This window comes from Pseudomonas sp. EpS/L25 (assembly GCF_001512295.1).
Classification (GTDB): domain Bacteria; phylum Pseudomonadota; class Gammaproteobacteria; order Pseudomonadales; family Pseudomonadaceae; genus Chryseomonas.
This window is the reverse complement of record NZ_LNUP01000015.1, coordinates 170408-342957: the sequence shown is the minus strand read 5'-3', so window position 1 is coordinate 342957 and position 172550 is coordinate 170408. Positions and strand designations below refer to the sequence as shown.

The following is a 172550-nucleotide window of genomic DNA, read 5'->3' as shown; positions in this document are numbered from 1 at the left end:
CAGAGGTCAGCAGGGGGCGGGACCGGCTCCTACACGTGCTCGAAACACTGCGGCCCTACAGCCTGCCCCCTGCTGCTCTCACCTCCATCCTAACGGCAAGCCAAGACACAAGCGGCCCATGGCCGCGGTAAGACAGTTGCTCCTACAGGCTCAGGTGTAGCTCCGCCATGGCCGAAAGATCAGCTGGCGCTGCGAGGCAGCAGCAGGCCGAGGGGCAGCAGTACCCGAGCCTCCACCCCTCCCCCTTCACGATTGCGCAGTTCGGCGCTGCCGCCGTGCTGGGCAGCGATACGCTTGACGATGGCCAGCCCCAGCCCCGAACCGCTGACGGTGCGGGCGCGATTGCCGCGAGTGAAGGGATTGAAGATGTCCTGCAGGTCCTTGGGGTCGATGCCGGGGCCACGGTCCATCACGCTCAGCGCCACATAGGGCGCCGTCGCCGAACCGGCCACCTGGCCGACTACCTCGATAGCACCACCACCGCCATGGCGCAGGGCGTTTTCCACCAGGTTGGTCAGCAGTCGCTTGAAGGAAATGCGCCGCACCGGCAGGGGCGGCAGGACGTCCAGCATCAGCCGTACCCGCTCCGTTTCCTGGTTGTAGGGCGCCACTACCTGACGGGCCAGCTCATTGATATTGGTGAGCTCCTGGGGTTCGTCACGGCCGTCGCGGACGAAGGCAAGGAATTGATCGAGGATGGCGTTCATGTCCTCGATGTCACGAATCATGTCCTCGGCCTCTTCGCGCTCGGCCGGCGGCATCAGCTCCACCGCTAGGCGCAGCCGGGTCAGGGGCGTGCGCAGGTCGTGGGAGACCCCGGCCAGCATCAGCTCGCGCTCGCGGCCGGCCTGTTCGACGTCCTCGGCCATCTGGTTGAAGGCGTGATAGACGTCCTGAATTTCGCTGGGAGCATCGGTCTCGGGCAAGCGCACGCTGCGGCCCTTGCCCAGCTCGCGCGCGGCATTCACCAGACGCCGCAGGGGTTGGTTGAGCTGGCGGACGAAGACCCAGGCGGCGAGCGTGGACAGCAGTCCGATGGCCAGGAACCAGCCAAGCACGCTCCAGATGTGCTGGCCACGCAGGGGATGGGCCATCAGCGGAATCTTGATCCAGTCAGGACCAAGGGTTGGCGCCAGAACCCACATGGCCGGACCATGCTGGACACGCACCCGCACCTCGGTGTCCTCACCCAGTTCCTGCTTCATCTGGCGTTCGAAGATCTCGCTGTAGGGCCAGTGATATTCCCCGGCCGGTACGGTTTCCGGCGATTCGTAGCGCAGTCCGGCGGCCTGGGCGATCCGCGGTCGCTCGGTTTCCGGCGTGGCCCAGTAGGCCCTGAGCGTCAGGGCGGCGCCGTGGCTGTACTGGCGGTCGACCAGGACGTCTTCGTTGAGCAGCAGATAGACCAGCGTCAACGCCTTGGAGAAGAGCACCGCGAGCAGGACCATCCACAGCGAGCGGGCGAAGAAACTCTGGGGAAACCAGCTGGGCGCCTTCATCGAGCCAACTTCCGCGGCAAAAGGGCGCGAAAGCCATCACAACCTCTGGCGGTGCAGGGCCCAGATAGACAGCCAGACATGGAAATATTCGGATACATTTGCTCGCCCATTCCTTTCCTTCGACCTGGAGTTCTCTCGTGTCCGACATCTGCCAGACCGGCCTGGACATCGGCTTCGCCTCGCTCAGCTACGCCCAGATCGCCTTTCTCGGGGTGGTGCAGGGTATCACCGAGCTGCTGCCCATTTCGTCCACCGCGCACATGCGGGTGGTGCCGGCCCTGCTCGGCTGGCGCGATCCCGGTTCAGCCTTTTCCGCCGCCATGCAGATGGCGGCCCTGGCGGCGGTGATCAGCTATTTCTGGCGTGATGTCAGCGGGGTCACCCGCGGCAGCCTGACGGCGGTTCGCCAGCGCGACTTCAACAGCCCGGACTTCCTGCTGGCGGTGATGATCGTGCTGGCGACCATTCCCATCTGCATCGCGGGACTCCTGCTGGCTCCCCTGCTCAACGCCTGCGACTCGCCACTGCGCGGCCTCAGCGTGATCGGTTATGCCTGCCTGGGTATGGCCGTGCTGCTCGCCCTGGCGGAACGCCTCTGCCGACACAATCGTGATATTTCGCAGATGCGCCTGCGCGATGCGCTGATCGTGGGGATTGCCCAGGTAGGCGCGCTGATTCCGGGTGTGTCCCGCTCGGGCTCGACCCTGACCGCGGCCATGTTCCTCGATCTGCGTCGTGAAGAAGCCGCGCGCTTTTCCTTCCTGCTCGGCCTGCCGGCCATCGCCCTGGCCGGACTCAAGGAGCTGGTGGTGCTCTGGCACGCGCACATCCCGGCCGAAGCCTGGTCGCTGCTGCTGGTGGGATTGCTGGTGGCGAGCCTGTCGGCATTCGCGGCGATCTGGGGCCTGATGCGCTTTCTGGAGCGTTTCTCGACCTGGCCCTTCATCATCTATCGCGCGCTACTGGGAATCTTCCTGCTGGTGGGCGTGCATCAAGGGCTGTTCGCCTGAGCCATTGCCTAGCCGGGGCGCGATGCCCCGGCTACCGGCCCTACTTGCCGGCGCCGTCCGGCACGAAGACGTAGCCTACTCCCCAGACGGTCTGGATGTAGCGTGGCTTGGACGGGTCGGGTTCGATCATCCGGCGCAGACGGGAGATCTGGACGTCGATGGAGCGTTCCAGGGCGTCCCACTCGCGACCCCGGGCCAGGTTCATCAGCTTGTCGCGGGTCAGGGGCTCGCGGGCATGGTCGACCAGCGCCTTGAGCACGGCGAATTCACCGGTGGTGAGCATATGGGTCTCTTCGCCGCGCTTGAGCTCGCGGGTCGCCAGATGCAGGGCATAGTCGCCGAAGGTCACCACCTCGTCGGTACCGGCGGGAGCACCGGGCACCACGGGGGCTTGACGGCGCAGCACAGCCTTGATGCGGGCCACCAGTTCCAGCGGGTTGAAGGGCTTGGCCAGATAGTCGTCGGCCCCCTGGTCGAGGCCCTGGATCCGGCTGCCCTCATCACCCTTGGCAGTCAGCATGATGATGGGGATGCGATTGCCGCTCTCGCGCAGGCGACCGCAGGCGGATAGGCCGTCTTCGCCGGGCATCATCAGGTCGAGAACGACCAGGTTGAAAACCTCGCGGGCCAGCAGACGGTCCATCTGCTCGGCGCTCTCGACGGTGCGGACGCGATAGCCCTGTTCGGCCAGAAAACGCTCCAAGAGGCGGCGTAGCCGGGCGTCGTCGTCGACGACCAGGATCTTTTCACCTTCCGGGGCAGCGGTGGTGCTCATGATAGCTCCTTGTGATCTAGCACTGGATTATGCCGTAGGCCATGCGACAGCGGCGTTGAGCCATTGTTAGCAGATTTTGCCCGCTCGCGGGCGGCGGCGGTGGCACAGGAAGCGGCGGCCCGGCGGGCTCGGGTATACTGCCGCCCGCTTTTTCTCGTGCAAGCCAGGTAGCCCGATGGATATCAATAGCCGCATCGCCGAAGAGCTCGGCGCCCGCCCGCAACAGGTCGCCGCCGCCGTGGCCCTGCTCGACGAAGGGTCGACCGTGCCCTTCATCGCCCGTTACCGCAAGGAAGTCACCGGCAGCCTGGACGACACCCAGCTGCGTCATCTCGAGGAACGCCTGCGCTATCTGCGCGAGCTGGAAGACCGTCGCGCGGCGGTACTGGCCAGCATCGAGGAACAGGGCAAGCTGACCCCGGAGCTGGCCCGCGAGATCAACCTGGCCGATACCAAGACGCGCCTGGAAGACCTCTATCTGCCCTACAAGCAGAAGCGCCGTACCAAGGGCCAGATCGCCCTGGAAGCCGGCCTCGGCCCGCTGGCCGACGCCCTGCTGGGCGATCCGACGCTGAATCCGGAGAGCGAAGCGGCCGCCTACGTCGACGCCGACAAGGGCGTGGCAGACGTCAAGGCCGCCCTGGAAGGCGCCAAGTACATCCTCATGGAGCGCTTCGCCGAAGACGCCGACCTGCTGGCCCGCCTGCGTGGCGTGCTGCAGCAGGACGCCATCCTCAGCGCCCGCCTGATCCCCGGCAAAGAGACCGAGGGCGCCAAGTTCAGCGACTATTTCGAGCACGACGAGCCCTTCAAGGCCGTGCCGTCGCACCGTGCCCTGGCGATCTTCCGCGGGCGTAACGAGGGCATCCTCAGCGCCGCGCTCAAGCTCGGCGAAGAAGGCCCGGGCATCACCCATCCCTGCGAGGGGCTGATCGCCGCGCACTTCGGCCTGAAGAACGAAGGGCGCGCCGCGGACAGGTGGCTGGCCGAGGTGGTGCGCTGGACCTGGAAGGTCAAGCTCTACACCTCCCTGGAAACCGATCTGTTCGGCGAGTTGCGCGAGAAGGCCGAGGACGAAGCCATCGCGGTGTTCGCCCGCAACCTGCACGACCTGCTGCTGGCCGCGCCGGCCGGTCCGCGCACCACCCTGGCGCTGGACCCGGGCCTGCGTACCGGTTGCAAGGTCGCCGTGGTGGATGCCACCGGCAAGCTGCTGGCCACCGACACCGTCTATCCGCATGCGCCGAAGAACCAATGGGACCAGACCCTGGCCACCCTGGGCGTGCTCTGCACCAAGCATGGCGTCGACCTGATCGCCATCGGCAACGGCACCGCCAGCCGCGAGACCGACAAGCTGGCTGGCGAGTTGATCAGCAAGTATCCGGGCCTGGGCCTGACCAAGGTGATGGTCAGCGAAGCCGGCGCCTCGGTGTATTCCGCTTCGGAACTGGCCGCCCGGGAATTCCCCGACCTGGACGTCTCCCTGCGCGGCGCCGTGTCCATCGCCCGCCGCCTGCAGGACCCGCTGGCCGAGCTGGTGAAGATCGAGCCCAAGTCCATCGGCGTTGGCCAGTACCAGCACGACGTCTCCCAGCTCAAGCTGGCGCGCAGCCTGGACGCCGTGGTGGAAGACTGCGTGAACGCCGTGGGCGTGGACGTGAACACCGCCTCCGCCGCCCTGCTGGCGCGGATTTCCGGCCTGAATGCCACCCTGGCGCAGAACATCGTGCAATTCCGCGACGCCAATGGCGCCTTCGCCACCCGTGATGCCTTGAAGAAGGTGCCGCGGCTGGGCGACAAGACCTTCGAGCAGGCCGCCGGCTTCCTGCGCGTGATGAGCGGCGCCAATCCGCTGGACGCCTCGGCGGTGCATCCGGAGACCTATCCGCTGGTGCAGCGCATCGCCGCCGACACCGGCCGCGACATCCGCTCGCTGATCGGCGACTCGGGCTTCCTCAAGCGCCTGGATCCGAAGAAGTTCACCGACGAGACCTTCGGCCTGCCGACGGTGACCGACATTCTCCAGGAACTGGACAAGCCGGGTCGCGACCCGCGCCCGGAATTCAAGACGGCGGTGTTCCAGGAGGGCGTGGAGAAGCTTTCCGACCTCAAGCCCGGCATGGTGCTGGAGGGCGTCATCACCAACGTCACCAATTTCGGTGCCTTCGTCGACATCGGCGTGCACCAGGACGGCCTGGTGCACATCAGCGCCCTGTCGGAGAAGTTCGTCAAGGATCCCTACGAGGTGGTCAAGGCGGGCGACATCGTCAAGGTCAAGGTGATGGAGGTAGACGTGCCGCGCAATCGTGTGGGGCTATCCATGCGCATGGGCGACACCCCCGGCGAGAAGGTCGACGGCAAGCCTGGCGGCCAGGCGCGCGGCAATGGCGGCAAGCCCCGCGCCGACAAGGGCGCGCCACGGCAGACCCAACCGGCCCCAGCCAACAACGCCATGGCGTCTTTGTTCGCCAATGCCAAACAACTGAGGAAGTGAGCATGAGCGGTTCTCCCGTAGGCAAGGACAGCGCCTTCAGCACCCTGCTGGGCATGACCATCCACAAGGCCGAACAGGGCGAGTCCGAGGTGCGCATGAGCGTGCAGGAGCAGCTCATCAACCTGCACGGCAAGCTGCACGGCGGCGCGCTCTTCTCGCTGATCGACACCGCCCTGGGCCAGGCCAGCCACAGCCTGTTCGACGGCCGTCCCGGCAGCGTGACCCTGGAGTGCAAGGTCAACTACGTGCGCGGCGTGAGCGAAGGTGAACTGGTCTGCCGCGCCCAGGTAATCCATCCCGGACGCAAGACCCACGTGCTGGAAGCCAAGGTGCATCAGGGTGACAAGTTGATCGCCCTGGCCCAGGCGACCTTCGCCTGCCTGTGATCGGCCGGTTCGGGTAGCGGCGAAGCGGCGCATATCGCCCTTTGCCGCCGCCTGAGCTACGCTGGGAGCCAACTGAGCGGGTTACGGTCTGAGGCTTGAACCCGGACCGCGGCAGTGACTGCCGCCGCCCCGCGTCGGCCCTGGCCGACCCCCACATTTCAGTCGGTTTCTACCCTGCCCGGGGCGAGTACCGCCAAAGGAAGTCAACTTGAGCGATATCCTGTCCCGCCGCCTGGCGCTGCTCGGCGCTGATGCCCGTCTCCTGACCGAATGCCTGCACGGCATCGAGCGTGAGGCCTTGCGCGTCGACGTCCGCGGCCAGCTGTCCCAGCGGCCCCATCCCGAGGCCCTGGGCTCGGCCCTGACCCATCCGCAGATCACCACGGACTACTCCGAGGCGTTGCTGGAATTCATCACCCCTACCGGCACCCGCACCCCCGAGGTACTGGCGGCGCTGGATCTCGTGCATCGCGCCGCGGTCGCCCAGCTCGACGGCGAGCGGCTGTGGAGTGGCTCCATGCCCTGCGCGCTGCCGGCGGAGGACGAGATTCCCATCGCCGACTACGGCAGTTCCAACATCGGCCGGCTCAAGCATGTCTATCGCCGCGGGCTGGCGCTGCGCTATAGCCGCACCATGCAGTGCATCGCCGGCATCCATTACAACTTCTCGCTGCCGGAGTCGGCCTGGGAGCTGCTGCGCCAGAGTGAAGGCGATGCACGCGAAGCTCGCGACTACCAGTCGGCGCGCTATATCGCCCTGATCCGCAACTTCCGGCGCTACAGCTGGCTGCTGATGTACCTGTTCGGCGCCTCGCCGGCGCTGGATGCCGGCTTCCTGCGCGGCCGTCCGCATCTGTTGCAGACCCTGGACGAGCGGACACTGTACCTGCCCCATGCGACCAGCCTGCGTATGAGCGACCTGGGCTACCAGAGCAATGCCCAGGCCAGCCTGACGCCGGACTACAACGACCTGACCACCTACACCGAGAGCCTCAGGCGCGCGGTGGGCACGCCCTACCCGCCCTACGCGGAGATCGGTACTCACCAGAACGGCGAGTGGGTGCAGCTCAACACCAACATCCTGCAGATCGAGAACGAGTACTACGCGACCATCCGCCCGAAGCGGGTCACCCGCAGCGGCGAGCGCCCGGTGCAGGCGCTGATGGCCCGTGGCGTGCAGTACATCGAGGTGCGCTGCCTGGATATCGACCCCTTCCTGCCCCTGGGGATCGACACCACCACCGCCCTCTTCCTCGACGCCTTCCTGCTCTATTGCGCGCTGGAAGGCAGTCCGCCGCTCAACGGCGAGTGCAGCGAATGTACCGACAACTTCGCCAGCGTGGTGCGCGAAGGCCGCAAGCCGGGCCTGCGTCTGCAACGTCACGGCGCCTCGGTGACCATGATCGACTGGGCGGCGGAGATGCTCGACCAGATCGAGCGCTGCGCCGAGACCCTGGACGCCAGCCTGGGCGGCGATGCCCATCGCCAGGCCGTGGCCGTGCAGCGGCAGAAATTCGCCGACGTCCGCCTCACGCCTTCGGCGCGGGTGCTGCAGGAACTGCGCGAGCGCGGCGAGAGCTTCGCCGAGTTCGGTCTGCGTCAGAGCGAGGCCCATGCCGCCTACTTCGCCGCCCATCCGCTGAACGACGGCGCGCGGGAAGGCTACGCCCAGATGGCGCGGCAGTCGCTGGAGGAGCAGGCGGAGATCGAGGCGGCGCCCCAGGGGGATTTCGATACCTTCGTGGCGGCGTATCAGGCGAGTATTTTGGCGACGATTGGGGTGTAGGGTGGCGTAGGTTGGGTTGAGCGAGAGCAAAGCCCGACGCTTTGGGTTATTGGTGCCCTAGCCGGTTACCGAGTTTTGCTGGCACTTCTTGTTTCGCTCTCCCGAGCGAGTCACTTTTGTCAGTCGCGACAAAAGTAACCAAAACCGCTTGCCCCGACCATCCGGCCCTACGCTACGCTTCGGGTCCGCTCACGCCAGCGCCGTTCCGGGGTCGGTCCAGATAGGCCGTCCATGGCCCACTGGACCTCTCGCCGCATCCATGCGGCTCGACCCACTCCACGACACTGGCGTTCGCCCTCCTGAACGGGGCGATTCGCCAGCCTGAAAGTTTTGGTTGAATAGCCAAAAAAGCCCGTAGCCCGTAGCCCGTAGCCCGTAGCCCGTAGCCCGTAGCCCGTAGCCCGTAGCGTGGACAACGACGAAGCCTTGTCCACAGGGATCGGCGTTATGCACCGGTGGAAAACGCTGCGCGGTTTTCCACGCTACAGAAACGGTAAATACCGAATCCTCAGGCTGGCGCCCCGTCCCCGTCAGTGAGGCCGAGCGTAGGTGTCGCGGAGGGGGATGCGAGGCAGGACGCCGAGCAAGGCGCGAGGGGCAGGAAGCCCCTTCGTGCCGTGCCCCTGGAGCGGCGCCGGAGCGAGGGGACCCGGAGCGCAGCGCAGGGCCGAAACGTGGGGACAGCGTTTTTGGTTACTTTTGCCGCGACTGGCAAAAGTGACTCGCCCGAGGGGGCGAAACAAGAACCATCCGAAAACTCGGTAATCAGCCAGTGCAGCGATAAGCCAGAACCCAAGCGTTGGGCTTCGACGATGGTGCGTCTCGGCCCAACCTACGTCCGAGTTCGCCCTTACAACCCCTTCTCGAAAATCTTCGAATTGCGCTGGAAGTTGTACAGCGACGCCCGCGCCGCGGGGAGGCGCTCCACGCCGCTCGGTTCGAAGCCGCGTTCACGGAACCAGTGGGCGGTCTTGGTGGTGAGGACGAACAGGGTGCTCAGGCCACGCTCACGGGCGCGCTGTTCGATGCGCGCCAGCAGGGCGTCGCCGCGGCCGCCGTGGCGGTAGTCGGGATTGACCGCCAGGCAGGCCAGCTCGCCCGCCGCCGAGTCGGCGATGGGATAGAGCGCGGCGCAGGCGATGATCAGGCCTTCGCGCTCGACGATGCTGAATTGCTCGATCTCCCGCTCCAGCACCTCGCGCGAGCGGCGCACCAGGATACCCTGCTCTTCCAGCGGGCGGATCAGTTCCATCAGACCGCCGACGTCGGCGATGGTGGCCTCGCGCAAGGTCTCGAAGGGTTCCTGGGCCACCAGGGTGCCGCTGCCGGCACGGGTGAAGAGTTCGGTGAGCAGGGCGCCATCCTCGGCATAGCCGACGATATGGCAGCGGCGCACGCCGCCCAGGGTCGCCTGGGCGGCGGCGTCCAGCAGCTCGGCCTGGTAGGAGCTGCCGAGACGCTTGAGGTGGCTGGCGATCTGCTGCGGGCCGATCTCGCGGATCAGCGCGCCCTGTTCGTCCAGGAGCCCCGGCTCGGCGCCATAAAGCACCAGCTTGTCGGCGCCCAGGTCGATGGCGGCGCGCATGGCGACGTCTTCGCAGGCCAGGTTGAAGGTCTCGCCGGTAGGGGAGTAGCCCAGCGGCGAGAGCAGCACGATGGTGCGCTCGTCGAGCAGCCGGCCGATGCCGCGGCGGTCGATACGGCGGACCTCGCCGGTGTGGTGGAAGTCGACGCCGTCCTGCACCCCGACCGGGCGCGCGGTGACCAGGTTGCCGCTGGCGACCCGCAGGCGTGAGCCCTGCATGGGCGAGGCGGCCATGTCCATGGACAGCCGCGCCTCGATGGCGATGCGCAGGCTGCCGACGGCATCGATCACCGCTTCCAGGGTGGGGCCATCGGTAATGCGCAGGTCGTTGTAGAAGCGCGGTTCGATGCCGCGGGCGGCCAGGCGCGATTCGATCTGCGGGCGCGAGCCGTGCACCAGTACCAGGCGCACGCCCAGGCTGTGCAGCAGCACCAGGTCGTGGACGATGTTGCCGAAGTTGGGATGGTCGACGCCGTCACCGGGCAGCATGACGACGAAGGTGGCGTCGCGGTGGGCGTTGATATAGGGCGAGGCGTGGCGGAGCCAGTTGACGTAGTCGTGCATCGAGACGAAGACCCTTGGTGGATAGGCGGGAGGGTGAACGAAGGCAGGCAGGGCGTTCAGCGTCGTCGCAGCACGGAGGTTCCTCGACAAGAGATGGGCAATCGGCGTCAGTAGACCACCCGGAGTTTACAAAAAGTCACGTCGGGCGACCGGCCAATTCATCGGGCGACCACCGCGTCGCCCAGGCAGTAGTGGCGGATCAAGGCCTGTAGCAGACTCACGGTCGGCGCGATCCGTGCCAGGTCCAGGTGTTCCTCTGGTTGGTGCGCGCAGCTGATGTCGCCGGGCCCGAGCACCAGCACCTCCTGGGTGATCGCCTGCAGATAGGGCGCCTCGGTGGCGAAGGCCACGGCATCGGCGCGGTGGCCGGTGAGACGCTCGGCCAGGCGCACCAGCTCGGCCTCGGCCGCTTGTTCGAAGGGCGGCACCGCGGGAAACAGCGGCTGGTAGTCGATCCGCACGCCGAAGCGCTCGGCCAGCGGCAGCAGCCGCCCGCGGATGACAGCGCGCAGGGCGTCCGGCTGCATGCCCGGCAGCGGGCGCAGGTCGAATTCCAGGGCGCACTGGCCGCAGATGCGGTTAGGGTTGTCACCGCCGTGGATGCAGCCCAGGTTGAGGGTCGGCTGGGGTACCAGGAACAACGGGTTGCGGTATTCGCGCTGCCACTGGGCACGCAGCTCGAGCAGTTCCCCCATCACCGCCTGCATGGCGTCCAGGGCGCTGCGGCCCAGGGTCGGATCGGAGGAATGACCGCTCTGGCCGAGGATGTCGATGCGCTCCATGAGGATGCCCTTGTGCAGGCGGATCGGCTTCAGGCCGGTCGGCTCGCCGATCACCGCAGCGCGGCCCAGGGGGCGGCCGGCCTCGGCCACCGCGCGGGCGCCGTCCATGGAGGATTCCTCGTCGCAGGTGGCCAGCACGATCAGCGGCTGGCGCAGCTGGCGTGGCCCCAGGTCGCGCACGGCGTCGAGGATCAGGGCGAAGAAGCCCTTCATGTCGCAGCTGCCGAGGCCGTACCAGCGGTCGTCGGCCTCGCGCAGCCGCAAGGGATCGGCCTGCCAGAGCGCTTCGTCGTAGGGCACTGTGTCGGTGTGGCCAGCCAGCACCAGCCCTCCCGGACCACTGCCCAGCGTGGCGATGAGATTGAATTTGCCCGGCGCCACTTCCTGGGTCTCGCAGGCGAAGCCCAGGGCGCCGAACCAGTCGGCCAGGCGAGTGACCACCCCCGCGTTGGACTGGTCCAGCGCTGGCTGGGTGCAGCTCACCGAGGGCTCGGCGATCAGGGTGGCGAACAGCGACTTGAGGGCAGGCAGGGTCATCGGGGGTCTCCTGGACACCGCTCCATGATGGCGCCATCCGCCCTGGGATGAAACCTTCATGCGCCAGGGGGCCGGGACGGGCTAAACTAGCGCCCACGTTCTCGCCCTCCGTCGTCATGACGCGCTCGGCACGGAGCCGGACCGTTCTCTTCCGGCGCCAGGATCCTCCAATGGCCAAAGAAACCGAAATCAAGCTGCGCGCCAGTGCGGCCACCCTCGACGCCCTGCGCGCTCATCCCCTGCTCAAGAAGCGTTGCAAGGACGGCTGGCAACGCCACGAGCTGTCCAACTGCTATTACGACACCGACACTCGCGACCTGGCCCATGCCAAGGTCGCCCTTCGGGTACGCCGCGACGGCGACCGTTACATCCAGACGCTCAAGAGCCGTGGCCAGAGCGTGGCGGGACTGTCCGAGCGCAACGAGTGGGAATGGCCGCTGGCCGACGCCACCCTGGACACCTCGCTGTTCGACGCCAGCTGCTGGCCCGCGGAGCTGGCCGAGCTGGACCTGCGCCGCCTGCAGCCGGTGTTCGACACCGATTTCGTCCGTGACGCCGCGGAAATCGCCTGGGGCCGTGGCAAGGCCCGGACGATCATCGAAGTCGCCCTCGACCAGGGCGAGGTGCGCGCGGGCGAACAACGCGACGCCATCGCCGAGGTGGAGCTGGAATTGCGCCAGGGCGAACCGGCAGCGCTGCTGGAACTGGCCGAACAACTGGCGGCCGAGCTACCCCTGATGCCCTGCGACATCAGCAAGGCCGAGCGCGGCTACCGTCTGCACGATGCCTCGAGCTACACCCTCTATCTGCCCGCGCCCGAACTGGACGCCGACACGCCACTGGACGACGCCGTCGCCCGCCTCGGCTGGCACCTGCTGGCGGGCAGCCAGCGCCTGGCCGAGCAATATCGCTGGAACGGTCATTGGCGCCTGCTGGTGGACTGGGTGCACCAACTGATCGATCTGCGCGCCTTGCTCGGCAGCCTCGGCCAGGCCGCACCCCGGGCGACCAGCCGCGACCTGCGCCAGACGCTCGACGAGCTGCTCAGCGAGTGGCGCCCGCTGGCCGTGATCGGCCAGGACGACGAGGACGCCCGCCGCCAGGCACCGCAGCGCTTCGCCGCCGAGCTGGAGCAGCCGCGCTGGGGGCTGTTCTCCCTGCGCGCTGCCCGCTGGCTGCATGAGCGCGCCTGGACCCAGGGCCGCACCGGTCGTGGCGAGCGCCAGGGCGCAACCCCTCTCGGCCAGTGGCTGCCGCGGCTGTTGGCCCAGGAAGCCGCCGAGCTGCCGCTGCTGCGCGCCATCACCGAGCCCGAGCTAATCCAGCAGCAGTTGCCGCGCCTGGAGCGGATGCAGGTGTGGCTGCACCTGGCGCGTGGCGCCCTGGACCTGCCCGAGGCCGACCGGCTCTATGGCGAGCTGGGCAAGCTGGCGCCGCTGAGCGCCCATGGCGACCTCGCTGGAGTGGCCGAACAGGCCCGTCTGGTCCATGGCCTGGCGCCCTGGAAAGCCCTGGTCTGAGCTGCCGGAAAGCAGGAACGCCAGGCGTTCCGAGCCGTCCATCCTGATGGCACAAGGCCGCGAGCGATTCCTTAAAGTAAAGTCGCTATGCTGAAGGAGGCGGCCGTCCTGGCGGATACGACAGGACGGCCACCCCCGGTCAGGTACCGGGCGTAACCCGAGTGCGACCACCTTTAATCAGGAGTCCAGATGTCCGCCATAGCCTCTCCTTCCGCCGACCGTTGGCTCGATCTGGGCGATATCCTGCGCGAGCTGGTCAGCCAGCAGCGGATCGACCAGCAGACCGCCGAACAGTGCCTGCTGCTGCGCCGAGGCTCCGCCAATCCGCAGCAGCATCCGCTGGAATTCCTGGCGGCGCAGAGCGTGGACGATCTCGCCCGTCCCGGGCGCAAGCTGGATCTGGACAGCCTGACCCGCTGGCTGGCCGAATACTCCGGCCAGCCCTTCTACCGCATCGATCCGCTCAAGGTGGACGTGGCCTCGGTCACTCCGCTGATGTCCTACGCCTTCGCCCAGCGCAACAAGATCCTCGCCGTGGCGGTGAGCCCGGACGAGGTGACGGTGGCCAGCGCCCAACCCTTCGTGCACAGCTGGGAGAGCAACCTCACCCATGTGCTGCAGCGGCCGATCAAGCGCGTGGTGGCCAACCCCGCCGACATCACCCGCTACACCCAGGAATTCTTTCGCCTGGCGCGCTCGGTCACCGGTGCCTCGGCGGTGGAGCAGAAGACCAGCGGTGTCGGCAACTTCGAGCAACTGGTCAACCTGGGCGCTGGCGACAGCGAGCCGGACGCCAACGATGCCCATATCGTCAACATCGTCGACTGGCTGTTCCAGTACGCCTTCCAGCAGCGCGCCAGCGATATCCACGTCGAGCCACGCCGTGAGCAGGGCGCGGTGCGCTTCCGCATCGATGGCGTGCTGCACACCGTCTACCAGTTCCCGGCCCAGGTCACCCTGGCGGTGGTCAGCCGGATCAAGAACCTCGGGCGTATGAACGTCGCCGAGAAGCGCAAGCCCCAGGACGGCCGGATCAAGACACGCATGGCCGGCGACAAGGAAGTGGAGCTGCGCCTGTCGACCATGCCCACCGCCTTTGGCGAGAAGCTGGTGATGCGGATCTTCGACCCGGACGTGCTGCTCAAGAGCTTCGACCAGCTCGGCTTCTCCGCCGACGACCTCAAGCGTTGGGCCGGCATGACCGGCCAGCCCAACGGCATCATCCTGGTCACCGGCCCCACCGGTTCGGGCAAGACCACCACGCTCTACACCACCCTCAAGCAGCTGGCCACGCCCGAGGTGAACGTCTGCACCATCGAAGACCCCATCGAGATGGTGGAGGACGCCTTCAACCAGATGCAGGTGCAGCCCAATATCGAGGTGACCTTCGCCAGCGGCGTACGGGCGCTGATGCGGCAGGACCCGGACATCATCATGATCGGTGAGATCCGCGACCTGGAGACCGCCGAAATGGCCATTCAGGCGGCGCTCACCGGTCATCTGGTGCTCTCCACCCTGCACACCAACGATGCGCCCAGCTCGGTGAGCCGGCTGATCGAACTGGGGGTGCCCTACTACCTGATCCGCGCCACGGTGCTCGGCGTCATGGCCCAGCGCCTGGTGCGCACCCTCTGCCCGGCGTGCAAGACCCCCACCGAGCTGGACCCGGCCACCTGGCAGGAGCTGACCAAGCCCTGGAATGCGCCACTGCCTACCGGGGCGATGCAGCCGGTGGGCTGTCCGGAATGTCGCGACACCGGCTACCGGGGTCGCGCCGGGGTCTACGAAATCCTCACCCTCTCGGATAGTCTGCGCGAACTGGTGACGGGCGATACCGACATCACCGCCCTGCGCCGCCAGGCCTTCAAGGAAGGCATGCGCAGCCTGAGATTGTCGGGCGCGCAGAAGATCGCCGCCGGTCTCACTACCGTGGAAGAAGTATTGCGCGTCACGCCCCAGAGTGAACGTTAGCGCCTCATCAGCGCCCCGCGAGCGGAACAAGGATAGCGAGCCGTGCAGACAACCCTGGAGAACACCCCGGCAGAGGGTGCCGACGAGGCAGCGCTGAGCCGTCGCCGGCTGGAGGCGCTGGCCGCCTATGGCCTGCTCGACGGTGAGCCGGACCCGGCGCTCGATGACCTGGTGGAGGTCGCCGCCACCCTCTGCGAAACACCCATCGCCGCCGTCAACCTGCTGGGCGAGCACCAACAGTTGTTCAAGGCCGAGCGCGGGCTGGGCATCGCGACCATGCCGCTGGCGCTGTCCTTCTGCCAGCCGGGGCACGCCGCCGAAGCAGCTCGGCAGATCGTCGATCTCAGCCAGGACCCCCGCTTCGCCGACAATCCGCTGGTGGCCGATCCAGCGGGGCTGAGGTTCTATGCCGACGCCCCGTTGCGTACCGCCGAGGGCATCTTCCTCGGTAGCCTCTGCGTCTTCGACTGGCAGCCGCGGGAGTTGAGCGCGACGCGCCTGGAAGGCCTGGAGCGCCTGGCGCGGCAGGTACTGCGACTGTTCGAGGCGCGCCGCGCGACGCTGCCTCCGGCGCGTCACAGCACCCTGGATGAAACCCACTACCGGGCGCTGATGGACGTCAATCCGCAGATCATCTGGTTCGCACGCCCCGACGGCACCTTCGAGTACGCCAATCGCTACTGGTACGAATACAGCGGCCTGAGCCCCGAGCGTACGGCGGCCGACCCCGATCTCTGGGCCGGAGCCATCCATCCCGAGCAGCGCCAGCAGTTGCTGCGGCGCTGGAGCGAGGTACGCCAGCAGCGCGTCGCCGGCAGCCTGGAACTGCAACTGCGCGATGCCCAGGGGCACTATCGCTGGTTCGAAACCCGCACCATGCCCTTCACCAACGCCAGCGGCGAGATCGAGCACTGGGTCGGCGTGGCCCAGGACATCGACAGTCGCAAGCGGGCCGAGACGGCCCTGCAGGAAAGCGAGGCCTTCGCCCACCTGCTGCTCGAATCCACCCACGAAGGCTTCTGTGCCCTGGATCGCGAGGGGCGCACCACGCTGTGCAACCGCGCCTTCCGCCAGATGCTCGGTCTGGCCGAGGATCGCGACGGCCTGGACGAACCCCTGACCACTCGCCTCGGCTCGGCGCGCAGCGAGGACGGCGCCCAGGCGCTGCACCGCGTGGCCCGCCAGGGCGAGACCCTGCACCTGTCCGCCGACTCCCTGCTGCGCGAAGACGGCAGCCTGCTGCCGGTGGAGTGGCGCGCCCAGCCCCTCTGGCGCGACGGCGAGGTACAGGGCGCCATCTGTACCTTCGTCGACCTCAGCGAACGCATCCGCAGCCACGACCGCCAGCGGTTCCTGTTGGAGCTGGGTGACCTGCTGCACGGCGTGACCCATACCGGTGAAGTGGCTTCGGTGCTGGGCGACAGCCTCGGCCATTTGCTCGGCGTGCAGCGCATCGGCTATGCCCGGGTCGGTGGCGATGGCCGCCTGATCATCGACAGCGACTGGCTCGCCGGCGACCGCACGCGCCGCCTCAACCTGTCCAGCCTGGCGCACTGGCACACCTCGGCGGTGGGCGAATTGCGCCGCGGCATCATCGTCAGCGTGGAAGACAGCGCCCAGGACCAGCGCCTGGGCGAGATGCGCGACCTGCTGGTGGAGCACGGCGTGCGCGCCGGCCTGGTGGTACCGCTGCTGGCCGAGGAGAAGCTGGTGGGGCTGCTGTTCCTCTATGCCGACACGCCCCGCCACTGGACCATCGGCGACGTGGCGCTGGTGCGCGAAGTGGCCGAGCGCATCCGCATCGTCATCGAGCGCACCGCCGCGGCCGATGCCCTGCGCCTGGCCGAGCAGCGCATCGCCCTGGCCATGGACGTCGCCGACCTGGGCGTCTGGGACTACGACATCGACCGCGACCTGATCAGCTGGGACGCCCGCCTGGCCCATCTGGTCGGCGCCCCGGAGCGGCGCCGTACCCTGCGTGGCGCGGCCCTGTTGCGCGCCCTGCATCCGGCCGACGCACCGCGGGTACGCGCCTACGTGAGCGCTGCCATTCAGAGTCAGGGGAGCGGCTACGACCTGCGCCTGACCTTCCGCGTGCGTAGTCCGCGGCAGGGCGAGCCAGTCTGGCTGAGCATCCGTGGACGCGAGCGCCAGGAGCCGGGAGGCCACCGGCGGCTGCTCGGCATCGCCCGCGACATCACCCGCGAGCGCCAGGACGCTGACCGCATCAGCGAGACCAATCGCCAGCTACGCCGACAGATCGAAGAGCGACGCGAAGCGGAAGCCCGCCAGCATGCCCTCATCGAACTGGGCGACCGCCTGCGCGAAGGCGATCCGGAAATCACCGGGGTGGCCGCCGCCCTGGAGTTGGTGGGCGCACGCCTCGGCCTGCGTCGGGTGGGTTATGCCCTGCTCGACGAAAGCCGCGGCGCTTTCGTCCCGCAGCAGGTGTGGACCCCCAATGGCAGCTTCGACCAGGCACTGGCCTATCCGCTGCTCGCCCCCGACAGCCTGGGTACCCAGGATGGCGAGGCGCCGCTGGTCATCGAGGACGTCAGCCAGGACCCCCGTGCCCAGGCCAATGCCCAGCGCCTGCTCGACCTGGAGATCGCCGCGCTGGTCGACATCCCACTCTACGAGGATGGCCGCCTGCGCGCCCTCTTCGTCGCCCACGATCAGCGCGCCCGGCTATGGACGGAAGGCGAGGTGCAGTTCCTGCGCGACGTCACCGACCGACTCTGGTCGGCCATCTGCCGGCAGCGCTCCCAGGACGCCCAGCGCGAGAGCGAGGGCCGCTTCCGCCTGATGGCCGACAGCGCTCCCGTGTTGATCTGGGCCTGCGATGCCGAGGGCCAGCTGCAGTTCGTCAACCAACGCTTCGCCAGCGAATTCGACCTGCACGATGCCGAGCTGCGCGGTCAGGGCTGGAGCGCCCTGCTGCCGGAGGCGGAATGCCCGGCATTCGAGGGCGCCTTCAATCAGGCCATCGCCACCCACAGTGCCCTGCGCGCCGAGGTGCGGGTGCGCAACGCCCAGGGCGAGTGGCGCTGGCTGCGCCTGGAGGGTACGCCCCGGCTGGAAGTCGACGGCGAATTCCACGGCCTGGTCGGCTGCGGGGTGGACATCACCGAGGCACGCCAGACCACCGACCAGTTGGAGCAGCGGATCGTCGAGCGCACCCAGGAGCTGGGGCGCAGTCACGCCCGCCTGATCGCCGAGATCTACGAGCGCGAAAGGACCGAGGAAGCGCTGCGCCAGTCGCAAAAGATGGAAGCCATCGGCCAGCTCACCGGCGGCATCGCCCATGACTTCAACAACATGCTCACTGGTATCGTCGGTGCGCTCGACCTGATCCGCCTGCGCATCGCCAACGGCCGCACCCAGGACCTGGATCGCTACATCAATGCTGCGGTCAACTCCGCCGATCGCGCCGCCGCCCTCACCCACCGCCTGCTGGCCTTCGCCCGCCGGCAGACCCTGGATCCGCAGCCGGTGGACGTGCACCAGCTGATCCAGTCGCTGGAAGACCTGCTGGTACGCACCGTGGGCGAGAACGTCGCCCTGCGCCTGGACCTGGCCCCGCTGGCCTGGCTCGCCCACAGCGATGCCCACCAGTTGGAGAACGCCCTGCTCAACCTGGTCATCAACGGGCGCGACGCCATGCCCGCGGGCGGCGAGCTGTGCATCGCCACGGCGACCCTCAGCCTGGACGCGGAAGCGGCCGCGCGCGAATCCCTGACGCCGGGTGACTACGTACGCCTGAGCGTGGCCGATACCGGCACCGGCATGCCGCCGGAGGTCAAGGCCAAGGCCTTCGAGCCCTTCTTCACCACCAAGCCGGCCGGCCAGGGCACTGGGCTTGGACTGTCGATGATCTATGGCTTCGTCAAGCAGTCGGGCGGGACCGCGCGCATCGACACCGAGCAGGGTCAGGGCACCACCATCAGCCTCTATCTGCCGCGGCATCCGGAGCCCGGCCCGGCAGCCAGCGAGCAAGCGGAGACCAAGACCGCCCCGCGCGCCGAAGCCGGCCAGACCGTGCTGGTGGTGGAAGACGAGTACGCGGTGCGCATGATCGTGCTGGAGGTGCTCGCCGAACTGGGCTACACCGCGCTGGAGGCCAGCGACGCCGACGGCGCCCTGCCGATCATCGAGAGCGAGCAACGGCTGGACCTGCTCATCAGCGACGTCGGCCTGCCCGGCATGAACGGCCGCCAACTGGCCGAGGTCGCCCGCGCGCGGCGACCCGAGCTCAAGGTGCTGTTCATCACCGGCTATGCCAAGAACGCCAAGGTGCGCGGCGACTTCCTCGGCGAGAACATGGACATGCTGATCAAGCCCTTCGACATCGATGCCCTGGCCCGGCGCATCCACAGCATGATCCAGGGCTAGCGAGACGATGAGGGTCCGGAACTCGTCGGACCTCCTTGCTCTCTAACGGAGACCTCAAAGAAGGAGATCTCATCCATGCGCCTGAAGAAGCTAGCCCTGGTTCCCCTTGCCTGCCTGCCGCTGTTCGCCGCCACCGCGGCCCATGCGGATGCCGAGTTCTGGCGCCACGCCGCGACCCTGGGGGCTACCTCCGGCTCGTTCTATACCACCAGCCGTGACGACCACAAGATCGTCGCCGCCACCCAGGACGACGCCAGCTCCTATCTGGCCAGCAACGGCCAGATCCGCGGCCCCTACCTGGAAGCCGCCCTGCGCGACATGCGCGCCGCCCAGCCGGGCCTCCAGGCCAGCGACAGCGACCTGGCCATGCGTATCCTGACCCAATAAAGGAACAGGCAAAAAAGAACCCCGCCGGCCATGCCGCGCGGGGTTCTTTTTTACTGGCCGCCCAGGTACCGGGCGGCTCGCTCAGCTTTCGCTGGCCTGACGATAGCCGTCGGCATCGAGCAGCCTGTCCAGCTCGGTCGCATCCTGCGGCTTGAGCTTGAAGAACCAGGCGCCATAAGGCTCGCCATTGACCTGTTCGGGTGCATCGGCCAGGGCCTCGTTGACGGCGATCACCTCGCCCCCCACCGGTGCATAGATGTCGGACGCGGCCTTGACCGACTCCACCACCCCGGCCTGATCGCCCGCGGCGAGGGTCTTGCCGACTTCCGGCAGTTCGATGAACACCACATCGCCCAGGGCCTCCTGGGCATGGTCGGAAATGCCAACGGTGACGCTACCGTCGGCTTCCAGGCGCGCCCATTCGTGGCTGGCGGCGTAACGCAGGTCGGCGGGTATCTGGCTCATGGGGGTCCTCGGGCTGGCACGGTTAAAAGGCAAGGGTAGCCTGCCAACCCCGGGGACCGCCATGGTCAGCGCGGCTAATTGGGGCCGATGCGCACGCAGCTGGTGTTGTCGACATACTTTTTCAGCGTCGCCCACTGCGGCCGATCCACACCGTTGACGGGCTCCACCGCCAGGTTGTAGTTGCCCCAGCCCGGGCCGGCGGCCCAGTAGCTGGCCGGAATGCAGTTCTGCTTGAGATAGGCCAGCATGTTGTCCATGGCCAGCAGCCAACGCGGATCATCGTCCGGCACGCCGAACTCGCCGATGTAGCCCTGCTTGCCATTCTTCTTCAGCCAGTCGACGAAGGGCTTGACCCGGTTCACCCCGACCATCGGATCGAAGCCGCTCATGTCCTTGCTGGCGTACTGACCACCGCCATCGTTGTCGAAATAGACGTGGGCGGAAAAGATCAGCTTATCCGCCGGGTCCTTGAGCGCCAGCAGCGGATCGTTCCACTGCGGCCAGCGCGAGGCGCTGGACCAGCCGTTGCCCTCGACGATGATGGGATGCACGTTGTCCACGGTACGGATGCCGTTGATGCCATGCTGGGCCGCGGTCGGCCAGAAGGCCACGGCGTCATGGGGCTCGTTCATGATGTCATAGCCATAGAGCGCCGGGTGCTTGCCGAAGCGGAAGGCCAGACGGTACATCACGTCCCAGTAGTTGAAGTAGGTGACCTTACCGGCGCCGATCACCTCGCCGCGATAGCGGGCGTAGTTGTGCAGATCGAGGATCACCTGCACACCGTACTTCTGGGCATAGTTGAGGGTCTGGGTGACCAGGGCGCCATAGTCCGGGTCCAGCATCGAATTCAGCTTGGGCTGGATACGTTCCCAGATGATCGGGAAGCGCACCAGCTTGATGCCCTTGGCGCTCCAGTCCTTGAAATGCTGCTCGCTGGGAAAGATGTAGTTGCGGTTGTTCATGCCGGGTAGCACCTGGCTGGCGAAGCCGGCCCCGGAGAAGTTGAGACCGACCAGTTCGACCGCCTGGGCCGAACCGAAGAATGCGCTGGTCAGTGCCAGGGTACCGGCAAGACGCAGAGAAAAGTGGCGCAAGCGCCGGGTAAGGGATTGCATGACTGCACCTATGAGAAAAAGGATCCCCGCCCCCCGCAAGCTAGCGGGCTCTGGCGTGGGCGAGCTCAGGCGGCCGCGTCCTCCTGCGGCGCCGCGTGGCGCGACTTCGTCGTCATTGTTGACGCAGCTATCGGCGCGCGAACTCATGGCTTGAATGAATTTTTCCCTTGAAAAACAGTCATTTAACCAATCCTTTTGCGTCAGATTACTGGCATCTCCCGTCCTGGAGCGAGGCAGGCCAGCTAACCACCTGACCAGTCATGGTTTTCTGCGACCGCTGGTGGGTTAAGCGAAACGGTTGCGAACGAAAAGAGACCCGAGCTTCTCTCCGGGTCAAGTTGTAACCTGTTGCTACAGGTTTGGTCAGGTTGATACGCCGCGAAATGGGCCGGGCACGGTCATCCGGAACGTTCGCCCCAGACCAGGCTCTACCCTGCGATCCCTTGCGAGAGCCTCTGCCATGATCCTGCGCGCCCCCTTCGCGTTTCGTACCCTGGGCCTGACGTTGGCCGCCAGCGCCCTGCTCGGCTGCGGCGAGCACGCCCGACTGCAGCAGGGGGCCAGCTTCGGTCCCGCGCCGACGCTGCCGGAACCGCACCAGACCTTCATGCCCACGATCAACGTGGCGACTGCGGTGGGTTGGCCCCAGGGCGCGACACCTACCGCGGCGGCCGGCACCCAGGTCAAGGCCTTCGCCAGCGGCCTGGACCATCCGCGCTGGCTCTATGTGCTGCCCAATGGCGACGTACTGGTGGCGGAAAGCAATGCGCCCAAGCGCGACGGCTTTCCCGGCCTCAAGAACTGGATCGCCGGCCTGTTCATGAAGAAGGCTGGCGCCGGCGTCCCCAGCGCCGATCGCATCACCCTGCTGCGCGACGCCGACGGCGATGGCGTGGCCGAGACGCGCACGGTGTTCGCCGAGAACCTGCATTCGCCCTTCGGCATGGCGCTGGTGGGCAACGACTTCTATGTCGCCAACGCCGATGCCCTGGTGCGCTTCACCTATCGTCCCGGTGCGACTCGCCTGGACGGCCAGCCGGTGACGGTCACCGAGCTGCCGGCGGGTATCAACCACCACTGGACGAAGAACGTCATCGCCAGTCGCGACGGCAAGAAGCTCTACCTCACCGTCGGCTCCAACAGCAACGTCGGCGAAAACGGGCTGGACATCGAGCAAGGCCGCGCCGCCATCTGGGAGCTGGACCGCGCCAGTGGCGAGAAACGCCTGTTCGCCACCGGCCTGCGCAACCCCAACGGCCTGGACTGGGAACCCACCACCGGCAAGCTGTGGACGGTGGTCAACGAACGCGACGAGATCGGCAGCGACCTGGTGCCCGACTACGCCACCTCGGTGCAGGACGGCGGCTTCTACGGCTGGCCCTACAGCTACTGGGGCCAACACGTCGACAGCCGTGTCCAGCCACCGCGCCCGGACCTGGTAGCCAAGGCGCTCACCCCCGACTACGCCCTGGGCACCCATACCGCCTCCCTGGGCCTGGCCTTCGCCAGCGCCGACACCCAGCTACCGGAGGCCTTCCGCCAGGGCCTGTTCATCGGTCAGCATGGCTCCTGGAACCGCGATCCCAAGAGCGGCTACAAGGTGATCTTCGTGCCGTTCCAGGACGGCCAGCCGAGCGGCCCGCCGCGCGATCTGCTGACCGGGTTCCTCAACGCCAAGGAGGAAGCCCAGGGCCGACCGGTCGGTGTGGTCAACGACGGCCGCGGCGCCCTGCTGGTGGCCGACGACGTCGGCAACACCCTCTGGCGCGTCAGCGCCCAGCGCCCCTGAGGCACGCTAGCGTTAATCCGTCCTTAAGCGCTCCGGCCTAGTCTGAAGCTGACCACCGCAGGTGGTCACCGCTCTTGCCGCGGCAGGCCCGGAGCGGTAAAACCGCACCACCGCCTGGGAAAAAGCGATGAGAATACTGCTGGCCGAAGACGACATGCTGCTGGGCGATGGCATCCGCGCCGGCCTGGCCCTGGAAGGCGACACCGTCGACTGGGTCACCGACGGCCAGGCGGCCCAGGCCGCGCTGGAGACCGATCCCTTCGACCTGGTGGTGCTCGACATCGGTCTGCCCCGCCGCTCCGGACTCGAGGTCCTGGCCAGCCTGCGCAAGCGCGGCGATGCCACCCCGGTGCTGATCCTCACCGCCCGCGACAAGGTCACCGACCGGGTCACCGGCCTGGATACCGGCGCCGACGACTACCTGACCAAGCCCTTCGACCTCGACGAGCTGCTCGCCCGCGTCCGTGCCCTCACCCGACGCAGCGCCGGTCGTGCCCAGCCACAGCTGGAGCACAATGACCTGCGGGTCGATCCGGCCACCCACCGCGTCACCCTCGCCGGCCAGCCGGTCGAACTGGCGCCGCGGGAATACGCCCTGCTGCGCCTGCTGCTGGAGAACATGGGCAAGGTGCTCTCGCGCAACCGCCTGGAACAGGCGCTCTATGGCTGGGACGGCGACGTCGAGAGCAACGCCATCGAGGTTCACATCCACCACCTCAGACGCAAGCTCGGCAGCAGCCTGATCCGTACCGTCCGCGGCATCGGCTACGGCATCGACCAGCCCGAGCGCCCTCCGGCATGAGCGACAGCCCCGCCGCCTCGCTGCGCCGACGGCTGCTGACCCTGCTGCTCTGCGGGATCTTCGCCTGCTGGCTGATCGCGGCGCTGGTGACCTACCAGTTGGTCCTGCGCCAGGTGAATCGCCTGGCCGACGAGGACATGCTCGACTTCGGCGCGGCGGCCCTGCACCTGGCCACCCTCAGCGAAGGCAGCGACCACACCTTGCCGCCGGCGGCACGCATGCTGGAGCGCAGTCGCACGGCCATCGCCGACCTGCCACTGTTCAAGCGCCGCAATGCCCTGGGTTATCTGCTGGAGGCCGGCGATCAGCGTCTCGGCACCCCGGGCGCGCCTCCCGGGCTGGCCGAACAACCTCCCGGCTTCAGCAGCCTGACCGCCGAAGGACAACGCTGGCGGATCCTGCGCCTGACCAGCGGTGACGGACGCATCTGGATCTACGAGAATCTCGCCGACCGCCGCGGTGCCATCAACCTTCTGCTGCTCGGCTCCCTGTTTCCCCTGGCGCTGGCCTTGCCGGTCCTGGCCGCGCTCATCTGGCTCGGCGTGACCCGCGGCCTCGAACCCCTGCGGCAACTGGCGGCGCAGATCAAGCAGCGCTCCGCCCAGCGCCTGGAACCCCTGCCGCTGGCCCGGGTGCCCCAGGAAGCGGCGGTGCTGGTCGAGGAAATCAATGCCCTGCTGCAGCGCCTGGACGGCGCCCTGGAAGCCGAGCGGCGACTCACCAGCGATGCTGCCCACGAGATTCGCACGCCCCTGGCCAGCCTGCTGACCCACACCCAGGTAGCCCTGAGATCCAGCGATCCCCAGGCCCACGCCCGCGGCCTGGTCCAGGTCCGCCGCAGCGCCGAACGCATCAGCCAGCTGATGGAGCAGATCCTGCTGCTGGCCCGGCTGGACAGTGGCGCCCTGCAGGAACAGTTCGTGCCGGTCCAGCTGGGTGCCCTGGCCGCGGACACCCTCTCGGAACTGGCACCCCTGGCCATCGACAAGAACATCGAGCTGGTCCTGGAAGACCAGGATGTCCGCCTCTGCGGCATTCCCACCTGGCTCGGCGTACTGCTCACCAACCTGGTCGGCAACGCCATCCGCTACACGCCGAGCGGTGGCCAGGTGCTGGTGCGGGTCGCGGCCGGTACGCCCGGCCGGGTGCGGATCGACGTCTGCGACAGCGGTCCGGGCGTCACCGCGGAAGAGCGCGAGATGATCTTCACCCGCTTCTATCGTAGCGAAAGCGCCGGCCAGAACGGCGGCAGCGGTCTCGGCCTGCCCATCGTCAAGCGCATCGTCGAGATCCACGGCGGCGGCCTGCAACTGGGCGAAGGCCTGCAGGGACGCGGCCTAGGCGTCCATATCGACCTGCCCGGCAGCGCCTGAAGGTGATAACCGGGCCGCCGACCGGCTAAGACCAAGGCCGGCTTTCAACCAGACCGGTCAAAGGCTTACAGTGACGGGATTCGCCATCGGCGACGCGCAGTCCCGCTATCTGGAGAGCCCGGCCATGTCCATGATCCTGTACCACACCCCCGCCTCGCCCTTCGGTCGCAAAGTCGTGGTCATGCTCCACGAGACGGATCTGATCGAGCAGGTCGAGGTGGAAATCGTCCAGCAGACGCCCCTCAACCCCAATAGGGACGTCATAGATACCAATCCCGCCGGCAAGATCCCCGCCCTGCGCCTGGCCGACGGCACCTGCCTGCACGACAGTCGGGTCATCCTCGACTACCTGGATACCCTGCATGAGCGGGCGCCCCTGATTCCCCGCGAAGGCCCCGAACGCTGGCGCCGGCTGACCCTGGCCTCGCTGTGCGACGCCATGATGGAAGCCGCCGTGCAGATCCGCTACGAAAGCTTCATGCGCCCGCCGGGCATGCAATGGAAACTCTGGCTGGACAACCAGCAGGAAAAGATCGCCCGCGCCCTGGACTACTTCGAGCGAGGTGCGATCGACGAGCTGGAAGGCGAGTTCGACGTCGCCGGCATCGGCATGGCCTGCCTGCTCGGCTACCTGGACTTCCGCATTCCCACCTGGGCCTGGCGCAGCGACTGTCCGCGCATCGCCGCCTGGTACGCGCGCAACGGCGACCGGCCGTCGCTGCAGGCTACCCGCCCCTGAGAGGGTGCTGGTGTGGTGTTTCAGAAGTTAACTACACGATGTTGGCGGCGCTTTTTGGCTTAGGCGTCGTTGCCACTCCTCGCCATAGCCCTCCTATGACTCGTCGCGGCGCCTAGCCTAATGTCAGAAAATCACTCGCCCATTCTTGCGCGGACGTCTGAAACACCACGCTAGGCCTGTTGCCAGAGGCGCTCCAGATTGCGAAAGCCCCACTCCTCGGGCAGCTCCCGGCGCAGGATGCGTTCACCCGCCGGCGCCCGGGAGAGATCCAGCAGACGCTGCGGCAGCGGCGTCCGCGAGCGGGAGGAGAAGAACACCCGCACCTTGGGCGTCAGCAGATTGTCCGGATGCTGATCGACGACCACCGCCAGCTGCTCGGTGCTCAGGCGCACCAGGGAGCCGATCGGATAGATCCCCAGAGTCTTGACGAAGGCCTGGAACACCTGGGGATCGAAATGCCCCGTCCATTCCGCCATGCGCCTGATCGACTCGGCGGGACTCCAGGCCGTCTTGTAGGGACGGGTCGAGGAGATGGCGTCGTAGACGTCGCACACCGCCGCGATCCGCGAGAGCAGGCTGATCTGGGTGCCAGCCAGGCCATCGGGATAGCCGCTGCCATCGAACTTCTCGTGATGGTGCCGGCAGACGTCGATGGTCTCCGCCGAGGCCTGCCACTCCTGCAGCAGGGCGACGCCCTGCTCGGGATGGCGCTTCATCACGGAGAATTCCTCGTCGGTCAGCCGGCCCGGCTTGTTGAGCACCTCGGGCGGCGTCAGCAGCTTGCCCACGTCGTGCAACAGGCCCGCGGTGCCCGCGGCCTGCACCTCGGCGGTGGACAGCTCCATCTGCCGGGCCACCGCGGTCATCAGCGCACACACCGAGACCGAATGGATGTAGGTGTATTCATCCGCCGTGCGCAACCGCGTGAGGCTGATCATCGCCGAGGGATGTCGCAGGACGGACGCCGAGATCTGCTCGACCACCGCATCCATCTCGCCCAGGTCGATGGCCTTGCCCAGCCGGGCATCCTGGAACAGGCGCGCCACCTGGTACTTGGCGTGGGTACTGACCTCGGCGGCCTGGGCCAGCTCTTGCTGGCAACTGCCCAGGCGGACCGCGGCGGGTGCCTTGACGGAGGGCGCTACGGCAACGGGGGCGGCGACTGGAGCGGCCGCGACCACGGCCGGGCTCATGGCGGGCGTCGCCGCCGACGAGGCGGGGGACTCACTCGCCACGGCAGGCGCTGCCGCGCGGCAATCGAGGCCCTTGCTGCTGTCGATCCAGACCGCCGTCACCGCGCTGTCACGGATCTTGCCCAGGTCGCGGGGGTTCTGCAGCAGGAAGCGGGCCTTCCAGAACGGATGGTCGATCCAACTTCCTTCGAAGCCATGGATGTACATCCCGAGGCAAACCTGGTCACTGGTAATCTTTTTCAGCATGGCGTTCACTTCGCAGCGTCCAGGCAGTAGCCACCCGTCGGTGCGATAATGGCAAAACGTCATGTCACGCTAAAGACTATCGCCCCAAGTTCTAGACGAGAGCCTTCATGCACTTCCTCACCGGTATCACCGTCTCCCTCCTGCTCCTGCTCAACACTCTCGTCCTCATCGGTCCGTTGATGCTGTTCGCGCTGATCAAGCTGCTGCCCATCACGCCGCTGCGCGATCTCTGCTCACGGCTGGTGATGAACATCGCCGAGCGCTGGGCGGAGATCAACAAGCTGATCTTCGCCCGCCTGACGCCGACCGTCTGGGACATTCGCGGTGCCGAGGTGCTGCGCCGGGAGCGCTCCTACCTGGTGATCTGCAACCACCAGTCCTGGGTGGACATCCCCGCGCTGATCGAGACCTTCAATCGCAAGGTGCCCTATTTCAAGTTCTTCCTGAAGAAGGAGCTGATCTGGGTACCCTTCCTGGGGCTCGCCTGGTGGGGGCTGGACTACCCCTTCATGAAGAGATACACCAAGGCACAGCTCGCCCGCCGACCGGAACTCAAGGGCACGGACCTCGCCATCACCCGGCGCGCCTGCGAGAAATTCCGCCGCCAGCCGGTGACCATCGTCAACTACCTGGAAGGCACCCGCTTCACCGCCGCCAAGCATGCCGAGCAAGGTTCGCCGTATCGCCACCTGCTCAAGCCCAAGGCCGGCGGCATGGCCTTCGTCCTCGCCGCCATGGGCGACCAGCTGGACACCCTGCTGGACGTCACCCTGGTCTATCCCGATGGCCGCGTTCCCGGCTTCTGGGACCTGATCTGCGGACGGGTGAAACGCGTTATCATCGACATCCGCGCGCGACCGCTGGAGCCCGCGCGCTGGGCGGGAGACTACAGCGAAGACGCCGCCTTCCGGGCGGACTTCCAGCAGTGGGTCAGCCAGCTCTGGGCCGAAAAGGACCAGCGGATCGAGGCGCTGCTACAGTCCGCGAAATGACGGTCGGCGCGGGGCACCCTGGCGCCCGCCGGCAGTCAGAGTGCGGGTAGTCGGACGTCTCGACAAGGACCCACCATGCCCACCCCGACCCTGGATTCCACCACCGCCCGCTGGCTCCCCTGGCTGATCGCCGTCGCCTTCTTCATGCAGTCGCTGGATGCGACCATCGTCAACACCGCCCTGCCGCGCATGGCCGCCGACCTCGGCGAGAATCCCCTGCGCATGCAGGGGGTGGTGATCGCCTACCTGCTCACCGTGGCGCTGCTGATCCCGGCCTCGGGCTGGATCTCCGACCGCTTCGGCAGTCGCCGTACCTTCTTCACCGCCATCGCCCTCTTCACCTTCGGCTCGCTGCTCTGTGCCCTGGCCCCCAGCCTCAACCTGCTGATCGCCGCGCGCGTCATCCAGGGCCTGGGCGGTTCGCTGATGCTACCGGTGGGACGCCTGGTGATCCTGCGGGTCTATCCGCGCAGCGAGCTGGTGCGCGTCCTCAGCTTCATCACCATTCCCGGCCTCATCGGCCCCCTGGCCGGCCCGGCGCTGGGCGGCTGGCTGGTGGAGGCCGTGTCCTGGCACTGGATCTTCCTGATCAACCTGCCGGTAGGGATCCTCGGCTGCCTGGCGACCCGCCGGCTGCTGCCCGATCTGCACAGCCCGCTGCCGCAGCGCTTCGACGGCCTGGGCTTCCTGCTGTTCGGCAGCGCCATGATCCTGATCAGCGTCGCTCTGGAAGGCCTCGGCGAACTGCACCTGCCCCACGTACGGGTGGTGCTGCTGCTGATGGGTGGCATGGCCTGCATGGTCGCCTACTGGCTACGCGCCCTGCACCACGACCAGCCGCTGTTCTCACCCGACCTGTTCCGCATCCGCAGCTTCGCGGTGGGCATTTTTGGCAACCTCTTCGCTCGCCTCGGCAGCGGCGCCCTGCCCTTTCTCATCCCGCTGCTGTTCCAGGTGGGGCTGGGCTATCCACCCGCCCAGGCCGGCCTGCTGATGATGCCCCTGGCGCTGTCGGCGATGCTGGCCAAGCCCATCGCCGGCCCGCTGATCGGGCGCCTCGGCTATCGCCGTCTGCTGGTCGGCAACACCCTGCTGCTGGGCTGCCTGATCGCCAGCCTCGCCCTGCTCGGCCCTTCCACGCCCTTCGTCTGGCTGCTCATTCACCTGGGCATCCTCGGCGCGGTGAATTCCCTGCAGTTCACCGCCATGAACACCATCACTCTCATCGACCTGCATGACCAGCAGGCGGCCAGCGGCAACAGCCTGCTGTCGGTGGTGATGCAACTGGCCATGAGCTTCGGGGTGGCCTGCGCCGCGGCACTGCTGGGCGGTTTCCAGGACGACTACGGCGACGCCGAGGTGCTCTCCGCCTTCCGCGCCACCTTCATCAGCGTCGGTGTGCTGTCGATGCTGGCCGCCGGGATCTTCCTGCAGGCCTCGCGGGAAACCGGTCGCCGGATCAAGCCCCTGGCCACGGAGCCCGAGAAGAGCGCCCAGAACGTGGAGTGACGAGCGGCAAGGTGCCTGGGAGGACCGTCTCGGGCGCCGGAAATGAAAAACCCCGGCCTGGCCGGGGTTTTTCATGAGCTTCGGGCGACGCCAGGTGTCAGATGACCTGTACGTGCTCTGCCTGCATGCCCTTCTGGCCTTGCACGACTTCGAAGCTGACCTTCTGGCCTTCAGCCAGGGTCTTGAAACCTTTGCCTTCGATCGCGCGGAAGTGCACGAACACGTCCGGACCGCTCTCGGGAGTGATGAAGCCGTAGCCTTTGGTTTCGTTGAACCATTTGACGGTGCCGTTCTGACGATTCGACATGACGGGTGTTGCTCCTTGGAATAACGGGTTTGTTATGACAGGTGCTGGCGCGGCAGTGCGTTGCATAGACCATGCGCCTGGGACTGAGTTGCAAGGAGTAACAAGAATCGAGCAGCAAGGGGTGGACATGGATCCTACCGCCTCAGGTCACGATCGACGGCGACCCAAGCAAACACAGTTCTCGAACTCTACGCCATATTTTTCTGGAAAGCGATTACCCTCCAGGGGGCGAATTCGTTTTGGCTGGCAGGCCCCGCCGACCCCGCTGAAAGGTACTGCCGGGCCCGTTTTCGACCGGTTGGACACACCCGCCGCGGCCAGCGAAACGGCTCCTTTCCAACAGTCCTAACCACCCTGGCGAGCGACGCGGGACTCGCTGCCCAGATCCTGAAATCCCCCTGCAAGGAATACCGATGATTGTCACCCCTGTGGAACTGCTGATCAGCGACTGCGATGGCGTACTGGTCGACAGCGAAATCCTCGCCGAGCGCGTCGTTCTCGACGGCCTCGCCGCCCATGCGCCCCGTGCCGAACTGCAAGCCCTGCTGCACGGCACCTTCGGCCTGACCACCCGCGACATCTTCAACCGGGTCGAGCAACGCTTCGGCATCACCCTGCCACCGCAGTTGTTCAGCGAGCTGCGCGCCCAGGCCGAAACCCTCATCGCCACCAGTGTCGAACCCATCCCCGGGGTGAAGCGCGCCCTGGAAAGCATCGATCTGCCGCTGGCGGTAGCCTCCAACAGCCTCAGGCACAGCGTCGAGGCCTCGGTGCGCCGGGCCGGCCTGGTCGAACGGGTGGCAGGGCATATCTTCAGTGCCGACATGGTCGAGCGCCCCAAGCCGGCGCCCGACGTCTACCTGCTCGCCGCCAGGACGATGGGCGTCACACCGGAGCGCTGCCTGGTGATCGAAGACAGCGCCACCGGCGTACGCGCGGCCCTGGCCGCCGGGATGCGGGTCATCGGCTTCACCGGTGCCAGCCATATCCCGCCGACCCACGGCGAGACCTTGACCAAGCTGGGAGTGACCGCGCTGATCGCCCACATGGACGAGCTACCCGCCACGGTGGAGCGCCTGCGGGAGGCGGCCAACAGCGCCCAATGAAAGAAGGGGCCGAGCGGCCCCTTCTTCGTTTCACTGCACCGCGTGACTCAGGACAGCACCGAGCCAGCCACCTTGGGCAGAGCGGCGGCCGAGGCCAGACCAGCCACGGCGCTCCAGGCCGGCTCGCCAAGCTGGGTTTCCAGCACCTGCCGGTGGATCGCCTCGCGATGCTGTTGCAGCACGATATCCAGGGCGCGGCTGGGCGTCAGCTCGACGTCGTCGAAGGTGACGATCTGCCCAGGCTCCATCGCCCGCTTGAGCACGCTGTGCTTGAGCAGGCCGATCGGCAGGTGGTCCGGGCACTCGGCGATCTTCACCGCTTCGCCGCGCACGCTGTAGCCACCGATACCGCGCTCGATGACCTCGCCCACGGCCATGGGCTTCTTCATGATCGCCGCCACGCTCAGGGTCGGCGTGGGCGAGTTGTTGAGCAGGACCTTGCCGCCGGCGATGACGCGGCGCAGGGTCTTGCCGACTTCCAGGGAGCACAGGTGGAAGGGGCGTACCAAGACATAGTACGGCCCCTTGCCCAGCTTGAAGTATTCGATGGCGCCGGCCTGGTCCTCGTCATGGCGACCGACGACGAAGACGCCACCCGCGGAGTAGCCGCTCGGGATCACGTAGTCGACGATGGGCTTGCCCAGTTGCTCGGCCATCTGCGCGAGGATGTTCGCACTGTCCTGCAGGTTGGTCGAGTTCAGTCCTTCCAGGCCCTGGCGGGTGATGGTCGCGCCATAGTGGTTGCCCACCACCACCTGCTCGATCTGCACCTTGGTGCCGTCGGTGAAGGAGGTGGTCTGGTCGACGCTGGTGCCCTGGCGCGCGGACCAGTAGGCCATGTCTTCCGGGGTCGGATTATGGTTAAGGTAGCCCTTCATGTTGCCGTACACCAGCGGCTTGAAGCCCATCTGCACCGCTTCCTCGTGCAGTGCGGCCAGCGAACCGGGTTGGTCGCCCTCGGCCTCGGTGAGGAAGCCCTTGCCCGCCAGGTAGGAGCCCGTCGTCACCTGCAGCTCGGCATTGATGGTGACCACCTTGATGCCAGCCTCGAAGGCGCGCTCGATGATCTCGGTGCCGTGGTAGGGGTCGCCACTGCACTCCACCAACAGGTCGCACTGGTCGATGAGTTCGTTCACCGACAGGGTCAGCGCCTCGGGCAACGGATAGTCGGTGACCGTGGCGATAGGGCGGCGGGTCAGGACGCGGGTGACGGTCATGTCGTCGTAGTGACGGCTGATCAGACGCGCGAGGCAGCGAGAAATCATGCCGGTACCGACGATACCGATGCGGGTGACGGGTGTAGGGGAGGACATAGGATCGATTCCTTTCTAAGAGAATGATGGTGGCGACCAAGGCCACCTTGCGAAGTGCCGACCCCAACTGCGTGTCCGATCTCTTGCACATGGAACAACAACGCTTCCAGCAGAAATTCTATTGACTGGGATCACTCTTTCCGTGCGACTCGAAGCCACCTCAAAAATTCAAGACTTCATGACATTTAGCGACCAATGGCTGCAGATCGCCACTTTTAGCTCATCTATCTGGAAGGCTCGGCACCCTCCGGTCCACTGACGCCCCGGGCCCAGTAGGCACGACGGAACAGATCGCGCTCACCCAGAGCCAGCAGCAACAGCACGAATACCAGCATGGCCACGCCGATACCGACGATCAGCTCCAGCAGGCCGACCGGCTTGGGCAACCAGAGACTCAAGAGGGCCACCGCGCTGCCGGCGCCGAACCAGCGCAACAGCAGGGTCAGATGCAGACCGCCCAGGGAGTGGCGATACAGCGCCAGCGCCATGAACAGCGCCTGCAGGAAGGCCCCGGTAGTGAAGGAATAGGCCAGGCCCTGGGCACCGAAGGGTTTGTAGAGGCAGGCATCCAGGGCCACGGTGATCAGCGAACTGGCCAAGGTGGCGTAGAGGAAGGTTCGTGCCCGCTGCTGCGAGAGCAGCGCTCGCCCCCAGAGCAACGCCAGCCCCATCCAGGGCAGGCCCAGGGCGTAGGCCACCACCAGGGTGGCGGTCGCCGCGCTCTGCTCGGCACCGAAAGCACCGCGCTCCAGCAACACCTTGACCACCGGCTCGGCGTAGCCGAACAGCACCACCGCTGCCGGCACCAGGAACAGCAGGGTGCCCAGCAGCGCCTTGCGCATCAGCGCGCCGTACTTGTCGGTGTTGCCCTCATTCCAGCTGCGGGTCAGCTCGGGGAAGATCATCGCCAGGATCGACAGCGCATAGAGCGTGAGCGGGATGGTGACGATGCGATAGGAGAAGGACAGCATGGTGATGTTGCCCTCAGCCAGCAGCGAGGCGAAGAAGCGCTCCGCCAGCATGCAGCCTTGCTGGGCACCGGCGGCGAGCAGTACCGGGGCGAAGGTCAGCGCGAAGGGGCTGCCCTCGGGCTTTTCCATCGCCACCGAGCGCTGGCCGAGGTAGCCCAGGCGCCGGTGCTGGATGACGATCAGCGGCACCTGGGGCAGCAGCATGCCGATGAACAGGCTGATGCCGCTCGGCTGCAGGGTGACGATGGCCAGGATGGCGCCGAGGTTCAGCATCAGCGTCCGGGTCATCGGCAGGATGAAGATACGATCCAGGTTGAGCAGTGCGCCCTGGCAATAGAGGATGGCCTGTACGCAGATCAGCAGGGTGCCAACGGCGAACACCAGCTTGCCCGCCTCGACCTGCTCATCGCTCCAGCCAGGCGCCAGGGCGTGCATCAGCCAGGGACTGGCCAGCACCCCGATCACCGACAGCAAGAGGCCGAACAGGCCGATGCGCCAGTACAGCCAGCGCCCCACCTGCTCGTACTGGGCGTTGCAGCGGTCACGGATGCGCTGTAGATAGGGAATCATGGCGTCGCGCAGGGCGAGGCCGAAGAAGCTTTCGAAGAATACCGGCAGGATCAGCGCGACGAAGATGAGGTCGGCCTCCCAGCTCACGCCGAATTGGCGGGCGATCAGCAGGTCGCGCAGGAAACCCAGCAGGAAGCTGGCGACGGTGATGGCCAGGATGATGACGGTCGAACTCACGCCCGCACCTCGTTGGGCAAGTGCCGGCCGAACAGGGCATAGGGCGAAGGGAGAAGGCAGCTGGGCATGGGCGGTCTCGTTCCGTGAGCCGGAGATGATCCGGAAAAGGCGGGCGTGGATGCCCGTTCAGTCCAGACTCAGAGACCAGCTTGCGCCCTTAAGTTTCCCCTGACTATTTCGCTGGCGCGTGGAAATGTCGAACGATTGGCAAATTGCCATGAGTGCCCGGGCGGCGCCCGCCGAACGGTCGTGGTTGCAATCCCGGACAAAGCCGAATACTGTATATATAAACAGATACAGGATACGAGGTGACGCATGGCCGTCGAAGTGTTGTATCGCAGTAGCCGAGATCCGGAGCGCCTGTTCATGGATAAAGCCGAAGCCGATCGTCACGACAAGATGCTGGAGCTGGCCGAGTCCCTCGCCAGCGTGCTGGACAAGGCCGTGCCCGGTCTTGCCGAGAAACAGTGTGAAGACCTGGGCCTGTTCATGGCCCGCAACCGGGAAGTCTTCGCCCGGGCCTTTCGCAACCAGCCGGATGCGCTGGGCGAGCTCGATCTACCCGAGTGACGCGCGCCGATCCAGGCCCGGGACAAGGCTCCTGCGCGGACGGTGCCGCGTGACGCGCTCCTTGTCGGCAGGATTCGCTCGGGCGAGGTGATGCACGGCCACTGAGCCCCGGGCCGGCTGGGTACACCACTTCACCGTCGTTCGATTCGACCTGAGCCAGCCTGGCGGTCTTCCATCCGGGCCTGGCCGGCGTCACCCTGGCTCGGGTAGCCTGGGACAAGATTCGAGCCGGAGAAAATGCCTTGTCCCTTCCCATCATCTTCGACACCGACCCTGGCGTGGACGACGCCCAGGCGATCGCCCTGCTGTTCGCCGACCCCGCCTTCGAGGTGCTCGGCCTGACCACCACCTTCGGCAACGTCCCGGTCAGCACCGCGACGCGCAATGCCCTGCTGCTCACCGAGCTGGCCGGACGCGATGTCCCGGTCGCCGCGGGGGTCGCCGAACCCCTGGTCAAGCCGGCGGGCAACCATGCCCTGCACGTGCACGGCCAGGATGGCCTGGGCAATCAGGCGCTACCGACGCCCAGCCGGACGCCCCATGCCCTGGATGCCGCCCGCTTCATCGTCGAGCAGAGCCGCCTGCGCCCGGGCGAGATCACCCTGGTGGCGGTCGGCCCCCTCGGCAACCTGGCGCTCGCCCTGGCGCTGGACCCGGACGTCGCCCAGCGCATCCGCCAGGTGGTGGTGATGGGCGGCGCCATCGTCGAACCGGGCAACGTCACGCCGGTGGCGGAAGCCAACATCTTCTCCGACCCCCACGCTGCCGCCCGGGTCTTCGCCGCATCCTGGCCGCTGACGCTGGTCGGCCTGGATGCCACCCACCGCGCCGTGCTCGACCCGCCACGCCTGCAGCGGATCGCCACATGCCAGGGCGCCCTGGGCGAGGTGCTGGCCAAGAGCTACGACTTCTATGCCGATTTCTATCGCAGCGTGAAGGACATCGACGGCTGCCATCCCCACGACAGCTGCGCCCTGGCCTTCCTGCGCCGGCCGGAGTTGTTCCGCACCGCCCGCGGCCATCTGAGCGTCGGCACCGAAGGACTCGCGGAAGGCCAGACCTTCTTCGCCCCGAAGGGTCGTGCCTATCAGGATGGTCGCTGGTCCAGCAATCCGCCGGTGACGGTCTGCCTGGACATGGACGGCCCGGGGATGGTTGCCTGGATGGAAGAGGTACTGACCGACACGAACGCCTAATCGGTCACGAATCGGCGAAGGGACCGCGCCAGAGCCCTCGCCAGCCGAATAAGTGCGAGCTGTGCACGCAAGATCGCTGCAGGAGTGAGGTAGAAATCCCCGGTGTTTTCTACCTCGTCCCTGGCGGACGACCATGCAAAGGATTGCCCATGGCTCGCTACGATCTCCACCTCAGCGGTGGCTGCCGCCCCGATGTCCCGACCGACACCCTGAGGGTCAGCCTGCTCTATCACCTGAAGCTGACCCCGGAGCAGGCAGAGCGACTGCTGCCGCCGGCGACGGGCATCCTCAAGCGCGATCTGTCCGCCGCGGCGGCCCGCGATTGGCTCGAGCGTTTGACGGACGCTGGACTCGAGGTGCACCTGGAAGAGCGCGAGCGGACACCACCGCTCGCCCAGGATCTCGATCTGCAGGCACGGCTGGCCGCCCTGCGGACGTCCGGCCTGCCACGCCCGGCCTTCCCGTTCGGGCGCCGGCTGCAACTGCTGGCGGCCATCGGCACCGCGCTGCTGCTGTCCCTCCTCTATCTGCTGCCCGGGCTGCTCGGCCTCCTGCTGGCCTTGGGTGCGCTGCATGCCTTCGCCGGCCTGCTGCATCAGGACGCCCTGATCGCCTGCATCCTGGCCTTGCCGACCGCCCTGCTGGGTGCCTGGCTGGCCGTCGATTTCCTGCTGCCCCCCCTGCGCCGGCGCACTGAAGCGGTTGCCACGCTGCCGCTGACCGCCGCGCAGGAGCCGGGCCTGTGGCGGATGGTCGACGCCCTCTGCCAGGCCATGGGCGTGCGCCCGCCACGACGCATCCTGCTCAGCGCCGAGGCGGATATCCGCCTCGGCGGGGCCGGTCGCACCCTGTATCTGGGCCTGCCACTGCTACCTGCCCTGACCACCCGCCAGTACCTGGCCAGCCTCGCCCATGCGCTCGGACACCAGGCCCACTGGCTGGATGCCCTCGGCGGCGGCCTGCTCAATGCCAGCCTGGCCTGGCTGGAACGCCTCGGCCAGGAGCAGCGCCCTGCCCGCTCGGCACGCCGCCGTCCGCGGCTGGCACGGGGTTGGGCGCGACTGCTGTTTGCTGCGGCACGGCGCCTGACCCAGGCCGCGAGCCAACGCCGGGAAGCCCGGGCCGATCACTACGAAGCCCAGCTCGGCGGCAGCGACGGCTTTCGCGAGACTGCGCTGCGCCGCCGCGATGCCAGCCAGGCCTGGCGCGAGGCCCGGCGCCGCAGTCTCGCCGCGCCGCAGGAGCTGGGGCTCGCCGAGAACCTGCTGGAACTGGTGGAAGCCCTGCTGGCCAGGCAGTGCGAGCGTTCGTCGCTGAGTGCGAACCAAAGCAGTCGCTACTGGCAGCGCCATCCGGCGGATCAGCAGCGGGTCAACTGGGTGAACGCCCTTGAGCAACAGCCGCTGCTGGATGACCAACGCCCGGCCCAGGCGCTGCTGGACCACTACGAGTCCCACGGCCAGGCCCTCACCCAGGCGGTGTATCGCCAGGCGGGCTACGCAGCACCCGGCCAGCGGAGCGCCACGGTCGCCGACCTGGTACCGGAGCTGGAGCGGGATGCTGGCGAGGAGCTCGTACTGTGGAGCGGTCACGCCTGGCCCGATTCGCCTTGGCTGCCGCTGCACCTGCCGCTGGATCGTGCGACCCGTGCCCTCGCTGCGAATGCCGTCCGCGAGCGTCTGCAACGCCTGGCCCAGCAGACGTCACGGGCCTGGCAGGAGGCGGAAAAGGAAGCGCAACGCCGCTGCCTGCTGGCCTTCTACGAGGAACTGCACATCCACGGCCTGGCCCAGGCGGTACGCGGCGAGGGCGAATTCAACCAGCAGCATCTGCAGGACTATCGCGCCATCGATACCTGGCAGCCCCCTTCCCGGGAGCAGTTGCAGCAGCTGGCGCCGTTGCATCGCCAGCGCATCGAGCTGGCCCTCGCCCGGCGCCTGCCCGGCCAGGCGCAGGCACGCGAGTGCTATCGATTGCTCCTCACCCTCGCCGAACACTATCCAGAGGTGGAACGCCTGCGCGAGGCGCGTCTGCTGGTAAAGGAGTACCGCACCCTGCAACGGCAACTGCAAGGCTCGCCACGCATCAACGAATTGTGCGATTTCGCCAAGCAGGATCACCAGCGCCGAGTGACGTTCTGGCTGCGATCGCCGCTGCGCCTGCCGGCGTCCATCGCCGAGGTCAGCCTGGGCGAACACCTGCAGCGACACTGCCCGCGACTGGAACTGGCCGAGGACTCGCCCTCCGCGGTGTACCGCCATACCTCGGGTCTGCTGCCGGCGCTGAGCGAGCTGCACCAGCGCGCCTGGCTGCACCTGACGCGCTGGTGTCTGCAGGCCGAGGCCGAGGCCGACGCCGACGCCGATTCTACTGGCGAGAGGCCTCGGCTACGCCACTCGGCCTGACGCCTGGCTCCCCCCAAAAGATCCCGTAGGGGCGATGCCGATCCGTCAAGCCTTCACCCAGTGTGTCGGCAAGGCATTGGGTGGCTTTGTGCAACATTGCAGCTTGGAGCTGGCTTTACGGCTGTTATCGCGACCATGGCGGTACGCCGGTGCGGCTGCTCCTACGGCGATGCTCCGACGGTAGGCGCCACTGTCTTATCGCGGCCATGGCCGCTCCTACAGGCACCGGTCCATCCGGCCCGTGGCCGCGATAAGGCTTCAGCAGTAGATGCCCATTGCGGTCCATGCAGAAGCCCGGCATTGGCCAATTCCGCTGAGATAATGAAAACGCCGCGTTCCCGTACCGGGAACGCGGCGTTCTTCGTGCTAACCAGGGTAGCTGGAAGCGCAGTGTGGGCTGCGCTCAGTGCTCAATTGACTGGCAAGGAGCTTTTTTTCATCACCAGGATCAGTTGACCTTGGGGTCCAGCTCGCCGCGGGCATAGCGCTCGAACATGGCATCCAGGGAGATCGGCTTGATCTTGGATGCCTGGCCGGCGGTGCCGAAGGCTTCATAGCGGGCGATGCAGATGTCGCGCATGGCGGTCACGGTCTTGGCCAGGTACTTGCGCGGATCGAACTCGGCGGGGTTCTTGGCCATGAACTCGCGGATGGCGCCAGTGGACGCCAGGCGCAGGTCGGTGTCGATGTTGACCTTGCGGACACCATACTTGATGCCTTCGACGATCTCCTCGACCGGCACGCCGTAGGTTTCCTTGATGTCACCACCGTACTCGTTGATGATCTTCAGCCACTCCTGGGGCACCGAGCTGGAGCCGTGCATGACCAGGTGGGTGTCCGGGATGCGCGCATGGATTTCCTTGATGCGCTGGATCGACAGGGTGTCCCCGGTCGGCGGCTTGGTGAACTTGTAGGCGCCATGGCTGGTGCCGATGGCGATGGCCAGGGCGTCGACCTTGGTGGCCTTGACGAACTGGGCGGCTTCTTCCGGATCGGTAAGCAGCTGGCTGTGATCCAGGGTGCCTTCGGCGCCAACACCGTCTTCTTCACCGGCCATGCCGGTTTCCAGGCTGCCCAGGCAACCCAGCTCGCCTTCCACGGACACGCCGCAGGCATGGGCGAAAGCCACGGTCTGCTGGGTGACACGCACGTTGTAGTCGTAGTCGGAAGGCGTCTTGCCGTCGGACTTGAGCGAGCCGTCCATCATCACCGAGGAAAAGCCCAGCTGGATGGAACGCTGGCAGACGTCGGGACTGGTGCCGTGGTCCTGGTGCATGACCACCGGGATGTGCGGGAATTCTTCCACCGCAGCCAGGATCAGGTGACGCAGGAAGGGAGCGCCGGCGTACTTGCGGGCACCGGCGGAGGCCTGGACGATGACCGGCGAATCGGTCTTGTCGGCGGCTTCCATGATGGCGCGCATCTGCTCGAGGTTGTTGACGTTGAAGGCCGGGACGCCGTAGCCGAATTCGGCGGCGTGATCCAGCAGCTGACGCATGCTGACGAGTGCCATTGGTGATTATCTCCCTAACAAAGGCGGTGGTGGCGCCAGCCTGCATGAGCGGCTGGCAGGGTTCAAGCGGCCGACCCCTGGCCGCCGTGGATTAATCGGTTCAGCTGACATTCGCCGGTTCACGGCGCACGGCAGCCACGACCGATGAGGTCATTGCCGGCGATCCAGTAGACGAGCCCCTGGTCACCACGGATGTGGAAGGCCACCAGCCCGTCGGTATAGGACTGGCCGTCGGTGGCCGGTTCGCGGTTGAGGTGACGGATCAGCCCATCGCTTTCCAGCTTGAGGTCGACGATGGACTGGCTGCGATCCACGTAGCGCCAGTCGAAGGCCGCCTTGGAATCGCAGACCCAGTGGGTCCAGCCACCGGTCTGCTGGCCACCGCGCCCGGCACAACCGGCCAGCAGCGCAGCGCCCAGCAGGCCGAGGATGAGGACGCGCCCTCTCATTGGGCGCAGCCGCTGGTGAGGCGACTGGCGTTGCCCGTGAGCGTATCGACACGCTCGCCGTTCTGCGCCGTGGGCGTGGCCGCTGCCGCGGGTGGCGGCGCGAAGACCGCGCAGGCCTTGTCGGCATTGCCACCGGCGCAACCGGCCAGCATCAGGACAGCGGAACAGACAAGCAGCGGCGTACGCATGGCGATCACTCCTGGGCGCGTTGCTGGAGAACTTGCACGGCCGGCAGTACCTTGCCCTCGACGAATTCGAGGAAGGCACCGCCGCCGGTGGAGATATAGGAGACCTTCTCACCGATGCCGTACTTGTCGATGGCGGCCAGGGTGTCGCCACCGCCGGCGATGGAGAAGGCGTCGCTGTCGGCGATGGCCTGGGCTAGGGTGCGCGTGCCTTCGCCGAACTGGTCGAATTCGAAGACGCCGACCGGGCCGTTCCAGAGGATGGTCTTGGCCGACTTCAGCAGGTCGGCGAATTGCTGGGCGCTGACCGGACCGATGTCGAGGATCATGTCATCGTCGGCCACGTCGTTGATGGACTTGGTGGTGGCCTGGGCGGTCTCGGCGAATTCCTTGGCGACCACCACGTCCACCGGCAGCGGCACGCTGACCTTGGCGGCGATGGCCTTGGCGGTGTCCACCAGGTCGGCTTCGTACAGCGACTTGCCGACCTTGTAGCCAGCCGCGGCGAGGAAGGTGTTGGCGATGCCGCCGCCGACGATCAGCTGGTCGCAGATCTGCGCCAGGGAGTTCAGCACGTCCAGCTTGGTGGACACCTTGGAGCCGGCGACGATGGCCGCCATCGGACGGGCCGGGTTGCCCAGTGCCTTGCCCAGGGCATCCAGTTCGGCGGCCAGCAGCGGACCGGCCGCGGCGACCTTGGCGAACTTGGCCACGCCATGGGTCGAGCCTTCCGCGCGGTGAGCGGTGCCAAAGGCGTCCATGACGAAGATGTCGCACAGGGCGGCGTACTTCTTCGCCAGTTCATCGGCATTCTTCTTCTCGCCGACATTGAAACGCACGTTCTCCAGCAGCACCAACTGGCCCGGCTCGACTTGCACGCCGTCCAGGTAGTCCTTCACCAGCGGCACCTCGCAGCCCAGGGCCTTGCCCAGGTAGGTGGCGACCGGCGCCAGGCTGTTCTCTTCGCTGAACTCGCCCTCGGTGGGACGGCCCAGGTGCGAGCAGACGATCACCGCGGCGCCCTTCTCCAGCGCCAGCTTGAGGGTCGGCAGGGCGGCGACCAGGCGGGCGTCGCTCTTGATCTGGCCTTCCTTCACCGGAACGTTGAGGTCTTCGCGGATCAGGACGCGCTTACCCTTCAGATCGAGGTCGCTCATTTTCAACACGGACATACAGGCAATCCCTTAGTTGTGCTTGTTTCAGGTGGGCTTGGCGATGCGCAGCCAGTGGCCGGCGACGTCGAGCATGCGGTTGGCGAAACCCCATTCGTTGTCGAACCAGACCAGCAGATTGACCAGCCGGGGGCCGGAGACGCGGGTCTGGCTACCATCGACGATGGCCGAATGGGGATCGTGGTTGAAATCGCAGGAGGCGTGGGGCAACTCGGTATAGTCGATCAGCCCGGCCAGGGGACCGCTCCGGGCGGCGTCACACAACAGGGTGTTGAGCGCGGGGGCCGTGGTGTCCTGGCCGACGATGCAGGTGATGTCCAGGCAGGAGACGTTGACCGTGGGTACGCGCACGGCGCGCGCCTGGATGCGGCCGCTCAGCTCCGGCAGCAGGCGCTCGATACCGCGGGCCAGGCCGGTCGCCACCGGGATGATCGACTGGAACGCCGAGCGCGTCCGCCGCAGATCTTCGGCATGGTAGGCGTCGATCACGGGCTGGTCGTTCATGGCCGAGTGGATCGTGGTGATGGAGACGTACTCCAGACCCAGGGTCTCATGCAAAAGTTTCAGCACCGGGACGCTGCAGTTGGTGGTACAGGACGCATTCGAGACCAGCGTCTCATCGCCGCGCAGGGCCTGCTGGTTGACCCCGTAGACCACGGTGGCGTCCACGTCCGTCTCGCTGGCCATGGGCTGGGAGAACAGCACCCGAGGGGCGCCCGCCGCGAGAAAGCGGCCACCTTCGGCACGGGTGCTGAAGGCGCCGGAACATTCCAGCACCAGATCGACGTCCAGCGCCGCCCAGTCGACCCGCTCCGGTTCAGCCTCGCGGCGGATCTCCAGGGCCTGGTCGCCGATGCGCAGGCGTTCGCCCTCCAGCGCCACCCGCCCGGGAAAGCGGCCATGGGTGGAATCGAAGCGCGTCAGGTATTCGAGGCTGGGCCGGTCGGCCAGGTCGTTGAGGGCCACGATGGCGAGCTCGGTGGCCGCGCCGCGCTCGTGCAGCGCACGCATCACGCAACGACCGATGCGACCGTAGCCGTTAAGAGCGAGGCGATAGCGAGCGGGACTCATGCGTGAACGGACTCGGGCGCAAGCGAAAGGCCGATTATGCGGCGGTTCGACGACGAATGGGAGTCGCCAGGGTAGTCAGGTCGACTTTCGCACTACAAAAAGGCGCTTCCCTTGGCAGACAGGAAAGAAATTCGCCGCCTGGCCTGGCATGCCTGCCGCAGCGACAACGGATCGCGGTCTGCAGGGAAGCCCTATAGGTAGTCCCAGGGTTGCGGGGCTACCTGACGCTTCGCCCATGGCCTGGCAAAAACCGTCATCCGGGGGCGATAGATCAAAGGCATGACCCAGATCAAAAACCCTACTTGTTGTGTTGTAGAAATTATAAAACACCATATGTAGTATCTGGACCGAACTTGAGGCCCAAGCCGCGCTCGAAGGAAAAGACCCGTGACGCCCTGGTAAACGCCGGCTGGCGTCAGGCTTTTTCCTTTGAGTTCGCTCCACTACGGACAGGAGTCAGCCATGACCATCACCATCTACAGCAAGCCCGCCTGCGTGCAGTGCAACGCCACCTACCGCGCCCTGGACCGTCAGGGCATCACCTACCAGGTGGTGGATATCGAACAGGATGCCCAGGCGCGCCAGACCGTGGAATCCCTGGGCTATCGCCAGGTGCCGGTGGTGGTGGCCGGTGACGACCACTGGGCCGGCTTCCGCCCGGACAAGCTCGGCCAGCTGGTGGCCTGAGGCCGCGGCCATGGGCGAGCTGCTGTATTTCTCCAGCACCTCGGAGAACACCCACAGATTCGTCGAGAAACTCGGACTGCCGGCGCGGCGCATTCCCCAGGATCCCGCCGCCGAACCGCTCAAGGCCCGCGAGCCCTACATCCTGGTCTTGCCGACCTATGGCGGCGGCGGCAGCAAGGGCGCGGTGCCCAAGCCGGTGATCCACTTTCTCAACGATCCGCACAACCGGGCCCTGATCCGCGGCGTCATCGCCGCCGGCAACACCAACTTCGGCGAGGGCTACTGCCTGGGTGGACGCATCGTCGCCCAGAAATGCGCGGTGCCCCTGCTCTACCAATTCGAATTGCTCGGCACGACGGAGGATGTCGACCGGGTGCGCACGGGAGTGAACGACTTTTGGCAACGTCAGGCCTGACCCCGACCGGCAGCGACGCGGACTACCACGCGCTCAACGCCATGCTCAATCTCTACGGTCCCAACGGCGAGCTGCAACTCGACAAGGATCGCCAGGCGGCGCGGCAGTACTTCCTGCAACACGTCAACCAGAACACTGTGTTCTTCCACAATCTGGACGAGAAGCTCGACTACCTGGTGGACAAGGGCTACTACGAGGCCGCGGTGCTGGAGCAATACGCGCCGGCCTTCGTGAAGGCGTTGTTCGAGCGCGCCTACGCCTACAAATTCCGCTTCCAGAGCTTCCTCGGCGCCTTCAAGTACTACACCAGCTATACCCTCAAGACCTTCGACGGCCAGCGCTACCTGGAACGCTACGAAGACCGGGTGTGCATGGTCGCCCTGAGCCTGGCCCGTGGTGACGAGCGCCTGGCCGAGTCCCTGGTGGACGAGATGATCAGCGGCCGCTTCCAGCCGGCTACTCCGACCTTCCTCAACGCCGGCAAGCGCCAGCGCGGCGAGTTGGTGTCCTGCTTCCTGTTGCGCATCGAAGACAACATGGAGTCCATCGGCCGCGCGGTGAATTCGGCACTGCAACTCTCCAAGCGTGGCGGTGGCGTGGCCTTCCTGCTGAGCAACGTGCGCGAGGTCGGGGCGCCGATCAAGCGCATCGAGAACCAGTCCTCCGGCATCATCCCGATCATGAAGCTCTTGGAAGACGCCTTCTCCTACGCCAACCAGCTGGGTTCGCGCCAGGGCGCCGGTGCCGTCTACCTCAATGCCCACCACCCGGACATCCTGAGATTCCTCGACACCAAGCGCGAGAACGCCGACGAGAAGATCCGCATCAAGACCCTGTCCCTCGGCGTGGTCATCCCGGACATCACCTTCGAGCTGGCCAAGCGCAACGCCGACATGTACCTGTTCTCGCCCTACGACGTGGAGCGGGTCTATGGCGTGCCCTTCGCCGACATCAGCGTCAGCGACAAGTACGCCGAGATGGTGGCCGATGCACGCATCCGCAAGCGCAAGATCAACGCCCGGGAGTTCTTCCAGACCCTGGCGGAGATCCAGTTCGAGTCCGGCTATCCCTACCTGATGTTCGAAGACACGGTGAATCGCGCCAATCCCATCGCCGGGCGCATCAACATGAGCAACCTCTGCTCGGAGATCCTTCAGGTCAATACCCCCAGCCGCTTCGACGAAGACCTCGGTTATGAGCACATTGGCCAGGACATCTCCTGCAACCTGGGCTCGCTGAACATCGCCCGTACCATGGATTCACCGGATCTGGGCCGCACCGTGGAGACCGCCATCCGCGGCCTCACCGCGGTCTCGGAAATGAGCGACATCCGTTGCGTGCCCTCGGTGGCCGCCGGCAATGCCGCCTCCCACGCCATCGGCCTGGGCCAGATGAACCTGCACGGCTACCTGGCCCGCGAGCACATCCACTACGGCTCGGCGGAAGGCCTGGATTTCACCAATCTGTATTTCTACACCGTCACCTACCACGCGGTGCGCGCCTCTAATCGCCTGGCCATCGAACGCGGCCATAGCTTCCAGGGCTTCGCCGATTCCAAGTACGCCAGCGGCGAATATTTCGACCAGTACACCGAGGGCGACTTCACCCCCCGTACTCAACGGGTGGCCGAGCTGTTCGAGGTGGCCGGCATCCGCCTGCCGACCCGCGCCGACTGGCAGGAGCTCAAGGCCTCGGTGATGCAGCACGGACTGTTCAACCGCAACCTCCAGGCCATCCCGCCGACCGGTTCGATCTCCTATATCAACCACTCCACCTCGAGCATCCATCCCATCGTCGCCAAGGTGGAGATCCGCAAGGAAGGCAAGCTGGGCCGCGTCTACTACCCGGCGCCCTACCTGGCCGACGACAACCAGGAGTTCTACCAGGACGCCTACGAGATCGGCCCGGAAAAGATCATCGACACCTATGCCGAGGCCACTCGCCATGTCGACCAGGGGCTGTCGCTGACACTGTTCTTTCGCGACACCGCCACCACCCGCGACATCAATCGGGCGCAGATCTACGCCTGGAAGAAGGGCATCAAGACGCTCTATTACATCCGCCTGCGCCAGGCCGCCCTGGAAGGCACCGAGGTGCAGGGCTGCGTGTCCTGCAGCCTGTGAGGAAAAGGTCATGAATGCAGCTATGAACGCCCCACGCCTGAACCGTATCAACGCCATCAACTGGAACCGTATCCAGGACGACAAGGACCTGGAGGTGTGGAATCGCCTGACCGGCAACTTCTGGCTGCCGGAAAAGATCCCGCTGTCCAACGACATCCCCTCCTGGGCGACCCTGACGCCCAAAGAGCAGCAGCTGACCATCCGCGTCTTCACCGGACTGACCCTGCTGGACACCATCCAGAACGCCGTGGGCGCGCCAACCCTGCTGGCCGATGCCGTCACCCCCCACGAGGAAGCGGTGATCGCCAACATCGGCTTCATGGAGGCAGTCCATGCGCGCTCCTACAGCTCGATCTTTTCCACCCTCTGCTCGACGCCGGACGTGGACGAGGCCTATCGCTGGAGCGAGGAGAATCCCTATCTGCAGACCAAGGCCGAGCTGATCCTCGAGCGCTACCATGCCGAGGACCCGCTGCTGCGCAAGGTGGCCAGCGTCTTCCTGGAGTCCTTCCTCTTCTATTCGGGCTTCTACCTGCCGATGTACTGGTCCAGCCGCGCCAAGCTGACCAATACCGCCGACCTGATCCGCCTGATCATTCGCGACGAGGCGGTGCACGGCTATTACATCGGCTACAAATTCCAGCAGGCCCTGGCCAAGGAAAGCCCGGAGCGCCGCCAGCAGGTCAAGGACTTCGCCTACGAGCTGCTGCAGGACCTCTATGACAACGAGGTGGCCTACACCGAGGACCTTTACGACAGCGTTGGCTGGAGCGAGGACGTGAAGAAATTCCTCCACTACAACGCCAACAAGGCGCTGATGAACCTGGGCTTCGAGGCGCTGTTCCCCAGCAGCATGACCGACGTCAGCCCGGCGATCCTCGCCGCCCTGTCGCCCGGCGCCGACGAGAACCATGACTTCTTCTCCGGCTCGGGTTCCTCCTATGTCATCGGCAAGGCGGTGAGTACCGAAGACGAGGATTGGGATTTCTAAGCCAACCCTCTGCTCCGGCAAGCCCCCTCTCCCCCTGGGAGAAGGTTGGGGTGAGGGCGCGCCTCGCGAAGAAGTCCTCAGTGGAAAAGGCTGCGCCGTTTTCCACGCTACGGAGCTGATTGGTTGATAACCTTATCGCGGCCATGGCGGTCCGCCGATGCGGCCGCTCCTACAGAGACACGATGCCCCCGTAGGAGCGGCCCATGGCCGCGATAGATATCCACCTCCGCGGTCCCGTCCGAAAACGGCCAGTCGCGCCTCCCGGGCGGTGCTAACCTGCCGCCATGAACGCCTTCCCCGACATTCCCGCCTTCGAACGTGCCCGCCTCGCGCGAGACCCGCGCTTCGATGGCCTGTTCTACACCGCGGTGCTCACCACCGGCATCTATTGCCGGCCGGTGTGCCCGGCGCAACCGCCACGCCCGGAGAACGTCAGCTACTACCCCAGCGCCGCGGCCGCCGAAGCCGCCGGCTATCGTCCCTGCCTGAGGTGCCGCCCCGAACTCTCTCCCGCCGGCGGCCATTGGCAGCGCGGCGACGCCACCCTGGCGCGTGCCCTGCGGCTGATGGACGAGGGTCTGGACGACGGCGGCCTGCCCGCCCTCGCCGCCCGCCTCGACCTCGGCGAACGCCAACTGCGCCGGCTCTTCGTCGAGCGCCTGGGCGCCGCGCCCCTGGCGGTACTCACCACCCGCCGCCTGTTGTTCGCCAAGCAGCTGCTCAGCGAGACCCGCCTGCCCATCACCGAGGTGGCCCTGGCCGCCGGCTTTGGCAGTCTGAGACGCTTCAATACCGCCTTTCGCGACGCCTACGGCCTGGCCCCCAGCCAGCTGCGCAAGGGTCAGGCAGCGGCTTCGCCGGTGCTGGTCCTGCGCCTGGCCTATCGTCCGCCCTATGACTTCGTCGCCCAGCTGGATTTCCTGCGTGGCCACGCCTTGCCCGGCGTCGAGGTCCTGGATGACCACAGCTATGCGCGGGTGATAGGCACGCCCGAGCAGCCGGGCTGGCTGCGCGTCTCGGCCTGGGACGCCGATACGCCGGCGCTGCGCCTGGAATTGCATGGCGCTGCGCCTGGCGAGCTACAAGCCGCCGTAGCCCGCATCCGCCGCATGTTCGATCTGGACGCCGATCCCCAGGCCATCGCCCAGGGCTTGGCGGTCGACCCGACCCTGGCCGATCTGGTGGCACGCCGGCCCGGCCTGCGCCTGCCCAGTGGCTGGGACGGCTTCGAGATCGCCGTGCGCGCCGTCATCGGCCAGCAGGTCAGCGTGGTGGCGGCCACCACCATGACCGCCCGGGTAGTGCAGCGCTTCGGTCGTCCCTGGGGTGAGCCCGGTCACGAGGCCAGTCGCCCACCCGCCGGTCTGCACCATTTCTTTCCCACGGTCGACGCCCTGGCCGATGCTGCCCTGGAAGACCTGACCAGCCTCGGCCTGATCCGCGCCCGCGCCGGCACCCTGGGCACCGTGGCCCGGGCACTGCGCGCCGGCGCGGTGGACTTCGATACCGGTCGCACCCTCGACGACTTCGCCCGCCGCTGGATCGCCCTCAAGGGCATTGGGCCCTGGACCGCCCAGTACATCGCCCTGCGCGCCCTCGCCCATCCCGACGCCTGCCCGGTGGAAGACCTGGTGTTGCAGAAATGGCTGGCGCCCCCGGGCGAACGCCTGACCGCCAAGGCCCTGTACGCCCGCGCCGAAGCCTGGCGACCCTGGCGCGCCTACGGGGTGATGCAGGTCTGGCGCGAGGCCACCTGGAAGGCACCTGCCGACGCCCCCGCCGAACCCGTTCCCACCCGTCTCGCCAAGGAATCGCCGTGATGATCGCCTACTGCCTGCTGGATAGCCCCATAGGAACGCTCACCCTGGCCGCCGACGACAGTGGCCTGCGCGTGGTGGAGTTTCCCGAGAATCGCTATCTGGCCAAGCGCGATGCCAGCTGGATCGCCACCGACCATCCGATCCTCGACCTGGCCCGCCAGCAACTCGGTGAGTATTTCGCGGGGCATCGCCAGACCTTCGACCTGCCCCTGGCGCCGCGTGGTACGCCCTTCCAGCTGGAGGTCTGGCGCGCCCTGGCCGAGATCCCCCATGGCCAGACCTGGAGCTACGGCCGGCTGGCGACCCACGTCGGCCGCCCTCAGGCGATGCGCGCGGTGGGCGCCGCCAATGGCCGCAATCCCTTGCCCATCGTCCTGCCTTGCCATCGGGTGATCGGCGCATCCGGCGCCCTCACCGGTTTCGGCGGCGGCCTACCGACCAAGCAGTTCCTGCTGGAATTGGAAGGGGCACTGCCGCCGCCGCGTGACCTGTTCGCCGCACTCTAGACCGCCACTGCGCAAGAAATCGCCTGTGAAACCGCTCTAGAATGCGCAATCCAGCGCTTGAAGCGGTGCCCAGTCGCTGAGCAGAATCCGGGCTTTCGATTCGCAAGGATGCGATGCGATGTTCAGCCCGGCCAATGCTCCGCCCTTCACCCTGACGCTGGAAGGCGTCGCTCACGATTTCCAGATTCTCGCCTTCGACGGCAGCGAAGCCATCGGCCAGCCCTACCGCTTCCAGCTCGACCTGGTCAGCGAAAGACCCGACTGGCCACTGGAGCAGTTGCTGCACCGCCGCGCCTACCTGGGCTTGACCCCGGGCGGTGGCATCCATGGCCAGATCGCCGCCGTCGCCCAGGGTGATTCCGGCCAGCGCCTCACCCGCTATCGCCTCGACCTGGTGCCGCGGCTCGCCTACCTCGCCCACCGCGTCAATTCGCGCATCTTCCAGCAGCGCAGCGTCCCGCAGATCCTCGCCCAACTGCTCGCAGAGCACGGCATTCTCGAGGGTGACCACCGCTTCGCCCTCGGCCCCACGGTCTATCCGCCACGCGACTACTGCGTGCAATACGGCGAAAGCGATCTCGCCTTCCTCAATCGCCTATGCGAGGAGGAAGGCCTGCACTATCACCACGAACACCGCCCCGATGGCCATGTGCTGGTGTTCGGCGATGACGCCACCGGTTTCCCCCGCCTGGGCGCCACCCGCTACCTGCCCGGCAGTGGCCTGGTGGCGGACGAACCCGTGGTCCGGCGCTTCGCTGTCACCTTGCGGACCCGCAGCAGCGCTGCCACCCTGCGCGATCATGACTTCCTCAAGCCGCGCCTGCGGCTGGAAAGCAGCGCACAGGCCACCATTCAACCGGCACTGGAGCATTACGGCTTTCCCGGCCGCTTCACCGACCGTGACACCGGCCAGCGTCTGAGCGGCCGACGCCTGGAACGCCTGAGGGCCGACGCCCACCAGGCCAGCGGCACGAGCGACCAGCCCAGTCTGGTGAGCGGGCATTTCCTACCGCTGGAAGATCACCCACGCGGCGACTGGAACCAGCTCTGGTTGCTGACCGAGGTTCGTCACCAGGGCCGGCAGCCCCAGGTGCTCGAAGAAAGCATCACCAGCGCCGATAGTCGCCTGCAGGACGACGGCTTCCGCCAGGGTTATCGCAATACCTTCGCCGCCATCCCTTGGTCGGTACCCTTCCGCCTACCGCTGCGCCATCCCAAGCCAAGGTTGCTAGGGGCCCAGAGCGCCGTGGTCACCGGACCGGCTGGTGAAGAGATCCACTGCGACGCCCTCGGCCGGGTCAAGGTGCAATTCCACTGGGACCGCGAAGGCCAGGCGGATGAACGCACCAGCTGCTGGCTGCGAGTCGCCAGCGGCTGGGCCGGCAACGGCCATGGCGCCCTGGCCGTGCCGCGCATCGGCATGGAGGTACTGGTGGGCTTTCTCGAAGGGGACCCCGACCAGCCTCTGGTCACCGGCTGCCTCTACCATGCCGAGCATCGTCCGCCGCTGGAACTGCCCAAGGACAAGACCCACAGCAGCTTCAAGAGCCTGAGCAGCCCCGGCGGCGGTGGCTACAACGAACTGCGCATCGAGGATCGCCAGGGCCAGGAGGAGATCCACATCCACGCCCAGCGTGACTGGGACGAACGCATTGGCCACGACCACCGCAGCGAGATCGGCCACGAGCGGCACCAACGCATCCGCGCCAACAGCTACAGCGAATTTCACGCCGAGGAACACCGCATCACCCACGGCGAACGCCGCACGGAGGTCCGCGCCGACGACCACCTGAACATCGGCGACAGCCAGCACCTGCGCCTGGGCACCGGCCTGTTCGTCGAGGCCGGTAGTGAGATCCGGCTCCAGTCCGGGCAGAAGATCGTCCTGGAGGCTGGCGTCCACCTGACCCTCAAGGCCGGTGGCAGCTTCATCCAGCTGGATGCGGGTGGCGTCACCTTGGTGGGAGCGAGCATCAGGGTGAATCCCTGAGGACCTGTTCACGATCTGCTGCGCGTCGGCCAAACGGCATTGCAAAGACCCTGGAAGGCCAGCCCCGCCTGGGCGGCCCCGCCGGAATGCTCATTTACCACTCGCAAACTCGCGCGCGACTTCCTCAGGTGTTTTCGTGGGGCCGCCTAGGCCTTGTTTGGCTCTAGCTCGCGAGATCGTGAACAGGTTCCGAGGGCCGCGAACTATCCCTCCGCTGAATGTCAGCCATAAAAAAGCCACGCAGCAGCGTGGCTTCTTGCCCTGCAACCCGCGAGCCTTAGTCTTCCAGCAACTCGCCGGCCACCGCCAGGACGTTGTCCAGGGTGAAGCCGAAGTGCTCGAAGAGCGCGGCGGCCGGAGCGGATTCACCGTAGGTGTGCATGCCGATGATGCGACCGTCGAGGCCTACGTACTTGTACCAGAAGTCGGCGATGCCGGCTTCGATGGCGATGCGGGCGCCGACTTCCACCGGCAGCACCTGCTGGCGGTACTCGGGGCTCTGGCGGTCGAAGACGCTGGTGCTGGGCATGGAGACCACGCGCACGTTGCGCCCTTCGGCGGTCAGGCGCTCGTAGGCCTGCACCGCCAGGCCGACTTCGGAGCCGGTGGCAATGAAGATCAGCTCGGGTTCGCCCACGCAGTCCTTGAGCACATAGCCACCGCGGGCGGCGTTGCCCAGGGTGGCTTCGTCGCGCACGCTGTGGGCCAGGTTCTGGCGCGAGAAGATCAGGGCGCTGGGGCCGTCGCGACGCTCCAGGGCCGCGGTCCAGGCGATGGCGGATTCCACCGCGTCGGCCGGACGCCAGGTGTCCAGGTTGGGGGTGTAGCGCAGCGAGGCCAGTTGCTCCACCGGCTGGTGGGTGGGGCCGTCTTCGCCGAGGCCGATGGAGTCGTGGGTGAAGACGTAGAGCACCCGCTGCTTCATCAGGGCGGACATGCGCACCGCGTTGCGGGCGTATTCCATGAACATCAGGAAGGTGGCGCCGTAGGGCACCAGGCCGCCGTGCAGGGCGACGCCGTTCATGATGGCGCTCATGCCGAATTCACGGACGCCGTAATGCACGTAGTTGCCGCTGGCATCTTCGGCGGTGACGCCCTTGGCGCCCTTCCACAGGGTCAGGTTGGAACCGGCCAGGTCGGCGGAGCCGCCGAGCAACTCGGGCAGCAGCGGGCCGAAGAACTGCAGGGCATTCTGGCTGGCCTTGCGGCTGGCGATGGTCTCGCCCTTGGCGGCGACTTCCTGGATGAAGGCGGCGGCGCGCTGGGCGAAGTCGGCAGGCAGGTCACCGGCCATGCGGCGCTTGAACTCGGCGGCCAGTTGCGGATGGGCAGCGGCGTAGGCGGCGAAGCGACCGTTCCACTCGGCCTCGGCAGCGGCACCGCGCTCCTTGGCGCTCCACTCGGCGTAGATGTCGGCGGGAATCTCGAAGGGCGCATGGGACCAGCCGAGCAGTTCGCGGGCGGCCTGGATCTCGTCGTTGCCCAGGGGGGCGCCGTGGCACTCTTCCTTGCCCTGCTTGTGCGGCGCGCCGTAGCCGATCACGGTCTTGCAGCAGATCAGGGTGGGCTGGTCGCTCTTGCGCGCGGTGTCCAGGGCGGTCTTGATCTCGTCGGCATCATGGCCGTCGACGTTGCGGATCACCTGCCAGCCGTAGCTCTCGAAGCGCTTGGGAGTATCGTCGGTGAACCAGCCTTCGACCTCGCCATCGATGGAGATGCCGTTGTCGTCGTAGAAGGCGATCAGCTTGGACAGGCCCAGGGTGCCGGCCAGGGAGCAGGCTTCGTGGGAGACGCCTTCCATCATGCAGCCATCGCCCAGGAACGCGTAGGTGTGGTGGTCGACGATGGTGTGGCCGTCACGGTTGAACTGGGCGGCCAGGACCTTCTCCGCCAGGGCGAAGCCCACGGCGTTGGCGATGCCCTGCCCCAGCGGACCGGTGGTGGTCTCGATGCCGGGGGCGTAACCGTATTCGGGGTGGCCCGGGGTCTTGCTGTGCAGCTGGCGGAAGTTCTTCAGGTCATCGATGGACAGGTCGTAACCGGACAGGTGCAGCAGCGAATAGATCAGCATGGAGCCATGGCCGTTGGACAGCACGAAGCGGTCGCGGTCGGCCCACTGGGGGTTGCCCGGGTTGTGCTTGAGCTGATCGTGCCAGAGCACCTCGGCGATGTCGGCCATGCCCATGGGCGCGCCGGGGTGGCCGCTGTTGGCTTTTTGCACGGCATCCATGCTGAGGGCGCGGATGGCGTTGGCTCGATCACGACGGCTGGGCATTGCGGTGTCTCCTGGCAGAGGCAGAGCGAAGGGGTCGTCATTCTGGCCCAGCCAGGGCACTTCCAGCAATCGACGCTGTCGCCTCAAAGCCTGTTCAAGGTCTGCCGGGCGGCGTTGAAAAGCCCCTGGGCGGCCCCATCGCAATGCTCATTTGCCACGCGTAAACCCGAGCGCGGGTCCGATCCGCTTTTTCAGGCCTTTTCGTGGGGCCGCCTTAGGCCTTGCTTTCTAGCTTGCGAGACGTTGAACAGGCTCTCAGCCGGCCGGGCAGACCGTATCGCCATTGGCGACGAAGGCGAGGGCCACCGGTTCGATGCGCTTGGCCAGTTGCGCCAGCGCCTGGCGATGGGCGAGCACGACCTCGGCGTAGGACGCGCCTGCCGGCTGCTGGATGCGACTGCCGCAGGTGAGCATCCGCTCGCCTCCCGGTTCGGCCAGGCGCAGCGTCCAGAGCGCGTCCTGCTGTACCCGGCGTCCCGGTATCGACTCGAAGCGCTGCACGTCCACCTTGATGCGCAGCACCGGTGCGCCAGCGCCGCGCGGGGCATCGCCCAGGTCCAGGGTGCCCAGGTCCGCGGACAGATCGGCCGACAGGGCACCGCGGATCTCGTCGGCCAGTGGTGCGATCCAGCGCTCGTTCTCCAGCAGGGCGATGCCGTCGCCCTGGCGGATCACCAGTTGCGGCTGGTCGACCTGGGGCGGTACCGAGACGCCCTGCAGGGCGAAGCGGAAGGTCGCCGCGCGCCCACCCGATTCCGGCTCGGCCGCACTGGTCAGGGTGTGGTAGTTGAGCGGCGCCTTGGCGGCGCAGGCGGCCAACAACAGGGGCAGGGCCAGGCAGGTCAGGCGCTTCATGGCAGTTTTCCTTTGGCGGGATCGCGGGAGCCCGGTTCGAGCTTGGGCGGCGGATCGGTCACCAGACCACGGATCAGGGATTCCGGATGGCGGCCGAGGTAGTCGCCGAACACGCGCAGGGAGCGGGCCATGCGCTGCATTTCCTCCAGCGTCTGGTTCAGGTTCTGCTGCACCGGCGAATCGGCGCCCAGGCTCTGGCTGGCGCTGCCGGTCAGCTGCTGCACGCCCATCAGGGTGGTGGTCAGCTGCGGCAGGACGCCGGCGTTGAGCTGCTTGAGGGTGCCGCCGAGCTGCGCCAGGCTGGTGTCGAGGTTCTTGCCGATGGAGTCGAAGGGGATCTTGTCGATCTTGTTGACGATACCGGCCATCTGCTCCTGCAGGCGGTCGAAGCTGCCGGTGACGGTGGGGATCACCAGTGGCTTGGCCTGGGGATCGAAGGCCACCTTGGGCGCGCTGGGCACGAAGTCGATGGAGATGTACAGCTGCCCGGTCAGCAGATTGCCGGTCCGCGCCTGGGCACGCAGGCCGCGGGCCACCCAGCCGGCGAACAGCTTGCCATCGCGATCCTTGGCCTCGATGCGCTTGCCGACGTCACCCAGGCGCTGCGGATAGATGACCGCACCGACGATCAGCGAGAAGCGGTCCTGGGCGTCTTCGTAGTCGGGGGTCAGGGAGACCACCCGGCCGACGTTCATGCCAAGGAACTCCACCGGCGCGCCGGTCGAGAGCCCGCGCAAGGACTGCTGGAATCTCATCCGTACATAGAACGGCTCGCCATCCGGCGGCGCCAGGGCGCTGGTCTGGTCGTCGAACAGGGTGAAGCTCTGGTCTTCCTGGGCTTCCTGCGGATCCCTGGGCCATTCCGGCGTGACGAAGGCGATACCGCCCGCCACCACGGTGGCCAGCGACTGGGTATTGAGCTTGAGACCGGCGGCGCTGAGCGAGACATCGACGCCGCTGGCGTTCCAGAAGCGGGTGTTGACGGTGACGAAGCGGTCATAGGGCGAGTCGACGAAGATCTGCGCACTGACGCCCTTGCCATCCGGGTTGAGATGGAAGGACACCACCCGACCGACCTGGATGCGGCGGTAATAGACCGGCGAGCCCACGTCCAGCGAGCCGATGTCGTCGGCCGTGACGATGAATCTCCGGCCGGAGGCGCCGTGGATGAGCGCGGGAGGCTGCTCCAGGCCGCGGAAGTCGCGGCGCGACTCGGTGGAGTCGCCAATGTCGGCACCGATGAAGGCCCCCGACAGCAGGGTATCGACGCCCGACACGCCACTCACGCCGAAGCGCGGGCGCACCACCCAGAAGCGGGCATCCTGGGTGGCGAAACCCTCGGCGGACTTTTCCAGCTCGATGGTGGTGATCACGCGATTGCGATCCGGCGCCAGGCGAATGTCGCTGACGGTACCGATCACCACGTTCTTGTACTTGACCTGGGTCTTGCCGGCTTCCAGGCCCTCGGCGGTGAGGAAGGTCACGCTGATGGTCGGCCCGCGGGAGGCCCAGCTGTGCACCACCATGGACAGCCCGATCAGGGCCGCCACGATGGGCACCAGCCAGATCAGCGATACGCTCCAGCGACTGCGGCGTACCTCGGGGGTAGGCGCCAGGGCGTCGGGTTCATGCCTGTCCGTCATCGTTCACCTCTGCATCCCAGATCAAGCGGGGATCGAAACTCATCGCGGCGAGCATCGTCAGCACCACCACGAAACCAAAGAAGACGATGCCCAGGCGCGGCGCGGCCGAGCTCAGGGCACCGAAATGCACCAGGGCCGACACCAGAGCGACCACGATGACGTCGAGCATCGACCAATAGCCGATCAGCTCGACGAAGCGATAGAGCCGGGCGCGCTGGGCGGTCGCCCAGTCGCTGTGTCTCTGGCAGGTCACCAACAGGGTACCGAGTACCAGGAACTTGATGGACGGCACCGCCACGCTGGCGATGAAGATCACCAGGGCGACGCCCCAGGAGCCGTTCTCCCAGAACTCGATCACCCCTTCGAGAATGGTGCTTTCCGCGCCACGGCCCAGGGTACCGGTATACATCACCGGCAGGGTGTTGGCCGGGATGTAGAGGATCAGCGCGGCGATGAGGTAGGCCCAGGTCTTGGCGTAGACGTTGGGCTTGCGGCGGTGCAGCGCCGAGCCGCAGCGCGGGCAGCCGGCCTTGTGCCGACGCGGCGCGGTGCAGACCTTGCCGCAGACATGGCAGAGGCAGAGGCCGAGTTCGTCGGCCCGCGGTGGTAGTTGCGGCGCGGTCATGGCTCGCGCTCCCCGACGGCGTCCCACAGCGGATGCAGGTCGCGCTTGGCGATGACCAGCAAGACCACCATCAGGCCCACCATGCCGAACAGCCCCACGCCCACCACCACGTGGAGCAGGCCGGCGAGCTTGATCACCGCCACCAGGGCACCCAGCACGAAGACCTCGATCATGCTCCAGGGCCGCAGATAATGCAGGGTGACCATGGCCGTGGCGAAGCCGGGCGCACGGTAGCCGGCCAGGGCGAAACCGAGCACCCAGAGCAGCAGGACGATTTGCAGAAGGGGCACCACGAACAGGGTCATGGCCACCACCAGCGCCATGGGCCCGGCGAAGCCGCTGCTCATGGCGACGATGGATTCGAGCAGGGTCGCCTCGCTGTGCAGGCCGCGAAAGCTCAATTGCAGGATGGGCCCGACATTGGCGACGACGAACAGCACCGCGGCGGCGCAGGCCAGGGCCAGCAGCCCCTGGATATCGAGCCGGCTGGCGCGGTGGAGCAGCGCGCCGCAGCGCAGGCAATGCGCCCGCTCGCCTGCCGCGAGGGGTTCGAGGCGATGCACCGAGTCGCAGTGCTCGCAGATCACCAGGCGAGTGCCGGGTGCGGGCGCGGAAGAAGACGGTGGCTGGACGGACATGAGACGACCTGGATGGCGCTCCCTGGACGAAGTCTGCAACTTTGACGCACGCGCGGCGCCGGAGTTACCACATGGGATAGCGGTAGGCGAACCGGACGCCGCTGGCATCTTACCTACATCTCCGCAGGTATGCCTGCCCCACTATCGTCAGACAAGTATCAAAACTTTTTGATGCTTTTCTTGCGAGCACCGGGACGGGTCTCTAGACTAGCGCCCCATGACCCAGCTACGTGTACCGGCGCTCGGCCGAGACCAAGGTGACACCCTCGCCGCCCTGTGCAAGGCCGGCGGCGATCCCTTGCGCCTCAACGTCCTGCGCGCCCTGCACAGCGCCTCCTTCGGCGTGCTGGAACTGGCGCAGATCTTCGCCACCGGCCAGTCCGGCATCAGCCACCACCTCAAGGTGCTGGCCCAGGCCAACCTGGTGGCCTCCCGCCGCGAAGGCAACGCCATCTTCTATCGCCGCGCCCTGCCCCGCCTGGGCACCGTAGGCGGCGCGCTGCACGCTGCCCTGCTCGAGGAAGTGGACAGCCTGGAGCTGCCGGACGCCGTCCAAGCGCGCATCGGCGAGGTGCATGCCCAGCGCGCGTCGGTGAGTCGCGACTTCTTCGCCCGGGTGGCGGACAAGTTCCAGGCCCAGCAGGACCTCATCGCCAGCCTGCCGCAGTATCACGACGGCCTGCTCAGCCTGCTGGACGCCCTGGCCCTGGACCCCCGCGGTTGCGCCTTGGAAGTGGGGCCAGGCGATGGCGCCTTCCTGCCGGATCTGGCCCATCGCTTCGCCCGGGTGATGGCGGTGGACAACAGTCCGGCGATGCTCGAACTGGCCCGCCAGTGCTGCCAACGCGACGGCCTCGACAATGTCGAACTGTACCTGGGCGATGCCCTTACCGAATCGACGCCCCAGGCCGACTGCGTGATCCTCAACATGGTCCTGCATCATCTCGCGGCACCGGCGGAAGCGCTGCAACGCCTCGCGCAGCGCGTCGTGCCGGGTGGCAGCCTGGTGATCACCGATCTCTGCCCCCACGATCAGGCCTGGGCGCGCGAAGCCTGTGGCGATCTCTGGCTTGGCTTCGACCAGGACGAACTGGCGCGCTGGGCCCAGGCAGCCGGCCTGCAGGCCGGCGAGAGTCTCTACCTCGGCCTGCGCAACGGCTTTCAGATCCAGGTGCGGCAATTCGCGCGTCCGGATCAGGGAAACACCCCGTCATGAGGCTAACTGGCCAGTGGCGGGCGGACAGCGGCGCCCCCAGGCGTCATGTCCAATACGCAAACTGCTGTCTCGACCGGCCTTCGGGCCCTCACCCCTTGGTAATTTAGGAACCGTTCGATGAGCGAATACTCCCTGTTCACCTCCGAGTCCGTCTCCGAAGGCCATCCGGACAAGATCGCCGACCAGATCTCCGACGCCGTACTCGACGCCATCATCGCCCAGGACAAGCACGCCCGCGTGGCCTGCGAGACCCTGGTCAAGACCGGTGTGGCCATCGTCGCCGGTGAGGTGACCACCTCCGCCTGGGTCGACCTGGAGCAACTGGTGCGCGACGTCATCGTCGACATCGGCTACGACAGCTCGGACGTGGGCTTCGACGGCGCCACCTGCGGCATCGTCAACATCATCGGCAAGCAGTCGGTGGATATCGCCCAGGGCGTCGACCGCAGCAAGCCGGAAGACCAGGGCGCTGGCGACCAGGGCCTGATGTTCGGCTACGCCTGCAACGAGACCGACGTACTGATGCCCGCGCCCATCACCTTCTCCCACCGCCTGGTGGAGCGCCAGGCCGAGGCGCGCAAATCGGGCCTGCTGCCCTGGTTGCGCCCGGACGCCAAGTCCCAGGTGACCTGCCGCTACGAGGGCGGCAAGGTGGTCGGCATCGACGCCATCGTGCTGTCCACCCAGCACAACCCCGAGGTCAAGTACGCCGACCTGCGCGAAGCCGTGATGGAGCTGATCGTCAAGCACGTCATCCCCGCCGAGCTGCTGCACAAGGACACCCAGTTCCACATCAACCCGACCGGCCAGTTCATCATCGGCGGCCCGGTAGGTGACTGCGGCCTGACCGGCCGCAAGATCATCGTCGACAGCTACGGCGGCATGGCCCGTCACGGCGGTGGCGCCTTCTCCGGCAAGGACCCGTCCAAGGTCGACCGCAGCGCTGCCTACGCCGGTCGCTACGTGGCCAAGAACATCGTCGCCGCCGGCCTGGCCGACCGTTGCGAGATCCAGGTGTCCTACGCCATCGGCGTGGCCCAGCCCACCTCCATCTCGATCAACACCTTCGGCACCGCCAGGATCAGCGACGAGAAGATCGTGCAGCTGGTGCGCGAGCACTTCGATCTGCGTCCCTACGCCATCACCACCATGCTCGACCTGCTCCATCCGATGTATCGCGCCACCGCGGCCTACGGCCACTTCGGCCGGCATCCGCAGGAAATCACGGTGGGTGACGACACCTTCACCACCTTCACCTGGGAACGTACCGACCGCGCCGCTGCCCTGCGCGCCGCCGCCGGCCTGTAAGAACCTATTCACGATCTCGCGAGCTAGAGCCAAACAAGGCGCAACGACCAACGGGAGTAACAGCCAACGGCTGGCCCGTAGGGTGAGCGCCAGCGAATCAAATGGCTGAGGAAGCGGATCGGACTCGCGCTCGGGTTTACGAGTGGTAAATGAGCATTGCGACGGGACCGCCCAGGTGGGACCGGCCTTCCAGGCCATTTTCAACGCCGTTTGGCCGACGCGCAGCAGATCGTGAACAGGTTCTAAGACGCCCCCTTGGCAAAAAGCCCCGGTCACCTCAGGTGCCGGGGCTTTTTGCTGGGACTGCGAAAGACGTCCCGCCGTTTTCTTGCGACAGTCCACAGCTCGGCACGCTGCATGCAACCTCTGGGCGTGCGGAGGTCAGAATGCCTCGTCCGCTTCAGGAGTCCGTTCATCCATGTGGCTGTTCATCACCAATTTCGGCGATTCTTCGGTGATGCTTCCCTGCGCCCTGCTCATCGCGCTCTGGCTGCTGGCCGGGCTCTCGGCGCGGGCGGCGCTGCTGTGGTTGCTCCTGTTCGGTGCCGCGAGTCTTAGCGTCGCCCTGTCCAAGATCGCCTTCTTCGGTTGGGGCCTGGGTATCCCGCACCTGGACTTCACCGGCTTCAGCGGCCACTCCATGCTGGTGGGCGGCATCCTGCCGATCCTCGGCTGGCTGCTGGCCAGCCGGGCACGCCCCGCGCTGCGCCTGACTGCCGCCGCCCTGGGTGCCGTCTGCGCCCTGCTCATCGCCATCTCGCGGGTGGTACTGGGCTACCACTCGATCTCCGAAGTGGTGACCGGCCTGCCCATTGGCTACGCCACGAGTGCCAGCCTGCTGTGGCTGCTGCGCGGCCAGGAGGTGGTCCTCAAGCCCCGCCAGGCGGCCTTGGGCGCCAGCCTGCTGCTCCTGCCGCTGTTGTTGCTGCACGGCACCAACGCCCCGACGCAACGGGTGCTGGAACGCCTGGCGGTGAAGTTCGCCGACGAGCAGAACCCCTGGACCCGCGCCCACCAGCGCGCCGGGGTGGCACCGCTGCAGAACTGACGCGGACAGGCGCGGGCCAGACGGTGGCAGGCGGGGCGATGCCAGCGTTACCATGGACGCTTTCGTCTTCTCCGTAGTCCCCTGGCGCGTTCTTTCGCGCCTCGAGCGAGAGCCCCGCCCATGAGTTTCTGGCCCTTCATCACCAACTTCGGCGACGCTGCCGTGATGCTGCCCTGCGCCCTGCTCATCGGTCTCTGGCTGGCGCTGGGCAGCGGTCTGCGCGCCCTGCTGCTGTGGTTCGGTCTGTTCGCCCTGGCCTGCCTGCTCACCGCCGCGACCAAGATCGCCTTCTTCGGCTGGGGCATCGGCAGCCGGGAACTGGACTTCACCGGTTTCAGCGGCCACTCCATGCAGGCCGCCAGCGTCTTGCCGGTGCTGGCCTGGCTGCTGTTCGGGCAAGGTCGCCTGCGACCCCTGGCTCCCTGGCTAGGCGTCGGGGCCGCCGTGCTGGTGGCCTACTCACGAGTACGCCTGGGTTATCACTCGCCGTCCGAGGCCATCACCGGCACCCTGCTCGGCCTGGTGGTCGCGGCGCTATGCCTGCGCCTGCTGCCGGCCCAGGTCCTGCTGCCACGGCGCCAGACGCTCGTCCTGGTGGCGAGCCTGCTGCTGCCGCTGGTGCTGCTGCACGGGCGGCGCGCGCCCACCCACGACTTGATGCAGGATCTGGGAACCCTGGCCGCCGGCAGTGATCGGCCTTACACCCGAGCCGATCTGCACGCTCGGACATCGTCGCCGATAAACTAACCAGGTTCGTCTAGGCTCCTAAGTGTTATCGGGAGGACGGTGCACGCCAGGCGCGCGCCGTCAGGACTGTCGCTCGCTATCGCCTGGAAGACCAAGATGCGCCCACGACGGATGCTGCTGTTGCTGCTCTGGCTAGTCGGCCTACCGCTTCCGCTGGTGGCCGACCCCCTGCGGCTCTACACCTGGGAAGGCTATTTCAGCGACACCCTGCTGCAACGCTGGGCCAAGGCCAATCCGCCGCTGCAGGAGATCCATTTCGACAGCAGCGACGTGCGCGATGCCACCCTGGCGCGCGGCGATGCCGCTCTCGACCTGGTGGTGATCAACGAGGTCAGCGCTACCCGCCTGGGCCGCGATGGCCTGCTGACCCGCATCGATTCTCGGCGAATCGCCCATCTGGCCGAGATCGATCCGCGCTGGCGCAGCAGTTGCGGTGACTATGCGGTGCCCTATGTCTGGGGCACCCTGGGCCTGCTCTACCGCGCCGATCGGCTGACTCGCCCGCCGGACTCCTGGCAGGCGCTGCTGCAACCAGAACCGGCCCTGCACGGCCGCATCGCCATGCTCGAGGATCACGACGACCTGCTGGTCGCTCCCCTGCTCACCCTGGGCGGCGCGATCAACAGCGACGATGCCGGGCTGCTCCGGCGCAGCTTCGACCTGCTCAAGGCCCAGGCACCCGCGGTGCTGACCTATCAATACGTGGTCAGCGCCCTGCGCAATCCGGCCTACAGCGACCACATCGACCTGGCCCTGGGCTACAGCGGCGATCAGCACCTGCTCAATGCGGCGACGCCCGGACAGCCCTGGCGCTTCGTCACCCCCCACGAGGGCAGTCTGCTGTGGGTGGACTGCGTGGCGATACTCAGCAGCTCCACGCACCAGGCTGCTGCCGAGCGCTTCATCGATTTCCTCAACGAGCCGCGCAACGCGCTGCTGGCTTCCACGGAACTGCACCTGGCGACAGCCAACGCCGGCGCCGTACGGCTGCTTTCCACGGACCTGCGCCAGGATCCCAGCCTGTTTCCACCTGCCGAGGTACTCGCCCGCAGCCAGACCTTCCAGGAAGGTCCCCCCGACACCTTCCAGACCCGACAGCGCATCGGTAGCGCCTTGGTAGGCCGCCATGAATCTCAATAGGCGCGTCCTGCTGCTGATCCTGCCGGTCGCGCTGCTCTGCAGCCTGACCTTGGTCGGATTGGGCTACAAGATCCAGCGCGGGGCAGTGATCGGCCTCGAACGCTCGCGCCTCAACCACGACCTGGCGGCGCTCGAAAGCGCCTACCGCGAATACGATCACTTCAGCCGTAACCTGCTCTATGCGCTATCCAGCAGCGCGGCCCTGGGCAACTTCCTGCGCCAGACCGACGTGCCCTATCGCAACGAAGCCCTGGGCATCCAGCTGCAATTGGCAATACGGCAGTTGGCCGGCGCCGATGCGCCCAGTCGGATCTCCCTCACCATCGCCCGGCCCGATCTCAGCCTGGCCTACTACTACGAACGCAGCGACGACCCCTTCGCCCAACTGAGCACCGTCCAGCGGCAGTTGCTCGAGCGGCTGGTACGCGAGTCGGACGGCCCCCAGGAGCGGCGCGACTATCTGACCGACGAACAGGGCCGGCCGCTGCTGGTGGCCACCACCGCACTGCTGCCCAGTACGGCCGGGCCGCCGCTGTCAGGCCAGCGCGACCTGGCGATGACCCTGCAACTGGCGGTGAGCCCGGACCGTGTGGAAGCCCTCCGCCGAGCCCTGGAGCAGAGCTATGGTGCCCCTCCGGCATTCACCCGCACACCGCCCCGCCAGAGCAGCGACTTCACCGTCGTCAAGCGCCTCTCGCCCGATCTCTATGTCCACCTGACCCCGGACCCCGAGCAGTTGAGCCGGCAGCTACGTCACCTGGCGATCGCCTACTTCGGCGGCGGTCTGCTCGTGACCCTGGCCTGCATCCTGGTGCTGGTGGCCCTGATCAGGCGCTACATCACCCGGCCCATCGCCCGGCTGGACAGTCAGCTCACCGAGGTGCTGGAAGGCCAGCGCCAGGCGCTCGAAAACAGCGAGGAACCCGGCGAGATCGGCCACCTGGGCGCCAACATGAAGCGCCTGCACGACAGCAACCTGGCCATCCTGGCGCGGTTGCGCACCGCCCTGCGCACCGATGTCCTCACCCAGATCGGCAACCGCCGCTATTTCCAACTGATGGGCGAGTCCTGGCTGGCGGAAAAGCCGGACGGTCGTGCCATCGCGCTGCTGTACTTCGGGCTGGATCATTTCAAGTTGGTGAATGACAGATTCGGTCACGAGGTAGGTGATGAACTGCTGCAGGCCGTGGCCCAGCAGACGCAGCTGGCGGTCGCGCCCTATCGCGAAGGCAACGAGGTGGTCCTCACCCGCCTAGCTGGTGACGAATTCGCCATCCTGCTGCGCGGCCAGAAGGCAGCCGACGATGCCCTGGCACTGGGCGAGCAGCTACAGCGGCACTACGACAACGGCACCCTGGTCGGCGAACGACGCTATGCCGTGACCCTGAGCCTCGGCCTGGCCGCCCCCGAGGCCCCGCTGGATCTGGCCGACCTGCTGGCCCAGGCCGACCTGGCCCTGAACCGGGCCAAGAGCGAAGGCGGCAATCGCCTGGTGCATTTCACCGCGGAGCTGGCAGCGCGCCAACGCCGTCAGGACCTGCTGGACGAGCATCTGCGCCAGATGAATCCGAGCGAGGAATTTCACCTCGTCTACATGCCGGCCGTCGACAGCACCGGCCAGGTGCGCTCCGCCGAAACCCTGTTGCGCTGGAATTCGCCCCGCCTGGGCGCCGTGTCCCCGGCTGAGTTCATTCCCATCGCCGAACGCCAGGGGCATTTTCGCTGGATCGACCGCTGGGTGGTGGACCAGGCCTGCCGTGAGTACCCGGCCCTGCAAGAGGTGCTGGGCGACGGCCTGGTACTGTCCATCAACCTGTCGTCCGCGCAACTGGAGCAGGCCGATATCGTGCCCTACCTCTGCGAACGGGTGCGTCACCATGGGGTCGATCCAGGCCGCCTGGAGCTGGAGTTCACCGAGACCTTCGCCGCCGAATTGAACGAGCGAACCCTGGCGCTGCTGCATGAATTGCGCGCCGAGGGCTTTCGCGTGGCCATCGACGATTTCGGTGTGGGCTACACCTCCATCCAGCAGGTCACCGACTATCCTGCCGACACCATCAAGTTCGACCGCCTGATCGTCGAGCGGCTCAGCCAACCCGGCAACCAGGCCAGCCTGGACGCCCTCGTCGCCTTCTGCCATGCCCGCGACGCCCAGGTCATCGCCGAAGGGGTGGATACCGAACTGAAGCAGTTCTGCCTGCAACAGGCCGGCTGCGATCTGCTGCAGGGCTTTCTGGTCTGTCCGCCGCGGCGCCTGGATGAGTTGCGCGACTGGCAGCGCCAACGGCTAGGTGATCTCAACCGGGTCTAGCACAAGTGGATGGCCGGCTGTCGCAAGGCCAGTGGGCCATCCGAGGGTTGAACCGCGCTTAGAAGTCCAGCGATAGGCCCAGGCCCACCCCCTGCTGATGGGCATCCCCCGCGCCGGCATAGCTGTAGCCACCGCGCAGGGTCAGTTCCGGCGTCAGCCGCTGGACCACGCCCAGACTCAGGCGGGTACGGTCGCTGTCGGGCTGGTAGCCGTCCAGGGTGTAGTCCAGACCCGGCACGCTGTTCAGGCGCATGGTCACATCGCGGGTGCCGTCGGCAAATTCCCGCTCGCGACCCAGGTCGGCGAACAACGCCGTGGCCGGTGCGAGTTGCCAGCGCCCCTGCAGACCCAGCCCCAGTCGCCGCGAGGTGCTCGACTGGTCGTCGAATTCCAGCGCCGTGGCATCGCTGCCGCGCTCGCGATAGCCGTCCACCTGGACCCGGGCGTAGTCGGCGCTCAGGTAGGGGCTCAAGTGCCAGGGACTGCTGGCCGCCGCGAGGTCGTAGCCGAGGCGCGCCGAGAGGGCGCGCAGATCGCCGTCGGTGTCACCCTGCTCGCTGCGCACGGTCGGACCAAGGGCGAAGCGGCGACGCAGGTCATCGTAGTCCAGTCGGCCGCCGGTGGCGGTGAGATCGCCCCACAGCCGCTCGCCCTGGTACTGGGCGAAGGCGCTGAGCAGGTAGCTGTTGAGGCGATAGTCGGAATCGGCCGCACCGGCTTCCAGGTGCTGGCGCGCCACCCCGGCCGCCACGCCGATCCGCCATTGCTCACTGAGCCGGTAGCTGCCGCCCAGGTCCAGGCTGTAGCCGTTGCCGTCGCCACCCGCGGTGCTGTGCTGGTCGTCGACGTCCAGCCGCCGCCCGCTGGTATCCACGTAGCCCTGCCAGCGTCCCAGCGGCTGCCAGGCATGCCAGTCGCCCAACCAGCGCTGGTGCAGGCCATCCTGATGCGCCCTCAGCGTGGATTGGGCCATCTCCGGCAGCAGGGTCACTTCCCAGGGCGCCGCCAGCAGCGAATAGGCGTAGTCGGCGATCAGCCGTTGGCCGGTGATGGTCGGATGGACCCGGTCGTTGAACAGCAGCTTGCTCGGATCGGCCGCGGCCGCCCCCAGGCCATAGGTGGTGTTGCGCGCACAGCTGTCGCCGCTGAAGCAGGTGCCGGTGAGATTCTGCTCGGTCGCCAGGCCATAGCGTGCCGGGTCTGCCACCACCTCGGCGAGCAGCTGCGGCACGTTGAGACCGATGATCTCGGCATCGATACCGGCCAGGCGCGTGACCAGGGCCTGGTTGTAGACCCGGCTCAACGCCGAGGTGGCTGCCTGCTGCGGCGAACCGGCCAGGGCCGGGGTCTGGCCGATGTCGGGCAGCAGCCAGACCACCAGGTAGCGAGCGCCGGCCTGTTGCAGGGCGGCGACGCCATCACCCAGGCGATTGGCCGCCGCCGCCGCGGTGGCCGGCGAGGTGATCAGCCCCTGGAGGAAGTCGTTACCACCGCCGCTGATATAGAACAGGGTGTTGGGATCCAGGCTCAGGCCCTGGCTGGCCAGGCTCGGCAGATAGCCGTCGCGCGTGCGCAGGGTCAGGCCGTTGGCCGCCACCACCGAGCCGTTGGCCGCGGTGATCGAATCGCGGATCTGCGCCGTGGTGTAACCGCCCGTGGCCCAGTTGTCGCCATCGCTCAGGCCCAGCAAGCGGTTGATCACCGAGGTCGAGGCATCCAGGGTGCGAGCATCGAAGCCCAGCTGCTGGCCGAGCAGGATCGAAGACACCGGGCCGGTCACCGCCCCATTCGCAGGGCTGTAGCTAGGGCCGACCCTATTGGTGAATCTGAGACTGGCACCGTTGACCCCGGTGTCGGGAAATTGCCCGGCATCCAGCAGGCTGTCGCCGAACACGGTGAAGCCACTGTAGGGATTGGGAGCCGCCTGGGCGGTTGCCGCCTGGGCCATCGCCAGGGCGATGGCCAGCGGCAGGCGTTGCTTGGGAGAAAGCGTCATGCCTACACCTTGATTGTTGTTATTGGGGCACGCGTCAGAACGCGTAGCCTCACGCTAGACGGTTTTTATGACGCTGTATCTCGTCGTGCGCAAAAAGAGCGTGATGCTCATGGCAGTGCTGCAAGGCCAACCCCAGAGCGGCTATCGCGGCAACAGGGCCGCTTTACCCCCTCTCCCCTGGGAGAGGGCTGGGGTGAGGGAACGCCCGCTAAACACAGCTGCTACCGAACACCGTCTTTCATCGCGGCCATGCCGGTGCGCCGTAGCGACCGCTCCTACAATTACATCGAACCTGTAGGAGCGGCCCATGGCCGCGATAGAGGCGGTTGCTCCTACACGTATAGCATGCATCCGTGGGATGCGACCGCATCGGCAGACCACCAGGGCCGCGATAAAGACGCTGTCGACTGCGGCACGCGGGCAACAAAAAAGCGCCCGAAGGCGCTTTCCTGCTTGACCTGAGTGAAATCAGACCTTGGAACGCTCGAAGCGCTTGCGGTCGTTCTCGTTCAGGTACTTCTTGCGCAGACGGATGGACTTGGGCGTCACTTCCACCAGCTCGTCGTCGGCGATGAATTCCAGCGCCTGCTCGAGGGTGAACTTGATCGGCGGCACCAGGGCGATGACTTCGTCCTTGCCCGAGGCGCGCATGTTGTCCAGCTTCTTGCCCTTGGTGGGGTTGAGCACCAGGTCGTTGTCACGGCTGTTGATGCCGCACAGCTGGCCTTCGTAGATCTCGTCGCCCGGGGCCAGGAACAGCTTGCCGCGGCTCTGCAGGGTTTCCAGCGAGTAGGTCAGGGCGGTACCGGTGGCCATGGACACCAGCACGCCGTTCTGACGGTTGCTCACTTCACCGGCCTTGATCGGGCCGTAGTGGCTGAAGGTCGAGGTCAGGATGCCGCTGCCCGAGGTCAGGGTCAGGAAGTTGTTCCGGAAGCCGATCAGGCCCCGCGCCGGGATGGTGTATTCCAGGCGGATACGGCCCTTGCCGTCGGGGATCATGTTGGTCAGATCGCCCTTGCGCAGACCCATCTGCTCCATCACCGAGCCCTGGTGCTGCTCTTCGATGTCGATGGTGACGTTCTCGTAGGGCTCCTGCTTCTCGCCGTCCTTCTCGATGATCACCACTTCCGGACGGCCCACGGCCATCTCGAAGCCTTCGCGGCGCATGTTCTCGATCAGTACCGACAGGTGCAGCTCGCCACGACCGGAGACCTTGAACTTCTCGGCGGACTCGCCCGGCTCGACGCGCAGGGCCACGTTGTGCAGCAGTTCCTTCTCCAGCCGGTCCTTGATGTTGCGGCTGGTGACGAACTTGCCTTCACGACCGGCGAACGGCGAGTCGTTGACCTGGAAGGTCATGCTCACGGTGGGCTGGTCGACGGTCAGCGGCGGACGGGCTTCGACGTTCTGCGGATCGCACAGGGTGTCGGAGATGAACAGCTCGTCCATGCCCGAGACGCAGACGATGTCGCCGGCTTCGGCTTCGGCCACTTCCACGCGCTGCAGGCCGGAGTGACCCATGATCTTGAGGATACGACCGTTGCGCTTGGTGCCGTCGTCGCTGATGGCCACCACCGGGGTGTTGGCCTTGATGCGGCCACGAGCGATGCGGCCGATGCCGATCACGCCCAGGAAGCTGTTGTAGTCCAGCTGGGAGATCTGCATCTGGAAGGGACCGTCCAGATCGACCTGGGGCGCCGGTACGTGGTCGACGATGGCCTGGAACAGGGCATCCATGTTGTCGTCCATCTTCTCGTGGTCGAGCCCTGCGATGCCGTTCAGGGCGCTGGCGTAGACGATCGGGAAGTCCAGCTGCTCATCGGTGGCGCCGAGGTTGTCGAACAGGTCGAAGATCTGGTCGATGACCCAGTCCGGACGCGCGCCGGGACGGTCGATCTTGTTCACCACCACGATCGGACGCAGGCCGGCCTTGAAGGCCTTCTGGGTCACGAAGCGGGTCTGCGGCATGGGGCCGTCCTGGGCGTCGACCACCAGCAGCACGGAGTCGACCATGGACATCACCCGCTCCACCTCGCCACCGAAGTCGGCGTGGCCGGGGGTGTCGACGATGTTGATGTTGTAGTCGCCCCACTTCAGCGCGGTGTTCTTGGCCAGGATGGTGATGCCACGTTCCTTTTCCTGGTCATTGCTGTCCATCACCCGCTCGTTTTCCGCTTCTTTGCGGTCCAGGGTGCCGGACAGGCGCAGCAGCTTGTCGACGAGGGTGGTCTTGCCATGGTCGACGTGCGCGATGATGGCGATGTTGCGTAGATTCTCGATCACAGTGGTGTTCTCGGTATAGAAATGAAGGAGCTTCAGCCACCAGGCTGACAGCCGGAGATTGCAAAGGCGCGAACGCGGCGCCCGGCGTGGCGCCGAGCGCTAGAAGGAGTCGGGAGGGCGGTGGCGGATACTGCCACCCAGCAGGCCCGGCTGCTTAGGCCGGACGATAAACGCGCACATTGGCGTGCCCTTCGGTGAGCAGGTGATGAGCATGCAGCCGGCTCATCACTCCGCGGTCGCAATAGAGAAGGTACTGGCGGCTCTCGTCCAGTTCCTTGAAACGGCTGTTCAGGGCGAAGAACGGCATGGCCTGCACCTCGATACCGGGCAGTTCCAGCGGCGCCTCTTCCTGGACGTCGGGATGGCGAATGTCCACCACGATCTGCCCTGGCAAGGGCTGTGCCAGCTCTTCCACCTGCACGTCCTTGCCCAGCTCCTCGATCACCTTGTCGACGGTGATGAAGCGGGCGCGCTCCAGGGCGGCGTCGAGCACCGCCAGGTCGAACTTGCCTTCCTCGTGCTCCACCCGGAAGCCCTTGGCCTTGGTGGTGGGATTCACCGAGATGATGCCGCAGTACTCGGGCATGTGCTTGGCGAAGTCGGCGGTGCCGATGCGCTGGGCGGTGTCGATGATGTCCTGTTTGTGACTGGCCAGCAGCGGACGCAGCACCAGGGTGTCGGTGGCCTTGTCGATCACCGCCAGGTTGGTCAGCGTCTGGCTGGAGACCTGGGAGACGGCCTCGCCGGTCACCAGCGCCTCGATCTGCAGCTGCTCGGCGATACGGCTGGCCGCGCGCAGCATCATGCGCTTGAGGATCACGCCCATGTGGCTGTCGTCGCACTGGGTGAGGATCTGCCCCACTACTTCCTCGAAGGGCACGCTGATGAACAGCACGCGCTGGGAGCGCCCGAATTTCTCCCACAGATAGTGCGCCACTTCCATCACGCCCAATTCATGGGCACGGCCGCCGAGATTGAAGAAGCAGAAGTGGCTGACCATGCCGCGCCTCATCATCTGGTAGGCGGCGACGGTGGAATCGAAGCCACCGGACATCAGCACCAGCACCTGCTCCAGGGCGCCCAGCGGATAGCCGCCCAGCCCTTCGTGGTGCTCGTCGATGATGAACAACCGCTGGTCGCGGATCTCCAGGCGGACGCTCACCTCGGGATTCTTCAGGGCGATGCCGGCGCCGCCACAGCGCTCGCGCAGACCGCCGCCGACATAGCGCTCCACGTCCATGGAGGAGAAGTCGTGCTTGCCGGCGCGCTTGCAGCGTACCGAGAACACCTTGCCGCGCACCCGCTCGCCGAAATGGCGTTCGCACAGGGCGAGGATGGTCTCGAAGTCGCCCAGCGGATACTCGTGCACCTCGAGGAACTGGCCGATGCCGGGGGTGCAGGCCAGGCGCTGCTTCATCTCCGCCAGCGCACGCGGCTCGCTGACCGCGGTTTCCAGGGTGACGTTGTCCCAGATGCCATCGACCAGGACGTCCGGATCCAGATCGCGCAGCACGACACGAATGTTCTTCACCAGCTGGCGAATGAAATTCTTGCGCACCGGGCGACTCTTGATGGTGATTTCCGGAAAGACCTTGATGATGAGCTTCATGAGCGGGAGACGGCAGGCGGGTAACGCGAAAGAAAAGGGCCAAGATCATACCTGAAAATGGCCTCGCACTCGAATTCGGCCGACAAAATCCATCAAAGCCCTATTTAGGTGCGATATGACAATTTTAAGCACCAAAAAAGTGCATGCATCCGACATCGACAGGCCTGAAAGCGGCGCTGGAGACGCCAGAAGCGCACTCCAGCCCATTTAGGGGCACTGGCATACTACTTGCTCTCTTGTGAGGCAGCCGCCCCTGGGCCAGCATAGGGCGCTTTTCGTGGAACGCCGGTCGCCGACAGGCAGTACGGAAGCGCCCCTCAAGGGCACAGCTGATACCGGGAGTACCGCCAACCGCTCCCGGCCGAAATTCCTCTGGAGGAAACCATGTCGAAGGCTGTTCAACTGATCAAAGAAAACGACGTGAAGTGGGTAGACCTGCGCTTCACCGACACCAAAGGCAAGCAGCAACACGTCACCATGCCGGCGCGTGACGCGCTGGACGAAGACTTCTTCGCCCACGGCAAGATGTTCGACGGCTCCTCCATCGCCGGCTGGAAAGGCATCGAAGCCTCCGACATGATCCTGCTGCCCGACGACAGCACCGCCGTCCTGGACCCCTTCACCGAAGAGCCGACCCTGATCCTGGTCTGCGACATCATCGAACCCTCCACCATGCAGCCCTACGAGCGCGACCCCCGTGGTATCGCCAAGGCCGCCGAGGAGTACCTGAAGTCCACCGGCATCGGCGACACCGTGTTCGTCGGCCCGGAGCCCGAGTTCTTCATCTTCGACGAAGTGAAGTTCAAGTCGGACATCTCCGGCTCCATGTTCAAGATCTTCTCCGAGCAGGCGTCCTGGAACACCGACGCCGACTTCGAAAGCGGCAACAAGGGCCACCGTCCGGGCGTCAAGGGCGGCTACTTCCCGGTTCCGCCGGTCGATCACGACCACGAAATCCGTACCGCCATGTGCAACGCCCTGGAAGAGATGGGCCTGGTCGTGGAAGTCCACCACCACGAAGTGGCGACCGCTGGCCAGAACGAGATCGGTGTGCAGTTCAACACCCTGGTCAAGAAGGCCGACGAGACCCAGACCCTGAAGTACGTCGTGCACAACGTGGCCGACGCCTACGGCAAGACCGCCACCTTCATGCCCAAGCCCCTGTACGGCGACAACGGCTCCGGCATGCACGTGCACATGTCCATCTCCAAGGATGGCAAGAACACCTTCGCCGGCGAAGGCTATGCCGGCCTGTCCGATACCGCCCTGTACTTCATCGGCGGCATCATCAAGCACGGCAAGGCGCTGAACGGCTTCACCAACCCGTCCACCAACAGCTACAAGCGTCTGGTGCCCGGCTTCGAAGCCCCGGTCATGCTGGCCTACTCGGCCCGTAACCGTTCCGCTTCCATCCGTATCCCCTATGTGTCGAGCCCGAAGGCCCGCCGCATCGAAGCCCGCTTCCCGGATCCGGCTGCCAACCCCTACCTGTGCTTCGCCGCCCTGCTGATGGCCGGCCTGGACGGCATCCAGAACAAGATTCACCCCGGCGATGCCGCCGACAAGAACCTGTACGATCTGCCGCCGGAAGAAGGCAAGAAGATCCCGCAGGTCTGCGGCAGCCTGAAGGAAGCCCTGGAAGCCCTGGACGCCGGCCGTGCGTTCCTGACCAAGGGCGGCGTCTTCACCGACGAGTTCATCGATGCCTACATCGAGCTGAAGTCCGAGGAAGAGATCAAGGTCCGTACCTTCGTGCACCCGCTGGAATACGACCTGTACTACAGCGTCTGATCCCGCTGCGGTAACGCCAAGAGGCCTCCTTCGGGAGGCCTTTTTCATTGCGCACCAACAGGTGGCAGCGTGATCGGCAGGCCATCGCCGCCTACCGGAGCCAGCCACGTGCCTGCTACCCTTGCCTATCATTGCCCGGCCGAGATTCCGCCATGCCTCGCCTGCTCGCCTGCTGTCTGCTCTGCCTCGCCTGCTCTGCCCAGGCGGCGATCTACAAGTCGGTCGATGCCGAAGGCAACACGGTGTTCAGCGACCAGCCCTCGGCCAATGCCCAACCGGTGCAGGTGGCGCCCACCAACACCGTCGGCAACCCCCGCCCTGCCCCCAGCGTGCCGACTGCACCTGCGGCTCCGACACCTGCCGGCCCGGCCTTCAACCGGCTGGAGGTCAATGTGCCCGACGACGAGGCCATCCGCGCCAACAACGGTACCTTCTCGGTAGGGGTCTCCGTGGAGCCGGCCCTGGGCCCGGGCCAGAGCCTGCAGTTGCTGGTGGATGGCGCGCCCTATGGCAGCCCTGGCCAGAGCACGAGGTTCGGCGTGACCAACCTGGAGCGCGGCGAGCATCGCTTCGCGGCCCAGGTGCTCTCGAGCACGGGCGAGGTGATCCAGACCAGCGCCGAGAAGACCGTCACCGTGCAGCGCATCAGCGTCAACAGTCCTGCCCGCTGATGCGTCTGCTCCCGGCCCTGCTGCTCTGCGTCCTGCTTCCCGCCCAGGCGGCGGTCTACAGCTACGTCGACAAGGATGGCAATCGCGTCTACACCGATCAGCCCCCCAAGGGCGTGAAGGCCACCAAGGTCCCGGTGACGACCACCAACAATCTCAACCAGCAGGGCCAGCCGAGCCGCAAACTGAGCCCGACGCCGAGCACCCCGCCGGTGCAGACACCCAAGGCAGCGCCCTTCCGCTACCAGATGCTGCGCATCCTGGTGCCCGAGCCCGATGCCACCGTGATCGACCAGGAGGGCCAGCTCATCGTCAGCCTGGTCAGCGAGCCGGAGCTGCAGCCGGGCCACAGCTATCGCCTGCTGCTGGACGACAAGGAGGCCGGGGCTGGTCGCAGCCCGGTATTCCCACTGGGCGGCCTGGACCGCGGCACCCACCAGCTGGTGGCGGAGATCCTCGCGGCCGACGGTACCGTACTGGAGCGTACGCCGGCCCAGCCCTTCCATCTGCGCCGCCCCTCCCTGGAGCAGAAGCGCCGGGCGCATCCCTGTATCCAGGGCGACTGGGGCAAGCGTCCAGAGTGTCCACTGGACATGAAACCGCCCGAAGCCAAGAAATCCTGGCTACCCTTTCTGTAGGGCACCACCTTGGTGCGTTTTTTAGCGCCGCACCATCTTGATACAAATCCTAGCCGAGCCGTCGAGCCCGGCGGCGGCTGTTAGTGCACGTTACAGCTATCTGCCCTAACTCGGGGCGTCTTGGTTTGCTTCTTGCATTTTCCTATCGTCCCTATAGCGCTGTGGCCTCCCATGCCTACCGACGTCATCCACCGGCTCCTGCTCGACAACCTCACGACCGCGGTCATCCTGCTGGATGCGGAGTTGCGGCTGGAGTACATGAACCCGGCCGCGGAGATGCTGCTCGCCATCAGTGGTCAGCGCAGTCACGGCCAGTTCATCAGCGAACTCTTCACCGAATCGCCCGAAGCCCTGCAGGCGCTGCGCCAGGCGGTGGACCATGCCCATCCCTTCACCAAGCGCGAGGCGCTGCTGGTCTCCACCTCGGGCAACAGCCTCACGGTGGACTATGCGGTGACGCCCATCCTGGACCGGCACAACACCCTGCTGCTGCTGGAAGTCCATCCGCGTGACCGGCTGCTGCGCATCACCAAGGAAGAGGCGCAACTTTCCAAGCAGGAAACCACCAAATTGCTGGTGCGCGGCCTGGCCCACGAGATCAAGAACCCCCTCGGTGGCATCCGTGGCGCGGCCCAGTTGCTGGCCCGGGAGCTGCCGGAAGAAGCGCTCAAGGACTACACCAACGTCATCATCGAGGAAGCCGACCGACTGCGAAATCTGGTCGACCGCATGCTCGGCTCCAACAAGCTGCCGAAACTGGCCATCACCAACGTGCACGAGGTGCTCGAGCGGGTCTGCAGCCTGGTGGAAGCGGAGAGCCAGGGGCTGATCAACCTGGTGCGCGACTACGATCCGAGCATTCCCGACCTGACGATCGATCGCGAGCAGATGATCCAGGCGGTGCTCAACATCGTGCGCAACGCCATGCAGGCCATCTCCCAGCAGAACGAATTGCGTCTGGGCCGTGTCACCTTGAGAACTCGTACCCTGCGCCAGTTCACCATCGGCCACCATCGCCATCGCCTGGTGTGCAAGGTGGAGATCACCGACAACGGTCCGGGCATCCCCCCGGACCTGCAGGAAACCATCTTCTATCCCATGGTCAGCGGTCGCCCCGACGGCACCGGCCTGGGACTCGCCATTACCCAGAACATCATCACCCAGCACCAGGGGCTGATCGAGTGTGAAAGCCATCCGGGCCACACCGCCTTCAGCATCTTCCTGCCGCTGGAATAGAGAGGAGCACGCATGAGCCGTTCGGAGACCGTCTGGATCGTCGACGACGACCGTTCCATCCGCTGGGTCCTGGAAAAAGCCTTGCAACAGGAAGGCATGACCACCGTCGCCTTCGACAGCGCCGACAGCGTCATGACCCGCCTCGGGCGCCAGCAGCCGGACGTGGTGATCTCGGACATCCGCATGCCGGGCACCAGCGGTCTGGACCTGCTGTCGCGCATCCGCGAGATGCATCCGCGCCTGCCGGTCATCATCATGACCGCCCATTCCGACCTGGACAGCGCCGTGGCCTCCTACCAAGGCGGCGCCTTCGAGTACCTGCCCAAGCCCTTCGACGTCGACGAGGCCGTGGCCCTGGTCAAGCGCGCCGGGCAGCATGCCCAGGAGCAACAGGGCTTCGCCGAGCCGGCGCACCTGACCCGCACCCCCGAGATCATCGGCGAAGCGCCGGCGATGCAGGAGGTGTTCCGCGCCATCGGCCGCCTCTCGCACTCCAACATCACGGTGCTGATCAACGGTGAATCCGGCACCGGCAAGGAGCTGGTCGCCCACGCCCTGCACCGTCACAGCCCGCGCGCCGCTGCGCCCTTCATCGCCCTGAACATGGCCGCCATCCCCAAGGACCTGATGGAGTCCGAGCTGTTCGGTCATGAGAAAGGTGCCTTCACCGGCGCCGCCGCCCAGCGCCGTGGTCGCTTCGAGCAGGCCGATGGCGGCACCCTGTTCCTCGACGAGATCGGCGACATGCCGGCCGACACCCAGACCCGCCTGCTGCGGGTGCTGGCCGATGGCGAATTCTATCGCGTCGGTGGCCACACCCCGGTCAAGGTGGACGTGCGCATCATCGCCGCTACCCACCAGAATCTCGAAGGCCTGGTGCGCGAAGGCAAGTTCCGCGAGGACCTGTTCCACCGCCTGAACGTCATCCGCATCCACATCCCGCGCCTGGCCGACCGCCGCGAGGACATCCCCGCCCTCGCCCGCCACTTCCTGGCACGCGCGGCCCAGGAACTGGCCGTGGAGCCCAAGACCCTGCGCGGCGAGACCGAGGAGTATATGAAGGGCCTGCCCTGGCAGGGCAACGTGCGCCAGCTGGAGAACACCTGCCGCTGGATCACGGTGATGGCCTCCAGCCGCGAGGTGCTGATCGACGACCTGCCGCCGGAGCTGCTCAACCAGCCCCAGGATGCCGCCCCCGCCGCCAACTGGGAACAAGCCCTGCGCCAGTGGGCCGACCAGGCCCTCACCCGTGGCCAGTCCAGCCTGCTGGACAATGCCGTGCCGGCCTTCGAACGCATCATGATCGAGACCGCCCTCAAGCACACCGCTGGCCGCCGCCGCGATGCCGCCGTCCTGCTGGGTTGGGGACGTAACACCCTGACCCGCAAGATCAAGGAGTTGGGCATGAAGGTGGATGGGCCGGATGAGGAGGGGGAGGACTGAGGGTTCTCTACGGTGCCGTAGGTTGGGCTGAGCAATAGCGAAGCCCAATGTGGAGGTTGACAGTAGTGCCTTGGTTTATCGTTGCCCTAGCTGTTTATCGTGGTCTGCTTGTAGCTCTTGTTTCGCCCACTCGGGCGACTCACTTTTTTCAGTCGCGAAAAAAGTAAGCAAAAACGCTTGCCCCGACCATCCGGCCCTCCGCTGCGCTCCGGGTTCGCTCACACCAGCGCCGTTCCGGGGTCGACCTACACGGGCCGTCCATGGCCCGTTAGGCCTCTCGCCGCATCCATGCGGCTCGACCCACTCCACGCCCCTGGCGTTCTCCCTCCTGAACGGGGCGACTCGCCAGACTGAAAGTGTTGGTTGAAGAAACGGAAGCGACTCGTAGCGTGGACAAGGGCGAAGCCTTGTCCACTGATGGTGTCGATGCCCAACAGTGGAAACGCTGCGCGGTCTTCCACGCTACGCCCCCTGAACTCCGAACTCTCAGGCTGGCGCCCCGTCCCCGTCAGTGAGGCCGAGTGCAGGTGTCGTGGAGGGGGATGCGAGGCAGGACGCCGAGCAAGGCGCGAGGGGCAGGAAGCCCCTTCGTGCCGTGCCTCCGGAGCGGCGCCGGAGCGAGGGGACCCGGAGCGTAGCGAAGGGCCGAAACGTGGGGTGTGCTTTCTTTTGCTTACTTTTCTTTGCACAAGCAAAGAAAAGTAAGTCGCCGGTCAGGCGAAACCAGAGGCATCAGCAGAGCGCAAGAGGCAGCTTGGGCACTAATAACCAAGGCACTACTGTCAACTTCCACATTGTTGGGCTTCGCTAACGCTCAACCCAGGCAACAAAGCCCCCCCAAAACACCCAAACCAAAACTTGGCACACCTCCTGCAATGTCCTAGGTAACCACCCTTTTGGGGACCTCGGTACAGGCAGGCTGGGGAATCCCCTCTTTTATTCTCGAGGCCATCACTCCGTGTGATGGCCTCTTTTTTTGCCTAAAAAACGCCCGAAATCCCCTTCCAGAGCCATTTCCCGCCAGAAACCTGGGTCAGAGCCCCCACTTCGCCTGAATTCAGGACCGGCTGCAGAAGCAGGATCACGTTCAGCTCTGGTGCATCACGAGCCCCTCCTGCCTGATAACGGGGCATTTAGGGCGTCAGGCGTACCTCGACGTGGAGCACCCAGTCCTCGCCCTCCTCCACCAGCCGATCAGTGGCCTGCAGCCCGCCGCCGACGCCCACCAGCAGCACCTGCAGGTCCTGTCCCTCCTGCCAGACCGTCCAGGAGAAACTGCCCCCGGCTCGGGCGATCCGGCCCTGGCGGTCGCCGCCGTCCCAGCGCGCCCGCGGCAGGCGCAGGCTGAGGGCGCCGTCGGGGCGATAGCGTTCGTAGAACAGCGAGCGGTCAGCGGTGATGAGCAATTCGAAGCGGCCGGCTTCCTGGCGACTGTCCACGCCCAGGATGACCGGACGGCGCGCCTCGGCCGACCAGGGATCGGGATGGGTGCGCTGGTACACCAACTGGCCGATGATCATGCCGAACAGGCCGGCGCCCAGCGCCGCCGAGGCCAGCCAGAGGGCCAGCCGCTGGCGCTGGGCGCGCCATTCGGCCTTGAGCAGGTCGGGATCTTCCACCCGCGCGAGTTCTTCCTGGCGGGCACGCCGCTCGCGCAACAGCCCGTCGACCAGCCGGCGCCAGAGACTCACCGTCCCGCCCCGCTCGCGACGGCACGCCCACGGCGCAGTACCATAGGCGCTTTGCCAGGCGCCCAGCCCTTCATGTTCGACATCATCCTCTACCAACCGGAAATTCCACCCAACACCGGCAACGTCATTCGCCTGTGCGCCATCACCGGCTGCCGCCTGCACCTGATCGAGCCGCTGGGCTTCGCGCTGGACGACAAGAAATTGCGTCGCGCGGGCTTGGACTACCACGAGTGGTCCAGCGTGCGGACCCATGCCAGCCTCGCGGCCTGTATAGCAGATTTGCAGCCGCCCCGACTGCTGGCCTTCACCACCAAGGCCAGCCACCCCTTCACCGAGATCGTCTATGCACCGGGCGATGCCCTGCTGTTCGGGCCGGAAAGTCGCGGGCTGCCCGCCGAGGTACTGGAGTCACTGCCACCCGAACAGCGGCTGCGCCTGCCCATGCTGCCCAATCGCCGCAGCCTCAATCTGTCCAACACCGTGGCGGTGGCGGTCTACGAAGGCTGGCGCCAGCTGGGCTTCGCCGCACCGCCGGGCTGACGGCCAGAACCTTCCTGCCAGAGGCGTCGTCCCATGACCTACAGGCACATCGCCAGACCGTCATGTGAGGCGCACCATGAGCAAGATCGGCAAACCCAGGGTTGAACGCTATGACGCCCCTTCCGGGGGCTGGGGCTCGGCCCGCTCGGTGACCGAAATCGTCTTGCGCGAGCGGGTACCGCTCAAATCCGGCGCCTTGCTGGCCAAGCAGAACAAGCACGGTGGCTTCGCCTGCGTCAGCTGCGCCTGGGCCAAGCCGGGCAAGCCCCATCCGCTGGAATTCTGCGAGAACGGCGCCAAGGCCACCGCCTGGGAAGTCACCAGCAAGAGATGCGGACCGGAATTCTTCGCCCAGCATTCGCTCAGCGAGTTGCGTGGATGGCGCGACTATGACCTGGAAGAGGTCGGCCGCCTCACCCACCCGCTACGCTACGACGCCACCAGCGACCGCTATCGTCCGGTGAGCTGGGCCGAGGCCTTCGCCGACATCGGCGCCGAACTCAAGGCGCTGGATCCTGATTCGGTGATCTTCTACGCCTCGGGGCGGGCGGCGCTGGAGACCTCCTACCTCTATCAGCTCTACGCCCGCCTGTACGGCACCAACAACCTGCCGGACAGCTCCAACATGTGTCACGAGAGCACCTCGGTGGCCCTGCCCAAAAGCATCGGCGTGACCGTGGGCACCGTGACCCTCAACGATTTCGATCAAACCGACTGCCTGCTGTTCTTCGGTCAGAATCCGGGCAGCAACAGCCCACGGATGCTGCACGACCTGCAGGAGGCGCGTAAGCGCGGCGCGCCCATCATCACCTTCAATCCCCTGCGCGAACGTGGCCTGGAAACCTTCGTCAATCCGCAATCGCCGGTGGAGATGTTGACCGACCACCCGACCCAGATCAGCACCCAGTACCATCAGCTCAAGCCGGGTGGCGATCTTGCCGCCCTCACCGGCATGTGCAAGGCGCTGCTGGCCGCCGATGACCAGGCCCGAGAGCAAGGCCAACCGGCCGTGCTCGACCATGCCTTCATCGCCGAGCATTGTCATGGCTTCGCCGACTTCTGCGACTGGCTGCAACGCCAGGAGTGGCCGCAGCTGGAGCGGCAGTCGGGGCTGACTCGCAGCGCCCTGGAAGCGGCCGCGGCGGTCTATGGGCGCTCCCAGAAGGTCATCGGCATCTATGGCATGGGCCTGACCCAGCATCGCCATGGGGTGGAAACCATCCAGATGCTGGCCAACCTGCTGCTGCTGCGTGGCAACATCGGCAAGCCGGGCGCCGGCATCTGCCCCGTGCGCGGGCACTCCAACGTCCAGGGTCAGCGTACCGTGGGTATCACCGAGAAGCCGGAGCTGGCGCCGCTCGATCAGCTCGGCGAACGTTTCGGCTTCACCCCACCGCGCGACAAGGGCCGCAATACCGTGGAGGCCTGTGAAGGCATCCTCGATGGCTCGGTGAAGGCCTTCATCGGCCTGGGCGGCAACTTCCTGCGCGCCATTCCCGAGACCAGCCTGATGGAACCGGCCTGGCGTACCCTGCGCCTGTCGGTGCAGATCGCCACCAAGCTCAACCGCAATCACCTGGTGCCGGCGGACAAGGCCTATCTGCTGCCGTGCCTGGGTCGTACCGAGATCGACCGCCAGCGCGGCGTGGAACAGGCTCACAGCACCGAGGACAGCACCGGCTGCATCCACGGCTGGCGCGGCGCGGCCGAGCCGCCCGAGGGCGAGTTGCTGTCCGAGCCAGCCATCGTCGCCGGGCTGGCCAAGGCCACCCTGCCGGACAATCCCCAGGTCACCTGGGATGCCTGGGTAGCCGACTACGGGCTGATCCGCGACGAGATCGCCCGCTCCTTCCCGGAGATCTTCCACGACTTCAATGCCAGGATGTGGGAGGTGGGTGGTTTCCATCGCCCGCTGCCGGCAGCCAAGCGCGAGTGGAAGACCGAGACCGGCAAGGCCAATCTCATCGTGCCACGCAGCCTGGAAGAAGACCCGGACATGCCCGCGAGCGGGCGTGACGTCCTCACCCTGATGACGTTGCGTAGCAACGACCAGTTCAACACCACCATCTATGGCTATCACGATCGTTTCCGCGGCGTGAAGGGCACCCGTGCGGTGCTCTTCATGAATCGCAACGACATCGAACGCCTGGGCCTGGCCGAAGGCGACAAGGTGCAGGTGGCGACGGTGGCCGACGATGGCGTACGCCGCGAAGTGGGACCGCTGCGGGTCACGCCCTACAACATCCCGGAAGGCGCCTGCGGCGGTTACTACCCGGAATGCAACGCTCTGATCCCGCTCTGGCACCATGCCGAAGGCAGCAAGGTACCGGCGGCCAAGGCGATCCCGGTACGCCTGAACAAGCTGATCGCGGCGAACGATGGCAGCTTTCCGGTAGAGCCTGAGGGGTATGGGGTCTAGGGCTAAGGATTGATCAGGCCAGGCGTGGACAAGGCTGCGCCCTTGTCCACACTACAGGACCCACCAGAGCAAAGCCCAACACCGAGGCGTTGGGCTTTTTTCTGTACTGACGAGGCTATCCCCTAGGAACCGCGGAGTGCCCACTGAGGCACCCCGTTCCTCACCCAATGGTCATCAGACTCGCATTCCCGCCCGCCGCCGCGGTATTCACGCTCAGGGCGCGCTCAATGAGCAGGCGCTCCAGCGGAATGGCGGTCTCGCCACGGGCCAGGCCCTGGACGCCGACGATAGGGCCGTTGCGCTTGGCCACCTGTTGGCAGACCTGGCGCAGCTGGTCGGAGTCGCCATGGTGCAGTACGGCCTCGAAGGCGACCTCGTCCTTGCGCCAGTCGGCTGCCACCTGTACTCGCGCCCTCACCGTTTGCGGGAGGCGATTCAGCATCGCCTTGTGGCTTTCCTCGACCAGGGCGGTACTGCCCACCGCCATGACCGCCGCCAGTTGCAGCAACAGGTCGCCTTCGTCCGTCGCCAGGCACAGCACCCGGCTGCGTGGCAGCAGGCTGTAGCTGTTGCGCTCGCCGGTGGGGCCCGGCAGCAGGCGCGTCAGGCCGCTCAGGGATTCCTCGGCGAAGCGGACGCAGGCGTGCTCCAGCTCGCCCAGCCCCTGCTGCTTGGCCCAGTCCTGCAGCGCCGCGAGCGGATTGCCGGCCTGCTGGCGCAGGGCCTCGCGCACCTGCCATTCGGTCTCGCCGACACTGCCTTTGGCCAGAGCCACGGCCGGATCACCGTCCGGGCGGGTGCTGAGCAGGCGATAGAGGTACAGCGGGCCGCCGGCCTTGGGACCGGTACCCGAGAGACCTTCGCCACCGAAGGGCTGTACCCCGACCACCGCGCCGACCATGTTCCGGTTGACGTAGAGGTTGCCGGCATGGGCACGCTCGATCACCTTGGCGATGGTCTCGTCGATGCGGGTATGCACGCCGAAGGTCAGGCCGTAGCCGGTGGCGTTGATCTGGTCGATGACCTTGTCCAGGTCCTTGCGGGCGTAGCGCACCACGTGCAGCACCGGGCCGAAGACCTCGCGACCCAGTTCGGCCAGGCTTTCCAGCTCGATCAGGGTGGGCAGGACGAAGGTACCGCGGTGGATGGCATCGCCCTCCACGCGACCGCCCTGGTGCACCCGGCGGCCCTTGCCCTTGAGGGTCTGGATGTGTTTCTCGATGGTGGCCTTGGCCTCGCCGTCGATCACCGGGCCGATGTCGATGGCCAGGTTCTCCGGATTGCCCAGCCGGCATTCGGCCATGGCGCCCTTGAGCATCTCCAGCACCCGGTCGGCCACGTCGTCCTGCACGCAGAGCACGCGCAGGGCCGAGCAGCGCTGGCCGGCACTGTCGAAGGCGGAGGCGACCACATCGGTCACCACCTGCTCGGCCAGCGCCGAGGAGTCGACGATCATGGCGTTCTGGCCACCGGTCTCGGCGATCAGCGGGATCGGCCGGCCCTGGGCGTCCAGGCGTCCGGCGATGTTGCGCGCCAGGATCTGGGCCACCTCGGTGGAGCCGGTGAACATCACGCCCTTGACCCGCACATCATTGACCAGGGCAGCGCCGATGGTGGCGCCCTCGCCCGGCAGCAGTTGCAGCACGCCTTCGGGGATGCCGGCCTCCAGCAGCAGGCGCACGGCCTGGGCGGCGATCAGCGGGGTCTGCTCGGCCGGCTTGGCCAGCACGGTGTTGCCGGCAGCCAGGGCCGCGGCGATCTGGCCGGCGAAGATGGCCAGGGGGAAGTTCCAGGGACTGATGCAGACCACCGGACCCAGCGGGCGGTGGCTGTCATTGGCGAAGTCACGGCGCACCAGGGCGGCGTAGTAGCGCAGGAAGTCCACCGCTTCGCGCACCTCGGCGATGGCGTTGGCGTAGGTCTTGCCGGCTTCGCGCACCAGCAGGCCCATCAGCGGCTGCAGTTGCGCCTCCATCAGCTCGGCGGCGCGATCCAGGGCCGCGGCGCGCTGCTCGGGCGGGGTGGATTGCCAGATGGGCGCGGCGGCCAGGGCCTCTTCCAGGGCGATGTCGACATCCACGCGGGTGGCGTTGCTCACCTGGCCGACACGATCACGGCGATCGGCCGGATTGAGCACCGGCTGCGGAATGGCCGGCTCGCTGGCGCGACCCAGCAGCGGGCGAGCTTCCCACGCGGTGTTGCCACTGGCCAACAGCGCGGCCGACAGCGAACCCAGGCGGTGCTCGCTGGAGAGGTCCAGGCCACTGGAGTTACGCCGCTCGGCGCCATACAGGGTGCTGGGATGGGGAATGCGCGGATGCGGCAGGCCGATGGCGCCTTCGCTGGCGGATTGCTGCTCGATCTGCACCACCGGATCGGCCACCAGCTCGTCCAGGGAAATGGAGTGGTCGGCGATGCGGTTGACGAAGGAGGTGTTGGCGCCGTTTTCCAGCAACCGGCGCACCAGGTAGGCCAGCAGCGTCTCGTGGGTGCCCACCGGGGCATAGATGCGGCACGGCCGTGCCAGCTTGCCGTCCTTGACGCTGCCCACCACCTGCTCGTACAGCGGCTCGCCCATGCCGTGCAGGCACTGGAATTCGTACTGGCCCGGGTAGTAGTTCTGCCCGCCCATCTGGTAGATGGCCGCCAGGGTGTGGGCGTTGTGGGTGGCGAATTGCGGGTAGATGGATTCCGGCGCCGCCAGCAGCTTGCGGGCACAGGCCAGGTAGGCCACGTCGGTGTAGACCTTGCGGGTATAGACCGGATAGCCCTCCAGGCCTTCCACCTGGGCGCGCTTGATCTCGCTGTCCCAGTAGGCGCCCTTGACCAGCCGGATCATCAGCCGGCGCCGGCTGCGCTTGGCCAGGTCGATCAGGTAGTCGATCACCAGCGGGCAGCGCTTCTGGTAGGCCTGGATGACGAAGCCGATGCCGTTCCAGCCGGCCAGCTGCGGCTCGAAGGACAGGCGCTCCAGTAGGTCCAGGGAAATCTCCAGGCGATCGGCTTCCTCGGCGTCGATGTTCAGGCCGATGTCGTAGCGCTTGGCCAGCAGGGTCAGCTCCAGCAGGCGCGGATAGAGCTCGCTCATCACCCGGTCGTACTGGGCGCGGCTGTAGCGCGGATGCAGGGCCGAGAGCTTGATGGAGATGCCCGGGCCTTCGTAGATGCCGCGACCGTGGGATGCCTTGCCGATGGAGTGGATGGCCTGCTCGTAGGAGGCCAGGTAGCGGCGGGCGTCGGCCTCGGTCAGGGCCGCTTCACCGAGCATGTCGTAGCTGTAGCGGAAGCCCTTCGCCTCGAACTTGCTGGCGTTGGCCAGGGCCTCGGCGATGGTCTCACCGGTGACGAACTGCTCGCCCATCAGGCGCATGGCCATGTCCACGCCCTTGCGGATCACCGGCTCGCCGCTCTTGCCGATGAGACGGTTGAGCGAGCTGGTGAGGCCGGCTTCATTGTGGGTCGACACCAGGCGACCGGTCAGCAGCAGACCCCAGGTGGCGGCGTTGACGAACAGCGAGGGACTGTTGCCCAGGTGCGGCTGCCAGTTGCCGGTGCTGATCTTGTCGCGGATCAGGGCATCGCGGGTGCCCTTGTCGGGGATGCGCAGCAGGGCTTCGGCCAGGCACATCAGGGCCACGCCTTCCTGGGAGGACAGCGAGAACTCGCGGAGCAGGCTCTGCACCATTCCGGAGCGCCCGGTTGCACCCTTGGCGTTGCGTAGCTTCTCGGCGATGCGATGGGCCAGCTCATGGGTGGCCTTGGCCTGGGCGGCGGGCAGGCGTGCCTGTTCCAGCAGCAACGGCAGCAGCTCTTCTTCCGGGCGGCGATAGGCGGCGGTGATGGCCGAACGCAGCACCGACTGCGGCAGGATGCTCTCGGCGAATTCCAGGAACGGCTGGTAGACCGGATCGGCCAGGGCCTCGACAGCCTCGTTGTCACCCTCGGCCAGGCGCTGGGCGATACCCTGCAGATCGGCCAGGGTCGCACCGCTTTCCAGGGTTTCCAGGTAGGTATAGATGGCCTGCTTGATCAACCAGTGCGGGGTCCGGTCGATACGGCGCGCGGCTTCCTTGAGGCGATCGCGGGTGGCTTCGTCGAGCTTTACGCCCAGGGTGGTGGTGGTGGCCATGCGCAGATCCTCAAGCAAGAAGGCGTCGAAATTCGGCGCAGCTTAGCGCCGCCCGACAGAAAAGTGCAACCAAGTGCAACCCGACAGATTCTACCGTCGATCTGGTTGCACCAGCAGCCAGGTAACAGATCGCAAGACTATGCAGAGATCAGGCCAAGGGTTGCTACTGGGTTGAACCCCCGCCACGAGGAAATCCGCCAGGCGAAAGGCGACGAGGACAGATCGTTAGCCAGACAAGTGTTACCTGGCTTCACACCTCTGGTCAGCGTCTTGTGCCGAGCGTCAGGAGAGAGACGGAAAATGCGGCAGCACGAATTCGCCCAGCTCCTGAACGACCTCGCTGGCCGGACGCCGCGAAGGCCGTAGATTAAGGGCCAGATGATTGACCCCGGCTTCCTGCAACTGGCCGAGGTAGTCCACCAGAGCCCGCCGCCCGCAGGACAGCCCGGCGTGGATCGGGCGTGGTGGTTGGGCCGGGTCGCTGGCCAGCTCGAAGAACAGCCCCTGGGCGAAGGGCTTGAACAGCTCGCGCCCCCCGATCTCGTCCAGCGCCTCGCGCCACACCCGGGTCAGGGCCGGAACGTGTTCAGCGGGCACGAAGTAGTAGAACCAGCCATCGGCCTTGGCGGCGATCCAGTCCACCGTCTGCCGGCTGCGCCCGGTCACCAGCGCTGGAACCCTGCCGTGCACCGGTTTGGGCACCAGATCGGCCACGCCCTGCAGATCACCGAAGCGACGAAATTCACCCAAGGGAAAATTCGTCTCGCCGGCCAGCCGGAACATCTCGAAGGCATCGCGAAAGCGCTCGCCACGCCGTTCGAATTCACTCTCCAGCCCGAAGGCCGGGTACTCTACCGGCCGATCCCCGGAGGCCACACCCAGCACCAGGCGACCCTCGCTGAGCTGATCGACCGTGGCCGCCATCTTGGCCAGGTGCAGGGGATGACGCAGGGTGATGACGGCGCTGCCGGTGGCCAGGGTCAGGTGCTGGGTGATACCAGCCAGATAACCGAGATAGGTGAAGGGCTCGAATACCTGGCCGGCGTCGTTGAAACCGGGATCGTAGAAAGGCACGTCGCGCGCCCAGAGCGCGGCGAAGCCCAACTGGTCCGCCAGCCGCGCCAGCCGGGCGTGGTCGCGCAGGGTCGGCATGGGATCGTCGGGATAGCCTTCCAGGGGCAGCAGGAAACCCAGGGTCAGGCGTCCCGGCGCGAAGAGTCGCGAGAAGCCCGGATGCTGGAGGAAGGCATGGCGGCGATCGGTGACGGACATTGAAGACCTTGCCGGAGACGAGGCGGAATACCTCTATTGAGTCTGACGATATCCCAGGGTTCTATCAGGCTGCACCCGGTATCCACCTAGTTCATGGACAGGCCTCTGCCTCAATAGTAATCGAATGAACAGACGTTCTGCAGGTATTTACCAGGCAAGCCCCGCCATCCAGGCCGCGCATCCTGCGCCATTGGAATTTTATCTATATAGAAATACTTTAATCACGAATCGTTAGAGTGAAAAAGCCACCCGAACTAACTCGTCACAATGACTCTCGACAAAAACTCAATATTGCTCGCCGAATTAAGAAGCCAACTTGGCAATAATGGCAAAACAAAAATCATTGACACACTTCACGACTTTCCTATTTATTCCACCTACCTCTTTACTTCCTATCGACTGCGGCATCGCGGCCAGGGTTTTGTCATGCAACTGAAAAATATCAGCGTCCGCTCGAAGCTGCTGCTGGGCTTTAGCCTGCTCATCATTCCCACGCTGCTGGTCGCCTACAGCGGTTGGAATGGCATCGACTCCCTGAATCGGCGTGGCCTGCGGGTCGAGGCCATCGACCTGCTGGGCTTCTACAGTCGAGACATGCGTATCCAGGGCCAGGCATTCGCGCTCGACGATACCCCGGAGCAGGCGACCCAGTGGCTGAAGAGCATCGATCTTTTCGCCGGCCAGTTGGAGAGTGTCGCGAACGCCTCCAAGGTTAAGCGGAATCAGGAACTCACCCGGCAGGCGCAGGAGTCGCTCCAGCGTTATCGTGCCTTGCAGCGAGACCGGGTGGCCCTCTCGGCAGAACAGACCAGGAGCCGCGATGCCGGAGGCAAGATCGGCGACGACCTGACTGAACGGTTCAAGACGCTGGCGGCCACGCAGAAAGAGGCAGACCACCCGACCGCCCAACAGCAACTCAGCGAACTCTTCGCGGCCAGCCAGCGGATGCGGCTGGAATCGCGCTCCTACCGGGCCGCCCCCAGCGCCAACCAGGAGCAGCGCGTCAGGCAGAGCCTGGACCAGGTCCGCGCCAAACTGAAGGAGGTGGAGAGCCTCCTGCCCACGGACCAGTTCCAGGCGCTGCAAGGTGGCATCCAAGGCTACGCCCAGTACTTCGATCATATGGTCGAACTGCAGGCCAAGGCGGTCGAGGCAGGCAAGGGCCTCGACCAGACCACCCAGACGCTGGCGGATATCAGCAACGAACTCAAGGCCGTTCAAGGCCAACTGCGCGAGGCCGACATGAGCAGCGCCCAGCGCTCGCTGCTCGGTTGGCTGCTCGCCATCATCGCCCTCAGCCTGGCCACGGCCTGGATCATCACCCGCTCCATCGTGACGCCCCTGCGCGAGACCATACGCCTGGTCGAGCAGGTCGCCAGCGGCGATCTGAGCGTACAAGTAGCGGTCGACCGCCACGACGAACTCGGCGTGCTCCAGAGCGCCCTGCAACGCATGACCGGAAACCTGCGCGAGCTGATCCGCGAACTCCGCGACGGCGTGGTACAGATGGCCAGCGCGGCCGAAGAGCTTTCCGCCATCACCGAGCAGACCCGGGCCGGCGCCATGGCGCAGAAGATCGAGACCGAACAGATCGCCACGGCCATGCACCAGATGACCGCCACCATCGGCGAGGTGGCGCGCAACGCCGGCCAGGCCTCGGTAGCCGCACGGGAAGCGGCGTCCAAGACCCGCGAGGGCGACATGACGGTCGGCCAGGTGGTCACCCAGATCGAGGACCTGGCCCAGGAAGTGGATACCACCCAGGACACCATGGCGTCGCTCAGGCAGGACGCCGACCGCATTGGCGGCGTCCTGGACGTGATCAAGGCCGTGGCCGACCAGACCAATCTGCTGGCCCTCAACGCCGCCATCGAGGCCGCCCGCGCGGGCGAAGCGGGTCGCGGCTTCGCCGTGGTGGCCGACGAGGTGCGCGGCCTGGCCCAGCGAACCCGCTCCTCCACCGACGAGATCGCCACCCTGATCACCAGCCTGCATGGCAGCACCGACCAGATGAGCGCCGCGCTCGACCGCAACATCCAGCTGACCGCCAGCAGTGTCGACCTGACCCGCCAGGCCGGGGTCATGCTCGGTAGCGTCAGCAGCGCGGTGGATGAGATCGAGTCCATGAGCGAGCAGATCGCCGCCGCGGTCGAGCAGCAGAGTTCGGCCGGGGAAGACATCAGTCGCAGCGTGGTCAAGGTCCACGAGGTGACCGACCAGACTGCCGCGGCCAGTGCGGAAACCGCTCGCTCCAGCAGCGAACTGGCGCGCCTGAGCCTGCAACTGCAGGAGCTGTCGGCACGCTTCAAGGTCGCCTAGTCCTCGACTTCGCCCAGGGCGTCTGCACCTGCAGGCGCGGCCAGCGCTAGCACCAGCCCGTGGTCGCCAGGCGCTGGCGAAAGGCGGCGGGCCGGGGACGCAGCGGATTGGGCGTGAGAGGCAGGAAGACCAGGCCACGCTGGGCGAAGGGGCTGACCACCTCGCTGCAACCTGCCGGGGTCAGGCGGGCTGCCAGCGCGGTCTCCACCTCGGGCCAATGCTGCATGGCATCCAGGCTGTCGCCATAGGACGGGTCGGTATGGCGGAGGTGCATGCGCGCCTGACTCTTCACCGACCAGGGCCAGCCTGGCGCCCGCTCCGCCAATGCGGCTTCGATGTCCCTGTCCCGCTCGGGCCGGCAGTCGACCGGACGAAATGGATGACGTCCAGATCCGCCAGGGGGATCGGTTCGGGATAGCCATGCAGGCGATCCCACACTCGGTTGCGCACGAAGCCGGCGGCCAGCCAGGCGTCCGGCAGCTGCAGGTCGGCCGGCACGGCAAGCAGTCCGCAGCGAACCGGATCCGCGCCAAGCCAGGTGGCGATGCACTGCATCGCTGCACCCTCCTATCTAGCAGACAGCCTACCCCGTTCAGGCGACCGAGGCGATGCGGTTGCCGGCGCTGGCCTTCTCGACCTTGATGGCGACGAACTTGGAGGTGGGCGTGAAGCTGCCCTCGCCGTAGCTCTCCAGGGGCACCAGCGGATTGGTCTCCGGGTAGTAGCCGGCGGCCTGGCCGACCGGGATGTCGAACGGCAACGCGGTGAAGCCGCGGACCCGGCGCTCGATACCGTCGTCCCACAGGGCGACCAGATCCACCTTCTCGCCGGCGGCCACGCCCAGGCGATCCAGATCGGCCTGGTTGACGAAGACCACGTCGCGCTGGCCCTTCACGCCGCGATAGCGGTCGTCGAGGCTGTAGATGGTGGTGTTGTACTGGTCGTGGGATCTCATGGTCTGCAGGATTAGGTCCGGCTTGATGCCCTGGCGACGGACCGCGTCCGGCAGCAGGTCATGCAGCAGGGCGTTGGCGGCGAAGTTGGCCTTGCCGGTAGGAGTATTCCACTCCCGGCGCCCGGCCTTGTTGCCCAGGTAGAAGCCACCGGGGGCGGCCAGCCGGGCATTGAAATCCTGGAAGCCGGGGATGACGTCGGCGATCAGGTCGCGGATGCGGTCGTAGTCCTCGATCAGCCAGTCCCAGTCCACCGGGTGGTTGCCCAGGGTGGCCTTGGCCAGCCCGGCGACGATGGCCGGCTCGGACTTCATCTGCGCCGACAGCGGCCGCAGGATGCCGGCCGAGGCGTGCACCATGCTGAAGCTGTCTTCCACGGTGATGGCCTGCTTGCCGCCCTTCTGCACGTCCGTCTCGGTGCGACCCAGGCAGGGCAGGATCAGCGCCTGCTGCCCGGTCACCAGGTGGCTGCGGTTGAGCTTGGTGGCGATGTGCACGGTCAGCCGGCACTTGCGCAGCGCCTTGTGGGTACGCGGGGTGTCCGGGGTGGCCTGGGCGAAGTTGCCGCCCAGGGCGATGAAGACCTTGGCCTGGCCCTGTTCCATGGCGGCGATGGCCTCCACGGTGTTGTGGCCACGGTTGCGCGGCGGTTCGAAGGCGAAGCGCTTGGCCAGGGCGTCGCTGAGCCAGGCCGGGGCCTTCTCGTCGATGCCCATGGTGCGGTCGCCCTGGACGTTGCTGTGGCCGCGCACCGGACAGAGACCGGCGCCAGGCTTGCCGATCTGGCCGCAAAGCAGCTGCAGGTTGGCGATCTCCTGCACCGTGGCCACCGAGTGGCGGTGCTGGGTGATGCCCATGGCCCAGCAGATGATGACCTTCTCGGCGCGGGCATACATGCGCGCGGCCTGCTCGATCTCGTGCAGCGACAGCCCCGACTGGCGCTCGATCAGCTCCCAGGAGGTGGCGTCGACCTGAGCCAGGTAGTCGTCCATACCGAGGGTGTGGGCGGCGATGAAGTCATGGTCGAAGATGCGCTTGCCACCCTTGGCGGCCGCTTCGCGCTCCCACTGCAGCAGGTACTTGGCGATGCCGCGCAGTGCCGCCATGTCGCCACCCAGGGCCGGGCGGAAGTAGGCGGTATTGGTGGGCCGCGAGTCGTTGGTCAGCATCTCCAGCGGACTCTGCGGATGCTGGAAGCGCTCCAGGCCACGCTCCTTGAGCGGGTTGAAGCAGACCACCTGGGCACCGCGCTTCACCGCGTTGCGCAGGGTCTCGATCATGCGCGGATGGTTGGTGCCGGGATTCTGGCCGATGACGAAGATGGCATCCGCCTCGTCCAGGTCGTGATAGGTCACGGTGCCCTTGCCGACGCCGATGCTGCGGCCCAGCCCGACGCCGCTGGCCTCGTGGCACATGTTCGAGCAGTCGGGAAAATTGTTGGTGCCGTAGGCGCGCACGAACAACTGATAGAGGAAGGCCGCCTCGTTGCTGGCGCGCCCCGAGGTGTAGAACTCGGCCTCGTCGGGACTGGCCAGGGCCTTGAGCTCCTTGGCGATCAGCGCGAAGGCGGCGTCCCAGGCAATGGGCACGTAGCGATCGGTGGCCGCGTCATAGCGCAGCGGCTCGGTCAGCCGGCCCTGGTATTCGAGCCAGTAGTCGCTCTGTTCCAGCAGCGAGGTCACGCTGTGGCGGGCGAAGAAGGCGGCATCGACGCGGCGCTTGGTGGCCTCCCAGTTGACCGCCTTGGCGCCGTTCTCGCAGAACTTCACCAGGCCGTTCTCCGGCGCCTCGCCCCAGGCGCAGCCCGGGCAATCGAAGCCGTGGTCCTGGTTGGTCTTGAGCAGCGTCCGCAGGTTCTTGAAGGCGTTGCCGCTGTCGAGCCAGAAGTGCACCACGCTCTTCAGGGCGCCCCAGCCGGCGGCGGGGCCTTGATAGGGTTTGAAGGACTGCTGAGGTTTGTTCATGGCGATTCCCGTGGGATCAAGGGGCCAGCGGCGCCGGGGCATAGACCCGCGGCGGCGACCGGTGTGGCAGGTGGATCAGATTGAGACGGTGGCGGCGCGCCCACTCCACGGCCAGCCCGGTGGGGGCAGACAGGGTGATGAGGGTGGCAAGTCCGGCCCGCACCGCCTTGTGGATGAGCTCGAGACTGCAGCGGCTGGTGACCACCACGCAGCCTTCGCGCACCGGCTGGCGTTGGCGCAGCAGGGCGCCGATCAACTTGTCCAGGGCGTTGTGGCGGCCGATGTCCTCGCGGCACAGGGTTAGTTCGCCCTGGCCATCGATGAACAGCGCGGCATGCACCGCCCCGCTGCGCTGGCCCAGGTCCTGGGCGGCATCGATGCGCTGGCGCAGGTCGTGCAGGTGGGCGGCCGGTGGCAGCGGTACCTTGCGCAGCCGGTCCAGCTGCGGCAGCGCCTGTTCCAGCGCCTCGACTCCGCACAGGCCGCAACCACTGGTCCCGGCCAGCTGGCGGCGCTGCTGCTTGAGCGCCCAGAAGGTGCGGCTGCTGATCTCGACGTCGACGTTGAGGGCTTCACCAACGCGACGTACCTGGATGCCATAGATGTCGTCGATGGCATCGACGATGCCGGCGCTGAGGCTGAAACCGACCACGTAGTCTTCCACGTCGGCCGGGGTCGCCATCATCACCGCATGGCTGATGCCGTTGTAGGCGATGGCCAGCGCCACCTCCTCGGCCAGCGGCTGTTCGCCACGCACGGCGGGCTGCTCCAGCTCGGCGAAGGCATAGCCGGCGGGCAGGGCGGCGACAGGACCTGGCGATTCCTGGGACATGGGCGAAAACGACCTGCGGCGGTTTGACACAGATCAAAGATTAACCAGCACATCCCGAGGCGTCTAATCGCTATGACCGATGCCTTGATAAACGCTATCTATCAACCTCGGCGTAGAGCGCCTTGATCGCCTGGAAACAGGCATCGGCGACCGCCAGTCGGGGTTCGGTCCGACGAATGAGCAGGCCCAGGGGCGTCAGGGTGCGGGCCGTGTCGATGGGGATCAGCCGGGCATGGGGGGTGAGGCGGTCGAAACCGCCGGCCAGGGGCACCACGGCGCAGCAGAGGCCAGCGTTGACCGCCTGCAGGAGCAGATAGACCGCATCGGTCTCCAGCACCGGTTGCGGCGTCAGCCCGAGGCTGCGAAAGCCGTGGTCCACCGACTGGCGGAAATGCATGGCACCAGTGAGCAGCCCCAGCGGCAGCTCGGCCACCGCCTGCCAGTCCAGGGCGGTCTGCGCGAAGGCGAAATGCCGCTCGTCATAGAGCAAGCCCATGCGCGTCTCGGTCAGGATGAGGCTGTCGAAACGTGCCGGGTCCAGGTGCTCCAGGTAGGAAATGCCCAGCTCCAGGCGATTGCTGGCCACGGCTTCGAGGATGCGCTCGGTGCTGAGCACCTGCAGCTGGAAATGCAGCTTGGGGTGCAAAAGGCGCAGGTGCTGCAGCAGCGGCATGGGATCGAAGCTGGCCAGCGGCACCAGGCCGACCCGCAGCGTGCCCACCAGTTGCCCCTGGAAGGCCTGGGCCTCGGCATAGAGGCCATCGTGGGCGGCCATCAGGGTGCGGGCCCAGGCCAGGATGCGCTGACCGGCCTCGGTGAAGCCCTCGAAACGCTGCCCGCGGCGCACCAGCTCCACCCCCAGCTCGTCTTCCAGGCCGCGCAGGCGCATGGACAGGGTCGGCTGGGTCACATGGCAGCGCGCCGCCGCCTGGCCGAAATGGCGCGTCTCGTCCAGGGCGATGAGAAAGCGCAGCTGTTTGATATCCAAGGTTTATCTCCAGGCGCTTGCCCCCTCTCCCGCTGGGAGAGGGCTGGGGTGGGGGTAGCCATCACTGCGGCAGTATTTCCCGATAGTCCCGTACCGCCGCGAACTCCTCGCTGTCCTTGGGGCCGCGGCGGCTATCCGGCTCGTGGATCGCCAGCAGATGGGCGACGCCGTAGTCGCGGGCGCTGCGCAGGATCGGCAGGTTGTCATCGATGAACAGGGTGCGCGCCGGATCGAAGGCGAAGTCGGCCTGCAGGGCATGCCAGAACTGCTGCTCTTCCTTGGGAAAGCCATAGTCGTGGGAACTGATCAGCCGGTCGAAATAGGGCGCCAGCTCGATACGCTCCAGCTTCAGCGACAGGGAATCGCGGTGGGCGTTGGTGATCAGCGCCACCCGCTTGCCGGCGCGCTGCAGGGCGGCCAGGAAGGTGTCGGCGTCCGGCCGCAAGGCGATCAGGTGGGCGATCTCCTCCTTGAGTTCGCGCATGGAGAAGCCCAGCTCGGCGCTCCAGAAGTCCAGGCAGTACCAGGTCAGCTTGCCCTGGTGGCTGCGAAACAGCGGCTCCAGCTCGGCCTTGGCCAGCGCCAAGGACTGGCCGTGGCGCTCGGCGTAGCGCTGCGGCAGGTACTCCAGCCAGAAATGGTTGTCGAAGTGCAGATCGAGCAGGGTGCCGTCCATGTCCAGCAACACGGTATCGATACGGCTCCAGTCGAGAGGGGTCATGGTGACTCCGGATCATGTAACAGGCGGGTTATCATACCCGTCCGCCCAGCCCAGGAGCCGTCCATGCGCCAGAAACCCACTGTCCTCGCCCGACAGATCGTGGCCAAGAGCCGCCTGTTCACCGTCGAGGAGATGCAGTTGCGCTTCGCCAATGGCGAGGAACGCACCTACGAGCGCCTGGCCAACAAGGGCACCGGCCATGGCGCGGTGATGGTGGTGGCCATGCCGGACGCCAATCGCGCCCTGCTCATCGAGGAATACTGCGGCGGCGTGGAAGACTACGAGCTGTCCCTGCCCAAGGGCCTGGTGGAGCCGGGCGAAGAGATCCTCGACGCCGCCAATCGCGAACTCAAGGAAGAAGCCGGCTTCGGTGCCCACCAGCTGGAATACCTCACCGCCCTGTCGCTGAGCCCAGGCTACATGAGCCAGCGCATTCACGTGGTGCTGGCCCGCGACCTCTATCCCGAACGCCTGCCAGGCGACGAACCCGAGCCCCTCGAAGTCAGTAGCGTCGACCTGCGCGAGCTGTCGCAACTGGTGCAGAATCCGCGCTTTTCCGAAGGCCGGGCCCTGGCCGCCCTCTACCTGGTGCGCGACCTGCTCACCCAACGCGGAGAACTGCCGGCATGATGGCTCCCGTTTCCATCACCGCGCCCCTGGTGCTCAACGTCATCGATCTGGTGCGCCAGGCCGGCGCGGCCATCCTGCCCCACTGGCGCCAGGGCGTGGCGGTACGGCAGAAGAGCGACGACTCGCCGGTGACCGCCGCCGACCTCGCCGCCCACCGGGTGCTGGCCGAAGGCCTGGCGCGCCTGACGCCCGACGTGCCGGTGCTATCGGAAGAAGCCTGTGACATCCCCTTCGCCGTGCGTAGCGCCTGGGACGTCTGGTGGGTGGTCGACCCGCTGGACGGCACCAAGGAATTCATCGACGGCAGCGAGGAATTCACCGTCAACGTCGCCCTGGTCGAACGCGGTCAGGTGATCTTCGGCGTGGTCGGCATTCCCACCCGTGACGTCTGCTTCAGTGGCGGTCGTGAACTGGGCGCCTTTCGCATCCAGGGCGAAGACGGCGTCGAGATCGGCGTGCGCAATCAGCCCGAAGAGGCCTTCACCGTGGTCGCCAGTCGCCGCCACGGCAGTCCGGCACAGCAGCGGCTGCTGGACGAACTGGGCGCCGCCCTGGGCGAGCCCAAGCTGGTCAGCGTCGGCAGCTCGCTCAAGTTCTGCCTGCTGGCGGAAGGCCTGGCCGACTTCTATCCACGCCTCGCCCCCACCTCCCAATGGGACACCGCCGCCGCCCAGGGCGTGCTGGAAGGCGCCGGCGGCGAGGTCCTGACCCTGGACGGACAGCCCCTCACCTACGAGATGCGCGAGTCCTTCCTCAATCCGCACTTCCTCGCCCTGCCCCGCGAGGCCGCCTGGCGCGCGGCGGCCCTTGAGCTCGCCCGCCAAGGCTGACCTCGGTAACGCGTCACTCCGACGGCGACAGCCCTGCTAGTCGCCGGTCGACCGCCGCTTCGCCACCTGCTCGAAGGTCCACCTGCCGACCAGCATCGCCAGCAGGAATAGCGCCCCGTGGGGCGAGGCACTGCCCAGCAGGACCACTGCCGGCCCCGGGCAGATGCCGGCCAAGCCCCAGCCAATGCCGAAGAGGGCAGCGCCCGCCAACAGGCGACGATCGATGCGCTGGGCCGCCGGTAGCTGCAACGGCTCATCCAGCAGCGTGCGACCGCGCTGACGCGCCAGCCGATAGGCCGGTGCCGCCACGGCCAGGGCACCGAGCATCACCAGCGCCAGGTTGGGTGACCAGTTGCCGGTGATGTCGAGAAAACTCAGCACCTGGCTGGGCTGACTCATGCCGGACAGCAGCAGGCCGCAGCCGAAGACCAGTCCGCAGAAAAAGGCGATAGCGGTAGTCATGGCGTCAGCTCCCCAGGTGGCGGCTCAGGAATACCGTGACCATGCCGGTCACCATGAAGGTCAGGGTGGCCGCCAGGGAGCGCCGCGAGCCCCGCGCCAGGCCGCAGACCCCGTGGCCGCTGGTACAGCCATTGGCCATGCCAGTGCCCACGCCCACCAAGGCGCCGCTGATCGCCAGCAACGGCCAGCCGGCCTCGACCGACGCCTCCGGCAAGGTAGCGGCCAGCCGCGCCAGCACCGGCGCCAGAACCAGGCCCAGCAGGAAACTCCAGCGCCAGGCGTTGCCGGTTCCCGGCCGGCGCAACAGCCTACCGAGCAGACCGCTGATCCCCGCGATCTGCCCGCAGCCCAGCAGCAGCAAGGCAACGGCCAGGCCGATGAGCAGGCCGCCAGCCAAGGCGGACCAGAGAGAAACATCGCTCAGATTCAGGGACATGGGCGCTCCTCGCGGCGAGTGAAGCAACATACATTATATTAAATTGTATAATGTTTGACCTCTTTCTCGGATCGACGAGCGCTTCCTCGGTGCCTGTCGGCGGTGCATTTCTTTCATGGGCGGCGATTCCCTATACTCCGCGCTCTTCCTCTCGACAGGATCTCCATGGATATCCAGCAAATGCGCGCTGCCGCCACCGAGGCCGCCAGCGTGCTGCGCTCCCTGAGCCATCCAGACCGGCTGCTGCTGCTGTGCCAGCTGAGCCAAGGCGAGCGCGCCGTCAGCGAACTCGAAGAGTTGCTGGGCATAGGTCAGCCCAACCTGTCCCAGCAACTGGGCGTCTTGCGCGCCGAAGGCCTGGTCAACACCCGCCGCGAGGGCAAACGCATCTTCTACTCGGTCCAGGACCCCAGGGTGCTGCACCTGCTCAGCACCCTGTATCTGCTCTACTGCCCGCACTAAGGGCGTCCTGGCCAGGGTAGGCAGCCCACGCCCGCTTATAACCAAAACCGCTAAACATTTAATTCGATATTATAATTAAATAATATACATTGTATTAAATTGACCCTCCAAGGCTGGCCATCAGCCATCAACGAGAGGGAAGCCAAGACGATGAAATGGGGAATACGCTTCTGCGGCCTGCTCCTGACCCTGGGCAGCGGCCAAGTCCTGGCCACCAATGGCTATTTCACGCACGGTACCGGCATCAAGGCGCAAGGGCAGGCCGGCGTCGGCATCGCCCAGCCCCAGGATGCCCTGGCCGCGGCCAATAATCCGGCCGGTACGGCCTGGACCGGGGATCGCCTGGATACAGGCGCCACCCTGTTCGCCCCGGACCGGCAGGCCGAGATCAGCGGTAACCGTGCCGGCGCCGACGGCCACTACAACGGCAACGCCAAGAATGTCTTCCTGCTCCCGGAATTCGGCGTCAGCAAACAGCTGTCCGACCGTCTCGGGGTAGGCCTCGCGGTCTACGGCAACGGCGGGATGAACACCGATTACCGGAAGAACCCCTATGGCGCCTTCGGTAGCCGCGGCAGCGCTGGCGTGGACCTCGCTCAGGTCTTCGTCACCCCTTCGATCGCCTACCGCTTCAGCGACCGGCAATCGGTCGGCATTGGCCTCAACGTCGTCTACCAACGCTTCGCCGCCAAGGGCCTGGGCGCCTTCGCCACCCCGGGCTTCACCAACGACAGCGAACAGGTGACCGATCAGGGCCACGACAGCTCCACCGGGGTCGGCTATCGCCTGGGCTGGCAGGGAGAAGTGCTCGACGGCCTGACGCTCGGGGTGACCTGGGCCTCCAAGATCGAGGCGCGCAAGTTCGACCGCTACGCCGGGCTGTTCGCCGAGGGTGGCAGCTTCGACATCCCGGAAAGCTACGGCATCGGCCTGTCCTACCGGGCGACGCCCCGGCTGACGCTCGGCGCCGATGTTCAGGAGATCAAGTACGGCAGCGTCCGCTCGATTGCCAACGCCTTTTCCCTACCAGCGGTGTTCGCGGGCAATCCCCTCGGCTCGGCGGAAGGCCCGGGCTTCGGCTGGCGCGACGTCACCGTCTACAAGGTCGCCGCCAGCTACGCCCTGACCCCGGCACTCGCGCTACGCGCGGGCTACAGCCATGCCGACCAGCCCATCGCCCGTAGCCAGACCTTCCTGAACATCCTCGCCCCCGGCGTCATCCAGGACCACCTGAGCCTGGGCCTGACCTGGGCCACCAGCCCGACCGGCGAACTTAGCCTCGCCTACACCCACGGCTTCGCGAAGAAGATCGACGGCAGCGGCTCGATCCCGACCGCCTTCGGGGGCGGCGAGGCCACTCTCAAGATGAGCCAGGACATTTTCGGCCTGGCCTATGGCTGGAAATTCTGAGGCCAGGCTGGCCGGCAGGGTGGACCGGACCGGGGCCATAGAACCTGTTCACGATCTCGTGAGCTAGAGCCAAGCAAGGCCTGGGCGGCCGCGCGATAACACCTGAGGAAGCGGACCGGGCTGGCGGGCGAGTTTACGCGCGGTAAATGAGCCTTGCGACGGAGCCGCCCAGGCGGGGCTGGCCTTCCCGGGCCTTTTCAACGCCGTTTGGCCGACGCGCAGTAGATCGTGAACAGGTTCTCAGGCCACTACCCTCGCCAACTCTGGCACATCGCCGGACAACCCCAGGGCGCGGCGAACGAACAGCGCCTTGGCTTCGAAGTGGCGATCCACCTGCTTGAGCGCGGCATTGCGCAGCCAACGTAGCGGCAGGCGGTCGTCCTGGAACAGGCGCTGGAAGCCTTCCATCGCCGCCATCATCGCCAGGTTGTGCGGCATGCGCCGGCGCTCGTAGCGTTCCAGCACTCGCTGTTCGGCGATGGACTCACCGCGGGCCTGGGCATGGCGCAACTCCTCGGCGAGCACCGCGGCATCGAGAAAACCCAGGTTGACACCCTGACCAGCCAGCGGATGGATGACGTGGGCGGCATCGCCGATCAGCGCCAGGCCCGGCTCCACATAGCGCTTGGCATGACGCTGGCGCAGCGGGATGCACAGCCGCGTGTCGCTGCATTCCACCTTGCCCAGGCGCTGCTCGAAGGCCTCGCCCAGGGCCTGGCAGAAAGCCGCGTCATCCATGGCCATCAGCCGCTCGCCCTGCTTGGGCGTGCAGGACCAGACGATGGAGCACCAATTCGTGTCGCCGCCGCGATCCAGCGGCAGGAAGGCCAGGGGACCATCGTCGGTGAATCTTTGCCAGGCAGTGCGCTGGTGCGACTCGGCGCAGCGTACGCTGGTGACGATGGCATGGTGCAGATAATCCCACTCGCGGGTTTCCAGGCCGGCCAGGCGGCGCACGGCGGAGGTAGCGCCATCGGCGGCCACCACCAGGGGCGCACGGATCTGGCGGTCGCCGGCCAGTTGCACCAGCCACTGATCGCCGGAGCGGCGTAGCAACTCCAGCCGCGCCTCGGGCAGGAGCAGGATGTTGGCCTCGGCCAGGCGTTCGAGCAGGGCATCCTGCACCACGCGATTCTCGACGATGTGGCCGAGCACCTCGGCGTGCACGCTGGCGGCATCGAAATGCACGGCGCCGGTGCCGGAGCCGTCCCAGACGTGCATGGCCTGGTAGGGGCTGACGCGCCGAGCCTGGATGCCGTCCCAGGCGCCAAGGCGCTGCAGGATGCGCTGGCTGGCCAGCGACAGGGCGCTGACCCGGGGTTCGAAGGGCAGGTCGCTCTCGACCGCGCCAGGCTTGAGCGGGCCGCGATCGAGCAGCACCACCGACAGGCCGCTGTCGGCCAGGGCCAGGGCCAGGGCGCTGCCGACCATGCCGGCACCGACGATCACCAGATCCGCATGGGTCAGCATGCTCGTTTCTCCTCGCAGGTCAGGGACGGGTACCCAGGCCCATGGCCTGGCGGGCGAAGGCACTCTTGGCCGGCGGGCACAGCTCCAGGCCGACCAGGCCCAGGTTGCGTCCGGCACTGAGCCAGGGCCGGCTGTTGGAGAACAGCCGGGTGATGCGATCGGAAAAGCCGATGGTCAACTGCTGGTCCAGGCGCTGGCGTTGCAGGTAGTCCTGCAGGGTGGCGAAATCGCCGGGCGCTGCAGTGCTCTCCAGCAGGCACTCGGCCAGGCTGTCGACGTCGCGCAGGGACAGGTTGAAACCCTGGCCGGCGATGGGGTGCAGGCTGTGCGCGGCATTGCCCAGGACCACCAGGTGCGGACGGACCTGCTCGTTGGCTTCCAGCAGGGTCAGCGGATAGGCATGACGGGTGCCGACCTGGGTGAAGCTGCCCAGGCGATAGCCCACCGCCTGTTGCAACTCGGCCAGAAAGACCGCGTCCGGCGCCTGTTGCAGCCGCAACGCCTCGCTGTCCGGCTGGGTCCAGACCAGGGCACTGCGCTGGCCCGGCAGGGGCAGCAGCGCCAGGGGGCCGTGGGGAGTGAAGCGCTCGAAGGCGCGACCACCATGGCCGAGATTGGTGGAGACATTGGCGATCAGCGCGGTCTGTTCGTAGACCGTCCGCCGCACCTCGATACCTAGGGCTTCGCGCAGCGCCGAACGCCCGCCATCGGCCAGCACTGCCAGGCCGCACTCCAAAGTCGCACCGTCGTCCAGCTCCAGGCGATAGCCTTCGGGAACGGCCGTGAGGCTGCGCACCTCGGCCGGGCAGCGCCAGTCCACCACCTCGCGGTCCAGCGCCTGCCAGAGCACCTGGCCGATCCAGGCGTTTTCCACCACGTAGCCCAGGGCCGGCAGGTTCTCGTCGCGGGCGAGCAATTGGGTCACGCCGAAGCGGCCCTGGTCGGAGACCTGGATCTCGCGGATCGCCTCGGCATGCTCGGCCAGGGCCTCCCAGACGCCTAGGCGCTGGTAGATCAGCCGCGAGCCGTAGGACAGCGCCGAGGAGCGGGCATCGTAGCTCGGCTGGTAGGTGTCGCCAGGCGCGAAGGGCTCCACCAGCAGGATGCGCCAGCCGCGCGCCTTGGCGCCGGACTGCAGGGCCAGGGCCAGGCTGGCGCCCACCAGGCCGCCGCCGATGATGGCGATATCAGGACGTTGCATCAGCCTTCTCCCGACGGCCACGGGCGGCCGCCATCAAGTCCTCGATCTCCGCGGCCGCCTTGGGCAGGCCGGCGGTCAGCACTTCGCAACCGCTGCGCGTCACCAGTACCTCGTCTTCGATACGGATGCCCAGGCCCCGCCATTTGCGCGGCACCTGGGCCTCCGGCGGGATATAGAGACCGGGTTCCACGGTCAGCACCATGCCCGGCTCCAGCATCCGCCACTGCTCGCCGATGCGGTACTCGCCCACGTCATGGACATCCAACCCAAGCCAATGACCGGCGCGATGCATGTAGAAATCGCGACAGGCGCCCGACTCGATCAGCGCGTCCAGCTCGCCCTTGAGCAGGCCCAGGCGCAGCAGTCCCTCGGTGATCACCCTGACCGTGGCCTCGTGGGGTTCGTTCCAGTGCCGGCCGGGCGCCACGCAGGCGATGGCGGCCTGGTTGGCGGCCAGCACGATGTCGTACAGCTGCCGCTGCTCGGGCGAGAAGCGACCATTGACCGGAAAGGTGCGGGTCACGTCACTGGCGTAGCACTCCAGTTCGCAGCCGGCATCGATCAGCACCAGGTCGCCGTCGCGCAGCGGCGCATCGTTGGCCTGGTAATGCATGATGCAGGCGTTGGCGCCAGCGGCGACGATGGAACCGTAGGCCGCCAGCCGCGCCCCGCCCTGGCGGAAGCAGTAGTCCAGCTCCGCCTCCAGGTGATATTCGCGCAGTCCTGGTCGGCAGGCCTGCATGGCGCGCACGTGGGCGGCGCAGGTCAGCTCGGCGGCGGCCTTGAGCAGCCGCACCTCGGCGGCCGACTTGTACAGTCGGCTGTCGTGCAACAGGGTATCCAGCGCCAGGAGCTCCCGTGGCGGCGAGGCGCCCTGGTCGGCCTTGGCACGGATCAGTTCGATCCAGTTGAGCAGTTGCCGCTCGAACTCCGGATGGCCGCCCATGGCGTAGTAGACCCGCTCGCGGCCTTCCAGGAGGCCAGGCAGGATGTCGTCGAGATCACCGATGGGAAAGGCATCGTCCGCACCGTAGAGGGCCATCGCCCCGTCCTGACCGGCGCGCGGACCCTCCCAGCGCTCCAGCTCGGCATCCCGCTCGCGGCAGAACAGCAGGTATTCGCCGTGGGCGCGCCCGGGAATCAGCACGGCCAGGGCCTCGGGCTCGGGAAAGCCGGTGAGGTACTGGAAATCGCTGTCCTGGCGATAGGGCTGCTCGATGTCGCGATTGCGCAGGCACACCGGTGCGGCCGGCAGCAGGGCGATGCCGCCGCTGCCGATCTCGGCCATCAAGGCACGCCGGCGGCGGGCGAATTCAGCCTTGGGAATCCGCGGCATGGCCGCTCAGTGCACCACGGGCGCGGGTTCGGGAATGGGACCGCGACCGTATTCCCCATAGAGCAGCAGGGGCGCCACGCGCAGGTACTCGGTGACTTCCATGAAGTCGTTCTCGCCCTCTTCGCCTTCGTCGGTCGGATCCTGGATCTGGGCGATGGCGGCGAGATCCTCGAGCACCTCGCGGGCTTCGCCGGAGACCTCGCCGGTGCGCCCGGACAGGCCGAAACCAGCCAGGAAGCCCTGGCACCACTGGCCCAGGGCGGCGGTGCGCTCGGCCAGGGGGGCCTCGTCCGGCGGCAGCAGCAGCACCAGGGCCACCTGCTGGCCGGCGAATTCCTGCTGCACCATGCCCAGCAGACCCGACAACGCCGCCTGCAGACGTTCGCCCGGAGCACCGCCGAGCAGCTCGCTGGCCGCGGCCAGCCAGTCGTTCTCGTCGAAGCCCGCGCCACCGCAAACCCGGCCGAGCAGATGACCTTGGAGTTCGGCGGGCGAGACCGGCAGGGCGGCTTCGGCGAGCAGGGTGGAAAAGGCGGCGTAGGCGGATGCTGAGCTGGACATGGCGTCGAGGGAAGGCGCTGGCTAGAATGAAGCCTTATCCTACGCGCTGACCCCGCCGGCGGCCAATCTCGTTGCACCCTTCTGGAGCTGTAGCCCCCATGCGCGAGCCTCGCGACACGCCCCTCGACGCCGACCTGGACGCCCTCGGTGAGCGTGTGGAGCGCCTGCTCCGGCGCCTGGAAGAACTCCAGCAGCAGAACCGACAGCTGCGCCACAGCGAGCGCCACTGGCGCCAGGAGCGCGCCGAGCTGATCGAGAAGAACGAATTGGCCAGATCGAAGGTCGAAGCGATGATTTTACGCCTGAAAGCCTTGGAGCAGGACTCATGAGCAGCGAGACCGTGACCGTCCAGATTCTGGAAAAGGAATATCGCATCAGTTGCCCCGCCGACGAGCGTGCCAACCTGGAAAGCACCGCCCGTTACCTGGACGGCAAGATGCGCGAGATCCGCGCCAGCGGCAAGGTCATCGGCGCCGACCGCGTGGCCGTGATGGCCGCCCTGAACATCACCCACGAATTGCTGCACCGCCATGACGACGTCAGCCTCGAGGTGAGCAGCACCCGCGAGCGCGTGCGTGACCTGCTGGATCGCGTGGACCGCGCCCTTATCACCGAGCACGACACCACCGCCTGAGAGCCGACCGGAGATAGGCGGGGGTTTGCATCCCGACTCAGGGGCGTATACTGAAGGCCACTCTCTGGTGTGTGCGCCAGTCGGTCATGTCCCCGAGCCGATAAGCAACACCCCGGGGGTTGCTCGTAAGGCTGGTGTGCATGTCCGCTACGGCGGAAAGCCTAAAGGCCTACGACTTCTCCCACCTTGAACCAAGGGTTCAAGGGCTACACCGGCAGCGGCATTCCGGAGAGCTCACCGATTTCCATGACCACCCCCTCCCCCGATCTCAGTCGGCCTGCCTTGCGCAAGCTGCTCCGCCAGCGCCGTCGTGCCCTCACGCCCGTTCAGCAGCGCCAAGCCGCCCGCCACCTCTACCGACAGCTCGCCCAGCACCCGCTGTTTCGGCGCGCCCGACATATTGCCTTCTACCTGCCCAGCGATGGTGAGATCGATCCGCGTCCGCTGCTCGAAGAAGCCCAGCGCCGCGGCAAGGCCACCTATCTGCCGGTGCTCTCCCGCTGGCCGCGCACGGCGATGATCTTTCAGCGCGTGGGCCAGGGCGAATCCTGGGTACGCAATAGATTCGGTATCGCCGAGCCGCGCCCGGACCGCCGCCTGGGTCGACCGAGTTGGGCCCTGGATCTCATTCTGATGCCGCTGGTGGGGTTCGACCCCCAGGGCGGACGCCTGGGCATGGGCAAGGGTTTCTACGACCGTAACCTGGCCTATCTGGCGCGTCGGCAGCGATGGCGCAGTCCCTGCCTGATCGGCTGCGCCCACGAATGTCAGAAGGTCGAGCGGCTGGCACTGGCGGCCTGGGACGTGCCCATGGCGGCGGTGGTCAGCGATGGCGGCTGGTATGGCCAGCGCGGAAGAGGGGTCTAGCGCGCCGACGGCGTTTCGCTGGCGTAACGGGCGTACTGCTGCTCGCTCTGGCGCTGTTCCCAGAAACTCTGGGTATAGCCAGTGGTGACCACGCCAAGCGTGAAGATCAGGACCAGTACCCACAACAGATCAGGTTTGCGTTTCATCGAGCTGGGCCACCCCCTTGCTGGCACCTCTGGGCAGGACAGGACGTCGCCCTGTTATGCTCAGCGCGTACGGTCAGACTTCATCCGGAATGGGCGGCATTCTGCGACAAGCGGTCGCCCCTTGCAATCGACCAACCCCCTTCCAGGAAGCTTCCGGGCTTCCATTCGTCAGGAGACGAACCGTGGCCTTCTGGCTGTTGAAATCCGAGCCCGATGAGTTCTCACTGCAAGACCTGCAGCGCCTGGGCGAAGGGCGCTGGGACGGCGTACGCAACTACCAGGCCCGCAACTTCCTGCGCGCCATGGCGCCCGACGAGCTGTTCTTCTTTCATCATTCGAGCTGCGCCGAACCGGGCATCGCCGGCATCGGTCGCATCGTCGGCGACGCCTTCGCCGATCCCACCGCGCTCGACCCCGAGAGTCCCTATTACGCGCCCAAGGCCGATGCCGACAGCAATCCCTGGACGGCGCGCCAGGTCGCCTTCGTCGAAGCCTTTCCGCGGATACTGACCCTGCCGCGCCTGCGGGCGCTGCCGGCACTCGCCGACTTCGCCCTGCTGCGCAAGGGCAACCGCCTCTCGGTAATGCCGGTCAGCCCCGAGGAATGGGCAGCGATCGTCGCCGCGGCCCGCCGCTGAGGCGACGCCTCAGGGCTGGATGATCAGGTTGTTGAAGAGCAGGTCCTCCACCAGGGGCTTGCCCTCCTCCTGGTTGACCACGCTCTGCACCTGCTTGAGCGCCTCCTGGCGCAGTTTCTCGCGGGCTTCCACGCCGGCCAGGGTCTCGTCGGTCTGCTGGGCGAACAGCATCACCAGCTGGTTGCGGATCAGCGGCTCGTGGAACTCCACCCTCTCCTTGGCTTCCTTGCCGGTCATCATCAGGGCGATGTCGGCCTTGTAGTATTTGAGCTTGGCGCCACTGCCATAGTTGCCGACCAGCGCCGGGGTCAGGTTGTAGAATTCGGTCTTGGGGGCTTCTCCCTCCTTCCCTTCCTTCTTCTCTTCGTTCGCCCAGGCATTCAGCGCCAGGCAGAAGGACAGCAAAACGGCGGCGACGGCTTTCACGATAGATCCTCGCGGGTGGATGGCTGCAGCATAGCCAGCAAGGCTCAAGGGGTCACCTCGAACCTGAGGGTTCCGATCACCTGGCCGACGTCCGTCACCACTTGTACCTGCCAACGGCCGGTCACGTCGCCGGGGAAGTTCTGCTTGTGGGTCCAGGCGCGGTAACCGGCCTCGCGTCCGCCGCTGATGTCCAGGGGAATACGGTCCACTTCCTGCCCGGCGTGGCGCCAGACGTGGTAGATGCGCTCATTGAGGCCGCGCGGGGCATTGATCGAGGTGAAGGCATAGAGCCCCTGGCTGCGCAGCTGGGCGGCGCTGAGGCTCTTCACCGCCTCGCCCGGTTCACGCTTGAGGCTGTCGAAGTCGGTGCTCATGCCCATGTCGGTCAGCCAGAGGGTCGCTGGCGGCACCCAGGCGCGACCGATCCAGCCGAAGCCGCCGATGGCCAGGCACAGCGCCAGCAGGCCCAGCCAGCGCCAGCCCAGGCGCACCCGAAAGGCCACCGCCAGGCTGGGAAAGGACAGCAGCACGGCGACGCCCAAGGCCAGCTCGTAGCTCTGGGTGGTGGTCAGGTGCAGGATGATCGGCAGCGCGGTGAGCAGCACCGCGAACAGCGTCAGGGTGTGATAGCTGAGGAACACCCAGCGCCGCGGGGCCAGCGCCTTGTAGTACAGCGGATCGATGATGGAGACCAACGCGGCCGCGCCCAGCAACCCGGTGAACAAGGCCTGGCCGCTGTTCCAGGCGGTGGTGATGGCGAAGAACGGCAGGCAGAAGAACAGGCTTTCCTGGTGGATCAGCTGGGTGGCGTAGCGCAGCAACGGTGGCGGCAACTCCCAGCCGAAACGCCGACTCACCCAGCCACGCAGCACGTTCTCCAGCATCAGCCAGACCCAGCTGGCCAGCATCACCACCGCCATCACCGGGGCGAAGCCCTTCTGCCGGTCCACCAGCAGGAAGCTGCAGATCCCCGAAATGAAGCCCGCCAGGGCGATCAGCCGCGGATAGCGCTCGAACAAGGCGATGACCAGGGTCAGGACACGGGAGAACAGGACTTTCCAGGCTGGCATGGTGACTCGCGAAAAAACGACGGCGGCAAGAGGCGCCACCCTAGGCGCGCAACCCGCGCAGATCAAGAGGCGACGCCCTTGCTCCGGACACCACAGGGCGGAAAAGTCTTTCCTCGTTGTCACATCATTGTAATATTCGAAAACGAACCTGGAATGTTCGATTTCGATTAATACCTATAACAATACCGAGGCTCCCATGCTTGGAATCTTCGCCCCGGCGGCTCATCGGCCGCCGCTGCCTACCGATCTCGTCGACCCCACCTATCGCCGCCTGCGCTGGCAGATCTTCGCCGGGATCTTCATCGGCTACGCCGGCTACTATCTGCTGCGCAAGAACTTCTCCCTGGCCATGCCCAATCTGGTGGAGCAGGGTTACAGCCGGGGCGAGCTGGGCGTCGCCCTCTCCGCGGTGGCCATCGCCTACGGCCTGTCAAAGTTTCTCATGGGCCTGGTCTCGGACCGCTCCAATCCACGCTACTTCCTGCCCGCCGGCCTGGTCCTCTCGGCGCTGGTGATGCTGCTGTTCGGATTCGCGCCCTGGGCCACCTCCAGCGTCAGCATCATGTTCGTGCTGCTGTTTCTCAATGGCTGGTTCCAGGGCATGGGCTGGCCGCCCAGTGGTCGCACCATGGTGCACTGGTGGTCGCAGAAGGAAAGGGGGAGCGTGGTCTCGCTGTGGAACGTCGCCCACAATGTCGGCGGCGGCCTGATCGGCCCGCTGTTCCTGCTCGGCCTGTTCCTGTTCAACGAGGACTGGCATTCGGCCTTCTACGTGCCGGCGGTGGTCGCCCTGGGCGTGGCGCTGTTCGCCTTCGTCACCATGAGGGACACCCCACAATCCTGTGGCCTGCCGTCGGTGGAGCACTGGAAGCAGGACTTCCCGGAAGGCTACAGCCAAGGCCATGAGCGCGAATTCTCCACCAAGGAGATTTTCGTCGAGTACGTGCTGAAGAATCGCCTGCTCTGGTACATCGCCTTCGCCAACGTCTTCGTCTATCTGCTGCGCTATGGCGTGCTGGACTGGGCACCCACCTACCTGAAGGAAGCCAAGCACTTCTCGGTGGACAAGACCTCCTGGGCCTACTTCTTCTACGAATGGGCCGGCATTCCCGGCACCCTGCTCTGCGGCTGGCTCTCGGACAAGCTGTTCCGTGGCAACCGCGGCGCCACCGGCGTGGTGTTCATGCTCGGCGTACTGGTCGCCACCCTGGTCTACTGGCTCAATCCGGAAGGCAATCCCGGCGTCGACCTGGCGGCCCTGGTGTGCATCGGCTTCCTGATCTACGGCCCGGTGATGCTGATCGGCCTGCAGGCCCTGGAACTGGTGCCGAAGAAAGCCGCGGGCACCGCCGCGGGTTTCACCGGGCTGTTCGGCTACCTCGGCGGATCGGTAGCGGCCAATGCCCTGGTCGGCTACACCGTGGACCATTTCGGCTGGGATGGCGGCTTCATGCTGCTGGTAGGCTCCTGCGTGCTGGCCATCGTCTTCCTGGCGCTGACCCTGAGACATACCGGGATGGTGGCAAAGTCGGCGCGCTGAGCTTGGACATGATCCCCGTAGCGTGGATGACGGCGTAGCCTCGTTCACCGGGGCTCAAGGTGGAAAACGCTACGCGGTTTTCCACCCTACGGCCGTATTCATCGCGGCCGCGCCATGGCCGCGACCGGCTCACCCCCGCGGTGCGTAGGCGAAGACGTCGGCACGCATCTGGTGGGCGTCCATGCCCGCGTCCACCAGGGCGTCCAGGGTGGCATAGACCATCGCCGGCGAACCGCTGGCATAGACATGCAGGCCGCTCAGGTCGGCAAAATCCGCCCGCACCACCTCGTGCAGCAGCCCACAGCGCCCTGCCCAGCCACAGGCATCGCTCACCACCCGGTTCAGGGTGAGATTGGGCAGTTCCGCCCAGGCGTCCCAGGCCTCGATGGCATAGAAGTCGTCCGGTGTGCGCACGCCCCAGTAGAGGTGTACCGGATGGGCGAAGCCACGGGTGCGGGCGTCTTCGATCAGGCTGTGCATCTGCGCCATGCCGGTGCCGGCGGCGATGAGCACCAGCGGACCGTCGGGCAATTCGGCCAGGTGAGCATCGCCATAGGGCAGCTCCACCTGGGCCATACGCTCGCGCTCCAGCTGGGCCAGCAACGCCTGGCTGCTGGCTTCCCGGGCCAACACATGGAGTTCCAGCTCGCGCCCCTGGTGAGGCGCCGAGGCCAAGGAGAAGGCCGACTGCTTGCCCTCGTCGCGATTGATCAGCAGGTACTGGCCGGCGTGGTAGCGCGGCGGCCGACCCGCCGGGGCCCGCAGGCGCACGCGGCGTACGTCGCCCCCCACGTCATCCAGCGCCACTACCTGGCAGGCCAGCTTGCGTACCGGCAGTTCACCGGGCGCCAGCACCCCGTCCCATTGCAGCAGGCAGTCGCTGAGCGGCACGGCGATACAGACATAGATCTCGCCGTGATCCGCGGTCTGCCCGCGCTGGTCGACCTGGCCTTCCACCAACAGCGCCGCGCAGAGTTGGCAGTTGCCATTGCGGCAGCTGTGCGGACCGCTATAGCCAAGGCGCTGCGCGGCGGCCAGGATTGCCTCTCCGGGCTGGGTTTCCAGTACCGCACCCGAGGGCTGCAGGGTGACCTTCATCGTCGTCTCCGTTAATCGATCCCGAGACTGGACCACATCTCGTCCACCCGTTTGACCACGGCTTCGTCCTTGACGATCGCCCGGCCCCACTCCCGCGTGGTTTCGCCTGGCCACTTGTGGGTGGCGTCCAGGCCCATCTTCGAACCCAGGCCGGAGATCGGCGAAGCGAAGTCGAGGTAGTCGATGGGGGTGTTGTCGATCATCACGATATCGCGCTTGGGGTCCATGCGCGTGGTAACCGCCCAGATGACGTCGTTCCAGTCGCGGGCATTGATATCGTCGTCGGTGACGATGACGAACTTGGTGTACATGAACTGCCGCAGGAACGACCAGACGCCCAGCATCACCCGCTTGGCGTGGCCGGGATACTGTTTCTTGATGGTCACCACCGCCATGCGGTAGGAGCAGCCTTCCGGCGGCAGGTAGAAGTCGACGATCTCCGGAAACTGCTTTTGCAGGATGGGCACGAAGACTTCATTGAGCGCCACGCCGAGGATGGCCGGCTCGTCCGGCGGCCGGCCGGTGTAGGTGCTGTGGTAGATGGGATCGCGGCGCCGGGTGATGCGCTCCACGGTGAAGACCGGAAAGGTATCGACCTCGTTGTAGTAGCCGGTGTGATCGCCATAGGGCCCTTCCGGCGCGGTCTCGCCCGGATGGATGACCCCTTCCAGCACGATCTCGGCGCTGGCGGGCACCTGCAGGTCGTTGCCCACGCACTTGATCAGTTCGCTGCGACTGCCGCGCAAGAGGCCGGCGAAGGCGTATTCGGACAGGGTATCGGGGACCGGGGTGACCGCGCCGAGGATGGTGGCCGGATCGGCGCCCAGGGCCACGGCCACCGGATAGGGCTGGCCGGGATGCTTCTGGCACCACTCGCGGAAGTCCAGCGCGCCGCCTCTATGGCTCAGCCAGCGCATGATCAGCTTGTTGCGACCGATTACCTGCTGGCGATAGATGCCGAGGTTCTGGCGTTCCTTGTTGGGGCCGCGGGTGACTGTCAGGCCCCAGGTGATCAGCGGCGCCACGTCGCCCGGCCAGCAGTGCTGGATCGGCAACTTGCCCAGATCGACCGCCTCGCCCTCCTCGATCACCTCCTGGCAGGGCGCATCCTTGAGCACCTTGGGCGCCATGCTGATGACCTTCTTGTAGATCGGCAGCTTCGACCAGGCGTCCTTCAGGCCCTTGGGCGGCTCGGGCTCCTTGAGGAAGGCCAAGAGCTTGCCGATCTCGCGCAGGGCGCCGACGTCCTCGGCACCCATGCCCAGGGCCACCCGCTGCGGCGTACCGAAGAGGTTGCCCAGCACGGGCATGGAGAAGCCCACGGGATTCTCGAACAGCAGCGCCGGGCCTTGCTTGCGCAGGGTTCGGTCGCAGATTTCGGTCATCTCGAGGATCGGCGAGACCGGGGCGGTCACGCGCTTCAGTTCACCACGCTGCTCCAGGCTGCGGATGAAGTCACGCAGATCTCGGTATTGCATGCGGCCTCTTGGCGCTGGGGAAAGTCTGGCAGTCTATCGCCTCCCCCGCGGATCGAGAAAGCTAAGAGCGGCAAACAGAACTGCTGCGCGTCCGCCAGACGGGCGCGTGCAGTGCTCGGAATCCTCATGTACCACTCGTACACTCGTGCGCGAGCCCGGTGCGGTTCCTGCGCGCCGCGCGCACCCGCCTGACAACCGCTCGCTACGTTTTGTTGGCCGCTCTTGGCGCCAGAAACGCGAAAGGCCGGGAAATCCCGGCCTTTCGTCAGCGACTTCGCCTTACTTGGTACGCCTCATCGAGTCGAAGAACTCGTTGTTGGTCTTGGTCTGGCGCAGCTTGTCGAGCAGGAATTCAATGGCAGCGATCTCATCCATCGGATGCAGGATCTTGCGCAGGATCCACATGCGTGACAGCTCTTCCTCGTCGGTGAGCAGCTCTTCGCGACGAGTGCCGGACTTGTTGATGTTGATCGCCGGGAAGACGCGCTTCTCGGCGATCCGGCGCTCCAGGGGCAGCTCCATGTTGCCGGTGCCCTTGAATTCCTCGTAGATCACCTCGTCCATCTTCGAGCCGGTTTCCACCAGCGCGGTGGCGATGATGGTCAGGCTGCCGCCTTCCTCGATGTTCCGCGCGGCACCGAAGAAGCGCTTGGGCTTCTCCAGGGCATGGGCGTCGACACCACCGGTGAGCACCTTGCCGGAGCTGGGGATCACGGTGTTGTAGGCACGCGCCAGACGGGTGATGGAGTCCAGCAGGATGACCACGTCCTTCTTGTGCTCGACCAGGCGCTTGGCCTTCTCGATCACCATGTCGGCGACCTGCACGTGGCGGGTCGGCGGCTCGTCGAAGGTGGAGGCCACCACTTCACCGCGCACGGTACGCTGCATCTCGGTCACTTCCTCGGGGCGCTCGTCGATGAGCAGCACGATGAGGTAGCACTCGGGATTGTTGCGAGTGATGTTGGCCGCGATGTTCTGCAGCATGATGGTCTTGCCCGCCTTGGGCGGCGCGACGATCAGACCGCGCTGACCCTTGCCGATGGGGGCACAGAGGTCGATGACCCGACCGGTGAGGTCTTCGGTGGAGCCGTTGCCGGCTTCCATGGTCAGGCGCTTGTTGGGGAACAGGGGCGTGAGGTTCTCGAACAGTACCTTGTTCTTGGCGTTTTCCGGACGGTCGAAGTTGATGGTGTCGACCTTGAGCAGCGCGAAGTAGCGCTCGCCCTCTTTCGGCGGACGGATCTTGCCGATGATGGTGTCGCCGGTACGCAGGTTGAAGCGGCGGATCTGGCTGGGAGAGACATAGATGTCGTCGGGGCCGGCCAGGTAGGAGGAGTCGGCGCTACGCAGGAAGCCGAAGCCGTCCTGCAGGATCTCCAGCACGCCATCCCCGGAAATCTCGTCGCCGCCTTTCGAGTGTTTCTTCAACAGCGCGAAGATGATGTCCTGCTTGCGGGACCGGGCCATGTTTTCCAAGCCCGCGGCATCCGCCATTTCCAACAGTTCCGTGATGGGCTTTTGCTTGAGTTCGGTCAGATTCATAGACGTATGTTGACGTGAGAAGAGGCGAAGGAGGGATTCGAGCTGAGCGGCCGGATGCGAGAGTAGCTTCGCGGGATGCGTTCTGAAGAGGAGAACTGACGGCTACAGCAGATGAGAAGACGACCCGCTGCTGGGGTCGTGTGCTGGAATCTAGCACCTAGCCCGGTGCACGTCCAGCCGTTCAGCCAGAAAAAAGCCCCGCGGGGCGGGGCTTTCGGCTATTTCCTAGACGTTGGCGTCGAGGAAGGCGGCCAGTTGCGACTTGGACAGGGCACCTACCTTGGTAGCCTCGACCGCGCCGTTCTTGAACAGCATCAGGGTCGGGATGCCACGCACGCCATACTTGGGCGGGGTGTCCTGGTTTTCGTCGATGTTCAGCTTGCAGACCTTGAGCTTGCCTTGGTAGTCCTTGGCGATCTCGTCCAGGACCGGGGCAATCATCTTGCACGGACCGCACCATTCGGCCCAGTAGTCGACCAGCACGGGGCTCTCGGACTTCAGCACGTCCTGCTCGAAGCTGGCGTCGCTGACGTTGGTGATGTATTCGCTCATTGACTCTACTCTCCGAATTCCGGTGCGACTTGAAGTACGGCCATGATAGCCCTGCCATCGCCACTTCGAAAGCACTCGAACATTGATGATGGCTATGACGGATATTGATCTTAGACCGCAGGAACCGGGAAGGGGGTTCCGCTGCGCAGCGCCGCATTGCGAATATGTTCGCGCATGGCCTTCTGCGCCGCCGCCGGGGAACGCCGTGCCAGGGCCCGCAGGATACGGCGGTGCTCCTGCCAGGTCTCCAGTGCCCGCTCCGGGCGGACGAAGGGCAGTTTCTGGCTTTCGTGGAAGCGCTCGGGACTGGTGGTGATCACCGCCAGCATGGTCGGGTTGTCCGCCGCCAGCAGCAACTGGCGATGGAAGTCGAAGTCCAGGGCGGCGGCCTGTTCCAGCTCGTTGGCCTTCAAGGCACTGTGCAGGGCGTCGAGATTGTCCTCCAGCCGATCCAGGTCGGCGGGACTCAGGGTCACGGCGGCCAGGCCGGCGGCGAAACCTTCGAGGGCGAAGCGCAGCTGGAACACGTGGGCCGCCGTTACCTCACCAGCGAAGGGCCAGAGCCCGTCCGCGGCCTGTGTCGTCTCCTGCACATAGACCCCGCGCCCGGGCTGCACGCTGACCAGTCCCAGGGCGCTCAGGGTGGACAGTGCCTCGCGCAGGGAGGCGCGACTGACGCCCAGCCGCTCGGCCAGCTCGCGCTGCGCCGGCAGTGCGGCGCCGGGGGCATAGCCTTCGGTCTCGATCAGCCGGCGAATGGCCTCGACGGCATATTGGGGTACGGCACGGGTCGCAGCGAGGGGCATGGCGTGGTCAGGCCAGTCAGTCCGGAAGCTCGCCTTTTATGCCCAATTTCCGCCGACTTCAAGTGCAGCCCCACGGCGGAGCACGCCGCGACAGCCGCGCACCAAAGCGGCTCACGCAGGCGCGCAACGCCAGAGCAGGAGCCAAGCAACTGTTCAGACCAGTAAGACCAATCGCCCGTATCGACGGCCTTTGTGCCCACCCAGGGGGTGGCTGGCACATGAAATGCACTGGGCAGGGCCATCCATCCCATTTCCGGAGTCTCGTCATGCTCAAGCGCTGGACCGCCCTTTCCCTGCTCGCCCTGAGCCTGACCGCCCTGCACACGCCCGCCCAGGCCGACCAGTTGGCCGACATCCAGCAGCGCGGCACGGTACGCATCGCCGTGCCCCAGGACTTCCCGCCCTTCGGCACCGTCGGCCCCGACCTCAAGCCCCGCGGCCTGGACATCGACACTGCCCAGCTGGTCGCCGACAAGCTCGGTGTGAAGCTGGCGCTGACCCCCGTCACCAGCACCAACCGCATCCCCTTCCTGACCACCGGCAAGGTGGACATGGTCATCTCCAGCCTGGGCAAGAATCCCGAGCGCGAGCAGGTCATCGATTTCACCAAGCCCTATGCGCCCTTCTTCCTCGGCGTGTTCGGCGCCAAGGGCAGCGCCCTGAGCAAGCCCGAGGAACTGGCCGGCAAGACCATCGCCGTGACCCGCGGCGGCATCGAGGACATGGAATTGAGCAAGGTGGCGCCCAAGGACGCGGTGATCAAGAGATTCGAGGACAATAACGCCACCATCGCCGCCTATCTCGCCGGCCAGACCGAGTTCATCGCCAGCGGCAGCTCGGTGATGGCGTCCATCGCCGAGAAGAAGCCCGAGCGCGCACCGGAAATGAAGATCACCCTGAAGAACTCGCCCAACTACATAGGGCTCGCCAAGAACGAGCCGGCGCTCAAGGCCAAGCTGGATGCCATCCTCGACGCCGCCCGCGCCGACGGCACCCTGGATCGCCAGGCCGAGAAGTGGCTGGGCCAGCCCCTGCCGAAGGACATGTAAGGCATGGCCTATCAGTTCGACTTCCAGCCGGTACTGCAGCAAGGTGACCTGCTGCTCAAGGGCGCCCTGTTCACGCTGGAGCTGACCGCCATCGGTGCGGTGCTGGGCATCGCGCTTGGCACCCTTGGCGCGGTCTGCCGCGCCTGGCGGCTCAAGCCCTTCGACCGGCTGTTCGGCATCTATGTCGAGCTGATCCGCAACACGCCCTTCCTGATCCAGCTGTTCTTCATCTTCTTCGGCCTACCGTCGCTGGGGGTGCACATCAGCGAATGGCAGGCCGCGGTGCTGGCCATGGTGATCAACCTGGGGGCCTATTCCACGGAGATCATCCGCGCCGGCATCCAGGCCGTGCCCAAGGGCCAGCTGGAGGCCGCCGCGGCCCTGGCCATGACCCGCGCCGAGACCTTTCGCCACGTGATCCTCAGGCCCGCCCTGGCCAAGGTCTGGCCGGCGCTGTCGAGCCAGGTGGTGATCGTGATGCTGGGCTCGGCGGTCTGCTCGCAGATTTCCACCGAGGAGCTGACCTTCGCCGCCAACTTCATCCAGTCGCGCAACTTCCGCGCCTTCGAGACCTACCTGCTGACCACCCTGCTCTATCTGGTCATGGCCATCGGGGTACGTCAACTGCTGCACTGGATCGGTCGACGCTTCATCCAGGGAGGCCGCTGATGGACTTCACCCTCTGGGACATCGTCCGCAACCTGGGTACCGGGCTGTACTGGACCTTCATACTATCGCTGGCGGCCTTCGCCGGCGGTGGGCTGGCCGGGCTGCTGGTGCTCTGGGCGCGGCTCTCGCCGCTACAGGCTCCCCGACTGCTGGCCAAACTGCACATCGAGCTGTTCCAGGGCACGCCGCTCCTCATGCAGCTGTTCCTGGTCTTCTTCGGTGTCTCGCTGCTGGGCCTGGAGATTCCTGCCTGGCTGGCCGCCGGGATCGCCCTGACGCTGTTCACCAGCGCCTATCTCGCCGAAATCTGGCGCGGCTGCGTCGAGGCCATTCCCCATGGCCAGTGGGAAGCCTCGGAGAGCCTGGCCCTGAACCGCTTCGAGCAGCTGCGTCACGTCATCCTGCCCCAGGCGCTGCGCATCGCCGTGGCGCCCACCGTGGGCTTCTCGGTGCAGGTGGTCAAGGGCACCGCGGTGACCTCGATCATCGGCTTCACCGAGCTGACCAAGATCGGCGGCATGCTGGCCAACGCCACCTACCAGCCCTTCACCGTCTACGGCCTCGCCGCCCTAGGCTATTTCATCCTCTGCTATCCGCTGTCACTGGCCGCTCGCTGGCTGGAAAGGAGACTGCATGCCGCTGCTTAGAGTGACCGCCCTGCACAAACACTATGGCAATCACCATGTGCTCAAGGGCATCGACCTGACCGTCGAAGAAGGCCAGGTGGTGGCCATCATCGGCAAGAGCGGCTCGGGCAAGAGCACCCTGCTGCGTACCCTGAACGGTCTGGAATCGATCAACGATGGCGTCATCGAGGTGGATGGCGAGTACCTGGACGCGGCGCGGGTCAATCTGCGTTCGCTGCGGCAGAAGGTCGGCATGGTCTTCCAGCAGTTCAATCTCTTCCCTCACCTCACCGTGGGCGAGAACGTGATGCTGGCGCCCCAGGTGGTCAAGAAAACCAGCAAGGACGAGGCCCGCGCCCTGGCCCGGCAAATGCTCGAGCGGGTCGGCCTAGGCGAGAAGTTCGACAGCTATCCGGACCGCCTCTCCGGCGGCCAGCAGCAGCGAGTGGCCATCGCCCGCGCCCTGGCCATGTCGCCCAAGGTGCTGCTGTGCGACGAGATCACCTCGGCGCTCGACCCGGAACTGGTCAACGAGGTGCTGGCCGTGGTCAAGCAACTGGCCAGCGAGGGCATGACGCTGATCATGGTTACCCACGAGATGAGATTCGCCCGCGAGGTGGGTGACAAGCTGGTGTTCATGCACCAGGGCAAGGTGCACGAAAGCGGTCATCCGCAGGAGCTGTTCGCGCGGCCGCAGACGCCGGAACTGGCTCAATTCATTGGCCAGGTGGCTTCCTGAAGCGAAAAGCCCTATTTTTTCTGCCGGTTTGCGCAACCGTAACCGCTATGCGCTTGAAGCCGTCACCGGCTAGCTGGCACGATGGCGCGGTTTATCGCCGAGAGCCTCACAGATGCAGCCTTCGCCAGCCGACCCCCATGAACTGATCGCCGCCATCGATCTGGGCTCGAACAGCTTCCATATCGTCCGGGCGCGCAATTCCCACGGGGAAATCCGCATCCTTGAGCGGCTGGGCGAGAAGATCCAGTTGGCCGCCGGCCTGGACGAGTCCCGACTGCTCAGCGAAGAAGCCATGCAGCGTGGCCTGGACTGCCTGCGCCGCTTCGCCCAGCTGATCGCCGGCATGCCGCGCGGCGCCGTGCGCGTGGTCGGTACCAACGCCCTGCGCGAGGCGCGCAATCGCGCCGACTTCATCCAGCGTGCCGAAGCCGTGCTCGGCCATGCGGTGGAGGTCATCTCCGGTCGCGAAGAGGCTCGCCTCATCTACCTGGGTGTGTCCCACTCCATGCCCGACGTGCCCGGTCGCCGCCTGGTGACCGACATCGGTGGCGGCAGCACCGAGTTCATCATCGGCCAGCGCTTCGAGACCCTGCAGCGCGAGAGCCTGCAGATGGGTTGCGTCAGCTACACCAAGAGGTTCTTCGCCGACGGCAAGATCACCGCGGCCCAGTACGCCCGCGCCTACACCGCCGCGCGCCTGGAACTGATGAACATCGACCAGGGCCTGCGCGAGATGGGCTGGCACCAGGCCCTGGGCGCCTCCGGCACCATTCGCGCGGTGGCCCTGGCGATCCAGGCCGCCGGTCGCGGCAACGGCGAGATCACCCCGGACGGCATCGAGTGGCTCAAGCGCAAGCTGCTCAAGCAGGGCGACATCAACCTGCTCAACATCGACGGCGTGAAGCCGGATCGCCGCGCCATCCTGCCGGGCGGCCTGGCCATCCTCGAAGCCCTGTTCAAGGCCCTCGAACTCCAGGACATCCACCTGTCCGAAGGCGCCCTGCGCGAAGGGGTGCTCTACGACATGATCGGCCGGCATAGCCACGAGGACGTCCGCGAACGCACCCTCAAGGCCCTGGCCGAGCGCTACCACGTGGATCAGCGCCATGCCGAGCGGGTGGAAAAGCGTGCCCTGAAGTCCCTGGCACAGGTGGCCGAGGCCTGGGGCCTGACCGACGAAAACCACGCGGAACTGCTGCGCTGGGCCGCGCGCCTGCACGGGGTCGGCCTGGACATCGCCCACTACCAGTACCATAAGCACGGCGCCTACCTGATCGAACACTCGGACCTGCCCGGCTTCTCTCGCCGCGACCAGCAGGCCCTGGCGCTGCTGGTGCGCGGCCACCGCCGCAACATTCCCGTCGAGCGCCTGCAGGAGCTGGGTCCGGAAGGCGAGCCGCTGCTGCGCCTGACGCTGCTGCTGCGCTTCGCCATCCTCTTCCATCACATCCGCCACAAGAGCATCCCGGACGTGCAGCTCAGCGCCGGCGAGTGCAGCCTGGACGTGCAGTTCCCCGATGGCTGGCTGGAAGAAAACCCCCTGACCCAGGCGGACTTCGAGCTGGAAGCCCAGTGGTTGGAACGGGTGGGGTATCGGTTGAGTGTGCGCTGAGGGGATTTTTCGTAGGTTGGGTTGAGCGCCAGCGAAGCCCAACTGTTAGCTTTTCACCGCCCTAGCTGATTATCGTGTTTTGTTGATGGCTCTTGTTTCGCCTGGCCGGCGACTTACTTTTCTTTGCTTGCGGATCGCCGCCCGGTGCAAAGAAAAGTAAGCAAAAGAAAGCACACCCCAACAGTTCGGCCCTTCGCTGCGCTCCGGGTGATTCGCTTCGCTCACCCTTCGGGCCAGCCTGCAGCTGTTACTTCGCTGCGCTACGTTTCCCTCGTCCCGGCGCCGTGGCGGGGGCACGGCACGAAGGGGCTTCCTGCCCCTCGCGCCTTGCTCGGCGTCCTGCCTCGCATCCCCCTCCGCGACACCTGCACTCGGCCTCACTGACGGGGCGGGGCGCAAGCCTGATACCTGGGTGCTCACAGGTTTGTAGCGTGGAAAACCGCGCAGCGTTTTCCACTGGTGAGCACCGACGTCATCAGTGGACAAGGCTTCGCCGTTGTCCACGCTACTGGTCAGCTCTGGTTTTTCAACCAACACTTTCAGGCTGGCGAAATCGCCCCGTTCAGGAGGACGAACCCCAGTGTCGTGGAGTGGGTCGAGCCGCATGGATGCGGCGAGAGGCCTAACGGGCCATGGACGGCCCGTTAGGCCGACCCCGGAACGGCGCTGGCGTGAGCGAAACGTAGCGTAGCTAAGTAACAGCCGTAGGCTGGCCCGAAGGGCGGGCAACGCGAGTCACCCGGTGCTTCGCGCCGGGCCGGATGACCGGGGCAAGCGTTTTTGGTTACTTTTGCCCGGGGCGCGCAGCCGCGACTGGCAAAAGTGACTCGCCCGGGTGGGCGAAACAAGAACCATCAAAGCACTCGATAACAGCCAAAGCCGCACTACTGAAGCCCCGCAACGTCGGGCTTCGCTGGTGCTCAGCCCAACCTACGGAACGGCCAAGGCCCATAGCAGCATGGGCCCGACACCCCTCAGCGGGTATTCACCACCGGACTGGCCAACCGCTCCAGCAGCGTCGCCTGCACGCTACGGGCATTCTGGTTGCCGGTGGGCGACTGCCGCACGTAGCTGCCGTCTTCCTGCAGCACCCAGGCCTGGGTGTTGTCGGTGAGATAGCCTTCCAGCTCCTTCTTGACCCGGCTGATGAGCTTCTTGCCTTCCACCGGGAAGCAGGTCTCGACGCGCATGTCGAGGTTACGCTCCATCCAGTCGGCACTGGAGAGATAGAGCTTCTCGTCGCCGCCGTTGAGGAAGTAGTAGATGCGGCTGTGCTCCAGGAAGCGACCGATGATGGAGCGCACCTGGATATTGTGGGACACGCCCGGTACACCCGGACGCAGGCAGCACATGCCGCGCACCACCAGGTCGATCTTCACCCCGGCCTGGCTGGCCTTGTAGAGGGCGCGGATGACCTTGGGATCGGTCAGGCCGTTGACCTTGGCCATGATCTGCGCCGGACGCCCCTCGCTGGCCGCCACCGCTTCGCGGTTGATCATCTCCAGCAGGTTCTTCTTCAGGGTGAAGGGGGCGTGCAGCAGCTTCTTCATGCGCAGGGTCTTGCCCATGCCGATCAGCTGGTTGAACAGCTTGTGCACGTCCTCGGTAAGGGCCACATCGGCGGTCAGCAGGCTGTAGTCGGTGTACAGCTTGGCGTTGCCGGCGTGGTAGTTGCCGGTGCCCAGGTGGGCGTAGCGGCGCAGCTCGCCGTTCTCGCGGCGCAGGATCAGCATCATCTTGGCATGGGTCTTGAAACCCACCACGCCATAGATGACCACCGCGCCGGCCTGCTGCAGGCGGCTGGCCAACTGCAGGTTGGACTCCTCGTCGAAACGCGCGCGCAATTCGATGACCGCGGTCACCTCCTTGCCGCTGCGCGCCGCGTCCACCAGGGCGTCGACGATCTCGGAGTTGGCGCCGCTGCGGTAGAGCGTCTGCTTGATGGCGAGGACGTTGGGATCCTTGGCCGCCTGGCGCATCAGGTCGATCACCGGGGTGAAGGACTCGAAGGGGTGCAGCAGCAGCACGTCGAGCTTGCCCAGCACGTTGAAGAGGTTGTCCTTCTTCTGCAGCAGCTTGGGAATGGTCGGCGTGAAGGGCGCGTTCTGCAGCTCCGGATGACTTTCCAGACCGGTGATGGAGAACAGCCGGGTCAGGTTGACCGGGCCGTTGACCTTGTACAGCTCGCTCTCGCCCAGATTGAACTGCTTGAGCAGGTAGTCGGTGAGGTGTTTCGGGCAGATGTCCACCACCTCGACGCGCACCGCATCGCCATAGCGCCGGGAGAACAGCTCGCCGCGCAGGGCACGGGCCAGGTCATCGACGTCCTCGGTGTCCACCGACAGGTCGGCGTTACGCGTCAGGCGGAACTGGAAGCAGCCCTTGACCTTCATGCCAGGGAAGAGATCGTCGGCATGGGCGTGGATCATCGAGGACAGGAAGACGTAGTTGTCGCCGGGCCCGGCGACCTCCTCCGGCACCCGGATGATCCGCGGCAACAGGCGCGGCGCCGGGATGATGGCGAGGCCCGAATCGCGGCCGAAGGCGTCCATGCCCTCCAGCTCGACGATGAAGTTGAGGCTCTTGTTCACCAGCAGCGGGAAGGGGTGGGTCGGATCCAGGCCGATGGGGGTGATGATGGGTGCGATCTCGTCGCGGAAGAACTTGCGCACCCAGGCCTTGATCTTGGTATCCCAGTAACGCCGCCGGATGAAACGGACCTGCTGCTCGGCCAGGGCCGGCAGCAGGACGTCGTTGAGGATGGCGTACTGGCGCTCCACCTGGCCGTGGACGATATCGCTGATCCGCGCCAGCGCCTGGTGCGGCAACAGGCCGTCGGCGCCGGCCTGCTCGCGGGCGAAGGCGATCTGCTTCTTGAGACCGGCGACGCGGATCTCGAAGAATTCGTCCAGGTTGCTAGAGAAGATCAGCAAAAACTTGAGCCGCTCGAGCAGCGGATAGGATTCGTCGAGGGCCTGTTCCAGCACCCGGATGTTGAACTGCAACTGCGACAGCTCGCGATGGATGTACAGGCTGCTGTCATCCACGTTGGCCGCCGGCACGGCGGGGGTGGCAGGCACCTCGGCCACGGGCGCCGGTACGGCGGCGTCCAGCACCCGCGTCTCCTCCGATGTCTCCAGAGACTCGGCGGTGACGGGCTGTTGCAGATCGGTTTCGACGAAACCCTGGCTACTCATTGAAGCTCCTTAGGAACGCGAAGGCCCCTGGCGAAGTTGTTGGGCGGCGCGTTTGGCGAAGTAGGTGAGGATGCCGTTGGCCCCGGCGCGCTTGAAGGCCAAGAGCGATTCGAGGATGACGGCGTCGGACAGCCAGCCGTTCTGGATCGCAGCCATGTGCATGGCGTACTCGCCGCTCACCTGATACACGAAGGTCGGTACGCGGAATTCCTCGCGCACCCGGCGGACGATGTCCAGGTAGGGCATGCCGGGCTTGACCATCACCGAGTCGGCGCCCTCGGCCAGGTCGCCGGCGATCTCGTGCAGTGCCTCGTCGCTGTTGCCCGGATCCATCTGGTAGGTGGCCTTGTTGCCCTTGCCCAGGTTGGCGGCCGAGCCGACGGCGTCGCGGAAAGGCCCATAGTAGGCGCTGGCGTACTTGGCCGAGTAGGCCATGATCTGCACGTTGTGATAACCGGCGTCTTCCAGCGCGGTGCGGATGGCACCGATGCGGCCGTCCATCATGTCCGACGGAGCGACCACCTGGGCGCCGGCTGCGGCATGGGATAGCGCCTGCTTGACCAGTACCTCCACCGAGACGTCGTTGAGCACGTAGCCGCGCTCGTCGAGGATGCCGTCCTGACCGTGGGTGGTGAAGGGGTCCAGGGCGACGTCGGTGATCACACCCAACTCGGGGAAATGCTCGCGCAGGGCACGGGTGGCGCGCTGGGCGATGCCGTCCGGGTTGTAGGCTTCGGCGCCATCCAGCGACTTGCGCTCGGCGGGGGTGACCGGAAACAGGGCAACGGCGGGGATGCCCAGCGCCACCAGCTCGGCGGCCTCTTCCAGCAAGAGGTCGATGGACAGCCGCTCCACGCCGGGCATCGAGGGGATGGCTTCGCGACGGCCTTCGCCGTCCAGCACGAAGACCGGCAGGATCAGGTCATCCACCGTCAGCACGTGCTCGCGCATCAGGCGACGCGAGAAATCGTCGCGGCGCTGACGGCGCATGCGAGTGGCAGGGTAGCTACGGCTGATGGGGGTAAAACTCACGATCGACTCCCGGACCCGGATCACGGGTCAGTGTGATGGGTTATAGGCCACAATCATGACCGATTGGTAACAGCAGATGACAATATGGCGTGCCTATAGGTCCTATCCAAGGCAGACGCCGGCCGGACCCCACGTGACACAGGGTCGCAGTGAAATCACCGGGCGACCGCTCGGCGTCCGGCGGACGGAAGCCCGTCACACTTTATTTCCAGACGGCAACCGGGGTAGGCTGCGCCATCTCTTTCCGCCTCGTGTAGTGCCGAATGCTCCAGCAATTCCTCCATGATTTCGGCTATTTCGCCCTTTTTCTAGGAACCTTCTTCGAGGGCGAAACCATTCTGGTGCTGGCCGGCTTTCTCGCCTTCCGCGAGTACATGAACATCCAGACCGTGATCCTGGTGGCCTTCTGCGGCAGCTACGCCGGTGACCAGCTCTGGTACTTCCTCGGCCGTCGCCACGGGCGCAAGCTGCTGGCGCGCAAACCCAAGTGGGAAGCGGCCGGCGAGAAGGCCCTGGCCCACATCCGCCGCCACCCGGACCTCTGGGTCCTGAGCTTTCGCTTCGTCTATGGCCTGCGCACCGTGATGCCGGTGGCCATCGGCCTGTCCGGCTATCCGCCGGTACGCTACCTGGTCCTCAATGGCATCGGCGCCATCGTCTGGGCGACCGTGCTGGGCTATGCCGCCTATCACTTCGGCGCCGTGCTGGAGGGGGTGCTGGGCAACCTCAAGCGCTACGAGCTGATGGTGCTGGGCGGCTTCGTGGTGATCGGCCTGCTGCTCTGGCTGTGGCGGCGCAGCCGCGCGCCAAAGGTCTAGCGTCTGCCATCTGCCGTTCCTCTACGCCCGTCGGTACAATTAAAGACGTGGTCCTTGCGGCCGATGTCCTGAACATCGTCCCCCTTTCTCGTGCCTCCTGCGGCAAGCTGGCGATTGAGCATGCTGAATTTCTCCACCTTGCTTCCTGCGGGCCACCAGGTCCTGGGGGCCTACGAATACGAAGGCCTGCTGGTCTTTCTGTCGTACCTCATCGCCAGTGCCGCTGGTTATACCGCCCTGGCCATGGCCGACTGGGTGACCACCAGCCGTTCCCGCCGCGGCAGCGAGCTTGCCAAGCTGATCGGCGCCATCGCCCTGGGCGGTGGCATCTGGTCCATGCACTTCCTCGCCATGCTGTCGTTCAAGATCAGCATCCACGTGCATTACGACCCGCTGCAGACCCTGACCTCGCTGCTGATCGCCATCGCAGTGTCCTACACGGTGATGCACCTCATCGGGCGCGAGTCCCTCAGCACGACGCAGTACCTGCTCGCCTCCCTCGCCGCCGGCCTGGGCATCGCCGCCATGCACTACACCGGCATGCTGGCCATGCATTCGGTGGCCCAGCAGATCTACGATCCTCTGCTGGTCGCGGTATCCGTGGTGATCGCCAGCCTGGCGTCGCTGGCGGCCCTGCTGCTGGCCTTCCGGCTGCGCGGCCGGACCGGCCTGCGGACCGTCTGGCTGCGCCTGCTGGGTAGCCTGGGCCTGGGGTTCGCCATCGTCTCGATGCACTTCACCGGCATGGCCGCCTTGACGCTGGCCGTCCCCGTCGGCTTCGTGCCGGAGGACTCGCCGGGCATGATCCAGCATCTGGAGCTGGGTACCGGCATCGCCATCGGCACCCTCTTCATCATCATGGCTGGCCTGCTCGCCGCCTGGGCCGGCGAGCGCTTCCACGCCCAGCGCCTGCGCCTGGAGCGCGTCTCCACCACCCTCGACCAGATCAGCCTGCATGATCCCCTCACCCATCTGCTCAACGGTTCGAGCTTCATCCAGACCGTCGATCGCGCGGTGAGCCAGGCGCGCAACGACGAGCAATTCGCCCTGCTGATGCTGGACGTCGATCACTTCAAGCGCATCAACGACAGCCTCGGCCATGCCCTGGGCGATGAATTGCTGGTGCAGGTGGCGCAGCGGATTCGGGCGGTGCTGGACAATGATCTGCCGCTGGCGCGCTATGCCGGCGATGAATTCAGCCTGCTGTTGCCCCTGGGTACCCGTGGCGACAGCCAGCCGCTGGCCCTGCGTCTGCTGGAACAACTGCGTCCGCCCTTCGAACTCGCCGGGCAACGCATCGCCATGACCTTCAGCCTGGGCATCGCCCACTATCCCCAGGACGGCACCAATGCCGGCCAGCTGCTGCGCAGCGCGGGCCTGGCGGTCGGCCACTGCAAGCGCAGCGGACGCAACCGCAGCCAGAGATTCGCCAACGAACTCCAGCGCGAAGCCGACGACCTGCTCAGCCTGGAGATGGATCTGCGTCACGCCCTGACCCAGGGCGGCCTGCACCTGGCCTACCAGCCCATCGTCGTCCCCGACGGCCGACCGCTGGCGCTGGAAGCCCTGGTACGCTGGCAGCATCCGACCCTCGGCGCCCTGAGCCCGGAACGTTTCGTCCGCGTCGCCGAGGAGACCGGCCTGATCGGCGAGCTGGATGGCTGGGTCATGCGCCAGGCCTGCGCGGACATCGCCCAGCTGCACCGCGAGGGCTATCGCGACCTGCGGGTCTCGGTGAATTGCTCGGCGCTGAACCTCGGCGACCGCCTGCTGCCCCAGGCCATCGCCAGGGCCCTGCAGGCCGAAGACCTGCCCGCTTCGGCACTGATCCTCGAAGTCACCGAAAACGCCCTGATGCACAGCCTCAACGTGGCCATCGAGGTAATCGGCGAAATCCGTACCCTGGGCGTGCGCGTCTCCATCGACGACTTCGGCAGTGGCTACTCGTCGCTGGCCTATCTCAGCCGCCTGCCGGTGGATTCGCTCAAGGTGGATCGGGCCTTCGTCCGCACCATCCCTCACCAGCACAACGACATGGCCATCGCCGCGGCGATCATCGCCATGGCGCACAAGCTGGGGCTCAAGGTGGTGGCCGAAGGGGTGGAGACCACCGAACAGCGCGACTTCCTGCACGCCAACGACTGCGATTTCATGCAGGGCTATCTGTTCAGCCGCCCGGTCCCGCTGCCGCAACTCAGAAGTTGGCTGCAGCAACAGGCCAGCGTCACCGCGCTGCCGGCCTAGCGGGCCGCGCCTAGCTGGCCGCTTCGCGCTGCAACCGGGTGATCAGGCGATCCAGCGCATTGGCGAAGGCCTGGCGGTCACGCTCGCCGTAGCCGGCCTGGCCACCCCCCATCTGGCCCTGGTCGCGCAGATCGGTCATCAGGTTGCGCATGGCCAGGCGCTGGCCCATGTTGCGCTCGTCGAACTCCTGGCCGCGGGGGTCGAGAGCGGCCACGCCCTTCTTCACCAGCCGGTCGGCCAGGGGAATGTCGCTGCAGATCACCAGGTCGCCCGGCTGCGCCTGCTCGACCAGATGGTCGTCGGCGGCATCCGGTCCGCTAGGCACCACCACCAGACGCACGCAAGCGAAGGGCGGCTTGATCTGCGACTGGCCAGCCACCAACACTACCTCCAGCTTGCGCTTCAAGGCGAACTTGCAGACCAGCTCCTTGGCGGCGCGCGGACAGGCATCGGCATCGATCCACAGGATCACGGGGAAATCTCCGGCAAAAGCCCAGGATACCGCGCTTGCGGGGCGCACCCCAGCGCAGCGGCGCGGTCGGAAGGGATACCTATCCTCTTGGAGTTCGCCCATGAGCTTCTGGCAACGCCTGGCGCAACCGGCCCAGGCCCTGGTGTACGGCGCCACCGGCGGCCTCGGCCTGGCCTTCTGCGAACAGCTGCTGGCCCGCGAGGATGTGGCCCAGGTGTGGGCCTGTGCCCGCCACGCCGACGACCATGCAGGTCTGGAACGGTTGGCCCGCCAGCATCCTGGGCGTCTGCAACGGGTCGCGGTCGCCGGCCTGGACGAGCCTGCTCTGGCGGCGCTCGCCACCCGCCTGACCGCCAGCTTCCCGCGCCTGGACCTGTTGCTGTGCGCCGCGGGCCTGTTGCAGGGCGCGCAGGCCCGTGCCGAGAAGAGTCTTGCCCAGGTCGAGCAAGCGGGCCTCCAGGAAAGCTATCTGGTCAACGCGGTGCTGCCGCTGCTGCTGATCAAGCACCTGACTCCCTTACTCAAGGGGCACCACCCCTGCCAGGTGGCGACGCTTTCGGCCCGGGTCGGCTCCATTGGCGACAATCGCCTGGGTGGCTGGTACGGCTACCGCATGGCCAAGGCCGCGCTCAACCAGGGCTTGCGCTGCGCCAGCATCGAGCTGGCGCGCCTGAATCCGGAGAGCTGCGTGCTGGCATTGCATCCCGGCACCACCGACACGGCACTGTCGCGCCCGTTCCAGGCACGGGTGCCCGCCGACAAGCTGTTCACGCCCGATCATGCCGCCGCGCGGCTGCTGGAGGTGCTGGCCGCGCGCACCCCGGCCGATACCGGCAGCTTCTGGGACTGGGCGGGGCAGCCGGTGGAGTGGTAACGCCCATCGCAGAGCCTGTGCAAAGGCTCGCGAGCTAGAGCCAGACAAGGCCTAGGCGGCCCCGCGAAAACACCTGAGGGCGCGGATCGGGCCCGCGCTCGGGTTTACAAATGACAAATGAGCATCGCGACGGGGCCGCCCAGGCCGGGCTAGCGGTCCTGGGTCTATCCGACGCAGTTTGGCCGACGCGCAGCAGGCCTTGAACAGGCTCTCAGACCGCGGCGCGGCGCACCGTGGACAGCAGCGCGGCCGCGGCGAGGAACAGGCTGGCGAACACCCGGTTGGTGATGCGCTGCTGCCGGGGCGTGCGCAGCAGGATCAGCACCTGAGCAGCCAGACCGGTGTAGCCGGCCATCACGATCAGGTCGACGGTGACCATGGTCACCCCGATGACTAGATACTGCGCGGCCAGGGGCGCGTGGGGATCGACGAACTGCGGCAACACCGCGAGCAGGAAGATCAGCGCCTTGGGGTTGCTCACGTTGACCAGGAAGCCGCGCATGACCAAGGTACCGATCCGCGGTGGCAGACGTTCGCCCACCACCTGTTCACCCAGGTCCAGCGGCGCCGCGCGCCATTGGCGGATGGCCAGGTAGGCGAGATAGGCCACGCCAAACCATTTGATCAGGGTGAAGGCCAGCTGCGAGGTCGCCAACAAGGCGCCGACGCCTACGGCGACCACGGCGATCTGCAGCGCCAGTCCCAGCTGCAGGCCCAGCGCCGTCCAGTAGCCGCGACGGAAACCGTGGTTGACACCCGCGCTCATGGAGGCGACAGCGCCCGCCCCTGGCGAGAGGCTGATCAACCAGCAGGCGATGAAGAAACCGGTCCAGAGCTGCAGATTCATGGATTCACCTGTCGAGATGGAAATCGAAGGACCCGTCGGCATCGCGCCAGCGGCGCACCGACTTCTGGAAGAACTGTGTGTTGGGGATCTGCACCAGGGTGGCTTCCTGATTGTCGTCCAGTTCCTGCAGGGTCACGAAGAGCATGTTGATGGCCACCACCCGTCCCTTGATGCCCGGCTTGTCGGACGCATCCAGCACCTCGATGCGATCACCCAGGCGGAAGGGACCGACGGTGAAGATCAGCACTGCGCAGAACAGGTTGGAGAGCACGCTCCAGATGGCGAAGAAGGCCACCGCGGCCACGGCGACGAAGCCGGAGATGGCCGTCCAGAGCACCGCGGCGGACACCCCGAAGCGTTCCAGAGCCATGAGGATGGCGCTGCCCATGATCAGCCAGCGCAGGGTGCCACGCAGCCCGAGGACGATCTGCGGCGGCAGCGGATAGCGCTCGCCCAGGCCGGTGACGGCGCGCGCCACGATGCGTTGCAGCACGTAGCCGATGAGCAGTACCAGGGCGACCTGGCCGGCCACCAGCAGATAGTCGCCCCAACCCGGCAGCCAGGTGTGCAGCCACTGTGTCATCAGGCCCCCTCGAGTTCGGCTTGCAGGCTTTCCAGCCGCTCCAGGGCCTCCAGCCACTGCTCTTCCAGCTCGGCTTCGCGGGTCTTGGTAGCGGCCTGGTCGGCCAGGGCCTGGCGCAGCTCGTCCTTGCGAGCGGCGTCGTAGAGGCCACTGTCGCCCAGCCGGGTCTCCAGGGCGGCGAGTTTTTCCTGCAGCTTGCCGAGCTCCGCCTCCAGCTTGTCGGCCGTCTTTTTCAAGGGCGCCAGCTGCTGGCGCAAGGCAGCGGCCGCCTGGCGCTGGGCCTTGCGGTCGGTCTTGTCGACCACCGCGCCGTCACCGGCAAGCATCGGCTCCTGGCGGGCGCGGAAGTCCACCAGCCAGCGGCTGTAGTCGTCCAGGTCGCCGTCGAAGGCCTGGACCTTGCCGTCGGCCACCAGCAGGAATTCGTCGGTGGTGCTCTTGAGCAGGTGACGATCGTGGGAGACCACCAGCACCGCTCCGGCGAACTCCTGCAGGGCCAGGGTCAGGGCCAGGCGCATGTCCAGGTCCAGGTGGTTGGTGGGTTCGTCCAGCAGCAGCAGATTGGGCTTCTGCCAGGCGATCAAGGCCAGGGCCAGGCGCGCCTTCTCGCCACCGGAGAAATTCAGTACCACCTCGTCGCAGCGCGGGCCGCGGAAGTCGAAGCCGCCGAGAAAATCGCGCAGGCTCTGCTCGCGCTCGCCGGGGGCGATGCGCTGCAGGTGCAGCAGCGGACTGGCCTTGGCGTCCAGAGAATCGAGCTGGTGCTGGGCGAAGTAGCCGATGGCCAGGTTCTCGCCGCGTTGCAGACGTCCACCGAGGGGCGCAAGCTCACCGGCCAGGGTCTTGATCAGGGTCGACTTGCCGGCACCGTTGGGGCCCAGCAGGCCGATGCGTGCCCCCGGCACCAGTTGCAGCTTCACCGGGTGCAGAATGGTGGTCTCGCCGTAGCCGAGCCGGCCTTCGGCCAGGTCGAGCAGCGGGCTGGACAGCTTGTCCGCCTCGCGGAAGACGAATTCGAAGGGCGAGTCGACATGGGCCGGCGCCAGCTCTTCCAATCGCTCCAGGGCCTTGATCCGGCTCTGCGCCTGGCGGGCCTTGGTGGCCTGGGCCTTGAAGCGAGCGATGTACTTCTCCATGTGGGCGCGCTGGGCCTGCTGCTTGTCGTAGGCCTGTTGCTGCTGCGCCAAGCGCTCGGCGCGGGTACGCTCGAAGCTGGAATAGCCGCCGCGATAGAGGGTGAGCGTCTGCTGGTCCAGGTGCACCACATGGTCGACCACCGCATCGAGGAAGTCACGGTCGTGGGAGATCAGGATCAGGGTGCCGGGATAGCCCTTGAGCCAGTCTTCCAGCCAGAGGATGGCGTCCAGGTCCAGGTGGTTGGTGGGTTCGTCCAGCAGCAGCAGGTCCGAGGGACACATCAGCGCCTGGGCCAGGTTCAGGCGCATCCGCCAGCCACCGGAGAAGTCGCCGACCTGGCGCTCCATCTGCGCGGCGGTGAAGCCCAGACCGGCCAGCAATTTGCGCGCCCGGGCATCGGCGGTATAGCCGTCGGCGGCCTCGAAATCGGCGTGCAGCCGGCCCAGGGCGTTGCCGTCCTGAGCCACTTCGGCGGCTGCCAGTTCACGCTGGATGCGGCGCAGGTCGACGTCGCCGTCGAGCACGTAGTCCACCGCCAGCCGCTCCAGGGTATCCACCTCCTGACGCATGTGGGCGATGCGCCAGGCCGCTGGAATGTGGCAGTCGCCGGCGTCGGCGCCGAGCTGGCCGCGCAACAGGGCGAAGAGGCTGGACTTGCCGGCGCCATTGGCACCGATCAGCCCGGCCTTCTGGCCGGGATGCAGGGTCAGGTCAGCGTTTTCGAGCAGACGCTGGGGACCGCGCTGTAGAGTAAGGTTCTGTAGTCGGATCATGGCGGCGGAGTGTAGCAGCTCCACCACCCACGAACGGGGAGGCGGACATGCAAGAGGACCTGTGGGAATTCGCGTTGGCAGTATACGCCCGGCCCGGCGTGGAAGGCGCCTGTTTGCGTCTGCAGGAGGCCGGCGCCGACGTCTGCCTGGTGCTGACGGCGCTCTGGCTGGATCACCGTGCCTGCGCCCTGGATGCCGAGGGGCTGGCTCGACTGCAGCGCGCCTCGCGGCACTGGCAGGACACGGTGGTCCGCCCCCTGCGCCAGTTGCGCCAGGCCTGGAAGGCCGCGTCCAGCGCGGACCAGAGCCTGGCGGCTCTGCGGGAGCAACTCAAGGGCCTGGAATTGGCCGCGGAACGTGAACAGCTCGCGCGTCTGGCGCGACTCGCGGGCCATTGGCCGTGCCGCGAGGCGCAGGGCTCGGGGGACTGGCTGCATGCGCTGGCACCGCGCGAGGCAGCCGCCGCGGACCTCGACCTGCTGGCCGAGGCAGCGCGGGTGAGCCGGGGCTAGACCGACGCCAGGCGCGGCTGTTGGTGCGCGGTGTGCAGCACTTCGATCAGGCAGTCTTCCAGTTCGAAGCGCTCGCGCAGGGTCTCGCCCAGCAGCTTGAGTTCGATGGTCAACAGCCCCGGGTCCCGATAGGCCCCGCGCTCGAATCTGTCGTTGAAGTTCAGGGCGGCGTCGGTCAGGGCCTGCAGGCGCGGATAGACGCTGTCGGCGAACTCGATGGCGCGCTCGTCCTGGAATTCCCGGGCTTCGGCCACCAGTTGCTCGTAGATCTCGAAATGCGCGGTGGACATGTAGTCGACCAGCATGTCGCAGAGGCGCTCCAGTTCGCTCACCTCGCGTACCGGGGCCAGCAAGGGCTCCATATCCAGAGTCTCGTAAGCGGTCACCAGCTCGCGGCGGGCGATCAGCCAGCGGTCGATCAGCTGGTGGACCCCACCCCAGCGTTCCTGGGCATTGCGGCAGGTTTCTAGCATGACGGCAGCTCTCTATACGGGCGAAACGGTCCGGGCGCAGGCGCCCGGGGGTTATCAGGAACTATACCGACATCGTCTCGCCAGGCGAGTGCCGTTGCTCGGAGAAAGGCCTGGTGTGGTGTTTCAGAAATCACCTACACAATTTTGGCGGCGCTTTTTGTCCGCAGCGGCGGACCGCCTTGGACGTCGTTGCCACTCGGGGCGCCGAACCGAACAAAAATCACTCGCCCATTCTTGCGCGAACGTCAGAAACACCACACTAGCGACGGCGGAAGATCTTGACCAGGCTCAGGGCCATGAGCAGGACGAAGGCCAGCAGGCTCCATTCCGGGATGCTCAGGCCGAACAGTGTCCAGTTGACTTCGGCGCAGTCGGCGGTGCCGTGCAGCACCAGGCGGATGATTTCCTGGAAGGGCAGCGCCTGCATCATGTAGTCCAGGCTCGGCAGGCAGGCCGCCAGCTCTTCCGCCGGCACCGTTTGCAGGTAGACCTGGCGGCCGGCGGTAGCGGCACCACCGGCGGCCAGCAACAAGAGGATCACGCCGTAGATGCGCCGTCCACGCAGACCCGGCGCCTGGATGCCCGCGATCAGGGCGACCACTCCGACCAGAATGAAGAAGATCCGCTGCACCACGCAGAGGGGGCAGGGCTCGAGGCCGACCACGTGCTCGAGATAGAGACCGACGCCCATGAGTACCGCGCAGGTGGCAGCCATGAACAGGAAGATGAAGCGGGGACTAGTCACGGACGCGCCGTCTCCAGCAGGGAATTGGGACGTTACGGTAGAGAAAGCCCGGGCACCTTTCAAGGACCGGGGTGACACCTCTATGGCTGTACGATGTCGTAGCGGCTTGGGAAGGGGTCCGCACGAGGGCGCATGACGGGTTCAGACCCGGTTCCAGGAGCGGTACGGCAGGTTGACCGATTCTCGTGCGCGCCCACCGGGTGGCCACGCACGAGGGCCATGAGCCGAATCAGCTGCGTGTAGCCGGCAGCGAAGCGGACGCAGGGTCGCGCCACTGGCTCTGCAGCAACTGCTGGCTACGGCTCACGTCGCCCAGCTGGATGGCGACCCGGGCCAGTTCGCCAGCGGTGATGGCGGAAGGGCGCTGGGCCAGGCTGGTCTCCAGGTAATCGCGCGCCTTGCCCCACAGCTGGTTGCTCATGCATAGGCGGCCCAGCGCCAGCAGCAGCACCGGGTCCTGGGGACGATCCTTGAGCCACCCCTCGGCATGCTGCAGCGGGCGACTGGCATCGCGTGGCCGCAGTTGGCCGTAGAGTTCGACCAGGCGCTCGTCCCATTGGCGATTGAGGGTGATGTGCAGCACCTCTTCGGCGAGGTCGTCACGACCGATGGCGCGTAGCTGGCGGGCATAGGCGAGCACCACCGCCGGATCGCCCTTGAGCGCCGTGGGCACCTGCTGCCACTGGGCGTCCAGCGCGGACTCCGCACCCTGGGGCGGTACCTCGTCCAGAGTGGCGATCCAGACCTTGCGCTCCAGGTCGTCCTGCTCCTGCGGACGCAGCACCTGCTGCTTGCGCAGTTGCGGCAGCAGGGCGATCAGCGCCGGCCAATCGCGCAGGGTCACCTGCAGGCGCTGCAGCTGCAGCAGCACCTCGCCGTTCTTCGGATACTTGGCCTGCAGCGGCGCCAGGCTGTCGCGCGCCTCCAGGTACTGGCCGCGGTCGATCTGCAGTCGGGCCTGTTGCAGGCCGATGGCGAGATCGGCCTGGGGTTCGCGCTCGCGGGCCTGGCGCAGCAGGCGATCGCGCTCGTCCAGGTCACCCAGCTCGTTGGCGGCGCGGGCGGCGCCCAGCAGGACGAACAACGGCTGGTCGGCATGTTCGGCAGCGCTCTTCAGGTGCTTGAGGGCGTTGCTCCAGTTGCCTTCGGCCAGCTCCAGCTGGCCCTTGTGGCGGGCCTGATCCAGGCGCCGCTGACGATTGTGCCGCGACCAGGGATTGAGCACCTTGCCGGTCAGCCCCAGGGCACCCAGCACCAGCTTGAGGATGGACAGCGCGAGCCAGGCGGCCACCAGCAGCGCCAGGAAGGCCCAGAGGCTCGATTCATAGCGGAAGTTGCTGTAGGACAGCAGCACGTAGCCCGGCTCCTTGGCCAGCACCACGGCGACCCCCAGGCCGACGAGCAGGGCGAACAGGAACAGCAGGTACAGGCGCTTCATGGACGATTCTCCTGAGCCGCGCCGGCGGCATTGGTCGGCTGGATTTGCTGACGTTGCGCGATGTAGGCCTGCAGCGCGGTGAGGGCCGGCGTCAGGTCGGGCGCCTCGAAGGTCACCGGACGCTCGGCCAGCTCCTGCAGGCGCAGCCTGACGGCGCGGCTGTCGGGATTCTGGTTGTTGAAGTGGGCGGCGAGGACGTCTTCGGCCTGCTCGATGGAGAGGCGATAGACCTCCTGGTTGCCGTTCAGCACGGCCCACTGCGCCTGTTCCAGCGCCAGGCTCATGGCCAGGCGCACCTGGGCCAGGGATTCCTCGGCCAGCAGCGGCCGGATCGGCTGGTCGGCGGAGAAGTCGATGCGGAAATAGCTGGAGATGCGCTGGCGGAAGTCCTGCCACCACTGCTGCAGCGCACTGCTGGGCGGCACCGCGGCCTTCCCCACGCCCGGCTGGTCGGCCACCGTGGTGGCGAAACGCGGCGGCAAGGGCTCCAGGCTCTGCACCTGGTTGCGCAGGGAGGCCAACTGGACGAACTGGCCGGTGCGATCCAGATCGGGCAGCTGGCGCAAGGTCTGCTGGGCGTTGGCCAGTTGCTGGCGGGCGGCGAAGGCGGCCGGATCGTTCTGCGCCTTGAGGATGTCGTCGACGCCCTGCAGCAGGTTCTGGGCGCTGGGGACGTCCTGCAGCGCGGTCATGCGCAGGGTCGCCATGCGCAGCAGGTGTTCGGCCTCGGTCAGCCGCCAGGCCTGGCGGCTCTGGCCGACCACTTCCTTGAACTGTTCGGCGAGGTGCTGCTGATCGCCTTGCAGGGCGGCCAGCTGGCGGCGGCGCTCTTCCAGTTCGTTGGCCGAGGGCAACCGGCCGAGATCGGCGCTCAGCGCCTGGTTGCGGGTTTCCAGCTGGCGCAGTTGACTGCGCAGATCCTCGGCCTGGGCGGCGCCGGCCTGCTCGGCCTGGCGTACCTGCTGCAGTTGCCAGACACTCCAGCCGCCCACGCCCAGGCCACCGACGGCCACCAGCAGGGCCAGCAATGCCACGCCCGAGGCCTTGCCCGAGCCCTTGCGACGCGCGCTCACCGGGGGCGGCGCGGGCGGAGGCGACGTGGGAGTCACGACGGGATCGGGGGAGACGTCGTCGGCGCGGGGGGCTTGAGTTTCGCTCACAGGGATTCCTTGTAGGGTCAATCCGGATGATGTTGGGCAAGTGCGGCGGCGATGGCGCCGGCATTGGCACCCTGGCAGTCGATCACGCGACGACAGCCGCTGGCACGGGCCAGCTCGGCCACACGGGCACTGGGTACCAGCAGCGGATAGCGACGCACTGCGGGCCAATCCGCACCCGCACAGGCCTGCAGATGCGCGAATCCCTGCCCACTGCTGACCATGATGGCATTCAGGCGTTCCGCTGCCAGGGTCTCTAGGATCAGCCCTGGGGCGTATTCCGGACACTGGCGGCGATAGAGCTCGAGCACCTCGACGCGAGCGCCGCGGGCCGTGAGGCCGTCGACCAGCAGGTCGCGGCCACCTTCGCCGCGCAGCAGCAGCACCTCGGGCTCGGGACGTTGCAGGGCGTCGGCCAGGGCCGGCAGGGCCAGCAGGCCTTCGCTGTCCTCACGCTCGGGGTAGTGCACCGGCAGACCGTAGTCGTCGAGCACCGCGGCGGTGGCCGCGCCGACGGCGAACCAGGCCTGCAACGGCGGTTGCGGCCAGTAGCGGTCGAGGGCGGCGAGTCCCAGGCGAGCGGCCGGCTTGCTCACCACCAGCACGGCGGCGTAGCGGTCCAGGTCGAGCCAGAGACTGCGCTGCTCGGGCGTTTCCGGCAGCGGCTGGATCTCCAGTAGCGGCAGGCTGGCGCTGGCGATACCGGTCGCCGCCAGGGTAGCGGCGAGCGGCGCGTTCTCGTCCGCCGGCCGGGTCAGCAGCAAGCGCCAGGCGCTCATGATGCGCCGGAGGCCCCGTAGACGGCATCGAGGATGCCTTGGGCGCCCTGGGCCAGCAGGTCCTCGGCCACGGCCACGCCCAGGCCGGCAGGATCGTTGAGCGGACCGCGGGCCTCGGCGCGCAGCAGCAGACCACCGTCGGGCTGGCCGACCAGGCCGCGCAACCAGAGCAAGTCGCCCTCCTGCACGGCATAGCAGGCGATGGGCACCTGGCAGCCACCATTGAGGCGGCGATTCAGGGCGCGCTCGGCAGCGACGCGGCGTTCGGTGTCGAGGTGATGCAGGGGTTCGAGCAGGACATGCACCTCGGCATCGTCGGTGCGGCACTCGATGCCCACCGCGCCCTGCCCTCCCGCTGGCAGGCTGTTTTCGACGCTCAGGTATTCGCGGATGCGGTCGGCGAATCCGAGGCGGATCAGGCCGGCGGCGGCGAGAATGATGGCGTCGTACTCGTCGGCATCGAGCTTGGCCAGACGGGTGTTGACGTTGCCACGCAGGAAGCGGATCTCCAGATCGGGGCGCAACGCCAGCAACTGGGCCTGGCGTCTCAGGCTGGAGGTACCCACCACGCTGCCTTGGGGCAGTTCGGCGAGCCCGGCGAACCGGTTGGAAACGAAGGCATCGCGCGGGTCTTCCCGCGCGCAGATGGCGTACAGCCCCAGGCCTTGCGGAAACGCCATGGGCACGTCCTTCATGGAGTGCACGGCGAGGTCGGCGCTACCGTCGAGCAGGGCGTTCTCCAGTTCCTTGACGAACAGGCCCTTGCCACCGATCTTCGCCAGGGGCGCGTCGAGCAGTTTGTCGCCGCGACTGGTCATGGGCAGCAGGCTGACCCTGAGACCAGGGTGCGCCGCTTCGAGGCGGGCTTTCACATAGTCGGCTTGCCACAGCGCCAGGGCACTCTGGCGCGTAGCGATACGGATTTCGCGGAGCATGGACATTACCGGCACGTCAGATTGCCGGCCATCATAGCAGGTCGACCGGCGCCCCCACTGCGGCGAGCGCCCGGCATCGACCGACCAGCGCCGTCAGATGCTGTGCATCAGCCGGCGCACACCCGCCACGTGGCGGCGGCTGACGGTCAGCGCGTCGCCGTTCATGCCCTTGAGGAACAGCTGGAAGTGGCCCAGGGGCGTGCGTTGCAGGCGCTCGATACGCTCCCGCGAGACCAGGGCATTGCGGTGGATACGCACGAAGCGCTCGCCGAATTCGTCTTCCAGCGCCTTGAGCGGCTCGTCCAGCAGTACCTCGCCACCGGAGTGTCTCAGGGTCACGTACTTGTGGTCGGCGATGAAATAGACCACGTCATCCAGCGGGATCAGCTCGATACCCTTGCGGGTCCGGGCGCTGATGTGGCTGCGCGGGCCCGGGCCACCGCTGGCCGGCGGCTTGGTCAAGGCAGCCAGCTGCATGCGGTTGGGTCGCTGGGCCTTGCTCAGGGCCGCGGCCAGGTCTTCCTGGCGCACCGGCTTGACCAGATAGCCCACGGCGCTGACCTGGAAGGCATCGAGCGCGTACTCGTCGTGGGCAGTGACGAAGATCACCGCCGGTGGCGACTCACGCTCGCACAGGCGCGCCGCCACCTGCAGACCGTCCAGACCCGGCATGCGGATGTCCAGCAGGACAATGTCTGGCTTGAGATTTTCAACCAAAGCGAGGGCTTCCTCACCGTTGGTGGCTGTCGGCTCCAGGGCGGTGTAACCGTCCAGTTGCCCCACCAGACGGGCCAGACGCTCGCGCGCCAAGGGTTCGTCATCGACGATCAGGACATTCATAAGCTCAGGCTTCCCGCATGAGTCGCTCGCATGGATAGCGAAGAGACGTTGTATGCCGCTGGTCGCGGCGTTCGATTTTGAGACTCGCAGCTGGTCCGAAAAGTGCCGTCAACCGTGCCTCGATATTGCTTAAAGCTTGACGAGTGCCCTTGGGTGGCCTCGGCTGCTGCTCCACTTCCGGATCGTAGGGATTGCTGATGACCAGTTCGAACACCCCGTCGCGATAGTCGGCGTAGATGGTCACCAGGCCGCCTTCGATGCGCGGTGCGACGCCATAGATCAGGGCATTCTCCAGCAACGGCTGCAACGTCAGCTGGGGAATCGGCAGGTCGGCCGGCACCCCGTCCACATCCCACTGCAACTTCAGGCGGTCGCCCAGGCGCAGACGCTCGATGTCCAGGTAGCGCCGCGACAGCTCCAGTTCCTCCGACCAGCGTACCTTGGTACCGGGCTGGGCCAGGCTGGCGCGGAACAGCGCCGACAGGTCCAGCACCGCGCGCTCGGCCTTGTCCGCATCCAGGACGACCAGGCTGGCGATGCTGTTCAGGCTGTTGAACAGGAAGTGCGGCCGGATACGCGCCTGCAGGGATTCGATGCGTGCCTGCAACTCGGCCTGCTGCTGGCGACGCCACTGGCTCTGCAGCCAGAAGTAGCGCAGCAACAGCATGGACATGATGAAGGCGATCAGCGCATGTCTCATGTACAGCCGGACCTCGCCGGTCCGTTGCAGCGGCCCGGCCAGTTGCAGCCAATCGGCCACCAGGGTGCAGAGCAGGGTCAGGGCCACCACGATGGCGCAGCAGAGACCGCCGGCCACCACCGGGCGATGGCGTGCGAGCCAGGGCCGCAGGCGACAGAGCAGCGCCGCCGAGAGCAGCACGATCCACTGTACGAAGAGCGATACCAGCGCCAGGCGAATCCAGTTGAACTGCAGGGTGAAGGGCTCGGCCAGCACCAGGACCAGCACCAGCAGCTCGGCCAGTACCACCAGGACGAGCAGGGCCTCCGGCTCACACAGGGCCGGGACGAAGAAGTCATCGACCTTGACTGGCCGAGGGGTCTTGCGGCGTTCGAGTATCATGAGCCGCAGTGTGGGTCAGATACCGCTCGTCGGCAAGCCGGCTCCGCTGATTCGGGCCGGAACCCGCTGAGGACTGCTATCATCGGCACCCTTCAACCTCCACCGACAAGCCCAGCAGCAGGCCGATCCATGAGCAGCGAAAAAACCAACCAGTCCTGGGGCGGACGCTTCAGCGAACCCGTCGACGCCTTCGTCGCCCGCTTCACCGCCTCGGTGGACTTCGACAAGCGTCTCTATCGCCACGACATCCTCGGCAGCCAGGCCCATGCGCGCATGCTGGCCGAGGCCGGCGTGCTCAGCAGCGCCGAGCGCGACGCCATCGTCGCCGGCCTGGACGAAATCCGCGGCGAGATCGAGGCCGGCACCTTCGAATGGCGCGTCGACCTGGAAGACGTGCACATGAACATCGAGGCGCGCCTGACCGAGCGCCTGGGCGTGGTCGGCAAGAAGCTGCACACCGGCCGCAGCCGCAACGACCAGGTGGCCACCGACATCCGCCTCTGGCTGCGCGACGAGATCGACGCCATCCTCGCCGAGCTGAACCGCCTGCAGGCAGGCCTGCTGCAACTGGCCGAGGCCGAAGCCGACACCATCATGCCCGGCTTCACCCATCTGCAGACCGCCCAGCCGGTGACCTTCGGCCACCACCTGCTGGCCTGGTTCGAGATGCTCTCCCGTGACCATGAGCGCCTGCTCGACTGCCGCAGGCGCGTCAACCGCATGCCCCTGGGCAGCGCCGCCCTGGCCGGCACCACCTACCCGATCCAGCGCCAGGTCACCTGTGAACTGCTGGGCTTCGAGGCCATCGGCGGCAATTCCCTGGACGGCGTCTCGGATCGCGACTTCGCCATCGAATTCTGCGCCGCGGCCTCCCTGGCGATGATGCACCTGTCGCGTTTCTCCGAGGAGCTGGTGCTCTGGACCAGCGCCCAGTTCCAGTTCATCGACCTGCCCGACCGCTTCTGCACCGGTTCCTCGATCATGCCGCAGAAGAAGAATCCCGACGTCCCCGAGCTGGTGCGCGGCAAGACCGGCCGGGTGTTCGGCGCCCTCACCGGCCTGCTGACCCTGATGAAGGGCCAGCCGCTGGCCTACAACAAGGACAACCAGGAAGACAAGGAACCGCTGTTCGATGCCGCGGACACCCTGCGTGATTCCCTGCGCGCCTTCGCCGACATGGTCCCGGCCATCAAGCCCAAGCGCGAGATCATGCGCGAAGCGGCCCGCCGCGGCTTCTCCACCGCCACCGACCTCGCCGACTACCTGGTGCGCAAGGGTTTGCCCTTCCGTGACTGCCACGAGATCGTCGGCCATGCGGTCAAGTACGGCGTGGACAGCGGCAAGGACCTGGCCGAGATGAGCCTGGACGAGCTGCGTCGCTTCAGCGACCAGATCGAGCAGGACGTCTTCGCCGTCCTGACCCTGGAAGGCTCGGTCAACGCCCGCGACCATATCGGCGGTACCGCACCGGCCCAGGTCCGCGCCGCCGTGCAGCGCGGCCGTGAGCTGCTCGCCCAGCGCTAAGCGATGTCCCGCTCCCGGTGCCGGCCGCCTTGGTGTGGTGGGTTGCTCGGGCGCGCGCGAAATCGTCCTGCCCCCTGCCGTCTATCGGCAGGGCTACCAGGGGGGAATGCCGGGCGTAGCGCCCAACGGGCGCTGTGGCCGCCCACAACAGGTCTAGGACCGGGTTCTCTGGCCGAGTGCCTTGGCAGCCTGCCAGCCGGCTGCCGACCAGCCGTCGAGCGTACGACCGTCGGCACTCAGGCCCCTGCAAAGACAGCCGATACTGAGGACTTGACCAGCCTTCCGAGTCAAGCCTCATGCGCCTTCCAGCCTGTTCCATCCTGCTTTGCGGATTGTTCGCCACCGCCTCCAGTCCCAGCCATGCGGCCCTGCCCGCACCGCTGCCCCAGACGCTGACCTGGCATGTCCAGTTGAACGGCGTACTGCAGAAACCCAATCGCACCCTCTACGACATCGACCTCTACGACACCAGCAAGGCGGTGATCGCCAACCTGAAGGGCAATGGCAAGACGGTGATCTGCTACTTCAGCGCCGGCACCTGGGAAGACTGGCGGCCCGATGCCGCCCTCTATCCCAAGGCGGCCCTGGGCAAGGCGCTGGACGCCTGGCCGGGCGAGCGCTGGCTGGACATTCGCCGCGCCGACGTCCGTGCCCTGCTGGCCAAGCGCCTGGATCTCGCCGTGCAGAAGGGCTGCCAGGGCGTGGACCCGGACAATGTCGATGGCTACACCAATCCGAACGGCCTCAAGCTGACCAAGGCCCAGCAGCTGGACTTCCTCAACTGGCTGGCCGCCGAAGCCCACAAGCGCGAGCTGCTGGTAGGGCTCAAGAACGCCATCGAGCTGATCCCCAGCGTCTACGACAAGTTCGACTTCGCCCTGAACGAAAGTTGCTACGACTACGCCGAGTGCAACGCCTATAGCTACTTCCGCACCCGGAAGAAGCCGGTGATGATCATCGACTACGGCCCCTACAGCACCAAGCGCTGCAGCCAGGCCAAGACGTCCGGCTACAACCTGCAGTTCTACCCGCTGTCGCTGGCGGCACTGGGCACCGCCTGCAAGTAGCCATGGCGCGGGATCTGGGTCAGGTCGCGCGAGCGGGAGCCACGCCCAACGCGGCTCGGCCGACGCGCAGCGGACTTTGAGCAGGCGCTCAGAACTTGTTTACGATCTTTTGGACTAGAGCCAGACAAGGCAAAGACAGCTGAGGAAGCGCAGTTTACAAGTGGTAAATGAGCATTCCGAAGCTGTTTTTAACGCCGTATGGCCGACGGCCAGGAGATCGTAAACAGGTTCTCAGTCGAGGCCGGCCTTCTTGTGCGACCTCTGCCCCAGCGCCACCCAGTCCAGCTCGCCCTCGCCCTGGGCGACGGCCTCCAGCAGGTTGTCTCTCAGGACGCTGGCGAAGGGTAGCGGCACCGCCTTCTCCTGACCGGCCGCCAGGGCCAGGTTGACGTCCTTGAGGCCCAGACTGAGCTTGAAGGCGGCCGGCGAGAATTGTCGCTCGGTCAGCAGGCGCCCGTAGTTCTGGTACACCGGGGCAGCGAACAGGGTGCTGGTGAGGATCTCCAGCAGCGCCGCCGGCGCCACCCCGTAGCTGCGCGCCAGGGCGGTGCTCTCGCCCATGGTCTCGATGGCGCTGGCGATCATGAAGTTGCCGGCGATCTTCACCACGTTGGCCTGGCGTGGCTCGTCGCCCACCGGCCAGGTCTTGCGCCCCAGCACCTCCAGCAGTGGCTGGACACGCTCGATGGCCTGCGGATCGCCTGCCACCACGATGTTGAGTTGGCCACTGGCGGCCACATCGGTCCGCCCGAACACCGGCGCGGCCACGTAGCCCACACCAGCCTCGGCGTGGCGCGCCACCAGTTCGTCCACCAGCGCCACCGACAGGGTGGCCATGCTGACGTGCACGAGTCCGCTCCGCGCGGCTTGCAGGGCGCCGCTGTCGAGGATGACCTCGCGGGTGGCGGCATCGTTGGCCAGGATGCTGAAGACCACCTCCACGTCGAAGGCCTCCGCTGGCGTCGCCGCCGCGCTGGCGCCCCGGTCGACCAGCGCCTGGACCGGCTCCGGAGAGCGATTCCACACCACCACCTCATGTCCGGCCTTGAGCAGATTGGCCGCCATGCCCTGGCCCATGCCACCCAGGCCGATGAATCCGACGCGCATTGGTTTGTCCTCTTGTGCAGTGATGAGAGATGCCAGCCAAGAGCGGCTGACAGAACGTAGCGAGCGGCTGTCAGACGGGTGCGCGCGGCGCGCAGGAGCCGCAGTGTACGAGGGGTACATGAGGACTCCGAGCACTGCACGCGTCCGTCTGGTGGACGCGCAGTAGTTTTGCCAGCCGCTCTAGTGTGGTGTTTCAGAAGTTATCTACACACTTTGGCGGCGCTTTTTCGGCCGCAGTGGCGGACCGTCCTGGCGGCGTTGCCACTCCTCGCCATAGCTCTGCCATGACTCGTCGCGGCGCCTAGCCAGTCGGAACGCCGAACCGCCCAAAAATCACTCGCCAATTCTTGTGCGAACGTCTGAAACACCACACTAGAGCCAGCGGCGAAACCTGAACCAGGCATAGGGAATCAGCGCCGACACCACCATGGCACCCAACGCCAGGGGATAGCCGTAGTGCCAGTCCAGCTCCGGCATGATCTTGAAGTTCATGCCGTAGATGGTGCCCACCAGTGTCGGCGGCAGGAACAGCACCGAGGCGATGGTGAAGACCTTGACGATGTTGTTCTGCTCCACGCTGATCAGCCCCAGAGTGGCGTCGAGCAGGAAGCCGATCTCGCCATTCATCTTAGCCTGATAGTCACTCAGCGAGCGCACGTCGCGCTCCAGCGTCTTGAACCAGGTCTTGGCCGTGCTGGAAATCCAGGTCGCACCGGCCCGCCGCAGGTAGGAGACGATGCGGTTGATGCCCAGCAGGCTCTCGCTGAGCTGGGCCAGCAGCTGGTTGCTGCGGCCCAGCTGCTTGACGATGGATTGCAGGTCGGTCTTCGGTTGCTGCTTTTCCTGGAGGGAATCGGCGGGCTCGCGGAACACCGCCCGCGCCAGGCGATTGAGATGCGCCTGTACCGACTCGAGGATGTCGGCCACCCGGTCCACCAGGCTGTCCAGCAGGGCGGCGAAGATGACATCGCTGGTGCAGTGCTGGCGCGCCTGCTGCTGGGCCTTGCCGAGAAAGGCGCGGAAAGCCGCCAGTTCCGAATAGCGCACCGTCACCAGCCATTCCGGGGTCAGCACGAAATTGACCACCGAGGCCCGCGGCTGGTGCTCGCTGAAGCCGCTGACCACCGTGGTGGTGAGGTGCAGCGCCCGGTCGGTCTGATAGAGTCGCGACGACTCCTCGATCTCGGCGATCTCTTCCCGGGTGGGGATGTCCATCGCCAGCGCCTGCTCCAGATACCGCTCTTCCTCCTCGCTGGGGTCGAGCAGGTCCACCCAGAGCAGGTCCTCCGGCAGAGGATCTCCCGGCGACAGCGGCTGCGCGACCAGCTCGTTGGCGGACAGGCGATGGCAGGTGATCATCGAAGGACTCCAGGCTGGGATCGGGGGTCGTACTGTAACAAGGGGTATCCAGACATGACTGACCACACCGATGACGAAGAATCCTTCGTCTCCAGCCATTTAATCGAAGCGGTGGAGAACCAGCTCGCCGCGGGCGAGCCGGATTACGTCCCGGCCGTACTCAACAAGCTCACCCTGGTCGGCTACGAGCGCGAAGACGCGGTGCTGCTGATGGCCCAGGCGCTGGCCTATGAGATCGAGGTCATGCTGGCCGCCGATCGGCCCTTCGATGGCGCCCACTACGAGCGGTTGCTGCGGGCCCTGCCCGAGCTGCCGGAGCGGGAGGAGGACTAGGCCTCGATCGGCTCCAGCGCCAGCAGCTCCACCTGCTGCTCCTTGCCGCCGGGCACCGGCCAGCTGAGGTGCTCGCCGGGCGTCGCGCCGAGCAGGGCGCTGCCCGCAGGGGCCAGCACCGACACCCGCCCCGCTTCGCCCGCATCCTCCGGGTATACCAGCACCACCTGGTATTCCTTGCCGGTATCGGTCTCGCGGCACCGCACCCGGGAATTCATGGTGACCACCGCGCCGATCTCCTCGGGCGCCACCACCCGGGCCCGGGCCAGCTCTTCGTCCAGCGCCTCGGCCACGGGGCCGAACTCCGGCAAGTCATCGAGCAGCCGTTCGAGGCGGGGCAGATCGGCGGCGGATACGGTGATGGGCGATGCATGGCGCATGGCGAACTCCTGGGAATGAGACGATGCGGCCCCGGCCGCTGACAGCGGTGGACCCTGGGATGACGGGCTGCGGGAGCCCCTTGGGACGCCGCCCGGAGCGGCAAAAGAAAACGGCGCTCGAAAGGCGCCGTCGAGTCACGCTAGCACAGGGAGCTCGGCACGGGTCAAGCCGCGCCGACCACAGGTCGGCTACAGCCCGGGGAAGCTCACGCTGTCACCGGTCTGCTCCAGGGTCACCCGCACCAGCAGGGCACCGAGGGTTTCCGGGGCGCTATCGCAGACCCAGTGCTGGCCGTCCCAGTCGAAGTGATAGCCACCCGAGCGCGCCGCCACCCAGAGCTGCACCAGCGGCGGTTGACGACTGAGGATGACCTGGCTGCCGTTGTCGAATTTCACCGTCAACACGCCACCGGCGTTCTCCAGGTCGAGGTCCAGGCCGCTGTCGTCGTAGGCGTCCTCGACCTGGCGCTGGGTCTGGTCGACGAGGTGGTGGAATTGCGCTTCGCTGAGCCGGCTCATGACGATCCTCGAAAGAAGGGAAAGAATCGCCGCACGGTAGCGGGCCACCCAGATGACGTCCAGTCGGAGCTTTTGCCAAGGCGTGCGGCGCAGCCCATCCGGGCGTGTCAAAGAGTCGCTCAACCCCGTTATACTCGGTGCAATATTATCTTTTCGTATAGGTTTAGCGTCATGAAGCGCCTGTCCCTCCTCTTCATCGCCTGCGCCTGCCTGCTGGCCGGTTGCGGTCAGAAAGGCCCGCTGTACCTGCCGGACGACCAGAAAGCCGCCAAAGAACACCGCCACGACGTGTTCTAAGGAGCCACCATGGAAGTCTTCGCTGTCCGTACAGGTGAACTGCATGCGGAAGGGGTAGCCCTGAGCGCCGTCGCGCGCCAGTTCGGCACGCCTACCTATGTCTATTCCCGGGCGCACGTCGAAAGCCAGTACCGCGCCTATACCGACGCCCTGGCGGGTCTGCCGCACCTGGTCTGCTTCGCCGTCAAGGCCAACTCCAACCTCGGCGTGCTCAACGTCCTGGCCCGCCTCGGCGCCGGCTTCGACATCGTCTCCCGCGGCGAGCTGGAACGCGTGCTGGCCGCCGGTGGCGATCCGCGCAAGGTAGTGTTCTCCGGCGTCGGCAAGACCCGTGACGACATGCACCGGGCGCTGGAAGTGGGCGTGCACTGCTTCAACGTCGAATCCACCGACGAGCTGGAGCGGCTGCAACAGGTGGCCGCCGAGCGCGGCGTGGTCGCGCCGATCTCGCTACGGGTCAACCCCGACGTGGACGCCGGCACCCACCCCTATATCTCCACTGGGCTCAAGGAGAACAAGTTCGGCATCGACATCGCCGACGCCGAGGCGATCTACGCCCGCGCCGCCACGCTACCGAATCTGGAAATCCTCGGGGTGGACTGCCACATCGGCTCCCAGCTCACCCAGCTGCCGCCCTTCCTCGACGCCCTCGACCGCCTGCTGGCGCTGATCGACCGCCTCGCCGAACGTGGCATCGTCATCCGCCACCTGGACCTCGGCGGCGGCCTGGGCGTGCGCTATCGCGACGAGCAGCCGCCACTGGCCAGCGACTACATCCAGGCCATCCGCGAACGCATCGCCGGACGCAGCCTGACCCTGGTGTTCGAACCGGGCCGCTTCATCGTGGCCAACGCCGGGGTGCTGCTGACCCGCGTGGAGTATCTCAAGCACACCACGCACAAGGACTTCGCCATCGTCGACGCGGCGATGAACGACCTCATCCGCCCGGCGCTGTACCAGGCCTGGATGGCGGTGGAGCCGGTGGTCGCCCGCCAGGGTGAGGCCCGCCGCTACGACCTGGTCGGCCCCATCTGCGAGACCGGCGACTTCCTCGCCAAGGATCGCGAGCTGGTCCTGGCCGAAGGCGATCTGCTGGCCATCCGCTCTGCCGGGGCCTATGGCTTCACCATGAGTTCCAACTACAACACCCGTGGCCGCGCGGCCGAGGTGATGGTGGATGGCGACCAGGCGCACCTGGTCCGTCGGCGCGAGACGCTGGAAGAACTCTTCGCAGGCGAAAGCCGGCTGTCGGCCTGAGGGGAGCGCTCCATGCAACTGCGCTTCACCAAGATGCACGGGCTGGGCAACGATTTCATGGTCCTCGACCTGATCAGCCAGCACGCGCACATCCAGCCCAAGCACGTCCGCCAGTGGGGGGATAGAAACACCGGCATCGGCTTCGACCAGTTGCTGATCGTCGAGACCCCGAGCAAGCCGGACGTGGACTTTCGCTATCGCATCTTCAATGCCGATGGCTCCGAGGTCGAGCAGTGCGGCAACGGCGCCCGCTGCTTCGCCCGCTTCGTCTTCGACAAGCGCCTGACGGTCAAGAAGCAGATCCGCGTCGAGACCAAGGGCGGCATCATCGAATTGCACCTCAAGGGTGACGGCCAGGTCCGCGTGGACATGGGCGCCCCGCGCCTGCTGGCGGCCGAGATCCCCTTCGTCGCCGAGACCGAGGCCCTGAGCCACGCCGTGCAGGTGGCAGGCGAGACGGTCGAGCTGGCGGTGGTCTCCATGGGCAATCCCCATGGGGTGCTGCGCGTCGCCGACGTCGACCAGGCGCCGGTACAGACCCTCGGCCCCCAGCTGGAATGCCATCCGCGCTTTCCGCAGAAGGCCAACATCGGCTTCCTGCAGATCATCGATGCCCAGCGCGCCCGCCTGCGGGTCTGGGAACGCGGCGTGGGCGAGACCCGTGCCTGCGGTACCGGCGCCTGCGCCGCCGCCGTCGCCGGCATCCGCCAGGGTTGGCTGAAGTCGCCGGTCAGCATCGAGTTGCCGGGCGGTCTGCTGACCATCGAATGGGAAGGGGTGGGCCAGCCAGTGCTGATGACCGGTCCGGCCACCCGCGTCTACGAAGGCCAGGTGAGGGTATGAGCGATACGCCCGAACTCACTGCCGATCTCGTCGCCGACTGGCTGCTGGATCACCCGCACTTCTTCGCCGACCGCGAAGAGCTGCTGGCGGAAATGCGCGTGCCGCACCAGCGCGGTACCGCGGTCTCCCTGGTCGAGCGCCAGCTCGGCCTGCTGCGCGAGCGCAACGGCGAGATGCGTCACCGCCTGACCCACCTCATGGACGTGGCGCGCGATAACGACCGGCTGTTCGACAAGACCCGCCGGCTGATCATCGGCCTGCTCGACGCCACCAGCCTCGAAGAGGTGATAGGTACCGTCGAGGACAGCTTGCGCCATGAATTCAAGGTGCCCTACGTCGGCCTCATCCTGTTCCACGAGCACCCCCTGCCGGTCGGCCGCAGCGTCACCCCGGCCGAGGCGCAGAAGGTGATCGGTGGCCTGCTGGGCGGCGAGAAGACCACCAGCGGCGTGCTGCGTGCCCACGAGCTGGCCTTCCTGTTCGGCGATTCGGCCAAGGAAGAGGTCGGCTCGGCAGCGGTGGCGGCCCTTTCCCACCAGGGCCTGCACGGCGTCCTGGCGATCGGCAGTCCCGATCCCCAGCACTACCGCAGCAGCCTGGGCACGCTGTTCCTGAGCCACGTGGCGGAAGTCCTGGCCCGCGTGCTGCCACGCTTTCCCGTCCCCCTGCGAACGGTGCGCTGAACCGAGGAGCGAGGCATGCTGCAGGTCCAGCTCGACGCCTATCTCGATCACCTGCGCCTGGAGCGGCAGGTTTCGCCCCACACCCTCGACGGCTATCGCCGTGACCTGCGCAAGCTGCTGGCCTTCGCCGAAGCCGAGGGCCTGGCGGACTGGGGCACGCTCGACAGCCGTCGGCTGCGCGCCCTGATCGCCCAGCTGCATCGCGCCGGCGCCTCCAGTCGCAGCCTGGCGCGGCTACTCTCCGCCTGCCGCGGCTTCTATCTCTACCTGATTCGCGAGGGTTGCTGCAGCCAGGACCCGGCCCATGGCCTGTCGCCGCCCAAGGCGCAGAAACCCCTGCCCAAGGTGCTCGATGTCGACCGCTCCATGCAGCTGCTCGACGGCGCCGTGGAAGACGACTTCCTCGCCCTGCGCGACCAGGCCCTGCTGGAACTGTTCTACAGCTCCGGCCTGCGCCTGTCCGAGCTGGTCGGTCTCGACCTTGGCGATGTGGATCTGGCCCAGGGCCTGGTGCAGGTAAGGGGCAAGGGCAACAAGGAGCGGGTACTGCCCATCGGTAGCAAGGCCCGGGACGCCCTGGAGACCTGGCTGAAGGTCAGGCCCCAGGCGGCGCCCCGTGACGATGCCCTGTTCATCGGCCAGCGCGGCCTGCGCCTGACGCCGCGCGCGGTCCAGCTCCGGGTGCGCGAGGCCGGTGTCCGCGAACTGGGCCAGCACCTGCATCCGCACATGCTCAGGCACAGCTTCGCCAGCCACATGCTCAGCGCCTCCGGCGATCTGCGCGCCGTGCAGGAGCTGCTCGGCCACGCCGACATCGCCACCACCCAGATCTACACCCATCTGGACTTCGGCCAGCTCGCCGAGGTCTACGACAAAGCCCATCCCCGCGCCAAGCGCAAGGCCAGCCGATGACGATTCGCCTCGTGACCTTCGATCTCGACGATACCCTCTGGGAAATCGCCCCGGTCATCCATTCCGCGGAAGCCCTGCTGCGCGACTGGTTCGCCGAGTCCGCGCCGCGCCTGGGCAGCGTGCCGGTCGAACACCTTTGGGCGATCCGTGATCGCCTGTTGCAGCAGGATGCCGGTCTCAAGCACCGCGTCAGCGAGCTGCGCCGGCGGGTCATCCACCAGGCGCTGCTGGATGCCGGCTACCTTGAGCCCGAGGCGGCGCAGCTGGCCGAGGCGGGCTTCGCGGTCTACCTCGCCGCCCGCCAGCAGGTCACCCTGTTCGAAGACGTCCACCCCACTCTGGAGCAGCTCGCCGATCGCTACACCCTGGGTGTGCTCACCAATGGCAATGCGGATGTCCACACCATCGGCCTGGCCGACTACTTCCGCTTCGCTCTGAACGCCGAACAGCTGGGCGTCGGCAAGCCCGACCCCACGCCCTTCCGCGAGGCCCTGCGCCTCACCGGTATCCCGGCTGCCGCCACCGTGCATGTGGGCGACAACCCGGTGGACGATGTCCAGGGCGCCCAGGCGGCCGGCATCCGTGCCGTCTGGTTCAACCCCCTGGGAAATGCCTGGCGCGGTGCGGGTCGACCCGATGCGGAAGTCCACGCCCTGAGCGAATTGCCAGGCCTGCTCGCCTCCTGGTCGGCGTGACGACGGCTTGACTCCTGCCGTTCTGCTCGTACCCCGGACGGCTTCCCGGTCGTCCGCGAGCCCGGTCAATTCCGTTAACCAACCGCCAGAATATTCGTCACACTTATTCCGACCAACAGCTGCGCCATTGCGATGGCCTTCACTAAAAGACGCCGAGCCAGGCAGGAATTTGCCAAGCACGCCTCACTTGTTCGGTCATTCTGTCGAAACAAGTCCACCGCCCCCGTCTCGTCATACTAACTCTACCGCCAGTACTCGCGTTGACAGTCCAAAACCTTTTGACAATCATTGCCCCTGACTCGAGGTAGCGCTGGGATTGCGCGCTGAGTCTGCTGCCGTACAGGTCAGGGAAGACAGCTTTCAAAATCCCTCCTTTGCGTCTCGCCGATTGCGTTTCAAGTTCCTGACAACTTGGTTTTCAGGTCTTGCTGTCGGTAACTAGAGCCCCCCGATTCGTAATGTCCAGGTGCAAACCCGTGCGGTAGCCATGTCCAGAAAAACAAAGGCTGCCAACTTGACCACGGCGACCTGTGCGGTAGCCATGAGTGCACGATGGACAGGGAAAGGGCCAGCTTGCCCACGCCAGCGAACAGCGGGAGAACATGGATGTCGCCTGATCTGGATTCACCAGCCTACACCGCCCAAGGGCCCGCCATACCAGACCCACGGCCCGTCGCGACCGCTATCCGCCTGATCCTTTGCCGGGCTCTCCACGCCATGGCCCGCCGCGGTCAGCGCAAGCCGTTCACCCGCGAAGTGCTGTCCCGTACCCCTTGGAAGGAAAGGGCGCGACCGCCGCAATCGTCCAGGGAAACAGTCGAATGGCGGCCGTTCGCATCCTGGAACAATGGCTCAAGAATAATTAATTAGTTGCCGCTTGAGACTTAAGTCTGGCCGGTGCAAGTTGCCTTGGGCAGCCGCCGCTGGTGCGCCACTCCATTCATAAATCGAATCTTCGTAGTCCATCTTTCGATCACTGCCGGGCACCTGAACAACCTGCTTCAACACACTTCAACCCGCGCCTTTTCCGGCGCATACAGAGGATGGCCCGATGGCAAGGAATGATCTGTCGGAAGCGACATTAGGATGTCTAATTGGTGGCGCCGGACCGGCTGGCCTGGGCTTCCTGTTCAATGCCATCAAGCGCGGCGCGGTGGAGCAACTCGCCCGCGCCGGGACCATCATCGTCGATGCCGGTAGCGAACTCGGTGCCGGCAAGCTGGGTGACTACCAGATCATCGCCAACTCGGTGAGCGACGTCTTTCTCGACTGCCTGCGCGATCCGCTACTGGCGCCCATCCTGGCCCCGCTGCATGCTTCCCCCACCTATCGCCATCTCAGGCTGAACGCCCAGGAAGCCCCCGCGCTGCCCATCGTCGGCCAGCTCTTCCAGCAGGCCGCCGGCCTGGTCCTGCCCTGGCTCGAACGCCAGTACGGCATTCCCACCTGGCGCCAGACCCGCATCACCGAGGTCACCTGCGAAGGCTCGGGCTACGTCGTCTGGCTGGAACAGGCGGGCGCCATCCGCCGGGTGCGCACCTCCAGCCTGGTGCTGAACCTGGGTGGCAAGCAGACGCGCAGCAGCTTCGCCCAGAGCGCCGAGGCACTGGGGCTCGAACTGCCCGAGCGCGCGCCGATCGACAGTTCCGACAGTCTCCTGCGCCTGCAACCCGAGGCGCTGCGCCAGCGCTACCGCGCCCGGCTCAAGGATGGCGGACCCATCTGCGTGGTGGGCGGCTCCCACAGCGCCTTCTCGGTGCTGGACAACCTGGCCACCGCGCTGCACCACGACGGCCTGCGCGAGTTGACCCTGGTCCACCGCTCGCCGATCCGGTTGTTCTACGAGACCGCCGCCGAGGCCCTGGCCGCCGGCTACGACTTCGATCCGCTGCAGGACATCTGCCCCATTTCCAAGCGGGTCAACCGTTCGGGCGGCCTGCGCTACCGCGCCCACGAGATCGGTCGCCAGGTACTCGCCGGGCAGTGCATCGGCGGGACGCCGGTCAGGGTCAACACCCTGCACCTGGATGGTAGCGAAGCCCAGCGCGCCCGTGCCCAGGCGCTGTTCGACGACGCCTCCCTGCTGGTGCAGGGCCTGGGCTACCTGCCCATCGTGCCCGAGCTGCGCGACGGGGATGGCCGGCCGTTGACCCTGCGCACCCTGCGTGGCGGCCTGGATTCCGACGCGGCCGGCAGCCCGCTGGACCAGCACGGCCAGCGCCTCGAGGGGTTACACCTGTTCGGACTCGGCTCGGGCCTGGCGGTGGACCCGCGCCTGGGCAGCGAAGCCTCCTTCTCCGGGCGCATCTATGGCGTGTGGCAGTTCCACAACGATGCCAGTCGCGAGGCCCTTGAATCGGTGCTCGATCGCTTGGACAAGCCGCGGGGTGCCTTCCGGCAGGCGGGCGACGCCCTCGTCGAGCACGCCTGACCGAACCGCCACGTATCAAGGACTCGATAAGCAGGTAACGGATCATGATCAATGTGACCAAGCCCTACCTTGGCAATAAGGAACGCTTCAAGGCGTATATCGACAAGATCTACGCCAACAACTGGATCACCAACCAGGGCCCCCTGCATGCCCAGCTGGAAGAGCGCCTGCGCGAGTATCTGGGGGTCCGCAACATCATCCTGGTCAACAACGGCACCCTGGCGTTGCAGGTGGCCTATCGCGCCCTGGGGCTCACCGGCAGCGCCATCACCACGCCGTTCAGCTTCGTCGCCACCACCAGCACCCTGCACTGGGAGCGCATCCGGCCGATCTTCGCCGACATCCATCCGGAAACCTGGAACCTGGACCCGGCCAATGTCGAGGCGGTCATCGAGCCCGATACCTCGGCCATCGTCGCCACCCATGTGTTCGGCAATCCCTGCGACGTGCAGGGGCTGCAACAGGTCGCCCAGCGCCATGGCCTGAAGGTGATCTACGACGGTGCCCACGCCTTCGGCACCCTCTACGCAGGCCGTTCCGTGCTGCAATGGGGCGACATCACCACGGTCAGCTTCCACGCCACCAAGCTGTTCCACACCATCGAAGGCGGCGCGATCATCACCGAGGACGACGAGCTCGCCGAGCGCGTGCGGCGGATGATCAACTTCGGCATCGTCGACGCCGAACGCATCGAGGGCGTCGGCATCAATGCCAAGCTCAACGAGGTGTCCGCGGCCATGGGGCTGTGCATCCTCGACGAGCTGGAGGACATCCTGGCCCGCCGCGCCATCATCGGCCGGCACTACGAGACGCGCCTGCAGGGCGCCTTCGACCTGCAGCGGCCGACCTACAGCAGCCAGCTCAACTACAGCTACTTCCCGGTAGCCCTGCGCGACGAGACGGCGCTGCTGGATACCCGGCAGGCACTGAACGCCGTCGGCATCAATCCGCGCCGCTACTTCTATCCGTCGCTGGAAACCCTGGACTACCTGCAGCCGCAGGCGATCAAGCCGATCTCGCGCAAGCTGAGCCAGCGCATCCTCTGCGTGCCCATCTATCCGGACCTGCCCGAAAGCACCCAGAACCTGCTGCTCGAGACACTGCTGTCGGTGCAGCAGAAGAAGACCAGCCTGGAATCGCTGCGGGCGCTCATCACCCCGGCGCAGTTGCTGCCGAGCTGGGATTTTCCCGGCGATTCCGCGCCCGCGCTCACCTGATTCCGGCCCGCCCTCCCCCATGACCAGTCCCACGAAAACGTCGGTGTTGCGCAACACCCTGATCAACTATGCCGGCCAAGCCTATGCGCTGCTGATCGGCATCCTGATCCAGCCGCTGTATCTCGGTCACCTGGGCGCGGAAACCTATGGCCTGATCGGCTTCTTCGCCGTGCTGCAGACCTGGCTGCAACTGCTCGACGTCGGCATCTCCGCCTCCCTGGTGCGGGACGTCGCCCACGGCCGCGGCCAGAACGGTATCGGGCGCACCCGTGGCCAGCTGCTGCGCTCGCTGGAGTTCATCTTCATCCCGTTGGCGACCCTGGCCTTCGTCGCCATCGAGCTGAATTCGACCTGGATGGCCGAGCATTGGCTGAACGTCCAGGGCCTGTCCGAGGAGACGGTGGCGCACTGCATCGGCCTGATGGGGCTGATGATCGCCTTCCGCCTGCTCTCGACGCTATACAAGAGCGGTGTGCAGGGCGTCGAGCTGCATGGCTGGCTGAACCTGGTCAACGTGCTGATCGCCACCGTCCGCTACTTCGGCGGGCTGATCCTGGTGATGTGGATCTCCCAGGAGCCGCTGGACTTCTTCGTCTTCCAGGCCTTCGTCGCCGTGTTCGAGATGCTGGTCTATGCGCTCAAGGCCTATCGGCTGCTGCCCAACCCGTCCTGGTGGAGCGGCTTCGACTGGCAACGGGTGAAGCCCATCGTGCCCTTCGCCTTGAGCATGTCCTTCACCTCGATCCTGTGGATCGCCCTCACCCAGCTCGACAAACTGGTGCTGTCCAAGGCCTTGCCACTGGCCGAGTACGGCTATTTCAGCCTGGTGGCGCTGATCTCCACCGGCATCGTCACCCTCACCAATCCGCTGGTGCAGGCGCTGCTGCCGCGGATGACGGTACTGGTCTCCCAGGGCCAGGCACTGGAGCTGGAAAGGCTCTATCGCAACGCGGCGCGCTTCGCCTTCGCCATCCTGCTGCCGCTGGCGGCCCTGGTGGCCTTCCATGGCGAGGCGCTGGTCTTCGCCTGGACCGGCGATCAGGTCTCCGCCCATTGGAGCGAGCCGATCCTGTTCTGGTACGCCCTGGGCGCGGCGCTGCTGGCACTCAGCCAGTTCCAGTTCTACCTGCAGTACGCCTACGGCAAGTTGCGCCTGCACGTCTGGTACAGCCTGGTCTCGGCGCTGATCTCGGTGCCCATCGTGATCCTGGTGGTGCTGCACCATGGCGCCCACGGTGCTGCCCTGGCCTGGTTCTGCATGCGCCTGATCCCCTTCGTGATCTGGCCGGCGATCATCCATGGCCGCTTCGCGCCGGCGCTGCAGCGCTACTGGAACCAGGACCTGCTGGTGGCCGTGGTGGTGACCGCCATCGGCGTGGGCCTGAGCAAGCTGCTGTACCAGGAAATTCAACCGCAGGAGCGCTTCGCCATCCTGGCCACCCTCGCCCTGGGCGGCGGCCTGACCCTGATGCTGATGGCACTGGCCTATGTGCTCTGTTCGCCGAAGCAGACGCGTACGCGGCTGTTCTCCCACTTCTCCAAAGCAGGAATCTGACATGGACGTTCGGACCGAAGCAGCGATCATGAGCCTCTGGCCGGCGGCGTACAGCCGCCCGCTGGTCAGCATCGTCTGCCTGACCTTCAATCACCGCGACTTCATCGGCGAGGCCATCGACGGTTTCCTTCGTCAGGAGACCGACTTCCCCTTCGAGATCGTCATCAACGACGACGCCTCCACCGATGGCACCCGGGACATCCTCCAGGCGTACGCGCAGCGCTATCCCCGGCTGATCCGCCTGATCCTGCAGCAGGAAAACCAGTACGCCCAGGGCAAGCCCTATGGCATGCCGGTGTTCCAGCAGGCGCGGGGCGACTACATCGCCTATTGCGAAGGCGACGACTACTGGACCGATCCGCGCAAGCTGCAGCTGCAGGTGGATTTCCTGGAGAACAACCGGGACTACGTGCTGGCCTTCCATGCCTCCTACGCCTTCAACAGCCAGGGCATCGTCAATCCGCTGCGCTTCGCTGGTCGCGATCACTACGACCGCAGCCAGACCGAGCTGAAACAGGCGCTGCCGCTGTCCACTCTGACCGCCTGCTTCCGCAACGTGCTGCGTGGCCTGCCGCCGGAGCTGGAGACCGCCGCGCTCATGGATATCGTCTGGTGGTCGCTGCTCGGCGCCCACGGCAAGGGCAAGTTCATGGCCGAGATCCGTCCCGCCGCCTACCGGGTGCACGAGGGCGGGATCTTCTCCATGCGCGCCAGCCAGAAGCGCCTGCAGATGGACCTGCATACCCAGTACTGCCTCGCCAACTACTACTACCGGCTGGGCGAGCACGACCTGCACGTCTTCTTCCTGCGCCAGGTGCTCGGCCTGTCGCTGTCGTCGATTCCGCCCAGGCAGAAGCTCAAGGCGCTGGCCCAGGCGTTGAGCAATCTCTTGCTCAACGTCGGCCGGCGCCTCGTCCCCAAACGCGTCACCTACTGAACCTACCCCAGCAATTTTCCTGCTGCGATGTATCCAGCCAAGAGGAAGGACCCCCAATGACCGCCATGCAGCGATCTTCGTTCGAGCAACAAGACGAGCAACACCTGGACCTCAAGACGATGGCGCTCACCCTTCTCGATCACAAGAAGCTGATCGCGGGCATCACCGGGGGCTTCCTGGCCCTGGGCATCGCCTATGCCGTGCTCTCCACCCCGCAGTACGTCGCCGGGGCGATGATCCAGATCGAGCCGAAGAAGAATGCCCTCACGGCGGTGGCGGAAACCGTGGTGCGGCCGAATTCGGCCTCGCCGGCGGTAGCCGAGATCGAGCTGCTGAAGTCGCGCGCGGTGCTGGCCAAGACCGTGGAGAATCTGCGCCTGGACATCGAGGCCAAGCCGCGCTTCTTCCCGCTGATCGGCCACTACCTGTGGCGTACCTACGACGCCGACCATCCGGGCCAGTTGGCCGATGCCTGGCCGCAACTGCGGCGCTTCGCCTGGGGCGGCGAGAAGATCGACGTCTTCCAGTTCGACGTCCCGGACGAGATGTACGGCGAGCCCCTGACCCTGGTGGCCGGCAGCAATGGCCGCTATCGCCTGCTGGACAAGGACAAGCAGCCGGTACTGGAAGGCCAGGTCGGCCAACTGGCGGCCGGCAACGGCTACCGCATGCAGGTCAAGACCCTGACCGCCCGCCCCGGTACCGAATTCAAGGTGACCCGCAATCGCGTCATCACCACCGCGCAGCTCTACCAGAATCGCATCAAGACCAACGAGGCCGGCAAGGAGTCGGGGATCATCTACCTGTCCCTGGCCGACGAGAATCCGGAGCTGGCCAAGGGCGTGCTGTCCGAGATCAGCCGCCTGTACGTGCTGCAGAACGTCGAGCGCAGCTCGGCGGAAGCGGCGCAGCGCCTGGATTTCCTGCGCAGCCAGCTGCCGGGGGTGCGCAAGGACCTGGAGCGCGCCGAGGCGGCCCTCAACAACTACCAGACCAACAGCCGCTCCGTGGACATCAGCCTGGAGACCAAGGCCGTCCTGGACAAGATCGTCGCCCTGGATACCTCCATCTCCCAGCTCAGGCTCAAGCAGGCCGAATACGATCGCCTCTATACCCGCGACCACCCGACCTACAAGACCCTGCTGAACCAGCTCGACCAGTTGGAAGTGGAGAAACGCAGCCTGCAGCGCAAGGTGGAAGCCCTGCCCAGCACCCAGCAGGAACTGCTGCGCCTGAACCGTGACATGAAGGTCACCAACCAGACCTACCAGTTGCTGCTCAACCAGGCCCAGGAACAGGACATCATCCGCGCTGGCACCATCGGCAACGTGCGCCTGGTCGACAACGCCGACGTCAACCTCGACGAGCCGGCGACCAATCGCAAGATCGCGCTGGCCCTGGCCCTGCTGCTCGGCCTGGTCACCTCGGTGATCGTGGTCTTCGTCCGCCAGGCCTTCCAGAAGGGCATCGAGAGTCCCGACACCGTCGAGCAGATCGGCCTGCCGGTCTACTCCACCCTGCCCTTCACCAAGGACCAGGAGCGCCTGAACCGGCGCCTGAAGAAGAAGGGCCGCACCGGCGAGCCCACCCTGCTGAGCGTGGTGCAGCCGGCCAACCTGGCGGTGGAGTCCCTGCGCAGCCTCAGATCCAGCCTGCACTTCGCCATGCTCGAGGCCAAGAACCGGGTGATCATGATCTCCAGCCCGACCCCGGGCGTGGGCAAGTCCTTCGTCTCCAGCAACCTGGCCGTGGTGGTCGCCCAATCGGGCCAGCGCGTGCTGCTGATCGACGCCGACATGCGCAAGGGCTATCTGCACCGTATCTTCGGCCTGAACCCCCAGGCCGGCCTGTCCGAGCTGCTGACCGGCCGCAGCAAGCTGCGTGAGGCCATCGTGCCGAGCGGCGTCGCCCAGCTGGACGTCATCGGCTGCGGCCAGGCCGCGCCGAATCCCTCGGAGCTGCTGATGCACGCCAATTTCTCCCGGCTGCTGGACGAGGTGGGCGGTCTCTACGACCTGGTCATCGTCGACACCCCGCCGATCCTGGCGGTGACCGATGCCGCCCTGGTCGGCCGGCTGGCCGGCACCACCCTGCTGGTCACCCGCTTCGGCCAGAGCACCCTCAAGGCGGTGGAGAACTCCCGTCGCCGCTTCGCCCAGAACGGCATCAGCATCAAGGGCGCCATTCTCAACGGCGTGCAACGCAAGGCCTCCATGGCCATCGAGGACGACGGCGCCTACGGCTACTACGAATACGGCCCCCGTACCTGATCGCTCGCCCCATCGCGATCGCCCGACTCCCAGAGAAGGAACTCAGCCATGACCTCAAGCCACTGGTACCTGGTGCAAACCAAGCCCAATCAGGAAAGCCGCGCCGAAGAGAATCTGCTACGCCAGGGCTTCGTCTGCTTCCGGCCACAACGGCAGCGCGCAGTGCCGGCCAGGAGCCGGGCGGCCACCAGCGAGTCGCTGTTTCCGGGCTACCTGTTCATCCAGCTCGATGACGTCAACGACAACTGGTACCCGATCCGCTCGACCCGCGGGGTCAACCGGATCGTCAGCTTCGGCAGCCAGCCGACCGCGGTGAGCCAGGCCATCATCGACGCCATCCAGCAGCGCCTCGCCGCCCCGGCAGAACCCACGCCAGCCCACCAGCCGGGCGCCACGGTGCGGGTGCACTACAGCCCGGCGCTGGAAATGGACGCGGTCTTCCTCAGTCACGATGGCGACGAGCGCGCGATCATCCTGCTGCGCATCCTGCAGCGCGAACAACGGGTCAGCGTGGCCCTCGAGCACCTGTCGGCACCAGCCCCTGCCAGCCAGCGACTGCGCGCCTGACCAGGTTCATTTAGGCCCTTTGGAGGAATCCCCCATGCACCCCAAGACCACGGTCGTCACCGTCACCTACGGCAATCGCCTCCGCTACCTGGAACAGCTCATCACCCGCACCCTGGCCGAGCGCTCCGTCCATCAGGTCATCGTCGTCAGCAACGCGGCGACCGTGCCGCTGGACGGCCTGGAGGCCCGCTGGCCCGGGCAGGTCAAGGTCATCGCCCTGAGCGAGAACACCGGCTCGGCCAACGGCTACGCCGAGGCCCTGGACGCGGCCCTGGCCAGCGACACCAGCCACATCTGGATGATGGACGACGACAACGCGCCCCTGGGCGATGCCCTGAACATCCTGCATCGGCAACTCGACCAGCTCGGTCGCCAATACGGCAACGACAAGGTCGCCGTGCTCGGCTACCGACCGACCCAGCAGGCCGACATCGCCCAGTGCATTCCCACCCGGATGATCACCCAGCCGCGCTCGAGCTACTTCGGCTTCCACGTGGCGCGCATTCCCTACAAGATCTGGCGCCGCACGCCCTGGGGTCGTCCTCGCGGCGGCGCACCGGCGGCCCTGGTGGAACTGCCCTTCGCGCCCTACGGCGGCATGCTCGCCCATCGCAGCCTCTACGAGCGCATCGGCCTGCCGCTGCGCGAGCTGGTGCTCTATTCCGACGACACCGAGTACACCTACCGCATCACCCAGGGCGGCGGGAAGCTGTTCATGGTCACCGGGGCGGAGCTCGAAGAACTCGAGCACTCGTGGAACATCAAGGAAAACACCAGCAACGTCTACCAGAACTACCTCAAGGCCGGTTCGGACTTCCGCGCCTACTACGCCGCCCGTAACCAGGCCTGGTTCGACAAGAACGTCTGGGCCAGCTCGCGGCCGATGTACCGCCTCAACCGCTACGTCTTCCATACCCTGCTCAAGCTGTTCGCCCGCGATGACCAGAGCCGCCAGCGCCTGGCCCTGATCCGCCGCGCCGTCGCGGACGGCGAGACCGGCGCGCTGGGCATCAACCGCAGCTACCCGCTATGAAGCTGCTCTTCCTCAACAGCTTCTATCCACCCCATGTCGGGGGCGGTGCGGAGCTCATCCTGCAGCGCAGCGTGGAAGGCTTCCAGCAGCGCGGCCACGAAGTGGCGGTGCTGGTCACCGGCCCGGAGCCGGGGCTCAGGCAGGAAGAAGTCAATGGCGTGCGGGTCCATCGCGCCGGCCTGCAGAACTTCTACTGGCCCCTGACCCAGCAGCGCCCCGGGTCGCTGGCACGCTTCGGCTGGCACTTCCGCGACCGCTACAACGTGGCCATGCGCGCTCCTTTGCGCCAGGTGCTGGCGCAGGAAAAACCGGACCTGGTGGTCAGCCACAACCTGTCCGGCTGGTCGGTGGCCGCCTGGGACGAGATCCGCGCCAGCGGCACGCCCATCGTCCAGGTGCTGCACGACATGTACCTGCTCTGCCCGAAGAACACCCTGTTCAAGCAGGGCAAGAGCTGCCAGCAGCTGTGCGGCAGCTGCTCCGCCCTGCGCCGTCCCCATGCCGAGCTGTCGGCCCAGGTGGACGCCGTGGTCGGGGTCAGCCGCTACCTGCTGGATACGGTGGTCGGCAAGGGCTACTTCCAGGGCGTACCGCGCGAGGTGATCCACAACGGCAGCCTCATCGCCGGCAGTACCGCCGCGCTGCCGCCCCCGCGCCAGGGTGACGTCGTGCGCTTCGGCTACATGGGCACCCTGGCGGAAAACAAGGGCGTCGGCTGGCTCATCGAGCAGTTCCAGCGCTTGCCCCTCAACGCCACCCTGACCATCGCCGGCAAGGGCCAGCTGGACTACGAGGCGCGGCTCAAGGCCCTGGCCGACCCGGCGAAGGTGCGCTTCGTCGGCTACCAGCAGCCTGCGGACTTCTACCGCGACATCGACGTCTTCGTCGCGCCCTCGCGGTGGGCCGAGCCCTTCGGCATGGTCGCCGTCGAAGCCTGCGCCTTCCAGAAACCGGTCATCGCGACGCGCATGGGCGGTCTGCCGGAAATCGTCCGCGATGGCGTGAACGGCCTGCTGTGCAATCCCGCGGATCGCGACTCGCTGGGCCGCGCGCTGCAGCGCCTCCACGACGACACCGAGCTGCGCCAGCGCCTGAGCCTGCTCAGCCGTAGCGCGGTGGCGCCGCTGCTGAGCCTGGAACCCATGCTCGACGACTACCAGCGCCTGTTCGAAAGGGTGGGCCAGGCGTCCCGCGGTCTGCCGCAGCAGGCCGTCGTACCTCACACCCAGCTTTCCAACTGAGTCACCAGCTTAGGGCACGGGCCGCATCATGATCATCGTCAACTCCCGCTTCATCACCCAGGACCTGCGCGGCGTCCAGCGCTTCGCCGAATGCATCTCGCTGGAACTGGCGGCGCTCAGGACCGACCTGCGCTTCGTCTCGCCACCCGGCGTGGTGCGTCCCGACGTAGCCAAGCGGCTGAACATCGAAATCATCGGCACCCGCCAGGGCCAGCGCTGGGAACAATGGGACCTGCCCAACTGGCTGCGCGCCCAGGGCAATCCCCTGCTGCTCTCGCTGTGCAGCACCGCGCCCCTGCGCTACGCCAACCAGATCGTCACCCATCACGACATCAACTACGTGCGCTTCCCGGAAAGCTATTCCTGGAAGTTCCGCACCTCCTACCGCTGCCTGATTCCCCTGCTGCTCAAGCGGGCGAGTTCGCTGATCACCGTCAGCGCCTTCTCCAAGCAGGAGATCTCCCGCTTCTACCGCTATCCGGAAGACTCGATCAGCGTCGTACCCAATGCCGTCGCCGCGGCCTTCACCCTGGGCGACCAGGCGCCGGTCACGGGTACGCCCTATCTGCTGGCGGTCTCCTCGCCCAGCTATCACAAGAACTTCTCCCGCCTGCTGGAAGCCTTCGCGGCGCTGCCGCGGGACCTGGCCGTCGAACTGCGCATCGTCGGCGACGGCCACGCCGTGTTCGGCCAGACCGATCTGGCCACCCTGGCTGCCCAGGATCCCCGGGTGAAGCTGCTCGGCCGGATCGACGACGACGAACTGGCGCGCCAGTACCGGCAGGCCACGGCCTTCGTCTTCCCGTCGCTCTACGAAGGTTTCGGCATCCCGCCCCTGGAAGCCCAGGCCTGCGGCTGCCCGGTGATCTCGGCCAACACCGCCTCCCTGCCGGAAGTGCTGCGGGACAGCGCCCACTACTTCGACCCCCATGACGTCTCCAGCATCACCCAGGCGATGTGGGCCGTCCTGCTCGACCCGGCGCTGCGGGCGGCCCTGAGGGCCAAGGGGCTGGCCAACATCCAGCGCTTCAGCTGGAAGACCTCCGCCGGCAAGGTCTCGGAACTCCTCGATGCGGCCTTGGCCGCGACCCCCAAAGCCACGGCCCGGGCCGCCTGACGGCAGCCCTTCGAGCGCGTGAACGGCATCCGCAGAACCCAGGGAGCAGCCCCCTCATGGAAGAGACCACCCTCGCCAAGGACAGCCGGACCGTCCCTGGCACGCCCAGCGACACCCGCGCAGTGGCACCCGCCGCCCAAGCCGTGTGCCCGCCCAGCACGTCCATCAAGTTGCCCGAGCTCGACGGTCCCGTGGAGGGTATCGAGATCACCCGGTTGCCCTGGGGGTATGCCGTGACCCGAACACCCCGCACGCCCTGAATTAGCCCAGCAGTTGATTTCATTTCTCGCTTAAGGAAGACGACATGAAAATCGCCATCGTTCACGACTGGTTGGTAACCTTCGCTGGCGCCGAACGCGTGCTCGCTGAACTCCTGGACATCTGGCCGGAGGCCGACCTGTTCAGCGTCATCGACTTCCTCTCGGATGAAGATCGCGCCCAGCTCAAGGGCAAGCAGGCGACCACCACCTTCATCCAGCGACTGCCCCAGGCCAAGAAGCGCTACCAGACCTACCTGCCGCTCATGCCCCACGCCATCGAGCAACTCGACCTGTCGGGTTACGACCTGATCATCTCCAGCAGCCACGCCGTGGCCAAGGGCGTGCTCACCGGCCCCGACCAGCTCCATATCAGCTATGTCCACTCGCCGATCCGCTACGCCTGGGACCTGCAGCACCAGTACCTCAAGGAAGCCAATCTCGATCGTGGCCTCAAGGGCAAGCTGGCGCGCATCATCCTGCACTACGTACGCATCTGGGATCAGCGCACCGCCGCCGGCGTGGATGCCTTCGTCGCCAACTCCCACTTCATCGCCCGGCGTATCAGCAAGGCCTATCGCCGCGACGCCAAGGTCATCTATCCCCCGGTCGACATCGGTCGCTTCACCCCCAGCGGCGACAAGGAAGACTTCTATCTCACCGCCTCGCGCATGGTGCCCTACAAGCGCATGCCGATGATCGTCGAGGCCTTCAGCGCCATGCCCGACAAGAAGCTGGTGGTGATCGGCACCGGACCGGAATTCGAGAAAGCCCGGGAAGTCGCCGGCCCCAACGTCACGCTGCTCGGCTACCAGGACTTCGACGTCCTGCTCGATCACATGCGTCGGGCGCGGGCCTTCGTCTTCGCTGCCGAGGAAGACTTCGGCATCACCCCCATCGAAGCCCAGGCCTGCGGTACGCCGGTCATCGCCTTCGGCCGCGGCGGCGTGCTGGAAACCGTACGGGGACTGGATGCGCAACACCCCACCGGGGTGTTCTATGCCGAACAGACCCTGCACTCGCTTTGCGCGGCCGTGCACCAGTTCGAAGCATTGGAAACGCCCATCAGTCAGCAGGCATGCAGACAGAGCGCCGAACGCTTCGCCGTCAAACGCTTCCGCCAGGAAATGCGCTCCTTCGTCGAGGCCCGCGTGGCCGCCTTGCACCTGCCCACCGATATCGATCTCGATACCGTCGTCACGCCCTTTCCCAGCAAGGGCCTGCAGCCGAGTTCGCTGAATACCGCCTGAGAGGCTGTTCCAAGTCTCGCGCGCTAGAGACAAGCAAGGCGGGAATGTTTGAGGAAGCGGAGTTTAGGAGTGGTAAATGCATTCCGACGGCGCTGGCCTTCCAGGCCATTTCCAACGCCGTTTGGCCGACGCGCAGCAGACTTTGACCAGGCTCCGGGCGCTATTCCTTCACGTCCATGAACTCCTGCGCCCAGACGCGATATTCCCGCAGGGTCGAGTACTTGGTGGACAGCTCGGAGGCGGACAGGTCCGACGCGGTGATGTGCCGCTGCTCGCGCAGGCAGTCGTAGGTCGCCTTGATCGCCGCGAAGTAGGCGGCATGCCCATTCACCACCACCCGCACCCCGGCCTTGGCCAGGCGCGCATTGTCACGCAACTGGGGATTGCCGTAGGTCACCAGCATCACCGGCACGCTCAGGTGCTGGGTGATCTCTTCCAGATGGTCGAAATCGCGGATACCGACCATGCAGATGCCGTCCGCACCGGCCGCTTCGTAGGCCTTGGTCCGGGCGATCACCTCCGCGGTGCTCAGCTCGGTGGCGTTGGTCCGGGCGAAGATGCTCATGGCCTCGTCGATACGGGCTTCCAGGGCCCCCTTGATCTTGCCGGTGCCTTCCTCGACGCTCACCAGATCGGTGGACTTGCGCCCGTACCCGGCCGGCAGCACGGTGTCCTCGATGGTCAGGGCCGCGACCCCGGAGCGCTCCAGCTCGGTGATGGTACGCATCACATTGAGGGCATTGCCGTAGCCATGGTCGGCGTCGGCGATGATCGGCAGCCGCGCAACGCGTCCGATGCGGGTGGCCTGCTCGACGAACTCGCTCAGGGTGATCAGCGCGAAATCCGGCGCCGCCAGCACCTGCAGGGAAGCCACCGACCCGCCCAGGATGCCCATCTCGAAGCCGAGATCGTTGGCGATCCGCGCCGACATGGGGTCGAACACCGAAGCCGTGTGGTAGCAGCTTTCCGATTTCAGCAAGGCTCTGAACGCTAAGCGCAGCTTATGCGGTGAGGTTGGCTTCATGACAATTTCCTTCAGGGATGAACCGGACAGGCAATGTTAGCGCGACAAGTAGTCCCCACACGATCACCCGTCCGGCTTTCAGATAAATCGATTCATCCTTCAGACCCCCGGTCACGCAAAAGATCGGCGCCGGGACCTGGTCGCCGCCGACGGAAAATTCGATACCCGTGGCGCACCAGGGCAGAGACAATAGCGGACCGCCGTCTCAGCCGTCACCGCCTGCCCCCATCATGCACGCCACCGCCTTCGCCAGCCGCTTCCACGCCCTGGATGCCTTCCTCACCGAGCACCAGCACCTTTGGCGCCCGCGCCCCTTCGTGGCGCTGCAGCTGCCCTGGGAAGCGGATCACCCGGCGCTGGCCGCCTGGTTGCGCGCCCGCAGCCTGGCGGATGCCGAAGCCGTCCACAACGCCCCCCATACCCTCGACGGACCAGAGCCCTTCGCTACCCTGGCGCGCCGTTCCGACGAGCTGAGCCAGGTCGGCGAATGCCTGGACGTCCCCCAGGACTACCCGCCCCGGCGCCAGGACGTCGATGTACCAGGGCGCAAGTGGCAGCAGATCGACGCCTTCGGGCGCAAGCTGGCCTTCACCCGCCCCGTGCAGCGCTGGGTCGACTGGTGCGCGGGCAAGGGCCACCTGGCCCGGCAGTTGGCCGGCCCGGAGCGGCCGGCCCTGTGCCTGGAATGGGATGCGGCGCTGGTGCAGGTGGGTGAGCAGCTCAGCCGACGCGCCGGATTGCCGGTACAGCACCGGCAAGTCGACGTGCTCCAGCCACTGGCCGCCGTCGCCCTCGACGCCCAGGACACGCCGGTCGCCCTGCATGCCTGCGGCGACCTGCACACCCGCCTGCTGCAGGTGACGGTGGCCTGCGGCTGCCAGCAACTGGCCCTGGCGCCCTGCTGCTACGATCGCATCGTCGAGCCGGTCTACCGTCCGCTGTCGCACGCCGCCGCGACTACCGCGCTGCGCCTGGAGCGGGAAGACCTGCGCCTGGCCCTGTGCGAGACCGTCACCGGCGGCCAGCGCGTACGCCGCGACCGCGATCTGTCGATGGCCCGGCGGCTGGGCTTCGACCTGCTGCAGCGCGAACTCAGCGGACGCGACGCCTATCTCAATACCCCATCGCTACCCAGCCACTGGCTGCGCCAGCCCTTCGCCGCCTTCGGTGCGGAACTGGCCCGCCGCAAGGGCGTGACGCTCCCGGCGGGGATCGACTGGCCGCACTGGGAGCACCGGGGCTTCCAACGCCTCGCGGAAGTTCGTAACCTCGAACTGGTAAGGGGCCTGTTCCGCCGTCCGCTGGAACTCTGGCTGGTGCTGGACCAGGCGCTGTTCCTGCAGGAGCGGGGTTACCAGGTGCAACTGGGCACCTTCTGCCCACCTAGCCTGACGCCACGAAATCTGCTGCTGACGGCGGAAAAGCGTGCCCCTTATTAGTGCCACAGCCGCTCTACCCTGCACGTTTGTCGGAATTTGGGCGACGAAAGGAAAAAAACACCTTTTGGTGATGGACTTCTCACAAAGTCTGCACAATAGTTAGATTGCAATCTCGCAAAACAGCAGGAATAACAAAAATGCGCTACTACCTGCCCGTTTGGACCGGCGTCGCCGGTTGCCTCGCCTTCGCCCAAGCTCAGCTGCCCTGGCTTGCGGTCGCTTCCCTCCTCGTCAGCTGGTCTTTCTTGCTGTTCTCACCGGACAATTCGAGAAATTCGGCCTGGCACTCCAAGCTTTCCACCCTCCACGTCGATCCCCGTTTCAACTTCCAGTCCCACCATCGTCACTGAGTCCGATGCCCAGGCCAGGGACTGGCCTACAGCCGCCTCAACGCGCCGGGCTGTCTCATTGTTTGGTGACGCACTCCGCAAATCCTGCATCCTTTCCGCGGCACCGACGGAACGTTTGCGCGCCCCAAGTCGTCCGGACCAGCCACTCATCCGGTGCGGATGCCATGGAAGTGTGTCGCCCGCCCACCCGGACTGTGACGTACTCCGCCCTTCTCAGCTCTAGCCTCCCCTCCGCCGTCCGCATGGCGTGCTAATTGCCCCGATTTGGGCCAGCTCGACAGCGTCTGCGCGTCTTTCTACCGTGTGAACCTCTTAATCAGTGCCGAGTCCTAACGTCGCTACAGCCATCATGGCACTTAGCGATCGGCAGTCCGCCGCCGATCCCAGGGCGCCATAGTGAACATTCAGACGCTGGTAGCTGCTCGCCCAGTTGAAAGTTCGTGCATCGGTACACGCACAAGGATGGAACCATGAATTTGAAAGAACGCGGCATTTTGCATACGAACTCCTCGGCAATCTCGCTCGCGCACCGCCTGCTCGATCTCGCCGTGATCACCTTCAGCGCCTATGTGGCCGGCACCTGGGCGTCGGCGACCGGCATGCGTCCCGAGCATTGGGTCGTCATCTTCCTGTCCTTGCTGATCTTCCACTTCGTCACCGAGCTGAACCACGTCTATGGCTCCTGGCGCGGCGAGCGGATCACCGACGAACTGCTCAAGATCGCCACCTACTGGGTGCTGACCTTCGCCACCGTGTTCATGGTCGACTACTTCTTCTTCGACCAGTCCTATCTCTCGCCCGGCGTGATGCAGCTCTGGCTCGGCCTCACCCTGGGTACGCTGTGCGGCTACCGCATCCTGCTGCGCTCGGTCATGCATTCGCTGCGCAAGGCCGGCATCAATACCCGCAACGTCGCCATCGCCGGCAACGGCATGGTCGCCCAGCGCCTGGCGCACACCATCAGCACGGCGCCCTGGATGGGCCTGCGCATCGCCGGCTTCTACAGCGACAGCCAGGATACTGGCGAAGAAGGGGTGCCCAGCCCCAGCCTGAACGGCGACCTCGAGCGACTGATGCAGGACGTGCGCTCCGGCCAGGTGGACAAGGTCTACATCACCCTCGGCATGGCCGACCAGAGCAAGATCAACTGGCTGGTGCAGGAACTGAGCGACACCACCGCGTCGGTCTACATCATCCCGGACATCTTCATGTTCCACCTGCTGCACGCCCGTAGCGAAAGCCTCGACGGCCTGCCCAGCATCAGCATCTTCGATACCCCGATGGATGGCGCCAGCCACATCGTCAAGCGCATCGAGGACATCGTGCTGTCCTCCATCATCCTGGCCATGATCTCCCTGCCTATGCTGGCCATCGCCATCGGCATCAAGATCACCTCGCCCGGCCCGGTGTTCTTCAAGCAGAAGCGCTACGGCATGGACGGCAAGCCGATCGAGGTGTGGAAATTCCGCAGCATGAAGGTCATGGAAAACGGGGCCAAGGTCACGCAGGCGACCAAGAACGACTCGCGAATCACCCCCTTCGGTGCGTTTTTACGACGCACTTCTCTGGATGAATTGCCCCAATTCATTAATGTACTCCGCGGTGAAATGTCCATCGTCGGTCCCCGCCCCCACGCCGTCGCTCACAACGAGCAGTACCGCAAGCTGGTGCAGGGCTACATGCTCCGCCACAAGATGAAGCCCGGCATTACCGGTTGGGCTCAGGTCAATGGCTGGCGCGGCGAAACCGACACCCTGGACAAGATGCAGAAGCGGGTCGAGTTCGATCTGGACTATATCCACCACTGGTCCTTCTGGTGGGACGTCAAGATCATCTTCCTTACGCTGTTCAAAGGCTTCATCAATAAGAACGCATACTGAGATATCGGTCGGGTTTGATTGACCCGCCCCTCAGGACGACGATCTGGAGCCTGGACTCCTGACTTTAATGACATCGGCAGGAAGCGATCCTGAGGACCAGGCATTGCTTGAATATCTGCCGCCACGACCTGTCGTCCGGACGACAGGAAAGGTTTCGAAGAATGATCAAGTCGATATTGGTTGTATGCGAAGGGAACATATGCCGCAGCCCGGTCGCAGAAGCGCTACTGGCCAAGGCCTTGGAAGGCCGTGACGTGGAAGTCGGTTCCGCCGGCATCAGAGCGTTGGTCGGCCACGGCATCGAGAAGACTGCACAGGAGGTACTGCGAGAGAACGGTATCGAATTCACGACCCACCAAGCCCGCCAGGCGGACGCAGAGATGCTGCGCAAGGCGGATTTGATTTTGACCATGGAAGAGTTTCACTCACGCTCCGTCGAAAGTATTGCTCCTGAAGTCAGGGGTAAGGTTTTTCTGATCGGGAAATGGTTGAGCAATCAAGAAGTACCAGACCCTTATCGCCTTTCTAAAGAGATGTTCCAGAATGTACACATACTTTTGACGCGCTGTGTAAACAGTTGGCTTCCATACATCAAATAGGGAAGAAGGAATTTCATGACCACGATGCCTCGCTTTACTCCCGAACTTAAGAACGAGTCGGACATCAACTTTTCCGCACTCTTCGGCATGCTCATCGATTACAAATGGCAACTGCTGTCGGTAATCGGTATTTTCGCGGCCCTGGGTATCGGCTATGCCGTGCTGGCCACGCCGATGTACTCGTCGAATGCCATGATCCAGATCGAAATGGAAAAGAAGGGCGTTACCCGCCTGACTGACCAGACCTCCGGCATGCCGCCGCCCATGCCCGAAGCCGTGACCGAGATCGAGCTGCTGAAGTCGCGCTCGGTGATCGGCAAGGCCATCGAGAACCTCAAGCTGGATATCGAGGTCAAGCCGCGCTATTTCCCCATCATCGGCAACTTCGTCGCTCGTCGCTTCGATCCGCAGAACGACACCGACGTCGCCTCCCCCTTGCTGGGCCTGAACAGCTTCGCCTGGGGTGGCGAGAAACTGGTCATCGACCAGTTGGAAGTGCCTGACAGCAACCTCGACAAGCCGATGAAGCTGAAGGTCGAGGACAACCAGAACTTCACCGTCTTCAATGCCGATGACGAAGTGGTGCTGCACGGTGGCCTCGGCCAGCCGGTGAGCAATGCCGGTTACCAGATCAAGGTGACCACGCTGCAGGCTCGCCCGGGTACCGAATTCACCATCATGAAGAAGCGCTTCTCCAAGACCATCCAGGAATACCAGGGCCGCATCGTCGCCGGTGAGCGCGGCAAGATGTCGGGCATCATCGGTGTCGGTCTGCAGGACCCCGATCCGCTGAAGGCCCAGGCCATCGTGCAGGAAGTGGCGGACATCTACGTTCAGCAGAACATCGACCGCAACGCCGCCGAGTCCACCCAGAGCCTGGAATTCCTGCGCGCCCAGATCCCGGTGGTCAAGAGTGACCTGGAGAAGGCCCAGTCCGCACTGAACTACTACCAGACCAACAAGAAGTCGGTGGACATCGACAGCGAGACCAAGGGCGTCCTGGAACAGACCGTGGCCCTGGACAACCAGATCTCCGAGCTGAACCTCAAGCGTACCGAGATGGACCGCAAGTTCACCCGTCAGCACCCGGCCTACCAGGCGCTGATGAGCCAGCTGGGCCAGCTGCAGGCCGAGCGCGCCAAGCTGCAGAAGCGCGTCGAAGTGCTCCCGGAAACCCAACAGGAACTGCTGCGCCTGAACCGCGACATCGAAGTGACCGGCCAGACCTATGCGCTGATGCTGAACAAGGCCCAGGAACTGGAAGTCATTCGCGCCGGTACCGTGGGTAGCGTCCGCATCATCGACAACGCCAACGCCAACGTCGACGATCCGTCCGCCCCGAACAAGCCGCTGATCATCGCCGTCGCCATCATCCTGGGCGGCATCGTCGGCCTGGCCATCGTCTACACCCGCCATACCCTGCGTCGCGGTGTCGAGACCCCGGAAGCCATCGAGCAGATCGGCCTGCCGGTCTACGCCTCGATCCCCTACAGCAAGAACCAGGCGGACACCACCAAGGTGCTGGGTACCAAGAAGCCGGGCGAATCCTCGCTGACTGCCATCACCCACCCCACCGACCTGAGCACCGAGGCGCTGCGCAGCCTGCGCACCAGCCTGCACTTCGCGATGATCGAGGCGAAGAACAACATCCTGATGATCTCCGGTCCGAGCCCGGGCGTCGGCAAGTCCTTCGTGTCCTCGAACCTCGCCGCGGTGATCGCCGAGTCCGGCCAGCGCGTGCTGCTGATCGACGGTGACATGCGCAAGGGCTATCTACACAAGCTGATGAACACCAAGCAGCAGGACGGCCTGTCCGATCTGCTCAGCGGTCGCATCGCGCTGAACGACGCCATCAAGAAGACCGAAGTCGGCAGCCTGGATTTCGTCTCCTGCGGCCAGTTCCCGCCGAACCCGTCGGAACTGCTGATGAGCCTGAGATTCACCACGGTGCTGAAGAAGTTCAGCGAGCTGTACGACATCGTGATCATCGATACCCCGCCGATCCTGGCGGTGACCGAGGCCGGCATCATCGGCAGCCACGCCGGTACCAGCCTGATCGTCGCCCGCTTCGGCGTGAACAGTGTCAAGGAACTGGAGGCGACCAAGCGCCGCTTCGACCTCAACGGCATTCCGCTCAAGGGGGTGATCTTCAACGCCGTGGAACGCAAGGCCAGCAACTATGGCTCCTACGGCAACTATCACTACTCCTACGAGCAGGGTAAGAGCTGAGGAAACCCCCCGGCTGGATGGCGCCTGCGCCCTCCAGCCCATCCCTTCAGGGATCGCGGCTGTATTCGTGCACGCGCATCGAACGACAAGAAACTACCTCACACAGCGATTTCGAAGGGTCCAATCAGGTTCTGTAAGAAAGGTAGCCGAGCGAAGGTCAGGCGAGGCGAAAAAGACTGAGGAAGCGGAGTTTACTAAGGGTAAATGAGCATTCCGAAGCGTTTTTCAACGAAGCATCACCGAGCGCAGGCACCTTTCCTACAGAACCGGGACCCGGCCACGCTTGGCAGCCTTGGACACCGACGCTGTACCGGATTGATGATTCTGAAGAATAGGAACACGCCAATGAACGTAGTCATGGTGCTCAACTACAAGGCACCCAACGAAACCATCAGTTGCGTGGAGAGCATCCTCAAGCAGTGTCCTTCCATCGACCACACGGTCGTGGTGGACAACGACTCCCAGGATGGCTCCATCGATGTCCTGCAGCGCTGGCAAGCCGACAATGGCCTGAGCCAGGTCACCGTCCTCGCCAGCCCGCGCAACGATGGCTATGCCGGCGGCAACAACTACGGCATGCGCTGGGCGCTGGACAACCTCCCGGTCAAGTATTTCTGGGTGGTGAACAACGACGCCTACGTCAAGGACGATGCCTTCGCCCCGCTGCTGGACGAACTGCAGCGTGCGCCCAGGAGCATCGTCGGCTCGGTGATCCTGAGCTCCCAGACCGGGCGGCTGGAATGCTATGGCGGCGGCATCCTCTATCCGCTGCTGGGCAAGTCCAAACTGCTCGGCAAGGACATCGCCGTGACCGACATCGCCAAGCTGGAACGCGAGCCCGACTACATCATGGGCTGCAGCATGGCGTTCTGCGCGAGTCTGCTCACCGAGATCGGCTTCATGGACGAGGCGTACTTCATGTACTCCGAGGAAGTGGACTGGCAGCACCAGGCCAAGCGCAAGGGCGTGGTGCTCAAGGTCTGCAGCGAGAGCCACCTCTACCACTACGGCTCCATGAGCTCCGGCGGGCGCAGCGCCTTCTATCACTACTTCCGCAATCGTGCGGCAACGCGCTTCAACCGCAAGTTCCACGGTACCTCCTACGCGCTGGTATCCGCGGTACTGCTGTCCGGCATCACCGTGCTCAAGGAATTCAAGAATCCGAAACTGGCCTGGTCCGGTGTCAAGGGCGCCTTCAA

The 172550-nt window shown here is 66.2% G+C and carries 146 protein-coding genes, 3 other RNA genes and 2 pseudogenes (1 of these 151 cut by a window edge); 86 read left to right on the top strand and 65 right to left on the bottom strand.

Features of this window, described 5'->3' with window-relative positions:
• Nucleotides 1-179: 179 nt before the first annotated feature.
• Nucleotides 180-1499: a HAMP domain-containing histidine kinase gene (locus AR540_RS18125; protein ID WP_059230671.1), complete on the bottom strand. Its 1320-nt coding sequence runs from the start codon at nucleotides 1497-1499 to the stop codon at nucleotides 180-182.
• Nucleotides 1500-1636: 137 nt separating this feature from the next.
• On the opposite strand from AR540_RS18125, the gene AR540_RS18120 reads away from it, so the two are divergent.
• Complete coding sequence (locus AR540_RS18120; RefSeq protein ID WP_059230669.1) at nucleotides 1637-2509, top strand: undecaprenyl-diphosphate phosphatase; 873 nt, start codon at nucleotides 1637-1639, stop codon at nucleotides 2507-2509.
• Between the two features lie 40 nt (nucleotides 2510-2549).
• Here AR540_RS18120 and ompR read toward each other — a convergent pair whose 3' ends face one another.
• Nucleotides 2550-3284, bottom strand: coding sequence for an osmolarity response regulator transcription factor OmpR (gene ompR / locus AR540_RS18115; protein ID WP_058767818.1), 735 nt, complete (start codon nucleotides 3282-3284; stop codon nucleotides 2550-2552).
• 175 nt (nucleotides 3285-3459) lie between these two features.
• On the opposite strand from ompR, the gene AR540_RS18110 reads away from it, so the two are divergent.
• From AR540_RS18110 to gshA, 3 genes are all read left to right on the top strand, one after another.
• A complete protein-coding gene (locus AR540_RS18110; protein ID WP_059230667.1) occupies nucleotides 3460-5778 on the top strand; it encodes a Tex family protein in 2319 nt (772 codons plus the stop codon).
• A 2-nt stretch (nucleotides 5779-5780) separates the two neighbouring features.
• Nucleotides 5781-6164: a PaaI family thioesterase gene (locus tag AR540_RS18105; protein ID WP_059230664.1), complete on the top strand. Its 384-nt coding sequence runs from the start codon at nucleotides 5781-5783 to the stop codon at nucleotides 6162-6164.
• Nucleotides 6165-6372: 208 nt separating this feature from the next.
• On the top strand, nucleotides 6373-7950 hold the full coding sequence (gene gshA / locus AR540_RS18100) for a glutamate--cysteine ligase (protein ID WP_059230662.1): 1578 nt from the start codon (nucleotides 6373-6375) through the stop codon (nucleotides 7948-7950).
• An 850-nt stretch (nucleotides 7951-8800) separates the two neighbouring features.
• Here gshA and argA read toward each other — a convergent pair.
• Together argA and argE are read right to left on the bottom strand one after the other, a co-directional pair.
• On the bottom strand, nucleotides 8801-10099 hold the full coding sequence (gene argA / locus AR540_RS18095) for an amino-acid N-acetyltransferase (RefSeq protein WP_059230659.1): 1299 nt from the start codon (nucleotides 10097-10099) through the stop codon (nucleotides 8801-8803).
• Between the two features lie 158 nt (nucleotides 10100-10257).
• Entirely contained in the window at nucleotides 10258-11418 is a 1161-nt protein-coding gene (argE, locus tag AR540_RS18090; protein WP_059230657.1) for an acetylornithine deacetylase, read from the bottom strand.
• Between the two features lie 170 nt (nucleotides 11419-11588).
• On the opposite strand from argE, the gene AR540_RS18085 reads away from it, so the two are divergent.
• From AR540_RS18085 to AR540_RS18070, 4 genes are all read left to right on the top strand, one after another.
• Complete coding sequence (locus AR540_RS18085; RefSeq protein WP_059230656.1) at nucleotides 11589-12938, top strand: CYTH domain-containing protein; 1350 nt, start codon at nucleotides 11589-11591, stop codon at nucleotides 12936-12938.
• 189 nt (nucleotides 12939-13127) lie between these two features.
• The gene (locus tag AR540_RS18080; RefSeq protein ID WP_059230654.1) at nucleotides 13128-14909 is read left to right on the top strand and encodes a GspE/PulE family protein; all 1782 of its coding nucleotides are present in this window, start codon (nucleotides 13128-13130) and stop codon (nucleotides 14907-14909) included.
• A 42-nt stretch (nucleotides 14910-14951) separates the two neighbouring features.
• Complete coding sequence (locus AR540_RS18075) at nucleotides 14952-19301, top strand: PAS domain S-box protein (protein WP_059230652.1); 4350 nt, start codon at nucleotides 14952-14954, stop codon at nucleotides 19299-19301.
• 75 nt (nucleotides 19302-19376) lie between these two features.
• The gene (locus AR540_RS18070; RefSeq protein ID WP_059230650.1) at nucleotides 19377-19688 is read left to right on the top strand and encodes a DUF2388 domain-containing protein; all 312 of its coding nucleotides are present in this window, start codon (nucleotides 19377-19379) and stop codon (nucleotides 19686-19688) included.
• An 81-nt stretch (nucleotides 19689-19769) separates the two neighbouring features.
• On the opposite strand, the gene gcvH is transcribed toward AR540_RS18070, so the two are convergent.
• Together gcvH and AR540_RS18060 are read right to left on the bottom strand one after the other, a co-directional pair.
• Nucleotides 19770-20153 (bottom strand): glycine cleavage system protein GcvH, encoded by a 384-nt coding sequence (gene gcvH / locus AR540_RS18065; protein ID WP_059230648.1) that lies wholly within the window; start codon nucleotides 20151-20153, stop codon nucleotides 19770-19772.
• A 74-nt stretch (nucleotides 20154-20227) separates the two neighbouring features.
• Nucleotides 20228-21271 (bottom strand): glycoside hydrolase family 5 protein, encoded by a 1044-nt coding sequence (locus AR540_RS18060; RefSeq protein WP_059230646.1) that lies wholly within the window; start codon nucleotides 21269-21271, stop codon nucleotides 20228-20230.
• A 460-nt stretch (nucleotides 21272-21731) separates the two neighbouring features.
• On the opposite strand from AR540_RS18060, the gene AR540_RS18055 reads away from it, so the two are divergent.
• From AR540_RS18055 to AR540_RS18040, 4 genes are all read left to right on the top strand, one after another.
• The gene (locus AR540_RS18055) at nucleotides 21732-23060 is read left to right on the top strand and encodes a PQQ-dependent sugar dehydrogenase (RefSeq protein WP_153014272.1); all 1329 of its coding nucleotides are present in this window, start codon (nucleotides 21732-21734) and stop codon (nucleotides 23058-23060) included.
• 127 nt (nucleotides 23061-23187) lie between these two features.
• A complete protein-coding gene (locus AR540_RS18050; RefSeq protein WP_059230644.1) occupies nucleotides 23188-23862 on the top strand; it encodes a response regulator in 675 nt (224 codons plus the stop codon).
• The gene (locus tag AR540_RS18045; RefSeq protein ID WP_059230642.1) at nucleotides 23859-25235 is read left to right on the top strand and encodes a sensor histidine kinase; all 1377 of its coding nucleotides are present in this window, start codon (nucleotides 23859-23861) and stop codon (nucleotides 25233-25235) included. Before AR540_RS18050 ends, AR540_RS18045 begins: the two co-directional genes overlap by 4 nt.
• A 124-nt stretch (nucleotides 25236-25359) precedes the next feature.
• The gene (locus AR540_RS18040; RefSeq protein WP_059231575.1) at nucleotides 25360-25974 is read left to right on the top strand and encodes a glutathione S-transferase; all 615 of its coding nucleotides are present in this window, start codon (nucleotides 25360-25362) and stop codon (nucleotides 25972-25974) included.
• A gap of 170 nt (nucleotides 25975-26144) precedes the next feature.
• Here AR540_RS18040 and AR540_RS18035 read toward each other — a convergent pair whose 3' ends face one another.
• Nucleotides 26145-27413, bottom strand: a complete 1269-nt coding sequence (locus tag AR540_RS18035; protein WP_059231573.1) for an HD-GYP domain-containing protein — start codon at nucleotides 27411-27413, stop codon at nucleotides 26145-26147.
• A gap of 107 nt (nucleotides 27414-27520) precedes the next feature.
• On the opposite strand from AR540_RS18035, the gene AR540_RS18030 reads away from it, so the two are divergent.
• A complete protein-coding gene (locus AR540_RS18030) occupies nucleotides 27521-28405 on the top strand; it encodes an acyltransferase (RefSeq protein ID WP_059230639.1) in 885 nt (294 codons plus the stop codon).
• 75 nt (nucleotides 28406-28480) lie between these two features.
• On the top strand, nucleotides 28481-29914 hold the full coding sequence (mdtD, locus tag AR540_RS18025) for a multidrug transporter subunit MdtD (protein WP_059230637.1): 1434 nt from the start codon (nucleotides 28481-28483) through the stop codon (nucleotides 29912-29914).
• A 97-nt stretch (nucleotides 29915-30011) separates the two neighbouring features.
• Here mdtD and AR540_RS18020 read toward each other — a convergent pair whose 3' ends face one another.
• Nucleotides 30012-30221, bottom strand: coding sequence for a cold-shock protein (locus AR540_RS18020; RefSeq protein ID WP_007161279.1), 210 nt, complete (start codon nucleotides 30219-30221; stop codon nucleotides 30012-30014).
• A gap of 413 nt (nucleotides 30222-30634) precedes the next feature.
• On the opposite strand from AR540_RS18020, the gene AR540_RS18015 reads away from it, so the two are divergent.
• The gene (locus tag AR540_RS18015; RefSeq protein WP_059230634.1) at nucleotides 30635-31327 is read left to right on the top strand and encodes an HAD family hydrolase; all 693 of its coding nucleotides are present in this window, start codon (nucleotides 30635-30637) and stop codon (nucleotides 31325-31327) included.
• 47 nt (nucleotides 31328-31374) lie between these two features.
• On the opposite strand, the gene AR540_RS18010 is transcribed toward AR540_RS18015, so the two are convergent.
• Both AR540_RS18010 and AR540_RS18005 read right to left on the bottom strand, forming a co-directional pair.
• A complete protein-coding gene (locus AR540_RS18010) occupies nucleotides 31375-32592 on the bottom strand; it encodes an NAD(P)-dependent oxidoreductase (RefSeq protein WP_236712102.1) in 1218 nt (405 codons plus the stop codon).
• A gap of 272 nt (nucleotides 32593-32864) precedes the next feature.
• Nucleotides 32865-34358, bottom strand: coding sequence for a lipid II flippase MurJ (locus AR540_RS18005; protein ID WP_059230630.1), 1494 nt, complete (start codon nucleotides 34356-34358; stop codon nucleotides 32865-32867).
• A gap of 315 nt (nucleotides 34359-34673) precedes the next feature.
• Here AR540_RS18005 and AR540_RS18000 point away from each other — a divergent pair, with 315 nt between their 5' ends.
• The 3 genes from AR540_RS18000 (at nucleotide 34674) to AR540_RS17990 (ending at nucleotide 38529) form a co-directional block, all read left to right on the top strand.
• Nucleotides 34674-34928, top strand: coding sequence for a YebG family protein (locus AR540_RS18000; protein WP_059230628.1), 255 nt, complete (start codon nucleotides 34674-34676; stop codon nucleotides 34926-34928).
• 242 nt (nucleotides 34929-35170) lie between these two features.
• A complete protein-coding gene (locus AR540_RS17995) occupies nucleotides 35171-36124 on the top strand; it encodes a nucleoside hydrolase (RefSeq protein WP_059230626.1) in 954 nt (317 codons plus the stop codon).
• 149 nt (nucleotides 36125-36273) lie between these two features.
• Complete coding sequence (locus tag AR540_RS17990; RefSeq protein WP_059230622.1) at nucleotides 36274-38529, top strand: M48 family metallopeptidase; 2256 nt, start codon at nucleotides 36274-36276, stop codon at nucleotides 38527-38529.
• 448 nt (nucleotides 38530-38977) lie between these two features.
• Here the strand turns inward: AR540_RS17990 and fba are convergent, their stop codons facing one another.
• From fba to epd, 5 genes are all read right to left on the bottom strand, one after another.
• A complete protein-coding gene (gene fba / locus AR540_RS17985; protein ID WP_058761498.1) occupies nucleotides 38978-40042 on the bottom strand; it encodes a class II fructose-bisphosphate aldolase in 1065 nt (354 codons plus the stop codon).
• Between the two features lie 119 nt (nucleotides 40043-40161).
• Complete coding sequence (locus AR540_RS17980) at nucleotides 40162-40491, bottom strand: MliC family protein (RefSeq protein WP_059230620.1); 330 nt, start codon at nucleotides 40489-40491, stop codon at nucleotides 40162-40164.
• Nucleotides 40488-40679 (bottom strand): hypothetical protein, encoded by a 192-nt coding sequence (locus tag AR540_RS17975; protein WP_059230619.1) that lies wholly within the window; start codon nucleotides 40677-40679, stop codon nucleotides 40488-40490. Before AR540_RS17975 ends, AR540_RS17980 begins: the two co-directional genes overlap by 4 nt.
• Before the next feature lie 5 nt (nucleotides 40680-40684).
• Nucleotides 40685-41848: a phosphoglycerate kinase gene (locus AR540_RS17970; RefSeq protein WP_059230617.1), complete on the bottom strand. Its 1164-nt coding sequence runs from the start codon at nucleotides 41846-41848 to the stop codon at nucleotides 40685-40687.
• A gap of 27 nt (nucleotides 41849-41875) precedes the next feature.
• Nucleotides 41876-42919, bottom strand: a complete 1044-nt coding sequence (gene epd, locus AR540_RS17965) for an erythrose-4-phosphate dehydrogenase (RefSeq protein WP_059230615.1) — start codon at nucleotides 42917-42919, stop codon at nucleotides 41876-41878.
• A 462-nt stretch (nucleotides 42920-43381) separates the two neighbouring features.
• Here epd and nrdH point away from each other — a divergent pair, with 462 nt between their 5' ends.
• The 7 genes from nrdH (at nucleotide 43382) to AR540_RS17930 (ending at nucleotide 51451) form a co-directional block, all read left to right on the top strand.
• Complete coding sequence (gene nrdH / locus AR540_RS17960) at nucleotides 43382-43606, top strand: glutaredoxin-like protein NrdH (RefSeq protein WP_059230613.1); 225 nt, start codon at nucleotides 43382-43384, stop codon at nucleotides 43604-43606.
• Between the two features lie 10 nt (nucleotides 43607-43616).
• On the top strand, nucleotides 43617-44021 hold the full coding sequence (nrdI, locus tag AR540_RS17955) for a class Ib ribonucleoside-diphosphate reductase assembly flavoprotein NrdI (protein ID WP_027598230.1): 405 nt from the start codon (nucleotides 43617-43619) through the stop codon (nucleotides 44019-44021).
• On the top strand, nucleotides 44003-46144 hold the full coding sequence (gene nrdE, locus AR540_RS17950) for a class 1b ribonucleoside-diphosphate reductase subunit alpha (protein WP_082707040.1): 2142 nt from the start codon (nucleotides 44003-44005) through the stop codon (nucleotides 46142-46144). Before nrdI ends, nrdE begins: the two co-directional genes overlap by 19 nt.
• Before the next feature lie 10 nt (nucleotides 46145-46154).
• On the top strand, nucleotides 46155-47135 hold the full coding sequence (gene nrdF / locus AR540_RS17945) for a class 1b ribonucleoside-diphosphate reductase subunit beta (protein WP_330219596.1): 981 nt from the start codon (nucleotides 46155-46157) through the stop codon (nucleotides 47133-47135).
• 284 nt (nucleotides 47136-47419) lie between these two features.
• Nucleotides 47420-48955 carry a DNA-3-methyladenine glycosylase 2 gene (locus AR540_RS17940; RefSeq protein WP_059230610.1) on the top strand — a complete coding sequence of 512 codons (1536 nt, stop codon included), beginning with the start codon at nucleotides 47420-47422 and terminating at the stop codon, nucleotides 48953-48955.
• Entirely contained in the window at nucleotides 48955-49461 is a 507-nt protein-coding gene (locus AR540_RS17935) for a methylated-DNA--[protein]-cysteine S-methyltransferase (RefSeq protein WP_059230608.1), read from the top strand. The genes AR540_RS17940 and AR540_RS17935 overlap by 1 nt, the downstream gene beginning before the upstream one ends.
• 118 nt (nucleotides 49462-49579) lie before the next feature.
• The gene (locus tag AR540_RS17930; RefSeq protein WP_059230606.1) at nucleotides 49580-51451 is read left to right on the top strand and encodes a type VI secretion system Vgr family protein; all 1872 of its coding nucleotides are present in this window, start codon (nucleotides 49580-49582) and stop codon (nucleotides 51449-51451) included.
• 277 nt (nucleotides 51452-51728) lie between these two features.
• Here the strand turns inward: AR540_RS17930 and tkt are convergent, their stop codons facing one another.
• The 5 genes from tkt to AR540_RS17905 all read right to left on the bottom strand — a co-directional run bounded on the left by tkt (nucleotide 51729) and on the right by AR540_RS17905 (nucleotide 57487).
• Entirely contained in the window at nucleotides 51729-53726 is a 1998-nt protein-coding gene (gene tkt, locus AR540_RS17925; protein WP_059230605.1) for a transketolase, read from the bottom strand.
• 255 nt (nucleotides 53727-53981) lie between these two features.
• Nucleotides 53982-54581, bottom strand: a complete 600-nt coding sequence (locus AR540_RS17920) for a PqiC family protein (RefSeq protein ID WP_059230603.1) — start codon at nucleotides 54579-54581, stop codon at nucleotides 53982-53984.
• Nucleotides 54578-56224, bottom strand: coding sequence for a PqiB family protein (locus AR540_RS17915; RefSeq protein ID WP_059230601.1), 1647 nt, complete (start codon nucleotides 56222-56224; stop codon nucleotides 54578-54580). The genes AR540_RS17920 and AR540_RS17915 overlap by 4 nt, the downstream gene beginning before the upstream one ends.
• On the bottom strand, nucleotides 56208-56849 hold the full coding sequence (locus AR540_RS17910) for a paraquat-inducible protein A (RefSeq protein WP_059230599.1): 642 nt from the start codon (nucleotides 56847-56849) through the stop codon (nucleotides 56208-56210). The genes AR540_RS17915 and AR540_RS17910 overlap by 17 nt, the downstream gene beginning before the upstream one ends.
• Complete coding sequence (locus AR540_RS17905) at nucleotides 56846-57487, bottom strand: paraquat-inducible protein A (protein ID WP_059230597.1); 642 nt, start codon at nucleotides 57485-57487, stop codon at nucleotides 56846-56848. The genes AR540_RS17910 and AR540_RS17905 overlap by 4 nt, the downstream gene beginning before the upstream one ends.
• Before the next feature lie 217 nt (nucleotides 57488-57704).
• On the opposite strand from AR540_RS17905, the gene AR540_RS17900 reads away from it, so the two are divergent.
• The 6 genes from AR540_RS17900 (at nucleotide 57705) to AR540_RS17875 (ending at nucleotide 65257) form a co-directional block, all read left to right on the top strand.
• On the top strand, nucleotides 57705-58703 hold the full coding sequence (locus AR540_RS17900) for an ArsR/SmtB family transcription factor (RefSeq protein WP_059230595.1): 999 nt from the start codon (nucleotides 57705-57707) through the stop codon (nucleotides 58701-58703).
• Between the two features lie 117 nt (nucleotides 58704-58820).
• The gene (gene metK / locus AR540_RS17895) at nucleotides 58821-60011 is read left to right on the top strand and encodes a methionine adenosyltransferase (RefSeq protein WP_059230592.1); all 1191 of its coding nucleotides are present in this window, start codon (nucleotides 58821-58823) and stop codon (nucleotides 60009-60011) included.
• 418 nt (nucleotides 60012-60429) lie between these two features.
• A complete protein-coding gene (locus tag AR540_RS17890; RefSeq protein WP_059230591.1) occupies nucleotides 60430-61059 on the top strand; it encodes a phosphatase PAP2 family protein in 630 nt (209 codons plus the stop codon).
• A 120-nt stretch (nucleotides 61060-61179) separates the two neighbouring features.
• On the top strand, nucleotides 61180-61806 hold the full coding sequence (locus AR540_RS17885) for a phosphatase PAP2 family protein (protein WP_059230588.1): 627 nt from the start codon (nucleotides 61180-61182) through the stop codon (nucleotides 61804-61806).
• A gap of 96 nt (nucleotides 61807-61902) precedes the next feature.
• Nucleotides 61903-62946, top strand: coding sequence for a polyamine ABC transporter substrate-binding protein (locus tag AR540_RS17880; RefSeq protein WP_059230586.1), 1044 nt, complete (start codon nucleotides 61903-61905; stop codon nucleotides 62944-62946).
• A complete protein-coding gene (locus tag AR540_RS17875; protein ID WP_059230584.1) occupies nucleotides 62933-65257 on the top strand; it encodes a putative bifunctional diguanylate cyclase/phosphodiesterase in 2325 nt (774 codons plus the stop codon). The genes AR540_RS17880 and AR540_RS17875 overlap by 14 nt, the downstream gene beginning before the upstream one ends.
• 58 nt (nucleotides 65258-65315) lie before the next feature.
• On the opposite strand, the gene AR540_RS17870 is transcribed toward AR540_RS17875, so the two are convergent.
• The 3 genes from AR540_RS17870 to thiI all read right to left on the bottom strand — a co-directional run bounded on the left by AR540_RS17870 (nucleotide 65316) and on the right by thiI (nucleotide 71148).
• On the bottom strand, nucleotides 65316-67253 hold the full coding sequence (locus tag AR540_RS17870; RefSeq protein WP_059230582.1) for an autotransporter domain-containing SGNH/GDSL hydrolase family protein: 1938 nt from the start codon (nucleotides 67251-67253) through the stop codon (nucleotides 65316-65318).
• Between the two features lie 468 nt (nucleotides 67254-67721).
• Nucleotides 67722-69539: a translational GTPase TypA gene (typA, locus tag AR540_RS17865; RefSeq protein ID WP_059230579.1), complete on the bottom strand. Its 1818-nt coding sequence runs from the start codon at nucleotides 69537-69539 to the stop codon at nucleotides 67722-67724.
• A 154-nt stretch (nucleotides 69540-69693) separates the two neighbouring features.
• Entirely contained in the window at nucleotides 69694-71148 is a 1455-nt protein-coding gene (thiI, locus tag AR540_RS17860) for a tRNA uracil 4-sulfurtransferase ThiI (protein ID WP_059230577.1), read from the bottom strand.
• 384 nt (nucleotides 71149-71532) lie between these two features.
• On the opposite strand from thiI, the gene glnA reads away from it, so the two are divergent.
• The 5 genes from glnA to ntrC all read left to right on the top strand — a co-directional run bounded on the left by glnA (nucleotide 71533) and on the right by ntrC (nucleotide 76924).
• Complete coding sequence (gene glnA / locus AR540_RS17855; RefSeq protein ID WP_007161312.1) at nucleotides 71533-72939, top strand: glutamate--ammonia ligase; 1407 nt, start codon at nucleotides 71533-71535, stop codon at nucleotides 72937-72939.
• Between the two features lie 152 nt (nucleotides 72940-73091).
• Nucleotides 73092-73610 carry a DUF4124 domain-containing protein gene (locus tag AR540_RS17850; RefSeq protein WP_059230574.1) on the top strand — a complete coding sequence of 173 codons (519 nt, stop codon included), beginning with the start codon at nucleotides 73092-73094 and terminating at the stop codon, nucleotides 73608-73610.
• Nucleotides 73610-74245: a DUF4124 domain-containing protein gene (locus AR540_RS17845; protein ID WP_059230572.1), complete on the top strand. Its 636-nt coding sequence runs from the start codon at nucleotides 73610-73612 to the stop codon at nucleotides 74243-74245. The genes AR540_RS17850 and AR540_RS17845 overlap by 1 nt, the downstream gene beginning before the upstream one ends.
• Nucleotides 74246-74416: 171 nt before the next feature.
• Nucleotides 74417-75481 (top strand): nitrogen regulation protein NR(II), encoded by a 1065-nt coding sequence (gene glnL, locus AR540_RS17840; RefSeq protein WP_059230570.1) that lies wholly within the window; start codon nucleotides 74417-74419, stop codon nucleotides 75479-75481.
• A gap of 12 nt (nucleotides 75482-75493) precedes the next feature.
• A complete protein-coding gene (ntrC, locus tag AR540_RS17835) occupies nucleotides 75494-76924 on the top strand; it encodes a nitrogen regulation protein NR(I) (protein ID WP_059230568.1) in 1431 nt (476 codons plus the stop codon).
• Nucleotides 76925-78057: 1133 nt separating this feature from the next.
• On the opposite strand, the gene AR540_RS17830 is transcribed toward ntrC, so the two are convergent.
• Nucleotides 78058-78615 (bottom strand): hypothetical protein, encoded by a 558-nt coding sequence (locus AR540_RS17830; RefSeq protein WP_059230566.1) that lies wholly within the window; start codon nucleotides 78613-78615, stop codon nucleotides 78058-78060.
• A gap of 72 nt (nucleotides 78616-78687) precedes the next feature.
• Between AR540_RS17830 and AR540_RS17825 the strand changes: the two genes are divergently transcribed.
• Nucleotides 78688-79155, top strand: a complete 468-nt coding sequence (locus tag AR540_RS17825) for a tRNA (cytidine(34)-2'-O)-methyltransferase (protein ID WP_059230563.1) — start codon at nucleotides 78688-78690, stop codon at nucleotides 79153-79155.
• Nucleotides 79156-79231: 76 nt separating this feature from the next.
• Nucleotides 79232-81574: an FdhF/YdeP family oxidoreductase gene (locus AR540_RS17820; RefSeq protein ID WP_442963804.1), complete on the top strand. Its 2343-nt coding sequence runs from the start codon at nucleotides 79232-79234 to the stop codon at nucleotides 81572-81574.
• Between the two features lie 160 nt (nucleotides 81575-81734).
• Here the strand turns inward: AR540_RS17820 and putA are convergent, their stop codons facing one another.
• Both putA and AR540_RS17810 read right to left on the bottom strand, forming a co-directional pair.
• Entirely contained in the window at nucleotides 81735-85703 is a 3969-nt protein-coding gene (gene putA / locus AR540_RS17815) for a trifunctional transcriptional regulator/proline dehydrogenase/L-glutamate gamma-semialdehyde dehydrogenase (protein WP_059230561.1), read from the bottom strand.
• Nucleotides 85704-85985: 282 nt separating this feature from the next.
• Nucleotides 85986-86975, bottom strand: coding sequence for an LLM class oxidoreductase (locus AR540_RS17810; RefSeq protein WP_059230559.1), 990 nt, complete (start codon nucleotides 86973-86975; stop codon nucleotides 85986-85988).
• Nucleotides 86976-87242: 267 nt separating this feature from the next.
• On the opposite strand from AR540_RS17810, the pseudogene AR540_RS26630 reads away from it, so the two are divergent.
• Nucleotides 87243-88436 (top strand): annotated as a pseudogene (locus AR540_RS26630) (methyl-accepting chemotaxis protein); the annotation flags it as partial.
• Complete coding sequence (locus tag AR540_RS26625; protein ID WP_442963806.1) at nucleotides 88428-89294, top strand: methyl-accepting chemotaxis protein; 867 nt, start codon at nucleotides 88428-88430, stop codon at nucleotides 89292-89294. The pseudogene AR540_RS26630 and the gene AR540_RS26625, both read left to right, overlap by 9 nt.
• A 46-nt stretch (nucleotides 89295-89340) precedes the next feature.
• Here the strand turns inward: AR540_RS26625 and AR540_RS17800 are convergent.
• From AR540_RS17800 to yrfG, 5 genes and pseudogenes are all read right to left on the bottom strand, one after another.
• Nucleotides 89341-89849, bottom strand: a pseudogene (locus AR540_RS17800) (nucleotidyltransferase family protein).
• Nucleotides 89850-89886: 37 nt separating this feature from the next.
• Nucleotides 89887-92211, bottom strand: a complete 2325-nt coding sequence (locus AR540_RS17795; protein WP_059230556.1) for an FdhF/YdeP family oxidoreductase — start codon at nucleotides 92209-92211, stop codon at nucleotides 89887-89889.
• A gap of 16 nt (nucleotides 92212-92227) precedes the next feature.
• The gene (gene fdhD / locus AR540_RS17790) at nucleotides 92228-93043 is read right to left on the bottom strand and encodes a formate dehydrogenase accessory sulfurtransferase FdhD (protein ID WP_059230554.1); all 816 of its coding nucleotides are present in this window, start codon (nucleotides 93041-93043) and stop codon (nucleotides 92228-92230) included.
• A gap of 94 nt (nucleotides 93044-93137) precedes the next feature.
• Complete coding sequence (locus AR540_RS17785; protein WP_059230552.1) at nucleotides 93138-94031, bottom strand: LysR family transcriptional regulator; 894 nt, start codon at nucleotides 94029-94031, stop codon at nucleotides 93138-93140.
• A 61-nt stretch (nucleotides 94032-94092) separates the two neighbouring features.
• A complete protein-coding gene (gene yrfG / locus AR540_RS17780) occupies nucleotides 94093-94752 on the bottom strand; it encodes a GMP/IMP nucleotidase (RefSeq protein ID WP_059230551.1) in 660 nt (219 codons plus the stop codon).
• A gap of 63 nt (nucleotides 94753-94815) precedes the next feature.
• Here yrfG and nudE point away from each other — a divergent pair, with 63 nt between their 5' ends.
• Both nudE and cysQ read left to right on the top strand, forming a co-directional pair.
• A complete protein-coding gene (gene nudE / locus AR540_RS17775; protein ID WP_059230548.1) occupies nucleotides 94816-95382 on the top strand; it encodes an ADP compounds hydrolase NudE in 567 nt (188 codons plus the stop codon).
• On the top strand, nucleotides 95379-96212 hold the full coding sequence (gene cysQ / locus AR540_RS17770; RefSeq protein ID WP_442963803.1) for a 3'(2'),5'-bisphosphate nucleotidase CysQ: 834 nt from the start codon (nucleotides 95379-95381) through the stop codon (nucleotides 96210-96212). The genes nudE and cysQ overlap by 4 nt, the downstream gene beginning before the upstream one ends.
• A 36-nt stretch (nucleotides 96213-96248) precedes the next feature.
• Here the strand turns inward: cysQ and AR540_RS17765 are convergent, their stop codons facing one another.
• Together AR540_RS17765 and AR540_RS17760 are read right to left on the bottom strand one after the other, a co-directional pair.
• Nucleotides 96249-96674 (bottom strand): DUF6691 family protein, encoded by a 426-nt coding sequence (locus AR540_RS17765; RefSeq protein WP_059230546.1) that lies wholly within the window; start codon nucleotides 96672-96674, stop codon nucleotides 96249-96251.
• A gap of 4 nt (nucleotides 96675-96678) precedes the next feature.
• Entirely contained in the window at nucleotides 96679-97110 is a 432-nt protein-coding gene (locus AR540_RS17760) for a YeeE/YedE family protein (RefSeq protein WP_059230545.1), read from the bottom strand.
• Nucleotides 97111-97275: 165 nt separating this feature from the next.
• Here AR540_RS17760 and AR540_RS17755 point away from each other — a divergent pair, with 165 nt between their 5' ends.
• Both AR540_RS17755 and AR540_RS17750 read left to right on the top strand, forming a co-directional pair.
• A complete protein-coding gene (locus AR540_RS17755) occupies nucleotides 97276-97572 on the top strand; it encodes an ArsR/SmtB family transcription factor (protein ID WP_059230543.1) in 297 nt (98 codons plus the stop codon).
• 150 nt (nucleotides 97573-97722) lie between these two features.
• Nucleotides 97723-98982, top strand: coding sequence for an OmpP1/FadL family transporter (locus AR540_RS17750; RefSeq protein ID WP_059230540.1), 1260 nt, complete (start codon nucleotides 97723-97725; stop codon nucleotides 98980-98982).
• Between the two features lie 240 nt (nucleotides 98983-99222).
• On the opposite strand, the gene AR540_RS17745 is transcribed toward AR540_RS17750, so the two are convergent.
• The 4 genes from AR540_RS17745 to AR540_RS17730 are packed head-to-tail and all read right to left on the bottom strand — an operon-like array spanning nucleotide 99223 to nucleotide 103550.
• Nucleotides 99223-100452: a 2-octaprenyl-3-methyl-6-methoxy-1,4-benzoquinol hydroxylase gene (locus AR540_RS17745; RefSeq protein WP_059230538.1), complete on the bottom strand. Its 1230-nt coding sequence runs from the start codon at nucleotides 100450-100452 to the stop codon at nucleotides 99223-99225.
• 19 nt (nucleotides 100453-100471) lie between these two features.
• Nucleotides 100472-101653, bottom strand: coding sequence for a 2-octaprenyl-6-methoxyphenyl hydroxylase (ubiH, locus tag AR540_RS17740; RefSeq protein ID WP_059230536.1), 1182 nt, complete (start codon nucleotides 101651-101653; stop codon nucleotides 100472-100474).
• Complete coding sequence (pepP, locus tag AR540_RS17735; protein ID WP_059230534.1) at nucleotides 101640-102989, bottom strand: Xaa-Pro aminopeptidase; 1350 nt, start codon at nucleotides 102987-102989, stop codon at nucleotides 101640-101642. The genes ubiH and pepP overlap by 14 nt, the downstream gene beginning before the upstream one ends.
• A 6-nt stretch (nucleotides 102990-102995) precedes the next feature.
• Nucleotides 102996-103550, bottom strand: coding sequence for a UPF0149 family protein (locus AR540_RS17730; protein WP_059230533.1), 555 nt, complete (start codon nucleotides 103548-103550; stop codon nucleotides 102996-102998).
• A 98-nt stretch (nucleotides 103551-103648) separates the two neighbouring features.
• On the opposite strand from AR540_RS17730, the gene AR540_RS17725 reads away from it, so the two are divergent.
• The 4 genes from AR540_RS17725 (at nucleotide 103649) to AR540_RS17710 (ending at nucleotide 105051) form a co-directional block, all read left to right on the top strand.
• A complete protein-coding gene (locus AR540_RS17725) occupies nucleotides 103649-103879 on the top strand; it encodes a TIGR02449 family protein (protein ID WP_059230530.1) in 231 nt (76 codons plus the stop codon).
• Nucleotides 103876-104184 carry a cell division protein ZapA gene (locus tag AR540_RS17720; RefSeq protein WP_059230529.1) on the top strand — a complete coding sequence of 103 codons (309 nt, stop codon included), beginning with the start codon at nucleotides 103876-103878 and terminating at the stop codon, nucleotides 104182-104184. The genes AR540_RS17725 and AR540_RS17720 overlap by 4 nt, the downstream gene beginning before the upstream one ends.
• 58 nt (nucleotides 104185-104242) lie before the next feature.
• A non-coding RNA gene (ssrS, locus tag AR540_RS17715) (6S RNA) lies at nucleotides 104243-104420 on the top strand.
• 10 nt (nucleotides 104421-104430) lie between these two features.
• Nucleotides 104431-105051: a 5-formyltetrahydrofolate cyclo-ligase gene (locus AR540_RS17710; RefSeq protein ID WP_059230527.1), complete on the top strand. Its 621-nt coding sequence runs from the start codon at nucleotides 104431-104433 to the stop codon at nucleotides 105049-105051.
• On the opposite strand, the gene AR540_RS25780 is transcribed toward AR540_RS17710, so the two are convergent.
• A complete protein-coding gene (locus tag AR540_RS25780) occupies nucleotides 105048-105197 on the bottom strand; it encodes a hypothetical protein (protein WP_177339253.1) in 150 nt (49 codons plus the stop codon). The two genes, AR540_RS17710 and AR540_RS25780, sit on opposite strands and share 4 nt — an antisense overlap.
• Nucleotides 105198-105379: 182 nt before the next feature.
• Between AR540_RS25780 and AR540_RS17705 the strand changes: the two genes are divergently transcribed.
• Nucleotides 105380-105835: an EVE domain-containing protein gene (locus AR540_RS17705; RefSeq protein ID WP_059230525.1), complete on the top strand. Its 456-nt coding sequence runs from the start codon at nucleotides 105380-105382 to the stop codon at nucleotides 105833-105835.
• A gap of 9 nt (nucleotides 105836-105844) precedes the next feature.
• Here the strand turns inward: AR540_RS17705 and AR540_RS17700 are convergent, their stop codons facing one another.
• Nucleotides 105845-106261, bottom strand: a complete 417-nt coding sequence (locus AR540_RS17700; protein WP_059230523.1) for a flagellar basal body-associated protein FliL — start codon at nucleotides 106259-106261, stop codon at nucleotides 105845-105847.
• A 44-nt stretch (nucleotides 106262-106305) separates the two neighbouring features.
• Nucleotides 106306-107331 carry a DUF5924 family protein gene (locus AR540_RS17695; RefSeq protein ID WP_059230522.1) on the bottom strand — a complete coding sequence of 342 codons (1026 nt, stop codon included), beginning with the start codon at nucleotides 107329-107331 and terminating at the stop codon, nucleotides 106306-106308.
• A 196-nt stretch (nucleotides 107332-107527) separates the two neighbouring features.
• On the opposite strand from AR540_RS17695, the gene glpT reads away from it, so the two are divergent.
• Nucleotides 107528-108871: a glycerol-3-phosphate transporter gene (glpT, locus tag AR540_RS17690; protein WP_059230520.1), complete on the top strand. Its 1344-nt coding sequence runs from the start codon at nucleotides 107528-107530 to the stop codon at nucleotides 108869-108871.
• A gap of 129 nt (nucleotides 108872-109000) precedes the next feature.
• On the opposite strand, the gene AR540_RS17685 is transcribed toward glpT, so the two are convergent.
• Together AR540_RS17685 and ubiD are read right to left on the bottom strand one after the other, a co-directional pair.
• Nucleotides 109001-109969, bottom strand: coding sequence for a CDP-6-deoxy-delta-3,4-glucoseen reductase (locus AR540_RS17685; RefSeq protein ID WP_059230518.1), 969 nt, complete (start codon nucleotides 109967-109969; stop codon nucleotides 109001-109003).
• Between the two features lie 11 nt (nucleotides 109970-109980).
• Nucleotides 109981-111447, bottom strand: coding sequence for a 4-hydroxy-3-polyprenylbenzoate decarboxylase (ubiD, locus tag AR540_RS17680; RefSeq protein WP_059230516.1), 1467 nt, complete (start codon nucleotides 111445-111447; stop codon nucleotides 109981-109983).
• A 126-nt stretch (nucleotides 111448-111573) separates the two neighbouring features.
• Between ubiD and AR540_RS17675 the strand changes: the two genes are divergently transcribed.
• A non-coding RNA gene (locus AR540_RS17675) (sX9 sRNA) lies at nucleotides 111574-111665 on the top strand.
• A 61-nt stretch (nucleotides 111666-111726) separates the two neighbouring features.
• Here the strand turns inward: AR540_RS17675 and rho are convergent.
• The 3 genes from rho to AR540_RS17660 form a co-directional block, all read right to left on the bottom strand.
• Entirely contained in the window at nucleotides 111727-112989 is a 1263-nt protein-coding gene (gene rho, locus AR540_RS17670; protein WP_059230514.1) for a transcription termination factor Rho, read from the bottom strand.
• A gap of 225 nt (nucleotides 112990-113214) precedes the next feature.
• Nucleotides 113215-113541: a thioredoxin TrxA gene (gene trxA, locus AR540_RS17665; RefSeq protein ID WP_058760317.1), complete on the bottom strand. Its 327-nt coding sequence runs from the start codon at nucleotides 113539-113541 to the stop codon at nucleotides 113215-113217.
• A gap of 110 nt (nucleotides 113542-113651) precedes the next feature.
• Nucleotides 113652-114347 carry a FadR/GntR family transcriptional regulator gene (locus tag AR540_RS17660; protein ID WP_059230512.1) on the bottom strand — a complete coding sequence of 232 codons (696 nt, stop codon included), beginning with the start codon at nucleotides 114345-114347 and terminating at the stop codon, nucleotides 113652-113654.
• A 266-nt stretch (nucleotides 114348-114613) separates the two neighbouring features.
• Between AR540_RS17660 and AR540_RS17655 the strand changes: the two genes are divergently transcribed.
• The 5 genes from AR540_RS17655 to ppx all read left to right on the top strand — a co-directional run bounded on the left by AR540_RS17655 (nucleotide 114614) and on the right by ppx (nucleotide 119042).
• On the top strand, nucleotides 114614-115396 hold the full coding sequence (locus AR540_RS17655; RefSeq protein WP_059230510.1) for a transporter substrate-binding domain-containing protein: 783 nt from the start codon (nucleotides 114614-114616) through the stop codon (nucleotides 115394-115396).
• Between the two features lie 3 nt (nucleotides 115397-115399).
• Entirely contained in the window at nucleotides 115400-116065 is a 666-nt protein-coding gene (locus AR540_RS17650) for an amino acid ABC transporter permease (RefSeq protein ID WP_059230508.1), read from the top strand.
• Entirely contained in the window at nucleotides 116062-116712 is a 651-nt protein-coding gene (locus AR540_RS17645; RefSeq protein WP_177339264.1) for an amino acid ABC transporter permease, read from the top strand. Before AR540_RS17650 ends, AR540_RS17645 begins: the two co-directional genes overlap by 4 nt.
• Nucleotides 116699-117430: an amino acid ABC transporter ATP-binding protein gene (locus AR540_RS17640; protein ID WP_059230506.1), complete on the top strand. Its 732-nt coding sequence runs from the start codon at nucleotides 116699-116701 to the stop codon at nucleotides 117428-117430. The genes AR540_RS17645 and AR540_RS17640 overlap by 14 nt, the downstream gene beginning before the upstream one ends.
• A gap of 112 nt (nucleotides 117431-117542) precedes the next feature.
• Nucleotides 117543-119042 carry an exopolyphosphatase gene (gene ppx, locus AR540_RS17635; protein WP_059230505.1) on the top strand — a complete coding sequence of 500 codons (1500 nt, stop codon included), beginning with the start codon at nucleotides 117543-117545 and terminating at the stop codon, nucleotides 119040-119042.
• A 974-nt stretch (nucleotides 119043-120016) separates the two neighbouring features.
• Here ppx and ppk1 read toward each other — a convergent pair.
• Entirely contained in the window at nucleotides 120017-122239 is a 2223-nt protein-coding gene (gene ppk1, locus AR540_RS17630; RefSeq protein WP_059230504.1) for a polyphosphate kinase 1, read from the bottom strand.
• Nucleotides 122240-122248: 9 nt separating this feature from the next.
• Nucleotides 122249-123271, bottom strand: coding sequence for a porphobilinogen synthase (hemB, locus tag AR540_RS17625; RefSeq protein ID WP_059230503.1), 1023 nt, complete (start codon nucleotides 123269-123271; stop codon nucleotides 122249-122251).
• A 263-nt stretch (nucleotides 123272-123534) separates the two neighbouring features.
• On the opposite strand from hemB, the gene AR540_RS17620 reads away from it, so the two are divergent.
• On the top strand, nucleotides 123535-124089 hold the full coding sequence (locus AR540_RS17620) for a DedA family protein (protein WP_059230502.1): 555 nt from the start codon (nucleotides 123535-123537) through the stop codon (nucleotides 124087-124089).
• A 120-nt stretch (nucleotides 124090-124209) separates the two neighbouring features.
• Nucleotides 124210-126333 carry a putative bifunctional diguanylate cyclase/phosphodiesterase gene (locus AR540_RS17615; protein ID WP_082707039.1) on the top strand — a complete coding sequence of 708 codons (2124 nt, stop codon included), beginning with the start codon at nucleotides 124210-124212 and terminating at the stop codon, nucleotides 126331-126333.
• 10 nt (nucleotides 126334-126343) lie between these two features.
• Here the strand turns inward: AR540_RS17615 and AR540_RS17610 are convergent, their stop codons facing one another.
• A complete protein-coding gene (locus AR540_RS17610; protein WP_059230500.1) occupies nucleotides 126344-126805 on the bottom strand; it encodes a YaiI/YqxD family protein in 462 nt (153 codons plus the stop codon).
• A gap of 100 nt (nucleotides 126806-126905) precedes the next feature.
• On the opposite strand from AR540_RS17610, the gene AR540_RS17605 reads away from it, so the two are divergent.
• Nucleotides 126906-127679 carry an SDR family NAD(P)-dependent oxidoreductase gene (locus AR540_RS17605; RefSeq protein ID WP_059230499.1) on the top strand — a complete coding sequence of 258 codons (774 nt, stop codon included), beginning with the start codon at nucleotides 126906-126908 and terminating at the stop codon, nucleotides 127677-127679.
• A 211-nt stretch (nucleotides 127680-127890) separates the two neighbouring features.
• On the opposite strand, the gene rhtB is transcribed toward AR540_RS17605, so the two are convergent.
• Genes rhtB through AR540_RS17590 form a run of 3 tightly spaced genes read right to left on the bottom strand, consistent with a single transcriptional unit; the run spans nucleotide 127891 to nucleotide 131019 of the window.
• Nucleotides 127891-128526, bottom strand: a complete 636-nt coding sequence (gene rhtB, locus AR540_RS17600; RefSeq protein ID WP_059230498.1) for a homoserine/homoserine lactone efflux protein — start codon at nucleotides 128524-128526, stop codon at nucleotides 127891-127893.
• Between the two features lie 4 nt (nucleotides 128527-128530).
• Nucleotides 128531-129109, bottom strand: coding sequence for a mechanosensitive ion channel family protein (locus AR540_RS17595; protein ID WP_059230497.1), 579 nt, complete (start codon nucleotides 129107-129109; stop codon nucleotides 128531-128533).
• Entirely contained in the window at nucleotides 129109-131019 is a 1911-nt protein-coding gene (locus AR540_RS17590; protein WP_059230496.1) for an ATP-binding cassette domain-containing protein, read from the bottom strand. The genes AR540_RS17595 and AR540_RS17590 overlap by 1 nt, the downstream gene beginning before the upstream one ends.
• A gap of 47 nt (nucleotides 131020-131066) precedes the next feature.
• On the opposite strand from AR540_RS17590, the gene AR540_RS17585 reads away from it, so the two are divergent.
• A complete protein-coding gene (locus tag AR540_RS17585) occupies nucleotides 131067-131531 on the top strand; it encodes a TIGR02444 family protein (protein WP_059230495.1) in 465 nt (154 codons plus the stop codon).
• On the opposite strand, the gene AR540_RS17580 is transcribed toward AR540_RS17585, so the two are convergent.
• The 8 genes from AR540_RS17580 to AR540_RS17545 all read right to left on the bottom strand — a co-directional run bounded on the left by AR540_RS17580 (nucleotide 131528) and on the right by AR540_RS17545 (nucleotide 138979).
• A complete protein-coding gene (locus tag AR540_RS17580; RefSeq protein ID WP_059230494.1) occupies nucleotides 131528-132004 on the bottom strand; it encodes an Rsd/AlgQ family anti-sigma factor in 477 nt (158 codons plus the stop codon). The two genes, AR540_RS17585 and AR540_RS17580, sit on opposite strands and share 4 nt — an antisense overlap.
• Nucleotides 132005-132263: 259 nt before the next feature.
• Nucleotides 132264-132749 carry a disulfide bond formation protein B gene (locus AR540_RS17575; protein ID WP_082707038.1) on the bottom strand — a complete coding sequence of 162 codons (486 nt, stop codon included), beginning with the start codon at nucleotides 132747-132749 and terminating at the stop codon, nucleotides 132264-132266.
• Nucleotides 132750-132978: 229 nt separating this feature from the next.
• Entirely contained in the window at nucleotides 132979-134187 is a 1209-nt protein-coding gene (locus AR540_RS17570) for a heme biosynthesis HemY N-terminal domain-containing protein (protein ID WP_059230493.1), read from the bottom strand.
• On the bottom strand, nucleotides 134184-135347 hold the full coding sequence (locus AR540_RS17565) for a uroporphyrinogen-III C-methyltransferase (protein WP_059230492.1): 1164 nt from the start codon (nucleotides 135345-135347) through the stop codon (nucleotides 134184-134186). The genes AR540_RS17570 and AR540_RS17565 overlap by 4 nt, the downstream gene beginning before the upstream one ends.
• A gap of 17 nt (nucleotides 135348-135364) precedes the next feature.
• Entirely contained in the window at nucleotides 135365-136123 is a 759-nt protein-coding gene (locus AR540_RS17560; RefSeq protein WP_059230491.1) for a uroporphyrinogen-III synthase, read from the bottom strand.
• Entirely contained in the window at nucleotides 136120-137058 is a 939-nt protein-coding gene (gene hemC / locus AR540_RS17555) for a hydroxymethylbilane synthase (protein ID WP_059231563.1), read from the bottom strand. Before hemC ends, AR540_RS17560 begins: the two co-directional genes overlap by 4 nt.
• A 93-nt stretch (nucleotides 137059-137151) precedes the next feature.
• Nucleotides 137152-137898, bottom strand: coding sequence for a LytR/AlgR family response regulator transcription factor (locus AR540_RS17550; protein ID WP_007161369.1), 747 nt, complete (start codon nucleotides 137896-137898; stop codon nucleotides 137152-137154).
• 4 nt (nucleotides 137899-137902) lie between these two features.
• Nucleotides 137903-138979 carry a sensor histidine kinase gene (locus tag AR540_RS17545; RefSeq protein WP_059230490.1) on the bottom strand — a complete coding sequence of 359 codons (1077 nt, stop codon included), beginning with the start codon at nucleotides 138977-138979 and terminating at the stop codon, nucleotides 137903-137905.
• A 129-nt stretch (nucleotides 138980-139108) separates the two neighbouring features.
• On the opposite strand from AR540_RS17545, the gene argH reads away from it, so the two are divergent.
• Nucleotides 139109-140503, top strand: coding sequence for an argininosuccinate lyase (gene argH, locus AR540_RS17540; protein WP_059230489.1), 1395 nt, complete (start codon nucleotides 139109-139111; stop codon nucleotides 140501-140503).
• Between the two features lie 296 nt (nucleotides 140504-140799).
• Entirely contained in the window at nucleotides 140800-141570 is a 771-nt protein-coding gene (locus AR540_RS17535; RefSeq protein ID WP_236712087.1) for an endo alpha-1,4 polygalactosaminidase, read from the top strand.
• Between the two features lie 231 nt (nucleotides 141571-141801).
• Here the strand turns inward: AR540_RS17535 and AR540_RS17530 are convergent, their stop codons facing one another.
• The 3 genes from AR540_RS17530 to AR540_RS17520 form a co-directional block, all read right to left on the bottom strand.
• The gene (locus AR540_RS17530; RefSeq protein ID WP_269085548.1) at nucleotides 141802-142713 is read right to left on the bottom strand and encodes an NAD(P)-dependent oxidoreductase; all 912 of its coding nucleotides are present in this window, start codon (nucleotides 142711-142713) and stop codon (nucleotides 141802-141804) included.
• An 8-nt stretch (nucleotides 142714-142721) separates the two neighbouring features.
• A non-coding RNA gene (locus AR540_RS17525) (sX9 sRNA) lies at nucleotides 142722-142797 on the bottom strand.
• 252 nt (nucleotides 142798-143049) lie between these two features.
• Nucleotides 143050-144036, bottom strand: coding sequence for a magnesium transporter CorA family protein (locus AR540_RS17520; RefSeq protein WP_059230487.1), 987 nt, complete (start codon nucleotides 144034-144036; stop codon nucleotides 143050-143052).
• A 54-nt stretch (nucleotides 144037-144090) separates the two neighbouring features.
• On the opposite strand from AR540_RS17520, the gene AR540_RS17515 reads away from it, so the two are divergent.
• Nucleotides 144091-144369, top strand: a complete 279-nt coding sequence (locus AR540_RS17515; RefSeq protein WP_059230486.1) for a hypothetical protein — start codon at nucleotides 144091-144093, stop codon at nucleotides 144367-144369.
• Here AR540_RS17515 and rnk read toward each other — a convergent pair.
• Nucleotides 144366-144749, bottom strand: a complete 384-nt coding sequence (rnk, locus tag AR540_RS17510) for a nucleoside diphosphate kinase regulator (RefSeq protein ID WP_059230485.1) — start codon at nucleotides 144747-144749, stop codon at nucleotides 144366-144368. The two genes, AR540_RS17515 and rnk, sit on opposite strands and share 4 nt — an antisense overlap.
• Nucleotides 144750-144938: 189 nt before the next feature.
• The gene (cyaY, locus tag AR540_RS17505) at nucleotides 144939-145268 is read right to left on the bottom strand and encodes an iron donor protein CyaY (RefSeq protein WP_059230484.1); all 330 of its coding nucleotides are present in this window, start codon (nucleotides 145266-145268) and stop codon (nucleotides 144939-144941) included.
• A gap of 171 nt (nucleotides 145269-145439) precedes the next feature.
• On the opposite strand from cyaY, the gene lptM reads away from it, so the two are divergent.
• From lptM to AR540_RS17420, 17 genes are all read left to right on the top strand, one after another.
• Complete coding sequence (lptM, locus tag AR540_RS17500) at nucleotides 145440-145565, top strand: LPS translocon maturation chaperone LptM (protein ID WP_007161378.1); 126 nt, start codon at nucleotides 145440-145442, stop codon at nucleotides 145563-145565.
• Between the two features lie 9 nt (nucleotides 145566-145574).
• Nucleotides 145575-146822, top strand: a complete 1248-nt coding sequence (gene lysA, locus AR540_RS17495) for a diaminopimelate decarboxylase (RefSeq protein ID WP_059230483.1) — start codon at nucleotides 145575-145577, stop codon at nucleotides 146820-146822.
• A 12-nt stretch (nucleotides 146823-146834) separates the two neighbouring features.
• Nucleotides 146835-147665 carry a diaminopimelate epimerase gene (gene dapF, locus AR540_RS17490; protein ID WP_059230482.1) on the top strand — a complete coding sequence of 277 codons (831 nt, stop codon included), beginning with the start codon at nucleotides 146835-146837 and terminating at the stop codon, nucleotides 147663-147665.
• Nucleotides 147662-148348 (top strand): DUF484 family protein, encoded by a 687-nt coding sequence (locus AR540_RS17485; RefSeq protein WP_059230481.1) that lies wholly within the window; start codon nucleotides 147662-147664, stop codon nucleotides 148346-148348. The genes dapF and AR540_RS17485 overlap by 4 nt, the downstream gene beginning before the upstream one ends.
• Nucleotides 148349-148366: 18 nt before the next feature.
• Nucleotides 148367-149260: a tyrosine recombinase XerC gene (gene xerC / locus AR540_RS17480; RefSeq protein WP_059231560.1), complete on the top strand. Its 894-nt coding sequence runs from the start codon at nucleotides 148367-148369 to the stop codon at nucleotides 149258-149260.
• Nucleotides 149257-149955, top strand: coding sequence for an HAD family hydrolase (locus AR540_RS17475; RefSeq protein WP_059230480.1), 699 nt, complete (start codon nucleotides 149257-149259; stop codon nucleotides 149953-149955). Before xerC ends, AR540_RS17475 begins: the two co-directional genes overlap by 4 nt.
• 1051 nt (nucleotides 149956-151006) lie before the next feature.
• On the top strand, nucleotides 151007-152386 hold the full coding sequence (locus tag AR540_RS17470) for a pyridine nucleotide-disulfide oxidoreductase (RefSeq protein WP_059230479.1): 1380 nt from the start codon (nucleotides 151007-151009) through the stop codon (nucleotides 152384-152386).
• 44 nt (nucleotides 152387-152430) lie between these two features.
• A complete protein-coding gene (locus AR540_RS17465; protein ID WP_059230478.1) occupies nucleotides 152431-153603 on the top strand; it encodes a DegT/DnrJ/EryC1/StrS family aminotransferase in 1173 nt (390 codons plus the stop codon).
• 19 nt (nucleotides 153604-153622) lie between these two features.
• On the top strand, nucleotides 153623-155158 hold the full coding sequence (locus AR540_RS17460) for a lipopolysaccharide biosynthesis protein (RefSeq protein WP_059230477.1): 1536 nt from the start codon (nucleotides 153623-153625) through the stop codon (nucleotides 155156-155158).
• Between the two features lies 1 nt (nucleotide 155159).
• Entirely contained in the window at nucleotides 155160-156095 is a 936-nt protein-coding gene (locus tag AR540_RS17455) for a glycosyltransferase family 2 protein (protein WP_059230476.1), read from the top strand.
• Nucleotides 156096-156151: 56 nt separating this feature from the next.
• Nucleotides 156152-158365 carry a polysaccharide biosynthesis tyrosine autokinase gene (locus AR540_RS17450; RefSeq protein ID WP_059230475.1) on the top strand — a complete coding sequence of 738 codons (2214 nt, stop codon included), beginning with the start codon at nucleotides 156152-156154 and terminating at the stop codon, nucleotides 158363-158365.
• Nucleotides 158366-158413: 48 nt separating this feature from the next.
• Nucleotides 158414-158932: a transcription/translation regulatory transformer protein RfaH gene (gene rfaH / locus AR540_RS17445; protein ID WP_059230474.1), complete on the top strand. Its 519-nt coding sequence runs from the start codon at nucleotides 158414-158416 to the stop codon at nucleotides 158930-158932.
• Nucleotides 158933-158966: 34 nt separating this feature from the next.
• Entirely contained in the window at nucleotides 158967-159965 is a 999-nt protein-coding gene (locus tag AR540_RS17440) for a glycosyltransferase (protein ID WP_059230473.1), read from the top strand.
• Complete coding sequence (locus tag AR540_RS17435) at nucleotides 159962-161206, top strand: glycosyltransferase family 4 protein (protein ID WP_059230472.1); 1245 nt, start codon at nucleotides 159962-159964, stop codon at nucleotides 161204-161206. The genes AR540_RS17440 and AR540_RS17435 overlap by 4 nt, the downstream gene beginning before the upstream one ends.
• Nucleotides 161207-161234: 28 nt before the next feature.
• Nucleotides 161235-162323 (top strand): glycosyltransferase family 4 protein, encoded by a 1089-nt coding sequence (locus AR540_RS17430; RefSeq protein ID WP_059230471.1) that lies wholly within the window; start codon nucleotides 161235-161237, stop codon nucleotides 162321-162323.
• A 56-nt stretch (nucleotides 162324-162379) separates the two neighbouring features.
• Nucleotides 162380-162583 (top strand): hypothetical protein, encoded by a 204-nt coding sequence (locus AR540_RS17425; protein ID WP_059230470.1) that lies wholly within the window; start codon nucleotides 162380-162382, stop codon nucleotides 162581-162583.
• A gap of 44 nt (nucleotides 162584-162627) precedes the next feature.
• The gene (locus AR540_RS17420) at nucleotides 162628-163830 is read left to right on the top strand and encodes a glycosyltransferase family 4 protein (protein WP_059230469.1); all 1203 of its coding nucleotides are present in this window, start codon (nucleotides 162628-162630) and stop codon (nucleotides 163828-163830) included.
• 160 nt (nucleotides 163831-163990) lie between these two features.
• Here the strand turns inward: AR540_RS17420 and AR540_RS17415 are convergent, their stop codons facing one another.
• Nucleotides 163991-164854 (bottom strand): isocitrate lyase/PEP mutase family protein, encoded by an 864-nt coding sequence (locus AR540_RS17415; RefSeq protein ID WP_059230468.1) that lies wholly within the window; start codon nucleotides 164852-164854, stop codon nucleotides 163991-163993.
• Nucleotides 164855-165084: 230 nt separating this feature from the next.
• Between AR540_RS17415 and AR540_RS17410 the strand changes: the two genes are divergently transcribed.
• From AR540_RS17410 to AR540_RS17385, 6 genes are all read left to right on the top strand, one after another.
• Nucleotides 165085-166293, top strand: a complete 1209-nt coding sequence (locus tag AR540_RS17410) for a methyltransferase (RefSeq protein WP_059230467.1) — start codon at nucleotides 165085-165087, stop codon at nucleotides 166291-166293.
• A gap of 137 nt (nucleotides 166294-166430) precedes the next feature.
• Entirely contained in the window at nucleotides 166431-166643 is a 213-nt protein-coding gene (locus AR540_RS17405; RefSeq protein ID WP_059230466.1) for a hypothetical protein, read from the top strand.
• A 470-nt stretch (nucleotides 166644-167113) separates the two neighbouring features.
• Complete coding sequence (locus AR540_RS17400) at nucleotides 167114-168523, top strand: undecaprenyl-phosphate glucose phosphotransferase (RefSeq protein WP_059230465.1); 1410 nt, start codon at nucleotides 167114-167116, stop codon at nucleotides 168521-168523.
• Nucleotides 168524-168684: 161 nt separating this feature from the next.
• Nucleotides 168685-169122, top strand: a complete 438-nt coding sequence (locus AR540_RS17395) for a low molecular weight protein-tyrosine-phosphatase (RefSeq protein ID WP_059230464.1) — start codon at nucleotides 168685-168687, stop codon at nucleotides 169120-169122.
• 15 nt (nucleotides 169123-169137) lie between these two features.
• On the top strand, nucleotides 169138-171351 hold the full coding sequence (locus AR540_RS17390) for a polysaccharide biosynthesis tyrosine autokinase (protein ID WP_059230463.1): 2214 nt from the start codon (nucleotides 169138-169140) through the stop codon (nucleotides 171349-171351).
• Between the two features lie 345 nt (nucleotides 171352-171696).
• Nucleotides 171697-172550: the 5' portion of a glycosyltransferase family 2 protein gene (locus AR540_RS17385; RefSeq protein ID WP_059230462.1), read on the top strand. The gene runs 22 nt beyond the window's last position; only the first 854 of its 876 coding nucleotides appear in the window; its start codon is at nucleotides 171697-171699; its stop codon lies off the right edge, out of view.

What these genes read in the sequence shown, in the direction of transcription:
- AR540_RS18125 (WP_059230671.1), bottom strand. Translation starts at nt 1,499, where the DNA reads ATGAAGGCGCCCAGCTGGTTTCCCCAGAGTTTCTTCGCCCGCTCGCTG.
- ompR (WP_058767818.1), bottom strand. Translation starts at nt 3,284, where the DNA reads ATGAGCACCACCGCTGCCCCGGAAGGTGAAAAGATCCTGGTCGTCGAC.
- AR540_RS18110 (WP_059230667.1), top strand. Translation starts at nt 3,460, where the DNA reads ATGGATATCAATAGCCGCATCGCCGAAGAGCTCGGCGCCCGCCCGCAA.
- AR540_RS18105 (WP_059230664.1), top strand. Translation starts at nt 5,781, where the DNA reads ATGAGCGGTTCTCCCGTAGGCAAGGACAGCGCCTTCAGCACCCTGCTG.
- argA (WP_059230659.1), bottom strand. Translation starts at nt 10,099, where the DNA reads ATGCACGACTACGTCAACTGGCTCCGCCACGCCTCGCCCTATATCAAC.
- argE (WP_059230657.1), bottom strand. Translation starts at nt 11,418, where the DNA reads ATGACCCTGCCTGCCCTCAAGTCGCTGTTCGCCACCCTGATCGCCGAG.
- AR540_RS18085 (WP_059230656.1), top strand. Translation starts at nt 11,589, where the DNA reads ATGGCCAAAGAAACCGAAATCAAGCTGCGCGCCAGTGCGGCCACCCTC.
- AR540_RS18080 (WP_059230654.1), top strand. Translation starts at nt 13,128, where the DNA reads ATGTCCGCCATAGCCTCTCCTTCCGCCGACCGTTGGCTCGATCTGGGC.
- AR540_RS18070 (WP_059230650.1), top strand. Translation starts at nt 19,377, where the DNA reads ATGCGCCTGAAGAAGCTAGCCCTGGTTCCCCTTGCCTGCCTGCCGCTG.
- gcvH (WP_059230648.1), bottom strand. Translation starts at nt 20,153, where the DNA reads ATGAGCCAGATACCCGCCGACCTGCGTTACGCCGCCAGCCACGAATGG.
- AR540_RS18060 (WP_059230646.1), bottom strand. Translation starts at nt 21,271, where the DNA reads ATGCAATCCCTTACCCGGCGCTTGCGCCACTTTTCTCTGCGTCTTGCC.
- AR540_RS18055 (WP_153014272.1), top strand. Translation starts at nt 21,732, where the DNA reads ATGATCCTGCGCGCCCCCTTCGCGTTTCGTACCCTGGGCCTGACGTTG.
- AR540_RS18050 (WP_059230644.1), top strand. Translation starts at nt 23,188, where the DNA reads ATGAGAATACTGCTGGCCGAAGACGACATGCTGCTGGGCGATGGCATC.
- AR540_RS18045 (WP_059230642.1), top strand. Translation starts at nt 23,859, where the DNA reads ATGAGCGACAGCCCCGCCGCCTCGCTGCGCCGACGGCTGCTGACCCTG.
- AR540_RS18040 (WP_059231575.1), top strand. Translation starts at nt 25,360, where the DNA reads ATGTCCATGATCCTGTACCACACCCCCGCCTCGCCCTTCGGTCGCAAA.
- AR540_RS18035 (WP_059231573.1), bottom strand. Translation starts at nt 27,413, where the DNA reads ATGCTGAAAAAGATTACCAGTGACCAGGTTTGCCTCGGGATGTACATC.
- AR540_RS18030 (WP_059230639.1), top strand. Translation starts at nt 27,521, where the DNA reads ATGCACTTCCTCACCGGTATCACCGTCTCCCTCCTGCTCCTGCTCAAC.
- mdtD (WP_059230637.1), top strand. Translation starts at nt 28,481, where the DNA reads ATGCCCACCCCGACCCTGGATTCCACCACCGCCCGCTGGCTCCCCTGG.
- AR540_RS18020 (WP_007161279.1), bottom strand. Translation starts at nt 30,221, where the DNA reads ATGTCGAATCGTCAGAACGGCACCGTCAAATGGTTCAACGAAACCAAA.
- AR540_RS18015 (WP_059230634.1), top strand. Translation starts at nt 30,635, where the DNA reads ATGATTGTCACCCCTGTGGAACTGCTGATCAGCGACTGCGATGGCGTA.
- AR540_RS18010 (WP_236712102.1), bottom strand. Translation starts at nt 32,592, where the DNA reads ATGATTTCTCGCTGCCTCGCGCGTCTGATCAGCCGTCACTACGACGAC.
- AR540_RS18000 (WP_059230628.1), top strand. Translation starts at nt 34,674, where the DNA reads ATGGCCGTCGAAGTGTTGTATCGCAGTAGCCGAGATCCGGAGCGCCTG.
- AR540_RS17990 (WP_059230622.1), top strand. Translation starts at nt 36,274, where the DNA reads ATGGCTCGCTACGATCTCCACCTCAGCGGTGGCTGCCGCCCCGATGTC.
- fba (WP_058761498.1), bottom strand. Translation starts at nt 40,042, where the DNA reads ATGGCACTCGTCAGCATGCGTCAGCTGCTGGATCACGCCGCCGAATTC.
- AR540_RS17980 (WP_059230620.1), bottom strand. Translation starts at nt 40,491, where the DNA reads ATGAGAGGGCGCGTCCTCATCCTCGGCCTGCTGGGCGCTGCGCTGCTG.
- AR540_RS17975 (WP_059230619.1), bottom strand. Translation starts at nt 40,679, where the DNA reads ATGCGTACGCCGCTGCTTGTCTGTTCCGCTGTCCTGATGCTGGCCGGT.
- AR540_RS17970 (WP_059230617.1), bottom strand. Translation starts at nt 41,848, where the DNA reads ATGTCCGTGTTGAAAATGAGCGACCTCGATCTGAAGGGTAAGCGCGTC.
- epd (WP_059230615.1), bottom strand. Translation starts at nt 42,919, where the DNA reads ATGAGTCCCGCTCGCTATCGCCTCGCTCTTAACGGCTACGGTCGCATC.
- nrdH (WP_059230613.1), top strand. Translation starts at nt 43,382, where the DNA reads ATGACCATCACCATCTACAGCAAGCCCGCCTGCGTGCAGTGCAACGCC.
- nrdI (WP_027598230.1), top strand. Translation starts at nt 43,617, where the DNA reads ATGGGCGAGCTGCTGTATTTCTCCAGCACCTCGGAGAACACCCACAGA.
- nrdF (WP_330219596.1), top strand. Translation starts at nt 46,155, where the DNA reads ATGAATGCAGCTATGAACGCCCCACGCCTGAACCGTATCAACGCCATC.
- AR540_RS17940 (WP_059230610.1), top strand. Translation starts at nt 47,420, where the DNA reads ATGAACGCCTTCCCCGACATTCCCGCCTTCGAACGTGCCCGCCTCGCG.
- AR540_RS17935 (WP_059230608.1), top strand. Translation starts at nt 48,955, where the DNA reads ATGATCGCCTACTGCCTGCTGGATAGCCCCATAGGAACGCTCACCCTG.
- AR540_RS17930 (WP_059230606.1), top strand. Translation starts at nt 49,580, where the DNA reads ATGTTCAGCCCGGCCAATGCTCCGCCCTTCACCCTGACGCTGGAAGGC.
- tkt (WP_059230605.1), bottom strand. Translation starts at nt 53,726, where the DNA reads ATGCCCAGCCGTCGTGATCGAGCCAACGCCATCCGCGCCCTCAGCATG.
- AR540_RS17920 (WP_059230603.1), bottom strand. Translation starts at nt 54,581, where the DNA reads ATGAAGCGCCTGACCTGCCTGGCCCTGCCCCTGTTGTTGGCCGCCTGC.
- AR540_RS17915 (WP_059230601.1), bottom strand. Translation starts at nt 56,224, where the DNA reads ATGACGGACAGGCATGAACCCGACGCCCTGGCGCCTACCCCCGAGGTA.
- AR540_RS17910 (WP_059230599.1), bottom strand. Translation starts at nt 56,849, where the DNA reads ATGACCGCGCCGCAACTACCACCGCGGGCCGACGAACTCGGCCTCTGC.
- AR540_RS17905 (WP_059230597.1), bottom strand. Translation starts at nt 57,487, where the DNA reads ATGTCCGTCCAGCCACCGTCTTCTTCCGCGCCCGCACCCGGCACTCGC.
- AR540_RS17900 (WP_059230595.1), top strand. Translation starts at nt 57,705, where the DNA reads ATGACCCAGCTACGTGTACCGGCGCTCGGCCGAGACCAAGGTGACACC.
- metK (WP_059230592.1), top strand. Translation starts at nt 58,821, where the DNA reads ATGAGCGAATACTCCCTGTTCACCTCCGAGTCCGTCTCCGAAGGCCAT.
- AR540_RS17890 (WP_059230591.1), top strand. Translation starts at nt 60,430, where the DNA reads ATGTGGCTGTTCATCACCAATTTCGGCGATTCTTCGGTGATGCTTCCC.
- AR540_RS17885 (WP_059230588.1), top strand. Translation starts at nt 61,180, where the DNA reads ATGAGTTTCTGGCCCTTCATCACCAACTTCGGCGACGCTGCCGTGATG.
- AR540_RS17880 (WP_059230586.1), top strand. Translation starts at nt 61,903, where the DNA reads ATGCGCCCACGACGGATGCTGCTGTTGCTGCTCTGGCTAGTCGGCCTA.
- AR540_RS17875 (WP_059230584.1), top strand. Translation starts at nt 62,933, where the DNA reads ATGAATCTCAATAGGCGCGTCCTGCTGCTGATCCTGCCGGTCGCGCTG.
- AR540_RS17870 (WP_059230582.1), bottom strand. Translation starts at nt 67,253, where the DNA reads ATGACGCTTTCTCCCAAGCAACGCCTGCCGCTGGCCATCGCCCTGGCG.
- thiI (WP_059230577.1), bottom strand. Translation starts at nt 71,148, where the DNA reads ATGAAGCTCATCATCAAGGTCTTTCCGGAAATCACCATCAAGAGTCGC.
- glnA (WP_007161312.1), top strand. Translation starts at nt 71,533, where the DNA reads ATGTCGAAGGCTGTTCAACTGATCAAAGAAAACGACGTGAAGTGGGTA.
- AR540_RS17850 (WP_059230574.1), top strand. Translation starts at nt 73,092, where the DNA reads ATGCCTCGCCTGCTCGCCTGCTGTCTGCTCTGCCTCGCCTGCTCTGCC.
- AR540_RS17845 (WP_059230572.1), top strand. Translation starts at nt 73,610, where the DNA reads ATGCGTCTGCTCCCGGCCCTGCTGCTCTGCGTCCTGCTTCCCGCCCAG.
- glnL (WP_059230570.1), top strand. Translation starts at nt 74,417, where the DNA reads ATGCCTACCGACGTCATCCACCGGCTCCTGCTCGACAACCTCACGACC.
- ntrC (WP_059230568.1), top strand. Translation starts at nt 75,494, where the DNA reads ATGAGCCGTTCGGAGACCGTCTGGATCGTCGACGACGACCGTTCCATC.
- AR540_RS17825 (WP_059230563.1), top strand. Translation starts at nt 78,688, where the DNA reads ATGTTCGACATCATCCTCTACCAACCGGAAATTCCACCCAACACCGGC.
- AR540_RS17820 (WP_442963804.1), top strand. Translation starts at nt 79,232, where the DNA reads ATGAGCAAGATCGGCAAACCCAGGGTTGAACGCTATGACGCCCCTTCC.
- putA (WP_059230561.1), bottom strand. Translation starts at nt 85,703, where the DNA reads ATGGCCACCACCACCACCCTGGGCGTAAAGCTCGACGAAGCCACCCGC.
- AR540_RS17810 (WP_059230559.1), bottom strand. Translation starts at nt 86,975, where the DNA reads ATGTCCGTCACCGATCGCCGCCATGCCTTCCTCCAGCATCCGGGCTTC.
- AR540_RS26625 (WP_442963806.1), top strand. Translation starts at nt 88,428, where the DNA reads ATGACCGGAAACCTGCGCGAGCTGATCCGCGAACTCCGCGACGGCGTG.
- AR540_RS17795 (WP_059230556.1), bottom strand. Translation starts at nt 92,211, where the DNA reads ATGAACAAACCTCAGCAGTCCTTCAAACCCTATCAAGGCCCCGCCGCC.
- fdhD (WP_059230554.1), bottom strand. Translation starts at nt 93,043, where the DNA reads ATGTCCCAGGAATCGCCAGGTCCTGTCGCCGCCCTGCCCGCCGGCTAT.
- yrfG (WP_059230551.1), bottom strand. Translation starts at nt 94,752, where the DNA reads ATGACCCCTCTCGACTGGAGCCGTATCGATACCGTGTTGCTGGACATG.
- nudE (WP_059230548.1), top strand. Translation starts at nt 94,816, where the DNA reads ATGCGCCAGAAACCCACTGTCCTCGCCCGACAGATCGTGGCCAAGAGC.
- cysQ (WP_442963803.1), top strand. Translation starts at nt 95,379, where the DNA reads ATGATGGCTCCCGTTTCCATCACCGCGCCCCTGGTGCTCAACGTCATC.
- AR540_RS17765 (WP_059230546.1), bottom strand. Translation starts at nt 96,674, where the DNA reads ATGACTACCGCTATCGCCTTTTTCTGCGGACTGGTCTTCGGCTGCGGC.
- AR540_RS17760 (WP_059230545.1), bottom strand. Translation starts at nt 97,110, where the DNA reads ATGTCCCTGAATCTGAGCGATGTTTCTCTCTGGTCCGCCTTGGCTGGC.
- AR540_RS17755 (WP_059230543.1), top strand. Translation starts at nt 97,276, where the DNA reads ATGGATATCCAGCAAATGCGCGCTGCCGCCACCGAGGCCGCCAGCGTG.
- AR540_RS17750 (WP_059230540.1), top strand. Translation starts at nt 97,723, where the DNA reads ATGAAATGGGGAATACGCTTCTGCGGCCTGCTCCTGACCCTGGGCAGC.
- AR540_RS17745 (WP_059230538.1), bottom strand. Translation starts at nt 100,452, where the DNA reads ATGCTGACCCATGCGGATCTGGTGATCGTCGGTGCCGGCATGGTCGGC.
- ubiH (WP_059230536.1), bottom strand. Translation starts at nt 101,653, where the DNA reads ATGCAACGTCCTGATATCGCCATCATCGGCGGCGGCCTGGTGGGCGCC.
- pepP (WP_059230534.1), bottom strand. Translation starts at nt 102,989, where the DNA reads ATGCCGCGGATTCCCAAGGCTGAATTCGCCCGCCGCCGGCGTGCCTTG.
- AR540_RS17730 (WP_059230533.1), bottom strand. Translation starts at nt 103,550, where the DNA reads ATGTCCAGCTCAGCATCCGCCTACGCCGCCTTTTCCACCCTGCTCGCC.
- AR540_RS17725 (WP_059230530.1), top strand. Translation starts at nt 103,649, where the DNA reads ATGCGCGAGCCTCGCGACACGCCCCTCGACGCCGACCTGGACGCCCTC.
- AR540_RS17720 (WP_059230529.1), top strand. Translation starts at nt 103,876, where the DNA reads ATGAGCAGCGAGACCGTGACCGTCCAGATTCTGGAAAAGGAATATCGC.
- AR540_RS17710 (WP_059230527.1), top strand. Translation starts at nt 104,431, where the DNA reads ATGACCACCCCCTCCCCCGATCTCAGTCGGCCTGCCTTGCGCAAGCTG.
- AR540_RS25780 (WP_177339253.1), bottom strand. Translation starts at nt 105,197, where the DNA reads ATGAAACGCAAACCTGATCTGTTGTGGGTACTGGTCCTGATCTTCACG.
- AR540_RS17695 (WP_059230522.1), bottom strand. Translation starts at nt 107,331, where the DNA reads ATGCCAGCCTGGAAAGTCCTGTTCTCCCGTGTCCTGACCCTGGTCATC.
- glpT (WP_059230520.1), top strand. Translation starts at nt 107,528, where the DNA reads ATGCTTGGAATCTTCGCCCCGGCGGCTCATCGGCCGCCGCTGCCTACC.
- AR540_RS17685 (WP_059230518.1), bottom strand. Translation starts at nt 109,969, where the DNA reads ATGAAGGTCACCCTGCAGCCCTCGGGTGCGGTACTGGAAACCCAGCCC.
- ubiD (WP_059230516.1), bottom strand. Translation starts at nt 111,447, where the DNA reads ATGCAATACCGAGATCTGCGTGACTTCATCCGCAGCCTGGAGCAGCGT.
- rho (WP_059230514.1), bottom strand. Translation starts at nt 112,989, where the DNA reads ATGAATCTGACCGAACTCAAGCAAAAGCCCATCACGGAACTGTTGGAA.
- trxA (WP_058760317.1), bottom strand. Translation starts at nt 113,541, where the DNA reads ATGAGCGAATACATCACCAACGTCAGCGACGCCAGCTTCGAGCAGGAC.
- AR540_RS17660 (WP_059230512.1), bottom strand. Translation starts at nt 114,347, where the DNA reads ATGCCCCTCGCTGCGACCCGTGCCGTACCCCAATATGCCGTCGAGGCC.
- AR540_RS17655 (WP_059230510.1), top strand. Translation starts at nt 114,614, where the DNA reads ATGCTCAAGCGCTGGACCGCCCTTTCCCTGCTCGCCCTGAGCCTGACC.
- AR540_RS17650 (WP_059230508.1), top strand. Translation starts at nt 115,400, where the DNA reads ATGGCCTATCAGTTCGACTTCCAGCCGGTACTGCAGCAAGGTGACCTG.
- AR540_RS17640 (WP_059230506.1), top strand. Translation starts at nt 116,699, where the DNA reads ATGCCGCTGCTTAGAGTGACCGCCCTGCACAAACACTATGGCAATCAC.
- ppx (WP_059230505.1), top strand. Translation starts at nt 117,543, where the DNA reads ATGCAGCCTTCGCCAGCCGACCCCCATGAACTGATCGCCGCCATCGAT.
- ppk1 (WP_059230504.1), bottom strand. Translation starts at nt 122,239, where the DNA reads ATGAGTAGCCAGGGTTTCGTCGAAACCGATCTGCAACAGCCCGTCACC.
- AR540_RS17620 (WP_059230502.1), top strand. Translation starts at nt 123,535, where the DNA reads ATGCTCCAGCAATTCCTCCATGATTTCGGCTATTTCGCCCTTTTTCTA.
- AR540_RS17615 (WP_082707039.1), top strand. Translation starts at nt 124,210, where the DNA reads ATGCTGAATTTCTCCACCTTGCTTCCTGCGGGCCACCAGGTCCTGGGG.
- AR540_RS17605 (WP_059230499.1), top strand. Translation starts at nt 126,906, where the DNA reads ATGAGCTTCTGGCAACGCCTGGCGCAACCGGCCCAGGCCCTGGTGTAC.
- rhtB (WP_059230498.1), bottom strand. Translation starts at nt 128,526, where the DNA reads ATGAATCTGCAGCTCTGGACCGGTTTCTTCATCGCCTGCTGGTTGATC.
- AR540_RS17595 (WP_059230497.1), bottom strand. Translation starts at nt 129,109, where the DNA reads ATGACACAGTGGCTGCACACCTGGCTGCCGGGTTGGGGCGACTATCTG.
- AR540_RS17590 (WP_059230496.1), bottom strand. Translation starts at nt 131,019, where the DNA reads ATGATCCGACTACAGAACCTTACTCTACAGCGCGGTCCCCAGCGTCTG.
- AR540_RS17585 (WP_059230495.1), top strand. Translation starts at nt 131,067, where the DNA reads ATGCAAGAGGACCTGTGGGAATTCGCGTTGGCAGTATACGCCCGGCCC.
- AR540_RS17580 (WP_059230494.1), bottom strand. Translation starts at nt 132,004, where the DNA reads ATGCTAGAAACCTGCCGCAATGCCCAGGAACGCTGGGGTGGGGTCCAC.
- AR540_RS17570 (WP_059230493.1), bottom strand. Translation starts at nt 134,187, where the DNA reads ATGAAGCGCCTGTACCTGCTGTTCCTGTTCGCCCTGCTCGTCGGCCTG.
- AR540_RS17560 (WP_059230491.1), bottom strand. Translation starts at nt 136,123, where the DNA reads ATGAGCGCCTGGCGCTTGCTGCTGACCCGGCCGGCGGACGAGAACGCG.
- hemC (WP_059231563.1), bottom strand. Translation starts at nt 137,058, where the DNA reads ATGCTCCGCGAAATCCGTATCGCTACGCGCCAGAGTGCCCTGGCGCTG.
- AR540_RS17550 (WP_007161369.1), bottom strand. Translation starts at nt 137,898, where the DNA reads ATGAATGTCCTGATCGTCGATGACGAACCCTTGGCGCGCGAGCGTCTG.
- AR540_RS17545 (WP_059230490.1), bottom strand. Translation starts at nt 138,979, where the DNA reads ATGATACTCGAACGCCGCAAGACCCCTCGGCCAGTCAAGGTCGATGAC.
- argH (WP_059230489.1), top strand. Translation starts at nt 139,109, where the DNA reads ATGAGCAGCGAAAAAACCAACCAGTCCTGGGGCGGACGCTTCAGCGAA.
- AR540_RS17535 (WP_236712087.1), top strand. Translation starts at nt 140,800, where the DNA reads ATGCGCCTTCCAGCCTGTTCCATCCTGCTTTGCGGATTGTTCGCCACC.
- AR540_RS17520 (WP_059230487.1), bottom strand. Translation starts at nt 144,036, where the DNA reads ATGATCACCTGCCATCGCCTGTCCGCCAACGAGCTGGTCGCGCAGCCG.
- AR540_RS17515 (WP_059230486.1), top strand. Translation starts at nt 144,091, where the DNA reads ATGACTGACCACACCGATGACGAAGAATCCTTCGTCTCCAGCCATTTA.
- rnk (WP_059230485.1), bottom strand. Translation starts at nt 144,749, where the DNA reads ATGCGCCATGCATCGCCCATCACCGTATCCGCCGCCGATCTGCCCCGC.
- cyaY (WP_059230484.1), bottom strand. Translation starts at nt 145,268, where the DNA reads ATGAGCCGGCTCAGCGAAGCGCAATTCCACCACCTCGTCGACCAGACC.
- lptM (WP_007161378.1), top strand. Translation starts at nt 145,440, where the DNA reads ATGAAGCGCCTGTCCCTCCTCTTCATCGCCTGCGCCTGCCTGCTGGCC.
- lysA (WP_059230483.1), top strand. Translation starts at nt 145,575, where the DNA reads ATGGAAGTCTTCGCTGTCCGTACAGGTGAACTGCATGCGGAAGGGGTA.
- dapF (WP_059230482.1), top strand. Translation starts at nt 146,835, where the DNA reads ATGCAACTGCGCTTCACCAAGATGCACGGGCTGGGCAACGATTTCATG.
- AR540_RS17485 (WP_059230481.1), top strand. Translation starts at nt 147,662, where the DNA reads ATGAGCGATACGCCCGAACTCACTGCCGATCTCGTCGCCGACTGGCTG.
- AR540_RS17475 (WP_059230480.1), top strand. Translation starts at nt 149,257, where the DNA reads ATGACGATTCGCCTCGTGACCTTCGATCTCGACGATACCCTCTGGGAA.
- AR540_RS17470 (WP_059230479.1), top strand. Translation starts at nt 151,007, where the DNA reads ATGGCAAGGAATGATCTGTCGGAAGCGACATTAGGATGTCTAATTGGT.
- AR540_RS17465 (WP_059230478.1), top strand. Translation starts at nt 152,431, where the DNA reads ATGATCAATGTGACCAAGCCCTACCTTGGCAATAAGGAACGCTTCAAG.
- AR540_RS17460 (WP_059230477.1), top strand. Translation starts at nt 153,623, where the DNA reads ATGACCAGTCCCACGAAAACGTCGGTGTTGCGCAACACCCTGATCAAC.
- AR540_RS17455 (WP_059230476.1), top strand. Translation starts at nt 155,160, where the DNA reads ATGGACGTTCGGACCGAAGCAGCGATCATGAGCCTCTGGCCGGCGGCG.
- AR540_RS17450 (WP_059230475.1), top strand. Translation starts at nt 156,152, where the DNA reads ATGACCGCCATGCAGCGATCTTCGTTCGAGCAACAAGACGAGCAACAC.
- rfaH (WP_059230474.1), top strand. Translation starts at nt 158,414, where the DNA reads ATGACCTCAAGCCACTGGTACCTGGTGCAAACCAAGCCCAATCAGGAA.
- AR540_RS17440 (WP_059230473.1), top strand. Translation starts at nt 158,967, where the DNA reads ATGCACCCCAAGACCACGGTCGTCACCGTCACCTACGGCAATCGCCTC.
- AR540_RS17435 (WP_059230472.1), top strand. Translation starts at nt 159,962, where the DNA reads ATGAAGCTGCTCTTCCTCAACAGCTTCTATCCACCCCATGTCGGGGGC.
- AR540_RS17430 (WP_059230471.1), top strand. Translation starts at nt 161,235, where the DNA reads ATGATCATCGTCAACTCCCGCTTCATCACCCAGGACCTGCGCGGCGTC.
- AR540_RS17425 (WP_059230470.1), top strand. Translation starts at nt 162,380, where the DNA reads ATGGAAGAGACCACCCTCGCCAAGGACAGCCGGACCGTCCCTGGCACG.
- AR540_RS17420 (WP_059230469.1), top strand. Translation starts at nt 162,628, where the DNA reads ATGAAAATCGCCATCGTTCACGACTGGTTGGTAACCTTCGCTGGCGCC.
- AR540_RS17415 (WP_059230468.1), bottom strand. Translation starts at nt 164,854, where the DNA reads ATGAAGCCAACCTCACCGCATAAGCTGCGCTTAGCGTTCAGAGCCTTG.
- AR540_RS17410 (WP_059230467.1), top strand. Translation starts at nt 165,085, where the DNA reads ATGCACGCCACCGCCTTCGCCAGCCGCTTCCACGCCCTGGATGCCTTC.
- AR540_RS17405 (WP_059230466.1), top strand. Translation starts at nt 166,431, where the DNA reads ATGCGCTACTACCTGCCCGTTTGGACCGGCGTCGCCGGTTGCCTCGCC.
- AR540_RS17400 (WP_059230465.1), top strand. Translation starts at nt 167,114, where the DNA reads ATGAATTTGAAAGAACGCGGCATTTTGCATACGAACTCCTCGGCAATC.
- AR540_RS17395 (WP_059230464.1), top strand. Translation starts at nt 168,685, where the DNA reads ATGATCAAGTCGATATTGGTTGTATGCGAAGGGAACATATGCCGCAGC.
- AR540_RS17390 (WP_059230463.1), top strand. Translation starts at nt 169,138, where the DNA reads ATGACCACGATGCCTCGCTTTACTCCCGAACTTAAGAACGAGTCGGAC.